We start from the raw sequence: 167096 nt of genomic DNA on the forward strand, positions 1-167096 counted from the left end.
CCCGCAAGTGCCATGACGCCATCGCTGCCCGGGGCGCCGACGCGTTCGTCGGGCGGTCCTTCCACTGGAAGGCCCGCCTGTCCTCACTCCCGCCCCGCAAGAACGCCAAGCCTTGGAAACCCGACACCGCCGGTGCGATCGCCCGCAACGAAATCCTGCGGACATCAAAGCGCGTCGGTCGGACCATCCGGCGACGATGGAGCGGCTACCACCGCCGAAGCCGCGCAGAGACGAAGATGCACTGCGTCAAGCTGTTGGGCCAGCGACTGTCCGCCAGGGACTTGTGGCCGTGATCCCGAAGGCCTACGTCCCAGGCGTCTCGACGCGGTCGGTCGACGATCTGGTGACGGAGCGCCCGCGACATGTCCAAGAGCCAGGTCAGTCGGCTCCGCGCCGAGATCGACGAGCGGGTGAATGCCTTCCTTGCTCGGCCTCTGGAGGGCGCATGGTCCTACCTGTGGCTCGACGCAACTTACGTGAAGGTGCGGGAGGGCGCGCGGATCACCAGCCGCGCCGTGATAATCGCCGTCGTTGTCAACGAGGACGGCAAGCGGGAAGTGCTGGGCGTCGGACCCGGTCCCTCCGAGGTTGATACGTTCTGGACCGAGTTCCTGCGCAGCCTCGCTGACCGTGGCCTGCACGGCGTGAGTCTGGTAATTGCTGACGACCACAAGGGCCTGAGGGCGGCTGCGCGCCGGGTCTTCAAGTGACCCACCAGAGGTGCCGCATTCACTGGATGCGAAACGCGCTGATTCACGCCCCGGCCAAGCAGCGCACTGCGGTCGCAGCGATGCTGAAGACGATCTTCGCCGATGAGACCAAGGTCGAGGTCGAAGCCCAGTGGGACATCGTGGCGACGCGCTGCGCGAGAAGCAGCTCAAGCTTGGCGACTTGATGGACAGCTCCCGCGACGACGTGCTGGCCTACATGTCGTTCCCCCGAGAACATTGGGCCCAGATCGCCTCGACAAACCCACTGGAACGGGTGAACCGCGAGGCGAAGCGGCGGTCGGATGTCATCGGCATCTTCCCCAACGACGAGGCCATCGTCCACCTCGTCGGCGCGCTGATGCTCGAGACCAATGACGAGTGGGCAGTCGCGCGGCGATACATGAGCCTTGAAACGCTCGCCCGCGTAACCAACAATTCTAACGTTAGGCCGCCCGCTGTGGCCGCCTGATCAAGCCCTGACCTCTCCAAGGGTAGGCGCTCTTACACCATCCGCCCGGGACACTATCGCGTCTACAAGTCTCCGGCCACGGCGGCATAGCCGTCGTCGTCGCGAGAGCGTCGGAGCGAAGGGAGGCAAGGAGCGGTTTGGCGCCACCGTCGTGAGACGGGATCAGGAGAACCAGGCTGCAACAAAGTGCCTTCGAGCACATCGACCTGCGCCTGCGGCGGAGGTGTGACCACGTTTGTTCGACTCTCGGACGTCTGTTAGCAAGGATGTACGGCGACGCGGCGGCGCTTTGAATGAAACCTGGAAGGTTCTGCGATGGGTTTGCGAAAGTTCACAACGCCACGGCCACTCACCTCACGCAATCAAGTTCTGAGGTCCGCCATGAAGGTCATGCAACTGAACGAGACTGGCCACTTCGTCGGGATCGAGGAGGCCGACGAGAGCCCGCTCGAGCGCGGCGTCTTCCTGATCCCCGCGGGCTGCATCGAGGCGCCGGATCCCGATCCGCCGGCAGGCTCGCGCGCCCGCTGGACCGGGGCCGGCTGGGTCTACGAGCCGCTGCCCGCCGGCGTGGAGGACGGGGCGGAGACCCCTGCGGCCGACCCTGACCCCGGCCCCGAGGAGATCCTCGCCGGCGTGGCCCGCGCGGTGCGGGCCCATCTCGATGCCGCGGCAAGAGCGCTGCGGTATGACAGCATCGCCTCGGCGGTGAGCTATGCCGATGAACCGGCAGTGCCGCAGTACCAGGCCGAGGGCCGGGCGTTCCGGAGCTGGCGCTCGCTGGTCTGGGAGCGCTGCTATGAGCTTCTGGCCGAGGTCGAGGCCGGCACCCGGGCGCCGATGACCGCCGAGGCGGTGATCGCCGAACTGCCGGTGCTGCAGCTCGGCCCCTAAGCAGTCTTTGACGCGAGCAAGGTCAGCGGGCGGAACTTCGGCGTCGACCCGCAACGGCCGGGGCGGTTCAACCTGACCACGCTGGAGCCGATGCTGGAGGACCTGCACAGCCGGCTCGCCGGCGTGATCGTCGAATGCCTGGACTGGGCCGACTTCCTCGCCCGCTACGATCGGCCCGAGACGCTGTTCTACCTGGACCCGCCGTACTGGGGCTCCGAGACCGACTACGGCCGCGGCCTGTTCCGGCGCGAGGACTTCGGCCTGATGGCCGAGCGGCTGGCCCGGCTGCAGGGCCGGTTCCTGCTGTCGATCAATGACGTGCCCGAGGTGCGCGCGATCTTCGGCCGGTTCCGGATCGCAGAGGTGACGACCACCTATTCGATCAGCGGCAGCGCCAGGGGCAACGGCGCCGCCCGGCCGGAGCTGCTGGTCTCGAACTGGGACATCGGCGATCCCGGCTGAGGAAGGTGCCGCGGGCGGAGCGATCAGCCCGCGGCGGCCTTGGCAGAGTATGAGGCCCCGCGTCCGGCGCCGCGACGCTTACGCCGGATGAGGGGCGGGATCCGTGGGCATATTGACGCGGGGCGGACAGGTCGGGCGGGAAGCCGCCTGACGGTAGCGCGACGGCTCGCGGCCGCGATGTGCATCATACTGCCGTAGCAAAGTCAGTGTCGCTGAATGAGGCAAAAGAGCGAGTGGCCGTTTAACGTGCTTCGGCCTTGGAACCTCGGCGGAGGGCGGTTAGGCCGACATCATCGCCCCCTCACAGGCCGGCACTTCTATATCTTGACACTTCATCGAGCCGTCGACCGGACTTCAAGCGAGCGCGATTGGCTTTCATCGTGGGGTGACAACGGGAACACGGCTCGCCCCAAAGCTGTGGACGCGTTTGGGCCGCCTCGATACATTCCGTCGCGTGAGTCTCAAGCTTGGTGACTTAGCAAGCAGCTTTTCGCCAAGGCGAGCGTTGGGTGAAACGAAGTGAATCGGAGAGCATACAATGCAAAACATCGACTGGCCCGACGTAAGCGAAATTCGATCGGAAAGCGACGTTGAGCAGAAGATCCTCTATCAACTAATTACCACGCCCATGCCGATGGGGCTTGGCTTCCCGACGCAAGGTGTCTTCACCAAATCAAATATTAAGAGCCTTCCGATCGGCAAGGGTCAAACTAAAAAAAATTATTATCCCGACTACCTGTTTGTGCATTCTGGGCTACCGCTGCTCGTCGTTGAAGCAAAGGCTCCTGGAGGGGATTTGGAGGAAGCTCTCCGGGAAGCGAGGCTCTATGCTGCAGAATTGAACGCCAAGTTCCCGCCTACAGTGGATCCTACCAAATTTGTACTCGCGTCTGACGGTATCCGTCTCTTGGCAGGAACATGGAATTGCCAAGATGCGATCTTCGATTTGAAAATCGCCAGTTGTACACCGGCAGATCAAAAATTTTCGGAGTTTCTTGCGGAATACGGGTTCGGCGCTCTTAGTAGATGGTGCAATGAAGCTCTCTCCTTCGTTCGCCCTCAGAGATACTGGAAGCCGCGAAAAATGGTTGGAGGGCTCGCCGCGCAGTCCGAGGAGGTCGGGCTAAACTCATTTGGAAATACGATTAAGTCCGACTTCCGCGGCGTCTTCGACCCCACAACTCTAGATGAAAGGAATAGGATAGCCGAGGAGTGTTACATCCCATCAAGGAGGAGAGAGCGGTATGTCGATTCAATTGACAGGACGTTTCGGGCCATCATAGCGCCATCAGAACGAAATACGTGTCCGATCGAAGATACCTCTCGGCCAGATGCAATAATTTCTAAGCTTAGAAAAGGCGTCGCGCTAACCAATCAAGTTCTATTGCTCATCGGAGCTGCGGGCGCAGGCAAAACCACATTTGTTGATCATCTTCGGGTGAAAGCGCTTCCTCGCGAACTAAGAAATTCGACGCGCTGGGTTCATATCAACATGAACGCGGCCCCTGTCGGCAAGGAAGAAATCTACCCGTGGCTGCGCATCCAGCTGGCCAAAGGCCTAAGAGCCGCTTGCCAGAATGTCGATTTCGATGAACTTGAGACGATAAGAAAGATATTCAAGCGGGAAGTTGAAGCCTTTCGCAAAGGGGTCGGGCGGCTCTATGAGGCGAATCAAGAGCGTTATAATGAAAAGCTTGCGGATGAGTTGTCGCGGCTCCTAAGCGATGAGCATGCCAAGACCCAGGCATACTGCGAGTATGTCTCAGGGTCGTTTTCGGCACTTATTGTGATCGTTCTTGATAACTGCGATAAACGCCTGCTTGAAGAGCAGTTGCTGATGTTCGAAGCCGCTCAATGGTTGCGATCTGAGTTTCGGGCGATGGTTTTCTTGCCTCTACGGGAAGAAACGTACGACAACAACCTAAGCGTCCCCCCGTTGGATACCGCACTAAAAGATCTCGCGTTCCGTATTGAAGCGCCACGCTTCGATCTAATTCTTCAGTCTCGGATAGACCTGGCGATCAAAGAGCTCAATCAAGATCCACGCAGGCGATTCACGTATGATTTGCCGAATTCAATGCGCGTCAATTACACGGCTGCCGACAAAGTTTCATATTTACGGTCGATAATGAGGTCCGTCTTCGACGCGAACGCAAACGTGCGTCGCCTGCTGATCGGGTTGTCCGGACGGAACATGCGGAGAGCCATGGAGATATTTCTAGATTTTTGCTCCAGCGGACACATCTCTGAGGACTATATCGTAAAGATGGTGCAGTCCAATGGAGCGTATGCGTTGCCCATTTCTTTGGTGAGTCGCGTTCTGCTGAGATCAAAGAGGCGTTACTATGACAGTGATCAATCCTACGTTGTGAACCTCTTTGGTGCTGAGATAGATGATATTAGGCCTCATCTCTTCGTTCGACTTATGATCCTAAGGCACCTTTCAGAAATTTCCCCGAGAGGAAAGGGCCCTAGAATAAGAGGCTACGCTCGAGTTGGAGACATGTTTCCGCTGCTAGCAAAACAGGGGGCGATTGAAGAGGTGGTTCTACGAGAAGTAAATTATCTTGCTTCCCGCCACTGCATAATCAGCGAAGATTTTCGTATAGCCGACATTTCGGCCATTGATCTGATAACAATCAGCCCCGCGGGCCGAACACATCTCCAGATGCTTTCAAACGTTCACTACATTGCAGCCGTAGCTGAGGACTTATGGTTTCGGTCAGAGGCCGCCGCACGATCGGTAGCTGAGCGAATCAAGGACCGCGAGGCCCATTTCCAGCCATGGACAGTTGCTCGAAACGCGCGATCTGCGGTCGCGGAGATGCAAGCGGCAAGGAATGAAGACCTAAGCACCTACACCGATCTTTTCGATGATCCAGAGATGTCCACGTTGATCGAATTCATTGGTGCCGAAAAGAGCGTAAAAGAATTCGAGGGGGAAATTGCGGGAAGGTGGGCTTGGGTTCCAGAGAAGTTTCCGCCAGGCCGCACTTTCCCAGGGATCGTCACCAATAAAGTCCCGTATGGTCTCTTCGTCGACCTAGAGCCAGGGATCACCGGTCTCTTGCACGTGAGCAAAGCTGCCGACTTGGTCGCGCGCAGCCAGATAGGTGATGAAATTTCGGTGAAGGTGCTCTCAATCGATATGCTTGAGAAGAAAGTAGAATTAAGTTCCGGTGAGCAATAGGATCCGACTCTCTTAGGATCAAAGTGTTGGGACGAGGAGCATGATGCCTTTCGATCGGCGTACTGGCGCAAAGCTGACGATAGAATTGGCCTAACGATGATAAGGATGGCGATAATCGGGCGCGTCCTGCAGGTCGGCCCACGCGCTTTCCCTGGTGCGGCGTCGCTTAAAAATCACCGAAGCGAACGGCAGACAGTGCTGCTCCGGTTTCTCGCTGCGCTATTCGCGGGCGACCGGCTCGGCGAACGTGGCGAACAAGGCTGACTGGCTGGCACGCGTTGCTCTTTACGCTCCTCCTCCTGGCGCTGTGGCCAGCGGCAGAATGATGACGGCTGCGGCATTCGTGACGGCCGCTAGGTTCGGCCACGTGAGCTGCTGCGGGGTGCGCGGTAGCTGACCAAAGATGATTCCGCGGCAACAGCCCTGCTGCAGGTTCTCGTGTCCCGCACTGCAGGTCTTCGTGTCCCGCTACAACACCCACACACACCCGTCTTGTCCACAGGAGATTCATGCGAAAGGTCTTTACAGGCTTTCGCTTTGTGCACACCATATCTAGTATGGGCGTCGGTTAGCAGCGCCGTCTGTTGCCGCATACCCTGCCCCTTGTGGCGGATTTCCTGCCGCAGGCGGTTCAAAGACGAGGCACCGGCCCATGTCGCTTTCAGAGACCTATCTGTCCTCGGACGACATCCATCCGATCGACATCGTCGAGACACTCGCCGAGCATCACGACTGGGAGTTCGACCGCGTGACCGAGGACCAGATCGCCATGGCGGTCGAAGGGCAGTGGCGCACCTATTCCCTGACGCTCGCCTGGTCGCCCAAGGACGAGACGCTCCGCCTTATCTGCACCTTCGAGATGGAGCCGCCGACCCACCGCATGGCGGAACTCCACGACGTGCTCAACAGGTGCAACGACATGGTCTGGACCGGCGCCTTCACCTACTGGAGCGACCAGAAGCTGATGGTATGGCGTTACGGGCTGCTGCTCTCGGGTGGACAGACGGCGACAGCCGAGCAGATCGACCGGCTCATCGCGTCTGCCGTCACCGCCAGCGAGCGCTTCTACCCCGCCTTCCAGATGGTGGCCTGGGCCGAGCGTCCAGCAGCCGAGGCGATGAATGTCGCCATTGCGGAGGCCTACGGCCGCGCCTAGTCTTTCCCCGGCAGAGACGGGGGAACGGATGGATCTTGCGGATCTTGGCCGCCGGGGGCTGGTGCTGCTCGGCTGCGGGAAGATGGGCTCGGCGATGCTCGAAGGGTGGCTGGGCCGGGGGCTGGCGCTTTCGGGGGTCTGGGTGTCGGATCCGAGGCCCTCGGACTGGCTGAAGTCGCTGGCGGGGCGCGGCCTCCACTTGAACGAGGCGTTGCCCGATGCCCCGGCCGTGGTGCTCGTCGCGGTCAAGCCGCAGATGATGGCCGAGGCGCTGCCGGGGCTTGCGGCCCTGGGGGGCGGCGACACGCTCTTCCTGACGGTCGCGGCGGGGACGCCGATCTCCCACTATGAGCGCACCCTCGGAGCCGGCACGCCTGTGATCCGGGCCATGCCGAACACGCCTGCAGCCGTCGGGCGCGGGATCACCGCCATCGTCGGCAACGCAAATGCGAGCGACAGGCAGATGGCCCTCGCCGAGGGCCTCCTTTCGGCGGTGGGACAGGTGGTGAGACTGGAGGGCGAGCACCAGATGGACGCGGTCACGGCCGTCTCCGGCTCGGGCCCGGCCTATGTGTTTCATCTCATCGAGGCTCTTGCCGCGGCCGGCGAGGCCGAGGGGCTTGGCCCCGAGCTTGCCATGACACTCGCGCGCGCCACGGTGACCGGGGCGGGCGAGCTTGCCCGCCGTGCGCCCGAGAGCGCAAGCCAGCTCCGCATCAACGTGACCTCGCCGGGCGGGACCACCGCTGCGGCGCTTGACGTGCTGATGGACCCCGAGACCGGCATGCCGCCGCTCTTGCGCCGGGCGGTCAAGGCGGCCGCCGACCGCGGGAGGGAGCTCGGCCGATGATCTCCTACGACGACTTCTCCAGGGTCGACATCCGCGTCGGACGCATCACCCGCGCCGAGCCCTTTCCCGAAGCGAGGAAGCCCGCGCTGAAGCTCTGGGTCGATTTCGGCGGCGAGATCGGCGAGAAGCGGTCATCGGCGCAGATCACGCGCCATTACGAGCCCGAGCGCCTCGTCGGGCGGCAGGTGCTCGCGGTGGTGAACTTCCCGCCACGCCAGATCGGCAAGGTGCTCTCGGAAGTTCTGGTCCTGGGCGTACCCGATGACGCGGGCGAGGTGGTCCTGATCGGGCCGGACCAGGACGTGCCCCTCGGAGGACGCCTCTATTGAAGCTTCTGATCACCCGCCCGCTCCCCGCATCCGTCGTGGCCGCCGTCGATCCCCGCTACCGGGTAACGCTGCGCGAAAGCACGCGGCCCCTTTCTCCTGATGAACTGCGCAGCGCGCTCACGGATTATGACGCCGTGCTTCCCACCCTCGGCGACCTCTTCCGGGCCGATGTCTTCGCCGACGTGCCGCGGCCCCGTGCGCGGATCCTCGCGAATTTCGGCGTGGGGGTGAACCATCTCGACGTGGCAGCGGCGCGGGCGGCGGGGCTCGAGGTCACGAACACGCCCGGTGCCGTGACGGACGCCACCGCCGACATCGCCCTCACGCTGATCCTCATGACCGCCAGGCGTGCGGGCGAGGGAGAGCGGATGGTCCGCGCCGGCCGGTGGGAGGGCTGGCATCCGACCCAGATGCTGGGCCTTCACGCGACCGGGCGCCGGCTCGGCATCGTCGGCATGGGCCGGATCGGCAAGGCGATCGCGCGCCGCTGCCACTACGGCTTCGGCATGGAGGTCTGCTTCTTCAACCGCTCCGCCGTGGCCGATCCGGGGGTTCCCGCTCGGCAGGTGTCCTTCGAGGAGGCGCTTGCGGCCGATTTCGTGGTGGTGGCCGTACCGGCGACCCCCGAGACCCGGCACCTGATCAATGCGCACGCCCTCTCGCGCATGCGGAGGGACTCGATCCTCGTCAACATCGCGCGGGGGGACATCGTCGATGAAGCCGCCCTCATCGCCGCTTTGTCCGAAGGACGGATCGCGGGCGCGGGACTTGACGTCTACGAGTTCGAACCGGAAGTGCCCGAGGCACTGCGCGCGATGGAGAACGTGACGCTCCTGCCCCACCTCGGGACGGCGGCGCTCGAGGTGCGCGAGGCCATGGGCATGATGGCTGTCGAGAACCTGCAGGCCTTCGCCGATGGCCGTCCATTGCCGAACCCGGTCTGACAATGCAGCCCGGCGTCCGGCAATCTGCCGCCATCGGCACCTCCGGGCGCCAGAGCCGCCTGTGGGGGTTCGATGCCCCCGCAGGCGGCACCCGTGCCATGGGCCGGACATGATCATCTCGCGGGGGCGCCGGTACATCTTCGTCCACATCCCCAAGACGGGTGGCACATCGCTTTCCCTCGCCCTCGAGAAACGGGCGATGAAGGATGACATCCTGATCGGCGACACGCCGAAGGCCCGCGCCCGGCGCGGACGGTTGCGGGGCGTAAAGGCTCACGGGCGGATCTGGAAGCACTCGACGCTTGCGGACATCGCGGGACTCGTCACCGACGAGGAGATCGAGACCTTCTTCACGCTCGCTCTCGTCCGCAATCCCTGGGACCGGACGGTAAGCTACTACCACTGGCTGCGCGCCCAGGGTTTCGCCCATCCCGCGGTGGGTCTCGCCAAGTCGCTCGACTTTTCGGGCTTCCTCAACCATCCGCAGACCCGGACATCGCTACGGCTCTGGCCGGCATCTGCCTATCTGCGCGACAGGCACGGGGTCGAGCGGGCGAGCCTCTACCTCCGCCTCGAGCATCTGGAGGAGGATCTTCCACCCTTCGAGCGCCATCTGGGCTTCCGGCTCACTCCCCTGCCCCGCAGCAACGAATCGAGCCGCCTGCTGGACTGGAGGGGCTACTATTCCGATGCGGACGCCGCACTCGTCGCGGATCTTTGCGCCGAGGACGTGCATCGTTTTCATTACGGATTTGACGATGCCGCCATCCGCTGACTGCTTCGAAAGAAACCCGCAGAACCGCCCTTGACTTCCTGCGGCGGTTGCGCGAGACAGCGCCTCGTTGGGGTCGTAGCTCAGTTGGGAGAGCGCGTCGTTCGCAATGACGAGGTCAGGGGTTCGATCCCCCTCGGCTCCACCAGATCAAAACGCTAAGTGATCAAGTCTGTCGTGCAAATCGCTTTGCCGATTTCTGGCTTCCACCATCTATTCCCCCATCAACTTCTGGAACACGCCGGCTCTGTTGCACAAATCGGGTGATGACGGACCTCCCGTTTTCCCGGACAGACCTATCCTGCGACATCTGTGTTGGATGTGTCGAGCGCAGTGAACCCGTTGAGGAATGAGCCATGTCGCGCCACTGGTCCGAGCGACCATGGCGAATGACACGGACTTGGAACTCTGCAACCTGACGGTCGAACTGGCGCGCGGACAGCCGCTCACCCAGGAGCTTGATGCAGTGCATCTTGGTTTCGGCGGCCCAAGTTCGACAGCAAAACCGCTAAGCATCTGGTTTCATTATAGCGGAATGTGCCATTATGCGACTACACGGCGTTCGTCAGACGGGTTTTGGCAGGTTCAGGGTGTCGAAGAGTTCCATCTGTTGAGGCGTTGTCACAGAGAGCCCATTGAAGTGCGCTCACCGATTTTCGCGCGGTGGCGCTGGATGCGAGCGAGGAGATCGAGCGCGGTGCGGGGGCTGGCTGTGTAGCCCTTCGCCTTCAGCCGCATGCGCATGACGCGATAGAGCACCCGTGCCAGGAAGCAGATCAGCGCGTGCGCGCGGATGCGGTCGGGCAGCCGGCGGTGGACCGGGGCGATCTCGATGTCGGGCTTCAGCACGCCGAAGCCGCGCCCGATGTCGGCCAGCGCCTTGTCGCACGCGACGGCCTCGGCCGGCGTCAGATCGGGCGCATTCGTGAGCAGCGCGAGTTTGCCGTCAAAGAGTTCGGCCTCGGCGATGGCGGCGCGACCGCGCGGGTGAACCGGCTGTAGGCGCCACGATCAGAGGCCCGGCGGCAACGGTCGCTTTGACCGGCATCTTGCGCGTCGAGCTTGCCGGTCATGCGTTCCGCCATGGCCTCCAGTTCCGCGATGCGGGCGCGGCGCTTCTCGGACTGCTCGGCCGGCCGCTGCCTTGATCCTTCCCGATAACCGCGGGTGCCTGTCCCTGCCCTTCGCCCTTTGGGGCAGTCTCAGCCCATCAAAAGGCTGCGCATGACCCCCAGCCCGAGAGCCGCAAATGCGAGGACGATCACCACGCGCAGGATCGGATGGACCGCCGACTTCACTCTCGATGGATCCGGCTCCTGCGGTGCAAGGGCGGGAAAGACATGTCGCGCCTTCTCGTGGTTCGTATACCGGGCTCTGGCCCCGGAGGGGCCTGTTGCGGGCTTAGCCGCAGGCTTTCTCATAATGAATCCCTTCATCCAATACCGCGGATGAAACCACACCTGGCGCTGCCTGCAAGCTGACCATAAGTGGCGGTGTTCCTTGACGAAATCGTGCTCAAGAGGCAGATATGCGCCGAAAGGAGAGGTCGCCACCTCGCCCGCAGGGACTGCACCGTCCCTCGGATCGGATATGACCTGGCCGATCATCGCCCTGCCGGGTCACGCGGTCCTCATCGACCCGAAGCGGCAGGTCCAGGCGCCTGCTCGCGAAGATAATGAACCTTTTGTCGAAATTGCGACCTGCCGCTGGCAGGAAAGGGTCGGGCATAAACTAAAAAGTAAGGACTTTGATGCCGTTGTAGCGTGAGGCCGATGCGTGGTCGGCCGAGTTGCCACGAGTGAAAGGTCCTCATGAAGTTAACAATCAAGATAAAGCTTGCCGTGACCTTCATGCTGGTCTTCCTGCTCATGGGATCCGGCACGGTTCTCGGCATCCTCGACCTCAGACATTCGAACCAGGTCTTGCGCACCATGGTCGACATGCAGGCCGCCAACGTCGAGGCGGCGAGCCAGTTGGCGATCCAGCAGACCAGGTTCGGCATCGTCCTGAGGGACTACGTCACGGCCGAAACTGCGGATGCGCGCGCAGCGGTGAAGGAGGAAATCCTGAGCATCCGCGCCGAAATGACCGACAGCATCCAGCGTCTTGAATCCCTTGCGGATGCTCAGGGCCTTGCGCTTATTGAAGAGTACTCCCGCCTGCGCACCACCGCTATCGCGATCAACAACCGGGTCTTCGCCGCAGCCGACAGTGGCGACACGAAGGCCGCTTCCCGCCTGCTCAGCACCGAGTCGCGCGAAGGCATGGAGGCCCTGACCGACAATCTCGAAGCCTTCCGCAAAGTCTATACCGACCAGATGGCAGCAGCGGCGGCAGCGGCGGACCGCGACATGAAGGCGAGCCTGCTCAATCTGTCGCTTCTCGCCCTGGCGGGTATCCTCGTGGGAAGCCTTGCGGCAACCGCGCTCATCCTTTCCATCGGCCGCGGGCTGCGAAAGGCACTGGCGCTCTCGCAGCGCGTGGCAGAGGGCGATCTCACGACCCTGGCCGAGGAACGGGGTTCTGACGAGATCTCGCAACTCCTCATCATGAACAATTCAATGATCGTCAAGTTGCGGGACGTGGTGGGGCGCGTGACGGTCGCCACAGATCAGGTCGCCACGAATAGCCAGACGATGGCCGAGACGTCTGAACAACTCTCGCAGGGCAGCAGCGAACAGGCCTCGGCGACCGAAGAGGCCTCGGCCTCGGTGGAACAGATGGTGGCGAATATCAGGCAGACCGCGGAGAATGCGACCCAAACGGAGCGAATTGCGGCCACGTCCGCCGAAGATGCGCGAGCCTCGGGCGCGGCCGTCCGCGAGGCGGTCGCCGCAATGGGCTCGATCGCGGAGCGGATCCTCGTGGTGCAGGAGATCGCCCGTCAGACCGACCTGCTGGCGCTCAATGCTGCGGTCGAGGCCGCACGGGCCGGCGAGCACGGCCGTGGCTTCGCCGTCGTGGCGGCAGAGGTGCGCAAGCTTGCCGAGCGCAGTCAGGCCGCGGCGGCCGAAATCTCGCACCTCTCCTCGCGCACGTCAGCCGCGGCCTCCACGGCAGGCGACATGCTCGAGCGGCTCGTCCCGGACATCGAGCGGACCTCGAGCCTCGTCTCCTCGATCTCCGTCGCGTCGCAGGAACTCTCGACCGGCGCGCAACAGGTGTCTCTCGCCATCCAGCAGCTTGACCAGGTGACGCAGCAGAACAGCACTTCCGCGGAAGCTCTGGCCGGCGGCGCCGGCAGGCTCTCAGCCGAGGCGGATCAGCTCAGGTCATCCGTCGCCTTCTTCCACACGGGGCAAGAGGCGCTGGCGACAAAACGGACCGTCGCTTCGCAAGCGCGCCCGACGGTGCCGCCGCCGGCAAGATCGCATTCACAGGCAGAGCGACGCCGGGGCTTCGACTTCGACATCGGGTCGAGCGCGTCGGATGACCTCGACACCGGCTTTCAGCGCGCGGTCGCCGGCTGACTCGTGCCCGAGCAAGCGTTCGACCTGAAAGGCCCATGACCGGCCCGCGCATCGCATGATCGTCAGATCGTTCGTCTCAGGTGCGTCCCCGCCCGCTTCGTCAAGCTGCGCGCATGATTGCGTGGGCGGCCGGCGATACCGCCTCGGCGGAGACGCCGAGGCTACATGGCCTCGCTCGACTTCGTCCTCCTCACCGGCTGGCGGAGGAACAGACAGAGCAGTCGCCGGCGGTCAGGCAAAAGACGAGAGCCCGCGAGGTCCGAGCCTACTCCGTCTTTTCGGACGCCTTGCGGCGGGGTTTGCGGGCCGCGGCGGGCTCTGCGCCCTCGACGGCTGCCTTGCGCCGCTTCGGTGCGGCGGTTTCACCCGTGCTCTCGGCTGCCGCCTTGGGCATGCGTGCGCGCGGCTTCGGCGCTGCGGCTGCGGCCGCCTCGTCCGCTTCGGCGGCGGCGATCTCGGACTCGGCCCGCAGCCAGTAATCCTGATCCCTGTCGGCCGGCTGTCCGTCGGCCTCCCAGAGCTCGTAGGCCCTCTGGCGGATGCGCGCGGTGCGGTCGTCGCTCATGTCTTCTTCCCTCCAGTCATGGATCAGTTCCAAGCCTCCCGCCCTCAGGCCGCAGCTTCGCGGCACTTTAGAAAAACTTCGGGTGTTCTGCCAAGACGCCGAGACCCGCTTTCGTTGCCGCCCCGAGCCGGGGTGGGAGAATCCCTGCTCGTTCTCTGGCAACTGCCTTCAAAGGCGGCAGTTCCCTCAGGTGGATCCGGTCGGCGAGGCGGTCATGCATGGCGAGAGCAACATCAGGCCGCTCGCAGACATCCGCCGGCACTCCTGAACGCACCGACGACCGACGAGGTCGGAGGTCGCAGTCGCGCCTTGGCGAGCTTTCTGCCTGCACTTCCGGCAGATCCGCTGCTACGGCAGCATCCCCTTTGGCCGCAGGAATAGTGGACCTTGACGGACGGCCGACCGGATGCGCGGCGCCTGCGCCTCCGGGTTGGCCGGGCGGTGACGCTCATGCTCAGAAAGGGTCGGCCGAGCGTCGCCCTCACCGTGAAGGTCCAAGAAAAATGCCCGCAATGATGGACATTGCCCGGCTCGTCCGGCAAGAATGCCCTCCCGCGCGAGGGACGTCATGCGCAGCAGGATGTTGTGGAACCACGACATGACGCGAGATGTTCCCGACGAGGGCAAGACCGCCCGCAAGGCCGGGCGGATTGAGCACAGCCGAAGGGAGATGCGCGATCCGTCGCCGATCATCCCTCCATACGACCGACATGACCGGAGGAACCAGCCGATGGCCGATGCGACGATTCCAGCGGGCCCGGTGCCCGAACTGGCGATACCCGCGCCCGAAGGTGCGACCCAGATCATCGAGACCAACTACGAAATCGGACAGGACAACATCAATTACAGGCGTCGCTTCGTCTTCGAGCTCGACATTCACAACGTCGTCTTCAGCGTCTCAGCGCTGACCATCGTGGCCTTCACCTTTCTGACGCTCGCGTTCCAGACAACGCTGGAGCCCATTTTCACCGCCATCCGGGACACGCTGACGTCGAACCTCGCCTGGTTCTTCCTGCTCGCGGGCAACCTGTTCGTGCTGCTTTGCCTCGTGCTGATCGTTCTGCCGCTCGGCAGCATCAGGCTCGGGGGGCCGCATGCGACGCCGGACTACAGCCGTCTTTCCTGGTTCTCGATGCTCTTCGCCGCCGGCATGGGGATCGGCCTGATGTTCTACGGTGTCGCTGAACCGCTCGGGAACTACACCGCGGCTTTCAACGGACCGGTGGTCGAGAACGGGCTGCGCACCGACTGGGCCCCTCTCGACGGCGCGCCCGGCGATGCGGAGGCATCGCGGCGGCTCGCAATGGCTGCCACGATCTTCCACTGGTCACTGCACCCCTGGTCCATCTATGCGGTGGTGGCGCTGTCGCTCGCTCTCTTTGCCTATAACAAGGGCCTGCCGCTCACGCTGCGGTCGGTCTTCTATCCGATCTTCGGCGAGCGCGTCTGGGGCTGGCCGGGCCACATCATCGACATCCTTGCGGTCTTCGCCACGATCTTCGGCCTCTCAACCTCGCTCGGGATCGGGGCCCAGCAGGCCGGAGCAGGGCTCGACTTCCTCTTCGGCCTGCCCTCGACCACCGGCATGACCGTCTTCCTCGTGATCGCGATCACCGCCATTGCGACGGCCTCGGTCATTGCTGGAATGGACAAGGGCGTGAAGCGGCTGTCCGAGATCAACATGGCGCTGGCCTTCCTGCTCCTCATGTTCGTGATCCTTGTCGGACCGACGCTTCAGATCCTGCGCGGCTTCGTGCTGAACCTGCTCGCCTATGTCGAGAACCTTCCGGCGCTCTCCAACCCCTTCGGACGCACCGACGACAATTTCCGTCAGGGCTGGACGGCCTTCTACTGGGCGTGGTGGATCAGCTGGTCACCCTTCGTCGGCATGTTCATCGCGCGGGTCAGCCGAGGGCGCACCGTGCGCGAGTTTCTCGTCGCGGTCCTGCTGATCCCGTCGCTTGTCTCGACGATCTGGATGACGGCGCTCGGCGGGACGGCGATCAGCCAGGTGGTGACCGATCAGCTGACCTCCGTCCAGGACGCGGCACTCGAGATCCAGCTCTTCGAGATGCTCGCCCACCTGCCGCTCACGCAGATCACCTCGCTGATCGGGATCGTGCTGGTGATCGTCTTCTTCGTGACGTCGTCCGACTCCGGATCGCTGGTGATCGACACGATCGCTGCGGGAGGCAAGGTCAATGCCCCGGTCCCGCAGAGGGTGTTCTGGGCCACATTCGAGGGCCTGGTCGCGATTGCGCTCCTGCTCGGGGGCGGATTGGCGGCGCTCCAGGCAATGGCCGTCTCGACCGGATTTCCATTTGCCATCGTGCTGCTGGGGGCCTGCTACGCATTGGTAAAGGGTCTTGCCGCCGAACCGCGGTGAAGCATGGAAAGGGCCGGCGCATCCGCCGGCCCCCTCATACCGCCTGCGCGATGCGTCGAGCGCCCCGCGAGCCTTGATCGGAACTGCCGCCTCGCTAGCTCTGGGCCTCGGGGCAGCCCGCCCTGAGGGTCAGGCATGACACGGCTCATTCTCGTGCTGGGAGATCAGCTCAGCGACGATCTTTCGGCCCTGAGGGCCGCCGATCCGGCGCAAGACCTCGTCGTGATGGCGGAAGTGATGGACGAGGGCACCTATGTCCCGCACCACCCGCAGAAGATTGCCCTGATCCTCTCGGCCATGCGCAAGTTCGCGCGACGGCTGGAGCGGCGGGGCTTGCGTGTCGCCTATTCGCGGCTGGACGATACGGAAACCGGCTCCTCCATCGGCGCCGAGCTTCTGCGCCGCGCGGAAGAGGTCGGTGTGCGCGAGATCGTCGCGACGCAGCCCGGCGACTGGCGGCTGATCGCCGCACTCGAATCCCTGCCCCTGCCCGTCAGCTTCCTTCCCGACGACCGCTTCCTCTGCCCGGCCGAGGATTTCGCCCGCTGGGCCGAGGGCCGCAAGCAACTCCGAATGGAGTGGTTCTACCGGGAGATGCGCCGCAAGACCGGCCTCCTGATGGATGGCGACGAACCGGCAGGCGGGCGGTGGAACTTCGACAGCGAGAACCGCAAGCCCGCCTCGCCCGACCTCCTGCGCCCCCATCCGCTGCAGTTCGAGCCCGACGCGGAGGTGCGCGCGGTGCTGGACCTGGTGGAGGCGCGCTTCCCCGATCATTTCGGCCGCCTGCGCCCCTTCCGCTGGCCCACGGATCGCGAGGAGGCGCTGCAGGCCCTCGACCATTTCATCCGCGAGAGCCTGCCGCGCTTCGGTGACGAGCAGGATGCGATGCTGGCGGACGACCCCTTTCTCAGCCATGCGCTGCTGTCCTCGTCGATGAACCTCGGGCTGCTTCAGCCGATGGAAGTCTGCCGCCGCGCCGAGGCGGAGTGGCGGGAAGGCCGCGCCCCGCTGAACGCGGTCGAGGGCTTCATCCGGCAGATCCTCGGATGGCGGGAATATGTGCGGGGGATCTGGGCCATCTCGGGGCCGGACTACATGACTTCGAACGGCCTGAACCATCGGGCGGCTCTTCCGGCGCTCTACTGGGGCGAACCCACGCGGATGGCCTGCCTTTCGGCCGCGGTGGCGCAGACGCGCGACCTCGCCTATGCGCATCACATCCAGCGGCTGATGGTGACGGGCAACTTCGCGCTGCTGGCTGGCGTCGATCCGGCCGAGGTGCACGAGTGGTATCTGTCCGTCTATATCGACGCGCTGGAATGGGTCGAGGCGCCGAACACGATCGGAATGAGCCAGTTCGCCGACGACGGGCTTCTCGGCTCGAAACCCTATGTCTCCTCCGGGGCCTACATCGACCGGATGTCGGACTACTGCCGGGGCTGCGACTATGCGGTGAAGGAACGGACCGGCCCGAGGGCCTGCCCGTTCAACCTGCTCTACTGGCACTTCCTCGATCGTCACCGCGAGCGCTTCGAGCGCAATCCCCGGATGGTCCAGATGTATCGCACCTGGGATCGGATGGCGGAACCCCACAGGAAGACCGTTCTGGAGGAGGCGGGCCAGTTCCTCGAAAAGCTCTACGCAGGCGACCCGGTCTGAGCCGTCTGCGGGCCGGCTTCAGGCCGCAACCGCCGTCTCGGGTCGATGTGCCGGTTCAGGCCCGCCGCAAGCTGCCCGGGCCCGCCGGAACGGCGGACCCTCTCATGGCGACGGGCGCGACGCCAAGCGGGCCGCGCGCACCGGTCTGTCATGCATCTGCGCCGCAGGCGTGGGCCGTCAGGAGGGTTCCAGCACCGCCACGCCGAAGAGGCGATCTGCATCGGTCAGGAACTCCGCGAGCGTCCATCCGGACTGCTCCGCCTGCGTCGAGAAGCTCTCCTCCGAGAACTTGTGGCTGTTCTCGGTATGGATCGTCTCGCCCTTGGCGAAGCGGATGTCCCGCGGGCCGATCCGGACGCTCTGGTCGGCAAGGCTCTCCAGATGCATCTCGATCCGCGCCTTTCCGGCGTTCCAGATTGCCCGGTGCGCGAAGCGGTCCGTGTCGAAGTCGGCCCCGATCTCGCGGTTCATGCGGTGCAGCAGGTTCAGGTTGAAGGCGGCCGTCACGCCGGCGGAATCGTCGTAGGCGCGAACGAGCGTCTCCTCGTCCTTGATGAGGTCGATCCCCACGATGAAGGCCCGGACACCCGGCCAGTCCCGCACGCCTTGCAGAAGTGCTCGTGCACCCGCGGGGTCAAGGTTGCCAAGGGTCGAGCCGGGAAAGAAGCCGACCCGCGAATGACCGGCATCCTCGAGCCGCAGCGGCCGGGTGAAGTCCGCGACCACCGGCCGGATCGGCAGGGCAGGATAGGACTGCGAGAGCCGCCGCGCCGTCTCCTTCAGGAAGGCCGCCGAGATATCCACCGGCACATAGGCCGAGAGCCCGTCCAACCGGTCGAGGAGCAGCCGCGTCTTGACGCTGGCCCCGCTGCCCAGTTCGACGAGCTCGGCCCCCTCCGGCACATGCGCCGCAAGCCTGTCGGCGGCCGCGGTCAGGATCGCCGTCTCGGTGCGGGTGGGATAGTATTCCGGCAGATCCGTGATCCGCTCGAAGAGGGCGCTGCCCTCGGTGTCATAGAACCACTTCGGTTCCATGAACTTGCGCGGCTGCGAAAGCCCGCGCAACGCGTCGGCCAGAAGCTCGGGGTTTCGGATGACGAGTGCGTCCATCACACGTCCCTCGCAAGCCGGAGGCCCATCATCTGCCAGCGCTGGTGCGGGTAGAAGAAGTTGCGGTAGGTCGGCCGCATCTGCAGCGCCGGCGTCGCGCAGGAGCCTCCGCGCAGCACATACTGGTTGACCATGAACTTCCCGTTGTATTCGCCGATCGCGCCCTCGGGCGGGCGGAAGCCCGGATAGGGGCTGAACGCGCTCTGCGTCCATTCCCAGACGTCGCCCCAGGCGCCGCCGCCCGGAAGCGGCCGGAACGCGCCGGACTCGAGGAAGTTGCCGACGATGGGGCGGTCGCGGAAGGCCACTTCCCACTCCGCCTCGGTGGGAAGACGTGCCCCTGCCCAGCGGGCGAAGGCATCGGCCTCGTAGTAGCTCACGTGGCAGACGGGTGCGTCGAGGTTCACCGGCTGCGGCCCCCGCAGCGTGTAGGTCCACCAGACGCCGTCCTGCTGCCACCAGTAGAGCGGCGCATCCCAGCCTTCCCTCTCGCGCACGGCCCAGCCTTCCATCAGCCAGAGCGTCTGAGTGGCGTAGCCGCCCGCCTCGATGAAGGCGATCCAGTCGCGGTTCGTCACCGGGCGGTCGGCGACCTCGTAGGGATCCAGCCAGACCCGATGGCGCGGCCCCTCGCAATCGTAGGCGAACGCGCGGCCGTCATGGCCGATCTCGACAAGGCCGCCCTCTTGCCGGGTGAAGCCGAGCGTCCGCTCCTCGGTCACCGCCATTGGCTCGGGATCGCGATAGGCGGGCAGCAACGGGTTGTAGGACAGGCCGTGCAGCAGATCCGTCACCAGCAGTTCCTGATGCTGCATCTCGTGGTGGCAGCCGAGTTCGGCGAGCATGGACACCTCTGGATCGTCGCTCCGCTCGAGCAGCGTGCCGAGCGCATCGTCGACATGAGCCCGGTAATCGAGCACCGCCTGCACGCTGGGACGCGAGACGAGGCCGCGCTTCGCGCGCGCATGGCGGGGGCCCGCCTGCACGTAGTAGGAATTGAAGAGGAAGGCGAAGCGGTCGTCAGGCGAGCGGTATCCCTGCGCGTGCGGCTTCAGAATGAACTCCTCGAAGAACCAGGTCGTGTGCGCGAGATGCCATTTCGCGGGACTCGCATCTTCCATCGACTGGAGCATCATGTCCTCGGGTGCGAGCGGCGACGCCAGTCGGGACGTCATTCCGCGGGTCCGCGAGAAGAGATCCTGCACTTCGGACCGCGAGGGCGGCGCGGCGGGGTTCAGCTGGGGCATGGGGCCTTCCTTTTCCTCCTCCGGGTGCCTCCAGTTAGGGCATGCGTGGGATGGGTCCACCGGAGACCTTCTCTTTTTGACCCACAGGCGAAGCCGGAACCGCTTCCGGCGGAGGAGCGCCGCCTCCGCCGAGGGTTGCAGGCGCCACGCCCGCCCCGGCGCGTCACGGTGACGTGGTTTTGCCCGGCCGCGAGGCGGCTTTCCGCAAAGAAGGGTTGATTTTTCAGCAGTGAAAGCGCAGTCGTCGGGCCCGAGAGTTGCCAGCCGGAAAGTCGAGACATGCCCGCATATCGTTCCCGCACCAGCACCCATGGACGCAACATGGCCGGCGCCCGCGGCCTCTGGCGCGCGACCGGGGTGAAGGACAGCGACTTCGGCAAGCCGATTGTCGCCATCGTCAACAGCTTCACCCAGTTCGTGCCCGGTCACGTCCACCTCAAGGACCTCGGCCAGCTCGTGGCCCGCGAGGTCGAGGCCGCGGGCGGCATCGCCAAGGAATTCAACACGATCGCCGTCGATGACGGGATCGCGATGGGCCATGACGGGATGCTCTACTCGCTGCCCTCGCGCGAGCTGATCGCGGATTCCGTCGAATATATGGTTAACGCCCATTGCGCCGACGCGATGGTCTGCATCTCGAACTGCGACAAGATCACGCCCGGCATGCTGATGGCCGCGATGCGGCTGAACATCCCCGCGGTCTTCGTCTCGGGCGGGCCGATGGAGGCGGGCAAGGTCACGCTCGGCGACGGGCGCACCGTGAAGATGGACCTGATCGACGCGATGGTGGCCGCCGCCGACGAGAAAGTGTCCGACGAGGACCTGACGCGCATCGAGCAGGCCGCCTGCCCCACCTGCGGCTCCTGCTCGGGCATGTTCACCGCCAACTCGATGAACTGCCTGACCGAGGCGCTCGGCCTCTCGCTGCCGGGCAACGGCTCGACGCTGGCGACGCATGCCTACCGCAAGGAGCTCTTCCTCGAGGCCGGGCGTCGCGCCGTCGACCTCTGCCGCCGCTACTACGAGCAGGAGGACGAGAGCGTCCTGCCGCGCGCCATCGCCACCAAGGAAGCGTTCGAGAACGCCATGGCGCTCGACATCGCGATGGGCGGTTCGACCAACACGGTGCTGCACATCCTCGCCGCGGCGCAGGAAGGCGGGGTCGATTTCGGCATGGACGACATCGACGCGCTCTCGCGCCGGGTGCCCTGCCTCTGCAAGGTCGCGCCGAACAAGGCGGACGTGCATATCGAGGACGTCCACCGGGCGGGCGGCATCATGTCGATCCTGGGCGAGCTCGACCGCGGCGGGCTGATCCACCGCGACACGAAGACCGTCCATGCGCCGACGCTGGGCGCAGCCATCGACCAGTGGGACATCGCGAGGTCGAACGCCCCCGAGGCGCGCGAACTCTTCCTCGCCGCGCCGGGCGGAGTGCCGACGCAGGTGGCCTTCAGCCAGTCCTCGACCTGGGACTCGCTGGATACCGACCGCGAGACGGGCGTGATCCGGTCGGTCGCGACGCCCTTTTCCAAGGATGGCGGCCTTGCGGTGCTCAAGGGCAACCTCGCCCCCGATGGCTGCATCGTGAAGACGGCCGGCGTGGACGAGTCGATCCTTGTCTTCTCGGGCAAGGCCAAGGTGTTCGAGAGCCAGGACGCGGCGGTCTACGGCATCCTGAACGGCGGTGTCGAGGCGGGCGACGTGGTGGTGATCCGTTACGAGGGCCCGAAGGGTGGGCCGGGCATGCAGGAAATGCTCTATCCCACCTCCTACCTGAAGTCGAAGGGGCTGGGCAAAGCCTGCGCACTGATCACCGACGGGCGCTTCTCGGGCGGAACCTCGGGCCTCTCCATCGGGCACGCCTCGCCCGAGGCGGCTTCGGGCGGCACCATCGGCCTCGTCCGCGAGGGCGACCGGATCGACATCGATATCCCGAACCGCACCATCACCCTCGCCGTGCCCGAGGCGGAGCTTGCCGCCCGCCGGGCCGAGCAGGATGCGAAGGGCTGGAAGCCCGCAGGTCCGCGCAAGCGCAAGGTCTCGCAGGCGCTGAAGGTCTATGCGCAGTTCGCGTCCTCCGCCGACAAGGGCGCGGTGCGCGTCCTGCCGGAATGAAGCTCCGCGTCTGAACGGCGGCGCGCCCTTGGGCCACCGCCGCTTGCGGCATCTCAGGCACCGGTGATCGCCTGCGGCCGACGCGAGATACACAGCTTCTCCGGATACGAGGAGGGCCGCCCCGACCGGGAGCGGCCCCCTTCATTTGACACGCGGGCACGCGTCTCAGGCTCGAGCGCCCTGCGTGCTGTCGGGCAGCGCCCGACCGCTCAGTAGCCCGACACCGCCGCTCCATACGAGACAGCCAAGGCCCGAGCGTCTCCCTTCAGATCACGCGCACCTGCGTGCCGACCGGGCAGAGCTGGAAGAGCTCGGCGATCTTCTCGTTGTAGAGCCCGATGCAGCCGTCCGACGAGGGGCGACCGATCTTCCGCGTGTCATGGGTGCCGTGGATGATGTAGGCGGGCCAGCCGAGATACATCGCATGGGTGCCGAGCGGGTTCTCGGGGCCGGGGCCGATCGGCTTCCAGTCCGGGTGCCGCTCCATCTGCGAAGGCGTCGGCGTCCAGGAGGGTCCGACCTTCTTGCGCACGATCTCGGTATAGCCGCGCTTCGTCAGCTCTTCCGAGATGGGTACCGAGGTCGGATAGATCCGGTAGTCCTGCCCGTCGCCACTCCAGAAATGCAGCGCCCGCGAGGTGGTGTCGGCCACGATGGCACCCTTGCCGAGCCGGTCGAAATGGTCCTCCCAGTTCTGCATGGTGAAGGACGAGATGTTCGCCCGGTGCACATCCCCGGCGCGAAGCCGCCCCGGCAGGACGAGCCCGCCCGCGGCGGCCAGCCCCAGTCCCAGCGCGTGGCGTCGGCTCATGAACCTCATGTGTCTGCTCCTTTGCTTGCCTGCCCCCCCGGTTTGCGGGCGGAGCTTAAGGGCAGCTTAAGGGAGCGGCTTCCACTCGGCAGGACCGTGGGCCTCACGGTGAGTTGACGACGTTGGGGCGGGGAGGCGCGTGGTGACCCGCTTCCGCGTCATGAGGGGACATTGGACCTGCTCGGCACTCACTCCGGCTGGAAGCCGTGGATGAGCTGGCGCAGGCCCAGGGCCGCACCCACGACGATGGCGGCCAGCGTCACCGGCCCGGACCAGGCGAGCGTCGCGAACCCCGTGACCCCCTGCCCGATGGAGCACCCCATGGCCACGACCCCGCCCACGCCCATCAGGGCTGCGCCGGAGACCTGACGGCCAAGCTCTCTCGGATCCTCGCAGGCTTCCCAGCGGAAAAGCCCGCGGATCATCGAGCCGATCAGCGCACCGAGGATTACGCCCGCGATGGAGCCGACCGAGAAGGTGATCCCGCCCGCGGTGGACGTCATGAGGAAGATCAGCGTCCGCCCGATCGGCGCCGTGTAGGACGGTCCCTCGATGCCCACTCCGCCGAAGCTCGCATGGTTCAGCCAGGTCGTCGCGGCGAGGCACCAGACCACGGCGAGACCCGCCGCCACGCCCCAGCCGATCATGCGCCGGTCGCGTCTCAGCGGCGAATGGAGCAGCGCCCAGACTGCAAGTGCGGCCGACACCACAAGCGCCACGAGCAGCAGCCCTGCCGTCCCGTTCAGCCCCAGCGCCGGTGCGATCCCTTGGGGAGCCGTCGCCTCAACCTGCGGGAAGAGCGCGATGCGCAGCGGCGCCAGCGGGCCGGAAAGAGCGATGAAGGCGAAGATGCCCATCACCACGACAATCACCATCGAGCGCAGGTCCCCCCCGCCGAAGCGCACCAGCGCCCCGAAGCCGCAATTGCCGGCCAGCGCCATGCCATAGCCGAAGACGAGCCCGCCCAGAACGCTCGCCCAGGGGTTCCAGACCATCTGGTGATAGATCGTGCCGCCGAGATCGATCAGCCCCGTAGCGGCAAGGACGTGCGTGCCGAGGATCGCCGTCGCCAGCACCACGCCCCACAGCCTGAGCCTGCGCTGATCCCCGCCATAAAGCGCCGATTCGACAGCCGACAGTGTGCAGAACTCTCCCAAACGGGCGGCGAGGCCGAGCACGAGTCCCCCGGCAAGGCCAATCAGGGCCGCCAGTGCGCCAAAGGGTAGGCTTTCCATTTCCCTCTCCTCCCAAAGAGGTCCCGCGCGCCGGGCGGCTCAGTCACGCTGGCAGAAGAGCTCTGCCAGAAGGCTCACCATCCGCTCCACCTTCGGGTCGAGGATCGAGTAGAAGATCGCCTGGCCTTCGCGACGGGCGCTCACCAGACCCTCGAGACGTAGCCGCGCCAGCTGCTGGCTCACCGCAGCCTGACGCGAAGAGAGCAGCGTTTCAAGCTCCATCACGCTCTTGGGACCCGAGGTCAGATGGCACAGGATGGTGAGTCGCCCCTCATGCCCCAGCGCCTTGAGGAAACCGGCGGCGTCCTCGGCCGAGCCCACCAGATCGGCCGGACCGGGCGCCTCGACTTGCGCCGGCTCCTCCGCTTCCACCCGTTCTGCCTGCTGCCGCGACATCGTCCGCCTCTTCAATCTTGTCCAGGAATGACACGATTTCCTGACCGGCTTCCAGCGGGAACTGGCCTGGATCCGCCGACGATCAACCCTCGGGCAGCTCGTCGAGCATCTGGCCGAGCAGTGCCCAGAAAAACCCCTCGCCGGGATAGCCTTCGATCCTGCCGATCTCGCGGCCCTCGTCCACGAGCACGAAGGTCGGGGTGAAGGTTGCGGGGCGCGAGAAGACGAAGCCTTCCGGGAGAGGCTTCCGAAGCTGCTGCCGGACGAGGGGCGCCTGCCGGCCCTCCTCGCTGCGGGCATAGATCGGGCCGATCTCGTGGTCCCACGCCGCGCACCAGACGCATCCCGGCTGCTCGACCATCACCAGCCGCAACTCGGCCGCGGCCGGAGTTGCGCCGAGTGCCGCCAGAAGAAGGATCGAGCGCAACAGCATGATTGACGTCCGGGTTGAAATATCGAAATATCCTAATCTATCCGTAACAAGCTGCAAGCGCCTTTCGCGCGTGCCGGGCTGCGGAGGCGGGTCCTGCCCGCCGGGGAGGAGTTGGCGGTCCCGCGGGGAGGCGGCGCCGCGTCAAGCGTAATGATCGACGGGCCGGGCCCGGACGCTGCCCTCCGGGGCCGGCGCCGGTCATGTTCTGCCGGACCGAGGGGGGAGCGGATGTTCGAGATGAGCTATGGCGGAGCCGCGCTGGCGGGGTTCCTGTCCTTCCTGTCGCCCTGCATCCTGCCCATGGTGCCCTTCTATCTCTGCTATATGGCAGGCATCTCGATGCACGAGCTGCGGGGGACTGCCGGCATCGCGCCGGGGGCGCAACGTCGCCTCGTCGTCTCGGCGCTCGCCTTCGCGCTCGGCGTCACGACGATCTTCGTCCTGCTGGGCCTTGGGGCCACCGCGCTGGGGCAGGCCTTCGCCCGCTGGAAGGAGCCGCTCTCCTGGGTGGCGGCCGGTGTGCTGTTCCTCTTCGGGCTGCATTTCCTCGGGCTGCTGCGCATACCCGTCCTCTATCGCGAGGCGCGGATCGAATCGCGCGCCGAACCGTCGAGCCTGCTCGGCGCCTATGTCATGGGCCTTGCCTTCGGCTTTGGCTGGACCCCCTGCGTCGGGCCCGCGCTCGCCGCGATCCTGATGATCGCCAGCGGCATGGGCGAGCTCTGGCGCGGAGCCTCGCTGCTGCTGACCTACGGACTGGCGATGACGCTGCCCTTCGTGCTGGCCGCCTTCTTCGCCCAGCCGTTCCTGGCCTGGGTCGGTCGGCATCGCCGCCACTTGGGCCATGTGGAAAAGGCCATGGGCGCCATGCTCATCCTCTTCGCCGTGCTCATCGCCACGAATTCCGTCAACCGGATCGCCGATTTCATGATCCGCCATTTCGACTGGAGCGGAACGCTCACTTGAGGGAGGAGAAGATGCGACTTCTGACACTGGCAGCGGCACTCGCCTTCGCCCTGCCCGCCCATGCGGCAGAGCTCGGCGACGACGGGCTGCACAAGCCCGACTGGCTCCGCGACACGTTCAAGGACCTGCGCGAGGATCTCTCGGAGGCCAATGCCGAGGGCAAGCGGCTGCTCGTCACCTTCGAGCAGCGCGGCTGCATTTACTGCACGAAGATGCACGAGGAGATCTATCCAGATCCCGAGATCGACGCCCTGATCCGGAATCATTATTTCGTCGTGCAGATGAACCTGTTCGGTGACACCGAGGTGACCGACTTCGACGGCACGGTCATGACCGAAAAGGAGGCCGCGCAGCGCTGGGGGGTCATGTTCACGCCGACGCTGATGTTCCTTCCCGAGGAGGTTCCGGACGGCAAGACCGCTGCCGAGGCCGCCGTTGCGACCATGCCGGGCGCCTTCGGCAAGGGCACGACGGCGGCCCTGCTGACCTGGGTGCGCGACCACGGTTATGAAAGTGGCGAGCATTTTCAGAAGTTTGTGGCCGAACGGATGAACGCCTCGAACTGAGATGCGGGCATCCACCGCAGCAAGCTATGCAAGAATTGTAATATCTTTATTGCGCGACGTGACAAGCCGACGTATCGTTCGAGTCGGAGGAGACGAGGGAGGAGAGGATGAGGCACCAGTATCTGCCGGGGATAGTCGCAGCGTGCCTGGCCCTGCCGGCGCTGGCCGTGACGGGACCGCATGACCTGCAGTTCACGGAAGGGGCTCTCGACGGGTCGCTCACCGGAACTCCGGGCGATCCCGAGGCCGGCGCGAAGGTGATGACGACGCGCCCGCAGGGCAATTGCGTGGCGTGCCACCAGATCCCCACCATGGCGGACGTTCCGTTCCACGGCGACGTCGGGCCCTCGCTCGAGGGCGTGGCCGACCGCTACAGCGAAGCGCAACTGCGCGGCATCGTGGCCAACGCCAAGATGACCTTCGAAGGCTCGGTGATGCCGGCCTTCTACAAGAACAGCGGCTACATCCGGCCGGGCGATGCCTACACCACCAAGCCCGCACCCGCCGACCTGCCGCCGATCCTGACCGCGCAACAGATCGAGGATGTCGTCGCCTATCTCCTGACGCTCAAGCAGTGACCGGAGAGGCCCGAAGAGGAGGATACCGAATGAGGCTTTCGAGACGAGAGACCCTGGCACTGGGCCTCGGCGGACTGGCCGTCCTGACCCTGCCGCTGCCGGCGAACGCCGCCGCCGACGAGGCGATCGCGGCCTTCACCGGAGGTGCTGCGATCGGCACCGGCGGCATCTCCCTCACCGCACCGGAGATCGCCGAGAACGGCAACACCGTGCCGGTCTCGGTCGACGCGCCCGGCGCGGCGTCGATCATGCTGGTCGCAACGGGCAATCCCGAGCCCGCCGTCGCCACCTTCAATTTCGGCCCCGCCGCAGGCTCGCAGATGGCGGCGACCCGCATCCGCCTTGCGAAGACGCAGGATGTCGTGGCGATCGCGAAGATGGCGGACGGCAGCTTCGTCCAGACGAGCGCCACCGTGAAGGTCACCATCGGCGGCTGCGGCGGCTGAGAGAACGAGAGGAGGCAGAGACATGGCCAAGGACGCAAAACCCCGCGTGAAGGTGCCGAAGACCGCCAGCCCGGGCGAGGTCGTCACGCTCAAGACCCTGATTTCGCACCAGATGGAAAGCGGGCAGCGCAAGGATCCGGACGGCAACCTGATCCCGCGCTCGATCATCAACCGCTTCACCTGCGACTTCAACGGCGTGAACGTGATCGACGTGACCATCGAGCCCGCGGTCTCGACCAATCCCTATTTCGAATTCGACGCCAAGGTGGACGCCACCGGCGAGTTCACCTTCACCTGGTATGACGACGATGGCTCCGTCTACGAGGACAAGAAGACGATCGAGGTCGCCTGAGCCTCAGGCATGGGCTGCCCGCGGGGACCCGGGCGGCCGAACCCAGGGAGGAACCGCCACATGAGACTGCGCCTGCGCAGCCCGCTTCTTGCCGCCACTCTGGCCCTCGCTTCGGCGCCGGCGATGGCGGACCCGCACCCCGATGCCGAACTCGTCATCAATGGCGAGCTGGAGATCCCGACCCGCGCCGAGGCGCCCGAGCATCTCAAGGCTGCCTTCGACACCGTCTATTCCGGCTGGCTCTTTCGCACCGACGAGACCCGCGCGCTGGAGATGGACGATTTCGACAACCCGGCGATGGTCTTTGCGGACTTGGGCGTCGATCTCTGGAACACGGTGGAGGGCAGCGAGGGCAAGTCCTGCGCCTCGTGCCACGAGGGGATCGAGAGCATGAAGGGCGTCCGCGCCTCGATGCCGAAGGTCAACCCCGCGGGCAACGACCTGTGGTCGGTCGAGAACTTCATCAACACCTGCCGGACCGAGCGCATGGGCGCCGAAGCCTGGAAGTGGAACTCGCCCCAGATGAAGCAGATGACCTCGGCGATCTCGGTCCAGTCGCGCGGGATGCCCGTGGCGGTGAAGATCGACGGTCCGGCCGAGCCCTACTGGGAGCAGGGCAAGGAGATCTACTATACCCGCTACGGACAGCTCGAACTGTCCTGCGCCTCCTGCCACGAATTGAACATGGGCAAGATGATCCGCGCCGACCACCTGAGCCAGGGCCAGATCAACGGCTTCCCGACCTACCGGCTGGCGGATGCGGGGATCGTCTCGATCCATCAGCGGTTCTCGGGCTGCATCCGCGACACCCGCGGCGAACCCTTCGAGGTGGGCTCCCCCGAGTTCCGCGCACTGGAGCTCTATGTCGCCTCGCGCGGCATGACGCTGCCTGTCGAGGGCCTTGCCGTCCGCCAGTGACCTCTCCCGGCGCGCGGTTCCTGCGCGCCCCTCCCCTTCGGCCGGACCCTCGCGCCATCGGGCGCGACGGCCTCGGCTGGCCTCAGAGGACGATCCAAGCATGATCTCGCGCCGCGAATTCCTTCAGGCAAGCCTTGCCGCCTCGGTGATCTGGGGCGCCTCGGGCATCGGCCGCTGGTCGCGCCTCGCCGCTCAGCAGGCGCTGACACAGGACCAGTTGCTCCGCTCCGAGCCGTTCGGCAACCTCACGCTGATCCATGTCACCGACCTGCACGCCCAGCTGAAGCCGATCTGGTTCCGCGAGCCCGAGATCAACCTCGGAGTGGGGGACGCGAAGGGAAAGCCGCCCCATGTGACCGGAGCGGATTTCCTGAAGCTCTACCGGATCGAGCCGGGCAGCCCGGAGGCCTATGCCCTCACCCACACCGATTTCGAGGCGCTGGGGAAGGCTTACGGCCGGATGGGCGGCATGGACCGGATCGCGACCGTGGTGAAGGCCATCCGCGCCGACCGGCCCGAGGCGCTGCTGCTCGACGGCGGCGACACCTGGCACGGATCGATGACGGCGCTGCTCACAAAGGGGCAGGACATGGTCGACGCGATGAACGCGCTGAAGGTCGATGCGATGACTTCGCACTGGGAATGGACCTACGGCACCGAGCGCGTGAAGGAGATCGTGGACGCCCTGCCCTTCCCGTTCCTCGGCGCCAACATCTTCGACAAGGAATGGGACGAGCCCGCCTTCCCGCCCTACGAGATCTTCGAGCGCGGCGGCCTCAGGATCGCGGTCATCGGCCAGGCCTTCCCCTACATGCCCATCGCGAACCCCGGCTGGATGTTTCCCGAATATTCGTTCGGCGTCCGCGAGGAGCGGATGCAGGAGATGGTGGACGAGGTGCGGGCCGAAGGGGTGGACCTTGTCGTCTGCCTCTCGCACAACGGCTTCGACGTCGACCGCAAGATGGCCGCGCAGGTCAAGGGGATCGACGTCATCCTTACCGGCCACACCCACGATGCCCTGCCCGAGCCGCTGCTGGTGGGCGAGACCATCCTCATCGCGTCGGGCTCGCACGGCAAGTTCGTGAGCCGGGTCGATCTCGACCTGCGCGACGGGCGGATGATGGGCTTCCGCCACAAGCTGATCCCGATCTTCGCGGACGTCATCGCGCCGGATCCCGAGATGGCGGCGCTCGTGGATGCGGCGCGCGCACCTTTCGAGCCGCAGCTGTCGGAGGAACTCGCCCGCACCGAAAGTCTCCTCTATCGCCGCGGCAACTTCAACGGCACCTGGGACGACCTGATCTGCGAGGCGATGCTTTCCGAGCGCGATGCCGAGATCGCGATGTCGCCCGGCGTGCGCTGGGGCCCGAGCGTCATGCCCGGTGAGGCGATCCGGCGCGAGGACCTGATGGCGGCCACCTCGATGACCTACGGCGCCTGCTACCGCAACCAGATGACCGGCGAATTCCTCAAGACGGTGCTCGAGGACGTGGCCGACAACATCTTCAACCCCGATCCCTACTACCAGCAGGGGGGCGACATGGTGCGCGTGGGCGGCCTCGGTTACCGGATCGACATCTCGCAGCCCATCGGCAGCCGTATCTCCGAGATGACGCTCCTGCGCACCGGAGAGGCGATCGACCCGGCGCGCAACTACACCGTCGCGGGCTGGGCCTCGGTCAACGAGGGGACCGAGGGGCCGCAGATCTGGGACGTGGTCGAAAGCCACCTGAAGAAGACCGGCACCGTGAAGCTGGAGCCGAACAGCTCCGTCACCATCACCGGCGCCTGAGACGGGAGAACCGCCATGACCGACGACACCACCGGAGGCACGAGGACCGGGACAGGCCCGACCCGCCGCCGCTTCCTTGCAGGGGCCGCAGCCGGCGGCGCCCTGGCTGCGACGGCCGCCCGCGCGGCCACGCCCGATCCGCTCATCACCGAGGTGCAGCCCTGGGCGCAGGCCTTGGGCGAGGGTGTGGACGCCACGCCCTACGGCATGCCCATCCACTTCGAGTCGCATGTCGTGCGCCGCAACGTCGAGTGGCTGACGGCTGACACGATCTCGTCGGTGAACTTCACGCCGATCCACGCGCTCGACGGCACCATCACCCCGCAGGGATGCGCCTTCGAGCGGCACCACGCGGGGGCGATCGAGCTTTCCAAGGCTGACTGGCGGCTGATGATCCACGGGCTCGTCGACCGCCCGCTGGTCTTCACCTACGAGGATCTCGAGCGCTTCCCGCGCGAGAACCGCACCTATTTCCTCGAATGCGCCGCCAACGGCGGGATGGAATGGGCCGGCGCGCAGCTCAACGGCTGCCAGTTCACCCACGGCATGATCCACAACATGGAATATACCGGCATTCCGCTGCGCACCCTGCTCGCCGAGGCGGGCGTGAAGCCCGAGGGCAAGTGGGTGCTGGTCGAGGGCGGCGATGCCTCGGCCATGAGCCGGTCGCTGCCCATCGAGAAGGCGCTCGACGACGTGTTGGTCGCCTTCAAGGCCAATGGCGAGGCGCTGCGGATGGAACATGGCTATCCGGTCCGGCTGGTGGTGCCGGGCTGGGAAGGCAACATGTGGGTCAAGTGGCTGCGACGCGTCGAGGTGGGCGACGAGCCCTGGGAGCACCGCGAGGAGACGTCGAAATACACCGACACGATGGCCGACGGCCGCTCGCGCCGCTGGACCTGGGAGATGGATGCGAAGTCGATCATCACGAGCCCGAGCCCGCAGGCGCCGATCACCCACGGCCCCGGCCCCACGGTGATCTCGGGCCTCGCCTGGTCCGGCCGCGGCTCGATCCGCGAGGTCCACGTCTCGCTCGACGGCGGCAAGAACTGGCAGCAGGCGCGCCTCTCCGGACCTTCGCAGGACAAGGCCCTGCACCGCTTCTATCTCGACTTCGACTGGGACGGCTCGGAGTTGCTCCTCCAGTCACGGGCGGTGGACAGCACGGGCTATGTCCAACCGACCAAGAGCCAGCTGCGCGCCGTGCGCGGCGTGAATTCGGTCTATCACAACAACGGCATCCACACCTGGTGGGTGAAATCGAACGGTGAGGCGGAAAATGTCGAAATTTCCTGAGCTTCTGCTTCTCGCGGCACTCGTGGCCGCGCCCGTTGCCGCGGCCGAGGGGCCGCGCATCGGCCGCGTCGCACTCCCCGAGGAGGTCGCCGCCTGGGACATCGACATCCGGCCCGACGGGCTGGGCCTGCCCGAAGGTTCGGGCGACGTGGCCACCGGCGAGGAGCTCTTCTCGGACCGCTGCGCCGTCTGTCACGGGGAGTTCGGCGAAGGCGTCGACAACTGGCCGAAGCTTGCGGGCGGGGACGGCACGCTCGACCACGACGATCCGCAGAAGACCATCGGCAGCTACTGGCCCTATCTCTCGACGGCCTGGGACTATGTCCACCGCGCCATGCCCTTCGGCGACGCGCGCAGCCTGACGACCGACGAGACCTATGCGATCGTGGCCTACCTCCTCTACAACAACGATCTGGTGGACGAGGACTTCACCCTCTCGCGCGAGAACTTCCTCGAGGTGCAGATGCCGAATGCCGACGGCTTCTTCGTGGACGACCGCGCGACGACCGAGATCCCGGCTTTCAGCCAGCCGCCCTGCATGACGGACTGCAAGGCCGAGGTCGAGATCACGATGCACGCGACCGTCCTCGACGTGACTCCGGACGACGCGACGGATTGACGAACGCGAAGGCGCACTGGACCGGGCGCATCGGCAGCGAGCCTTGCGCGACGGCGCGGCGGGATCGGACGGGGATGGAGAGAGGATCGGCGGACCGGCCGCCACAGGTCGTCCCGGCCTGTCGGGCGCGCCGAACCGCATGAACTGGAGTTCCGCGATGACCTTCACCCGACGCACCTTCCTGGCTTCCGCCGCCGCGAGCCTCGCCGCGCCCGCCGTCATCGGGCAGGCCAGGGCCAGGGTCGTGGTGGTGGGCGGCGGGGCCGGCGGCGCATCGGTGGCGCATCGTCTTGTCGTGGCGGGCGCCGGCGCGGCCGAGGTGACGCTGATCGAGCCGAAGGCGGTCTATCACACCTGCTTCTTCTCGAACCTGCATCTCGGCGGCCTCCGCAGTCTCGACAGCATCGCCCACGGCTATGACCGGCTCGCGGCCCTCGGGGTCACCCTCGTCCGCGACAGCGTGACCGGGATCGACCGGGACAGCCGCAGCGTCAGGCTGGCAGGCGGCGGAAGCCTCGGCTGGGACAGCCTCGTCCTCTCGCCCGGCATCGACTTCGTCGAGGAGAGCGTGCCGGGCTGGAGCCTCGCTGCCGCGGATCTCATGCCGCATGCCTACAAGGCGGGGGCGCAGACGCGTCTCCTGCGCGAGCAGGTCGATGCGATGCGGCCGGGCGGGGTCTTCTGCCTCATTGCGCCGCCGAACCCCTACCGCTGCCCCCCCGGACCCTACGAGCGGGTGTCGATGGTCGCGCACCGCCTGACCGAGATCAACCCGAGTGCCAGGATCCTGCTTCTGGACCCGAAGAAGAACTATTCCAAGCAGACCCTCTTCGAGGAAGGCTGGCAGGCCCATTACCCGAACATGATCGAGCGGCTGGGGCCCGACATGGGTGGCGACCGGATCGAGGTGCGCCCCGACCGGATGGAAGTGGTGATCGACGGCGAGGCGGAAGCGGTCGACGTCTGCAACGTCATTCCGGCACAGGTCGCAGGCCGCCTCGTCGCGGAAGCGGCCCTGACGGACGAGACCGGCTGGGCCCCGATCGACCCGTCCTCCATGAGAAGCCGCTTCGATCCGCGGATCTTCGTGCTCGGCGATGCCTCGATTGCGGGGGACATGCCGAAATCGGCGTCGGCGGCGAACAGTCAGGCGCATGTGGTGGCCGCGGCCATCCTGGCCGACCTCGCCGGAGCCACGGCGCCGCCTGCACGCTACGCCAACACCTGCTGGTCGCTGATCGCGCCGGAGGACTCGGTCAAGGTCGGCGGCACCTACGAACCCACGCCAGAGAAGATCGCGAGCACGGACCGCTTCATCAGCCAGATGGGCGAGAACAGGGCGACGCGGCTGGCGACCTGGCAGCAGAGCCTCGGCTGGTATGCCGCCATCACCGAGGAGATGTTCGGCTGACCTCGCGACCCACACCCACAGCCACAGCCACAGCCACAGCCACAGCCACAGCCACAGCCACACGAGCCGGCAACCGGACGGAGCGCAAGGTCCATCCGCGCCGGCCCAGGCAATCACCACAGAGAGGCCAGCAATGACCGTCACGCGCCGCCGCTTCCTCGCCACTGCCGCAGCGGGCATCGCCTTGCCCGGACGCCTCTGGTCGGGCAGCCGGATCGAGAGCGGCAGCCTGCGCCTCGACACGCTGTCCGACGGCCATCTCGTCCTGCCCGCCGACTTCCTCTTCGGCGGCATGCCGAAGGATGAACTCGCGCCCATCCTCGCCCGCCACGGCATTGCGGGCGGATCGGTCGAGCCGCCCTGCAACGTGACGCTTCTCAGGGACGGCACCAACACCGTGCTCTTCGACGTCGGCGCGGGCGCGGATTTCATGCCGACGGCAGGCCGTCTTTCCGAAGCCCTGGCTGCTCTGGACGTCACCCCGGACGAAGTCACCGACGTCCTTTTCACCCACGGCCACCCCGATCATCTCTGGGGGTTGCTCGACGAGTTCGACGAGCCGCTCTTCGCCGGGGCCCGGCACGTCATGGGACGGGTGGAGTTCGACTACTGGATGGACCCGGAGACGGCCTCGTCCATCGGCGAGGCCCGCGCCACATTCGCGGCGGGCGCAAGGCGGCGGCTGGAGATCATCGCGGACAGCATCGGGCTGGTCGAGGACGGAGACGAGGTGCTGCCCGGTGTGGTCGCCCGCCTGACGCCCGGCCATACGCCTGGCCACCTGGCCTTCAGGATCGAGGCGGACGAGCCGATGCTGATCGCGGGCGACGCGGTGACGAACGCCCACGTGGGCTTCGAGAGGCCGGAGTGGCTGTCTCCTTCGGATCAGGATGCCGCCCTTGCCGCGACGACCCGTGCGGCACTGCTTGCCGAGGCGGCGGAGGAAGGGCTCCTGCTCGTCGGCTTCCACCTGCCCGACGGCGGCATCGGCCGTGTCGGACGGGCGGCGGCCGGCTTTCGCTTCCTGCTCGCCTAGGCCACTGCGGGGCGGGCCGCCTGATCGACCACGAGATCCGTCAGGACGGCCCCGATCCACATGCAGAGCAGCGCGAGCCAGGCGGTCGCCACGAAGATGGACGTGCCCGACACGCCCGCCCCGATCGCGCAGCCACCCGCAAGCATCGCCCCGAAACCCATGAGCACAGCGCCGATCATCGCCCTCCGCATCGCCGGCGCGCCGTCGAAGCCCTGGAATCTCAACTCGCGTGCCAGGCCCGCAGCGATGAGAGCGCCGAGAAAGACGCCCGGCACGAGCCCCACATCGAAGCCGAACTCCGGCTCGGGGACGAGGAAGAACATGAGCGTGTTCGCCGACGGGCCGCTGAAGGTGGCCGAGGTGACAGCCATCGGCTCGAAGCTGACCTGCGCGAGGTTGTAGGTCAGCACCCAGCCGAGCGCCGCGGCAAAGCCCACGCCCGAGGCGAAGACGAGGGTCGAGGCGCCAATCCGGTTCTTCCGCGCAAGCCAGAGCGCGAAGCCAGCGAGGCCCAGCCCCAGCACAAGGCCCGCCTCGCGCGGCACGTTCAGCAGGTCGAGAAGGTCGACGTTGCGCCCTCCCGGCGTCACCCAGAGCCGGGCCAGCCAGTCGCGGAGCGGAGCCAGCCACCCGTGCAGCGACATCTGCGCCACGACGGCGAAGATCAGCCCCGCCACCACCGAACGCAGGTTCCCGGTCGCCGCCAGCACCAGAAGCCGGCCCGAGCATCCGCGGGCAAGCACCATCCCGGCGCCGAAGAGGAACCCGCCGATGATCGCGCCGGACCAGGAGCCGGCGACGGCCATCATCCGTGCGTCGCCCGAGCGGAAGAAGCCCCATCCCTCGGCCGCCTGCACCCAGACCAGCGCCGTCGAGAAGGTCAGGAGCCAGACGGCCATGCGCTGTCCGAACTGGCCGCGCGCGAATTCGACCGTCGCGGCGCGCAGGCAGAAGGCAGAGCGCTGCGCGGCAATGCCGAAGACGAGGCCCGTCAGCAGCCCGAAGAGGGCCGAGGTCCGTGCCTCGCCCACGAGGTCCACGAGCGGCACGAGATCCATGGCACCCTCCCCGGCAGATGGCGGATGCTACACTGGGGATGCAGCCGAAGGGGTTGATCTGGATCAGCCGTCGTCGCTCCCGCAAGCGCAACCGGCGGCGGGAACACGTGCGCAGGGCACCGCACGAGGCAGACAAAGCACCACAGGACCTTCCGCCGATTGATTAAATCGGCGCTTGCGCTAGCCTCTTTGGGGAATGGTCGAGGAAAACACATGGATTTTCTGGCGCGCGCCACCGCCGTCGTCGGCAACACGATGGTCCTCATGAGGCGCTACGGATCGCCCGCCATCCAGGCACTGGGCCCCTCCCCCTCCATCCCCGAGGCAAGAAGTCAGGGCATCATGACGCTCAAGATGCCGGTGGCCCGCGGCTGGGCACAGGGGCATCTGCCCACGGCGGCGCCGGGATTGAAGGTCAATGCCTTCGCGACCGGGCTGGAACATCCGAGGTGGATCGAGGTCCTGCCGAACGGTGACGTTCTGGTGGCCGAATCCCGCCAACTTCCCACGCCGCCGAAGAATCTCCTCGATGCAGCGGCACAGGCCACGATGCGGCGGGCTCGCGCCCTCGGCCACAGCCCGAACAGGGTCACGCTCCTCCGCGATGCGGAGGGACGCGGCGAGGCCGGGTTGCGCGAAACCTTCCTCGAAGGCCAGAACCAACCCTTCGGCATGGCGCTCGTCGACGGCACCTTCTACCTCGGCAATACCGACGGGATCCTGGCCTTCCCCTACCACGAGGGTGCAACACGCATCGATGGTCCAGGGCGCAGGCTCACGACCTTCAAGCCCGGCGGGCACTGGACGCGCAGCCTGATCGTCTCGCCCGACGGTCGCCGCCTCTATGCGGGCGTCGGCTCTCTCAGCAACATAGGAGACGACGGGATGCAGGCCGAGGAAGGCCGCGCCGCGATCTGGGAACTGGATCTCACATCCGGACAGTCGCGGATCTATGCCTCGGGTCTGCGGAACCCCGTCGGCCTCGCCTGGGAGCCCGCGACCCGAGTGCTCTGGACGGTGGTGAACGAGCGCGACGGCCTCGGCGACGAGACCCCGCCCGACTATCTCACTTCGGTGGAGGACGGCGGGTTCTACGGCTGGCCCTACTGCTACTGGAACCGGATCATGGACGACCGGGTGACGCAGGACCCCGCCATGGTCGCCCGGGCGATCACGCCCGATTATGCGCTCGGGGGACATACGGCCTCGCTCGGCCTCTGCTGGGTGCCGGAGGGGACGCTGCCCGGCTTCCCGGAAGGGATGGCGATCGGGCAGCACGGATCCTGGAACCGCTCGAAGCTCAGCGGCTATCGGCTGATCTTCGTGCCCTTCTCGAACGGAAGGCCGTCCGGGCCGCCCAGGGACGTCCTGACAGGCTTCCTGTCCGCCGATGAGAAGCTGGCCTTCGGAAGACCGGTAGGGGTGGCGGTCGGACCGGACCGACGGTCTCTGCTGCTTGCGGACGATGTCGGCGACGTGATCTGGCGCGTTACCGGCGCCTGACTTCGCGCGCCTGCCTGTCGGCCGCCCGAACGCCTTTTCCCGCTGCCGGCAGACGTGACCGCCACAAGAGCTGCACGGCTGCGCGACGCGACCTCAAGTCCCCTTCTGGCGCAATGCGCCGCCGCCTAGATTGGCTTGGCCCCTGCCCCGTCCGGCGGGAAAAAGACAGCCGAGGAATGTCGCGATGAGCCAGCCTGCCACCCTTCCCGAGCCCCGGCGCATCTTCATGCTCGGCGCCACGGGCACGATCGGTCGCGCGACGGTCAAGGCCCTGCTCGAGCGGGGACACGAGGTGGTCTGTTTCCTGCGCCCCCGCAGCCCCGGTCGGCGTGTGGACCTGCCCGACGGCGCGATCCTGCGCTACGGCGATGTAACCGACCCGACCTCGCTCGTGCGCGACGGCTTCCAGACCGAGAAGTTCGACGCGCTCGTCTCCTGCCTCGCCTCGCGCACGGGCGTGCCGCGGGACGCCTGGGAGATCGACCACAAGGCCCATTCGCACGCGCTCGCCGCGGCCAAGGCAGCAGGCGTCACGCAGGTTGTGCTGCTCTCGGCCATCTGCGTGCAGAAGCCGCTCCTCGCCTTCCAGCAGGCCAAGCTTGCCTTCGAGGAAGAGCTGATGCGGTCAGGCCTCGACTGGTCCATCGTACGCCCCACCGCCTTCTTCAAGTCGCTTTCGGGTCAGGTGAAGCGCCTGCGGCAGGGCCGACCCTTCCTCGTCTTCGGGGACGGCCGGCTGACAGCCTGCAAGCCGATCAGCGACGACGATCTCGGCCGCTACATCGCCCGCTGCCTCGAGGACGAGAGCCTGAGGAACCGGATCCTGCCCATCGGCGGCCCAGGTCCTGCCATCACGCCACGCGAGCAGGGCGAGATACTTTTCCGACTGATGGGGCAGGAGCCGAGGTTCAGACATGTGCCGGTCGCGCTGCTGGACACGATCATCGGAGTCCTCGGCACTCTGGGGCGGGTCGCGCCAAAGCTGCGCGACAAGGCCGAGCTTGCCCGCATTGGCCGCTACTACGCGACCGAGTCCATGCTGGTTCTCGATCCGGCCACCGGACGATATGATGCCGATGCCACGCCCTCGACCGGCCGGGAGACGCTCGAGGAGTTCTATGCCCGTCTCCTGCGCGACGAAGCCACCGTCGACCTGGGCGAGCACGCCGTCTTCTGAAGGCACGGCGCTGACCACGCCAACCTCACTGCGGACCGCGGGAAGTCGAACTGGCGGAACGGCCCCTTCAGGGCAGAAGGATCGCTCGAAAGTCATTCACGTTCGTGCCGGTGGGGCCGGTGACCACCTGCGCGACGAGCTTCTGGAAGAAGCTGTGCGCATCATGCCCGGCCAGCGCCTCGACGGGATCGATCCCCGCCGCCCGTGCCGCCTGCAAAAGCCCGGCACCTCCCACTGCGCCGGCGACTTCGGCCGCGCCGTCGACACCGTCGGTATCCGCCGCCAGCGCCCATCCCGGCAGGTCGCGTGCGGCGAGGAGATAGGCAAGCAGGAACTCCACGTTCCGCCCACCGAGGCCCGCGGCTCCGCGGATCGAGACTGTCGTCTCGCCGCCCGACAGGAGAAGGCACGGGCGCTCGAAGGGCTGGCCTCGAAGCACCACCTGCCGCGCGATCCCCGCCATGACGCGCCCCACCTCGCGCGCCTCGCCTTCAACGGCATCCCCGAGGATATGGGCGTGCAATCCCTCCGCCCGCGCGACCTCTGCCGCCGCTTCCAGCGCCATCTGCGGCGAGCAGACGATGTGGCTTTCCACGCGCGCGAGACGCGGATCGCCGGGCTTCACGCTCTCGGCCTCGGCGCCGGCAAGCGCCGCCTCGATCCGGGGAAGGTCCAGGTTCAGGCGGCGCAGCACGGCAAGGGCATCGGCGACGCTGGTCGGATCCGCGTGACAGGGGCCCGAGGCGATCACGGCAGGATCGTCGCCCGGCACGTCGGAGACGAGCAGCGCCAGCACCCGGGCGGGCGCACAGGCGGCGGCGAGCCGCCCGCCCTTCACCCGGCTGAGATGCCGCCGCAGGCAGTTCATGTCGGAAATGGTCGCGCCAGAGGCGAGAAGCGCGCGGTTCAGCCCGGCCTTGTCCTCGAGCGTGAGCCAGGAGATCGGCGCCACCATGAGCGCCGAGGCCCCGCCAGAGATCAGCGTGACCACGAGATCGTCCGGCCCGAGGTCCTCCGTCAGCGCAAGCAACTCCTTCGTGGCGGCCAGCCCCGCCGCGTCAGGGACCGGATGCGCCGCCTCGCGCAGTGCGATGCGCCGAAGTTGTCCGGGACCGCCCTGCCCATGCCGCGTGATGACGAGCCCGGAAAGACGCGGAAAGTCCCCGTAATGCTCCTCGACCGCGCGGGCCATGCCCACGGAAGCCTTGCCCGCACCGAGCACGACGATGCGTCCGGCCGGGCATGGCGGCAGCAGCGGCGGAATGCGCGCGCCGGGCTGTGACGCCTCCACCGCGCGCTCGAAGAGCCTGCGCAGGAAGGAACCCGCCGTCGCATCCGTCCAGTCCGTCATTCCTGCCTCGCTTCACCGACCGGGCCCGCCGCGCCTGTTCGCCCGCCGCCTCCGGATCCGGCTCCGCCGTGACACACGCGGCGCGCCCACGGCTCCGGCTTCCTGATCAAGTCTTTTCAGCTTGATCGGACCAAGGCAATGGCTGCGAAAGGTGGAGGTCCGGAGCAGGTGCTCGCCGGCGCCTTCCGGCAAGCGGAGGACGGCCGGGCGGCAGCGGGCGGCAGCCCTCCGAGGCGCGGAACGAGACCCCAGCTTGCCGCAGGATTGGCGGCATCGGGCGGCCTAACAGGCCGCCGGCACGACGAAGCGCGCAGGTCATCAGGGCACACCGGGTCTGGCCAAGCCCGGCGGGTGCAGCCAGACTGGATCCTCCCCGGCAGATCCGATCGGGAGAAGGCAGAGAGGACATGGCATGACGCGCATCTTCGGTATCTCCGGCAGCCTGAGGCGTGCCTCATTCAACACGGGCCTTCTGCGAGCCGCGGCAGATCTTGCGCCCGAAGGGGTCGAGATCGAGGTGCGTTCCATCGCGGGCGTGCCGATCTACGACGGCGACATGGAGGCCGAACATGGGCTGCCCGCGGCGGTCGTCGCTCTGCAGGAAGGTCTCGCCGCCGCGGATGCGCTTCTTCTGGTCACGCCAGAATACAACAACGGCATTCCCGGCGCCTTCAAGAACGCGATCGACTGGATGAGCCGCCCGCCCGCCGGGCGCGACCTTTTTCGGGGCAAGCCGGTCGCCATCATCGGCGCGTCGCCGGGCAATTTCGGAACGACGCTCGCGCAGACGCACTGGCTGCCGGTGATCCGAACGCTGGGGATGGAGCCGTGGTTCGGCGGCCGCCTCATGGTGTCGCGGGCGCGCGACGTCTTCGACGAGGCCGGCACCCTGACCGATCCCGCCACACGCGAACGCCTCGCCGAGTTCCTGCAGGGCTACGCACGGTTCCTGCGCCGCCCGCTGGACTGAGCATCCGGGAGAGCGGGATCCGGCGTGGAGCGGCATCGGCCTCACCGCCGCGGGCGCCGGTCGGGCAAGTCGGCGCAGAAGCCTGTCTTGGCTCAGCCCGCCTCGGTCACCAGCCGCAGCTCTTCCATGCGCTCGCGGTCGAGCATGTAGATGTCGCGCGCGGGCGTCTCCATGCCGTGCATCATCAACCGGACATCCACGCCCATCTCGTCAAGGTAGCGCATGACCTCCGCCTGCCCGCGCTGGACGTCCTCGACGGCGAGGAAGGCCGGCAGAAGGCTGTTCTCGCCGAAGTAATGCTGGTGGACGCCGACGAGACCGCCGCCCTCGACCCGCCGCGGCGTGCCTCCCGCAAGCAGATAGGGACAGGCGGACAGGCAGACCGACCCACGCCCGACCTCAGTTGCAGCATTCAGGTCACGGATCTGGCGGCCGATCAGCAGGGCCTCCGCAACCACGCCCCCCGAGCTGTCGAGAGCGATCACCTCCGGCCGTGTCCCGCGCTCCTCGACGAAACGGGTGAACCGCGCCGCATCCCCCTGTGCGATCTGCCCGGTGAGCGTCATCCGCCCGCCCTCAAGACCGAATTCGAGCCGCGCGGGCATGGGACGCATCTGGGGACCGTCCGTTCCCGGTGCTGGGCGCAGGTCGGGGCGGTAGGGTCTCGTCTGCGGAGCCGTCGCGGGCGAGAAGAGATCGGCGGGGGAAGGCGGCGCCGGCCGCACCAGATCCATCACGATCAGAGCGGCACCGATCCCGACCTGAAGCACCAGCATCGCCCGGATTGCCCGGCGCGGAGCGGCGTTGGCCGTCACGGTCGCACCCTCACGGAGCCGCATCCCGGTGCGACTCCGTCTCCTGCAGGAGACGCGCGGCCGCAAGCGCGGCGCGCAACTCTGCCACCGTCATCGTCTCCTCGGCCGAACCCTCTCCACGGCCGGCCCTGATCGCCGACTGCGTGACCATGATGATGAAGACAAGCACCGCCGGCAGCAGGTCGATGGCGATGGCACCGGCCCAGCTCGGGACGAAATTGCCGGCATACCGGATCACCGCATCGGCGGCCGAAATGGGCGTGTAGACCGTCTCCTCGGCCGGCGGCAGCACCTCGACCTCGGCCGCCGCGCCGCGCAGTGTCTCGGCCCGCTGGCGCAGCAGCGACAGGACCGAGTCGATCGTGCTCGCCTGGCTCGACCGGGCGAGGTCCGAGCCTCCGTCAAGCTCGGGCAGCACGACGGACTCGGCCAGATCCTGCGCCGCACGCGCCACCAGCGGCGCCACGTTGAGTTGCCGCAACTGCGCCACGATCCCCGCCAGCCGCACGGCTTCCTCCGAGAAGCGGACCGACCGCTGCTCGACCGGCCCCGCCTCGACCGTCAGCGCGCGCATCCTGCTGAGGATCGCGTTGCCCTCGGCGAAAGCGGCGGCCAGTGGCGCATCCTGCGCGGCGATCTGCGTCTCCAGCGCCTCCAGCTCGGCCGCTTTCTGGGTGAGCACGCGAAACACCGCCCCCCGCCCGGCGAAGCCCGAGAGATCGCCCACCGCCTCCTGCTCGGACAGGTCGCCGAAGCTCTGCCGCACCCGCGCCACGTCGCGCCCGAGGCTCTGGCCCGCGATCGCATTCGAATGCGCTTGCTCGAGCGATGCCTGGTAGTCCTGCACCGTCTCGGCCAGGTGCTGCTCGACCGCCGCCGCTCCGGCGAGCGCTGCGGCGTTCAGCCAGGAGGACATGGCGATGATGGCGAGGCTGCCGAGCGCCATCGAACAGAGCAGGCCGATCCGCGACGCCGCGCTGCGCATCGCGGGCAGCAGTCGCATCATGTAGGACCAGAAGACGAAGATCCCGACCGAGACCGCGATGGAATAGGACAGCGCGGCGAAGGTCGTCCACGCGCCGGTATCGTCCAGAAGCGTCCGGACCCCGAGATAGGTGTAGATGCCGGAGGCGGCGGCCAGCACGCCAAGCGCCACGCCGGTGAAACTGTCGAGCCATCCGAGGTGCCGCTCGAGTTCTCGCGCATGCCGGGCGCCGGATCGCTCGGCAAACGGTGGCGCCGCAGACGGTCCGGCCTGCCTCTGGCCCGCGTCGAGACTCTGCCGCCGCGGATCCGGAGGCGCAGCGGTCGGCAACTCGGGGGTCGTGTCCGGCATAGGCTCAACCTTCCAGCGGGTATCGGCGCCGAAGGGTTCCGCGCGCACGTTGATCTATGTCTTGCGACACGTCGGACGAAGGCGCTTGTCCCTCACGCCGCTTCAAGAACGCGCGAGGTGGCGCTTCAGCGTGCCGCCGCCAGCCGCGCCGTCGCGGGCACCAGCGCCATCATGACCGCGAGCATCCAGAAGGCGGTCGGAAGGCTGGTGAGATGTGAGGCGAAGCCGATCAGCGCCGGCCCCGCCAGGATGCCCGCGTAGCCGGTCGTCGTGACGGCCGCGATGGCCAGCGCAGGCGGCATCGAGGTCTGGCGGCCGGCAAGGCTGAAGAGCACCGGCACGATGTTCGATGCCCCGAGCCCGATCAGCACGAAGCCCGCCATGGCGCCCGGCCTCCAGTCCCAAAGGAGGAGCAGCGCGAAGCCCGCCAGCGTCAGAAGCCCGCCCTGGACGAGAACCCTCCGGTCGCCGAGAGCCATGACGATCCGGTCGCCGGCCAGCCGCCCGATGGTCATGGCCACCGAGAAGAGCATGTAGCCGAGACCGCCCTGCGCCGGCTCCGTCAGCCCCCGCCCCACGAGGAGAAGCGCGCCCCAGTCGAGAAGCGCGCCCTCGACGAGGAAGGTGACGGCGGCAAGTCCCGCAAGCAGCAGCACTGCGGCCCGCGGGACGACGAGTTGCGGCGGCTCGCCCCCCCGCGCGCGCAGAAGCCTCGGCCCCGCACCAATGATGGCCGCCAGCGCAATGGCGCTGCCTGTCACCGCGGCAAGGGCGGGTGACAGTCCCTGCGACAGCAGCACCGTCATCACCCCGGCGCCGGCGAAGCCGCCCACACTGAACATGGCGTGGAAACCCGACATCAGCGGTCGGCCGGCGTCGCGCTCGACCGCAACGGCATGGACGTTCATCGCCACGTCGAGCGTTCCCAGAGATGCGCCGAAAAGCAGGAGCGCAAGCGCCAGCAGCCAGGCCTGTCCCGCCGTTCCGAGTACGGGAAGGATCAGCACCATCCCGATGCCGCCCAGGAGGATCATGGGCCGCGCCCCGGTCCTTGCGCTGATCCAGCCCGTGATCGGCATGGCCACAAGAGATCCGACCCCGAGACAGAGAAGCAGGAGTCCCAGTTGCGCGTCGTCCGCGCCCGAGCGTGTCTTGGCGAAGGGCACGAGCGGCGCCCAGCAGGACATGGCGAAACCCGCCGCAAAGAAGGACAGCCGCGTGGCGAGGCGCGTGGAAGGCGTGTCGTCTGTCATCGTGTCGTGATCTCGCAAGAAGGGGCCGGTGGCGCGTCGGGACAACCGGCGGTCGGGGCCGACGCTCGGCATCTCCTCCCGGTCTTCGGCAGGAAGACCGTGGACGCCGCAAGCCGCAAACCTTGTGCCCCACCGGAACGGATCCCGCAATGACGGATACGGTGGCGACGTTCTGTGCCCATGGCGGAGGCATCACGCCTCCTCACCGGCAGGTCGACATGACCGACGGCATCCGGCTGCCACGAAGCAGTCTGGCGCAGCGTCCGTCAGCCGCGTTTCTGCTTGAAGCGCTCCGTCGTCAGCGGCTCTTCCGTCACCTCGATCCTCTGCGGGATCTTGTAGGCTTCGAGCCGCCCCATGAGCCCCTTGCGCAGAAGCGTCCGGATCTCCGCCTTCGCGAGCCGAGGATCCCTCATGCGGACGCGGGCGCAGACGGCGGCGCCGAGCATCGGATGCGGCATCCCGTGGACTGCGACTTCCGCGACCTCCGGAAGCGTCATGATCGCCGCCTCGACCTCCGCCGGAAAGACCTTCTGCCCGCCGACGTTGATCATGTCGCCAGCCCGGCCGAGGAGACGCAGCCGGTCGCCCTCCACCTCGACCAGATCGCCGGTCCGGTACCAGCCGTCGGGGGTGAAGGGGCTCGGCGCATTGAGATAGCCGATCATCGCGCTCGTCGCACGGATCTCGAGAAGGCCCTCCACCACCCGCCATGAGGCGCCCTCGCCATCCAGACGGATCCAGCGCGACCGCGCGCCGTCGGACCGCGAGCGCAGGGCGCCAAGTTCGGAGGTACCGTACTTCTGGATCAGCTGCGCGTTCGGGAAGGCATCGGCCACACGGTCAAGCAGTCCCTGCGGCATCATCTCGGCGCCGTAGGTGATGATGCGCAGGCTCGGAAGATGAAGGTCGGCGCCACCTGTCAGAAGCAGGAGGTTGAGGAAGGACGGAGCCGTCGGCAGGACCTCGACACCGTGACGCGCGATGCGGTCAAGCACTGCCGGAACGGAACGATCAGGCAGGCAGACCAGCGTCGAGCCGTTCGCCAGCGCATAGAGCAGCGTGTCGATGCCGGCGATGTGGTCGAAGAGGAGGAACGCCAGCGTCACCAGATCCTTGCCCGGCTTCTCGAACTTGGAGAGCAGGCGGCGCAGGTCATGAACCGCCCCCTTCGGCGCCCCGGATGTGCCCGAGGTGAAGATCACGAGACCCGGCGCCTTCTCGGAGCGGAGCCGGTCGAGCAGCGGGTGTGCCGAGCGTCCCCCCAGCGGCACGAGCACGTCCCGCGCAGCCTCGATCCGCCATTCGGCATCGGCGATTGTCGCAAACTCCTCCCGGCCCTCGGCGCTCGTGGGAGCGACCGGCGTCACGACGGCCTGGTGCCGCCAGAGTGCAAGAAGCCATGCCACCGCGTCGGGGCCGTAGTCGCCGCAGAGCTGAACCGACGAGCCATGCGGCACAGCTTCCGCCTCCAGCCGCCGGCCCGCGTGTTCGACGCGGGCCAGCAGCGCTTCGTAGGTCGTCCTGCTCCCGTCCGCGGCGATGAGGGCCGTCCTGCCGCCCGCCGCCGACATGCGGTCGAGCAGATGCCGCAATCCGTCCGCCATGTCAGACGCCACCGAGATAGATGGTCTGCCCGGTCACGAAGTCCGACTCCCTGCGCAGGAAGAAGTCGCAGACGTTCAGGACATCCTCCATCGCTCCATAGCGCGGGATCGCCTGCCGAGCGATCAGGGCGGACATCTTCTCCTCGGGCACGGCACCCACCAGATCGGTCGGGACCGGCGTCGGCCCCACCGCATTGACGGTGATGCCCATGGGCGCGAGTTCGCGCGCCAGCACCTCGGTCAGCGAGACGACGGCCGCCTTCGAGGCGGCATAGGCGGCCTCGCCCTCGAGCTTGAGCGGAGTGGCGACGGTCGCGAAGTTCACGATGCGGCCATAGCGATGCCGGCCCATCAGCTTCGCGGCTTCACGGCAGAAGAGGAACGTGCCCAGCACGTTCGTCGCGAAGACCCGCTGCACGGTGCTGCCGGGGGTCAGCAGCACATGGTTCATTGATGCGATGCCCGCGTTGTTCAGAAGCGCGTCCAGCCGCCCTTCCTTCCGGCGCACATCCTGCATCATCGAGGCCACCGCGCGCTCGTCGGCGACGTCGAGTTCGTAGTGGCGGTAGCCGTCGTGCACGAGATCGCTCGCATCGCGGGAACATCCGACGACCCGGCAGCCACGCTCGAGGTAGGTCTCGGCCAGCGCGCGGCCGATCCCCTTGCGCGTGCCGGTGATCGCGATCACCTGGCTCATGCTGCGTCGGCTCCGGAGACGAGTTCCGCCGCGTATTCGGCCAGGCTGCGCAGGCTCCGGTAGGGACTGCGCCTGCGGGACATCGCCGCTTCGGAGGCGAGGACAATGTCGCAGCCGGTCTCGTCGCCGACATGCTGCTCCGCGGCCATCACGAAATTGACCAGCCCCAGCGAGTCGAGCGCACTTCCGTCGCCGTAGAGCACGGCATCCGGGTCCGAAGATATCTGGCGCTCGGGCGGGAGGGTCAGGTTGACCTCCTCGACCGCATTCTGCATGGCGGCCAGAAGCCGGTCCTTGTCGATAGTCATGAAAATACTCCGTTGAAAAAAGGCTTCATTATTCTGCTTCCGAACGTGCCTTCGGCAGGACGCGCGGCGGCGGCACGAAGAGCGTGCAATCGGGCGGCACGTCGGACGAGATCACACAGTTCGGGCCCACCGTGACGTTGTCGCCGATGGTCACATTGCCCATGACGACGACGCCCACGCCGAAGCGCACCTCGTTGCCGATCACGGGCCCCTGGCCCTCGATCCAGTCGGTCCCCACGCCGAACGTAACGCCCTGCCGGATGACGCAGTTGTGTCCGACCGTCGCGTGGCGATGGATCACGATCCCGTTCTGATGGCCGAGCTGGAGCCTGCGCCCGATCCGAACGCTGCGCTCGATCTCGATGCCATAGAAGTTCCGGCAGAAAAGTTGCCCCACCGCATGCACTGCGCGCGCGAGCAGGCGAAGCGGTGGACGCAGGTTCGCGGAATGGACGCCGATCCGGTGGGTCCAGAGCGCGTGGAGACCCGGCGCGAAGATATCGCGCTCGTGCGCCCGGTAATCCTCGCCGATGATGTAGCGGAGGCCGACATTGCGGATCATGGCCGCCTCGTCGCCATCGAACGGCATCTGGAGCATGCGCTCCAACGCATCGCTGCGCGAGGAGACGACCGCCGCGGGAAGGCGGTCCTCGGAGGCGGAAGTCGGTTCAAAGTTCTTCGTCATCGTCACCAGAGAGGCTGGAGCCTCGATCGGCCAGAAGGACCGCATGACAGACCAGCGCAGGAAATCCGCGTCGCTTCGATAGCGCTGCGAGGGATCGGCAGATCCGCTGGCCGGCTGGTCAGATCCGATATGCAGCAGGACCGCGAAAGGCGAGTCCAGCCGCAAATCACATCATGGGATCGAGGCAATCTAGCGTGGTCCGGCGGATCAGCGGCCGGAAGAGCCACCCGGAATCACACCGGGTCCATGCGATTGATCAGAGGGTAACGTGACCGCTTCCGATGACAAGTCCGAAATCATGCACATGCAGCAAGAGGTTGGATGCGCGCCAGGAATATGCGACGGCGCACATTATTCAGGTTGTCCCGCAACTCCTCATGCGGGAATACCCACGCGCGGCGCGGCGCGCCCCCACACGACACGCGAACCGTGATGCGCCGCCCGTGGCGGGAACCTCAAGGGGCTTCCACCGCGTCCGGGTCGCCGGGACAGGCAGGCCGCCCAGAGGCCACCTTCGCGTGCTTCACTTCGGCACGATCCTGATCCGCTGGTTCATCCCGAGCCCCGCATTCGTGACCGGCCGACCCGAGCGCCTTCCGACCTTTGGACCATTGCCGCCACCATGGCGGCCGGCGATCCTCATCGTCACTCCGGACACCCCAGGGGATCCGCCGATGCGGCACGGCCCCCGTCTTCCGCGAGAGGCCAGCCACGCCCGCGAGCAACGGGCGCAGCCACACCTCCCGCAGGTGGGGCTCGTCCGGAGAAATCCCGGCATGGCGCCGGGCCAAAGGCCGGTATGGAGGAGGCGGCGGACCAGTGCCAGCAAGCGACACGCAGATACATCTCGCCCGGATCGAGCAGGCGCTGGCGGCCGATGCCGCGGCACGCTCCGCGCTGGTGGCGTCCTGGTCGCGCTCGGCCAATGTCCACGGACTCGATCCGGCGCGCCACAGCCGGCACGAGCGCCTGACGGCCACCGAGTTCCGCATGGCACGCGAGCGTCTGGAAGGCCTTCTGCGTGTCGCAGGACCGACGCTTGATCGGCTCTTCCATCTCGTCTCGGGCATGGGCGCCTGCGTGCTTCTTGCCGATCGCGACGGCATTCCCCTGGACCGGAGGGGTCGTGCAGCCGACGATCGCGACTTCGAGGATTGCGGGCTCTGGACGGGCACCGTCTGGTCCGAGGCGCGCGCCGGCACCAACGGGATCGGCACCTGCCTTGCCGAGGAGCGCGCGGTCACCATCCACCGCGATCAGCACTTCTTCAGCGCGCATATCGCCCTCAGCTGCACCAGCGCGCCGATCCATGATGCGGAGGGTTCTCTGGCCGCGGTGATTGACGTCTCGTCGACACGGTCCGAAGTCACGCGCGATGTGGCCGCCCTCATCGGCCGGTCCGTGACGGATGCCGCGCGCCAGATCGAGACGGACCTGTTCCACGCCCGTTTCCCGAACGAGCGGATGGTCCTCGTGCCCGGAGCGGACCGGACATCGCAGCGCGCCATCCTCGCAGTCGATGCGGACGAACTGGTCGTGGGCGCGACCCGCGCCGCCCGCCTTCACTTCGGGCTCCGCGGCGATCTCGCCCGCGCACCGGTGCCGGCCGCGGATCTCCTCGGCATCCTGGCACACGAATCGCCCGATGCGGCAGAACGCGCCGTCCTCAACAGGGCGCTGGCCCGCGCCGGCGGCAATGTCTCGGCCGCCGCCCGCTCGCTCGGGCTCAGTCGTGCGACCCTCCACCGCCGCCTTGGACGCCGGAACTGAACCTGCCCTGCTCACCTGTCGCAGAAACGCGACACAGGGGCCGCGCGATCTGACGCGGCCGGAGTGACGCCGGCCGGCAAGGCGGCAATCCTTCTCCTATGGCCGCGAGGAGACGGCCCGAGAGGAGGATCTGCACAATGAACAAGGTGGAACATTTCCGCATCCGCACCGCTCCCTTCAAGGAGCGCTACGACAACTTCATCGGCGGCGAGTTCCGCGCCCCCGCCAATGGAAGCTATTTCGAGAACGTCTCGCCCGTGACAGGGCGGATCATCGGCCAGATCGCACGCTCGGATGCGACCGACATCGAGGCCGCCCTCGATGCGGCCCATGCGGCCCGCGAGGGCTGGGGCCGCACCAGCGCCGACCAGCGGTCGCGCGTGCTGCTCAGGATCGCCGACCGGATGGAAGAGAATCTCGAGCTTCTCGCAACCGCCGAGACCTGGGACAACGGCAAGCCGATCCGCGAGACGATGGCCGCGGACCTGCCGCTCGCCATCGACCATTTCCGCTACTTCGCGGGCGTGCTGCGCGCGCAGGAAGGTTCGATCTCCGAGATCGACCAGGATACCATTGCCTACCACTTCCACGAACCACTGGGCGTGGTGGGGCAGATCATTCCGTGGAACTTCCCGCTGCTGATGGCGTGCTGGAAGCTCGCGCCCGCACTGGCCGCCGGCAACTGCGTGGTGCTGAAGCCTGCCGAGCAGACCCCGGCCGGGATCATGGTCTTTGCCGAACTGATCGCCGATCTGCTGCCGCCGGGTGTGCTCAACGTGGTGAACGGCTTCGGGATCGAGGCCGGCAAGCCGCTCGCCTCGTCGAACCGGATCGCCAAGATCGCCTTCACCGGCGAGACCTCGACCGGGCGGCTCATCATGCAATACGCCAGCCAGAACCTGATCCCGGTGACTCTGGAACTGGGCGGCAAGTCTCCCAACATCTTCTTCGAGGATGTCTGCGCGGACGACGACGACTTCCTCGACAAGGCGGTCGAGGGTTTCGCGATGTTCGCGCTCAACCAGGGCGAGGTCTGCACCTGCCCCTCGCGCGCCCTGATCCACGAGAAGATCTACGACCGGTTCATGGAGAAGGCCCTCAAGCGCGTCGAGGCCATCGTGCAGGGCGACCCGCTGGATCCCGAGACGATGATCGGCGCCCAGGCCTCCTCCGAGCAGATGGAGAAGATCCTCAGCTACATCGACATCGGCCGGAAGGAAGGCGCGGAGGTGCTGACTGGCGGCGAACGAAACCACCTCGGCGGCGACCTCGAGGGCGGCTACTACGTCAGGCCGACCGTGCTGAAGGGACATAACCGGATGCGGGTCTTCCAGGAGGAGATCTTCGGCCCCGTCGTCTCGGTCACGACCTTCAAGGACGCCGACGAAGCTCTGCACATCGCGAACGACACGCTATACGGCCTCGGCGCGGGCGTCTGGAGCCGTGACGTGAACACCTGCTACCGCTTCGGCCGGGCGATCCACGCGGGTCGCGTCTGGACCAACTGCTATCACGCCTATCCGGCCCACGCGGCCTTCGGCGGCTACAAGCAGTCGGGCATTGGGCGCGAGACGCACAAGATGATGCTCGATCACTACCAGCAGACCAAGAACCTGCTGGTAAGTTACTCGCCCCAGAAGCTCGGCTTCTTCTGAGCAACCAGCGCGGGGTCCCTCCCTGCCCCGCGCCTGCGACCGGCCCCGCCTCAGAGCGGGGCCGGACTGCCTGATCAGCTCCTGCCGCCAGGCCAAACGCCGCAGCAAAGACATGCGGATCGGACCCTCCCGGTCTACAGCAGCAACATGCTGAAGCCCGGCCCTCACCGATGGTGCCGGCAGATCCAGCGTCGCGATCCGCAAGTTCCGCATTGCCTTGCTCGGCCGTGGGCATGCGGCGCCAGGCGCAGGCATCATGGCCTCGCCCCGGATGACCGGCCTCTCCCCTATCCGACTGCCGTGTCTGTCGCCGACCCGCCGTGGGTGCTTCCCCCAGATCGCCACCCCCGCCGCCTGACAATGCGGCTGCCGGCTCAAGGTGTCGCTGCGCGCCGGTCATTGTCACCAACGTGCCGCGGGCAGGAGAACGCCCGTGACGAATCGCATAGCTTCCGGCTGCCTGGTGTTCAGTCCCGGCATTTGGTGGATCGGGTCGAGGATGAATCGCTCCGGCTCTGATGTCCAGATCTTGCAGAGGTATCCATAGGGCGTGAGCCCGTTGAGGGTCTTGAGCCGTCGGGCGAAGGTCTATCCTGCGAGGAAGTCTGCGAGGTGTGCCCGCAACCGGTCATGGCTGTCATGGTGGAAGCGCCGGACGGTGGCCCGACCGATCAGGCGCAGCGGTGCGCCGGATGCGCGTAGCGCAGCAGATCCTCCTCGCAGAGGGGATGCGCGAAGAGAAAGCCCTGCATCGTGTTGCAACCGATCCGGCGGATCACCGCAGCCTGCTCCTCCGTCTCGATGCCTTCGGCGATGGTCGCGATCCCGAGGTTCTCGGCGATTTCCACGATGGCGCGGACAAGATTGCGGGCGCGCTCGTCATGAGCGACCGGCGCGACGATCCGCCGGTCGATCTTCAGGGCCGAAGGCGCGATCTCCATCAGACCGATGATCGAGGCATGGCCCGAGCCGAAGTCGTCGATCTCGATCTCGATGCCTGCCGAACGGATGATCTCGAGATGGTGCCGGAAGGTCTCGCTCTCCTCCTCGACCAGGATCGACTCGAGCAGCTCGAACGTGACCCGTGTATCTCCTTCGGCCATCTCCTGCGCGAGGGCCACCACATCCGCATCCCGGATCCGACCGGACGAGACGTTGAAACTTATCTTGGGAATGCACAGGCCCGCGTGCCGCCATCCCGCCAAGGCCGCGCGCGACTTCTCCATCATCAGGCGGTCGATCTCGGGCATGATGCGTAGCTGCTCGGCCACGCGGATGAAGGCATCGGGTGCCAGCACGCCGCGCGTCGGGTGCCGCCAGCGCAGCAGAACCTCGATGCCGACCAGACTGCTGTCGAAGCTCGACACCTGCGGCTGGAAGAACGGCACGAACTGGTCTCCCTCCAGCGCCTCGTGCAACTCGGCGGCCACGGACCGGTCGTTCAGCAGACCACGGTGCAGTTCGGGCGTGAAGAACTCCATCCGGTTCCGCCCCCCGTCCTTCGCGCGATAGAGCGCCGCATCCGCGAACAGCTGCAGCTCGGCCGCGACCGAGGTGATGTCGTCCGTCTCCGCCACACCGAACGAGGCGCCGAAGCGGCACTGCCGGCCATCGTAGAGAACCGGCTGCGCCAGCTTCGACTGGATCCGGCCGATGATCTCCTCGACGGCAGCGCGCTTCGTTCCGGGCGCGAGAAGGACCGAGAATTCGTCGCCGCCGATGCGCGAGGCGAAGTCGCTCATCCGGAGGCTGCCGCGCAGCACGTCGGCCACGCGGATCAGCACCTGGTCGCCCGCCTCGTGCCCGAGCGTGTCGTTGACGTTCTTGAAGTGATCCAGATCGATGCGGACCAGGGCACAGTCTGCCGGCCCGCCATCCCGCGCGGACTCGATCCGCCGGGCCAGCATCTGGTCGAAGAAGCGGCGGTTCGGGAGGCCGGTCAATCCATCGTGCAGGGCCTGGCGCTCATTCTCGGCCCGCACCTCCTCGGCCAGCCGGTGCGCGCGCCTGAGTTCCGCCTCGCGCTCGACATCCGCCGTCACGTCGAGGAGCGCACCGGTCCATACCACCGCGCCGTCCGAGCCGAGACGGGGAATGGCGGTATCGGTCACCCAGAGCAGGCCCCGCGCGGGATGCAGGATGCGGACGCGGTTGTATCGGGGCGAAAGGCTCCGGGAGCTGTCGTCGATGGATCTTGCGTAGCGCGCCGCATCCTCGCGATGGAGGCGCTGCAGGATGCCCGCCTGCAACGCCTGGATCTCCTCGCGGCTGTAGCCGAGCAGCTGCTCGAAATGGGCGCTCGTGTAGGTGATGCGGATGTTTCCCGGGCCATAGCGGCGGATCTCGTAGAGACCGACGGGCGCGATCTCGGCTACCGACGACAGGCGTTCGTGCGCCTGGCGCAGGGCGGCGGCAGCCTCGCCGGCACGCCGTTCCGTCTCGAGCTGATCGGTCATGTCGAAGACATTGCCGCACCAGATCACCGCCCCGTCCGGCTGCGCGAGGGGCACCGAGGACAGCATCATCCAGCGCAGGCCCTTCTCGGGGTGGGTCAGCCTGTAATGCATGTCGAGCGCAGTCATCGTTTCTCGCGAGTGCCGCATGCGCTCGGCGAGATCCACGAGGTCCGCGGGATGGATGTTGCGCGTGCCGGCTCCGCCGTCGGCCTCGAGCACCTCGCGGGGCACGCCGAGCAGGTCCGGCAGCCGGGCGCTGAAATACGGCAGGTCCACCTCTCCGCTCGCCGTCTCGCGGTGCTCGAAGAGCGCCCCAGGGGCGTTGTCCGCCAGCGTGTTCAGCCGTTCCCGTGCAAGACGCGCGACGTCGGCGGCTTCCGCAAGCTTCGCCTCGTCCCGCTTCATCTGGTCGATGCCGATCAACGCGCCGGCAAGGAGGGGCCGGTGCACAGTGTCGGACCGCTCGATCCAGCTCGCTGCGGCACGGTACCAGTGATAGCTGCCGTCGCCGTGACGCAGGCGGTGATCGTGCTCATAGGTCGGCGCGAGCCGTTGCTGCAGGGCCTCCATGGCCGCAACCGCCCCCGGCAGATCGTCGGGATGGATCAGGCTGCGCCACCCGGCGTCCGTCGAGGGGAAGGCGCGCGGCTCGTATCCCAGCAGGCGGTAGGTCGCATCCGTGGCCCAGCCCTCGTCGCTTCCCGGCACGACGGTGAAATGGCCGATACCGCCGCGCAGCGAGGTGATCTTCAGCAATTCCTCGCGCATCTGCGCCGCCTCGAGCGCCGCTTCGGCCTCGGCCAGCGCCCGCGCAAGCCGTTCCTCGGTCTCGTTCCGCTCGGTGATGTCGACGAAGCTGCCGCAGATCATGTAGGGCAGCCCGCTGGAGGAACGGTCCACCCTCCGGCCCCGCGAGGCCACCGCACACCAGCTGCCATCCGCGCGGCGGACGCGGAAATCGATGCGGTAGATCTCGGTCCTGCCCTGCTCGATGGCGAGATGAGCCTCGACCACGGCGGGCAGATCGTCGGGGTGGATCATGGTGCGGAACTCGGGCGAGGTCATGACCGTATCCGCCGGCAGCCCGAGAAGCTCTCCAATGTTGTCGCCAAACCAGGACTCTCCGGTGTCCGGAACCCGCTGCCAAGCCACCACCTTGCCCGTTGCATTCGTAATGCGCAGGATCTCGACTTCCTCGAGCGCATCGGCAAGCGCTTGATGCGCCTCGCTCCGGGATCCCCGCGCGTCCTGTGCGGTGCGAAAGCCGGAGGCCCGCCTGCCGTCTGCCTGGCCAGGGTCCGAGGGCAGGCCCGCCGCCCGCCCCGCCCGGGGCAGAACGGGGCTTCCCTGCGCGAAGACGGCCACGACCCCCTCCTCGCCCGTCACGGCCGTCAGGTGACAGCCGAGGGTTTGGGTGCGTCCGTCCGGCCGGAGAAAGGAAATCGTCAGGGCCAGGCCATCCGCCGCACGCGAGAGAAGACTGTCACAGGCCGCTCCGACGGCCGCCACATCCTCCGGAGCGACGATCTGCGCTGGAGCCCACGCTCGTGCCCCTGGGTCGGTGATGCCGGTGCATTCGCGAAACGCGAGATTGGCAGCAAGCATGCGTCCGCCCTCCGCCATCAGCCAGGCCGGGCCGCTCAGGACGTCGATGTATGAGCCGAACCGTCGAAGCGTGCCGTCCATGATCCTGCCGCCATCCGCGCGGGGCCCCACTCCGGCGTCAGCGCCGGACCTTCCCATGCATGTCTCCGAATGCAAGGGCCCGGCACGGCGATAGCCGGGACAAGGCGCTCCACGCAAGGAAAAGGCGTGGCGCGGAACTTGTCGAAGCGTGCCTCAATAGAGCGATTTGCAGGAAAGGCAGGCCGGTCCCGCGTTCTCCGCTCCCAAGCCGATGTATGTCCTCAATTTGCCGGAACGCCCAGAGGGAGTGCCCGTTCACCGCGTGAAGGACCGACTGTGGAGGACGATCATGCGCAGCGTCAGCCGCCGCGCAGGCAACACGGTCCCCGCTGCCTCCCGCCACCGACTGCGGGAAGCCGCTCCGTGCCTGCCGCGACCCGTGCGCTACGGTGGGCGAAATGGCTGCTTCGACGCCTGCGGCAACCGTGCCTGGGCCACGCCTGGCATCTTCCACCACGCTGTGACGGCCACGAGCGGGCGGCGGACGGTCTGGACATTCAGCGACTGGACGGTTTTCGCCGAGGTCGCGACCGAGAACGGGCGCATCCTCCGCGAGTTTCCGGTCGAGGATATCATTGCCGCCAATCCCGACATCGACATCCTGCAGATCCATCGTGCAGATATCGAAGATCCGTCCAGCAACGCCCGCAGCATGCAGAGCGACTGGATGCAGGGCGACTGGATGCAGGATGCCCTCCACTTCAACGACGTCGATCCGCCGCGCGAGGACAGGGCCGCAGCCTTCCCCGCTTTGGCCGCGGGGCACCTTCCGCTCGCTCACCTACCGCGACATGCCAATCGCGCTCGCCCCCAACCTGTGGCGGCGGCTCGGCGGCGGGAACCGGCGGTCACAAGGCCCGCGCGAGTGGGTGCATGTCGATCGGCCCCTCGTGGATGCCGACAGCCCGGAGGGTCTCGAGGAAGTCTTCTGGCGCATCTTCGACGGCCAGTGCTACGTCGCGGCGGACCATCTTGCGCCGCACCGGCCGGACGCGGAGACGCTCTTGCGATATCAGGCCTGCATCGGCGCCATGCTCGCCGCAGACGAGGGACGAAAACGCCACTACCTGTCGAAGAACAACAACGCGATCCTGCGGCTGGACTCGGTCCGTCAGGCCTTGCCCGAGGCCGTGATCCTCATTCCCGTCCGTCTTCCCACGGCACATGCCGCCGCGCTGCTTCGCCAGCATCGCAACTTCCTGAAGCAGCAGGACGAGGACGGCTTCGTGCGGTGCCTGCAGGAGCGCGCGCTGGATCGGACCCTCCGGCCGCGAGACCCGGGCAGGGCCGGCACGCTCGGGACCTGACTACGATCGGATGAATGAGAATCGGGTGGCGTGCAGCCAATCGCGCCCTGTCGGGGAACGTGCAGCCGGAGGATCTCCCTTCGGCCGGCGTTATGCGGAGACCTCCGACCCGTCGAAGGCGAGTTGAACCTTGACCGAACGGCTCCGGTCCGCTGCCGCTGCGAAGGCTTCGGCCGCCTGCTCGACCGGGTAGACGCCTGTCACCATGCGTTCGACCGGGATCGTTCCGGATGCGATCAGCGCGACCGCCTCGGGGAATTCGGCATCGAAGCGCTGGCAGCCGACGAAGTGGATCTCCTTGCCGACCAGCACGTTCAGGGGCAACGGGATCTCGCCTGCCACGCCGACCTGAGCCAGCGTCCCAAGAGGCCGCAGGCAGGCCAGCGCCATGCGAAGCGCCGGGGCCGCGGCCGAGCATTCGAAGACCACGTCGATCTGGCCCTTTTCGGCTTCGTAGCAGGCCATGTCGTCAGCATTCGTGGCCACGTTCACCGTCCGTGTCGCGCCCATCTCGCGGGCGATCCCCAAGGTGCGGTCCTGAAGGTCCGTCACGACGATTTCGGCCGCGCCACGCCGTGCCGCAAGTGCGGTGCAGAGTGCCCCGATGGGTCCCGCCCCCGTCACCAGCACCCGCTTGCCCGCCAGCGGACCGGCGACCGCCTCGGCACGGTTGAGGGCGTGGAGGCAGACCGACAGCGGTTCGGCACAGGCAGCGGCAGAGAGCGAGACCTCTGCACCGACCTTGATGCACTGGGCCGCTCGGATCACCAGCCTGTCGCGGAACATGCCCTGCTCGTGCGGCAGGCGCATCGCCGATCCCTTGAAGCGCATGTTCAGGCAGTGCCGCTCCTGTTCCTCGGCGCAGAAGCGGCAGGCACCGCAGGGCTGGCTGGGATTGAGTGCCACCCGGTCTCCCGGCGCGAGGTCGCCGGCATCCGGGCCGACGGCGACCACCGTGCCAGCCGCCTCGTGCCCGAGGATGATCGGCTCTCGCACCCGGATCGTGCCGATGCCTCCGTCCTGCAGGTAGTGCATGTCCGAGCCGCAGATGCCGCCGGCGCTGACCGCCACGAGCACTTCCCCGGGACCCGGGCCGGTAAAGGGCTCGGTCTCGATCCTCAGGTCGTTCTGCGCATGCAGGCGGCAGACGCGGGTCATGTCGGTCATCGGATCCTCACTTGTCGAGCAGCGACGGAAGTCCCGTGGCCAGCAGCGGGATGTAGGACACCAGCAGCAGCACGAGGATGTTCGTCAGAAGGAAGGGCGCGATCGCCCGGATCACCGGGCCGAGCGGCAGGCGCGCGATGTTGGCGCAGATGAAGAGGCAGATGCCGACGGGCGGCGTCGTGAGGCCGATCATCAGGTTCAGTACCGCGAAGGTGGCGAAATGCAGCGGGTCGACCCCCACCCCCTGCGCCAGCGTAAGGAGCGGCACGAACAGGATGATCAGCGCCGCGATCGTCTCCATGAACATTCCGACGAACAGGAGCAGCAGGTTGATCAGCAGGATCACGAGGATGCGGTTGTCGGTGATCGAGAGAACGCCGTCGGCGATGGTCTGGGGGATGCGCTCGGAGACGAGGATCCAGCCGAAGACATTGGCGAACCCCACGAGCGCGAGGATCGCCGCCGCCGAGACGGCGCTGTCCACGACGATCTTCGGCACCGCCCGCAGCGGCAGGTCCCGGTAGACGAAGGCGCCGACGACGAAGGCATAGATCGAGGCGACGACGGCGGTCTCGGTCGGCGTCGCGAAGCCCGTGAGCAGCCCGCCAATGATCAGGCCCGTCATGGCCACGGCCCAGAAGGCGCCGAGGAAGGCGCGGCCAAGCTCGCCGACACCCTGCCACGGCTGGCGCGGAAAGTTCCGCCGTCGCGCGATGAGCCAGGCGGTGAACATCATGGCAAAGCCCATCATCAGCCCCGGCACCGCTCCCGCAAGGAACATCTTGCCGACCGAGATGCCCGAGAGCGACCCCACGATGATCATCGGCACCGAAGGCGGGATGATCGGACCCACGGTCGAGGAGGCCGCCGTGATCGCGGCCGAGAAATCGGCCGGGTAGCCCGCCTTCTTCATCCCGGGGATCATCATTCCGCCGACCGAGGCGGCATCGGCCACTGCCGTGCCCGAGATCCCGCCGAAGAGCATCGAGGCCGCGACGTTGGTCAGGCCCAGGCCGCCGCGTGCCCATCCGACCAGCGCCTGCGCCAGCCGCACGATGCGGTGCGTGATCCCGCCCATGTTCATCAGATTGCCCGCAAGGATGAAGCCCGGGATGCAGAGGAGCACGAAGCTGTCGATGCCCGCGAACATCTTCTGCGGGATCACCACCAGGGGCATGCCCGCAAAGAGCACGTAGGCTATGGAGGCAAGCGCCAGCGTGATGGCCACCGGAATGCCCAGGACCAGACCGCCGATGAACGTGCCGAGGAGAATGGCGAGATCCATGTCAGACGTCCTCTGCGGGCTTGTGCGGCAGGCCGTTTTCGGTGCCGCGGATCATGGCTACCACGCGCAGGGCAGCAAAAAGGACCAGCACACTCACCAGCACGAGGACCGAGGCGTGGACGAAGTCCATCCGTAGTCCGGAGGCCGGGGCGCTCTGCCGGCTGCCGATCGAGGTGAAGAACCAGGCCGGCCAGATGAGCAGCGCGCAGCCCACGGCCGTGGCGAGCGCGGCGAAGAGCCTGAGGACCCAGGGCAGCCTGCCCGGCAGCGCCTCGGAGACCAGATCGACGTTCACCATGTCGCCGCTGCGAAGCGAAAGGCCCGCTCCGAAGGCTGTGAGGTAGAGAAGTGCGAAGCGCGAGATCTCTTCGGTCCAGACGACCGCGGGGATCCAGCCCGACCGCCCCAGCAGCTGCAGGACGACGGCCAGGATGATCACGACGAAGGCGAGGCCGGTCAGGACGCGCATCGCACCCTCGGCGCCGCGGATGACGGCAGTCAGCATGGAGGGATCCTCGAAAGGAGGGTGGTGGATCGGCGGAAGCCTGAACCGGAGCGGACCCGAGCCCGCTCCGGTCGCCGGTCAGTTCTGCATCGCGAGGATCTGCTCGACCGTCGGACGGATCTCTTCGCTGACGCCGGAGAGAACAGCGTCGCGCGCCTTGTTGGCGAAGGCCGCCTGGTCGACCTCGACGAAGGTCACGCCCTTCGACTCGAGATCGGCCCGGATTTCCGTCTCGGCCTGCAGGAACAGCTCGCGTTCATAGGCCTGGGCGCGCTTCGCGGCTTCCATGACGGCTTCCTGATCCTCGGCAGAGAGCTTGCCCCAGGTGATCTCCGAAATCGTCAGATAGATCCACGACCGGACGTGATCGGTCATGTTGATGTGGCTCTGCACCTCGTTGAAGTTCGCCGACTGGATCAGGGCGAGCGGGTTTTCCTGCGCCTCGATCGTGCCGTTCTGCAGCGAGGTAAAGACTTCCGAGAACGCCATCGGGGTCGGCTGCGCGCCGAGCGCCTGCCAGACGTCGAGGAAGAGCGGCACGTTCGGCACCCGCATCTTGAGGCCCTGCAGGTCGTCCGGGCTCGTGATCGGGCGATTGGATGTCAGCTCGCGCGGGCCACGGGCGAAATAGGCGATCGGCCGCACGCCCGCCTTCTCGATGATCTGGGCCTCGACCTGCTGGCCGATCTCGCCGCTTGCGACCTCGTCCATCTGCTCGAGCGAGGTATAGGCATAGGGAAGCGCGAGCAGCGCCGCCATCGGCGCCCAGTTCTGCAGCGACTCGCCGGTGATCGTCATGTCCGCCGTGCCGAGCTGCATACCGTTGATCAGGTCGACCTCCTTGCCGAGCGTCTCGTTCGGGTAGACCTCGACCGCAATCCGGCCATCGGTCAGCGCCGCGAGCTCTTCCGCGAACCTGAGCGAGGCCTGGTGCCAGACGTTCTGCTCGTTGGCGAGATGGCCGAGCTTGAGAGTGATCTCCTGCGCGGAGACGGCGGCGCCGGCAAGCTGCGCGGCGAGCGCCACGGCGATGACGCGGGTCGATCGGGTGATGACGGACATGGTTCCTCCCTTGGTCGTCGGTTGAAGGCTTTGAACGCCTGCAACGCCTTTGGGTTCAGGCCGTCGCAGCGCGTTCAGGTCATTCGAAAAGGTCGGGCAGGCTCGATCTGACGAGCGGAAGGTCGCTCAGGATCTCGCGCAGGTGATGGCGCATCGCGGCCTCGGCGCCGACGGGATCGCCCGCCTCGATGGCGCGGACGATGCGAGAGTGCTGGGCCACCAGCTTTCCGGCCGGGAACTGCTCGGTCGACAGTTGCCGAACGCGGTCCATCTGGGTCTTCATGCCCTCGATCACGCTCCAGGCATGCACCTTGCCCGCGCCTTCGGCGAGCGTGCGGTGGAAGAGGTCGTCGAGTGGGCGGAACCCCACGGGATCGCTGTCAGCCAGATCGCTCTGCCGTGCAATCTGCCGGTCGAGATCGCGCACCAGCGACGGATCCGCAGCCTCCGCAAGCAGCTTGACGACGTCGGCCTCGATGGCCTCGCGGACGAACCTGCCGTCCATGACCGCCGCCACCGAGATCTTGCGCACGAAGGTCCCGCGTTGCGGGCGGACTTCCAGAAGGTCCTCCTCGGCGAGCTTGATGAAGGTTTCGCGCACCGGCTGCCGGCTCACGCCGAACTGGAGTGCGATCTCCGCCTCCGACAGGCGCTCACCCGGCTTCAGCCGGTTGCGGATGATCCGTTCGCGCAGGATCCGGAAGAGCTGCGGACCCACCGGACCCGCGACATTCACCGTTTCGGCCGCGTTGATCTCGTCCATCCCGTGCCTCCCTGATCCATCACCTAGCACCATACTTCCATACTAGTCAACCAACGATCTTGCTGTTACTACGGATGCAACGTATCCGGCGGCCGCCGCCGCGCGGATGAGGCTTCGACGCAGGGGAGTGATGTGATGCGTGAGACATGGCGGTGGTTCGGCCCGAAGGACCTCGTCTCGATCGACGACATGCGCCAAGCGGGAGTAAAGGGCGTCGTATCGGCCCTTCATCACGTCGCGACCGGCGCGGTCTGGACGCCCGAGGAGATCGCGCTGCGCCAGCGCCAGATCGGCACCATGCTGGACGGCACGCCCTCCGGCCTCGCTTGGGAGGTCGTCGAAAGCCTGCCCGTCTCCGAGGACATCAAGAAGCAGAAGGGCGACTGGCGCAGCCATCTCGCGAACTGGAAGACGAGCCTGCGCCACCTGCGCGACGCGGGCATCGAGGTCGTCTGCTACAACTTCATGCCGGTCCTCGACTGGACCCGGACGGATCTCGCCTGGCGCAGGCCGACCGGCGCAACCTGCATGCGGTTCGACTTCGTCGATTTCGCGGCCTTCGACATCCATATCCTCCGCCGGCCGGGTGCGGCAGAGGACTTTCCGCCCGTCGTGGTCGAGGAAGCCGCGCGGCGCTTCTCGGCCATGGACGAGCCTGCCCGCGAGCGGCTGGCGGCGAATGTCGTCTTCGGCCTGCCGGGTGCGGCCGAGAGCTTCACGCTCGATGACGTGCGCCGGCATCTGGCGGAATACGATGGCGTCTCGGCCGACCGTCTGCGCCAGCATCTCGTGGACTTCCTCTCCGAAGTGACGCCGCTGGCGCAGGAGCTCGGCCTCCGCCTCTGCTGTCATCCCGATGACCCGCCGTTCTCGCTGCTCGGCCTGCCGAGGATCATGTCCTCCGAGGCGGACTACCGGGCGGTGATGGACGCGGTTGACCTCACCGCGAACGGTATCACGCTCTGCACCGGAAGCCTCGGCGCCCGCGCCGACAACGACCTGCCCGGCATGATGCGCAGGCTGGGCGGTCGCGTCCACTTCCTGCACCTGCGCAACGTGACGCTCGACGATCCGTCCGCCCCGCGTGGGTCGTTCTTCGAGGACGAACATCTGGCGGGGCAGACAGACATGGTGGCGATGATCGCGGAGATCCTGGCGGAAGAGCGCAGGCGCAAGGTGGCAGGTCGCACCGACACGTCGATCCCCATGCGCCCGGACCACGGCCAGGACATCCTCGACGATCTGGGTCGGAAGGCGCAGCCCGGCTATCCCGCCATCGGCCGCCTGAAGGGTCTCGCGGAGTTGCGCGGCATCATGACCGCGCTCGCGCATCCGCTCGTGGCAGGCGTGCAGGCTGCAGATCGCCCTTAGCGCTTCTCCGGACCTTGCGCTCACCGCAAGGGACGCCCGTTCCGTCACCGTCGAGGCCGACAGCACCGGTACGGCGGCACCGGCTTCCGGCGAAAGCCGGGCCACGGGCCGCGCTTCCCTCGACGAGGTTGCCCGCACGCGGCCCGGCGGATCAGGCTGCGATCTGCCGCAGCAGGAGTGCCGGATGACACTGGACCAAAGGGCACAGCAGGCGTTCGACCTTCTGGCGAATGCGCCCGGCGCACGCAGCGATCCCGACGGTACGGCGCGGGCGGTCGAGGCGGCGCTCGCCGCAGCGCCACATGATCTGGACGTGCGCCTCGGGGCCTATCGCTTCTACTTCTTTACGGCTCTGTTGCACAAATCGCCTGAGGGCCAGAGTCCCCCTTTCCCCGGACGGACTTATCCCTTGGCTTTCAGTGATGGGTGTGCCGAGCGCGGTGAATCCGTTCAGGACGGCACCACGTACCAGCACCGCTCCCGAGACCATCGCCGCGGTGCGCCACCTCGCGCTGATCGCCTCCGACAACCTGATTGCCGGCATCCTCAATCGGAACGGCCTGCTGACCGGCCATGGCAATCGCTGGATGCGAGAGCGCGTCACCGCCTTGCGCCCACATCACAGGATCCCGGTGTTCCGCCCGGCCCCTGATGGCATCGAACCGTGGCTCAACCTGACCGACGCCGCACGCCTGCTCGGCGTATCGCCGAGGACAGTGAGGATCGCGGCCGAGGCCGGCGTGGTCGAGGGCAACCACCCCCTGTCGGCGGCCCGTGGCTCTTCCGGCGGACCGAACCTGCCACACCAAGGGCGCAGCGAGCGGAGCAAGCCAGGCAGAAGGCAAAACTCCCCGCAGGACCGCATCCTGACCAGAAGAACCCATTCCCTCAACGACGTAGAGAGATGGGTGTTATGCAACAGCTTTGTGATGCTGGCGCCTGGATTCGATTGCGATCCGGGCCTCGGTCAGACTGTAGAAGATCTCTCCGTTCAACAGTTCGTCGCGAAGCTTCGAGTTGAAGCCTCGCAGTAGCCCTGCCTCGGGAAAACGGTCCCCCGGACCGTTTTCCGGCCCTCAGCAGTCCCAAGGGCTGCAGGGATCGATGACAGCGGTGCGGGCGCCGATCGCGGCGATTCAGGTCCGCACCGCGGCCGCGATGAACTCGGGGCCGTAACATGTTGGAAAGGAAGCGCTGAAGAAGGCTATCGCCGCGCGCGCAACCCCCCACGTCGCGCGGCGGGCGGCCATAGCCGGGGCTCAGGTCTCTATGGTGGTCTTGCGAGCCACACAGGGAGACCCAGCCATGACCAAGGGCAATCCTACGACGGACACCCTCGTTCCGGTAGGCATGGACATTTCCAACAACCGTCATGAGGTGCTGATCGCTGCTCCGGCCAAGACGCGCCGGAGGCGGATGACGGCCGGTCACGATTGGGTTCGAGGGCCAAACCATGGGCTTGACGGCAACTATCACCGAGCCCTGATCTTCGCCCTCGGCGCAGCCGGTTTCGACTTGAAGCTCTTCTCCTCCGTTGCGCTCGCGCGGACCCGGGAGGCGTTTCACAACAGCGGGGACAGCCGCCGGGACCGAAGCTGCGGTGCTGCCGCGTAAGCCCGGAGGCGACCCTAAGGATGCGCAGGTCATCCTGCACATGCTGGAAATCGGCGCGGCACAGATCTTTCACGATCCTCTGGTGGCTGGCACCAGCGACAACGCAACGCCATTGAGGCGCGCGCCGCCGATCTTCTCGACGACCACCAGGACTACCAGCTCCTGCGCCCAGGCCTCGGCCCGGTCAACGCGCTCGCAGCTCTGGCCGAGACCGGCGACCTGCGCCGTTCTCGCCATCACCGTCAGTTCCTGAAGTTCTGCGCATGGACCTCTCCACCCTGCAGACCGGTCAGTTCCGCGGCAGGAGCAGGATATCGAAGGATGGCAACGCCCGTCTCCGCCGCACGCTCTGGATCGCTGGACAGGCCGCCGTGCTGAAGCCCGCCAACAGCTTCCGCGACAAGTTCGAACGCACCATCGCGCAGGATCGCCGCAACCCCGATCTGTGCCGCAAGGCCTGCACCGCCATCGCCGCGAAGATGGCCCGCACCATTCACGCCGTGATCAAGTCCGGCGAACCCTGTCGCCCCTTCTTTGAGGGGGTGAGCCCAGGCGGAAGGACCTCTCTCAGACAGAGCCGTGGAGGCGTCTGACGCGACCTCGTGGATAATGTTCGGGCCTTCCGCCTGGAATTCGGATCTCGTCTTGAGGACGGCGAGGGCGGCACTGTGGCCGACCCTGTATTTGCTATGGAAGAGACCACTTCTTGACGGCGGAGCCCGCGTGGGCAACCAATCTTCAGGCATCCGGTCGCTCGGATGTCCCGTGATCTGATGCCTCAAGCGGCAATTCGCTCCCGATATAGGACGTTGTCCGACACGATCACCCCGGGCTTCCCGCGCCGCTCGATCAACGATGTCAGCGCGCACGCCGGAGGCGCTCCTTCGGACGACATCTCGTAACACTGGGTGCCGCCTTAGCTCGTAGAACTGGGTGTCGCTTGACACTTGCACGGCGGGCTGACGATCCTGCGGGACGGGCGGCCGGCCCCGGTGCCTCTCTCCGCTACCAGCATCGCGGTCTCGATCGGCCCCGGCCATGCGCCGATCTCAACCTCGCGCCGCTTCGTCAACCGCGAGGACCGCCTGATCGAGGCCATCCTCACCCTGCCGGTAGCGTTCGACGCGGTGGTGACCGGACTTCTTGCGCGGGTTGACGGGCGCGAACCGGTGGCCGCGGCCCTGTAGCGCGACGCACCTGCGAGGCGGCCAGTTACCCTGTCAACCGGCCGATTTTCGGCGATCGCAGACTGCGCCGGATCAACGATCCTCCGGCCGCGGAGCTACCCGGTCAGGGCGAACTCGGGGCCAGCACTGCGGTGGTTGCCGTGGCAAGGGCGGTCGTCGGCAGGTCTAGGATCTCGCGCGCCTGCTGCCAGCTTGCCACGGGGCGTTCATGCTTCTCGCAAAGCTGCACCACACGGCGGACCAGAGCCGCGTTGGACGGCGCGAGCCGGTCCTTGTCGAGCCGCACGTTGTCCTCGAGGCCGGTGCGGGCATGACCGCCTGCGGCGACCGCCCATTCGTTGAGGACGATCTGGTTGGCGCCGATGCCCGCCGCACACCACGGCGCATCCGGGCCGAACAGCCGGCGGACCGTGTGGATGTAGAAATCGAAGACCTCGCGGTCGACCGGCATCGCGTTCTTCACCCCCATCACGAACTGCACGTAGGGCGTCGCGCGGATCCGGCCGTCGCGGTGCATCCGCTCCGCCTGGAAGATGTGGCTGAGGTCGAAGGCCTCGATCTCGGGCTTCACGTCGTACCGGATCATCTCGGCGGCCAGCCAGTCGACCAGATCGGGCGGGTTCTCGTAGACGCGGGTCGGGAAGTTGTTCGACCCCACCGAGAGCGACGCCATGTCGGGGCAAAGCGGCAGCATCGCGCCCCGCTCCCGCCCCGCGCCGGATCGCCCGCCGGTGGAAAGCTGGACGATCATGCCGGGGCAATGCCGCTCGATTCCCTCCTTCAGCCGCGCGAACCGCTCGGGGTCGCTGGTGGCCCTGCCCTCGTCGTCGCGCACATGGCAATGGACGATGGATGCGCCGGCCTCGAAGGCTTCCTGCGTCGAGTCGATCTGCTCGGAGATCGTGACGGGAACAGCCGGGTTGTTGGCCTTGGTCGGAAGCGAGCCCGTGATGGCCACGCAGATGATGCAGGGTGTCATGTCGTACTCCCGAAATCGGTGCTCTGAAGGGCGGGCCGCCGACGCCCCTGCGATGCAGGCTCGGCGGCCCTGAGGAAATCCCGCAGCACGGCGTTGAATGCGTCTGCGGATTCGAGGTTCACGATATGCCTCCCCGGCAGCGCGAGATGGCGCCCGTCCTGAACGGCAAGCGCGATCGCCTCGAGGTCGGCGGGCGGACAGACCGGATCGTCCTCGCCGGAGATCGCCAGAAGCGGGGTCGCGATCCGGGCAAGGCGGTCCCGCAGATCCGCCCCGGCCAGAGCGGCGCAGCACCCCGCATATCCGTCGACCGAGGTCGCCGCGAAACTGGCGAGGTTCGTGGCCACCGCGTCGGGTCGGGCCGCGCGAAACGCCGGGGTGAACCAGCGTTCCGCCGTCGCGGGAACAAGGTCTTGCAGGCCGTCCGCTTTCACGTCGGCAATGCGGCCATTCCATCCGGCCGGGGTTCCGATCCGGGCCGCGGTGGCGCAGACCACGACGCGCTCCAGCCGGTCGGCCGCGTGGATGGCCAGCCATTGCGCGGTCAGTCCGCCGATGGAGAGGCCGCAGAAATGCGCCCGCGCGATGCCAAGCGCGTCCATCAGCGCGATCACGTCCCCGCCAAGATCGGCAAGGCTGTAGGGCGGCGTCGGTGTGCCCGACCGCCCATGCCCGCGGCGGTCATAGCGCAGGATGCGGAAGTCCCTTTCCAGATCGGCGATCTGCGCGTCCCACATGTGCAGCTCGGTGCCGAGCGAGTTGCAGAAGACCAGCCACGGCCCGGCCGTGGCGGCCCCGTCGATGCGGTAATGCAGGCGGTGGGTCGGAAGGTGCAGATCGGGCATGACAGTCCCTTTCAGGGGAGCGGCGGGCGGCAGGGCCGCGCGCCGTCCGATCGGTCTCGATCAGGTGGCGGCAAGCTGCGCGGCGGCTTGAGGGCGGCCGCTGCTGAGGGCGAAGACCAGCATCGCGAGGGTCGAGACGACCGCCGGGATGGCGAAGAGCAGGAAGTTCTGGCCCAGCGGAAGGCCTTGCGCCAGCAGAACGCCCCCCAGCGTCGGGCCGACGATCGCGCCGATCCGCCCCACGCCCGAGGCCCACCCGAGCCCGGTCGAGCGCACCGACAGGTCGTAAAGCTGCGCCACGCTCGCATAGAGCAGGATCTGCGTGCCGATGGTCGTGGCGCCGGCGACGAAGACCAGCGCGAACAGCATCCCCGGCGCCGGGTTCGCCCCGATCAGCGCGATTGCCACCGCGGCCGCCGCGAAGAAGCCGATGACGACGCGGGGCAGCCCGAAGCGGTCCCCCAGCCGGCCGCCGAGGATCGCGCCCGCCATGCCGCCGAAGTTCAGCGAGAACAGCGACAGAAGGCTCGCCCGCTCGGCATAGCCCGCCTCCTGCAGCACCTTGGGCAGCCACGAGGACAGCAGGTAGACGAGCAGCAGAGAGCAGAAGAACGACAGCCACAGCATCAGCGTGCGCAGCGTGCGGCCGTGCCGGAACAGCTCCGCGACGGAGGCCGAGGTGCCCCCGGTTTCGGGAAAGACCAGCCGGTCGTTGGCCGCCAGCGGCGTGGGGCTGATCCGGGCGAAGACGCGCTTCGCCTCGTCCTGCCTGCCCTGCCGGATCAGGAAGCCCAGCGATTCCGGCAGTTTCCACAGGATCAGCGGCAACAGGGCCAAGGGCAGTGCTGCGAGGAAGAACATCGGCTGCCAGCCGAAGGCGGGGATGATCCCGATGCCGAGACCCGCCGCGACCATGCCGCCGACCGAATAGCCCGAGAACATCAGCGCCACCATCGTGCCGCGCAGGCGCTTCGGCGCGTATTCGTTCATCAGCGCCACGGCATTCGGCATCAGCCCGCCGCAGCCCAGCCCGGCGATGAAGCGGAAGATCTTGAACTGCTCGGGCGAGGTGGCGAAGCCCGTCAGCAGGGTCGCCGTGGTGAACAGCACGAAGCTGATCGCCACGCCCTTCTTGCGGCCGATCCGGTCGGCCAGCGGCCCGAGGATCAGCGCCCCGAACATCATCCCGAAGAGCGCCCAGGCCTGCAGCGCGCCCGCCTGCGGCTTGGTCAGGCCCCATTCCGCGATCAGCTTCGGCAGCACCGTTCCGGCCACGAACACGTCGTAGCCGTCGACCACCAGCAGCGTGCCGCAGAGGCCCACCACCATCCATTGGAACCGTCCGAACGGGCCATTGTCTATCGCCTCGCTCACGTCGATCGTGCGCATGTCTTTCTCCTCCCGATTGTTTCGATTGATTGGGCGGGTGTCAGCCCGCGTCGCTCCGGCGGGTGTCAGCCGGTATCGCCTCCGGCGGGTGTCAGCCGGTGTCGCCTCCGGCGACGGGCAGAACGGTTGCGGTGATGTAGGAGGCCTCGTCCGAGGCCAGGAACAGGATCGGCGCCGCCTGCTCCTCGATGGTGCCGTAGCGTTTCATCAGGGCCGACTGCTTCACCTGATCGACCACCTCGGCCATCCACTGCCGCTCGGCCTCGGTGTCGCCGTCCGCATTGCGGGCCACCCGGCGCGGCGGCGCCTCGGTGCCGCCGGGGGCGGTGGCCACCACGCGGATGTTGTGGGGCGCCATCTCCATCGCCAGCGACTGCGTGATGGCGTTGACGCCCCCCTTGGCCGCCGAATAGGGCACGCGGTGAATGCCGCGCGTGGCGTTCGAGGACACGTTGACGATGGTGCCGCCGCCGCGAGCCCGCAGATGCGGCAGGACGGCGTGGCAACAGTAGAGCGTGGGCATCAGCGAGCGGCGGATCTCGGCGTCGATCTGGGCCGGCTCGAACTCGGCGAAGGGCCGCATCCGGATCGCGCCGCCGACATTGTTGATCAGGATGTCGATGCCGCCGAAGGTCTCGACGGCCCGACGCATGGCGGCATCGGCGCCGTCCCATGTTTCGAGGTCGGCGTTGCAGGCGACGGCATTCGGACCGGCTTCCGCCGCGACCTCGGTTACGAAATCGGCCCGATCGACGAAGAGGACCTTGCCGCCCTCGGCCGCCGCCCGCAGGGCCACGGCGCGGCCGATGCCCTGCGCGGCACCCGTCACCACCAGAACCTTGCCGGCAAAGCGCCCGGAGAAAACGGCGCCGGTCATGCGATGGCCTTCAGGGGAGCGTTGGGGGTGAACTTCTCGTAGTGGAAGCTCGCAGGCTCGATGCCGGTCTTGTCCAGATGGCGGCGGACGGCATCGACCATCGGCGGGGGACCGCAGAGATAGATGTCCACCTCTCCGGTGGCGAGCATGTCCCCGGGCATGTGCTGCGTGACCCAGCCCTTGCGCGGGTGGTTCGAGGTCTCCTCGGCCACCACGGTGGCGAAGGTGAAGTTCGGCAGGCGCCGCGCATAGGCCGCGATCCGGTCCACGAGCACCAGGTCCAGATCGCGCGTCACGCCATAGATCAGGTGGATCTGGCGGCGCGAGCCCGCTTGGGCGAGGACTTCCAGCATGGACAGGAAGGGCGCAAGGCCGGTGCCGCCGGCAAGGAACAGGAGCGGCCCGTTGCCGTCGCGCAGGTAGAAGCTGCCCATCGGCCCGGTCAGCGTCAGCCGGTCGCCCGGCTTGGCACGGTCCAGCCAGCTTCCCATCAAGCCGCCGGGGATCTTCTTGATCAAGAAGGACAGGGCGCGCTCGCCGGGGGCCGAGCTGAACGAATAGGACCGATGCCCCCCGCTGCCCGGCACGTCGATGTTGACGTATTGCCCGGGCAGGAAGGCCGGCGCCTCTGCTGCTTCATCGGTGGCCAGTTCCAGCACCACCGCCGCGTCGTGATGCGGCTCGATCCGGGTGACGGTGGCGGCGAAGGACTGCTGGCCCGTCTTGCAGGCGAGCGACGTGGTCGGAACCGACAGCACGCAATCCGAGGACGGCACCATCTGGCAGGTCAGCACCAGCCCCCCGGCCGCCTCGTCACAGGTCAGGGCGTCGTCGATGTAATCCTCGCCCAGCTCATAGGCACCGCTTTCCGCGCGGCATTTGCAGGTGCCGCAGACGCCGTCCGAGCAGTCCATCGGCAGGTTGATCCTGTTGCGGAAGGCGGCGTCGAGAACCTTCTCGCCGGGCTTGCAATCGACGAACCGGGTCACCCCGTCCTCGAAATTCAGTGCGATCCGATAGCACATGGTCGCTTCCTCCTTGCGGTTGTGCCGAGGGGGGAGGTCAGACGTGATAGACGTCGATGACCTGGCGGATGTAGTCGTTCTTCAGGACGATCTTCTTGGCCGAGATCAGCAGGCCGGCGCCGTCCCGGCGCAGGGTGACGAACATGGTTCCGAAGAACTGGTCGGTGACCTGATAGCGGTGGTTCAGCGTGTGGAAGTTGTAGCGGACGTCCAACTCCGACCCGCGATCCGCGACCACCTCGACGTTCGAGACCGTGTGGCTGGTGCGGGGTTCGGGTGTGGACGCGCCCGATCGTTCCGTCTTGATGCGGAACACCCGGTCCTCGAGCCCCTCGCGGCTGGGATAGTACATCAGCGAGATCTCGGACTGCGGGTCTTCGGTGGTCTGGTCGTTGTCGTCCCAGGCCGGCATCCAGTAGGAGGCATCCGGCGCGTAGCAGGTAAGCCACTCGTCCCACTGCCGGTCGTCCAGCAGGCGTGCCTCGCGGTAGAGGAAGGCGCAGATGGCGGTGTAGTCGAGGCGGGTCGCGGTGACGCCGTGATCGAGGCTCATGCGGCTTCTCCCGTGCTGGTGCCTGCCTTTTCCGCGGCCAGCGCCCCGCGCATGACGCGCGCCCAGTGGTCGTGCTGGCAGACGAACAGCCCCTCGTCCTCGCTGCGCTCGCCCGAGATCAGCGGATTGAGGCCCATGCGCCGGGCGTTCTCGTCCGGTCCCTCGACCCACAGCGGCGCGCCGCGCGACATGTCGTTCCACAGGGCCACGCTGCCCTTGTAGGCGGTCTGGCAGGCGCGGAATTCCTCGAGATCGTCCGAGGTGCCCATGCCCGAGACGTTGAAGAAATCCTCATACTGGCGGATGCGGTTGGTGCGGTCCTCGGCGGATTCGTTCTTCGGGGCGAAGCAGAAGATGGTCACTTCGGTCCGGTCCACGGACAGCGGACGGACCACCCGGATCTGGGTGCTGAACTGGTCCATCAGGAACACGTTCGGGTAAAGGCACAGGTTGCGGGTCTGGTTGACGATGAAGCCCGCCTTCTCCTCGCCCAGCCGCGCCACGAGATCGTCGCGGCGGTTCCAGACCGGGCGCACCTCGGGGTTCCTCGTGTTGGTCCACAAGAGGATATGGCCGTTCTCGAAGCCATAGACGCCTGCGACAGACTTGCTCCAGCTGTTGGCATCGACCGCCTTGGTGCCGGTCTCGCTGCGCCGCTCCATGGTGGTGGCATAGTTCCAGTGGACGGAGCTCACGTGATAGCCGTCGCAGCCGTTCTCCATCTGCAGCTTCCAGTTGCCGTCGTAGATGTAGGAGGAGTTGCCGCGCAGCACCTCCAGCCCCTCGGGCGCCTGATCGACGATCTGGTCGATGATGACCTTCGTCTCGCCCAGAAAGTCCTCGAGCGGGGCCACGTCGGGGTTCAGGCTGCCGAAGAGAAAGCCGCGATAGTTCTCGAAGCGTGCCACGCGCGTCAGGTCGTGCGAGCCGTCCTTGTTGAACTGGTCCGGGTACTGGGTGGTCTTCGCGTCCTTGACCTTCAGGAGCTTCCCAGTGTTCGAGAAGGTCCAGCCGTGGAACGGGCAGGTGAAGCTGCCCTTGTTGCCCTGCTTGCGGCGGCAGAGCATGGCGCCCTTGTGGGCGCAGGCGTTGATGACGGCGTTGAGCGATCCGGCCTTGTCGCGGGTGATGACGATCGGCTGCCGGCCGATCCAGGTGGTGTAGTAGTCATTGACCGCCGGGATCTGGCTTTCATGCGCCAGATAGACCCAGTTGCCTTCGAAGATGTGCTTCATCTCCAGCTCGAACAGATCCTCGTTCGTGAAGATGTCGCGGCGGCAGCGGTAGAGACCGGCTTCGGCGTCGTCCTGAACGGCAACGGCCAGAAGGTGATCCAGATCGCGTGCCTTCTCGATGATCGCGGACATGAGTTCTCCTTTCAGGGGATGCGCCCTTGGCGCCGGGCCCCTGCCAGATGTCGGTGATGAACGGGTGGGTTCGGGTGAGGGCGGCCTTTTCGGCCGCCGTGCCGCTCGCGGTCAGGCCGCCGCGCGGCGGCGCTGTTCGTTGATCTGGTTGTCGATGCCATCGACCAGCGCGGTCAGGTGGATGTCGAAGCCGATCTCGGCGAAGGGGCCGTTGAGGCCGTTGGCGTGGATGCTCTCCTCGTCCGTCCGCTCGATGACGTGCGGCACGAGGCCCTCGCGGGTGGCATAGGCGAAGTCGTCGTCGATCAGCGGATCACCCTCGATGTTGATCTGGGTGGTGAGCTTCCGGTGGCCCCCGGCGCTGACGAAGAAGTGGATATGCGCCGGGCGCTGGCCGTGGCGGCCGAGGGCACTCAGCAGCTTCTCGGTCGGGCTTCCCGGCGGCACGCCATAGCCCGAGGGCAGGATGCTCTGGAACCGGTAGCGGCCCTGATCGTCGGTGACGATCGTGCGGCGCATGTTGAAGGGCGCCTGCTTGCCCGTGGGATCGAAGTGCGAATAGAAGCCGCGGGTGTCGCAGTGCCAGACCTCGACCTTGGCGCCGGGCATCGGCTTGCCGTCCGAGCCGTGGACCACGCCATGCATGATCAGCGTATGGCCGTCGGCGTCGGTGCCGTCGTCCAGCCGCGCGAAGCCCACCGATTCCGGCGCGCCGGCAACGTAGAGCGGCCCTTCGATGGTGCGGGGCGTCGGGTTCTCGATCCCGAGCGAGGCGTCGATGGCATCGAGGCGCTCGTCGATGAAGTGGTCGATCCCCAGCCCGGGCGAGATCAGCCCTGCCTGACCCGCGGCGCCGAGGTCGTTCAACCAGGCCACGCCCATCCAGTATTCGTCGGGGGTGATGTCCAGCTCGTCGATGGCGCGGAACAGGTCGGACATCAGCCGGTGGACGATCCGCTTCATGCGCGGGTTGCCCGAGTTGTTGTTCAGGCCGCTGAGTTCCTTCAGGAACTCCTGCACGTCGGGACGGTCGAAAATCGTGACGGTCATGGTCTTCTCCTCCTGGGTTCGCATTGAGACATGCCCGGCCTCCTCCGGCCGGGCCGGGGTGGGGTCAGGTGTCGTCGTCCCTGATCGCGGACGGATGGCGCAGAAGCGGGGTGACCTTGATGTCCATGAACGGGAACAGCGGCAGCGCCGAGAGCAGCTCGTGCAGCTCCGTGGTGTCGCGCACGTCGAAGATGCTGACGTTGGCGTACTGCCCGGCGATCCGCCAGATGTGGCGCCACTTGCCCTGATGCTGCAGATCCTGCGCATAGGCCTTCTCGCGTGCGAGGATATCGGCCCGTTCGTCGGCGGGCAGGTCTCGCGGGATCTTCACGTCCATGGTGACATGAAACAGCATGGTCATCCCCTTCCGCCGGGCAGGCTGATGGTCCGGCGCAGGCCGCCGCGGGCGAAGAAGGCCACGCGATCCTCGTCCAGCGTCACGCCGAGGCCGGGGCCCGCGGGCACCGTCAGCTCGAAGTCGCTGTAATCGAGCGGCTCGGTCAGGATCTCCTCGGTCAGAAGCAGGGGTCCGAACAGCTCGGTGCCCCATTGCAGGTTGGCGAAGGTCGCGAAGGCATGGGCCGAGATCACCGTGCCCACCGCGCCTTCCAGCATGGTGCCGCCGTAGAGCCCGATCCCGGCCGCATCGGCGATAGCGGCCACGCGCAGGGCGTTGAAGGCGCCGCCGCTCTGTTCCAGCTTCACCGCGAACACGTCGGCCCCCTGCACGCGGGCGATCTCGAAGGCGCTTTCCGGGCCGGTCAGCGATTCATCGGCCATCAGCGCCACCGGGAAGCGCCGCACCAGCCGGCTCAGCGCGGCGGCGGAGGCCACCGGCTGCTCGACCAGTTCGCAGTCCGCATCGGCAAGGGCGGCCATCCCGAGCGCAGCCTCGCCCTCGGACCAGGCCATGTTTACGTCAACGCGCACCGCCGCGCGGTCGCCCAGGGCAGTCTTGATCGCGGCCACATGGGCAATGTCCTCGCGAAGGCCGCGCGCCCCGATCTTCAGCTTGAAGACCTTGTGGCGGCGCAGGTCCAGCATCCGTTCGGCTTCCGCGATGTCGCGCGCCGTGTCGCCCGAGGCCAGCGTCCAGGCCACCGGCAGCCGGTCGCGCCGGCGGCCCCCCAGCAACTCGCTGACCGGCAGGCCAAGCCGCTTGCCGTGGGCGTCCAGAAGCGCCGTCTCGACCGCGGATTTGGCGAAGCGGTTGTCCTTCACCATCCGGCCGATGCGCGCCATCAGCGCCTGCACCCGCGTCGCATCCTGGCCGAGCATCACCGGCGCGACCCAGGTGTCGACGTTGGTCTTCATGCTTTCGGGACTTTCCCCGCCATAGGCGAGGCCGCCGATGGTCGTGCCCTCGCCGATGCCGACGATGCCATCGCTGCAATGGATGCGAACGAGCATGAGAACCTGCCCGTCCATGGTCGCCACCGACAACTTGTGCGGCCGGATGGTGGGAAGATCGACGATCACCGTCTCGACCCGTGTGACGATGGGTCCGGCTGTCTCGGCGGGATGGTGGGTGCGGGGGGCGAATGACTGGTTCATGAGGAAACCATGCCAGCGCAACCGGCCCTCCGTCCAAGACCGTTTGCATTTGCTACGATACCTTGAAGGTATTATGTCTTGGAGCGGCCCTTGTTTCACCGAGGTGCCGCCCCGCATCATGCGGAAAACAGCGGCATCGCAGCCCGCTGACAAGGGAGGGCCCGGGATGGACCTGCGCCAGTTGCGCTATTTCGCAGCCGTCGCGCGCGAGCGGAACTTCACCCGCGCGGCCGAGATCCTGCACATCGCGCAGCCCCCGCTCAGCCGTCAGATCCAGTTGCTGGAAGAGGAGCTTGGCGTCACGCTGATCGTGCGCAAGAGCCGCCCGCTGAAGCTGACCGATGCGGGGCGCCTCTTTCACGAGCAGGCCCTGCAGGTGCTGGGCCGGGTCGACCAGATGAAGGATGCGACGCGCCGTGTCGGCCTGAACCGCAACAGGGTGCTGTCCATCGGCTTCGTTGCCTCGACCCTTTACGGGGGCCTGCCCTCGCTGGTCCGGAAGCTGCGCCAGAGCGCGCCGGAACTCGACATACAGCTGCTCGAGATGCTGTCGATCCAGCAGGTTGCGGCGCTGAAGGAAGGGCGGATCGACCTGGGCTTCGGCCGCCTGAAGCACGGCGACCCGAACATCTCGAGCACCGTCCTGCGCGAGGAGCGGCTGGTCGCCGCGCTGCCACAGGAGACCGCCCTCGCCCGCGACAGCGGTCCGATGCCGCTGGCCCTCCTGTCCGGCCAGAAGCTGATCGTCTATCCGAAGGAGCCGCGCCCCAGCTTTGCCGACCAGATCCTGAACCTTTTGCAGGACGAGGCCGTGCGCCCTTCCGAGGTGCTGGAAGTGCGCGAGATCCAGACCGCGCTTGGTCTGGTCGCGGCGGAGTCCGGGATCTGCATCATCCCGGCCTCGGCACGACAGATGCGGTCGGACGTGCTCTATCGGTTGATCGACGGCCCGCGCGCGCTGTCTCCGGTCATCCTCAACCACCGCGAAGGCGACGTCTCGCGTTACATCGGACTGGTCAAGCGCCTGATCGGCGACATGTACGCCGAGAACCCGGCCTGGCTCGAGGCCAGCAACTTTGGCTGCTCGGCCGCAAAGGTGTTCAAGGCGGAGACCGCAGAGGACTGACCAGGCAGGATGAGGAAGAGCGGGAGGTCAGTCTCTCGGTGCTTCGCATCAGCCGTCTGCCGGTCAGCCTCGGCCGGGGCTGACCGGCTCCGTCCGGCACTCCCGCCACACCGCCGCGGCAGGCCGTATGCGTCGCGGCGGAGCCCGCCTCCATTGATCGACAGTCGCAGCCGGGGGCCTCTCGGTCACGCACAGATGCAGGACTTTGCGCACCCTTTCCCGGTTTTTCCGTCACTGCGGCATCCGACCGCCGGGCAAACTGCCGTCTCCGGGACGTTGACGATGGACCGTTTGCTCTTTCGACCAGACAGCACAAGCCGTGCCTCAGGGTGCGCCGCCGCCCGCCGCGTCTTTCTGGCCGGGATCCGGGCTGGGAATACCCGCGACCTCGGCGATGCGGCTGGCATATTCGGAAGAACTGACCCAGTCGAGGACACGGGCCAGGCTCGCGTTCAGGATCGCCACCTCCTCGGTCGGAAGCGGGGCGAGGAGGAGCGCCTCCAGCCGATCGGACAGGACATCTGACCGCGCGCGGACCATCTGCCCCCGCTCCGTCACGAAGAGCCGGAACTTTCGTGCGTCCTCTCGCGCGTTCTCGCGGTGGATCAGCTCCAGCGACAGCAGCTTCTGCAGCATCCGCGAGATCTTCGTCCGCTCGACCGCGATTCGCTGGCTGATCTCGACGAAGCTCGTGCCGGGGTCGTCGCCGATCATCCGAAGCAGACGCACCTCAAGGATCGTGAGGCCCGTTTCGCGCACGAACAGGTCGTCGTTCGACGCGATGGCGCGGTGGGCGATGGCGTCGAGCCGGTAGGTGAAGCGTTCCGTCGCGTGCGTGGGGGGCATGGCGGGTCCTGATGGCAGAGGATCATGAGTAAGAACTAACCGAATGATATCATGATGCAATAGTGGGTTCATGCAATTTGTGCCATCCGTCACTCAAGCTCGCACCGCACGGTCTCCAAGCAGTCATCTCACGGTCTTGAGCGGCGCCTTTCAGTTGCTTTTCGCAATAGTTGCATTTTGATATCAATCAATGAATCCCCGGGCTGGATCTGGCAGGGTTGGATCACGACCCGAAGCATCCGCAGGTTCATCCTGTCCTCCGTCCTTCCGGCATCATGTCCCCCGGACGCTTCGTGGAACGCATTTCAGCAATTGGGGAAGCATGATGAGTAACTCTTCCACACCCGCCTACAGGGGCACGGACCGCCTGCTGTACGGCATCATCCTGGGGGTCTTGGCCTTCTGGCTGTTCGCCCAGACCACGCTCAACATCGCGCCGAAGATGGCCGAGGACCTGGGCATCGAGCAGAGCCTGATGAACATCGCGGTCTCGATCACCGCCCTGTTCTCGGGGATCTTCATCGTCGTGGTCGGCGGCCTCGCCGACAGGCTCGGCCGCGTCCGGGTCGTGCTCTGGGGCTTCGCACTGTCGATCATCGGATCACTTCTGGTCGGCCTCGCCCCCTCGGGCGCGCTTGGTTCGACCTTCCTGACGGCGGGCCGGATCTTTCAGGGCCTGTCAGCCGCCTTTGTCATGCCGGCGAGCCTCGCGCTGGTGAAGACCTACTGGGACGGCGCCGGACGCCAGCGCGCGATCAGCCTGTGGTCGATGGGCTCGTGGGGCGGTTCGGGCTTTGCCGCGCTCTTCGGCGGGCTCATGGCCTCGAACGTCGGCTGGCGCTACATCTTCATCATTTCGGCGATCGTGTCGCTGATCGGCTTCTTCATGGTGCGCGGCACCCCCGAGAGCAAGGCCGAGACCAAGGGCGGCTACAAGCTCGACGTGCTGGGCATCGGCTCGTTCCTGGTCGCGATGGTCGCACTTCAGGTCGTGGCGACTCAGGCCAGCAAGATGGGCTGGACCAGCCCGGTTACGCTGGGCCTGGCGGCGGCGGCCGTGGTCTTCGGCATCGTCTTCTTCCGCACCGAGAGCGGCAACCCGCAGGCCTTCGTCAACTTCCGCCTGTTCGACAAGCGCATCTACACCGGCGCCACGATCTCGAACTTCCTGCTGAACGGCATCGCGGGTGCGATCATCGTCTCGATGCTGCTGCTTCAGCTGGGCGGCGCGATGACCGCGCAGGCAGCGGGCCTGCTGACGCTTGGCTACGCGATCACCATCGTGGCCTTCATCCGCGTCGGTGAAAAGCTGCTGCAGCGGTTCGGCGCGCGCAAGCCGATGATCTGGGGCTGCCTGATCGCCGGACTGTCCATCCTGCTCTTGATGCCGACGAACATCATGCTCGGCGACTACGAGATCCTCGTCGTGATCTCCTACATCCTGCTGGGCCTGGGCCTTGCGTTCTACGCCACGCCGTCGACCGACGCCGCGCTGTCGAACCTTCCGGCCGAACAGGCGGGTGCAGGCGCGGGCATCTACAAGATGGCCTCGTCGCTGGGCGGCTCGTTCGGCGTGGCGCTGTCAGCCGCCATCTTCACCGCCCTGAAGGCGGACACCGGCGGCATCAGCTGGCTCGAGGGCGTGATTACCTTCGTCGGACGCCAGGACAACCTCGCCATCCGCGAGGCGGCGATGATCGCGCTCGGCTTCAACCTGCTGATGGTGATCGCCACGATCCTGACGATCCTGCTGACCGTCCCCGCCGCGCGCAAGGCGCCTGCTTACGCCTGACCGCAGGCCGCGCGCCCTGTCCGGCGCGCGCCCCCTTTCCCTCCTGGAACAGGAAATCCGACATGAACGCCATCGTGAAGCACCTCGACCGGACGGCCTTGTCCGAATGGTTCGAACATCTGCACCGCCACCCCGAACTGTCCACGCAAGAGGAAAGCACCGCGGACTTCATCGCCGACAAACTGCGCGGCTGGGGCTATGAGGTGGAAACCGGCATTGGCCAGCACGGCATCGTCGCCTCGCTGACCGTGGGTGACAGCCGGAAGGCAATCGGCCTTCGCGCCGACTTCGACGCGCTGCCGATCCAGGAGGTCAACGACCTTTCCTACCGAAGCACCATTCCCGGCGTGGCCCACCTCTGCGGCCACGACGGCCATGCGGCAATGCTTCTTGGCGCGGCGCAGCATCTGGCCCGCACCCGCGCATTCAACGGCACCGTGCGGCTGATCTTCCAGCCGGCCGAAGAGACCATGCAGGGCGCGCCCGCCATGATCGCGGACGGGCTTTTCAGCCGCTTCCCGATGGATGCGGTGTTCGGAATGCACAACATGCCCGGCCTGAAGCGCGGCGAGTTCTATTTCGCCGATGGCGAGATGATGGCCGCGGTGGACAACTGGGAGATCGAATTGACCGGCAAGGGCGGCCACGGCTCGATGCCGGAACTCGCGATCGATCCGGTGGTGGCGGGCGCCTCGTTGGTCACGGCGCTGCAGACCATCATGGCGCGCAACGTGGCGCCGCAGCATAGGGCGGTGGTGACGGTTGGCGCGTTCCTGTCGGGCAACGCGGGCAACGTGATCGCCCAGACAGCGACGCTGCGCCTGTCGATCCGCACCACCACGCCGGAAGATTGCGCGCTCGTGCTGGGCAGGGTGCGCTCGATCACCCGAACGCAGGCCGAGTCCTGCGGTTGCAGCTACGAGATCCGCGAGGGCCAGCCGGGCGCCGTCCTCGTGAACGATCCGGCCGAGACTGCCCGCGCCGCCGCCATCGCCCGCTCGGCCTTCGGGGACGCCGCCGTGCATCACCCCGGCCCGACCTACCTCGGCTCCGAGGATTTCGCCTTCATGCTGCAGCAGAAGAAGGGCACCTACTGTCTGATTGGCAATGGAGACACGAAGATGGTCCACCACCCGGAATATGTCTTCGATCAGGCGAACCTGCCGATCGGCGCGGCCTACTGGGTGGCGCTGGTCGAGGGGTGTCTCGCCTGAGGGCTGTGCCAGTCATGACAAAGGCCCGGCGGCGACGCCGGGCCTTTTGCGTTCGTCCCCGGTGCGGGCGCTAATCCACCTCTCCGTGCTCACCGGGGATGCGGCCGGGGCGCGCGCGGTAGACAGGCAGCGACCAATCGAGGCGGATCGCGAGGCTGCGGATGCCGAAGGCGGCGATCAGTCCCGTCGCCATGGCCCAGAGTCGGGGCAGGTCCGCTGCGAGGACAAGAACGAACAGCAGCGCCCCCGCCGCCGAGGCCGACACATAGACCTCCCGCCGCAAGAGTATCGAGGGCTCTTGCCCGAGCGTGTCGCGCAGGATGCCGCCCACCGCCGCTGTAATGACGCCCATCACCACCGCAACGAGCGGGCCCGCCCCCGCATCGAGGCCCTTGGCCGTACCCGCGATGGTGACCAGCGCCATCCCGAACGCGTCGAGATAGAGCAGCAACCGGTAGCGCGAATGGACGAGGTGGGCGGAAAAATGCACCAACGCCGCCGCCGCAAGGCAGAGCGCGACCGGCAACGGGTTCACCACCCAGAACACCGGGACACCCAAGAGCAGGTCACGCAGCGTACCACCGCCCACGCCTGTCACCATCCCGAGCCAGAGAAAGCCCACGATGTCCATCTGCTTGCGCGAGGCGACCAGCGCTCCGGTGATGGCGAAGACGACCGCCGACGCGAGGTCGAGCACGGCCAGTACGGGAAGAACGGGCTCCATGTCGGTCAAGGCGGCGCTCCAGGGTCAAGACAAGGGAACAATGGGTCGGCTCGCGCCAATAAAGCTATAGTAAAATCAAAATGCAACTATATTGCAATCACCTCAGCTGACACAGCCAATCAATAAACAAACAAACTTCATCTTATCGCCGGATACTGCTGGATGAAACTGCAAGAATATTTCATTACGCATCTAGATGGGCCGGAACAGCACGTGGAGTGATCGATGCGCCAAGTGGCGCTGAACCCGTTCGAACCCTCTCGCCAGCGGCAGAGCCAAGGAGGGCGGCGAAGATCACCTGACGCAAGGCGTCCTGTTCCCGCCACGGCACGACAGATGACGCCCGGTGTCACCACAACCTGATTATCGGTCGACGCTATTGATATTCGCTGACTGCTGATCCCCAACCCGCCTCGGGCGCAGCTTTCGCCGCCAGAGGAACCCGGGCTGATGATCGGGACGATGACAGGCGACGGGCGTGCCATCGGCCATTCCGGCGTGGGCCACGACTCGGTTTCGGCGCTCTAGGCCTTTCCGGCGGCTCTGTTGTACAAAGCCGCTGAAGACGGAGCTACCCCTTTCCCCGGACACACTTGTCCCACGGCCTGCAGAGGGCTTTCCACGAAGCCCGCCGTCTGCCTGAGTGCCATGCCGAACAGCCCTTTCATCGTCAGGCAGGACTGGATCGCAGCGTCGCTGCAGGTGCGCTGCCGGCCCTGATTGCCGGTCGGCCTGGCCTCCCACGTCATCTCGGGATCGAACCAGATCGTCAGCGAGCCCCGGCGCTTGAGCGCTTCGTTACAGGCCCGCCCGTTCCTGCCCTTCCGCTATCATGCTGTACTCACAAGGTGAATCGCCCACGATCTTTGTGAAACTGAGCCCTGCCGCGGCGTCCGGGGCCCCAGGCAGACGGCCGGACGGGCGGCCCGCAGTTCTCCGCGTCGAAGGTGGCTTTGGACCGCGGCGCGGCAACTCATTCAGCGACGTGTACCCGATCCGGGTTTGTGCGACCGCGTGTCACGTGGGATCCGCCGGCAATCCATCCCGGGCGATCAGGATGACGAGATCCTCCACCCGGTCTTCCTCGCTGCCACGGCAAAAGGCGGACGCGATCGGACATCCGGACAGGTCCGGAAAGGGCCCTGTTGCACAAATCGACCGAGGGGATTCATCTCGTGAATCCAGCGTGGTAGCTGGGCTGCATGAGCAGACCGACACCCTCGGCCCGCAAGACCCGGAACTGGCAAGGCTACAACAAGGCGCTCAAGCACCGCGGTCCACTGGCGATCTGGTTTGATCCACCATTGCCTGGGCAGCCGCGCCCACGGGCAAGCGTGGCCGCCAGCCCGAGTGCAGTGACGCCGCGATCCAGACCTGCCTGACGATGAAGGTGCCGCTCGCCATGGCGTTGCGTCGGACGACGGGGTCGTCGAGAGCCTGCTGCGTCTGATCGGCCTGGACTTGGCGGTGCCCGACTTCAGCACGCTGTCGCGCCGCCAGGAGACCCTGAAGGTGAACATCCCCTACCGGGGCTCGGACGGTCCGCTGCACTTGCTGATCGACAGCACCGGCATCAAGGTCGAGGGCGAAGGGGAATGGAACGCCCGCAAGCACGGCGGCACGAAGCGCCGTGTATGGCGCAAGATCCATATCGGCATCGTCGCGCCCGGTAGCGCGGGCAAACTCGCGAGCCTGCCGAGGATTGACGCTAATTCACATGTCGCCCCGGCGCCAGAAAGGGCGGACATGACAGGTCGCTCATAGCCGCCCGAAGCTTCGAGGATGACGATAGATGAGCCAACGGTCGAAGCAAACCTGCAAAGCGACCGGCCGTCGGTCGAAATCCTCTCATGCCGGGAGGTGGCAGGGTCCAACGCGTCGATCCAGTCTTTCGCGACGTCGACGCCGATATAGGTTTGGGGCAAGGTCACTGTCCTGTCCTTGATATTCGGGGTCGGTATGGTGACCGCCCCTTGCAACTGTTCGGGTTCACGTGGCGGCGGCGCAGATGAGCCCCTTGCTGCTCAGCGGGATCTGCTTCCCCGGGATGGAACGGGGTCCCACCTGCAGTCCCAGTATGCCCGACCTTGAACACACAAGGATGGAGCATCATGAGCAAGACCACGAGCAAGTCTCCCCGGAGGTGCGCGAGCGGGCCGTGCGGCTGGTTCTCGATAGCGAGGCCCAGCATCCGTCGCGCTGGCAGGCGGTGATATCGATCGCGGCGAAGATCGGCTGTACGCCGCAGACCCTGAACGAGTGGGTCAAGAAGGCCGAGGTCGACAGCGGCAAGCGCGCGGGCATTCCGACCGGCATGGCCGAGAGGATGAAGTCTCCGGAAAGGGAGAACCGGGAGCTGCGCCAGGGTGAGGCGGATCAGGAAACAGTCCGGTGGACCGTTTCCCCGGCGAACGAGATCCTCCGCAAGGCATCGGCGTATTTTGCGATGATCGAAGGCAGTGCGGCACTGCTCCAGCACTGCCTGAGATGCTCGACCGCCGGTCGAAGTAATGGTGGGTTTCATCGACGCGCATCGGGAAGCGCACGGGGGTCCGAGGGTCCGGCATTCGATCCAGTGGATCGAATGCCCCGAGCACGCCGATCTGCAGCGTGCTGCCGATGGCCCCGTCCACCTATTACGATCATCTGGCGAAGCGGGCCGATCCGGCGCGGCGGTCGGATCGAGCGCGCCGAGACGATGCTCTGCGCCCCGAGATCCGTCGCGTGTTCGAAGAGAACTGGCGGGTCTACGGCGTCCGGAAGGTCTGGGGACAGCTTGGCCGTGAAGGCTTCAATGCCGCGCGATGCACGGTGGCACGTCTGATGAAGAGCATGGGTATTCAAGGCATTATCCGGGGCAAGCCGCACAGGACGACGATCCCGGACAAGAAGGCGCCGTGCCCGCTGGACAAGGTGAACCGCCAGTTCCGGGTGCCCGCACCGAACATGCTCTGGGGGAGCGACTTCACCTATGTCGCCACCTGGAAAGGGTTCGCCTATTGTGGCTTTCGTCATCGACGCCTATGCCCGCAAGATCGTCGGCTGGCGCGTCAGCAACGCGGCGCATGCAGGATTTGTGCTCGATGCCTTGGAACAAGGCGGTGCATGATCGCCGCGCTGGAAGGGGCATTGGGCTGGTCCACCATAGCGACAAGGGTTCGCAATACCTGTCCATTCGCTACAGCGAGCGTTTGGCGGAAGCCGGGATCGAACCTACGGTCGCTTCAGGGGCTTACGCGGCCCCCCTCGGAGCCACGGTCCCCTTTCGCCGTCGGCGATAGCTACGACAACGCCCTGGCCGAAACGATCAACCCTTCCAGGGCTTACGCGGCCCCCCTCGGGGCCACGGTCCCCTCCATATGTTCAAGGCCGAGGTCATCCACCGCCGTGGGCCATGGCGAAGATTCGAGGCCGTCGAATGTGCCACGCTGGAATGGGTGGACTGGCTCAACAACCGCGTCGATGCAATGCACCGACCCTCGAGCCGATCGGGAACATCCCGCCAACAGAAGCCAAGGCCGACTTCTACACTGCTCTGGAAGCTGCACCCATGGCCGCGTAACTAAACAAAATCGGCCTCCGGCAAACCCGGCGCGGTTCAGAGACGCTGTTCTTCGGCCTCGATCATGCCCGCGAGATCGTCGCCGAATGGGTGGCCGACTACAATGCGGCCCGACTCCATTCGGCTCTCGGCTACCTGACCCCTGCCGCTTTCGCCGCCCAACTCACCGCAATGGGCGCATCGCCACCGCGGGGCGAACCTGGTTCGCCGTCCTCGGCACCCGATGCGCCTCCATCGAGCGCGGCAGCGCCTGGGACTGCCGAGGCAGCCGGCTTCCCGGCAATCCGGTGGGAGCCATCCCCGCCAAAGGGGCGCCTTTCTCTCGGGTGGGGCTTCGTCACCCTTCACGGCTCGGTTGAGTTCCGGACGCCGTGCCCGCCATGTCCAGCCTCACCCCAGCGTGGTTCTGTGGGCGACCGGAGTGACACCGTAGCGGCTGCGGAACACCTTGGTGAAATGCGAGGTCGAGGTGAAGCCACAGGCCATCGCGATCTCGGAGACCGACTGTTCCGTCTGAACGATCAGGTTGCGCGCGCGCGTAAGACGGATCTCCATCATGTAGCGCTTGGGTGACGTGTTCAGGAACTTTCCGAACAGCCGCTCGAGTTGCCGTGTCGAAATGCCGAGCCGCCCCGCGAGGACGAAGGGGCTGAGGGGCTCCTCGACATGTTCCTGCATCAGCTCGATGGCGCGCGAGAGATGGGCGTTGCGCATTCCGTGGCGGGACTGGAGCGAGACGCGCTGCGCCGCCGTTCCCTCTCGCACGGCGTTATAGACCATCTGGTCGGCGATTGCGGTGGACAGGTCGCGCCCGTGCTCCCTGGCGATCAGGTGCAGCATCAGGTCGGCCGCGGCCGTTCCGCCGGAGGCGGTGACGAACTTCTCGTCGGTAACGAAGACATTGCGGACGAGGTCGACCTCCGGGAATTCCTCGCCGAAGAGGTCGTGGAACTCCCAGTGGATCGCGGTCTTGACCCCGGTCAGGAACCCCGCCCGCGCAAGCACATAGGCCCCCGAGCAGATCGCCCCGATCGACATGCCGGCCGCCCTCTCGCGCCGGAGGAAGTTCAGCAACGCCGGCGTCGTGTGGTTCTGGACATGAATGCCCGAGACCACGAACAGCCTGTCCCCGCGCTCCAGCGGCTCGAAGCCGCGGTTCACCAGCGTCACGGAGCGGTTGGAGCAGGTGGCAGAAGTGCCGTCCTCGCTGGCCAGCGACCAGCGATAGAGTTCGCGCCCGCTGAGCAGGTTCGCGATCCGGAGCGGCTCGAGGGCGCAGGAAAATGCCAGATGAGAGAAGTTCTCGACGAGGAGGAAGACGAAGTGGGATGTCTCGGACATCGCGGGAAGCCCCGGAGGGAAACGGACGCCGTAAAGCCGGCGCCCGCAGGAAGGCTCACTCGGCTGCCGTGCGCGCGTCGGCAAGCCAGCTGTCGTATTCCGCCTGATGCGCCGCGATCCAGTCGGTCGCGTGGCGCTCGATGTCGGCCGACGAGTTCTCGCCGTCGGTGATCAGCTTGTTCTCGGCCGAGATGTCGTTGATGTCGATCTTCGCCACCTCGAACAGCTTCTTCGCTGCCGGGTTGGCCTCGAGGAAGTCGTTGCGGGCGACGACACCGATGCTGTCGACCGCGAAGCCGAGGTTCTTGCCGTCGAACGTGGTGTTGCCCGTCGCGCCATCGGGCAGCGAGGTGTAGGGAACGCTCAGCCACTCCACGTCCTTGCCCGGCACGAGAGCACCCGAGACCCAGTAGGGCGTCCAGGTGTAGTAGAGCACCGGCTCGCCGTTCTGGTAGCGCGCCATGACGTCGGCGATCATCGCCTGATAGGCGCCCTGGTTATGGGTCACCGTGTCGCGCAGGCCGTATTCATCGAGTTCGTGCTCGATCACGCGCTCGCAGCCCCAGCCGGGGATACAGCCGGCGAGATCCGCCTTGCCGTCGCCATCCGCGTCGAACTTCTTCGCGATCTCGGGGTCTTTCAGCTGGCTGAGGTCGGTGACGCCCGAGTCGTAGGTCTTCTTGTCGATCAGGTAGCCTTGCAGCGCGCCCTCGATCAGCGTGCCGACCTTGGACAGCACCTCGTCCCCGCCCGCATCCTGGTAGAAGGATTCGTGCAGCGAGCGCCAGTTGACGGCCGTGAAGTCCCCGTCGCCTGCGCCGAGCGCCATGTGGATGGTCTGATATTCGACCTCCTCCGGCTCGGCGACGGAATAGCCGAGGTCCTCCAGCGCGTGGAACAGCACGCGATGCTGGAAGAATTCCTCAATCTGCGTCGGCAGGATCGGGCGGACGGTGACGCCCTCGCCCGGCTTGTCATTGGCCAGCAGCGGTGTCGCCGCGACCGACAGGAAGAGGGCAAGAGGCAGCTTGAAGTACTTCATGGTTTCTCCTTGTTGGACGTCGTGGGGCGGGCGCCTTCAGGCGCTCTTGTTGACGAGGCGCATGACGAGGCCCACCGGCCCGTCCTGCCACCACTGGCGGTGATTGCGGTCGCGCCCCGAACGGCCGAGCCCTTGGGTGACGCGATCGAGCACGATGGCGAGGATCACGATGCCGAGGCCGCCGACGATGGCCTTGCCCGCGTCGAGCCGGCCCATGGCGCGCAGCACCTCGTTGCCGAGTCCCTTCACCGAGATCATCGAGGCGATCACCACCATCGACAGCGACAGCATGATGGTCTGGTTGAGGCCGGCGAGGATCGTGGGCGTGGCGAGCGGCAGCTCGACCTTCATCAGGATCTGCCTTGGCGTGGCACCGAAGGCGCGGGCGGCCTCGACCACGCCCGGGTTGACGTTGCGGATGCCGAGCGAGGTCAGGCGCACCAGCGGCGGCAGGGCGAAGATGATCGTCACGATCACGCCCGAGACATTGCCGATCCCCAGCAGCATCACCACCGGCACGAGGTAGACGAAGGCCGGAATGGTCTGCATCGTGTCGAGGAACGGCCGGATGGCGGATTCGAATCGGTCGCTCTTGCCGGCGAGGATGCCGAGCGGCAGGCCGATGATCACGCAGAGCGCCACCGCCGCGTTGACGATGGCAAGCGTCGTCATGGCGAGCGACCAGGCGTCGGGTGAGAGAAGGCCCAGTGCCACCAGCGCCACCGCCACCACGATCGCCACGCGGCGGCCCGCAGCCTGCCAGGCCACCAGCACGATGATCGCAAGCATCACCAGCGGCGGGATCGACTGCATCAGGTGCTCGATCCAGCCGATCAGCCCGTCGAAGAAGTTCTTGATCGGCTGAAGCGCGGTGCGGTTGGCGATGGCCCACTGCTTCACGCCATCGGTCCGCCCGTCGATGTCGAGGTCGATGCTGCTGAAGGGGTCGAGGATGCTGAAGGGTTTGTCGGCCATCAGGCGGTCTCCATTTTCAGCGGGGCGGCGGCATCCTCGCGGCCCTGGATGCCGCGCAGGAGCGCGCGCTTGGTGACGACACCCACCATCTTGCCGTCGGCCTCGATCAGGATCGGGTGATCGGTGCCCACCGCCAGATCGACCAGCGTGTTGAGCTTGTCCTCGGGCCGTGCCTTGGGCCAGCCGGTGGTGTCCGTCGCGCCCTGCGCCTGTCGATAGGCCTCGATCGGCTGCATGATGCGCGCCGCCGACACGAGGTCGAGCTTGGAGATACCGGCCACAAAGTCGGCGACGTAGTCGTCGGCGGGTTCGGTGACGATCTGTTCGGGCGTGCCGATCTGCACCAGCACCCCATCCTTCATGATCGCGATGCGGTCGCCGATGCGGATGGCCTCGTCGAGGTCGTGAGTGATGAAGACCGTGGTCTTGTGCAGCTCTGCCGAGAGCGCCATGAACGTGGTCTGCAACTGCTTGCGGATCAGGGGATCGAGCGCCGAGAACGGCTCGTCCATCAGCAGGATCGTGGGGTCGGCGGCGATGGCGCGGGCGAGGCCAACGCGCTGCTGCATCCCGCCCGAAAGCTCGTCGGGATACTTCGCCTCCCACCCCGTGAGGTCCACGGCCTCGATCGCATGGGCGGCGACCCGGGCGCGCTCCTCCTCCGGCACACCCCGCACCTCAAGCGAGAACACCACGTTGTCGCGCACGGTGCGGTGCGGCATCAGCGCCATGCTCTGGAATACCATGCCGATCCGCTGGGCGCGCAGCGCCCTGAGATCCCGGGCGTTCATCGCGTTGACGTTCTGGCCCTCGATGAAGACCGACCCCGCCGTCGGTTCGATCAGGCGGTTGATGTGGCGGATCAGCGTGGACTTGCCGGATCCTGACAGACCCATGATGCAGAAGATCTCGCCGCGCTTCACGGTGAAGGAGGCATTCTGAACGCCGACCACGCAGTCGTACTGCTCGCGGATTTCGTTCTTCGACAGCCCTTCGCTTAGGATCGCATCCATCGCCTGCCGCGACTTCCTTCCGAAGATCTTCCAGATCCCTTCACAGCGAATGACGTCCTCTCGGGGGGACTTGGTCATGCGGATTCTCCCTGTTCGGCGAATACAAGCATGATTGGCATATGTAGACAACATGTATTTTATAATTGTAGACAAGGTGTATTATGAAGGCCTACACCTAGGTTGTTCCTGATTCCGGCGTAGCTTCAGGCCCGGACCGTCAGGCAGGAGATTCCCGTGGACACACCCGCACGCAGCAGAAAGGCCGTTTGCATCGAGGATCTGCGCAGGAAAATCCTGACGCAGCAGATCGAGCCGGGCAGCTATCTGGACGAGACCGAACTGGCCGAGGCCTATGGCTTTTCCCGCCCACCGCTGCGCGAGATCCTGCGGCAGATGGCTGGCGAGGGCTACCTCATCCTGCACGAGAACCGCGGCGCGCAGGTCGCGCCCATGACCTACAAGACGATGCGCAACTTCTTCGTCGCCGCGCCGATGATCTATGCCGCGGTATCGCGGCTGGCGGCCATGAACGCGCGTCCGGCGCAGATCGCTCAGCTGAAACAGGCGCAGGTCGCCTTCCGCGACGCCATCGCGGGGGGCGATGCGGCGGAGCGCGCGATGACCAACGAGCGTTTCCATTCCATCATCGGCGAGATGGCCGACAACGAATACCTGACGCCCAGCCTCCGGCGGCTGCTGATCGACCACACCCGGATCGGCATGACCTTCTACAGCCCGCGCCAGACCGGCATGGCCGAGGCGCAGACCGCGGCCGCCGACCAGCACGACCAGTTCATCGAGGCGATCGAGGCGGGCGACGCCGAGGCCGCCTCTGCCCTTGCCTTCGCCCACTGGGAGCTGTCGCGCGCCCAGATCGAGAGTTTCGTCACGCCGGAGAGCATCCGGATGCCGCTCGGCCAGCCGCCGGGGGCCTGAGGATCGCAGAGGAGCTTCATGCAGTTCGAGGGAATCTACACGCCCGTCATCACGCCTCACCGCGACGACGGCTCGATCGACCGCGACGGCTTCGCCGCGATGATCGAGCACCTGATCGCATCGGGGGTCCACGGTCTCATCAACGGCGGCTCGACCGGCGAGTACTACGCCCAGTCGATGGACGAGCGCGCCGGGATGGCGAGCCTTGCCAAGGACGTGATCGGCGACCGCGTGCCGCTGATCGTGGGCACGGTGGCGATCCGGCTGGAGGATTCGATCCGCATGGCCGAGCACGCAGCCAGGATCGGCGCCGCGGCGATCCTTGTGGGCTCGCCGCCCTACTCGGTGCCGACCGAGCGCGAGAATGCGCTGAACGCGCTCGCCATCGACCGCGCGGCAGATCTGCCGGTCATGCTCTACAACTATCCGGGGCGCATGGGGATCATGATGGGCGAGGAGTTCCTCGACCGCGTGGGCCGCTCGCGCAACTTCTGCGCCATCAAGGAAAGCTCGGGCGACATCAACCGCGTGCATCTGCTGGCGCGCGACTATCCCCACATCCAGATGTCCTGCGGAATGGACGACCAGGCGCTCGAGTTCTTCGCCTGGGGCGCGCGCAGCTGGGTCTGCGGCGGGTCGAACTTCCTGCCCGCCGAGCATATCGCGCTGTGGAAGGCATGTGCTGTCGAGGGCAATTTCGACAAGGGCCGCCGGATCATGTCGGCGCTCCTGCCGCTGATGCGGGTGCTGGAGCAGGGCGGCAAGTTCGTCCAGTCCATCAAGCACGGCTGCGAGATGGCGGGCTTCCGTGCCGGGCCGCCGCGACCACCGCTGAGGCCGCTCAACAAGGACGACAAGCGCGAGCTGGAGCAGGTCGTCCGCGTCCTGAAACAGACCATTTCCACCATCGCCGCGGAGGCCTGAGATGACGCTGCTGACCACCGAGGAATACAAGGCCATTGCGGCCGGCCTCGACCTCTGCACCGGCGCCTTCATCGACGGCAGCTTCCGCCCCGCGATCTCGGGCGCCACCTTCGACACGGTGAACCCTGCTACGGGCGCGGTGCTGACGAAGGTCGCGGCCTGCGGCCCGGCCGACGTCGATCTGGCCGTGCAGAAGGCACGCGACGCCTTCGAGGACGGCCGCTGGTCGCGCCTGCATCCCCGCGCGCGCAAGGAGGTGCTGATCCGCCTCGCCAAGCTGCTGAAGCGCAATGCCTGTGAGCTGGCGGTGATGGAGAGCCTCGACAGCGGCAAGACCATCTACGACTGCGAGACGGTAGACGTGCCCGAGACGATCCACTGCCTGACCTGGCATGCCGAACTGATCGACAAGATCTACGACCAGACCGCCCCCGCATCCGACGACCACATCGCCCTGGTGGTGCGCGAGCCGGTGGGCGTGGTCGGCCTCGTGCTGCCGTGGAACTTCCCGCTCCTCATGCTGGCCTGGAAGATCGGCCCAGCCCTGGCCGCCGGCTGCTCGGTGATCGTCAAACCCGCCGAGGAGACCTCGCTCACCGCGCTGCGCGTGGCCGAACTGGCGATGGAGGCGGGGATACCGCCGGGCGTCTTCAACGTCCTGCCCGGCAGCGGCCCGGATGTGGGCGAACCCATCGGGCGGCACATGGACATCGACGCCGTGTCCTTCACCGGCTCCACCGAGACGGGGCGGCGCTTCCTGCGCTACGCCGCCGAGTCGAACCTGAAGGAAGTGACACTGGAGATGGGCGGCAAGAACCCGGCGGTGGTGCTGGACGATGCCGAGAACCTCGACCGGGTGGCCGCGCATGTGGTGAACGGCGCGTTCTGGAACATGGGCGAGAACTGCTCGGCCGCCTCGCGGCTGATCGTGCAGAGCGGTGTGAAGGAGGCGCTGCTGTCACGCATCCTGGCCCATGCCCGCGAGTGGCCGATGGGCGACCCGCTCGATCCGGTGAACCGGGTGGGGGCGCTGGTCTCGACCGCGCATTTCGAAAAGGTCTGCTCCTACCTCGCCAAGGGTCCCAAAGTGCTGATGGGCGGAAAGGCAGAGGCGGGCTTCGTCGAGCCGACCATCCTCGACATCGCCGACCGCGAGGCCGCCCCCGCGCGCGACGAGATCTTCGGCCCGGTGCTGTCGGTGCTGACGGTCGAGAGTTTCGACGAGGCGATCGCGCTGGCCAACGACACCGAATACGGCCTCGCCGCCTCGATCTTCACCGCCAATGTCAAGCGCGCGATCCGCGGTGCGAGGGCGATCCAGGCAGGGACGGTGACCGTCAACAGCTTCGGCGAGGGCGACATCTCGACCCCGTTCGGCGGGTTCAAGCAGTCGGGCTTCGGCGGCCGCGACAACGGCATCCATGCGCACGACCAGTATACCCGGCTGAAGACCATCTGGATCGACCTCGCCGACGACGCCGACGAGGCCGTGGCATGACCGACTACCAGGCGCGGCGGACGCCGGTCCACCGCGGTCCGGCGGCGTGGTCTGCAATCCTTCCGGGACAGCCTGCGCCGCGGCCGCTGGACACTGACCTGAACGCCGACTTCGTGGTGGTCGGAGGCGGGTTCGCAGGCCTTTCGGCGGCCCGCCGGCTGATGCAGTTGAACCCCGGCGCGCAGATCGTGGTGCTGGAGGCCGGGCGTCTGGCCGAAGGCGCCTCGGGCCGCAACTCCGGCTTCATGATCGACCTGCCGCACGATATCGCCTCCGACGACTACTCGGGCCACGGCAACGACCGCGTGATGATCGGCCTCAATCGGCAGGCCATCGCCTTCGCCCGCGCCGCGGTGGAGGATTATGGGATCCCCGCCGCCTATTTCGATCCGGCGGGCAAGGTAAACGGGGCAGCGAGTGCCACGACTGATGCGCTGAACGCGAGCTATGCCCGGCATCTGGCGAAACTCGGCGAGGGCAGCGAGCGGCTGGATGCGCAAGCGATGGCGGAACTGACCGGCTCCCGTCACTATGTCTCGGGCCTCTACACGCCCGGGACGGTGCTGCTTCAGCCGGCGGGCTATATCCGCGCGCTGGGGGAGGGGCTCCGCCGCGACGGTGTGCGGATCTGCGAGGCAAGCGCGGTGACCCGCATCGCGCGGCGCGGGGCGGGATGGGAGGTCACGACCGCACGCGGCCGGGCAACCACGGGCAAGGTGATCCTCGCCAACAACGGTCAGTTGGAGAGCTTCGGCTTCGCCGCGGGGCGGCTGATGCATGTCTTCCTCTATGCCTCGATGACCACCGATCTGGGGCCCGATGCACTGCGCGCCCTCGGAGGAGCATCGCGCTGGGGCCTTACCCCCTCCGACCCGATGGGCACGACGATGCGGCGGATCGACGAGCCGCAGGGCGGCAACCGGATCGTCACGCGCACCTGCGCCACCTACGAGCCCGGTATGGAGGCAAGCGAGACCGCGCTGAAGCGCGCCGCCGCCGTCCACCGCCGCAAGTTCCGAGAGCGCTTTCCGCAGCTTGCGGATGTGCGAATGGAGCATAGCTGGGCCGGTCATCTCTGCCTCAGCCGCAACGGGGTGTCCGTGATGCGCGAACTCGATCAGGGGCTTTATGCCGCCTGCGTGCAGAACGGGCTGGGCACGGCGCGGGGCACGCTGACCGGGATCGGCGCGGCCGAATTGGCTTCGGGCGTCGAGAGCGACATTACCCGCCACTTCACCGCCGAACCGGAGCCGGTCAAGCTGCCGCCGCCCCCGCTCTCGACCATCGGCGCCAATCTCTACCTGCGCTGGAAGGAGTGGCGCGCAACGGCGGAGTGAAGGCGTTCCCGCGGCGCGCCGGATCGGCCAGGCTATCCGCGCCGGCTCGGAAGCGAGAAAGGCGGAGAGCCCTGTCCGCGCGCAGCGTTTCCCGCACGCACGGGATGCCGACGCAGGCGGAGAGGGCGATGAAGACCCTCGACGAGCTTTCCCGCATTGGCGGAATCCGCCCCTTGCGCCACGCCCGCAGCGGCGGCCCGAGAGCTATTGCGGCAGGCTCAGCCTGGCCATCCGGCCGCCGTCCACGGACCAGACCTGCCCGGTGACAAAGGAGGCCTCGGCCGAGGCGAGCCAGGCGACCAGCGCCGCGACCTCCTCGGGCTTGCCCGTCCGGCCCACCGGATGGATCCGGCCGATCTCGCGGCGGAAGGCTGCAGGGTCGGGCATGGCGTTCACGAAGTCCTCGTTCAGCTCCGTCTCGATCCAGCCGGGCGCGACGGCGTTGCAGCGGATGCCCTCCGCGCCATGATCGACGGCCACCGCCCGCGTCAGGCCATGCAGCCCCGCCTTCGATGCACAATAGGCGGCGTGAGCGGGGTTTGATCCCAGCCCCTCGATCGACCCGATGTTCACAATGGCACCGCCCCGCGGGCGCAGGTGCGGCAGCGCCGCCTTGATCGCGAGGAAGGGCGCCGTCAGGTTCACGCGGAAGCTACGCTCCCAGTCGGCCAGCGACATGTCCTCGACCCGCGCCTCCTGCATCACGCCCGCGTTGTTCACCAGCACGTCGAGGCGCCCCGCCCGGGCGACGACCTCGGCCACCGCGCGGGCAGGCGCCGCGACATCGGTGAAGTCGGCCTCGACCGCCTCGAACCCGCCGTCGGCGCCGCGCTGCGCGGTGAAGACCCGCGCCCCTTCGGAGGCGAGCCGCCGGGCGATCGCGTGGCCGATGCCGCGGCCCCCGCCGGTGACGAGCGCGACCTGTCCCTCGAACCGGCTCATGCGACGGCCTTTCCGCCGTTGACCTCGACGAGAGAGCCGCAGAGGTAGCGCGCGGCATCCGAGGCGAGGAACAGCACCACGTCGGCGATGTCCTCGGGCTCGGCGATGCGGCCGAGTGGCACGGTGCGGCCCAGTTCCGCCACCGCCGAATCCGGGTCGAAGCCGCGCCTGGAGAAGCCTGTGCGCAGCATCGGGGTGTTGACCTCGTTCGGGCAGACCGCGTTGATGCGGATGCCTTGGTGGGCGTGGTCCATCCCCATGCATTGCGTGAGCGAGGCGAGTGCCGCCTTCGTCATGCAGTAGACGGCGTGGTTCGGCCCCGGCCGCAGTCCCCAGCAGGATGCCACGTTGACGATGGCCCCGCCGCCGGTCTCCACCATCAGCGGGATCGCTGCACGGCAGATCCGGAACGGCGCCTCGACGTTGACGCCCAGCGACAGGACCCAGTCGGCGTCGGTCGTCTCGGTGACCTTGCCGCGAGTAATGACGCCCGCGTTGTTCACCACGATGTCGAGCCGGCCGAGGCCGGCGACCACCGCGCCCGGCAGCCTGTCGGCATAGGCCGCCTCGCGCAGGTCGCCCGGCAGGTGCAGCTCCGCAGCGATCCCCGTCACATCCCGGTCGGCGACGGCCACCCGCATCCCCTGCCCGCGCAGCCCCTTCACCACCGCGGCGCCGATACCGCCTGCGGCGCCAGTCACCAGTGCCACTTTCCCCTCGAGCCTGTCCATTCGTTTCCCTTATCCGAAGGACGCCACCGGGGCGCCGAAGAGGCTCTCGTCCGGCACGACCCCGAGACCCGGCCCCGAAGGAAGTGCGATATGGCCGCCCTCGATCCGGATGCCGTTCTTCGGGTCGAAATGCCCCTCGATGTAGGGCTGAGCCAACCAGACCCCCTCCATCAGCCGCGGCTGGACGGTCGCGCCGATGTGGGTGCAGGCCGCCGCGATGATATCGCCGCCCCAGGCGTCGTCGCAGGTGTGGGGCATGGAGCGGACCTCGCACATGTCGCGGAATGTGGCCATCGGCCGGAGGCCGCCGATCCGCGTGACCTTCATTCCGAAGCCGTCGCAGATCCCCTGCCCCACGGCACGCAGCACGGTGGCCAGGTCCTCGCTGTTCTCGTCCAGGTAGACGGCGTGGTGCAGCTGGCCGCGGATCGTCGCGATCTCCTCGATGGTGTTGCAGGGCTGTTCCATGATGAACGGGATATCCGGGCACTCGCGACTGAGGCGCAGCGCGTCGCGGGTGGTGAGGCCGCGGTTGCCGTCCACCGCCAGCCGCATCCGGGTGCCGACCCGCTCCCAGACCTTGCGGATCACCTCGATGTCGATCTCGACCGGGCGTCCGCCGATCTTGACCTGCATCCGCGGATAGCCCTCGGCCGCGCGCTCGACCGCGATGCGGGCGATCTCGTCGGGCTCGCCCACGCCCGAGGCGTAGTAGGAGGGCACCCGTTCCGTCACGGCGCCGCCGAGCAGATCGGCCACCCGCACGCCCCAGGCCTTGCCCATCAGGTCATGCGCCGCGATGTCGATGGCGGCCTTGGCATAGCGGTGCCCGTTCAGCAGCCCGTCCATGCGACGGTGCAAGAGCAGCGGCTGGAGCGGATCGGCGCCGATCAACCCCGGCGCCATTTCCGCCAGCGCGGCGCGGGCGCCCGCCGCGTGCTGCGGCTGGTAGACCGGCCCAACGGGGCAGGTCTCGCCCCAGCCGGTGAGGCCGGTGTCGGTGACAAGCTTGACCAGCGTGGTATCGAGCGACCAGACCTCGGTGCTGGCCATCCGGTAGGGGCCGTTCCGTACCGGCAGGGGGTGCGCGTAGACGTGGAGTTCGGCGATCTTCATGAAACCGGGACACCTGCGTGTGGGGGATGGGCTGGCGAAAAGGGCCGCCGGATCGGCGGCCGGTTGGGAGTTCAGTATTCGGTGTTCAGCGCGTCCTCGGCGGGAATCTCCGCCTCGCGCCTCGCGATGTAGGCGCGGAGCGCTTCGTCGATGCCGGGATCGAGCTTCGGCTCCTCGTAGTCGCCGAGGAGCTTCCGCGCATGGCCGAGCGCCCGTTCGGTAATCTCCACCGACCCTTCGGCCTGCCATTGCTCGATCGAGTTGTTGTCGAAGAGCTTCGGCATGAAGAAGGCGCGCTCGAAGTTCTCCAGCGTGTGCGGATGGCCGAGGTAGTGCCCGCCCGGCCCCACGTCGCGCACCGCCGCCAGCCCCGCGTCGAAATCGTCCCAGCGGATCCCCTCGGCCATCCGGTAGCCCATGGCGCACATCTCGGCATCCACCACGAACTTCGCGACCGAGCAATGCATTCCGGCCTCGTTCCAGCCGGCCGAATGCCAGATGTAGTTGGCGCCCGCGTGCAGCACCGCGTTCATCGTCATGGCGCTTTCGTAGCCCGCCTGCGCGTCGAAGGTCTTGGCCCCGCCCAAGAGGTTCGAGGTCCGCCACGGCACGTTGTAGAACCGCGCCATCTGGCCGATCATGTAGTTCATGAGGCTGATCTCGGGCGTTCCCGCCATCGGCGCGCCGGACTTCATCGAGACGGTCGAGAGGTAGTGGCCGTAGATCGCCGGGCAGCCCTTGCGGATCACTTGCGTATAGGCCAGCGCCGACAGCGCCTCGGCGTTCAGTTGCGCCACGGCGGGCGCGACAGAGGCGGGCGTGTTGGCGCCGCCCAGCACGAAGGGCGAGCAGAGCACCGGCTGGTTCCGGCGGCAGAAGGCGCGCATTGCGGACAGCATGGTCTCGTCCCACACCAGCGGCGAGTTGCCGTTGCAGTTGCCGGTGGTGACGGGCGTCTCCTCCATCACGTCGCGCCCGAACAGGATCTCGCACATCTGCATGACGTCCTCGGCATTCCTGCCGCTGGTCGTCATGCCCATGAAGGTCTTGTCCGAATATTTCATCGAGGAATAGGTGATGTGCAGGTGGCGGTGGCTCACCACCATGTCCATCGGCTCGACGATGTGATGCGCGGTCGAATGCAGCGCGGGCGACATGTGGGCGAGCTTGTGGAACATGTTGAGGTCCGCGATCGTCGGCCAGCGGCGCACGTCGTCGAGATCGCGCAGGAATGGCGCGCCCGTCATCGGCACGAAGATCGAGTGCCTGCCGCCGAAGGGCAGGCTCTTCCCGGGGTTGCGCGCGCGATAGCTCCAGCCCGAAGGGATCGTGGAGATCAGTTCGCGCACCAGCGCGCGGTCGAGATGCACGCGCTCGCCCCGCACGTCCGCGCCGACGCGCTTCCAGTCGGCCAGCGCGACCGGGTCGCGGAACACCACGCCCACCTCCTCGAGGATCGCCATCGAGGCCGCGTCGATCCGCTCCACCTGCTCGGGCGACATCGGCTCGCACTCGGGCAGGCCGCGCTTCAGCGCAGGCAGCATGGCAAAATCGGGCGCCTCGCGCAGTGCCCGGCGCGCTCCGCGCCCACCTGCCCGCCCCTGCCTGATCGGAAGATCGCCCATGCCGTTGCCCTCCCTTGTGACGCCTGGCGAGTAGGCCGCGAAAGCGGAAGCTCCACAGTAGATTCCGCGACACGATCCGCACCGGGACCGACGCGGCAAGAGCGACAGCGCCACCTTGTGGCCTTCTTGGAAGGCGAAGGGGGCCTGCCGCGGGCTGGCGCAATCGCCGATCCTGAACAGCGTCTTTCCGGGCGGCGTCTGGGGAAAGGGACCGAAGGCCCGGTCTGTCGTCGCCATCACCCGCGCCGAGGCCGGGACCGTTTGCTCGGAGCCCGTCAGCAGGCTCCCGACCACTGCACCGGTGCCGTGCCAGCAGGTAAGGACAGGCTCTGTCAGCATCTGCGCACCGCGCCGGGAAGGCCGCCGGCGCGCCGCGGCGACAGCAGATGGCGAAGCGGGATCACGCGGCTACAGGTCCACCGTGACCCGACCCTGCGGACGCGAGCAACAGGCGAGGATGGTGCCGGCTGCGATCTCGTCGTCCGAGATGCCGCCATTGTGGACCATCGCCACCTCGCCGTCGATCTTCTGCACCTTGCACGTGCCGCAGAGTCCGAAGTTGCAGCCGGAGGGAATGTTGAGCCCGGCGCGCTTGGCCACCGCAAGCACCGTCTCGGTGCCGTCGCAGGTTACCGTGACGCCCGAGGCCGCGAAGGTGAGGTGCGAGACCTCGGCAGGTTCCGGCACCTCGACAGGCACCTCCTTCAGCGCGGGGGCGGCAAAGCTCTCCTCGTGGTAGCGCGTCATGTCGTAGCCCAGCGAGGCGAGCATCTCGCGCACCGCCTGCATGAAGGGCTCGGGTCCGCAGCAGAACACCTCGCGCTCGAGGTAGTCGGGCGCCATCAGCCCCAGCATGATCTGCGTGAGCCGCCCGCGATACCCCAACCAGACCGAGAACGGATCCTCCTCCTTCACGGTGAAGCGCAGTTGCAGGCCGGGCACGCGGCTCGCGAACTGCTCGAGCCTGCGGCGGAAGATGATCTCGGAGGGCCTGCGTGCGGCGTGGACGAAGACGATGTCCGGCATCTCGCCCGCGTCCCAGGCCCACATGGTCATCGACATCATCGGCGTGATGCCCGAGCCGGCCGAGACGAACAGATACTTCTGGCTGCGGTGGCGGAGCGAGGTGAACTGCCCCGCCGGCCCGTAGGCCCGGATCCGCATCCCCGGCTTCAGGTGGTCGAGCATCCAGCGCCCGCCGACCGAGCCCGGCTGCGCCTTGACCGTGACCGAGATCGACAGCGGCCGCGAGGGCGAGGACGAGATCGTGTAGGTCCGCTGCACCCGCCCGCCGGGCACCGGCAGGTCGAGCGTCAGGAACTGTCCGGGCTGGTAGTCGAACCACGCGCCCGAAGGCGCGCGAAAGGCGAAGGTCGCGCAGGTCTCGGTCTCGGGGATGACCATGACGCATTCGAGGTCTTCGCTGTCGCTCCAGGGCTCTGCGGACCAGTTCAGTCGCGGCTTCGGCACGGCGCTCACTCCGCCGCCATGGCCGAGGGGCCGCCGAGGGTCTCCGCCAGCGTCCGGACATACCAGTCGACGAACTGGATCACGCCGCTCTCCTGCTTCGCCGAATAAGGTCCTGGCTCGTAGGCGGGCGACGAGATGCCGATCTGGTTCTCTTCGACCACGCGGCGGTCCTCGTCGTTGGTGGCGGTCCAGACCTCGGTGAGCCGGGTGAGGTCATAGTCGCGCCCCTCGACCGCATCCTTGTGGACGAGCCAGGTGGTCGTGACCTCGGTCTCGGTGGCGCTGACCGGCAGGACACGGAAGTTCAGCACATGGTCCGACAGGAAGTGGTTCCAGGTGTTCGGATAGTGGAAGAACAGGAGCGACCCCGCGTTGGCGAAGGGCATGCCCGGAATGAGCGACGCCGCGGCCCTGCCATCCATCGTGTAGCTGACGGCCTCGCCGACAAACGGAATGCGGACAAGCCGCCACTGCTCGTTGCCGCCGATCAGGTAGCGCGAGGGCAGCCCCGCCGCCTCGCAGCGGGCGACATGGGCCGCACCCGCGGGCGAGGACAGGCTGTCGTCCGACCCCACGAGGTCGGGATCGTCGTTGAAGGTGCGGCAGAGCGCCGGGTGCGAGCCCGCGCAGTGATAGCACTCGCGGTTGTTCTCCATCACCAGCTTCCAGTTGCCGTTCTCGATGATCGACGAGCGGTGGGCGACCTTGAGGTCCTCGAGCCGGTGCGGGGCGGAGTAGCGGTCGGCCGCGGCCTTCACCTCGGCGAAATCCGGGGTGGTCTCGGCGAGGCAGATGAACACCATCCCGGCCGTGACGGCGCAGTGGACGGGCTTCAGCCCGTGGCGCGATGCGTCGAAGTCGGGCCCCATGTCGCGCGCCCAGAGCAGACGCCCGTCGGTCTCGTAGGTCCACTGATGGTAGGGGCAGACGAGCTTGGCGGACTGGCCCGAAGCCTTGGAACAGATCCGGCTGCCACGGTGCCGGCAGGAGTTGTGGAAGGCGCGCACCGCCCCGTCGTTGCCCCGCACGATCACCACCGGATAGGAGCCGAGCTGAAGCGTCACATAGCAGCCCGCGCGCGGAAGCTCGGCGACGGAGGCAGCAAAGATCCATTCCCTGCACCAGATTTGCTCGAGATCGGCGCGGAAGATGGCATCGTCAACGTAGAACGGTCGCGGGAGTGAATGCGCCGGGCGGACCTCGTGCAAGAGCGAGAGGATGTCGGAGCTGGCTGCCATGGTGGGTTGATCCTTCCGGAAAGACGCTTGATCGGCGATGCGGTCTGGGTGCTGCTTCGGGGGCTGCTGGTGCAGGAAAATTCGGGGGTGCGACACTCTTGCTCAAGAGCATAAATTCATGCGATATGGATAACCTGAGGTAATGGAACGGGACGCCCTGCATGCTCTCGCTTCGTCGCAGCATTCCGTCCCTCGGGGCGCTCGCCACATTCGAGGCGGCGGCACGGCTCGAGAGCTTCACGCTTGCCGCCTCTGAACTCGGCGTGACGCAGGCGGCAGTGAGCCGGCAGATCAAGCTGCTTGAAAGCGACCTCAACACGCCGCTCTTCCTGCGCGCCCACCGGCGCGTGGTTCTGACGCCGGAGGGCGCGGCGCTTGCGGCCACGGTGACGAACGCCTTCGACCGCATGGCCGAGATGATCGACACCATCCGCCAGCCGCTCACGCCCGACACTGTGACAATCGGCGCCTCGCTCGCCTTCAGCCATTTCTGGCTGCTGCCACGGCTCGCCGAGTTCCGCGCCCTGCATCCGGAGGCGAAGCTGAAGCTGGTCGCCGAGGATGCGGTCGCCGACCTGCGCAAGGAACGCCTCGATCTGGCCATCCGCTACGGACGGCCGCCCTTCGACGACGGTCGCAGCGTGGCCGACCTGCGCGACGAGGTGTTCCCCGTCTGCAGCCCCGCACTGCTGGAACGGCGGGGGCTCCAGCCGGAGACGGTGGATCCGTTCCGCCTGCCGCTGATCGTCACCGACAGCGTGAATCCCTCGTGGCTGACATGGCGGTCATGGGCCCGCAACGCCGGATGCAGCAGCGCGCTGGCCAATGCCGACACCACGCGCCTGCGGTTCAACCACCACACGGATTCGATCCAGGCGGCAATCAACGGCGAGGGCGTGGCGCTCGGCTGGGCAGTGCTGCTGTCGCGGCCGCTCATCGACGGGCAGCTTGTCCGCCTCGGCCGCCAGAGCGTCGTCCCGGAGGAGCGATACCATGTCATCCTGCCCTTCGGCCGTGAGCCCACACCGCTCTGCCATGCCCTGCTGAGCTGGTTGACGCGCTGCTTCGAGCCGGGTGCTTAGGAACCGCCTGTCAGGCGGTCCGGGCGGCAGGACGGCAAGGATGCGCTTCCCGCCGGCGCTTGCCGGCGGGAAGATGCGCCTCGGAGACCTCAGCTTCGCTGCGGCGCGAACTGGGCGCGGTATTGCCCCTGACGCTCCAGCATCCAGCCCGGGTATTCGGCCGGAAGTTTCGTGACGGCGTCGAGCGCGTCCAGATCCTCGGCCGAGAGCCGCACTTCGGTCGCGGCGATGTTCTCCTGCAACTGCTCGATCCGCTTCGCCCCCACGATCACGCTGGTGACCACCGGCTGATGCAGAAGCCAGGCCAGCGCCACCTGCGCCACGCTGCAGCCCCGCGCCGAGGCGATCCCGCGCATGACCTCGATCGCCGCATCGCCGCGCTCCAGATCGACGGGCGGGAAGTCGAAGTTCGCGCGGCGGCCGTCGTTCGCGGTGGTGCCCCCGCTGTACTTGCCGGACAGGAAGCCACCCGCGAGCGGGCTCCAGACCATCAGGCCGATACCCTCGCTCTGCAGCATCGGCACGATCTCGCGTTCGAGGTCGCGGCCCGCCAGCGTGTAATAGGCCTGAAGCGACAGGATCGGCGCCAGCTTGCGCGCCTCGGCGATGCCGACCGCCTTGACGATCTGCCAGGCGGCCCAGTTCGACAGGCCGATGTAGCGCACATGGCCGTGCCGCACGAGCGTGTCGAGCGCCTCCAGCGTCTCGGCGATCGGCGTCACCGGGTCGAAGCCGTGGATCTGGTAGAGGTCGATGTGATCCATCTGCAGCCGCGAGAGGCTCGCCTTCGCCTGCGCGAGGATATGGGCGCGCGAGGCGCCGCGCGCATTCGGGCCCTCGCCCATCGGGCCGAGAACCTTGGTCGCGATCACCACGTCGTCGCGATCGATGCCGAGGTTGCGGATCGACTGGCCGAGGATCCGTTCGCTCTCGCCGCCCGCATAGATGTTGGCGGTGTCGATGAAGTTGATGCCGGCCTCGAGCGCCGCGCCCACCAGCGTGTCGGCCTCCGACTGGCGCAGTTGGCCGATCTGGCCCCACATGCCGTCGGAGCCCCCAAAGGTCATGGTGCCAAGGCAAAGCTCGGAAACCAGAAGGCCGCTCGGCCCGAGAGTGCGATATCGCATGGGATCGTCCCTTGTGTCAGATGCCCGGGACGAGAGCCGCCCGGCTGCAGCGAAGATAGGTCCGGCCTGTCGCTCATCGCCACGCCGATCCTCGCGAGTTCTTGCCCGATCCTCTCATTCCGACGATCGCGGGCTATGGTGCGGCGCTGCGGCGGTGTAGACCACGGGTCATGGAACATGACACGCTCGCCCCGCTCCGAGACCTGATCGCCCGCCAGTGGCAGCAGCATGGCCGCGAGACGCCGATCAATGGCCTGCATCTGACATCGGTTTCGGCGCCGACCGGGCCGATCCACGCCGTCTGTCGCCCCTCGCTCTGCGTCGTCGTTCAGGGTGCCAAGGTCAGCATGCTCGGCGACCGCGCCTTCCGCTACGACGCAGGGAAATGCCTGATCGCATCGATGGAGGTGCCGATCCAGGCAGAGATCACCCGCGCCACGCCGGACCGGCCCTACCTCGCTTTCAGCCTGGAGCTCGATCCCGCGACGATCTCGGACCTGCTGCTGGAGATCGGCGGGGCGGCGGATATCCAGCCCGGCCCCGCGTTGGCGGTCCACGCCATCGGCGCGGAACTTCTGGACCCGCTCTGCCGGCTGCTGCGCCTTTGCGACCGGCCACGGGACATTGCGGTCCTGTCGCCACTCATCCGCCGCGAGATCACCTGGCACCTTCTGAACGGCCCGATGGGGCCGGCGCTGCGCCAGGTCGGGCTGGCGGGCAGCCACATGGCGCGGATCGGACGAAGCATCGCCCGCATCCGCGAGAGCTTCGCCGAACAGCTGAACATCCGGCAGCTGGCCGAGGTGGCCGGGATGAGCCCCGCGACCTTCCATCGCCACTTCAAGGAGGCGACGGCCATGACGCCGGTCCAGTACCAGAAGCAGCTCCGCCTGCAGGAGGCGCGTCGCCTGCTGCTCGCGGACGCCGCCGACGTCGCCCGAGTAGGCTATGCGATCGGCTATGAGAGCCCGTCGCAGTTCAGCCGCGAATATCGCCGCATGTTCGGCGCGCCTCCCGGCCGGGACGGGCTCGCCATCCGCAAGGGCTTCGCGCCGCAGACCGAGGCCTGACGCGATCCGGGATGGGATGATCGTCGAGGACCCTGCCGCTTTCTGCGGCCGTGGCTCGGCCCGCACAAGCTGCGTCTTGCCTGCCGACCGTCACCGGGGGCGAAGCCGCCCGCCGGGGTCGGATCGCAAGCTCTTCCGGAAGAAAGAACCCGAGAGCCAGAACGCAGCAGCCCCGGGCGCCGCGCACCTGACACATGTGCCTGGCCAAGCCGATGAGGCGTCACGGCCTGCGCGGTCGGACCATGGTCCGATGACGCAGTCCAACTCTGGTCGCATAATCGGGATCAGAGGTCCGGGCCACTTCGGCAGAGGTCTGCCCGGACTGTGCCGCATGCCGCTGCCATGTCACCACGAAGGCAGGCCCACGGTAGTCGGGGTCAGCATCAGCGGAGAGAACCGATGACCAACAGAACGAGCCGCACCATACGCATCCTCACCACCACCTGCCTCGCGGGGATCCTTGCCGCGCTTCCCATCAAGGTAATTGTCGGACATGGCGAGGCCGGTGTGGAAATCGCCTACGCTCACGCCAGGGGCGACCGCGACAGCGGTGGTCGCGGTGGCGATGACCACGGCGGAGACGACCATGGCGGGCGCGGCGGAGATGATCGTGGCGGTGATGACCGCGGAGGGCGCGGCGGAGACGATCGCGGCGGCGATGACCACGGCGGGCGTGGCAGCGATGACCGTGACGGCGATGACCGCGGCAGGCGTGGCAGTGACGACGACACGTTCGACGATCACGGCAGGCGGGGGTCACACCGCTCGACGCGCGGCGCGTCCGGCGACGTGGCGAGGGTCGAACGCTACGGCTCCAATATCGAGGTGACCTACGCCGACGGCAGCCGCGAGGAAATCGAGGGCGGCATCTACGAGCGGAAGGATTCCTCGCGGCGGACCGTCGAGGAACGTCCCGCGACCCGGGCGGACTACGAACGCCTGGCCGGCCTCTGAGCCAACCGGGTTTCGCGCCGGGCGGAACCCCCAAGGCCCTGCGGCGGCCTGTGCGCCGTCACAGGGCCAGAGATTGGAAGAGACGACGGAATGACGATGAAACGCAGAAGCATCATCCTTGCCCTGATCCTGTCTGCCGTTCTCGCGCAGGCACCCGGCGGTCATTCCGGATATGCCTTCGCCAGGAATGGCGGCGGCGGAGACAGCGGACACGGCGGGGGTGACCGCGGCGACCGCGGTGGCGATGACGGCCGCGGCGGTGATGATGATCGCGGCGGGGACGACGATCACGACGACGATGATCGCGACCGCGATGACGACGACGATGATGATGATCACGGGCGGGGACACGGCTCGTCGGGATCGGGCTCGTCCGGTTCCGGATCCTCGGGCACGGGGTCGAGTGCATCTCGGGTCGGCGGGCAGGGCAATGTCGCCTCGGGCGGCGGGAGGACACATGTCGTCTTCTCCGACGGCAGCCGCGAAGTCCTGCGCGACGGCCTGTTCGAGCGGTGGAGCCCCGCCGGTCGCCTCGAGGTGCGCCGCATCGCGACCCGGGCGGACCAGCGACGCATCCGCGACTTCGGCCGAAGCATCGGCGCGCGGCAGCGCGATCCGGTCAGCGCGGTCGTCCGTGCGGAAGGGTCGCGGAGCTTCAGCTTCACCGATGCGGGCGGCTGGTCCGAGAGGGTCGAGGGCAGCACCTACTCACTCACCGATCCCAACGGCAACATCGTCACGCGCCGGCGCGTGACGCAGCGCGACCTCGACCGAATGCGCAGCTATCTGAAGCCGTGAGAGGGGCGGACTATTGCCGGAAGTGCTCTCTTGCCATCACCGCGGCCTCCACCCTGTTGCGCACGCGCAGCTTCTGCAGGATCGAGGTCATGTAATGCTTGACGGTCTTTTCCTGGAGGTCAAGTTCCCGGCCGACTTCCTTGTTGCTCTTGCCCTGCGCGACCAGCCGCAGGATGTCTTCCTCGCGCTTCGAGAGCTCTTCCAGCGGATTGCCCGCAACCTGTTGCGCGCGCGACCGCATGGCATTGAGGATGCGGGCGGCGAGCGTGGGTGAGACATAGGACTGTCCCGCCGCCATGTCCTTGACGAGCCGCACCAGTTCCCGCGATCCGATGCCTTTCAGGACGTAGCCGATGGCGCCGCTCTTCAGCGCCTGCATCACGTCGTCGTCCTCTTCCGAGGCGGTCAGCATCGCCACGCGCGGCGGCTCCGGCATTCCCATGATCCGCGCAAGCGCTGCGATGCCTCCGCCCGCCGGCATCGAGATGTCGAGCAGCACGAGATCCGGCTTCAGCCTGAGTGTCATCTCGACCGCTGCATCGCCGTCCTGAGCCTGGCCGACGACCTCCAGTGCCGGGTCGACATCGAGGCTGCGGGCCACTCCTTCGCGATAGATCGGATGATCATCGGCCACCACGATGCGAATGCTGCTCATGTCGTTCCCCCCAGGTCGAGTGTCATGCGAAGTTCGGCGCCTCGCGGCTGCCGGTTCAGCTTCTCGAAGATCCCGCCCAGGCTCTCGACGCGGTCCTGGAGACCGGACAGGCCCATCCCGCCCTCCGGCGGATCGGCGGATACGGGCAGGTCGGGAAAGCCCGGCCCCTCGTCCAGCACCCGGACGCGCAGCGTCCGCTCCGTCAGGGTCACACGCACTTCCTGCCCCTTGCCGGCGGCGTGGAACCATGCGTTGTTCAGCCCCTCCTGCACGAAGCGGTACACGCAGATCCTGACGGCGACCGGCAGCGCAACATTCCCTTCCAGGGCATGCATCCGGACCTTGACCTCTGTTCCGGTGCGCGCGGAATGCGCATCGGCCACGCCCTCGACGATGCGGTCGAGGGACCGCTGCTCGATGTCGGGCAGCGACACCCCGCGCGAGATGTTCCGGATCTCGCGGATGGCATCCTTGACCGCGCGTTCCACCTCGTCGAGTTCGGCCAGCGCGCGTGGCTGGTCCACCTCCGCACGCAGATTGTCTATGCGCAGTGCGGCGAAGGCCATCAGCTGTGCCGGTCCGTCATGCAGGTCGGCTCCGATCCGCCGCATCGCGTCGTCGTTCATCGCGGTGAAACGCGAGACAGCCTGCTGCACCCTCAGGCGCAGTGCGGTATTGTGCTCGGACAACCGTGTCAGGTCCTCGAGTTGCCGGTCGATGGTGCGGCTGCCGCGAAGGACGATGGCATAGAGGCTGACGCCGATCAGCAAGACCGAGAGAGCGACCGTCGCCCAGCTGTTGCGGCGCGCGCGTTCCAGATCCTCCTTGAGCGCAGTCGCCACTTCGTAGAACTCGGCGACACCGATGATCCTGCCCGACCAGACCTCCCGGATCGGGCTGTAGATCTCGAGCAGCGGCAGGCCCATCGCGCGCTCGTTGCTGTCCTCGGGATCGCCCAGTTCCTCGAAATCGGCCCGGACCTCGCCCCGGAAGGCGGCGCGCAGGTTCTCGCTGATCTCGAAGCGCCGCCCGGTCAGGTCGCTGTTCGAGGACTCGACGATCAGGCCGTCTTCCTTCCAGATCTTGAACGAAGCCACCCGGTCTCCCAGAGGGGTATTGGTGAAGATCTCGTCCATGGCGCGCTTCGCGCCTGCCGACAGGACCGAGCTTCTGGCGAGATCCTGGCTCAGCGGCGAAATGAAGCTCTCCATGTAGAGCGCTGTCGCATTCGCCGTGTTGCGCACCACCGTCTCCTCGATCCGCTGGGTGACCCAGCTTCCTATCGCGATCATGGCGAGCAGCATCACGACGCCGCCGGCAACCGCGAACTGGGTTGCCAGAGACCACCTCGACCAAGGAAGATTTCCGATCACTGCCGGCGTTCCGATGCCACTGATGCTGTCATCTTCTACTGTCTGTCCGCAGCCGAAGAAACCGACCTTGGTCGGAGCGGATCGGGACAGCCGTCCGGACTTCAAGCCATCGCCTGCCCGCCCGATGGTTGCTCTCTCTCCATGTCCTCCGGATGCCCGCGGCCGATGATGCCGAGCGAATCCGCCGGGTCGCGGCGACGAGTTGCGCTGCCAGTCCACGGGCAGGAGCTGATGGCCGAAGGAAGCCGCCAAAGATCCGCGACATGCGGCACTCGGCACATGCGGCGGACACCGCAAGCGGGATCGGCGCGGCAGCCGTCGTCTGCGGAACGGATCGCGATTGAAGAAATGACCGATTCCATGCACACTTTTTCGGAGAGCGCATCGGGAGGAGCTATGCAGGCCAACAGCATCCACCGGTCGATGACCAAGCCGCGCGACCCGCGCATTGCGGGCGGCGCAGGAGGCGCGTGACTTGATCGCCGCGGACCGCGTCGTGACCGCCTCGCTCTCGACACCGGCACCGTGGCGCGCAAGCTGGAACCGTCCGCTGCATGATCCGCGCGTTCTGCGCCTTCATGCCGAGAACGCAGCCTTTCTTGCCGACAGGATCGAGCTGGCCCGCGACGGACCGAACGAACGCGCGCTTGACCTCTACGACCTCGAAGGCCGGCTGATCGGCCATCTGGCGGCTCTCAGGCGCAGCGGCCCGGAGGGGCTCGAGCAGGCGCTCGATGCCCTTGCGCGATCCCCTGCCTTCGGTGAATTGCTGGTCGCCGCCACACTCTCGCTGACCACCGACCCCCGACCCGAGGCCATGGTGCATCTGCCCCCGGCCAACATCGCGCCGGAGACTGCACCTGTCCTGGGAATGGCACTGGCGCTGCTCGGCCAGCCCCAGGTCGGGCCGCGGCTGCGGCACTGGCTGGACGGCGCCGAAAGCTTCGCCCTTCTCGCGGCGCTCGAGGCCTGCAGCCGCCTGCGGGCCGATCCGGGGGGCCGGCTGACCGCCCTGCTCTCGCACCGGGACGGGGTAGTCGCCAACCGGGCGATCCGGCTTGCGGGTGAACTTGGCCGGGCCGACCTGCGGTCCCGGATCGTCGAACGGCTGGAGGACTGTCCCGAGGCCCCCCGGGCGGCGGCCCTGCTGGGAGACAGGAAGGCCGCACCGCAAAGGCTTCTGGCCCTGTCGGCCGAGGCGTCGCCCGACCGCTGGCGCGAGGCCGCCGAACTGCTGCCCCTTGTCCTGCCACTGGCCGACGCCAGGGAGGCCGTCCGGCATCTCCATGCAGCGCCAGCCACGCGCCGATGGGCGGTGGTGGCCGCCGGTGCGCTTGGCCTTCCGGAATCCCTCGATTGGCTGGTCGGGCAGATGACCGAGCCGCTGCTTGCGCGCGCCGCGGGGATCGCCGTCGGGCAGATCACGGGCGCGCGGCTGGGGCCGGAGAACCTGGAGCTCCGGATCTTCCCCGAGGATCCGGACGACCCCGTCGCCGACGCATCCCGCCTCGAGCGCTGCATCGAGAGTCACGCCTATTGGCCGGATGCGGACAAGATAGCCGCTTGGCTCGTCCCCCGTCGTCTGCGGCTGACGAGAGGCGAGCGGCATCTCCTCGGTGTGGCCGCCTGGACCCATCCGGAGCCGCCGGAGGCGGGCGAGCGGACGCAGCTCCAGCTTCGCGCCCTGTCGCTCGAGATCGCGTGCCGGCGGCCCGAAGCGCCCCTGCCGGACTGGCGCGCGCCGGTCAGGCTCGGATCGCGCGGCTTCGGCAGGGATCCCTAGGATGCGGCTGGACAACGTCACCCCGTGGCCCGCCACCTTCACGATGGCCTTTGACCTCGACGGACACGAGCAGGTCGTGCTGGTGACGAAGGCAAGCTTCGCGCTGCCCGAAGGCACGGGTCCGTGCACTGCCGCGCAGCCGGTGCCACTGATCGAGTCGGACGTCTTCGGGCCTGATCCCGCGTCCGATGCGCCTGTGCTGGAATACGACTTCGCCCCGCGAAAGCCCTTCTGCGACGTCATGGTGCATGGCCATGCCTTTGCGCCGGAAGGCCGACCCGTGACCGAACTGCCGGTCGGCATCCGGCTCGGATCCTGGTCCAAGAAGCTCACGGCCCATGGCCCGCGGATCTGGCTCAGGTCGGCCCCCGGCTGGCGCGTCTCCGATCCGCGGCCCTTTGTCAGCCTGCCCATCGGCTACGATCATGCCTACGGCGGCACCGACCCCGAGCCCTCCGACCCCAGCCGGGCGGCGGTGTTCGAGGAGAACCCGGCGGGTATCGGCTTCTACCCCCTGCGGTCCGATCGAGAGGGCGCACCCCTGCCCCACACGGCCGAGTTCGGCGGCGATGCCGTCGATCCCGGCGGCAGGGCGCGGCCCATGGCCCTGGGGCCGGTGGGCCGCAACTGGCTTCCGCGCCGACGCCATGCCGGCACCTACGACGAGAGCTATTTCGAGACGCGGACCCCGTTCCTGCCACGCGATTTCGACGACCGCTATTTTCAGGCCGCCGCAGAGGACCAGCAGATCCCCTACCCCCTCGGCGGCGAGGCGGTGGAACTGGTGAACCTTTCGCCATGCGGCCGGATCTCGACCACGCTGCCCCGGATGCAGATCGTCGCCACCTTCGAGAGACGCTCGGGCCGGTTGACCCAGCGTGTCGCCAACCTCGACACGGTCGTCTTCCTGCCGGAAGAGGGCCTCGTCACGCTGACCTTCCGCACGCGCATCACCGCCGAGCGCGACATATTCGAGTTCGCGCGCGTGCTCGTCTCCGTGCGCGGACCCGAGGAGGTGGCCGCGCATGGATGAGGCACGGGGCGTCTCTCCTGCTCTGTCGGTGGCGGGCTACGGGATGTGGACGGCACTGGGGCCGGATGGGCCCTCGACCGTGGCGGGTCTCGACGCGCGGCTCATCGTCTCGCGTTCGGGCGACCTGCGTGAGCCGCTGACTGGCGAGCCGATGCCGTGCTTCCGTGTTGCCGCGCATCACTGGTGGGCAGGCCCGAGCTTTCTGGTCGAGATGGTGATGCCCGTCCTCGAGGAATGCTATGAACAGCTTGCGGCGCTGCCAGCGCCCCTGAGGCGGCGTCCGGCAGAGGTGCCCGTGCTGATCGCCGTCGCGCCGCCTCACCGTCCCGCGCGGCCGGCGGATCTGGAGAAGAGGCTGCTGGAGGACCTCCGCCGGAGGCTGGGACGCCTGCCGGACGGGAGCGCCGTGGTCGGCGCCGGGCGGGTCGGGCTGCCGCACCTTGCCGCTCAGGCCGCGCGGCAGGCATCGCGTTACCCGGTGCAGATCCTGCTGGGGGTGGAGAGCTTCCTTCTTCAGGACATCGTCGATCACTACGCGGGATGCGATCGCCTGCTGTCGGAAGAGAACAGCTCCGGCTTCGTCCCCGGCGAGGCAGCCGCTGCATTGGTGGTGGTGCCCGCCTCGGCGGCGCGCGGGCTGTCGCTGCGGGGCATGGGCGCGGGGCGCGAACCCTCAGGCGCGGGCGGGACCCGCGAAACCCCCGTCACCGGGGCGGGACTCACCACGGCGATGCGCGCTGCCCTGTCCGCGGCCGGGGTCTCGCTCTTCGACATCCCGAACATCTTCGGCGACGTGAACGGCGAGCATTTCAAGTTCAAGGAGGCGATGATCGCGGCCATGCGCCTCGATCGCCTGCCGCCCGGGAACGTCACGCGGCGACCTCGCGGCCACCCCGAGCACTGGAATGCGGTCGAGGGGCTGGGCGAGATCGGCGCGGCGCTGATGCCTGCACAGATCGGCTGGGCGTTCGAGGCGGCACGCGCGGGACGGCTGCCGCAAGGCCGTGCGCTGGCTTTCGCAGGCGAGGACGACGGGGCCCGGGTCGCCGTCGTCGCCGCAATGGAGGACGGCCGATGACGGACGTCTTCGCCAACGGACGCGAGGTTTCGGGGAAGGCTACGCCCAACAAGACGCTGAGCGCCCTGCCCGACGTCTGCCTGTCGCCGCCCTCGCCGCCTGCGGGGCCGGTGCCCATACCCTATCCCAACTTCGGCAACGCTTCCGACACCAGCGACGGCTGCACCAGCGTCTTCGTCAAGGGCAAGGAGGCAGGCAAGAAGAACGCCTCGAAATATTCGGCGATCAAGGGCGATGAGCCCGCCACGCGCAGCTTCGGCGGCAGCGTCGTCACCCATACGATCACCGGCTCGCTGAAGTTCGCGGCCTATTCCTTCGACGTGATGTTCGAGGGCGCCGGCGCGGAGCGCTTCATGGACCTGACCACGACGAACCACGCCAATCCCGGCAGCGGGACCAGCACCAGCGTCGCCAAGCCGCGCCCGCCCAAGCCCCCGACGAAGGCCGAGTGCAAGCAGATGCGCGCGGATCTCGCCGAGGAGCGCAAGACGTTGTCCGCAGCGACCTCCGACAAGCGGGCGACCAAAGGCACCATCTCGATCGCGAAGCCCTCGAACGGCGGGCGCCAGTACACGGCCAGCGGCCAGCTCATGCGTGACAAGCTGTCAGGCAATCCCAACAGCTACATCGACCCCAAGCCGGCAAAGCACGTCAAGGGGAAGGGACGCCCGTCGAAGGTCTGCGGCGGCCGCAAGCACCACCACCCCAGCGGCGGCAGTGCCAAGCACTGCGAGGCACAGTCGGTGGACAACATGAGCTGGAGCCCGGCGCCGAGGAAGATCACCTTCGCGATCGACTATCCCGCGATCACCTTCAAGAAGGACAGCCTGGGCCGGACGCGCAAGATCGTCGACGAAAAGGCCAAGGATCGTCCCTGCCAGAGTTGCCGTCGCCTGCTGCGCAAGGCCTGCGCTTGCGGGGTGAAGATCTTTCTCTGCATGGACAACGGCCCGGTCGACTGGTGCAAGGAGCAGGGCTTCTGAGAGGGGAATGATGAGACCCGCCGAAGAAATCGAACGCATGCTGCCGATCCCAGCCGGAATTGCCGAGGAGCCCTTCCTGGGCAAGTGGAAGGGCGCGTCGGCCCACATCAGTCCGGAGCGGATGACGCCTCTCAAGGAGGCGCTGCTGTTCAAGACCAATGCCGGGCTCTACTCCATCGTCTCGGCTGCGATGATCTGGCAGGCGGCGCGGCTGCGTGCGCAGGCGGACGTGACGCCGCTTCTCGACATGGCCGAGGCGCTCTACGTCTGGCAGCAGGACTGGCACTGGTTCGGCCGGACGCCGCAGATCGCCGATATCGACGCCATCGACGAGGCCCCGCGGCCGCAGGGCAGCATCCTGATGATGCTGGACCTGATCCACCAGGATCACATCTACCTGTCGGGGCGCTGGCCGAACGAGCCGATCTTCGCGGTGACTGCCGACATGCTGGTGCTCGTGCGCTTCAATCTGCCCGAGAGCGCGGTGCCCGGCTACGATGCCTGGGTCGAGGCGATCATCGCCCGGATGGACGAGATCGCCGAGTTTGCCGAACATGGGGAGACGCCGGACCTCGAGACTGGGGACAATCCCGAGCGCCGGGCCTGGTCGACGAAGGTCATGGGCCGGCCATTGCCGCCGTCGGCGCTCGACCTGTCACGCAAGCCCGATCCCACGTCCTGGGACGAGGAGTGGCGCGACCTGCTCCGCCGCCTCGACTGGGAGCGGAATCCGTTCCTCCGGCAGCCCGACGGCGGGCCGCGCCTCCGCTCCGAGGGCGAGGTGCCATGACCCTCCCTCGGCAGGCCCGGCGCTTCCGATGAGCGTCGTCCATGATTATTTCCGCGCACGCATCCCTGAGGCTGCGTCGCTTGAACTGGCCTTTCCATGGGACCAGTGGCGCTACACGGACTACTTCCTGTTCGACGACGACAGCTCGGTGGCGCCATTCGAGGCCCTGTCGCCGCTTGCCTGCCGCGGTCTCGTGATCGCCTCGGCCGAAGCGATCACGGCGCGCTTCTGGGCTCATTCCGGAACCGACGAGACCGAAGCCTATCTCGACGCCGCATGGGCCACCATGGAGCGCGAGGGCACCTGCGACTATGCGATGCTTCATCCAGAGGATTGGCCCGGCCCGGTGAAGGGGGCATTGCGGGCGGCCATGCTCGTCGTCAACGACACGCTCTACGAAGCGAGGGACGATGGCGATTTCGCGGCGCGCTGCGTCTGGATCCTGCAACTTGCGCATCACGTCATGCCGTCCGCGCTCTTCCCGGACTTCTCGACGTGGTTCCACCGCTCGGTCGAGCGTCTGGCCCGCCGCTGGCCGGTGCCCTCCCATGAGAGCGGCCTCTTCGCCCCGGCGTTCGACCGCGGTCCGCTTGTCGGCCCCTGCACCTTCCTGCCCGAGGATCCCGGCACGCCGGAAAGCGCCGCCGCCTGCCTCTCGCTTCACCTCGCGGCCCTTGGCGACAACTCGTGGCTGACCGATCCGGATGACGAGGACTAGTTCAATTGCACGCTTGCGCCCTGCACCCGGTTTCCGCCCGTCGCGCGGCTCAGGATTTCGGTGCCCCGGATGGTAACACGACCGTCGGGTGACAGCGTGATCGAGGCGCTGCCGCACCGCAGCACGACCTCCCTCTCCCCCTCCAGGATGACGCGCCGGCCATCGACCTGCGCTTCCGGGACCGCGCGTCGGATCAGGCCCAGAACCACCGGCCTGTCCCCGGCCATGGCAACAAGCGCCTCTGCCTGCCGATCCGCCTCCGCCACCGGAACGACGGTGTCCGCCGCAATCTCGACCCCGTCCAGCATCACCCGGACAAGACCATCCGCATCGATCCCGAGCACCCGTGCCCGCTGCATCGCCGCACCGGCACCGTGAAAGCCGCCGTCATGCATGATCCGCCTCCGTCTCGAACACATATCCAAAGCCGCCGGTATCCCCGGTGATCGTGACGCGCGAAAACGGCGCGCCGTCGATCTGCCGGCCGATCACCTGGCGGCTCAGTTCCGGCAGCAACGTGCCGGTGAGGATCGCGTCGATCATCCGTCCCCCGGACTCGACCTCGGTGCAGCGGGCGCGGATCGTCTCGATGACGCCTTCGCCCGTCACCATCTCCGCCCCATGAGCCGCCTTCAGGCGGCGGGCGATGCCACCGAGTTTCTGCCTCGCAATGGCATCGATCATCGAATCCGACAACGGACGGTAGGGAACGACGGTCATGCGCCCGAGAAGCGCTGCCGGAAAGACCCTCAGCAGCGGCTCCCGCAGGACGGCGGAAATGGCACCGATGTCGCCCAATCCGGGGCCGCCCTCCGCCGCCGCCATGAGTTCTTCCGTGCCCACGTTTGACGTAAGAAGGATCAATGTGTTGCGAAAGTCGATGCGCCGCCCCTCGCTGTCGTCCATCATTCCCTTGTCAAATACCTGGAAAAATATTTCGTGCACATCCGGATGGGCCTTCTCGACCTCATCGAGAAGCACGATCGAATATGGCTTTCTCCGCACCGCCTCGGTCAGGATGCCGCCCTTCCCGTAACCCACATAGCCGGGTGGCGCCCCCTTGAGTGTCGAGACGGTGTGGGCCTCCTGAAACTCGCTCATGTTGATCGAGATCAGGTTCTGGTCGCTGCCGTGCAGGAACTCGGCCAGTGCCAGCGCCGTCTCGGTCTTTCCAACGCCTGACGGGCCGCAGAGCAGGAAGACCCCGATCGGCTTCTCGGGCGGGCCGAGCCCCGCCTGTGCCGTCTGGATCCGGTTCGCGATCGCTTCCATGGCGTGATCCTGGCCCACGACGCGCGCGGCCATCTGCGCCGCAAGCTTCAGCGCGCGCTCGTTCTGGCTGGCCAGCATCCGGCCGAGCGGAATCCCCGTCCAGTCCTGCACGACCGACGCCACCGCCTGCCGGTCCACCGCGGGAAGGATCAGGGGGCGGTCGCCCTGTGCCGCAGCAAGGTCGCGCATCAGCGCCCGCAGGCGCTCCAGCATCTCGCCGCGCCCCTCCCCGGCCATGGGCTCCGCCTCATCGACCGCCGTCGAGACGTCGCCGCCTGCGGCTTCCGTCTCGAGCACCCGCCCGGGCGCCTGCGCCTCCGTATCGAGCGCCGTCCCCGTCTGCCGGAGCCTCGCCCGCAGATCCAGCACCTCGGCAACCAGTTCCTTCTCGGACTTCCATCGGGCCTCGGCGGCGGCGAGTTCCCCTGCCACCGCCTGCTGCGCGGCCGAAACCGCCAGCCGGCGGGCCGTCACCTCGATGCCCACCGCCTCCTCCCGGTCGATGATCCCCGCCTCGATCTCCAGCGCCTGTCCGCGGCGGGTGATATCCTCGACCTCGGCGGGCGTGGAATGCTGAGAGACGGCCACGCGCGCGCAGGCGGTGTCCAGCAGCGAAATCGCCTTGTCCGGCAACTGCCTGGCGGGAATGTAACGGTGCGAAAGCCGGACTGCCGCCTCGACGGCCTCGTCGAGGATCTCGACCTTGTGGTGCTTCTCCAGCACGCCGGCAATGCCCCGGCACATGCGGACCGCCGCATCCTCTTCCGGCTCTTCGACCTTGACGACCTGGAAGCGGCGGGTCAGGGCGGGGTCCGGTTCGATATGCTGCTTGTACTCGGCCCAGGTGGTGGCGGCGACGGTGCGGAGCTCGCCGCGTGCCAGCGCAGGCTTGAGGAGATTGGCGGCATCTCCGGTGCCTGCGGCGCCACCCGCGCCGATCAGGGTGTGCGCCTCGTCGATGAAGAGGATGACCGGAGACTCTGCCGCCTGCACCTCGTCGATTACGGCCTTCAGCCGCTTCTCGAACTCTCCCTTCACGCTGGCGCCGGCCTGCATGAGCCCGATGTCCAGCATATGGAGCGCCACCGTGCGCAGCGCCGGCGGGACGTCCCCCTGCGCGAGGCGCAATGCGAAGCCTTCGACCACGGCGGTCTTGCCCACACCCGCCTCACCCGTCAGGATCGGGTTGTTCTGCCGCCGCCGCATCAGGATGTCGATCAGTTGCCGGATCTCGCGATCGCGCCCTATGACCGGATCTATCCGGCCTTCGCGCGCCCGCGCCGTGAGGTCGGTGGCGTACTTCTCAAGCGCCGACGGCCCGCGTCGCTCCTGGCTCGATGGCGTCGCGGATGGCCGGCCCTCGGCGGTCTCCACGCTGGCCGTCGTCAGTTCGGCGAACTTCTCGGATAGCACATCTTCGTCGAGCCGCTCGAATTCGGTGCTGATGCGCAGCAACAAGGCCTCGAGCACCGGCACCCGCAGCGCGCCGAGCAGCAGGTAGCCCGAGCGGACGCGGTCGTCGCCAAAGCGCAGGCTGCCGTAGGTCCAGCCCTCCCGGATGGCATGGAATATATGATCGGAAAATTCTTCCACCGCCGTCGCGCCGCGCGGCAGACCGTCGAGAGCCCGTGCGATGTCAGCGGACAGCCGGGCGGCTTCCACCCCTGCGGCCCCGCACAGGAGCGACAGGTCCGACCTCTCCTCGGAGGCCAGCTGCGCGATGAGGTGGACCAACTCGACATAAGGATTGCCGCGTGTCTTGGCGGTCCGAGCGGCTGCCGAAAACGCCCCGAGACAGGCCGGGTTCAGCTTCGCGACCAATTCCTTTCGCTTGACGGTTTCCTGGGAGCCCCTTGCCATGGCCGGTCCTCACGATCGTCGGTCTGAAAATAGTCGGGCCGAAATGTCCGGGCTTAGCCTATGCTGGAATCAGCCAGATTGGCGATACCTTTGCGCAGTGGCGGAGGGCGGGCATGATCGAGGAACGGGCGGGCGACATCTTCCGCCGGGGCGAGATCCTGAACCACACCTACGAGATCGAGGGCGTCCTCGGCCGTGGCGGCACGGGCGAGGTCTACCGTGCGCGCAACCTGATCTCCGGCCGGATCGTCGCGATCAAGGCGCTCAACCGGACGTTTTCGGGCAACGACGACTACATCGGACTGATGCGGCGCGAGGAGCAGCTGCGCGACGTCGTCGACGACGCCGTGGTGCGTTACACGGAATGTTCGCGCAGCGAGGGCGGCCACGTTTTCCTTGTCATGGATCACATCGACGGACCGTCCCTCGCCGAGGCGACGTCGGGCATGCGGATGGATCCACGCGATCTGCTGATCGTGGCGCATCGGGTGGCCGAGGGATTGCGCGCCGCCCACGGCCGCGGAATCGTTCACCGCGATCTTTCGCCCGACAACATCGTCCTCAGGGGCGGAGCTCCGGAGCGGGCCACTCTCATCGACTTCGGTATCGCCAAGGACCTGACCGCGGGCGCGCAGACCATCGTCGGCAACGATTTTGCAGGCAAATACGAATACGCGGCGCCTGAGCAGGTCGACGGACGGGCCGAGCCGCGATCCGACCTCTATGCGCTGGGGGCGACGCTCCTCGCCGCATGGCGCGGCGAGCCGCCCTTCCGCGGGTCCACGCCGGGCGAGATCGTGCGGCGGAAGCAGCAGCCTCTCTCGACCGACGGCGTGCCTGAACCGCTGCGGGGCCTGATCGACAGGCTGACCGCGCCGCGGGTCGAGGAACGGCCCCCCAGCGCAGCGGCGGTGGCCGAGGAGATCGACCGCCTCCTCCTCCCGAAGCGCGAGCCGCAAGCCCGGCCCCGCAAGCTCTGGATGGTGGGGGGAGCCGCTCTCATCGCGCTGGCAGTGGTTGTCTTGGGCCTGCGCATCTGGATGCAGCCGCCGCTGGCCTCGCCTTACCGGTTGACCGCGACACTCAACGACTTGACCGGTCATGCGCCCGATGCGGCTGCGGCCGAGGCCATCGCCGCAGCCTACGCCGGCGCGGCCGGGCACGCGCCCGAAGCCCCACTGCAGGTCGCACGCGGGTCGCCGGACGGATGGCCGGAGGCCGTGGCCGAAGCCCTGTCCATTGCCGCACCGCTCGAGGACTGGCGTCTGGAACTGTCGGACCGGCGGGCCGAACTTTCGGGTCGGGCAACCGACCCCATGGTCCGCGCGGTTGCCGAAACCGGCTTCCGCGACTGGGCGGCCCGTCGCGGTTTCACCCCCAGCCTTCGTCTCGAGGCCGGCCCGCAACCGCTGACGCCGCGGCAGGTCGCCGAGGCGCTTGACGAGCTTTCCGATTGCGGACCGCTGGAGCAGGGTTTCTCCGGCGAGTCCTACGGACCACTCGACGCCGTGACCGTCACCGGTCAGGTGGCCGCGGCAGAGACTGCGGGGGCGGTCCGAGCCAGACTGGCGGAACTGGCCGGCGATCGGCCCGTCCGGGTCGAGACCGTCGTGCTGAACCCTGCGATCTGCGCCGTCCGCCGGGCGCTGCCCGATGTTCCACCGCAGGGGCTGGCGATCTGGCTCGGCGATGCCGAGACCGGCGCCCCGAACCTCGCAGGGATCTTCGCGCCGGGCGAATATCCCTTGGTCGAGGTGCGCCTGCCAGCGACGATGACCGGCCTTTCGCTGTGGGTCGGCATCGTCGACGTGACCGGAAGCGTCCTCAACGTCCTGCCGAACGTCTACTCGGAAGAGGCGCGGATCGACCGGCTCGGAATCGTGGCGCGCGGCGTCCGGACGGTGCGGGTCATGCCGCTCGAATTCGAGGTGAGCGGCCAGAAGCAGCTTTTCGCCCTGCAGGTGGATGACCGGGACTTCGGCAAGAGCGAGATCGTCGCGGTCCTGTCCCGAGGCGACATCTTCGCGCTGCGCCGACCCAAGGACGAATCCGTCGCCTCGTTCACCGAGGCCCTGACCGAGATCCGTCGCGAAGAGCCGGAACGCTTCGTCGCCGTCGCACATCGCCTGCTGGAATCCCGGGCCTCCCGGTAATCGCAGGTTGAAAAAAGGGAGCGATTCGGGCACCATTTAGCTCGGGTCGCATTCTCGGCCCCGCGTCCAAAAGTTCTTTGTTGAGAGGCCGAACGGCCATGTCGGACCTTCAGGACTTTCTCGATCCAATTCCCGGCGAGACTCCGTCGGGCACCGACCTGCGCAATGATGCGCGCTTTCATGCGATCGAAAGGGTGGTCGAACCTGCCCGGCGGACGGCGCGACAGGAGGCGGCCGAGATCGGCACGCAGGTGCAGGTCGACTGGAGAAGCGTGATTGCCGATGCCCGCGATCTTGCATCTTCCGGCCGGGACCTCCGGCTTCTCGTGATCCTCGTCCGCGCGCTGATGGCCGAGGAAGGGATGGGCGGGCTCTCCCGCGGACTGGACCTTCTGTCGGAAACGGTCGAGTCCTACTGGGACAGCCTGCATCCCGCCTTGCGCGAGGGACCGCCGCAAGAGGCGGCGATGCGCCGGATCAACGCGCTGAAGCAGGTCGAGAACCCTGATACCGGGCTGCTGGGCGATCTCGAGTTTCTCGGGCTTTTCGAGATACGCCCCGTCGGCGTGGTGACCGGCGGGGATCTGGCGACCGGAGGCCTGAAGGCGGCACAGGTCCTGGCCGAGGCGCCCCGGGGCCTCGGGGCCAAGGAAACCGCAGCGATAACTTCTGCCCACGAGGCGCGCGCCAACCGCGTCATCGGCGCCTGCCGTGCCCTGATGACCGAGCGGGCGGAAGAGTTCGCGCAGCTTTCGGCCGGGATCTCTGGCGCTCTCGCTGCTCTCAGCCGGCTCGAGACGGCGCTGGGGGCGAAGCTCGGCACCAATGGCTCGGGGCCTCGCTTCACGGCGCTCTCGACGATGCTGCAGCGCATGGCGGCGACGCTGCAGTCGGTCGCCGCATCGAGCGAGCCCGCGGCCGAACCCGACGCGCCCGCGGCGCAGGGGTCCTCGGCCTCACCGCTTCAGATCGCGTCACGCCGGGACGTGGAGCGGTGTCTCGACCTCATCATCGACTTCTACGAGCGCACCGAACCCTCCTCGCCGATCCCGCATCTGGCGCGGCGGATGCGGCGGATGGTGCCGATGAACTTTCTCCAGCTGATGGAGGAGGTGGCGCCCTCGGGCATGAAGGAATTCCGCGCCGTGGCCGGCGTTGCGGAGGAAAAGACGAAATGACAGGGAAAGGCCCCCGACCATGAGCGAGAGCAAGGCGAAGGTGATCGAACGCAACCGCGCTCCGCGGGTGCAGATCGCCTATGACGTGGAGCACTACAACAGCCCGACCACGATCGAGCTGCCCTTCGTGATGGGGGTAATGGCGGATCTCGCCGGCAAGTCCGAGACGCAGGAGGCACAGAAGCCCCCGGCAGAGCGCGCCTTCGTAGAAGTGGACGCCGGACGGTTCGGCAAGTTCATGGAGGCGCTCGGCCCCCGCGTGAAAGCGCGCGTCCCGAACCGCATGGCGTCCGGCGCAGAGGGCGACGAGGAGCTTTTCGTCGATCTCTCCTTCCGGAGCATGGCCGATTTCGCGCCTGACCGGATGGCCGAGCAGGTGCCTGCGCTGGCCGAACTCCTGCGGATGCGCAAGCAGCTCGAGGAGCTGCTGGGCTACATGGACGGCAAGGTCAATGCCGAGAAGCGCATCGCCCAGTTGCTGAACAACGAGCCGCTGCTCGCGCAGGTCGCGGGCGAAGCGATCAAGTCGCGCACTGCGGAGGAATGACGATGGCCGAAGCGAAGCAGGACACGGCCCCCGCGGCCGCCGAAGCCGAGGCGCTCGACCTCGGGGAATTCAGCGAGCTTCTTGAAAAGGATTTCCGCGTCCGCGACGACGACAGCGAGAAGCTGAAGCAGCTCGTTCAGAACCTGGCGCTGGCGGCAACCGAGCGATCCGGGACGGCCACCATCTCGGGCAATGCCATCAAGTCGATCAAGTCGCTGATCGCCGGCATCGACGCGCTCCTGTCGGCGCAGATGAACGAGATCCTCCATGCGCCCGAGGTGCGGCAGATCGAGGGAACGTGGCGCGGCCTCTACTACCTGGTCAACAACACCGAAACCGACCAGAAGCTGAAGATCCGGGTGATGAACATCACCAAGGACGAACTGGCCGACCAGCTCGAGGATTTCGAGGGCCAGATGTGGGACCAGTCGCCGACCTTCCGCAAGCTCTACACCGAGGAATACTCGATGTTCGGCGGCGCGCCCTTCGGCGCGGTCATCGGCGCCTACGAGTTCAGCCACCACCCCCGCGACGTGAGCCTGCTGCGCAATATCTCCGGCATCTGCGCCTCGGCGCACGCACCCTTCATCGCGGCAGCGGCGCCGCAGCTCTTCCGCATGGAAAGCTGGCAGGAACTGCCGAACCCGCAGGATCTTCAGCAGATCGTCTCGTCGCCCGACTACGCCAGCTGGCAGTCGCTGCGCGAAAGCGAGGACAGCCGCTACATCGGGCTGACGCTGCCGCGGGTTCTGGCGCGGCTGCCCTACGGGGCCGCCACCGTGCCGGTGAAGGGCTTCGCCTTCGAGGAGGAGATCGACGGCAAGCACGACCACTATGTCTGGATGAACGCGGCCTTTCCGATGGGCGTGAACATCAACCGCAGCCACAAGCTCTACGGCTGGGGCACCCAGATCCGCGGCGTCGAGACCGGCGGCTCGGTCATCAACCTTCCGGTGCACACCTTCCCGACGGATGACGGCTCGGTGGCGATGAAATGCCCGACCGAGATCGCCATCGACGACCGGCGCGAGGCGGAACTGGCAAAGCTCGGCATGATGCCGATCCTGCACCGCAAGAACACCGACATTGCGGCCTTCATCGGCGCGCACAGCCTGCAGGACGACGAGGCCCGCGCAGGCCGACTGGTCGATCCCGATGCGCAGTCGAACGAGCGGCTGAGCGCCAACCTGCCCTATCTCTTCCCGGTCTGCCGTTTCGCGCATTACCTCAAGGCCATCGCGCGCGACAAGATCGGCTCGTTCAAGGAGCGCGCGGACATGCAGGTGTGGCTCTCCGAGTGGATCAACCGCTACGTGCTGGCCAACACGGCGATGGCCGACGACAAGCAGCGGGCGCGTCGTCCGCTGGCCGCGGCCGAGGTGCAGGTGGACAGCGTCGAGGGGCGCCCCGGCTATTACGCGGCGCGCTTCTACCTGCGCCCGCACTACCAGCTCGAGGGCATCAACGCGAGCCTGCGGCTCGTCTCGGAGCTGCCCTCGGTCAAGGGGGGCTGATCTCTCGCCTGCTTCTGAACGTCAGCATTGCCATCGGAGGAAGACGACATGGCATTTACCGGCTACCTGAAGATCGAGGACATCAAGGGCGAGTCAAAACGCGCCGACCACGAGGAGGAGATCGACGCCTTCGGCGTGAGCTGGCAGGTCGAGCAGGCCAGTTCCGCCGCCACCGGCAGCGGCCGGACCCGAGGCCGAGCCAAGGTAGGCGACTTCAGGCTGAAGAAATGGATGGATGCCTCTTCGGTCTATATCGCGCTGGCCTGCATGCAGGGGAAATCCTTTCCCGAGATCATTTTCATGGCGCGGAAGGACTCGGGCGAAGCCCATCTCGACTATCTTCAGGTGACGCTGAAGAACTGCATCATCTCGAGCTACTCAATGGCGCAGGACGCGCCCGAGGAGTCAGGCCACGACATGATCGCCGAGGATGTGGCGATCTCGTTCGACGCGATCACCTACAAATATGTCGTGCAGGCCGACGATCACTCGGCCGGTGACGAGCACGAGATCGAATACGACGTCGTCGCCGCGCGCTGACCGCGGCGGCGTCACCCTTACTCCTGGCAAGGGACGGCCATGTCCGGAACGGTGACGCCCATCCAAGCCCGCCGCGAGGCGGTTCAGCCGAGCCTCTGGGACCGGCTGCGCGAGGATTTGCCGGGCATCATCGCCGAAAGCGACCGTGCCCGCGCCGCACTGGTCCGCGAGATGGGAGAGCAACACCTGTCCGATCTCCTGTCCCGCGGCCGCGCGGCTGCTGCGGCCGCGCCCGGGCTCGACGAGGGCAGCCGGCGTGCCTTGCTGCGGCTGATGGCGCTGCTCGACCGTCGGGCCTTCCTCGAGGCGCATGGCCTGCTCGTCACACCCGACCTGCTGCGCGAGGCCGTCCGCCGCGACGTCGAGGCGCTGTTCAATACCGAGCGGATGCAGGTGCATCTTCTGCTCGGGACAACGGAGCGCGGAGACACCGAAGATCCGGCCGACGTGCTCGCCGACTTTCCCCACGTCCGCCGAAGCGTCCTGAACTTCGGCGTCCCTGCCTTCTCCGGCCGCAGGGCGCGCGACTTCGATACCGAGCGCCTCGCCCGCGAACTGAAGGAGGTCGTGGCCACCTTCGAGCCGCGCCTGAAGCGAGACAGCCTGCGCATCCGGGTGGATACCGGCGACCGCACCGGCCTCAGGATCGCCATCGAGGGCGTGCTGATGCTCGCCCCCGCCCCCGAGCGGATGCGGCTGATGACGACACTCGACCTCGACAGCGGCAGCGCCTCGACCGCGCTCGAGGAGGCATGATGGACCGCGCCTTCCTCGCCTACTACGAGTCCGAGCTGGCGCATCTGCGCGAGATGGCCTCGGAGTTCGGTGCGCTTCATCCGACGGTCGGGCGGAACCTGTCGCTGGATTCCGTGCCCTGCCCCGATCCTTACGTCGAGCGGCTTCTGGAAGGAGTGGCCTGGCTTGCAGCGCGGACCCGGCTGAAGCTCGATGCCGAGGCTCAGCGCGACGTGCGCAACCTGCTCGACTGGCTCTGGCCCGACCTCGTGGGTCCGGCACCTGCCATGTCGCTCGCGACCCTGCATCCCGGGCCGCAGGTTCTTGGCATGGCCGACGGGCATCGGGTCGCGCGCGGGACACGGCTGGTCGCCGCATTCCGGGAGGGCCTGTCCACGCGCGCCACCTACACCACGGCACAGGACGTCCGGCTGTGGCCCGTGACGATAGGGGAAGCGGGCTACCTTCCGGATCGCGGCGCGCTCAAGGCGCTGGGGCTTGCCGATGCCGTGACAGGCCCGGCCGAGGCGGGGATCCGGCTCACGATCGCGCGGACGGGAGCCGGGACGCTGTCCGAACTGTCGCTCGACCGGCTTGACATCTGCTTCGCCGGCAGCCCGCGCGCACCGGCGCTCTTCGACGCGATCCATGGCTTCTCGCGGCAGGCCATCGCCCGGGGCAAACACCTCTTCCAGCCTGTCGCGCCGCCTTCCCTCGTCGGGATCGCCGATGACGAGGGCCTGCTGCCCCGGCTGCGTCCCTCGTTCGAAGGCTATCGGCTGGTGCGGGAATACTTCCTGATGCCCGACCGGTTCCATTACCTGAGGCTTGACGGACTGAATCCGGTGCTGCGAGACGCCGATGGCCGGCTCGAGATCGTCCTGCTGCTGTCGCGTGCGCGCCCTCAGCTGGCCGATCTGTCTGCCCGCGACTTCCGGCTCTTCGTGACGCCGGTGGTCAACCTCTTCGAAAAGGAATGCAACGCGGTGGAGATCGATCCCCGTGCCGCGTCCCACGTCGTCCACGCCGACCGGACCCGGCTGCGCGATTTCGAGATCTACCGCCTCCTCCGCGTCGAGGATGCGGACAGCACGGGACCCGAGGCCGTCATCCGCCCGCTGCACGCCCCGGATGCCCATCGCGGATCCGGCCTCAGTTACACGACCGAGCGGCGTCCCCGCAGGCCGGGCGAGGACGAACTTCGCCGCGGCCAGACCCGGACCAGTCACGCGGGCGACGACCTCTTCATCGCCATCGCGCGACGCGACGGCGCGACGGCGCCGGGGGTCAAGCGACTGGACATCCGCGCTCTCTGCACCAACCGCGATCTGCCGATCCTCGACGACAGCCCGCGGCTCACGCTCGAAAGCGGGGATCCCGTGGCCCGCGTCGACCTGCTCTCGGCGATGCGGCGCCCGCGCCCTTCGCTGGCGGCGGGCCTGCCGCGCATGACGCGCGAGGCCGAAGCGCAGCTCGACGAGGTGACATGGCGGCTCGCCGCGCAGCTTTCACTCGACCATCTCTCGCTGGCCGATGGACCCGCGGGCGCCGAGCCTCTGCGCGCGATGCTCGAGCTCTATGCCGACCGCGGGGATCCGGCGGTGGCGCGACATGCCCGCTCCATCTCCGGCCTGCGGTCGCATATCGTGACCGAGCGGCTCGGGCTGCCCGGCCCCCTCTGTTTCGGCCGGGGCCAGGAAATCACGCTCGATGTCGAGGAGGCGCTGCTGAGCGGCGCCAGCACGCTCCTGCTTTCCGCGTTGCTCGCACAGCTCTTCGCCCGCCAGGCGGCAATCAACGCCTTCGTCCGGGTGAGGACGCGGCTCGTTCAGGCACAGGAGGAGGTGACATGGCCGATGACGCCAGGCATCCGCCCGCCGATCTGAGCGAGGCGGTCGGCTTCTTCGAACTGCTGCGCAGGCTCGAGACGCCCGAAAGCCGGTTCGGCCGCACGGGGCTTGAGCCTGCGCGTCTGGGCCAGCGCGTCCGGCTGTCGATGGCCGCGCGAGACGTGGCGGCGCTGCGGCGTGGCCCGACCCCGGTCGTCGAGGTCGAGGTTCTCGGGCTTCTGGGTCCCGAAGGGCCCATGCCGCTGCATCTCACGCGCTGGTTGTTGCAGCGCCTGTCCGACCGCTGGTTCGACGGTGGCGACGGCGGCACCGCCGACACCACGGCGCTCGACTTCCTGAACATGATCCAGCACCGGCTGCTCGCGCTCTACTGGCGCGCCTGGGCCGACCAGCGTCCCGAAGTGCAGGCGCCCTTCGGAACGGGTCGGCTCGCCGCCCTGACAGATGCTCTGGCGGGCCTCGGCCTTCCCGGTGAGCGCCCGGCCGGACTTGACGCGGTCAAGCGGCGGCACGCCACCTCGCTTTCTTCCGAGGTGCAGGGGGTCGGGCGGCTGACGCGCCTCGTGTCGGACAGGCTGGGTGCGCCTGTCCGGCTCATCGAATTCCTGGGCCACTGGATGCCGATCCCGCCGCGGCTGCAGACCCGGCTCGGGGCGCGGCATGCGGTGCTCGGGCGACAGGCCGTCGTCGGCGCCCGCATCTTCCAGCGTCAGAACCGGGCAGAACTGCGCGTCGGGCCCATCGGGCTGCCGCTCTATCTCCGGCTGATCGAGGATGGCGTGCTCCGAGACGAGATCCGGCACCTCCTCCGCCTTGCCGCGCCCGCGGAGGTCACGGTCGACTTGCGGCCCGTCCTGCACCGGAAAGAGATCCCCGAGCCGCGGCTGGGGGCGGTTCGCCTCGGTCGCACCCTCTGGCTTGCGGGGGGCCGGCGGCAGCCCGCCTCCGACTGGCGGCAGGCTGACCTCACCGGAGAAGGCGAGGCCGCATGATGCTGAGACTCGTCATCGAGCACTCACCCTGCCCGCAGCCTGTCCGCGAGATGCGGTTCGACGGAGGCGAACTCTCGATCGGACGAGGCGCGGATTGCGATTGGCAGATCGACGACCCGGACATGTTCGTGTCGCGGCGGCACTGCATCGTCTCGGGCCGGGACGGCGACTGGCGGGTAACCGATGCGAGCCGCGGCGGCCTCTTCGTCGACGGGGCGGAGATCCCGCTCGGCGCCGGCAATTCCGCGATGCTCGAAGCCGGCACGCGGCTGAGGCTCGGCGACGTCGTGCTGCGGGTCGAGGTCGAGGGCATGCCGGGTCCGCGCCAAGCGGCGTCCTCGCCGCGTGCCCCCGCTTCCTTCGAGGCCGACGACTTCTTCTCTCGGCCCGTCGAGGCGCCTCCGGTGACGCCCGCGCGTCCGGCCGACCTGCCCCGCCCGTTCGAGAAACGGGAGCTGTCGCCGCGCGCCGAACCGAAGGCTCCGTTCGACGAGGCGTTCGCGCTTGACTGGCACCGGCCCGATGAGCGGGCGCCCGGCGGGACCACGGATCGCCGTAACGGCTTCTTCGACCAGCCGACAAACGAGATGCGTGGCGAGGGACCGCCTGCGGCCGCCGATTGGCCCGTCGGCCCACCGGCGCCCGCGCGGTCCGCCGCCGCCGACCGACAGGCCGAGGCCGATGCGGAGGCCGTCCCCTTCCACAGCCTCTACGCCCCGGCAGCACGACACGAGCCGGATCAACCGCCGTCCGATACCGATCCATCGCCGGCCGCAGCATACCCGCGCCCGAGCGATGCCGTCCTGCGCGATGCCTTCTTCCGCGGGCTCGGGCTGCCGGCTCCCGCCGATATCTCCGAAGCCGAGATGGAGGCGCTCGGCCGCCGCTTCCGGGCACTGGCAGAAGGGCTCGTGCTCGGGCTGAGAACCCGCGCGCGGGAAAGGGGAACGGCGCACGTGCCGCAAAGCGTGATCGGCGCGACGGATGTCAACCCGCTCAAGTTCCTTGCCACGCTGGACGAGGCCGTCGCCTCGCTCGTGGCACCGCGGGGTCGCGGCTATCTGGGCCCCGACGACGCGATCCTCGGGGCGCAGCGCGACCTCGCCGACCACCAGATGCGCAACTGGGCCGCGATGCAGAACGCCCTCCGCCGGATGATCGACCGCTTCGACCCCGCCCGCTTCGAGGCCGAGATCGAGCGCGAGGGGTTGATGTCCCAGATCCTTGCCGGGGGGCGGAGCGCGCGGCTCTGGCAGCTTTACATCGACCGATACCGCGACATGGCACGCGCTGCCGAAGACCGCTTCCTCGGCGAGGTCGGGGCGGATTTCAGGGAGGCCTACGAAGGCCCGAGGAGGAGAGACGATGGCTGACAGACGGAGTTTCCTCGCCGGCGCGGGTGCGCTGGCGCTGCTGGCGGCCTGCGGCGGACCGAAGGCCGGAACGCTGACGGTCACGGCCAACGGGGCAGCCGGAATGAACACCGGGCCAGACGGCACCGACCGGCCGCTGACGGTGCAGATCCTGCAACTACGCAGCACGGCGGCCTTCGACGCGGCGGATTTCTTTACGCTGCAGAACCCGCAGGTGGCACTGGCGGCGGACCTGCTGAAGGTGGACCTCGTGACGCTCGTTCCCGGCACGCCCGTCGCCAAACAGATCCCCCTTGATCCCGCCGTCGCGGCGATCGGGGTCGTGGCAGGCTTCCGGAACGCCGGCGGACGGACCTATCGCAGCAGGTTCACCGTCTCGCCCACCGGCAACTCCGAGCTCAGGATCGACGTCGGAGGCGGTGGCCTCGTCGTCGTCCAGGGCTGAGGCAGGCGGATGACGGGCAACCGGGTGGTCTGGTCCGAGGGACTCTTTCTCAGGACCCAGCATTTCCAGCAGCAGGACCGGCACGCCGAGGCGCTGATGCGTGCGGTGTTGCTTGCCGCCCCGTGGCAGTCCTTCGGCTTCGCGAAACTGGCGCTGGATGCCGCGGCGCTCGATGCCGGCCGCGTCGCCCTGTCGGAAGCCGAGGGCCTGATGCCGGACGGCACGCCCTTCCGACTTGCCGAAGTCGTGCCTCCGCCCGCGCTTCCCATCCGCCGCGAGGCGCCGCCGGGTCCGATCCTTCTCGCTTTGCCAGTGGAGCAGCCGGGGGCCGCAAGCCTGGACCCTGCCCATGCAGAGCCCTCCGGCGCGCGCTACCGCGGGCACATGGTGACGTTGCGCGACACCATCCGCGGGGGCGCCGAACCGGAGGAAATCGAGCTCGCCCGCCTCGCGCCGCGCCTGATCGCGCCCGGCGAGCCCGCCGACGGGTATGTGACCCTGCCCGTCGCGCGTGTCGAGGGCTTGCGGGCCGACGGTTCGGTGGCGCTCGTCGACGGCTGGCTGCCGCCGGCGCTGACGATCGGCGCGGTCCCCTGGTATCTTTCCCTGCTTCAGGAACTGGTGACGGGTCTCGACAGGGTGGCGGAGGCCCACGGGGGGCTGGTCCTCGGCGGTGCGGGACGTTCGGTCGAGAACCTGCTGATCCTCGAACTCGCCAACACCGCCCGCCCTCGCCTGGCGCACCTCCTGGCACAGGCGCAGGAACATCCTTCCGCGCTCTATCAGGAACTTGCAGGCCTCGCCGGCCGTATGGCGACCTACGGATCCTCCTCGCGGCGGCTGAGCGACCTCGCGGCCTACGACCATCTCGATCCGCAGCCGGCCTTCGCGGCGCTGGCCGATACGCTGCGCTCGCTCGTCCTGTCGCTTCGGCATGTCGAGCCGAAGTCCCGTGCGCTGCCCGTGGCGCGCCACTCCCAGAACATCTGGAAGGTGCGGATCGACAATCCCGAGATCCTGCGCTCTTCCCGCATCGTGCTCCGGGTCGGGTCGGAGATGTCCGACGAGAGCCTGCGCCGTCTTTTCGCGGATCAGGCCACGGTCGGGGCGGCCGACGCGTTCGAGCGGCTCTGGACCTCGCGGCTGCCGGGCATCCCGCTCAGGCCGCTGCACTCGCAGCCGCGCGAGATCCCCTATGACGGGGAACGCCTCTGCCTCGAGCTTGACCAGAAGTCGGAGCACTGGTCGCAGCTGCTGGAGGCGCCGGGCTTCGTCGTGGGCGTGTCGGGCGTGCTGGAGCGCGAGCCGCAGATCGACTGCTATGCCGTGAGCCGATAAGATGACGCGCGACGACGATCCGTTCGGTCTTTCAACCGATGCCGCCCGGACCCGGATCCGGCCGTCTCCGGCCGAACGTGCCCGGCGCGCGGTCGCGCTCGGGGCGGAGGCCGGGCCTGTCGTCGAGGCGCCTCTCCGCCCGCGCCACGGACGCGCACATCCGAACCCCCTGGTGGCGAGCTTCGCGCCGCTTCTCGAGGTGGCACCCGAACTCGAGCGCGCGGCCCCGCCGCAGGAGCCCGAGATGCTGCGCGCACGCCTGCGCGACACACTGGTTGAGGCGCGGGACCGTGCCGTGGGGCTGGGCGTTCCTCTGGCCCGCGCCGACCGCGCGGCCTGGTTCGTGGCGGCGCTGATCGACGACCTCGCGCTCAACACGCCTTGGGGCGCAGCAAGCGGATGGCCGCGCCAGCCGCTGGTCACGCATCTGTCCGGAGAGGTCGACGCAGGCACGCGCTTCTTCGACCGGCTCGACGAGCTTGCGCGCCATCCGGGGCTGGATCCGCACCTTCTGGAGCTTGCCTGGACCTGCCTTGCGCTCGGCTTCCGGGGCAAGCACCGGACCGGGCAGGAGGGCGGCTCCGGCGCGCTCTTCGCCTTGCGGACGGGGATAGCCCGTCTCCTGCGTGACCGCGAGGCCGAGGCCGCGCCCCTGTCACCGCACTGGAAGGGGGTCGCCGCCCCCGACGAGCCGCGCCGCTTCGCCGTGCCCGTCTGGACCGTCGCGCTCGGCGCGCTCGCCCTGATGGCCGCGATCTACGCGGGGCTTTCGCTGCAGCTATCGACGCGGGCGGGGACGCTCTTCGACATCGCCGCGCTGGTGCCTCCGGCGGAGCGTGCCGCGATCTTCCGCCCCATGCGCGAGACGGTCGCCCCTCCGCCCGAGGTCCGGGTGGACCCCGTCACCATCGAGCTCCTGCCCGCCTTCCGCGCCCGTGCCCCCGCCGATGCGGCATCTGCCCTTGCGGGTCGGGAGGATGCCTCGCTGACGGTGCTCACGCTGCGCGGTGCCGATCCCGAGGTGTTCCGTTCGGCCCGCGCCGAGGTGAACGGGCTTTATGCGCCGCTGGTGGCCTCCATTGCTTCCGTGATCGTCGAGAACCGGGAGCTGATCGGAGCGGTCCACGTCATCGGCCATACCGACAGCGTGCCGGTCCAGCGATCCAATCCCTTCGTCTCCAACCAGGGCCTGTCGGAAGCACGCGCGGCGACCATCGCGGCCATGCTGGTCAGTGGCGGGGTGCCGGGCGATATCGTCACCGCCGAGGGTCATGCCGACACCGAGCCCGTCGCCGACAACGCTACGCGCGACGGCCGCGCGCAGAACCGCCGGGTCGAGATCCGCATCGAGAAGAGGCTCTGATGCGCATGATCCGCTCGGCCTTCGCCATCCTCTTTTCCCGGACTCTGTGGACCTTCATCGGGCTCGCGCTGCTCTGCGCACTGATCTGGCAGTTCGGCGTGCTCGTCTCGGTCGGCGAGGCGGTTCCCCTCGCCTCGCCCCTCGTGCGCGGGATCGTGGTCGGCTGCATCGCGCTGCTCTGGCTCTTCTCGCTGCTCTTCGCGCAACTCCGCGCGGCGCGGAAGAACCAGATGTTCGTGACCGAGCTGGCCGCCCCCCCGCCCGCGGCCCCGAAGCCGGGCGAGGCTGCGGTGGCCGAGGTCGGCACCCGGTTCCAGGAGGTTCTGGCCGAGATGAAGCGCTCCCGCCTCGGTGGGCGGCGCTTCCTGCGCGAGATGCCGTGGTATCTCATCATCGGCCCCCCGGGCACGGGCAAGACGACCGCCCTGCGCCAGTCGGGCCTGCACTTCCCCATCGATCTCGGTGACGACCTGAAGGGCGTGGGCGGCACCCGTAACTGCGACTGGTTCTTCACCGAGCAGGCGGTGCTGGTGGACACGGCCGGTCGATACGTCCAGCAGCAGAGCGATCCCGAGGTCGACGCGGCGGAATGGTCCGGGTTTCTCGATCTCCTCCGGCGACACCGCGGGCGGCGGGCCTTGAACGGCGTGATCGTCGCCCTCTCGATGGTCGAGCTGCTCGGGCCCGAGCCGCAGCTTCGGGCGCACGGACGCGAGATCCGCAAGCGCCTGACGGAACTGGGGCAGAGGCTCCAGATCCGGCTGCCCGTCTACCTGATGGTCACCAAGGCCGACCTGATCCCGGGCTTCGAGCCGTTCTTCGGCGACCTGACTGCACGCGAGCGCGAGCAGGTCTGGGGGGCGACCCTCGGCCCCGACGAGCGCAGCGACGGAGCGGCGATCGAGCGCGAGGCACGCGCGCTCTGGCAAGGGATCGAGCAGCGCGTCGGGCCGCGGCTTGCCGAGGATACGCGGCTTGCGGAGCGCGCCGAGGTCTTCCGCTTCCCCGCCTGCATGGAGCGGTGCGAAGGCCCGCTGCGGACGCTGATCGAGGCGGTCTTCGGCGAAAGCCGCTACGAGGACAGCCCCTGGCTTCGCGGCTTCTACTTCACCTCGGCCACTCAGCAAGGCTCGCCCATCGACCGGATGCTGGGCGAATACGGGCTTGCGCTGCCTCCGCCCGAGCGCCGCCCGCACGGCGAGAAGCGGTCCTTCTTCCTGCACGACCTGCTGGCGCAGGTGATCTTCCCCGAAGCCGGCCTCGGCCGCTTCGACCGCGCCGCGGAAGAGCGGCGGCGCTGGCTCTGGCGCGGCTCGGTTGCCGGCGCGGCACTGGTGACCTCGCTGGCGGGGCTCGCCTTCCTTCTCTCCTTCCTGCGCTGGTCGGGTGCCATCGAGGACCAGGCCCGGCTGACCTCGGACCTCTCCGCACGCCTTGCCAACGTGGCCTCCCGGCAGGCTCCGACCGAGCCGCTGGACCTGTCCCTCGCCCTCGATGCCGCGACGGCCGCCGATGGCGCGCGGACCGAACCGCCCTCGGGCGCGCTTGCCTTCGTCGGGCCGTCCGCCGCGGCCGAGGTCGCCCGCGCGCAGACCATCGCCTACGAGCGGACGCTGAGGAACGTCCTCGAGCCGCGGATGGTGGCGCTACTGGAAGCCACCATGTGGAAGCAGGTGCGCAACCCCGAATACATGCTTGGGGCGCTCAAGGCCTATTTCATGATGACGGGGCTCGCGCCCTATGACCGCGACTTCCTGACCGGCTGGTGGCAGGAGGAACTGCCCGAGCAGGCGGTCGAGGAACCCTTCCCGACCGAGGCCGCGCGCCACCACCAACTGGCAGCACTGGATCTGGCGGGCGGCGAGAAAGAGCGGATCTCACCCGACGAGGAACTGGTGGCGACGGCCCTCGGCAGCATCTGCACCATTCCGCTGGCGACGAGGGCCTACAACGCGCTCATGCAGAGCCCGGAGGTGGCAGCGCTGCCGGAATGGATCCCGGGCGACGAGGCCGGCCCCAACGGGGCGCGGATCTTCACCCGTCTGTCAGGCAAGACGCTGCGCGTGGGCCTGCCCGGTGCCTTCACCTGGGCCGCGTTTCACGAGACGATCCTGCCGCTCGTTCCCGAGGTCGCCGCGCAGGCGACGCTGGACCGGGCGCTGTTCGCGGGCGGCTGCGGAGGCAGCTCTGACGCCTCGGCCACCTCTCTCGAAGCGGATATCCTCAAGCTTTACTCGGATGATTTCATCGCCCGCTGGGACGGCCTCCTGCGCGACATCCGGCTCGCACCGCTCACCGATTTTGCCACCGCGAATGCGGCGATGAAGGATCTAGCGAGCCCCGACAGCGCGCTTAAGCGTCTGCTGACCGCCGTGGTGGCCGAGACCGACCTCGCGCGCCAGCCGGAGCCCGGGTCGGCAGCCGTTCCCGAGGGTCTTGTCGGAGCTGCGGCCAGGAAGCTCGGCAAGGTCGGGAAGCTGGTGAAGAAGTCGGGCGTGCTGTCCGGCGGCGGCGCCGCCTCGACAGAGCCGCCGGGCGCGGACGTGTCGCGGCATTTCTCGGCTCTCAAGGGGATGGTGGCCGAGGTGGATGGCGTGCCGCCCCTGATCGGCGATGCCTCGCTGGCGCTCGGCGCACTGGCCAACGCGCTGCAGACGGCGGCGGCGAGCCCGGATCCGCAGGCCGCGCTGACGGATCAGGGGGGCCTCGCCACGCTGACGGGCGGGCTTCAGGAAGTGGCCCGGCGGCTTCCCGCCCCGATCGACGAATGGCTCACCTCCCTCGCAGGAGAGACCGCAACCGTCACCCGCGAGGCCGTCGTGGCGCGGCTGAACGCGCGCTACAAGGCCGACGTGCTGCCGTTCTGCCGTGCGGCGACCGCGGGGCGCTACCCGTTCGAGGCCGGATCGGCCATCGACGTGAATACGGCCGACTTCCAGCGCCTCTTCGGTCCCGGCGGGCTCTTCGACAGCTTCACCAACGACCAGCTCGGCCCCTGGATCGACACGGCCCGGCGGCCGTGGGTCTGGCGCGCGGACCTGGGACTGGATGACGCCCGCCTCGCGCCCTTCGCGGCCGCCCGCCGGATGCGCGACGGGCTCTTTGCCGGCGGCATTGGCCCCATCATGGGGTTCCTGCTCGAGGCGCGCGACCTCTCGCCCAATGCAGCCCGAGTGACGCTGAACCTCGACGGCCAGCAACTCGTCTACATGAACGCCGCCGTCCCGCCGGTGGGCATGACCTGGCCCGGACAGAACGGGACGAACCTGATCGTCCTGTCCTTCACGCCGGTCGACGGCTCGGCCGAGGCGATCACTTCGGAATCCGGGGCCTGGGCGTGGCTGCGACTGATCGGCAAGAGCAGCCTCTCGCCCACGCCGCAACCCGACGTCTTCAACCTGCGCGTCGCCGCCGGTGGCTTCTCGGCAAGCTTCGGCCTGCGCGCGAATTCGGTGGAGAACCCGCTCGACCTCAGGCTCTTCGGCGGGTTCCGCTGTCCGGATGGACTCTGACCGACCCACGGCGGGACTGTTCGGCAAACTGCCCACTACGGGAGACTTCGTCGCGCGGGGGCTGCCCGAGCCGTTTCGGGCCGCATGGGACGGGTGGGTAACGCGCCACCTCGTCGGCCGGCTGGGGACCGGGCTGCCGGGAGGCCTGCGCTTTCGCCTCACCTCTGGCGGTCGGGCAGCGGCGGGCGTCATCCTCTCCAGTCACGATGCCGTCGGGCGCCGCTTTCCCCTCTCGCTGGTCCTGACCGCGGGTGCCCTTCCGGCCCCGCCTGCCCTCGACCCTTGGTGCGACGCGGCGGTCGAGGCGGCGGCAGGGCACGAGGAGGCGGACGGCCTCTGGATCGCGCTCGACGCGATTCCGCCGCCTGAAGGATCTGCGGAAAGCGCGCCCATGCTGCTCTGGACGCGGGCATCGCCCGCCTTGGCCTGCGACCCCGCTGCACCGGAGGAGGCACTCGGGCAATTGCTCAGTTCATGTTGATCTTGGAGCCCTTGGCCGTGATCTCGCCGCCCGCCTTCAGGTTGATCTTGCCCGAGGCGTCCAGCGTGATGTCCTTGCCCTTCAGGACGATGGTGCCGTCCTTCTTCAGCGTGATCTGGGCCGAGCCGCATTTCAGCGTGATCTCGTCCTTGACGTCGAGGGTGTAGGACTTGCCGACGTTGATCCCCATGGACCCGTCCGCCTTCTGCATGTCGTCCTTGGCGACCTGCGTCACGCGGCCTCCGCCCACCGAAGTGACCTGATCGGCCCCGGTGTTCACCGTCTGCTTCGAGCCCACGCTGACGGACTGGTCCGCGCCGACCGAGACGCTCTGCGAGCCCCCCACGGTCCAGCCGTCGTCGGCCCCGATGCTGTGGGTCTGGCCCGCGCCCACGGATACGCTGCGGCTGGCGCCGATGGTGTTGGTCTGCACCGCCCCGACCGAACGCGTCTCGGCGCCGCCCACCGTATCCGTCCGCGCGGCGCCGACCGAGATCGTCTGGGCGATGGCGACCGTCTGGGTGTGGTTCATGCCGATGGTCTCGGTCGAGTTCCGCCCGACCGAGATCGTCTCGTTGGCCCCGACCGTCAGGAACCGGTTGGATCCGACACCCTCGGTGTCATCCACGCCGATACTGACGGTCCGGTTGTTGCCGACGGTCGTGGACTTGTCGTTGCCCACGCTTTCAGTCCGGTCGTTGCCGACCGCCTGGGTCGCGTCGTGCCCCACATCCTCGGCGAAGTCGTTGCCGATCGAGCGGCTCTCGTTGTTCTTGATGAGTTCGTTGTGGTCCTTCTGCGCCTGGAAATAGACTTCCTCGGAGCCCGCCTTGTCCTCGAAGCGCAGCTCGTTCCAGCCGCCGCCGCCAGGCGACGAGTTCGACTTCCAGCCCGATTGGGTGGCGCTTCCCGGCAACCCGTAGGGCGGCATCTGCTCGGCGTTGTAGACCCGCCCCGTGATGACGGGGCGGTCGGGATCGCCCTCGATGAAATCGACGATGACCTCCTGCCCGATGCGCGGGATCTGGATGAACCCCCAGCCGGCACCGGCCCAGGTCTGGCTGACGCGCACGAAGCAAGACGAGTTCTCGTCGCTCCCGTCGAGCCGATCCCAGAAGAAATGCACCTTCACCCGCGCATATCTGTCGGTGAAGATCTCGGCGCCGGCCGGGCCCACCACCCGCGCCGTCTGCGGACCCTTCATCACCGGCCGGGGCGTCCGTCGGGCGGGCCGGAAAGGCAGCCGGGTCGGAACGAGGCTCAGGTCGACCTCGTAGCCGACATCTGCGCGCGACTGGCCCGAGCGGAACTGGTCGTCCCAGAGCCTGTAGCGGCAACCGGTCACCAGATACTCGTCGTTCTCGGCCTCGCGCGGGAAGAGGTCGAGCCGGAAGGTTCGGCCGGGCCAGAGCGGACGGGCGGTGCCCCGCGCCTCGATCTCGACATGGGGCGCCTGCGCCTCCTCGAGCCGCGTCTGCGTCAACCGATCGCCCGCCGAGAGCTTCGTGTAGTCGCCGGGCCAGCGATACTGCTCCGCATCGTCCGCGGCGTGGCCAAGCGGGCTTTCGGATCGGGTCGTCAGATCGGACGAAGGCTTCTCGAAATCGTAGTCGCCCTGCGCGAAGCGGCCCGGCCGGATGGTGGTACGCGGAAGCCACGAGGTGATGAAATCGCCGTCGCGAAAGCTCAGCCGGCTGTCCGCCTCGTAGGGCAGCGTCGCTGCCCCCGGGGCAGGCGCGAGCTTCGCATTCGCGTCGAACAGGACCAGCTTGTGCCGGTCCTCCGCATGTTCGAAGAAGTAGCCGATGCCCTCGTGCTCCATCAGCCGCTGGACGAAGTCGAGGTCGGTCTCGTCGTATTGCACGCAGTAGTCGCGGGGGGGATAGCTGCCCTGCAGGCGCAGTTCCCAATCAAGATCCGCGATCTCGGCGAAAACCTCCTCGAGGATCTCGGGCACCGACTTGCCCTGAAAGATCCGGTTGTCCCGGCGCAGGCCGAGCAGTGCGAGCGCGGGCTCCAGCACCAGCCGGTAGTGGGCATGGTCGTCGCGGATCTCGTCGAAGCTGAACGAGGTGACGATGCCGTTGAAATGCCGCGGCGCCTCGCCCGCCACCGTCACGACGACCGCCGTTCCGAGGATGTCTGCGGCATCGAGATCGAGCGACTTGCTGGCGATCATCACCGCGTAGCGGAAGGTCCGTCCAAGCGCGTCCTGTCCTTCCAGCGCCGAGAAATGCACCTCCTCGGCGGCGGCGGGAACCGAGACGGTGATTTCGCGCTCCTGGGCCATGTCGCTCTCCTTCGGGACCTTACAGAACGGGCGGGCAGGCAAGGCCCCGCGCCAGCCGCCGCATCGCGAGGGGATTCTGGACCGAGGCGAAGCCTGCCTCGACGAACAGCCGCGCGCCGCCGGACCTGAGGTCGATCAGGAACCGGCGGCCACCGTCGCGCTCGCGCAGGCGGAAGGGCTCGAGGAGCCTCAGAAGGCCCCAGGGCCCCGGCTCGGCCAGCCTCGCCTCGCCTCCCGGAGTGCGGAAGTCGATCCGGGCACCCTGCTCGGGCCTGGCGCCGGGCCAGGCGAGCCGCAGGCTGTCGCTGGTCGTCGTGACCGGCCCGCCCTGTCCGCCGAGCGCCATGACCGCGGTGCCCCGTTCCGCAAGCGCCGTCAGGGTCACCTCGGCGGGGGCCGAGAGCGCCGGGCCGATGGCGCTCGCGCGTTCGAGGAAGGCAGCGCTTTCCTGCGAGAGTCCGGCAAAGCGCGCCTCGGGTTTCCAGCGCCACGGGCTCTCGCCCGTATCAAGGTAGCTCGCAGCCCGCGTCGCGACGAAATTGGGGATCGCCCCGCCCGGCCCGAGCAGGCCCGCGACTGCGGCCGGATCCGCATCCGGACCCTTGGCGAAGGGATAGCGGCCGTCGAGTGCGTGGCGGCAGGCCGGAAGGACCTCGGCCTGCCATGCCCGCGTCAGCGGGTTGGTGAGTTCCGTGGCCTGCGCCGCTCCCGCCTGTGCCAGCAGATCCTCGATGATCTGCACGATCATCGCCGGCGCCTGACGCAGGGTGGTGATCGACCGCGCGCGCTCCTCGACCCGCATCAGGCGCTGGAGGCCCGTGGGCGAGTCACGGTCGAGGCTGCCCAACGCGACGTTGAGACCGGCAAAGAGGCCCGCGATGCCGTTCATGCCGCCGCGATCAATGAACTGCCTGGTCGGCCCGAATGCGGCTGCGATCTTCAGCTGCAACTCGTGCGGCCGAAGCGGATCCTCTCCCCCCGCCTCGCGCCACACCTCACGCAGAAGGCGCGTCAGCGGCGACTCGGGCCGGGACAGTTCGCCCGAGACTTGAACGGCAGTGTCGGGGGTGCGGAAGGGCACGACGCGAAGATCGGCCAGAAGGGCCGACCAGCGCGCAATCGTCTCGGCCTGGAGGAGGGCGAGCACGCGGTCGGCCGTGTCGTTGCGCTCTTCGAGGCGACCATCGAAGAGCCGCGCCTGCCGCCGCGCGGCCTGCACGGCCAGTCCTGCTCCGCGCTCGCGTGCGTGGTCCCACCCTTTGGCGGTGAAGAGGCCCGGCACAGCGGACGAGAGCGGCTCTCCCGAGCGGCGGAACAGGACCGTCCCGATTTCCGGAATGGCGACATCCGGCCGCCACGCCGGAATGGCGGAGGCCCCGTCCGACCGCAGGAGTTCGAGCCAGGCGCGCTCGGCCTCGGAAGCCGAGGCCGCAAACCCGCGCGCCTGCGCCAGAAGTTCCGGATCGGGCTGAGGCACGGGCGCGGCAGGTCGGTCGAGCCGGAGGACATGACGGTCGAGGCCCCTCAGGGCAGCGTCCTGCGATGCCCGCCGGTCGAGCCAGCCGGCGAGCCAGACCGGCGACCAGTCGGCCCACCCGCTCAGGATGGCCCAGGCACGGACCGTGTCGTAGCTCGATGCCGGCTCGGCCTCGGAGGCGATGGCGTCGTCGATCGCGTGCGCAAGCAGGGGCGGCAGCTCCTTCGCGATCTCGGCGCCATAGGACGCCTCCGCCTCCGCCACGGCATCGAAGCGCAGGATACCGGCGGCAAGCCGCAAGGGCACGTCCCCTGCCTCTGTCGCGACAGCCTCTGCCGCTTCGGCAAGAGCATCCAGCCTCGGCCCGAGCGGCAGCGCCGCAGCCTCCTGCGCGCGGGCCGCGAAGACAGCGGACAGCTGCCGGTGAAACGTCCATTCGACGTGAAGCGCCCATGCCGCCACCGCGAGGACGAAGGCCGATGCAAGGACCATGACGATCCCGCGCCAGTCGGATGCGCGCGCGGGATCGATCTGCGTCCGGCGCGCCTCGATCCGGGCGAGGCAGCTTTCAAGGAAGGCCCGCACGGGCTCGAATACAGGGCCTGCGGCGGCGGCGCTCCGGATGAAGGATCGCAGGTCCGGTTCCGACAGGTCCCGGCCGTCGAAGAGCCGCCGCCCCGCGGCTGCGCCCCACTTGCCGAGGTCGAGGCTGCGGTTCGCCCGGGCGCGCCTGTCGATCAGCAGGGCGAGCGCGTAGCGGGCCGGCGCTATGGCGGACGGCGGCGTGCCTGCGCGGCCGATCTCGTCGGCGAAGCGGTCGAGAAGGCCGCCCGCTTCGGTCGCGAGATCCGGTGCCGGATCGCGCCGGTGCTCGATATCCTCGGCGAAGGCGAAGACCGGCGCCGCGGCGAGATCGAAGGGATGGTCGGCAGGTGGCCGGCGGGATGGCATCATATCCTTCCCTCGGCAAGCCACTTGCGCAGCGTCTCCTCGCCCACCTCGAAATGCATCGAATCCTCGCGACTGTAGGCGGCCCCCCAGAACCAGCCCTCTTCGCGGAAGTATTCAGCGAGGTAGAGAAGCCCCGCGTGGGTCTGGCCATCGGCGAAGGGGTCGAGCACGCCCTCGAGCTTGAGGTCTATCGCGGTGCCCCAGGAATGGTTCGAGATCGAACTCGCCGACCCCCGGATCAGCCGGGCGCAAAGCGCGCCCGCGGTGCCGACCTTGGCGTGAATGTCGGGGTCGGACTGCTTCAGCCGGTCGAGCACCCGCTGCAGGCTGTCGAGCGCAGGCCGGATCATGCTGACCGTGATCGGCCCGACCTGCCGCGTCTCGATCAGGGCCCTCAGCTTCGGATTGGTCACGGGCTGGCAGTCGGTGCCGTAGGTCTCGCGCGGCTGCCCGAACAGCTGGAGCATCGTGCGGTTGCGGGGCTGGGTGACGCCGGAGTTGAAGCGCGACCGGGCGAGCTTCACCTCCTCGGTCAGGGCCTCCGCGGGCGGGTGCTCGAAGTCCTCGTCGGGCGGAAGCGTGGCGAAGGGAGTGCTTTCGGGCGGGACAGGCGGCGCCGAGCGATTTGCGACGAGGCTCAATTCGTCACGCAGATGCGCGAGATCCGATGTCAGCGCCGCGATCTGGCCGCGGAGATCCTCACGTGCGGCTTCTGCCGCGGCCACCTCCGCCTCGAGCCGCTTCAGACGCAATTCGGCCCCCTGGTCGGCGGTGCGCAGCAGGCTCGTCACCACCGCGAAGGCCATTGCGGCGATGACCACGCCGATGGCGACGATGATCGGGCCTGCAAGGTTTGACCGCTGCACCACTACCCCCCCACCACGTCGACCACGACGACCGAGACGTTATCGGGCGCACCCGCATCGAGCGCAGCCCGAACGAGCGCAAGGCAGGCGCCATAAGGGTCGGCGGCGTCGGCCAGAAGCCGCTCTATCGCCGGTTCGAAGACGCAGCAGGTAAGCCCGTCCGAACACAGCATCAGCCGGTCGCCCCCCTCGATGCACAGGGTACCGGCATCCACGTCGATCGTGTCCGCAGCCCCGACGGCCCGCGTCACGAGGTTCGCTTCGGGATGAGCAGCGGCGGCGGCGGCATCGATCTCACCGCGGTCGACCAGTGCCTGCACGACGCTGTGGTCATGCGTCAACGGACATAGCCGCCCCATGCGCAGCAGGTAGGCGCGGCTGTCGCCCACCCAGGCGACATGCGCCACCGCCCGCCCGATCATCAGCGCGACCACCGTCGAGCCCATCCGATCGGTGCCGGCTCTGCGGGCATGGGCACGGATGGCGGCGTTCGCGTCCTCGATCCGGGCCACGAGTATCGCCGCGGGATCCGCCGTGTCGGCGATCGTCTCCAGCTGGTCGATCACGATGTCGGCCGCCACGTCGCCGTGGCCGTAACCCCCCATCCCGTCGGCCACGGCCCAGAGCTGGCCCATCGGATCGGTGAGAATGGCGTCCTCGTTGCGCTCGCGCCGGCAACCGCTGTGGGTGAGGCCGCAGCCTTCGGTGCGCGGCAGACGGGACGATGCCGCCGGCACGACTGTTGCGGGCCCCTTCATCGCGCGGCCCCCCGGCGAGGGACACGCGGCCTACTCAATTCCGGAGGGAACATGGCGGCTGGTCCAAATGGGTGAAACCAATGCAGGGATATGATAGCCTCATTAGCGGAATTGAGCTTGTCCTTTTTGCGGGGTGATCGCGATGCGCCCGATCTACCGGCTCCTGCTGCTGGGAGGCTGTCTCGGCCTCGCACCCGCGGCAGCGGCGGAAGACCTGACAGACGAGCAGTTGCTGGCGCTGTTTCACCGCCAGCGGGACGCTTTCAGCGCCGCCGAGAGCGGCAATGGCATGGCGCGCGGCCTGAAGCTCGTCACGGTGGACCGGATCGGTCCGGCGCCCGCGGTGGGGGACGTGCCCGCCAGCCTCGGTACACCGGTAACGGAGGGTATGGCCGGCGTGCCGGCCACGCGAAGCGATCCTCTCTTCTCGGGAGACGACCGACCGGGCCTCGGCACACCCCAGGGCCGCGACCGCGTCGCGGTCGCCGACCAGCAGACACCGCCGCCGCGCGAGAATGCGGAGGTCATGCCGGTCGCAAGCCAGAGCTTCGGCCTCCTCGACCCCGCCTTGCAGGTCAATGTCCGCGTCCGGTTCGCCTTCGACTCGGCGCTTCTGTCGGACGACCAGAAGCCGCTGCTGGCGCAACTCTGCTCGGTGATGAAAGCGAGCGACATCCGGCTGTTCCAGATCGTCGGTCACACCGATGCGGCCGGCAGCGACGCCTACAACCGGCAACTCTCGCTCCTCCGGGCCAAGGAGGTCCGCCGCTACCTCGTCGACGACTGCGGCATTGATGGACAGCGCCTGCGCGCGCTGGGAATGGGCGAGCGCTTTCTTGCGAATACCGCAGACCCGCGCAGCGGCGACAATCGCCGCGTCGAGTTTCAGGCCATGAGCTAGGCACGCTCGGAAGCTCCTGCCGCGACCTGCGGGAGCCGCGTGGCGTGTCCGGCGCCCATCAGTCGACGGGCATGGGCCCCCGAGCCCGCCGCCCGCGATAGACCGAGCGAAGGAAGGCAGAGCCTTCGGCGTCGAGATCCGCGATGACGAGACCCAGTTCCTCACGAAGCCTGCGGCCCAGGGCGATCAGGGTCGACCGCCGCGCCGCCTCGTCGCCGTGGCGCGGCAGGATCTCGTCCTGCCAGAAATCCGCGAACCAGCCATAGTCGGCAACGCGTGCATGCGCGAAACCGTCCAGCGCAACCATCGTGCAGCCGAGTCGCGCGCCGAGGATCGCCCAGTCGCCGTTCTCGACATCGGTCCCGACCGAACACCAGATCCGCAACCGTTCGTGGTTCGCCTCGCCCGCATGCCGCAGGAGAGCTTCGGCCCGCGGCAGGTGCGGCAGCACCTCATAGGAGAGCCGGCCGCCCCCGAGGTTGAGCTTGACCCCCTCACGAAAGCCGGCGCGGAAGGCCTGCCGCGGCGAGGCGGTGACATGCACTTCGGAAATCACGCGGTTCACCTGGAAGTAGGGCACGGTCCAGCAGAAATCGACCGCCGCCTCGGACCGGCCCGCATGCTCGTGGCTGCGCAGGCCGAGAAGCGTCGCCCGCGGCCAGATCTTGACCCCGCCATTGCCGTATTCGAGGCCGTTCAGCGCATTGCGCGAACTGAAGGAAAACACGCAGCCGAGATCGCGCGGCGAGACGTCCAGCCGATCGTCGAGAAAGCCGGGATCCACGACCAGATTGTCCGCGTCGATGGTGATGACGTGGGGCGTCGAGGCGATCTCGCCCGCCCGTCGGTGGGCCGCGTCAAAGCCTCTCACGCCGTGCACCCGCCTCGCCCGCGGGACAGCCGCCGCGAGACGGGCGAAATGCGAATCGGCATTCGGCTCGTCGAAGCTGAGGAACACCACATCGCAGGCGGCGAGGTCGATCATGTCTCCCACTCTGCGCGGGTGCCGAGATGGACGATGGCGCGCGGCTGCCACTTGGCCACCAGAACCGCCCGCCGTCGCGCGAGGTAGGACAGCCAGTCGCCCTCGGCGAACGACGCGTTGGCAGCTGCATTCGGCAGCGTGTCATAGGCGAAGCCCGCCTGCCGGAGCCCACGGAAGTCCACGAGATCGACCACCAGGACCGGCACCATCTCCTGCTCGCGCGCGACATCGCGCGCGACCGGCAGAAGCGGCTCGATCCGCGGCCAGTCGAGGCCGGTCAGGTCCACGAGCATGACCGACACCGGCCTGTCCGCCCGCACCAGCCCCTCGACCACCGGGCTGTCGGCGTTGAAGGGCCAGGCGGCCGCGTCCGGCGTCAGGGCGGGCGGCTTGGAAGCCGGCTCGTCTGCCATCAGGACACCTCGCCGATCCGGCCGGGCGCCGCATGCACGAGAAGCGCGCTGAAGAGGTCGCGCCACATCGCGGAGACGATCCTCCGGTCGCGCGCGGGTGCGAGCGCCAGCGCCGCCGCACCGCGCTCCGCCCACCGATCCGGGCCCTCGGCCAAAGCCTCGGCGAGCACCTCGTCCAGCGGGCGCCGCGGATCGTGAAGGACGCCGGTCCGGCCCTGCTCCACCACGTCCCTCAGGCCCGGCAGGTCCGGCCCGAGGACGCCGCGGCCAAGCGTCTGCGCCAGCACCGCAGAGCCCGAGGTCAACGACCGGGCATAGGGCAGCGCCACGATGTCGGCTGCGGCATGGAACTGCGAGACCTGCTCGGGCGAGGCGAAGTCCGGCAAGACGGCGACCCGAGGGTCCTCGGGCGCCCCCTGCAACAGGTCGAGCGGCGCCTGCCCCGCGAGGAGCAGCCTGTCGTGGGGGCCGGCAACCCGGGAGAAGGCGGCCACCAGCGCGGCGGGCTGCTTGTAGGCCGCAAGCCGCCCCGGCAGCAGCACGACCATTCGGGCGTCCGCAAGCCCCAGTGCCGCCCGCGCCGCCTCGCGGCCGGCGACCGGATAGGCGCCTTCGTAGCCGCCGTGCGGGATGATGCGGATGCGCCCCGGCGGCAGCCGCAGGGCCTCGCGCGCGGCAACCACGGCGGGCAGCGAATGCAGATGGATGAGATCGGCCAGCAGGACGAGCCCGCTGCGCAGATCCTCCATCGCACCGGCAAGCCGGGCGTCTCGCGGCTCGAGGTTGTGGAGCGTCCAGACCACCCGGCCGCCTCGCGCGCGGAATTTGTCGAGGTCGTCGAGGAACGGCTCCGCCTTGCCCTGCAGCAGCACCGCATGTTCCCAGTGGAGGTGGAAGATCATCCGGCCTCCGGGCACGTCCGCCTGCCGATCGAGCGTCTCGGCGAGCGTGGCGGCCTGAGGCGAGAACATCGGACCCAGCCCGTCGTAGAGCAAGGTCTGATACGGGTTGGTTTCGGCGTAGTCCGGAAACCAGCAGAGGGGCACTGCACGGGCGGGCGGAAGCTCGAACATGGGCCGAGCGTCCCATGTCGCGGGCCGCTGTGCGAGGAAAATCTTTCGCCTCTGCCGTCGGTCCCGGCGCGATGCCATCTCTGGCAAAATCTTGCGTCGGGCACGGCGGCGCTTGACCGGAAAAGGCTTATGACTTCTACTTCAATTAGCCGCGACCATTGGTCACGCGATTTGAGGTGAGTCATTATGCCCAAGTGGATGCTGGGCCGGGCCCTGACGGTGTTCGGGTTGCTCGGTATCACCATGGTCGGGGCAGCCGCCCAGACCCCTGACAGCCGGACGTTCGCGACAGAGGCAGCCGCGCGCGCCTACCTGAGACAGAACCCGACCGGACCGATGGCCAAGGCGGCCTTCCTCGCGCTGGTCGAGTTCCGCCTGATGCGGACCAACCCCGGTCTTTCGCGCGAAGAGGTCATCGCAGGCTTCACCCGTGCGCCGAGCGCGCCCAAGGCCTACGCAAGGAGCGGCTCCGAGGGTCGCGAAGCGTCCAACGCCATGTACTAGGAGGACGGCCCATGCTCGGCGCGCAGCAGCGATGGCCGGTGCGGGCGGCGGTCCTGCTGGTGCTGATCTGCTCGGGCGGAGACGTGGCTGCACAGGAGGATGTGCTGCAGGGCCCGCCGCCCCGTGTCGCCATGGTGGTGGGCAACTCGGGTTATCTCAACGTGCCGCCGCTGCCCAATCCCGCCGGCGATGCCGAGCTGGTGGCCGAAAAGCTCTGGGAGTCGGGCTTCGAGGTGATCGAGACCATCGATGCGGACCGCGAGACGATGCTGGCCGACCTCGCCACCTTCCGCAGCCGCCTGCGCGAGGGCAGCGAGGCGCTGTTCTTCTACGCGGGCCATGGGGTGCAGATCGGCGGGCGGAACTATCTGCTGCCGGTCTCGGTGGCGCCCTCCTCGATCGAGGAACTCAAGGCGCAATCCGTCGATGCGCAGCTTTTCCTGGACGTGATGGCAGGGTCCGGGGCGCGGCTGAACCTCGTGCTTCTCGACGCCTGCCGGAACAACCCCTTCGTGGCGATACCCAAAGGCGACGCGACTTCCATCGAGACGCGGGCGATCTCGATCGGGGCCTCGCGCGAGGCCGTCGAGCGAGGGCTGAAGGATCTGGCCGAGGCAAGCCGCGGCGGACTTGCAGAGATGTCGGCCGGCCGGGGAGAGACCCTGATCAGCTTCGCCACGGCGCCCGGGACCGTCGCCTTCGACGGCAGCGGGCGGCACAGTCCCTATACGACGTCGCTGGCGGCCAGCATCGACGAGCCCGGCCTCGAGATCGTCGACCTCTTCCGGAGGGTGCGGGGCGAAGTGCGCGAAGTCACCGAGGGCCAGCAGATCGCCTGGACCACGAGCACGCTGGAGAGCCGCTTCTACTTCAAGCCCGCGATCGACGACCTTCGCCTCGCCACGACGGGCATGGGCACCGATTCCGACACGCTGGGCGAATTGCCGCCGCGCCGCGTGGTCGACCGCACGTTCTGGCGCTCGATCCGCGACACGTCCCGGCTGGATGCCTTTGCCGCCTATGTGCGCACCATGCCCGGCGGCGCCTTCGTGGAAGAGGCGAAGGCCAGGATCCGCGAGTTGGGTGGCGACCCGGATGCGATCCTCGTTTCGGACACGTCCCTGCCGCAACCCACCCGCGGCTTGGTCATGGCCGACGCTTCGGCGCGTGCGGACCTCGTGGCCACGCTGGACCGGGCGCCGACCTCGGTCCCGATCGGGACAGGGTCCGCGCCCGTGAGCGACGGCCCCGCCACGGATGCCTGGGTTCATGTGGACGCGGCGCCGAGGCTCGGCACGGTGACCGTCGGGGACGACCGGCTGGGAGCAGGATCGGTGCGCTGGATGACGGCGGGAGAGCGGCTCGACTACCTGCCGGGCATCGGCTCGAACGGCGGGATGGACGGATTTGCCGCAATGACCCTGCGCGAGGGCGGCGCGACCGAACCGCTGAACGTGGCGGTAGAGACCTATGTCGACGCCTGCGACATGCTTGCGGGGAATCCCTACGACAGCCAGCGCGTTACGGCGGGCACGCGCCAGTTCATCCTCGACCGCAATTTCGATGCGGCCATTGCCGTCTGCGAGATCGCGGTGGAACGCCATCCCGAGGTCGTCCGCTTCTGGGCGCAGCTGGCCCGCGGCTACCGGGCCGCCGGCCGCTACGACGAGGCACTGCACTGGCAGCAGAAGGCGGTCGATGCCGGCTATGCTTCGGCCATGGTCTATCTCGGGCAGATGTATCTCGATGGACAGGCCGTGCCGCGCGACTATGCCAGGGCCAGGCAGCTCTTCGATGCAGCCAACGGCCGGGGCGAGACGGCCGCGCTGACGGCGCTCGCCTGGATCTACCGGGCGGGCGTCGGGGTGCCGGAGGACCTCGGGATCGCCCTCGACTACTATCGACAGGCTGCAGCGCGCGGCAACGACTGGGCGATGGCGAACCTGGGCGAGTTCTACCAGAAGGGCCTGGGCGTCCCGCGCGACCCTGCCGAAGCCGTGCGCTGGTATACTGCCGGCGCCAAGAGCGGCGAACTGACGGCCCAGACCCGCCTCGCCCGCATGTACCAGACCGGCGACGGCATCCCCCGCGACTATGGGCAGGCGCGCCTCTGGTTCGAGACGGCGGCCGGCCGCGGCGTGCCGAATGCGCTGACCCGACTTGGCGTCATGTATGAAGAACGTCAGGGAACCGAGCGGAACCTCGAGAGCGCGGCACGCCTCTACACCCGCGCGGCGCGCGAGGGCGATGCCGAGGCCATCTATCGGCTCGGCAGGCTCGAAGCCTCGACAGAGCCGCTGTTCGACCACCCGGAGCGCGCCGCGGACCTGCTGCAGAAGGCGCTCGCCGCGCGCGTGAGCGGCGCCGCGCGCGAACTCGGGAGACTTCACGAGGCCGGCCGGGGCGTACCGAAGGATCTGGCCCGCGCCCGCGATCTCTACGTCCGGGACGCCGGGCAGAACCCCTGGGCCGCGCGCGACGCGGCCCGAGCCTTTGCTTCCGATGACGGAGCGGCACCGGATATGGCCGAGGCTGCTCGCTGGTATCGCCGGGCGGCGGACGGTGGAGTTCCCTGGGCCGCGATCGACCTTGGGCGCCTCCACGAGACAGGCCACGGGGTGGCCACGGATCGCATCGAGGCGCTGACACTCTACGCCTCGGCCGCCCGGATGGGCGACGACCCCAGGGCCCGCGAGGCGGCGGAGCGTGCGGCAGCCAACTATTCGGCAGACGAGCGCGCGCGCGCGGCTCAGGTCCTGCTGGGGCGCCTCGGCATGGACGTGGGCGTCGCGGACGGCCGGATCGGCCCCGCCACACGTGCGGCGCTGGACGCAGCCTTCGCCGCGCACGGGCGTCCTTCACCGGGCGGCCGGATCGACTTCGACACGCTGGCCGAGCTTTCGGCGATGGTTGAGGAGAGAACGCCATGAGACGGACCCATCCTGCCGCCGCGGCACTCGCGGCCCTCTTTCTTTCGGGCTGCGCGGAAATGGCGGCACGCACCGTTCCCGCCGAGGCCGAGCTGACCCGGCTGCAGGCGCTCGGCTTCACCACCGCCGCAACCTCCCGGTCGGGGCTGCAGGTGCTGCGCTACTCGGGACCGGTCACGGCCGCCGTCGCCTGCCGTTCGGCGGCAGGTTCCTCCTACGACACGCCGCCAACGGCGCGGGTCCGGGGCGACGGTGCCCGGCAGAGGATCGAGCTTGACGCGTATCTGATGCTGAACCCCGGCGCGGACGGCCAGCTGGCCCCCGGCGAGCGCGACGGGATCTACGTGGTCACGATCGTGACCCTCGCAGGCGGGCGCGCCTCGACCGAGTCCGTCTCTTTCGGTCCCGGAGGCAGCGGCACCTTCCGCTCGGGCATGACCTGCCGCCCCACCTGAGGTGAGCGTCGTTCGCCTCGACATCTGCCTGCTGGCCGACCTGCGCGTGGGCGACATCGCAGCACCCTGCCATGCCGCGGCAGCAGCCGCTCTCGCCGCGGCCGGATACAGGCTGGGCGTGCTGCCCGTCGCTCCGGCGGGCGTGGCGGCCGATCCCTACCGCATGGATCCGGTTCATGCGCATCTGTTCGCCACGGGCGCGGCAACGCGCCTTGCACCGGGCGTGTCGGTCGATTGCGCGCTGGCGCTCTGCCTCGACGCGCGCCTGTTTCACGACGGGCTCCGGTTGCACAGCCGCATCCGGGCGCAGCACCGGATCGTGACGGTCGAGCGTCCGGCCGCCCTTGCCGCCCTCCCGCGCCGGCAGCTCGATCGGCTGGCAGAGACCGCGGCCACGGCCTTGGGAGGAGCACCGGTCTGGGCGCCGACCTCGCTCATAGCGCGCGAGGCGCTTTGCCATGTCGTGCCCGACTGGAGGCTTACGCCCGACACCTGGGCCCCGGTGGCGCCCGAGTTCGGCGAGGTTCCGGATCGGCCGGGCGAGCGGGCCCGGCCCGTGATCGGCAGCGCCCGCATCGCCCGGTCGAGGCCCGTCCTGCGGCCCGACCGCATGTCGGCACCCCTCCCCCTCTGGCGATTGCGTCTGCCGCCAGATGTCCCGCGGCCCGCATGGCCGCGCGCCGCGCCGGTCGAGGTCTGGCCCGACGACCGGATCGCGTTCTCGCGGTTCCTGTCGCTCGTGGACATCCTCGCCAATCCGGACGAAGCCGATCACGACCCCTGTCCCGTCGAGGCGCTTCTGGCACTTCGGGCAGGCACCGTTCCTTACCTGCCGGCGGACTGTCGCTCCGCTTTCGGCGCGGCGGCGCTCTATGGCCGCCTTGACGATCTGCCCCGAAGGGCACTGGACCTGCATGCAGACCGGGGCCTTGCCGCGGATCTGCTTGCGGCGGCAAGGGATGCCCTCGCAGGTCCTTTCTCTCCCCGGACATTCGTAGCCCGCGTGCGGGAGGTGACAGGCCCTCCACGGGCGGACAGCTTCGCGCCGGCAGTGCTCGCACGCCCCCGCAAGCGCGTGCTCTTCCTGTCGACGAACGGCGTCGGCATGGGTCATCTCACCCGGCAACTCGCCATCGCGCGGCGCCTGCCGGCGTGGGTGGAACCCGTTTTCCTCAGCCATTCCCAGGCGGTGGACGTGGTGCGTGGCTGGGGCTTCCCGGCCGAGCACCTGCCCTACCATGCAGCCTATGGTCAGGCCCGCGCCCACTGGAACGCAGGTCTCGCCGAGACGCTGGCCGCTGCCTTCGGCTTCTGGCAGCCCTCCGCGCTGGTCTTCGACGGCAACGTCCCGTTCATGGGTCTGATCGCCGCCCTCGATGCTGCCCCCGAGATCGCCCGCATCTGGATCCGACGCGGCTTCTGGGGCATCGGCCGGGATCCCGAGGCACTCGACCGCAGCGGATTCTTCGACCTGATCATCGAGCCCGGCGATCCTGCCTCCGCGCTCGACGACGGGCCGACGGCGGCGCGCCGCGCCGAGGCCCTGCACGTGGCGCCGATCCGCCTGCTCGACGCGTCCGCGATGCGCAGCCGCGAGGCCGCCTGCGCGTCTCTCGGCCTCAATCCTCACGATGTCAACGTGCTCGTGGCGCCCGGCTCGGGCAACAACTTCGCCACCGGAAGCCTCGCGGCGCGGGCGCTGTCGCGACTGGGAGGCAGGCCGGGGATCGGCGTCGCGGTCGCGCGCTGGATGATTGCCCGGCACGAGCACGACCTGCCGCCGGGTATCGCCGCGATGACCGGCTATCCTTTCGCCCGTGACCTTTGCGCCTTCGACTTCGCCCTGGCAGCCGCCGGCTACAACAGCTTCGTCGAGCATCTCGAGCGGGCGCTGCCCACGATCTGGACACCCAACGAACATGCCGAACAGGATCGGCAGCTTCTGCGGGCCCGCTGGGCCGAAGATCGCGGGCTTGGCCTCGTGCTGCGGGTGAGCGAGGACATGCAGCTTGGTCGGGCGCTGGAGCGGATGCTCGACCCGCAGGAGCGCGAGGCCATGCGTGCCGAGGGCGCGGCGACCGCCGCCACTCTGGCCGCAGTCAACGGCGCCGGCGAGGCGGCAGGCGCGATCGCCTCGCTCTGCGGAACGGCTGTCGCGCGCTCAGGTCTGGCCATCCGCGGGGGTGCGGGCTGCGCCGAAGTGCTGGCTCCCGTCTAGGCCCTGGCACGACAGGGATCTGCCGAGCGGATGGCAAGGCCACGCAAGCCTCCTCGGCGCCGGCCTGACAGCCCCGGATGACCGAAGCGGGTCGCGTGGCTATGCCGGCGGCCCGCGGATGAGATCCCAGGCCGCGAGAACCATCGTCGCCGCGACCACGAGGCCGAGATCGAGCCGCGGAACCTTGGCAACAAGGATGCCGAGGAAGGCCGCAAGCACGAGAAGCGCGAAGAGGGGCAACAGGCGTCGGCTCATCGGATGTCCTCCTGTGCGGTGCGGGAGAGGCGGTCGCCGAGCCAGCGCGCCGTCCGAAGCAGCCGCGCATCGCCGCCGCGGGGGCCGACCAGCTGCGCACCCATCGGCATGCCGGCGGAAGAGGTAAAGACCGGCAGGGTGATCGCGGGCAGGCCGCAGAGCGTCCAGAGCCCGTTGAAGATCGCGTCGCCTGTGGTCTCGCGACCCGGCGCGGGACCGGGCGCGGCAGGGCAGAGAATGGCGTCGCAGCGGTGGAACACCGGCCCGAGGGCAGTCGCCAGATCCCCGCGGGCAGCCAGAGCCCGGAGATAGCTGGCTGCCGGAATGGCAGCGCCTTCCTCGATCGCGGCGCTGAGAAGGGGCGAGAGCGTCGCGCCTCGCGCCAGATCGCGGTAGTGGTGGGCCATCTCGGCCAGGTTGATCAGGCGCCGGAGGTCGGATGCCTCCTGGAAGATCGCCGGCAACTCCATGGCGAGGCAGTCGCGACCGAGGACATCGGCCAGTTCCTGAATCGCCAGGCGCATTTCCTCGGTGGCCGCATCCCAGCCCGGCGGGCGGACGAAGGCAAGCGTCGGCACGACAGGCGGCTGGGCCGAGGCGGTCTCGAAAATGCGCGGCGCCGGCTGCGGTTCGGTCGCCGGATCGGCGGGATCGTGTCCTGCCAGCGCATCGGCCAGCAGCGCCACATCGGCGACGGAGCGGCCGAAGACGCCCATCGTGTCGAGGCTCGGGGACTGGCTGAGAACGCCCGTCCGCGGGATCAGGCCGAAGCTCGGCTTGAAGCCGGTGATGCCGCAGAAGGCGGCGGGGCGGATCACCGATCCGCCGGTCTGCGTGCCGATGGCGAGGGGCACCATTCCGTCCGCGACCGCCGCCGCCGAACCCGAGGAGGACCCGCCCGGAGTGCAGGCCGGGTCGTGCGGGTTGCGCGTGGCGGGCGGTTCCAGAAAGGCGGCCTCGGCGGTCGCGGTCTTGCCGATCAGGATCGCCCCCGCGGCCCGCAGACGGGCCGCAACGAAGGCATCCGCCTGCGCGACCCGGCCAGCGCCCGCAAGTCCGCTTCCCGTGGGCATCCCCTTCACGTCGATCACGTCCTTCACCCCGACCGGCAGCCCGTGCAGCGGGCCGATCGCCGCACCGCTCTGCCGCCGTGCATCGAGGGCGCGGGCCTGCGCCAGCGCATGGTCGCCATCGAGGAAGGCCCAGGCGCGCACCTCCGGCTCGCGCGCGGCAATCCGGGAGAGGCAGGCCTCGACCAGTTCGACCGCCCGGAGCGAGCCCGAAGCGAGACGTTCCCTCAGGTCGATGGCCGGAAGCGCGAGCAGCGCCCCCTTCGGATCAGCGTGCCCCATAGACGAACTCCGGTAGCGCGAAAACGATCTGCGGGAAGATGTACATGAGCACCATGCAGGCGAAGACCATGCCCACATAGGGCATAGACCCCGCGAAGATCTGCGTGAGCCGAACCTGCGGCGGCGCGATGCCCTTCAGGTAATAGGCCGACATGGCCATGGGCGGTGTCAGGAACGAGGTCTGCAGGTTCAGCGCCACCAGCACGCCGAAGAACAGCGGGTCAATGTCGAAGATCCGCAGGAGCGGCAGGAAGATCGGTACGAAGATGATGATGATCTCGGACCATTCCAGCGGCCAGCCGAGAACGAAGATGATGATCTGCGCGAGGATCAGGAACTGCACCGGCGTCAGGTTCAGCCCGCCCACGAAATCCGCGATGAGCTGCTCGCCCCCGAGGTAGGAGAAGACTGCCGAGAAGGTGTAGGAGCCGACGAAGAGCCAGCAGACCATCGCCGTCGTGCGCACGGTGAGATAGACGCTCTCGCGCAGGCGGTCGAAGGTCATCGCGCGATAGGCCACGGCAAGGAGCATCCCGCCGAGCGCGCCGATCGAGGCGGCCTCGGTCGGCGTCGCCAGCCCGAAGAGGATCGAGCCCAGCACGGCAAGGATCAGCACCGCGAGCGGGAAGAACGAGGTGAGCAGCATGAGGAAGAGCTTGCCCCCCGGCACGTCTGGCACCTCGTCCTTCGAGGGCCGCGGCGCGACGCTCGGTTGCAGGATCGAGCGGCCGACGATGTAGACGAGGTAGAGGCCGACGAGCGTGAGGCCCGGCAGGAGCGCCGCGGCATAGAGCCGGACGATCGAGACGCCAGAGGCCGCGGCATAGACGATGAGCATGATCGAGGGCGGGATCAGGATGCCGAGCGTGCCGCCCGCGCAGATGATGCCCGCGGCGAAGGAATGGTCGTAGCGCGCGCGCAGCATCGCGGGCAGCGCAAGCAGCCCCATCAGCGTCACCACGGCCCCCACGATGCCCGTGGCCGTCGCGAAGAGCGCGCAGGTCACCAGCGCCGCCACCCCCATCGAGCCGGGGATGTTCTTCGAGGCGATGTTGAGCGTGGTGAACAGCCGGTCGACGATGTTCGCCCGCTCGACGATATAGCCCATGAAGAGGAAGAGCGGGATCGCCGTCAGCACCTCGTTCGACATCACCGTGTAGGTCTGGTTGATGAAGAGGTCGAAGATCCGGTTGTTGAAGAACCCCTCGAGCCAGGTCGTGGCCGAGGTCCAGCCGTCGGCCTCCTCGCCCAGCCGGTTGAAGGCCCGCCACATGCGGCTTGCGTCGAAATAGGCGTAGTAGCCGAAGCCTATTCCGAGGGCCATGAGCGTGAAGGCGATGGGAAAGCCGAGGAAGACGAGCGAGATGAAGATGCCCAGCATGAGAAGGGCGACTTGGGGGTCGGTCACTCGGCCGTCTCCTGGGTGAAAGGCTGGAACGCGGGCAGGACGGAGTGGCTGCCGGGGCACGGACCTTGAGGCGCCTGGCTGCGCCACGCGCCCGGTCCCTCCCGTTGCAAGGAAGCGCAGGTCATGTCGATTCTCCTCCATGGCTGCGCACGAGCGCCGCCTCGGTCTCCTCCACGTCCTCCTCGCCCGAAAGCCAGTAGCCGTCGCGCAGGCAGAGGATGCAGCGGCACACCTGCGCCAGTCCCTGAATGAAGAGGAGGATGCCGGCAGCCACCAGCACCGACTTGAACTGGTAGATCGGGATGCCGGCGGGGCTGTTCACGCTCACCTCGCCATAGCCCCAGGACCGGGCGGAGTATTTCCAGCCCGACAGGATCAGCGCGGTGATGCCCGGAAAGAAGAAGAGGATGTAGAGCACGAGATCCACCGTGGCCTGCGTCCGCGGGCGCCACATGCGGTAGAGAAAGTCGCCGCGCACATGTCCGTTGCGCGACAGCGTGTAGGCGCCGCCCATCATGAAGAGCGTGCCGTACATGATGAAGGAGACGTCGAGCGACCAGGGCGTCGGCGCGTTGAAGACGTAGCGCACGAGGACCTCGTAGCTGACGCCCAGCGTCATGAGGAGCACGAGCCAGCCGAAGGCATGGCCGAAGGCCGCCGAGAGCCGGTCGGCGAAGCGGATGAAGGCGTGCATGGGATCTCCCGCAGGAAGAGGCCCCGGAACGTCTCCCGGGGCCGGATCGCATCAAAGCTGAAGCTTGCCGGGGAAATGGTGCTCGTAGGCAAGGCCGAGATCGGCCGCGTTCATCAGCTCGTAGTAGCTCACCTGTTCCACCCAGGCGCGCTGGCTGTCGAGGACCTTCTTGAAGAACTCGTCGGTCTCGAGGTCGGTGATCAGCTTGTCCCAGGCCTCGAGCTGGCCTGCGAGGATCTCCTTCGGGGTCCGGTGGACCGCCACCCCGTTCTCCGAGGCGAGCGTCGCGAGATCGGCCGAATACTGGCGCAGCGCCAGCGCCGTGTTCGAGGTCGAGGCGGCCTCGACCGCATATTTCAGGATCGCCTGGAGATCCGGCTCCAGATCCTCGTAGAAGTCGCGGTTGAAGGTGTATTCGAAGCTCTCGGACGCCTGATGATAGGACGAGAGGTAGTAGTTCTTCGCCACGTCCTGCGCGCCGAAGCGCATGTCCGACGAGGGGTTGTTGAACTCGAAGGCGTCGATCACGCCGCGCTCCATCGCGGGCACGATCTCGCCCCCCGGAAGCTGCGCCACCGACATGCCCATCGCCTGCAGCAGGTCCGCGGCAAGGCCCACGGTCCGGTACTTGAAGCCCTGAATGTCGGCCACGCCGCCCACTTCGGTCTTGAACCAGCCGAAGGGCTGCGCGGGCATCGGGAAGCCGTAGAAGCCCACGATGTTCATGCCGAGGATGTCCTGGGTGAGCTCGCGGTAGAGGTCCTGCCCGCCGCCCTGGTAGAACCAGCTGAGCATCGTCGTGGCCGAGCCGCCGAAGACGGGCCCGGTGCCGAAGAACGAGGCCGCTTTCGACTTGCCGTACCAGTAGGCCGACACCGAATGCGAGGCGTCGATCACGCCGTCGTGCACCGCATCCATCACCTGGAAGGCGCCGACCACGGCCCCGGCCGGCAGCAGGTCCACCTTCAGCCTGCCCCCCGACATTTCCTCGACGCGGGTCACGTATTCGCGGGCGAAATCCATCCAGATGTCCGAGGCCGGCCAGGATGTCTGCATCTTCATAACCAACGGGGCCTGAGCCAGAACGGCCGGAGCCGCCAGGACAGAACCCGCCGCCGCACCACCGGCCAAGGCACCGGTACGCAGGAACGAGCGACGCGAATACGCCGCCTTCTTCTCGAGAGCCGTCATGTCTTTCCTCCCAGTTGGCCGCGCCCTCCCAAGCGCAGCCCCCGAAGTGTTGCCCGCAAGGAGCGACATTTCAACAATTTCCGGCCGGCGTTGCCGATAGGGATGAGATGACGCTACGGAAGGCCCCGCGTCGGCGCCGGCGAGCCGCGACGGCGGCGGACAGGACTCATCTTCTGGTTGCGGCGCGGGCAGGGTCCGCTTTCGGAGCAAGCTCGCCCCGGCGTTTTACTGATGGCGCAACGCCTCGATCGGATCAAGCCGCGCCGCCCGGCGGGCCGGAAAGAAGCCGAACAGGACCCCGACGAGGGCAGAGAAGCCGAAGGCCATCAGCACGACCAGCGGATCCGGCGTGAAGGGAATGAGCATGTAGCGCGAGGCCACGAGCGCCAGCCCCAGTCCCAGCGCAATCCCGATCATGCCGCCGAGCACGGACAGGACGACCGCCTCGACGAGGAACTGGGTCAGCACCTGCCCGGCGGTGGCCCCAACGGCAAGACGGATGCCGATCTCGCGCGTCCGCTCGGTGACCGAGACCAGCATGATGTTCATGATCCCGATGCCGCCGACGAGCAGGCTGACCGCCGCCACCGAAGACAGCAGCCCCGCCAGGACCGTATTGATGGAGGTCAGCATCGAGGCGATCTCCTTCATGTCGGTGACCGAGAAATTCTCCTCGTCCCCCGGCCCGATGCGGCGCCGCTCTCGCATCAGCGCGCTGATCTCGCGGATGCCGCGCGTGGACGACACGCCCTCGTCAAGCGCGATGGACATGCCCGAGACATCCTGATCCCCCTCCAGCCGCCGCTGAACGGTGCGGATCGGCATGAGGACCAGATCGTCCTGATCCTGCCCGAAGGACCCCGCGCCCTTTGCCTTCAGGACGCCCACCACCGTGCAGGAGATCGACTTGATCCGCACCGTGCGGTCAAGCGGGTCGGCGGCCCCGAAGAGCTTCTGGCGCACCGTCTCGCCGAGGATGCAGGCGGCCGCCCCCTGCCGCTCTTCCGCGAGGGTGAAGGCCCGCCCGCGGGCGAGCACCCAGTTCGAGACGGTGAGATAGTCGCTCGTCGAGCCGGTGATCGAGGTAGTGGCGTTCGCATTGCCGTAGACCACCGTCTGCGACGAAGAGGTGTTGGGTGCGACGGCACGGATCACCGGCAGCTCCTGCAAGGCCTCGACATCGCGCAGCGTGAAGGCGGGCGAGGTGTCGCGCACCCCCGGACCCATCATCCGCTTGCCGGGCCGCAGGATCAGCACATTGGTCCCGAGGCTCGCCACATTGGCCGAAACCTGCGCCGAAGAGCCCTGCCCCACCGTCACCATGGCGATGACGGCGGCCACCCCGATCACGACGCCGAGCACGGTCAGGAACGAGCGGAGCTTGTTCCTGACGATGGCGATGAAGGCGAGGCGGACCGTTTCCCAGAGCATCTCAGGCCCTCGCCCGCACGGGCTCGTCGCGCGCGACGCGGCCGTCGATGAAGACCACGAGCCGGCCTGCATAGGCCGCAATGTCCTCCTCGTGCGTGACCATCACGATGGTGATCCCTTCCCGGTTCAGCGCCTGCATCAGCTGCATGATCTCGTGCGACCTGTGGCTGTCGAGGTTGCCCGTGGGCTCGTCGGCGAGGATCACCATGGGTTCGCCCGCCAGCGCCCGCGCGATGGCGACCCGCTGCTGCTGGCCTCCCGAGAGTTGGGAGGGATCGTGATGCTCGCGTCCCGCCAGGCCCACGCGCGCGAGTGCGGCCCTCGCCTTCTCCACCCGCTCGGCGCGCGGCAACCCCTTGTAGATCAGCGGCAGCTCGACATTCTCGAGCGCCGTCGTGCGTGAAAGCAGATTGAAGCCCTGGAAGACGAAGCCCAGGAAATGCCGGCGCAGCAGCGCCCGCCCGTCGCGATCGAGGTCCGAGACATCCGTGCCCTCGAACAGGTAGCGGCCCGAACTGGGGCGGTCGAGGCAGCCGATGATGTTCATCGCCGTGGACTTGCCCGACCCCGAGGGCCCCATGATGGCCACGAACTCGCCCCGCTCGATCCGCAGGTCGACGCCGTCGAGAGCGCGCACCTCGGCCTCTCCCTCGCCGTAGATGCGGCTGATGCGATCGAGTTCGATCAACGGCGTCCGGGTCATCAGCCGGACTCGCGCTGGTCGGTGATGACGGCGTCTCCCTCGGCAAGATCGCCGCCGCGGATCTCGGTCCGCCGGCCGTCAGTCTCGCCGGTTTCGACGGGCACCGACACCGGCGCACCGCCGCGCAGCACCCAGAGGGTCGGCCCCTCCGGATCGGCCTGCTCTTCGGACCGCCCCGGTGGCCGCGGCATGATGAGGCCGAGAAGGCCTCCGCCGCGATTGCCGGTCGAGCCTCCGGTGGCGGTGGCGGCCGGCGGGGCGAAGCGCAGCGCCGCGTTCGGCACGAGAAGCGCATCCGACACGTCGGCCACGGTGATCGTCGCCGTGGCAGTCATGCCGGGGCGAAGCAGCCGGTCGGCGTTGTCCACCGACAGAATGGCCTTGTACGTCACGACCCCGTCCGTCGTCTCGGGTGCGTAGCGCACCTGCACGATCTCGGCCTTGAAGCTCCGCGACGCATAGGCATCGACCTTGAAGGTCGCGCGGTTGCCGACGCGGACACGGCCGATATCGGCTTCGTCGATGTCGACGCGCAGCTCCATCCGGTCCAGATCCTCGGCCAGCGTGAAGAGGACCGGCGTGTTCAGCGACGAGGCCACGATCTGTCCGGTCTCTGCCGCACGGTCCAGCACGATCCCCTTGATCGGCGAGCGGATGACCGATTTCGCCAGATCCACCCGTTGCACCTCGAGGTTGGCCTCGGCCAGCGTCAGGTCGGCGGCGGCGATCCTCACATCGGCCTCGGCACGCTGGTGGGCGGCCTCGGTGGCGACAAGGTCGAGATGCGAGCCGACGCCGCGCTTGTCGAGCGCCGCGCTCGAGGCATAGTTCTCGGCCGCCTCTCGGGCGGTGGCCTTCGCCTGTTCGAGCCGCCCTTCGGCCGCCGCGAGCGAGGCCTCGGCATTCGCGACCTGCGCCGAGAGTCGGGTGTCGTCGAGACGGGCGAGCGCCTGGCCGATCTCGACCTCGTCGTTGTAGTCCACCTCGACCGCGGCGATCGTGCCGGAGAGCTCCGACGAGACCTCGACCTGCGTCGTCGGCTGGACCGTGCCCGTGGCGGTGACCGTCACGATCAGCCCGCCACGGCCGACGGGCTCGGTCACATATGTCACCGCGGGCTCCCCCCCGCGCCGAGAGAGCCACACCGCACCGGCGGCGGCCAGCAGTGCCACGAGCAGCAGCGGCCAGAGCCACCGTCGCCGCCGGCTGCGCCGGTCGAGGATGCGGGCTATTTCGTCGCTTCGGTCAGTCATCGTTCCTTCCCTAGCGGCACTCGCCGCCTACCGGCCCCATGCATAGGGCAGCCGGGTCTTGAACGGTTTGCGCCAGATCATCCGTCGGCCGGTCGCCCGATTGCCTGCCTCAGCCGCAGAGCGAGCAGATGCGCCGAACGGCAAGCTCGTAGCCCTCGACCCCGAAACCCGCGAGCACCCCGTCGGCGCGGAGGCTGACATAGGAGTGATGCCGGAAGCTCTCCCGCTTGTGCACGTTCGAGATGTGGCACTCGATCACCGGCCCGTCGAAGGCATGGAGCGCGTCGAGGATGGCGACGGAGGTGTGGGTATAGGCGCCGGGATTGATGACGATGCCGCAGGCCGACTGCCGCGCCTCGTGGATCTGGTCGACGATGACGCCCTCGTGGTTCGACTGGAACAGGCGGACCGAGAAGCCCCGTTCGGCCGCAAGGGCCGTGCAGCGCCGCTCGACGTCGGCCAGCGTGTCGCTGCCGTAGATCTCGGGCTGGCGCTGGCCGAGCAGGTTCAGGTTGGGGCCGTTCAGGATGTAGATCGTCTTCGTCATGCGTCCTCCGTCGGACCGGGCGCCTGGCCCGACCTGCCGGAGATATGCCCTTCCTCTGGTCGCCTTTCCAGTGCGTCGCACTGCCCGCACGGCCTTGGCAAAGGACGGCGGGCCTCCGGGCGCGTCGCGGGGCCGGCATCGCCATGCGTGATGGCGTGCTTCAGCAATAGGCATTTGGTGCCAGCAAGGTGCGGGTCTAGTCTCGGCGCGACAGGAGGTGCCCCGTGACATACGAGCTTGCCATCGGCGATCGTGCCTATTCCAGTTGGAGCCTGCGCGGCTGGCTTCTCTTCGATGCCTTCGGCATCCCCGTCCGCGTAAGTCGGGCGCGGCTCTACACCGACGAGCTTCCCGCGCTTCTCGCAAAGTTCCCGTCAGCCCGCACGGTGCCGGTGATGAGGACGCCTGCGGGCACGGTCGTGGCGGAAAGCCTTGCCATCGCCGAGGAACTCGCTTCTCGCCATCCCGACGCCGGCCTGTGGCCCGCCGATCCCGAGCACCGCGCGGTGGCGCGGACGCTGGCCGCGGAAATGCATGCAGGCTTTTCGGCGCTGCGCAGCCACTGCCCGATGAACCTTCGCATCAGTTATCACGACTGCGCCCCGCCTCCGGAGGTGGTGTCCGATCTCGACCGGCTCGAGACCGTCTGGGCAGACGCGCGCGCGCGCTGCGGCGGATCCGGCCTCTGGCTCTGCGGCGACTACAGCGCGGCGGATGCCTTCTTCTCTCCCGTAGCCGCGCGGATCGCAGGATACGGGCTGAGCGTGGGGGCGGAGGCCGCGGCCTATGTCGCCGCTCACCTGGCCCATCCCTCCTTCCGCCGCTGGCGCGCGATGGGTCTCGTGGACGGCGCCGACCAGGACGTCTACCGGCGATCCTGGCCGCAGCGGCCCTGGCCGGGCCCCGCCCCGCTCGCAGCCCGGCCTGTCGCCGAAGGTCAGGCAGAGAACGCCGCCTGCCCCTATTCCGGCAAGCCGGTAACGGACCTGATGGAGGTCGAGGGGCGGATCTTCGGCTTCTGCAACTCCTTCTGCCGCGACAAGACCGTTGCCGACCCGGAGGCGTGGCCGGCCTTCATGGCGCTGCTCCGCACCTGACAGAAGAGGCAGGACCTCCGCGTGGCCGATCGTCTGCGGCCGGCTTCGTGCCGCCACTGATCGGGCCATGCGCCAAGTGGGAAGGACGGTGCGCCCGCAAGGGGCGGTGCCGCGAGGGGCCGAGCCTCCATTGTCCGCACACCGACCGCCCGCCCGGCATTCCGATCCTGCACGCTGCGGCGGCATCGCGTGATCCCGTCGCCCGAGTTCCGGTCAGTTCGACACATTTTCCGCTCCTCGTCCGAGCGGTTGCGCCGCATGGAACCACGATCCGGAAAGGAGCACGACTGCAGCATCGGAAATCCCGGTGCGTCCCGACCGCCCGGGCTGGCCTTGGGCACGGCACTTGCAGAACCGGTGGCGAAGGCAACTGACGGACTCGACCGACCGGGAGTGTGATGACGTGAAGATGCTGGTCTATCCCGGGCAGATGGGTCCGGTGCCCGAAAACCGTCTCGAGTTCGTGCGGAAGATCCGCCATGCACTCAGCCTGCGTGGCTGCGCCGTGGCGCTCGAGGATGCGCATGCGGCGTGGAGCGCCTATTCCGCTTCGGCCGGCTGGCCATGGGTCCGCGTGCCGGAAGACACCTATGAGGTCCTGTCGCGCATCCGCCCGCATCTGTCCCGGAGTTGAGAGGCGGCGTCCCCGCCGCCCCACCGCCTCAGGGGCGCAGGATCGTCGCCCCGGTCGTGCGGCGACCCTCCAGCGCACGATGGGCCTCGGCAGCATCCTTCAGGGCGAATGATTGGCCGATGTGCGGAACCAGCCGCCCCTCGGCGACCATGGCGAAAAGATCCGCCGCCCGCTCCTCGAGTTCCTGCCGCGTCGCGACGTAGTGGAAGAGCGATGGCCGGTTCGCCGTGAAGCTGCCCGACGCCAGGTCCGAGAAGCGGAACTCGTCCAGCGGCCCCGAGGACTGGCCGAAGCAGACGAAGCTGCCGCGGGGACGCAGGCTTTTCAGCGATCCGCACCAGGTGGTGCGGCCGACCGAGTCGTAGACCACGTCGCAGCCGCGCCCGCCGGTGATCTCGCGCACCGCCTCGGCAAAATCCGCGGCCGAATAGTCGATGACGTGCTCGTAGCCGTTCTGCTTCGCGAGCTCGGTCTTCTCGGGGCCTCCGGCCGTGCCGATGGTAACGGCTCCCTTCGCCTTAAGCCACTGGCCGAGAAGCTGGCCCACACCACCCGCCGCGGCATGGACGAGGACGTGATGCCCCGCCTCGACCCGGAAGCTGGAGTGGATGAGGTAATGCGCGGTCAGGCCCTTCAGCATGATCGAGGCCGCGACCTCGTCGGACACGCCCTCGGGCAGCCTCACCACCCGGTCGGCGGGCAGGACGCGGGCCGTGCGGCAGGCCCCGTTGGGCGTTGTGTAGGCCACGCGGTCGCCTGGGGCAAAGCCGGTCACCCCCTCGCCCAGCTCCTCGATGACGCCCGCGGCCTCGCCGCCGGGGATGAGCTCTTCGCCCGGCCAGGGATAGAGGCCCGAGCGGAAGTAGCAGTCGATGAAGTTGAGCCCAACGGCGGTCTGGCGCAGGCGCACCTCGCCGGGACCGGGACGGCCTGCCGGCCGCTCGGCCCATTCGAGCACCTCGGGTCCGCCCGGACGGGCGGCGATGATTGCGAAGTCGGTCATGGTTCCACCTGGAAGGCTGCATCGACGGGCACCTGAAGGGCCGTCACGAGCTGGTTGGTCTGGGCCGCCATGCCGAGCACGGCGAGGAACTCGGCCTCCTGCGCCTCGGTCAGGCCCCTGGCGCGGGCGGCGGCGGTGTGGGAATGGACGCAGTAGGAGCAGCCGTTCGTCGCCGAGACGGCGATGTAGAGCAGCTCCTTCGTCAGCGGATCGAGCGCACCCGGCGCCATCACCTGCTTCAGCCGGTTCCAGGTGCTTTCCAGAAGCTCGGGCTGGCTGGCCAGCGCACGCCAGAAGTTGTTGATGAAATCGGTCTTCCGCGTCGCGCGGATGTCGGCGAAGACGGCTGCGACACGCGGATCGCGGTCGGCCTCCTCGTCGGTCAGCAGCCGGACTGTGGCCATGGGGTCCTCGGGTTGGGCCGGCCCCGAAGGGCCGGGGTCTCGTCAGATCAGCGCGATGACGCGGGCCGGACCGCCGGAGCCGCCACGGTGCTTGGGCGCGCCGACGACGAGAGTAGCACCGGTGGCGGGCAGCTTGTCCAGATTGGCCAGGCACTCGATGCCGAAGCGGCCCGAGGGCAGCCAGGCGTAATGGGTGGCGAAATCCGGCGACATGCCGTGGTCGAGCGAGAGCGTATCCACCCCGATCGAGCCCGCCTGCGTCTCGAGCAGCATCTGCGCCGCCTCGACGTGGAAGCCGGGATAATGGCCCATGTCGTCGGCCCCTGCGTTGCGGTAGCGTTCCGTCGTGACGTGCTTGCCCCAGCCCGAGTGCATCGCGACGCAGGCGTTGGCCGGGATCTCGCCATGCTCGGAGATCCAGGCCTTGAGGTCGTCCGGCGTCAGCTGCGCATCCGGGTTCTCTTCAGCCTTGGCGGCGATGTCCACGATGCAGAGCGGCACCACAAGGTTGCCCACCGGGATCTCGGCCACGCTCATCCCGTCGGCCGAGAAATGCAGCGGCGCGTCGATATGGGTGCCCGTATGCTCGTTCACCCGGAACTCGGCCAGATTGAACTTGTGCTCGGCGTAGTTGAACTTCTGGTCGAAGAAGAACTGCTGCTCGCCGAAGAAGGTCGGGAAGCCCTCGTGCAGCTCATGGGTCAGGTCCTCGACGGACTGGTGCCCCTGCGCCAGCGCGGCCGGAGCCTGAAACACCGCCCCCGCAGCCGCCATCCCGGCCGCACCGCGGAAGAGGCCGCGGCGCGAGAGCATCCGCTCCTTGACGGCATTGGTCACGCAGATGTCGCACATAAGGTTCCCTCCAGTTGCTTGTTTTATGAGAGGGCCAGCCTGCCCGAGATGCACGACCTGTCAAGCTTCCCGGCGCCCGTCGGGATGCAATTTCCTCGCGCCGCGCGGGCTGCCTTCTGCATGTGCAAAGTCTCGTGAACGCCTTGTCCCGCCCGTCGCGGCACTAGATGGGGCATCGAGCGCCCGGAAAAACGAGAGCAGACACCATGCTGACCGCGGAAATCCTGGCACGGATCCAGTTCGCGTTTACCGTGTCGTTCCACATCATCTTCCCCGCCTTCTCGATCGGGCTGGCAAGCTACCTCGCCGTGCTGAATGCCCTCTGGCTGCGGACACGGGACGAGAGCTACCTCACGCTCTTCAACCACTGGAAGAAGATCTTTGCCGTCGCCTTCGGGATGGGCGTCGTCTCGGGGATCGTCATGTCCTACCAGTTCGGCACCAACTGGGCGGTCTTCTCGGACCGGGCCGGGCCGGTGGTGGGCCCGCTCATGGCCTACGAGGTGCTGACCGCCTTCTTCCTCGAGGCGGGCTTCCTCGGGATCATGCTCTTCGGGCGCAAACGCGTGGGCGACGGGCTGCACATGCTGGCCACCGCGATGGTCGCCATCGGCACGCTCATCTCGGCCACCTGGATCCTTGCGGTGAACAGCTGGATGCACACGCCCGCAGGCTTCTCGATGGGCGAGAACGGCCAGTTCCTGCCCGAGGACTGGTGGGCGATCATCTTCAACCCCTCCTTCCCCTACCGGCTCGTCCACATGGTGCTGGCGGCCTACCTGACCACCGCGCTCGTGGTGGCGGGGACGGCGGGCTACCATCTGCTGCGCGACCGGACCAACCCCGCCACGCGGCGCATGTTCTCGATGGCGACCGGCATGATCCTCGTCGTGGCTCCGATCCAGATCCTCGCGGGCGACATGCACGGGCTGAACACGCTCGAGCATCAGCCGGTGAAGGTCATGGCGATGGAGGGCCATTTCGAAAGCCACCCCGAGGGCGCGCCGCTGATCCTCTTCGGCCTGCCCGACCAGGAGGCGCAGGAGATGCGCTGGTCGGTCGAGATCCCCAAGCTCTCGAGCCTGATCCTGAAGCACTCGCTGAACGCCCCGCTTGACGGGCTCGACGGGGTGCCGCGCGACGAGCAGCCCCCGGTGGCCATCGTCTTCTGGTCGTTCCGCGTGATGGTGACGCTCGGGATGCTGATGCTGGGCCTTGGCCTCTGGTCGCTCTGGGCCCGCTTTCGCGGCCGGCTCTACGACTGGCCGGCACTTCACCGCACGGCGCTTGCGATGGGGCCGGCGGGCTTCGTCGCCGTGCTGGCGGGCTGGATCACGACCGAGGTCGGCCGCCAGCCCTGGACCGTCTACGGGCATCTGCGCACCTCCGACAGCCTCTCGCCGCTCGATGCCTCGGCGGTGGGCACGTCGCTCGTGGCCTTCATCGTGGTCTATTTCTTCGTCTTCGGCGCGGGCACCTTCTATCTGCTGCGCATGATGTCGATGCGGCCGGGGACCGAGCGCATGGGTCTGCGCGACGGGCCGATCCGCACGGCGGGCCTCACGCCCGGCCTGCACGAGGACCCGCGCGAGAGGAGCGACTGACATGCTGGGACTGGAGCTTTCCTTCATCTGGGCCGGGATCATCGCCTTCGCCGTGCTGGTCTACGTGATCCTCGACGGGTTCGACCTCGGCGTGGGGATCCTCTTTCCCTTCGCCAAGGACGAACGCGAGCGGGACGTGATGATGAACTCCGTGGCCCCGATCTGGGACGGGAACGAGACCTGGCTCGTGCTGGGCGGCGGCGGGCTCTTCGCGGTCTTCCCGCTGGCCTATGCCGTCGTCATGCCCGCGCTCTACGTTCCCGTCGTGGGCATGCTGCTCGCGCTGGTCTTCCGGGGAGTGGCCTTCGAATACCGCTGGCGGACGGTGCGCTGGAAGCGGCTCTGGGACTGGGCCTTTTTCGGCGGATCGCTGGTGGCGGCGTTGATGCAGGGGATCGCGCTCGGGGCGCTGGTGCAGGGGATCGAGGTCGAGAACCGTGCCTATGCAGGCGGCTGGTTCGACTGGCTTACGCCCTTCTCGATCCTCTCCGGCGTGGCGGTCGCCACCGGCTATGCGCTTCTGGGCGCCACCTGGTGCAACATGAAACTCGAAGGCCGCGTGCAGGAGCACATGCGCCGCCTCGCCCGGCCGCTGTCCCTCGCGACGCTGGGATTCCTCGGACTGGTCAGTATCTTCACGCCTCTGCAGGATGCCGTCTATGCCGAACGGTGGTTCCGATGGCCGACGATGGTCTGGTCGCTCGCGGTGCCGGTGCTGGTGGCGCTGGTGGCTCTCCGGCTCTGGCGCGGGCTCGAGAGAGGCGACGACTACGCCCCCTTCCTCTGCGCGCTCGGCCTCTTCGTGCTGGCCTTCGTCGGAATCGGGATCAGCTTCTATCCGATGATGGTCCCGCCGGAACTCACCATCGTCGAGGCGGCGGCGCCGGGTGAAAGCCTGCTCTTCACCCTCTTCGGCACACTCGTGCTGGTGCCGATCATCCTTGCCTATACGGCCTATACCTACTGGGTGTTCCGCGGGAAGATCGATGCAGACGAGGGCTACCACTGATGCGAAGGATCGGCTGGTTCCTCCTGCTCTGGCTGGCAGGGGTGGCCACGGTCTCGGCAGTGGCGCTGGCGATCCGGTCTGTCCTGCTCTAGCGGCCCGTCCATTCGGCTTCGTCGATAAGCCGGTGCCGACGGTCGTGGATCCGTCGGGGACGGAGCCCGCCACGCTCAAGCATCATCGTCCGCTTCGCCGGCTCGGCCCGAAAGCCATCGCCCGTCGAGACGAGGATAATCGGGCTCAAGACGGCGCGAAAGGGCGCGAACCTTCTGACCGGTGTCGGCATCGGTCGGTCGGCTCGTCGGGCTGGACAGAGGCGGGGAAGGATCAATCCGTGACGTGCGGAAAGCGCGCGGGCATGGATGATCTATCGTAT

At 67.8% G+C, this 167096-nt stretch carries 144 protein-coding genes, 1 tRNA gene, 12 pseudogenes and 1 other annotated feature; of the genes and pseudogenes, 81 read left to right on the forward strand and 76 right to left on the reverse strand.

The genetic code is table 11. The features are described 5' to 3' along the window. From ACTVZP_RS16105 to ACTVZP_RS16155, 11 genes and pseudogenes are all read left to right on the forward strand, one after another. Positions 1–281, forward strand: a pseudogene (locus ACTVZP_RS16105) (hypothetical protein); the annotation flags it as partial. Beyond that, positions 266–1179: pseudogene (locus ACTVZP_RS16110) on the forward strand (IS256 family transposase); the annotation flags it as partial. The pseudogenes ACTVZP_RS16105 and ACTVZP_RS16110, both read left to right, overlap by 16 nt. Positions 1180–1560: 381 nt before the next feature. After that, positions 1561–2073 (forward strand): hypothetical protein, encoded by a 513-nt coding sequence (locus ACTVZP_RS16115; protein ID WP_443213187.1) that lies wholly within the window; start codon positions 1561–1563, stop codon positions 2071–2073. Between the two features lie 90 nt (positions 2074–2163). Continuing rightward, the gene (locus ACTVZP_RS16120; RefSeq protein WP_443213188.1) at positions 2164–2535 is read left to right on the forward strand and encodes a DNA adenine methylase; all 372 of its coding nucleotides are present in this window, start codon (positions 2164–2166) and stop codon (positions 2533–2535) included. Positions 2536–3073: 538 nt separating this feature from the next. Continuing rightward, a complete protein-coding gene (locus ACTVZP_RS16125) occupies positions 3074–5725 on the forward strand; it encodes a S1 RNA-binding domain-containing protein (RefSeq protein WP_443213189.1) in 2652 nt (883 codons plus the stop codon). A 652-nt stretch (positions 5726–6377) separates the two neighbouring features. Further along, positions 6378–6881, forward strand: a complete 504-nt coding sequence (locus tag ACTVZP_RS16130) for a YbjN domain-containing protein (protein WP_443213191.1) — start codon at positions 6378–6380, stop codon at positions 6879–6881. 28 nt (positions 6882–6909) lie between these two features. Continuing rightward, a complete protein-coding gene (proC, locus tag ACTVZP_RS16135) occupies positions 6910–7731 on the forward strand; it encodes a pyrroline-5-carboxylate reductase (protein WP_443213192.1) in 822 nt (273 codons plus the stop codon). Next, positions 7728–8060 carry a tRNA-binding protein gene (locus ACTVZP_RS16140; protein ID WP_443213193.1) on the forward strand — a complete coding sequence of 111 codons (333 nt, stop codon included), beginning with the start codon at positions 7728–7730 and terminating at the stop codon, positions 8058–8060. Before proC ends, ACTVZP_RS16140 begins: the two co-directional genes overlap by 4 nt. Next, positions 8057–9004, forward strand: coding sequence for a 2-hydroxyacid dehydrogenase (locus tag ACTVZP_RS16145; protein WP_443213194.1), 948 nt, complete (start codon positions 8057–8059; stop codon positions 9002–9004). The genes ACTVZP_RS16140 and ACTVZP_RS16145 overlap by 4 nt, the downstream gene beginning before the upstream one ends. Positions 9005–9113: 109 nt before the next feature. Further along, positions 9114–9779 (forward strand): sulfotransferase family 2 domain-containing protein, encoded by a 666-nt coding sequence (locus ACTVZP_RS16150; RefSeq protein WP_443213195.1) that lies wholly within the window; start codon positions 9114–9116, stop codon positions 9777–9779. Between the two features lie 69 nt (positions 9780–9848). Further along, positions 9849–9924 (forward strand) — tRNA-Ala (locus ACTVZP_RS16155). Between the two features lie 148 nt (positions 9925–10072). Here the strand turns inward: ACTVZP_RS16155 and ACTVZP_RS16160 are convergent. Beyond that, positions 10073–10257 (reverse strand): annotated as a pseudogene (locus ACTVZP_RS16160) (hypothetical protein); the annotation flags it as partial. An 84-nt stretch (positions 10258–10341) separates the two neighbouring features. Next, positions 10342–10915 (reverse strand): annotated as a pseudogene (locus ACTVZP_RS16165) (IS1634 family transposase); the annotation flags it as partial. A gap of 451 nt (positions 10916–11366) precedes the next feature. On the opposite strand from ACTVZP_RS16165, the gene ACTVZP_RS16170 reads away from it, so the two are divergent. Beyond that, positions 11367–11543, forward strand: coding sequence for a hypothetical protein (locus ACTVZP_RS16170; RefSeq protein ID WP_443213196.1), 177 nt, complete (start codon positions 11367–11369; stop codon positions 11541–11543). Positions 11544–11587: 44 nt separating this feature from the next. Next, positions 11588–13246, forward strand: a complete 1659-nt coding sequence (locus ACTVZP_RS16175; protein ID WP_443213197.1) for a methyl-accepting chemotaxis protein — start codon at positions 11588–11590, stop codon at positions 13244–13246. A 265-nt stretch (positions 13247–13511) separates the two neighbouring features. Here the strand turns inward: ACTVZP_RS16175 and ACTVZP_RS16180 are convergent, their stop codons facing one another. Continuing rightward, on the reverse strand, positions 13512–13811 hold the full coding sequence (locus tag ACTVZP_RS16180) for a DUF2934 domain-containing protein (RefSeq protein WP_443213198.1): 300 nt from the start codon (positions 13809–13811) through the stop codon (positions 13512–13514). A gap of 730 nt (positions 13812–14541) precedes the next feature. On the opposite strand from ACTVZP_RS16180, the gene ACTVZP_RS16185 reads away from it, so the two are divergent. Together ACTVZP_RS16185 and ACTVZP_RS16190 are read left to right on the forward strand one after the other, a co-directional pair. Then, on the forward strand, positions 14542–16197 hold the full coding sequence (locus tag ACTVZP_RS16185; RefSeq protein ID WP_443213199.1) for a BCCT family transporter: 1656 nt from the start codon (positions 14542–14544) through the stop codon (positions 16195–16197). A 135-nt stretch (positions 16198–16332) separates the two neighbouring features. Next, complete coding sequence (locus ACTVZP_RS16190; RefSeq protein ID WP_443213200.1) at positions 16333–17859, forward strand: cryptochrome/photolyase family protein; 1527 nt, start codon at positions 16333–16335, stop codon at positions 17857–17859. Positions 17860–18036: 177 nt separating this feature from the next. On the opposite strand, the gene egtD is transcribed toward ACTVZP_RS16190, so the two are convergent. Further along, on the reverse strand, positions 18037–18969 hold the full coding sequence (gene egtD / locus ACTVZP_RS16195; RefSeq protein WP_443213201.1) for an L-histidine N(alpha)-methyltransferase: 933 nt from the start codon (positions 18967–18969) through the stop codon (positions 18037–18039). Beyond that, a complete protein-coding gene (gene egtB, locus ACTVZP_RS16200; protein WP_443213202.1) occupies positions 18969–20216 on the reverse strand; it encodes an ergothioneine biosynthesis protein EgtB in 1248 nt (415 codons plus the stop codon). The genes egtD and egtB overlap by 1 nt, the downstream gene beginning before the upstream one ends. A gap of 279 nt (positions 20217–20495) precedes the next feature. Here egtB and ilvD point away from each other — a divergent pair, with 279 nt between their 5' ends. Then, a complete protein-coding gene (gene ilvD, locus ACTVZP_RS16205) occupies positions 20496–22334 on the forward strand; it encodes a dihydroxy-acid dehydratase (protein WP_443213203.1) in 1839 nt (612 codons plus the stop codon). A 265-nt stretch (positions 22335–22599) separates the two neighbouring features. Here ilvD and ACTVZP_RS16210 read toward each other — a convergent pair whose 3' ends face one another. The 4 genes from ACTVZP_RS16210 to ACTVZP_RS16225 all read right to left on the reverse strand — a co-directional run bounded on the left by ACTVZP_RS16210 (position 22600) and on the right by ACTVZP_RS16225 (position 25209). Further along, positions 22600–23154: a L,D-transpeptidase gene (locus ACTVZP_RS16210; RefSeq protein WP_443213204.1), complete on the reverse strand. Its 555-nt coding sequence runs from the start codon at positions 23152–23154 to the stop codon at positions 22600–22602. Between the two features lie 179 nt (positions 23155–23333). Then, the gene (locus ACTVZP_RS16215) at positions 23334–24380 is read right to left on the reverse strand and encodes a YeeE/YedE family protein (RefSeq protein WP_443213205.1); all 1047 of its coding nucleotides are present in this window, start codon (positions 24378–24380) and stop codon (positions 23334–23336) included. 39 nt (positions 24381–24419) lie between these two features. Further along, positions 24420–24776: an ArsR/SmtB family transcription factor gene (locus tag ACTVZP_RS16220; RefSeq protein ID WP_443213206.1), complete on the reverse strand. Its 357-nt coding sequence runs from the start codon at positions 24774–24776 to the stop codon at positions 24420–24422. 82 nt (positions 24777–24858) lie between these two features. Beyond that, the gene (locus tag ACTVZP_RS16225) at positions 24859–25209 is read right to left on the reverse strand and encodes a thioredoxin family protein (protein ID WP_443213207.1); all 351 of its coding nucleotides are present in this window, start codon (positions 25207–25209) and stop codon (positions 24859–24861) included. A 228-nt stretch (positions 25210–25437) separates the two neighbouring features. On the opposite strand from ACTVZP_RS16225, the gene ACTVZP_RS16230 reads away from it, so the two are divergent. The 11 genes and pseudogenes from ACTVZP_RS16230 to ACTVZP_RS16280 all read left to right on the forward strand — a co-directional run bounded on the left by ACTVZP_RS16230 (position 25438) and on the right by ACTVZP_RS16280 (position 35189). Next, positions 25438–26175 carry a cytochrome c biogenesis CcdA family protein gene (locus ACTVZP_RS16230; RefSeq protein ID WP_443213208.1) on the forward strand — a complete coding sequence of 246 codons (738 nt, stop codon included), beginning with the start codon at positions 25438–25440 and terminating at the stop codon, positions 26173–26175. Between the two features lie 11 nt (positions 26176–26186). Next, positions 26187–26741 (forward strand): SoxW family protein, encoded by a 555-nt coding sequence (locus ACTVZP_RS16235; protein WP_443213209.1) that lies wholly within the window; start codon positions 26187–26189, stop codon positions 26739–26741. A gap of 107 nt (positions 26742–26848) precedes the next feature. Beyond that, the gene (gene soxX / locus ACTVZP_RS16240) at positions 26849–27319 is read left to right on the forward strand and encodes a sulfur oxidation c-type cytochrome SoxX (RefSeq protein WP_443213210.1); all 471 of its coding nucleotides are present in this window, start codon (positions 26849–26851) and stop codon (positions 27317–27319) included. A 29-nt stretch (positions 27320–27348) separates the two neighbouring features. After that, positions 27349–27765 carry a thiosulfate oxidation carrier protein SoxY gene (soxY, locus tag ACTVZP_RS16245; RefSeq protein ID WP_443213211.1) on the forward strand — a complete coding sequence of 139 codons (417 nt, stop codon included), beginning with the start codon at positions 27349–27351 and terminating at the stop codon, positions 27763–27765. A gap of 22 nt (positions 27766–27787) precedes the next feature. After that, complete coding sequence (soxZ, locus tag ACTVZP_RS16250; protein ID WP_443213212.1) at positions 27788–28117, forward strand: thiosulfate oxidation carrier complex protein SoxZ; 330 nt, start codon at positions 27788–27790, stop codon at positions 28115–28117. 60 nt (positions 28118–28177) lie between these two features. Next, positions 28178–29035, forward strand: coding sequence for a sulfur oxidation c-type cytochrome SoxA (soxA, locus tag ACTVZP_RS16255; RefSeq protein ID WP_443213213.1), 858 nt, complete (start codon positions 28178–28180; stop codon positions 29033–29035). A gap of 100 nt (positions 29036–29135) precedes the next feature. Beyond that, complete coding sequence (gene soxB / locus ACTVZP_RS16260; protein WP_443213214.1) at positions 29136–30827, forward strand: thiosulfohydrolase SoxB; 1692 nt, start codon at positions 29136–29138, stop codon at positions 30825–30827. A gap of 15 nt (positions 30828–30842) precedes the next feature. Beyond that, on the forward strand, positions 30843–32123 hold the full coding sequence (gene soxC / locus ACTVZP_RS16265; protein WP_443213215.1) for a sulfite dehydrogenase: 1281 nt from the start codon (positions 30843–30845) through the stop codon (positions 32121–32123). Continuing rightward, positions 32107–32730: pseudogene (locus ACTVZP_RS16270) on the forward strand (c-type cytochrome); the annotation flags it as partial. The gene soxC and the pseudogene ACTVZP_RS16270, both read left to right, overlap by 17 nt. A gap of 169 nt (positions 32731–32899) precedes the next feature. Further along, the gene (locus ACTVZP_RS16275; protein ID WP_443213216.1) at positions 32900–34153 is read left to right on the forward strand and encodes an FCSD flavin-binding domain-containing protein; all 1254 of its coding nucleotides are present in this window, start codon (positions 32900–32902) and stop codon (positions 34151–34153) included. Between the two features lie 133 nt (positions 34154–34286). Then, positions 34287–35189 (forward strand): MBL fold metallo-hydrolase, encoded by a 903-nt coding sequence (locus ACTVZP_RS16280; protein ID WP_443213217.1) that lies wholly within the window; start codon positions 34287–34289, stop codon positions 35187–35189. Here ACTVZP_RS16280 and ACTVZP_RS16285 read toward each other — a convergent pair. Continuing rightward, positions 35186–36247 (reverse strand): YeeE/YedE family protein, encoded by a 1062-nt coding sequence (locus ACTVZP_RS16285; RefSeq protein WP_443213218.1) that lies wholly within the window; start codon positions 36245–36247, stop codon positions 35186–35188. The genes ACTVZP_RS16280 and ACTVZP_RS16285 overlap by 4 nt on opposite strands. A gap of 213 nt (positions 36248–36460) precedes the next feature. Between ACTVZP_RS16285 and ACTVZP_RS16290 the strand changes: the two genes are divergently transcribed. Both ACTVZP_RS16290 and ACTVZP_RS16295 read left to right on the forward strand, forming a co-directional pair. Further along, entirely contained in the window at positions 36461–37750 is a 1290-nt protein-coding gene (locus tag ACTVZP_RS16290) for a PQQ-dependent sugar dehydrogenase (RefSeq protein ID WP_443213219.1), read from the forward strand. 184 nt (positions 37751–37934) lie between these two features. After that, positions 37935–38927: an NAD(P)H-binding protein gene (locus tag ACTVZP_RS16295; RefSeq protein ID WP_443213220.1), complete on the forward strand. Its 993-nt coding sequence runs from the start codon at positions 37935–37937 to the stop codon at positions 38925–38927. A gap of 67 nt (positions 38928–38994) precedes the next feature. Here ACTVZP_RS16295 and ACTVZP_RS16300 read toward each other — a convergent pair whose 3' ends face one another. Continuing rightward, complete coding sequence (locus tag ACTVZP_RS16300) at positions 38995–40278, reverse strand: glycerate kinase type-2 family protein (protein WP_443213221.1); 1284 nt, start codon at positions 40276–40278, stop codon at positions 38995–38997. 412 nt (positions 40279–40690) lie between these two features. On the opposite strand from ACTVZP_RS16300, the gene ACTVZP_RS16305 reads away from it, so the two are divergent. Continuing rightward, positions 40691–41248 (forward strand): NADPH-dependent FMN reductase, encoded by a 558-nt coding sequence (locus tag ACTVZP_RS16305; RefSeq protein WP_443213222.1) that lies wholly within the window; start codon positions 40691–40693, stop codon positions 41246–41248. A 92-nt stretch (positions 41249–41340) separates the two neighbouring features. Here ACTVZP_RS16305 and ACTVZP_RS16310 read toward each other — a convergent pair whose 3' ends face one another. The 7 genes from ACTVZP_RS16310 to ACTVZP_RS16340 all read right to left on the reverse strand — a co-directional run bounded on the left by ACTVZP_RS16310 (position 41341) and on the right by ACTVZP_RS16340 (position 47949). After that, positions 41341–42063, reverse strand: coding sequence for a hypothetical protein (locus ACTVZP_RS16310; protein WP_443213332.1), 723 nt, complete (start codon positions 42061–42063; stop codon positions 41341–41343). Between the two features lie 10 nt (positions 42064–42073). Next, the gene (locus ACTVZP_RS16315) at positions 42074–43399 is read right to left on the reverse strand and encodes a hypothetical protein (RefSeq protein WP_443213223.1); all 1326 of its coding nucleotides are present in this window, start codon (positions 43397–43399) and stop codon (positions 42074–42076) included. A gap of 125 nt (positions 43400–43524) precedes the next feature. Then, the gene (locus ACTVZP_RS16320; RefSeq protein ID WP_443213224.1) at positions 43525–44652 is read right to left on the reverse strand and encodes an MFS transporter; all 1128 of its coding nucleotides are present in this window, start codon (positions 44650–44652) and stop codon (positions 43525–43527) included. 266 nt (positions 44653–44918) lie between these two features. Further along, positions 44919–46259, reverse strand: a complete 1341-nt coding sequence (locus ACTVZP_RS16325; RefSeq protein WP_443213225.1) for an ANL family adenylate-forming protein — start codon at positions 46257–46259, stop codon at positions 44919–44921. A 1-nt stretch (position 46260) separates the two neighbouring features. After that, complete coding sequence (locus ACTVZP_RS16330) at positions 46261–46956, reverse strand: SDR family NAD(P)-dependent oxidoreductase (protein ID WP_443213226.1); 696 nt, start codon at positions 46954–46956, stop codon at positions 46261–46263. Beyond that, positions 46953–47264 (reverse strand): hypothetical protein, encoded by a 312-nt coding sequence (locus tag ACTVZP_RS16335; protein WP_443213227.1) that lies wholly within the window; start codon positions 47262–47264, stop codon positions 46953–46955. Before ACTVZP_RS16335 ends, ACTVZP_RS16330 begins: the two co-directional genes overlap by 4 nt. A gap of 28 nt (positions 47265–47292) precedes the next feature. Beyond that, positions 47293–47949, reverse strand: coding sequence for a serine O-acetyltransferase (locus ACTVZP_RS16340; RefSeq protein ID WP_443213228.1), 657 nt, complete (start codon positions 47947–47949; stop codon positions 47293–47295). 193 nt (positions 47950–48142) lie between these two features. Then, positions 48143–48198, reverse strand: a sequence feature (sul1 is cis-regulatory element that is thought to sense ions involved in sulfur or methionine metabolism; They are found in Alphaproteobacteria). A gap of 570 nt (positions 48199–48768) precedes the next feature. Here ACTVZP_RS16340 and ACTVZP_RS16345 point away from each other — a divergent pair. After that, positions 48769–49719 (forward strand): helix-turn-helix domain-containing protein, encoded by a 951-nt coding sequence (locus tag ACTVZP_RS16345; RefSeq protein WP_443213229.1) that lies wholly within the window; start codon positions 48769–48771, stop codon positions 49717–49719. Between the two features lie 137 nt (positions 49720–49856). Continuing rightward, positions 49857–51374 carry an aldehyde dehydrogenase gene (gene adh / locus ACTVZP_RS16350; RefSeq protein ID WP_443213230.1) on the forward strand — a complete coding sequence of 506 codons (1518 nt, stop codon included), beginning with the start codon at positions 49857–49859 and terminating at the stop codon, positions 51372–51374. Between the two features lie 462 nt (positions 51375–51836). On the opposite strand, the pseudogene ACTVZP_RS16355 reads toward adh, so the two are convergent. Together ACTVZP_RS16355 and ACTVZP_RS16360 are read right to left on the reverse strand one after the other, a co-directional pair. Then, a pseudogene (locus ACTVZP_RS16355) lies at positions 51837–52052 on the reverse strand (IS481 family transposase); the annotation flags it as partial. Further along, positions 52046–55573 carry a sensor domain-containing protein gene (locus ACTVZP_RS16360; RefSeq protein WP_443213231.1) on the reverse strand — a complete coding sequence of 1176 codons (3528 nt, stop codon included), beginning with the start codon at positions 55571–55573 and terminating at the stop codon, positions 52046–52048. The pseudogene ACTVZP_RS16355 and the gene ACTVZP_RS16360, both read right to left, overlap by 7 nt. 632 nt (positions 55574–56205) lie before the next feature. On the opposite strand from ACTVZP_RS16360, the gene ACTVZP_RS16365 reads away from it, so the two are divergent. Further along, complete coding sequence (locus ACTVZP_RS16365; protein ID WP_443213232.1) at positions 56206–56823, forward strand: hypothetical protein; 618 nt, start codon at positions 56206–56208, stop codon at positions 56821–56823. A gap of 90 nt (positions 56824–56913) precedes the next feature. Here the strand turns inward: ACTVZP_RS16365 and ACTVZP_RS16370 are convergent, their stop codons facing one another. The 5 genes from ACTVZP_RS16370 to ACTVZP_RS16390 form a co-directional block, all read right to left on the reverse strand. Further along, positions 56914–57981: an L-idonate 5-dehydrogenase gene (locus ACTVZP_RS16370; protein WP_443213333.1), complete on the reverse strand. Its 1068-nt coding sequence runs from the start codon at positions 57979–57981 to the stop codon at positions 56914–56916. Positions 57982–57997: 16 nt separating this feature from the next. Next, complete coding sequence (locus ACTVZP_RS16375) at positions 57998–59275, reverse strand: TRAP transporter large permease (RefSeq protein ID WP_443213233.1); 1278 nt, start codon at positions 59273–59275, stop codon at positions 57998–58000. A 1-nt stretch (position 59276) separates the two neighbouring features. Continuing rightward, the gene (locus tag ACTVZP_RS16380; RefSeq protein WP_443213234.1) at positions 59277–59780 is read right to left on the reverse strand and encodes a TRAP transporter small permease; all 504 of its coding nucleotides are present in this window, start codon (positions 59778–59780) and stop codon (positions 59277–59279) included. A gap of 78 nt (positions 59781–59858) precedes the next feature. After that, positions 59859–60842, reverse strand: a complete 984-nt coding sequence (locus ACTVZP_RS16385) for a TRAP transporter substrate-binding protein (protein ID WP_443213235.1) — start codon at positions 60840–60842, stop codon at positions 59859–59861. Positions 60843–60921: 79 nt separating this feature from the next. Beyond that, entirely contained in the window at positions 60922–61605 is a 684-nt protein-coding gene (locus ACTVZP_RS16390; protein ID WP_443213236.1) for a GntR family transcriptional regulator, read from the reverse strand. Between the two features lie 135 nt (positions 61606–61740). On the opposite strand from ACTVZP_RS16390, the gene uxuA reads away from it, so the two are divergent. Beyond that, complete coding sequence (gene uxuA / locus ACTVZP_RS16395) at positions 61741–62976, forward strand: mannonate dehydratase (protein WP_443213237.1); 1236 nt, start codon at positions 61741–61743, stop codon at positions 62974–62976. Between the two features lie 151 nt (positions 62977–63127). Here the strand turns inward: uxuA and ACTVZP_RS16400 are convergent, their stop codons facing one another. After that, the gene (locus ACTVZP_RS16400) at positions 63128–63505 is read right to left on the reverse strand and encodes a hypothetical protein (RefSeq protein ID WP_443213238.1); all 378 of its coding nucleotides are present in this window, start codon (positions 63503–63505) and stop codon (positions 63128–63130) included. Between ACTVZP_RS16400 and ACTVZP_RS16405 the strand changes: the two genes are divergently transcribed. Beyond that, positions 63399–64010, forward strand: coding sequence for a hypothetical protein (locus ACTVZP_RS16405; protein WP_443213335.1), 612 nt, complete (start codon positions 63399–63401; stop codon positions 64008–64010). The two genes, ACTVZP_RS16400 and ACTVZP_RS16405, sit on opposite strands and share 107 nt — an antisense overlap. On the opposite strand, the pseudogene ACTVZP_RS16410 reads toward ACTVZP_RS16405, so the two are convergent. After that, positions 63903–64148: pseudogene (locus ACTVZP_RS16410) on the reverse strand (integrase core domain-containing protein); the annotation flags it as partial. The gene ACTVZP_RS16405 and the pseudogene ACTVZP_RS16410 overlap by 108 nt on opposite strands. A 133-nt stretch (positions 64149–64281) precedes the next feature. Here ACTVZP_RS16410 and ACTVZP_RS16415 point away from each other — a divergent pair. Both ACTVZP_RS16415 and ACTVZP_RS16420 read left to right on the forward strand, forming a co-directional pair. After that, positions 64282–65183, forward strand: a pseudogene (locus tag ACTVZP_RS16415) (transposase). A gap of 354 nt (positions 65184–65537) precedes the next feature. Continuing rightward, positions 65538–65777 (forward strand): hypothetical protein, encoded by a 240-nt coding sequence (locus tag ACTVZP_RS16420; protein ID WP_443213239.1) that lies wholly within the window; start codon positions 65538–65540, stop codon positions 65775–65777. Between the two features lie 103 nt (positions 65778–65880). Here ACTVZP_RS16420 and ACTVZP_RS16425 read toward each other — a convergent pair whose 3' ends face one another. The 10 genes from ACTVZP_RS16425 to ACTVZP_RS16470 all read right to left on the reverse strand — a co-directional run bounded on the left by ACTVZP_RS16425 (position 65881) and on the right by ACTVZP_RS16470 (position 75416). Continuing rightward, positions 65881–66756 (reverse strand): 3-keto-5-aminohexanoate cleavage protein, encoded by an 876-nt coding sequence (locus tag ACTVZP_RS16425; RefSeq protein WP_443213240.1) that lies wholly within the window; start codon positions 66754–66756, stop codon positions 65881–65883. Next, positions 66753–67601, reverse strand: a complete 849-nt coding sequence (gene pcaD, locus ACTVZP_RS16430) for a 3-oxoadipate enol-lactonase (protein ID WP_443213241.1) — start codon at positions 67599–67601, stop codon at positions 66753–66755. Before pcaD ends, ACTVZP_RS16425 begins: the two co-directional genes overlap by 4 nt. 60 nt (positions 67602–67661) lie before the next feature. Further along, positions 67662–68990, reverse strand: coding sequence for an MFS transporter (locus ACTVZP_RS16435; RefSeq protein WP_443213242.1), 1329 nt, complete (start codon positions 68988–68990; stop codon positions 67662–67664). Positions 68991–69081: 91 nt separating this feature from the next. Further along, positions 69082–69867: a benzoate diol dehydrogenase BenD gene (benD, locus tag ACTVZP_RS16440; protein WP_443213243.1), complete on the reverse strand. Its 786-nt coding sequence runs from the start codon at positions 69865–69867 to the stop codon at positions 69082–69084. Continuing rightward, on the reverse strand, positions 69864–70892 hold the full coding sequence (gene benC / locus ACTVZP_RS16445) for a benzoate 1,2-dioxygenase electron transfer component BenC (protein ID WP_443213244.1): 1029 nt from the start codon (positions 70890–70892) through the stop codon (positions 69864–69866). Before benC ends, benD begins: the two co-directional genes overlap by 4 nt. A 37-nt stretch (positions 70893–70929) precedes the next feature. Continuing rightward, positions 70930–71445, reverse strand: a complete 516-nt coding sequence (benB, locus tag ACTVZP_RS16450; RefSeq protein WP_443213245.1) for a benzoate 1,2-dioxygenase small subunit — start codon at positions 71443–71445, stop codon at positions 70930–70932. After that, positions 71442–72812 carry a Rieske 2Fe-2S domain-containing protein gene (locus ACTVZP_RS16455; RefSeq protein WP_443213246.1) on the reverse strand — a complete coding sequence of 457 codons (1371 nt, stop codon included), beginning with the start codon at positions 72810–72812 and terminating at the stop codon, positions 71442–71444. The genes benB and ACTVZP_RS16455 overlap by 4 nt, the downstream gene beginning before the upstream one ends. A gap of 111 nt (positions 72813–72923) precedes the next feature. Next, the gene (catA, locus tag ACTVZP_RS16460) at positions 72924–73862 is read right to left on the reverse strand and encodes a catechol 1,2-dioxygenase (protein WP_443213247.1); all 939 of its coding nucleotides are present in this window, start codon (positions 73860–73862) and stop codon (positions 72924–72926) included. A 64-nt stretch (positions 73863–73926) separates the two neighbouring features. Then, positions 73927–74217 carry a muconolactone Delta-isomerase gene (gene catC, locus ACTVZP_RS16465; protein ID WP_443213248.1) on the reverse strand — a complete coding sequence of 97 codons (291 nt, stop codon included), beginning with the start codon at positions 74215–74217 and terminating at the stop codon, positions 73927–73929. 2 nt (positions 74218–74219) lie between these two features. After that, complete coding sequence (locus ACTVZP_RS16470; protein WP_443213249.1) at positions 74220–75416, reverse strand: muconate/chloromuconate family cycloisomerase; 1197 nt, start codon at positions 75414–75416, stop codon at positions 74220–74222. 166 nt (positions 75417–75582) lie between these two features. Here ACTVZP_RS16470 and ACTVZP_RS16475 point away from each other — a divergent pair, with 166 nt between their 5' ends. Next, complete coding sequence (locus tag ACTVZP_RS16475) at positions 75583–76542, forward strand: LysR substrate-binding domain-containing protein (protein ID WP_443213250.1); 960 nt, start codon at positions 75583–75585, stop codon at positions 76540–76542. A 324-nt stretch (positions 76543–76866) separates the two neighbouring features. Here the strand turns inward: ACTVZP_RS16475 and ACTVZP_RS16480 are convergent, their stop codons facing one another. Continuing rightward, positions 76867–77388: a MarR family winged helix-turn-helix transcriptional regulator gene (locus tag ACTVZP_RS16480; RefSeq protein WP_443213251.1), complete on the reverse strand. Its 522-nt coding sequence runs from the start codon at positions 77386–77388 to the stop codon at positions 76867–76869. 325 nt (positions 77389–77713) lie between these two features. Between ACTVZP_RS16480 and ACTVZP_RS16485 the strand changes: the two genes are divergently transcribed. After that, positions 77714–79180 (forward strand): MFS transporter, encoded by a 1467-nt coding sequence (locus tag ACTVZP_RS16485; protein ID WP_443213252.1) that lies wholly within the window; start codon positions 77714–77716, stop codon positions 79178–79180. A gap of 62 nt (positions 79181–79242) precedes the next feature. After that, entirely contained in the window at positions 79243–80394 is a 1152-nt protein-coding gene (locus ACTVZP_RS16490; RefSeq protein ID WP_443213253.1) for an amidohydrolase, read from the forward strand. Between the two features lie 70 nt (positions 80395–80464). On the opposite strand, the gene ACTVZP_RS16495 is transcribed toward ACTVZP_RS16490, so the two are convergent. Together ACTVZP_RS16495 and ACTVZP_RS16500 are read right to left on the reverse strand one after the other, a co-directional pair. Then, the gene (locus tag ACTVZP_RS16495; protein WP_443213334.1) at positions 80465–81118 is read right to left on the reverse strand and encodes a trimeric intracellular cation channel family protein; all 654 of its coding nucleotides are present in this window, start codon (positions 81116–81118) and stop codon (positions 80465–80467) included. A gap of 596 nt (positions 81119–81714) precedes the next feature. Next, positions 81715–81942: pseudogene (locus tag ACTVZP_RS16500) on the reverse strand (transposase); the annotation flags it as partial. 378 nt (positions 81943–82320) lie between these two features. Between ACTVZP_RS16500 and ACTVZP_RS16505 the strand changes: the two are divergent. The 3 pseudogenes from ACTVZP_RS16505 to ACTVZP_RS16515 all read left to right on the forward strand — a co-directional run. Further along, positions 82321–82777, forward strand: a pseudogene (locus tag ACTVZP_RS16505) (IS5 family transposase); the annotation flags it as partial. Between the two features lie 452 nt (positions 82778–83229). Continuing rightward, a pseudogene (locus ACTVZP_RS16510) lies at positions 83230–84680 on the forward strand (IS3 family transposase). 36 nt (positions 84681–84716) lie between these two features. Beyond that, positions 84717–84845: pseudogene (locus tag ACTVZP_RS16515) on the forward strand (integrase core domain-containing protein); the annotation flags it as partial. Positions 84846–85070: 225 nt separating this feature from the next. Here ACTVZP_RS16515 and ACTVZP_RS16520 read toward each other — a convergent pair. The 4 genes from ACTVZP_RS16520 to ACTVZP_RS16535 are packed head-to-tail and all read right to left on the reverse strand — an operon-like array spanning position 85071 to position 89129. After that, entirely contained in the window at positions 85071–86021 is a 951-nt protein-coding gene (locus ACTVZP_RS16520; protein WP_443213254.1) for a GlxA family transcriptional regulator, read from the reverse strand. Between the two features lie 55 nt (positions 86022–86076). Continuing rightward, complete coding sequence (gene proX, locus ACTVZP_RS16525; RefSeq protein WP_443213255.1) at positions 86077–87063, reverse strand: glycine betaine/L-proline ABC transporter substrate-binding protein ProX; 987 nt, start codon at positions 87061–87063, stop codon at positions 86077–86079. Positions 87064–87099: 36 nt separating this feature from the next. Next, positions 87100–88038 (reverse strand): ABC transporter permease, encoded by a 939-nt coding sequence (locus tag ACTVZP_RS16530; RefSeq protein ID WP_443213256.1) that lies wholly within the window; start codon positions 88036–88038, stop codon positions 87100–87102. After that, on the reverse strand, positions 88038–89129 hold the full coding sequence (locus ACTVZP_RS16535; protein ID WP_443213257.1) for a quaternary amine ABC transporter ATP-binding protein: 1092 nt from the start codon (positions 89127–89129) through the stop codon (positions 88038–88040). The genes ACTVZP_RS16530 and ACTVZP_RS16535 overlap by 1 nt, the downstream gene beginning before the upstream one ends. Before the next feature lie 156 nt (positions 89130–89285). Here ACTVZP_RS16535 and ACTVZP_RS16540 point away from each other — a divergent pair, with 156 nt between their 5' ends. Genes ACTVZP_RS16540 through ACTVZP_RS16555 form a run of 4 tightly spaced genes read left to right on the forward strand, consistent with a single transcriptional unit; the run spans position 89286 to position 93746 of the window. Continuing rightward, positions 89286–89987, forward strand: coding sequence for a GntR family transcriptional regulator (locus tag ACTVZP_RS16540; protein WP_443213258.1), 702 nt, complete (start codon positions 89286–89288; stop codon positions 89985–89987). 18 nt (positions 89988–90005) lie between these two features. Then, complete coding sequence (locus ACTVZP_RS16545; protein ID WP_443213259.1) at positions 90006–90911, forward strand: dihydrodipicolinate synthase family protein; 906 nt, start codon at positions 90006–90008, stop codon at positions 90909–90911. A 1-nt stretch (position 90912) separates the two neighbouring features. Continuing rightward, positions 90913–92409 carry an aldehyde dehydrogenase gene (locus ACTVZP_RS16550; RefSeq protein WP_443213260.1) on the forward strand — a complete coding sequence of 499 codons (1497 nt, stop codon included), beginning with the start codon at positions 90913–90915 and terminating at the stop codon, positions 92407–92409. Further along, a complete protein-coding gene (locus ACTVZP_RS16555) occupies positions 92406–93746 on the forward strand; it encodes an NAD(P)/FAD-dependent oxidoreductase (protein ID WP_443213261.1) in 1341 nt (446 codons plus the stop codon). The genes ACTVZP_RS16550 and ACTVZP_RS16555 overlap by 4 nt, the downstream gene beginning before the upstream one ends. 204 nt (positions 93747–93950) lie before the next feature. Here ACTVZP_RS16555 and ACTVZP_RS16560 read toward each other — a convergent pair whose 3' ends face one another. From ACTVZP_RS16560 to ACTVZP_RS16585, 6 genes are all read right to left on the reverse strand, one after another. Beyond that, positions 93951–94688 carry an SDR family NAD(P)-dependent oxidoreductase gene (locus ACTVZP_RS16560; protein ID WP_443213262.1) on the reverse strand — a complete coding sequence of 246 codons (738 nt, stop codon included), beginning with the start codon at positions 94686–94688 and terminating at the stop codon, positions 93951–93953. After that, entirely contained in the window at positions 94685–95419 is a 735-nt protein-coding gene (locus ACTVZP_RS16565) for an SDR family NAD(P)-dependent oxidoreductase (RefSeq protein WP_443213263.1), read from the reverse strand. The genes ACTVZP_RS16560 and ACTVZP_RS16565 overlap by 4 nt, the downstream gene beginning before the upstream one ends. Before the next feature lie 9 nt (positions 95420–95428). Continuing rightward, a complete protein-coding gene (locus ACTVZP_RS16570; RefSeq protein ID WP_443213264.1) occupies positions 95429–96535 on the reverse strand; it encodes a mandelate racemase/muconate lactonizing enzyme family protein in 1107 nt (368 codons plus the stop codon). A 71-nt stretch (positions 96536–96606) separates the two neighbouring features. Further along, entirely contained in the window at positions 96607–98160 is a 1554-nt protein-coding gene (locus ACTVZP_RS16575; protein ID WP_443213265.1) for a trimethylamine methyltransferase family protein, read from the reverse strand. 408 nt (positions 98161–98568) lie between these two features. Further along, positions 98569–99630, reverse strand: coding sequence for a 2Fe-2S iron-sulfur cluster-binding protein (locus ACTVZP_RS16580; RefSeq protein ID WP_443213266.1), 1062 nt, complete (start codon positions 99628–99630; stop codon positions 98569–98571). 5 nt (positions 99631–99635) lie between these two features. Next, on the reverse strand, positions 99636–100868 hold the full coding sequence (locus ACTVZP_RS16585; protein WP_443213267.1) for an aromatic ring-hydroxylating oxygenase subunit alpha: 1233 nt from the start codon (positions 100866–100868) through the stop codon (positions 99636–99638). Positions 100869–101029: 161 nt separating this feature from the next. Between ACTVZP_RS16585 and ACTVZP_RS16590 the strand changes: the two genes are divergently transcribed. After that, positions 101030–101950 (forward strand): LysR substrate-binding domain-containing protein, encoded by a 921-nt coding sequence (locus ACTVZP_RS16590; protein WP_443213268.1) that lies wholly within the window; start codon positions 101030–101032, stop codon positions 101948–101950. Positions 101951–102039: 89 nt separating this feature from the next. On the opposite strand, the gene ACTVZP_RS16595 is transcribed toward ACTVZP_RS16590, so the two are convergent. After that, a complete protein-coding gene (locus ACTVZP_RS16595) occupies positions 102040–103077 on the reverse strand; it encodes an aldo/keto reductase (RefSeq protein ID WP_443213269.1) in 1038 nt (345 codons plus the stop codon). A gap of 170 nt (positions 103078–103247) precedes the next feature. Here ACTVZP_RS16595 and ACTVZP_RS16600 point away from each other — a divergent pair, with 170 nt between their 5' ends. After that, positions 103248–104147, forward strand: a complete 900-nt coding sequence (locus tag ACTVZP_RS16600; RefSeq protein ID WP_443213270.1) for an AraC family transcriptional regulator N-terminal domain-containing protein — start codon at positions 103248–103250, stop codon at positions 104145–104147. Between the two features lie 345 nt (positions 104148–104492). Here the strand turns inward: ACTVZP_RS16600 and ACTVZP_RS16605 are convergent, their stop codons facing one another. Next, positions 104493–104891 carry a hypothetical protein gene (locus ACTVZP_RS16605; RefSeq protein ID WP_443213272.1) on the reverse strand — a complete coding sequence of 133 codons (399 nt, stop codon included), beginning with the start codon at positions 104889–104891 and terminating at the stop codon, positions 104493–104495. A 45-nt stretch (positions 104892–104936) separates the two neighbouring features. Between ACTVZP_RS16605 and ACTVZP_RS16610 the strand changes: the two genes are divergently transcribed. Both ACTVZP_RS16610 and ACTVZP_RS16615 read left to right on the forward strand, forming a co-directional pair. After that, on the forward strand, positions 104937–105101 hold the full coding sequence (locus tag ACTVZP_RS16610; protein WP_443213273.1) for a hypothetical protein: 165 nt from the start codon (positions 104937–104939) through the stop codon (positions 105099–105101). Between the two features lie 96 nt (positions 105102–105197). After that, positions 105198–105899, forward strand: a complete 702-nt coding sequence (locus tag ACTVZP_RS16615; protein WP_443213274.1) for a hypothetical protein — start codon at positions 105198–105200, stop codon at positions 105897–105899. A gap of 10 nt (positions 105900–105909) precedes the next feature. On the opposite strand, the gene ACTVZP_RS16620 is transcribed toward ACTVZP_RS16615, so the two are convergent. The 3 genes from ACTVZP_RS16620 to ACTVZP_RS16630 all read right to left on the reverse strand — a co-directional run bounded on the left by ACTVZP_RS16620 (position 105910) and on the right by ACTVZP_RS16630 (position 108289). After that, a complete protein-coding gene (locus ACTVZP_RS16620) occupies positions 105910–106554 on the reverse strand; it encodes a response regulator (RefSeq protein ID WP_443213276.1) in 645 nt (214 codons plus the stop codon). Then, on the reverse strand, positions 106551–107858 hold the full coding sequence (locus ACTVZP_RS16625; RefSeq protein WP_443213278.1) for a sensor histidine kinase: 1308 nt from the start codon (positions 107856–107858) through the stop codon (positions 106551–106553). Before ACTVZP_RS16625 ends, ACTVZP_RS16620 begins: the two co-directional genes overlap by 4 nt. 170 nt (positions 107859–108028) lie before the next feature. Further along, positions 108029–108289, reverse strand: a complete 261-nt coding sequence (locus ACTVZP_RS16630; protein WP_443213279.1) for a hypothetical protein — start codon at positions 108287–108289, stop codon at positions 108029–108031. 113 nt (positions 108290–108402) lie between these two features. Here ACTVZP_RS16630 and ACTVZP_RS16635 point away from each other — a divergent pair, with 113 nt between their 5' ends. Genes ACTVZP_RS16635 through ACTVZP_RS16660 form a run of 6 tightly spaced genes read left to right on the forward strand, consistent with a single transcriptional unit; the run spans position 108403 to position 114312 of the window. Further along, positions 108403–109710 (forward strand): hypothetical protein, encoded by a 1308-nt coding sequence (locus ACTVZP_RS16635; protein ID WP_443213280.1) that lies wholly within the window; start codon positions 108403–108405, stop codon positions 109708–109710. Between the two features lies 1 nt (position 109711). Next, a complete protein-coding gene (locus ACTVZP_RS16640; RefSeq protein WP_443213281.1) occupies positions 109712–110743 on the forward strand; it encodes a DUF2169 family type VI secretion system accessory protein in 1032 nt (343 codons plus the stop codon). Beyond that, positions 110736–111821 (forward strand): 3-oxoacyl-ACP synthase, encoded by a 1086-nt coding sequence (locus tag ACTVZP_RS16645; protein WP_443213282.1) that lies wholly within the window; start codon positions 110736–110738, stop codon positions 111819–111821. The genes ACTVZP_RS16640 and ACTVZP_RS16645 overlap by 8 nt, the downstream gene beginning before the upstream one ends. Further along, a complete protein-coding gene (locus ACTVZP_RS16650; protein WP_443213283.1) occupies positions 111818–112804 on the forward strand; it encodes a DUF4150 domain-containing protein in 987 nt (328 codons plus the stop codon). The genes ACTVZP_RS16645 and ACTVZP_RS16650 overlap by 4 nt, the downstream gene beginning before the upstream one ends. A gap of 7 nt (positions 112805–112811) precedes the next feature. Then, on the forward strand, positions 112812–113594 hold the full coding sequence (locus tag ACTVZP_RS16655) for a hypothetical protein (protein ID WP_443213284.1): 783 nt from the start codon (positions 112812–112814) through the stop codon (positions 113592–113594). A gap of 28 nt (positions 113595–113622) precedes the next feature. Then, entirely contained in the window at positions 113623–114312 is a 690-nt protein-coding gene (locus tag ACTVZP_RS16660) for a hypothetical protein (RefSeq protein WP_443213285.1), read from the forward strand. On the opposite strand, the gene ACTVZP_RS16665 is transcribed toward ACTVZP_RS16660, so the two are convergent. After that, positions 114309–114707 carry a hypothetical protein gene (locus ACTVZP_RS16665; RefSeq protein WP_443213286.1) on the reverse strand — a complete coding sequence of 133 codons (399 nt, stop codon included), beginning with the start codon at positions 114705–114707 and terminating at the stop codon, positions 114309–114311. The two genes, ACTVZP_RS16660 and ACTVZP_RS16665, sit on opposite strands and share 4 nt — an antisense overlap. Beyond that, positions 114700–117444, reverse strand: coding sequence for a type VI secretion system ATPase TssH (tssH, locus tag ACTVZP_RS16670; RefSeq protein WP_443213287.1), 2745 nt, complete (start codon positions 117442–117444; stop codon positions 114700–114702). Before tssH ends, ACTVZP_RS16665 begins: the two co-directional genes overlap by 8 nt. A gap of 113 nt (positions 117445–117557) precedes the next feature. Between tssH and ACTVZP_RS16675 the strand changes: the two genes are divergently transcribed. From ACTVZP_RS16675 to ACTVZP_RS16740, 14 genes are all read left to right on the forward strand, one after another. Next, positions 117558–119597, forward strand: a complete 2040-nt coding sequence (locus ACTVZP_RS16675; RefSeq protein WP_443213288.1) for a serine/threonine-protein kinase — start codon at positions 117558–117560, stop codon at positions 119595–119597. A gap of 98 nt (positions 119598–119695) precedes the next feature. After that, entirely contained in the window at positions 119696–120775 is a 1080-nt protein-coding gene (gene tssA, locus ACTVZP_RS16680) for a type VI secretion system protein TssA (RefSeq protein WP_443213289.1), read from the forward strand. 19 nt (positions 120776–120794) lie between these two features. After that, positions 120795–121322 carry a type VI secretion system contractile sheath small subunit gene (gene tssB / locus ACTVZP_RS16685; protein WP_443213290.1) on the forward strand — a complete coding sequence of 176 codons (528 nt, stop codon included), beginning with the start codon at positions 120795–120797 and terminating at the stop codon, positions 121320–121322. Positions 121323–121324: 2 nt separating this feature from the next. Further along, a complete protein-coding gene (gene tssC, locus ACTVZP_RS16690; RefSeq protein ID WP_443213291.1) occupies positions 121325–122836 on the forward strand; it encodes a type VI secretion system contractile sheath large subunit in 1512 nt (503 codons plus the stop codon). A gap of 48 nt (positions 122837–122884) precedes the next feature. Then, positions 122885–123376: an Hcp family type VI secretion system effector gene (locus tag ACTVZP_RS16695; protein WP_443213292.1), complete on the forward strand. Its 492-nt coding sequence runs from the start codon at positions 122885–122887 to the stop codon at positions 123374–123376. A 39-nt stretch (positions 123377–123415) separates the two neighbouring features. Next, complete coding sequence (gene tssE / locus ACTVZP_RS16700; protein ID WP_443213293.1) at positions 123416–124132, forward strand: type VI secretion system baseplate subunit TssE; 717 nt, start codon at positions 123416–123418, stop codon at positions 124130–124132. Continuing rightward, positions 124132–125997, forward strand: a complete 1866-nt coding sequence (gene tssF, locus ACTVZP_RS16705; protein ID WP_443213294.1) for a type VI secretion system baseplate subunit TssF — start codon at positions 124132–124134, stop codon at positions 125995–125997. Before tssE ends, tssF begins: the two co-directional genes overlap by 1 nt. Next, on the forward strand, positions 125961–126953 hold the full coding sequence (gene tssG / locus ACTVZP_RS16710; RefSeq protein WP_443213295.1) for a type VI secretion system baseplate subunit TssG: 993 nt from the start codon (positions 125961–125963) through the stop codon (positions 126951–126953). Before tssF ends, tssG begins: the two co-directional genes overlap by 37 nt. Further along, the gene (gene tagH, locus ACTVZP_RS16715) at positions 126950–128326 is read left to right on the forward strand and encodes a type VI secretion system-associated FHA domain protein TagH (RefSeq protein WP_443213296.1); all 1377 of its coding nucleotides are present in this window, start codon (positions 126950–126952) and stop codon (positions 128324–128326) included. Before tssG ends, tagH begins: the two co-directional genes overlap by 4 nt. After that, positions 128319–128771, forward strand: a complete 453-nt coding sequence (gene tssJ, locus ACTVZP_RS16720) for a type VI secretion system lipoprotein TssJ (protein ID WP_443213297.1) — start codon at positions 128319–128321, stop codon at positions 128769–128771. The genes tagH and tssJ overlap by 8 nt, the downstream gene beginning before the upstream one ends. Positions 128772–128780: 9 nt before the next feature. Further along, positions 128781–130109, forward strand: a complete 1329-nt coding sequence (gene tssK / locus ACTVZP_RS16725; protein WP_443213298.1) for a type VI secretion system baseplate subunit TssK — start codon at positions 128781–128783, stop codon at positions 130107–130109. A gap of 1 nt (position 130110) precedes the next feature. Then, complete coding sequence (gene icmH, locus ACTVZP_RS16730) at positions 130111–131472, forward strand: type IVB secretion system protein IcmH/DotU (protein WP_443213299.1); 1362 nt, start codon at positions 130111–130113, stop codon at positions 131470–131472. Further along, positions 131472–134984 (forward strand): type VI secretion system membrane subunit TssM, encoded by a 3513-nt coding sequence (gene tssM / locus ACTVZP_RS16735; RefSeq protein WP_443213300.1) that lies wholly within the window; start codon positions 131472–131474, stop codon positions 134982–134984. The genes icmH and tssM overlap by 1 nt, the downstream gene beginning before the upstream one ends. Further along, positions 134974–135465 (forward strand): TagF domain-containing protein, encoded by a 492-nt coding sequence (locus ACTVZP_RS16740; RefSeq protein ID WP_443213301.1) that lies wholly within the window; start codon positions 134974–134976, stop codon positions 135463–135465. Before tssM ends, ACTVZP_RS16740 begins: the two co-directional genes overlap by 11 nt. Here ACTVZP_RS16740 and ACTVZP_RS16745 read toward each other — a convergent pair. Genes ACTVZP_RS16745 through ACTVZP_RS16760 form a run of 4 tightly spaced genes read right to left on the reverse strand, consistent with a single transcriptional unit; the run spans position 135452 to position 141807 of the window. Continuing rightward, the gene (locus ACTVZP_RS16745) at positions 135452–137755 is read right to left on the reverse strand and encodes a type VI secretion system Vgr family protein (RefSeq protein ID WP_443213302.1); all 2304 of its coding nucleotides are present in this window, start codon (positions 137753–137755) and stop codon (positions 135452–135454) included. The two genes, ACTVZP_RS16740 and ACTVZP_RS16745, sit on opposite strands and share 14 nt — an antisense overlap. Before the next feature lie 19 nt (positions 137756–137774). Continuing rightward, positions 137775–140183 (reverse strand): ImcF-related family protein, encoded by a 2409-nt coding sequence (locus ACTVZP_RS16750; protein WP_443213303.1) that lies wholly within the window; start codon positions 140181–140183, stop codon positions 137775–137777. Beyond that, positions 140183–141049 (reverse strand): M15 family metallopeptidase, encoded by an 867-nt coding sequence (locus tag ACTVZP_RS16755; RefSeq protein WP_443213305.1) that lies wholly within the window; start codon positions 141047–141049, stop codon positions 140183–140185. Before ACTVZP_RS16755 ends, ACTVZP_RS16750 begins: the two co-directional genes overlap by 1 nt. Before the next feature lie 2 nt (positions 141050–141051). After that, positions 141052–141807, reverse strand: coding sequence for a PP2C family protein-serine/threonine phosphatase (locus ACTVZP_RS16760; protein ID WP_443213306.1), 756 nt, complete (start codon positions 141805–141807; stop codon positions 141052–141054). Between the two features lie 142 nt (positions 141808–141949). Between ACTVZP_RS16760 and ACTVZP_RS16765 the strand changes: the two genes are divergently transcribed. Next, positions 141950–142708 (forward strand): OmpA family protein, encoded by a 759-nt coding sequence (locus ACTVZP_RS16765; RefSeq protein ID WP_443213307.1) that lies wholly within the window; start codon positions 141950–141952, stop codon positions 142706–142708. Between the two features lie 58 nt (positions 142709–142766). Here the strand turns inward: ACTVZP_RS16765 and ACTVZP_RS16770 are convergent, their stop codons facing one another. Genes ACTVZP_RS16770 through ACTVZP_RS16780 form a run of 3 tightly spaced genes read right to left on the reverse strand, consistent with a single transcriptional unit; the run spans position 142767 to position 145179 of the window. Continuing rightward, a complete protein-coding gene (locus ACTVZP_RS16770) occupies positions 142767–143693 on the reverse strand; it encodes a hypothetical protein (RefSeq protein WP_443213308.1) in 927 nt (308 codons plus the stop codon). After that, positions 143690–144106 (reverse strand): hypothetical protein, encoded by a 417-nt coding sequence (locus ACTVZP_RS16775; protein ID WP_443213309.1) that lies wholly within the window; start codon positions 144104–144106, stop codon positions 143690–143692. The genes ACTVZP_RS16770 and ACTVZP_RS16775 overlap by 4 nt, the downstream gene beginning before the upstream one ends. Continuing rightward, positions 144106–145179 (reverse strand): glycosyltransferase, encoded by a 1074-nt coding sequence (locus ACTVZP_RS16780; RefSeq protein WP_443213310.1) that lies wholly within the window; start codon positions 145177–145179, stop codon positions 144106–144108. Before ACTVZP_RS16780 ends, ACTVZP_RS16775 begins: the two co-directional genes overlap by 1 nt. Positions 145180–145365: 186 nt before the next feature. Here ACTVZP_RS16780 and ACTVZP_RS16785 point away from each other — a divergent pair, with 186 nt between their 5' ends. Genes ACTVZP_RS16785 through ACTVZP_RS16800 form a run of 4 tightly spaced genes read left to right on the forward strand, consistent with a single transcriptional unit; the run spans position 145366 to position 151286 of the window. Beyond that, positions 145366–145683, forward strand: a complete 318-nt coding sequence (locus ACTVZP_RS16785) for a hypothetical protein (RefSeq protein ID WP_443213311.1) — start codon at positions 145366–145368, stop codon at positions 145681–145683. Between the two features lie 11 nt (positions 145684–145694). After that, positions 145695–148613 (forward strand): caspase family protein, encoded by a 2919-nt coding sequence (locus tag ACTVZP_RS16790; RefSeq protein WP_443213312.1) that lies wholly within the window; start codon positions 145695–145697, stop codon positions 148611–148613. After that, complete coding sequence (locus tag ACTVZP_RS16795; RefSeq protein WP_443213313.1) at positions 148610–149068, forward strand: pyruvate/2-oxoglutarate dehydrogenase complex; 459 nt, start codon at positions 148610–148612, stop codon at positions 149066–149068. Before ACTVZP_RS16790 ends, ACTVZP_RS16795 begins: the two co-directional genes overlap by 4 nt. A 1-nt stretch (position 149069) precedes the next feature. Further along, the gene (locus tag ACTVZP_RS16800; protein WP_443213314.1) at positions 149070–151286 is read left to right on the forward strand and encodes an antifreeze protein; all 2217 of its coding nucleotides are present in this window, start codon (positions 149070–149072) and stop codon (positions 151284–151286) included. 99 nt (positions 151287–151385) lie between these two features. On the opposite strand, the gene ACTVZP_RS16805 is transcribed toward ACTVZP_RS16800, so the two are convergent. The 9 genes from ACTVZP_RS16805 to aroQ form a co-directional block, all read right to left on the reverse strand. Beyond that, on the reverse strand, positions 151386–151541 hold the full coding sequence (locus ACTVZP_RS16805) for a hypothetical protein (RefSeq protein WP_443213315.1): 156 nt from the start codon (positions 151539–151541) through the stop codon (positions 151386–151388). After that, positions 151538–152893: an amidase gene (locus ACTVZP_RS16810; RefSeq protein WP_443213316.1), complete on the reverse strand. Its 1356-nt coding sequence runs from the start codon at positions 152891–152893 to the stop codon at positions 151538–151540. The genes ACTVZP_RS16805 and ACTVZP_RS16810 overlap by 4 nt, the downstream gene beginning before the upstream one ends. Then, positions 152880–154301, reverse strand: coding sequence for a TRAP transporter large permease (locus ACTVZP_RS16815; protein ID WP_443213317.1), 1422 nt, complete (start codon positions 154299–154301; stop codon positions 152880–152882). Before ACTVZP_RS16815 ends, ACTVZP_RS16810 begins: the two co-directional genes overlap by 14 nt. Before the next feature lie 121 nt (positions 154302–154422). Beyond that, on the reverse strand, positions 154423–154995 hold the full coding sequence (locus tag ACTVZP_RS16820; RefSeq protein ID WP_443213318.1) for a TRAP transporter small permease subunit: 573 nt from the start codon (positions 154993–154995) through the stop codon (positions 154423–154425). 51 nt (positions 154996–155046) lie between these two features. Then, positions 155047–156186 (reverse strand): TRAP transporter substrate-binding protein, encoded by a 1140-nt coding sequence (locus ACTVZP_RS16825; protein ID WP_443213319.1) that lies wholly within the window; start codon positions 156184–156186, stop codon positions 155047–155049. A gap of 225 nt (positions 156187–156411) precedes the next feature. Next, on the reverse strand, positions 156412–157617 hold the full coding sequence (locus tag ACTVZP_RS16830; RefSeq protein ID WP_443213320.1) for an ABC transporter permease: 1206 nt from the start codon (positions 157615–157617) through the stop codon (positions 156412–156414). A gap of 1 nt (position 157618) precedes the next feature. Further along, positions 157619–158320, reverse strand: a complete 702-nt coding sequence (locus tag ACTVZP_RS16835) for an ABC transporter ATP-binding protein (RefSeq protein WP_443213321.1) — start codon at positions 158318–158320, stop codon at positions 157619–157621. After that, a complete protein-coding gene (locus tag ACTVZP_RS16840) occupies positions 158320–159573 on the reverse strand; it encodes an efflux RND transporter periplasmic adaptor subunit (protein ID WP_443213322.1) in 1254 nt (417 codons plus the stop codon). The genes ACTVZP_RS16835 and ACTVZP_RS16840 overlap by 1 nt, the downstream gene beginning before the upstream one ends. A gap of 109 nt (positions 159574–159682) precedes the next feature. Continuing rightward, positions 159683–160120, reverse strand: a complete 438-nt coding sequence (gene aroQ, locus ACTVZP_RS16845; protein ID WP_443213323.1) for a type II 3-dehydroquinate dehydratase — start codon at positions 160118–160120, stop codon at positions 159683–159685. A 224-nt stretch (positions 160121–160344) separates the two neighbouring features. Between aroQ and ACTVZP_RS16850 the strand changes: the two genes are divergently transcribed. Together ACTVZP_RS16850 and ACTVZP_RS16855 are read left to right on the forward strand one after the other, a co-directional pair. Then, a complete protein-coding gene (locus ACTVZP_RS16850) occupies positions 160345–161217 on the forward strand; it encodes a glutathione S-transferase (RefSeq protein ID WP_443213324.1) in 873 nt (290 codons plus the stop codon). A gap of 409 nt (positions 161218–161626) precedes the next feature. Beyond that, positions 161627–161851, forward strand: coding sequence for a hypothetical protein (locus ACTVZP_RS16855; protein WP_443213325.1), 225 nt, complete (start codon positions 161627–161629; stop codon positions 161849–161851). Positions 161852–161879: 28 nt separating this feature from the next. Here ACTVZP_RS16855 and ACTVZP_RS16860 read toward each other — a convergent pair whose 3' ends face one another. The 3 genes from ACTVZP_RS16860 to ACTVZP_RS16870 are packed head-to-tail and all read right to left on the reverse strand — an operon-like array spanning position 161880 to position 164110. Further along, on the reverse strand, positions 161880–162854 hold the full coding sequence (locus ACTVZP_RS16860; protein WP_443213326.1) for a quinone oxidoreductase family protein: 975 nt from the start codon (positions 162852–162854) through the stop codon (positions 161880–161882). After that, a complete protein-coding gene (locus ACTVZP_RS16865; protein ID WP_443213327.1) occupies positions 162851–163258 on the reverse strand; it encodes a carboxymuconolactone decarboxylase family protein in 408 nt (135 codons plus the stop codon). Before ACTVZP_RS16865 ends, ACTVZP_RS16860 begins: the two co-directional genes overlap by 4 nt. Positions 163259–163300: 42 nt before the next feature. Then, on the reverse strand, positions 163301–164110 hold the full coding sequence (locus tag ACTVZP_RS16870) for a cyclase family protein (protein WP_443213328.1): 810 nt from the start codon (positions 164108–164110) through the stop codon (positions 163301–163303). A gap of 206 nt (positions 164111–164316) precedes the next feature. Between ACTVZP_RS16870 and ACTVZP_RS16875 the strand changes: the two genes are divergently transcribed. Genes ACTVZP_RS16875 through ACTVZP_RS16885 form a run of 3 tightly spaced genes read left to right on the forward strand, consistent with a single transcriptional unit; the run spans position 164317 to position 166815 of the window. Beyond that, entirely contained in the window at positions 164317–165714 is a 1398-nt protein-coding gene (locus tag ACTVZP_RS16875; protein WP_443213329.1) for a cytochrome ubiquinol oxidase subunit I, read from the forward strand. 1 nt (position 165715) lies between these two features. Next, complete coding sequence (gene cydB / locus ACTVZP_RS16880) at positions 165716–166723, forward strand: cytochrome d ubiquinol oxidase subunit II (protein WP_443213330.1); 1008 nt, start codon at positions 165716–165718, stop codon at positions 166721–166723. After that, positions 166723–166815 carry a DUF2474 domain-containing protein gene (locus tag ACTVZP_RS16885; protein WP_443213331.1) on the forward strand — a complete coding sequence of 31 codons (93 nt, stop codon included), beginning with the start codon at positions 166723–166725 and terminating at the stop codon, positions 166813–166815. The genes cydB and ACTVZP_RS16885 overlap by 1 nt, the downstream gene beginning before the upstream one ends. The last annotated feature ends 281 nt before the right edge of the window (positions 166816–167096 follow it).

Source organism: Rhodobacter sp. NSM (genome assembly GCF_052244495.1).
GTDB lineage: Bacteria > Pseudomonadota > Alphaproteobacteria > Rhodobacterales > Rhodobacteraceae > Cereibacter_A.

Bases quoted from the DNA above. Each gene is read 5' to 3' on its own strand.
- ACTVZP_RS16230 (WP_443213208.1), top strand. From the start codon at position 25,438: ATGTTCGAGATGAGCTATGGCGGAGCCGCGCTGGCGGGGTTCCTGTCC.
- soxZ (WP_443213212.1), top strand. From the start codon at position 27,788: ATGGCCAAGGACGCAAAACCCCGCGTGAAGGTGCCGAAGACCGCCAGC.
- aroQ (WP_443213323.1), bottom strand. From the start codon at position 160,120: ATGACGAAGACGATCTACATCCTGAACGGCCCCAACCTGAACCTGCTC.
- ACTVZP_RS16320 (WP_443213224.1), bottom strand. From the start codon at position 44,652: ATGACAGACGACACGCCTTCCACGCGCCTCGCCACGCGGCTGTCCTTC.
- egtD (WP_443213201.1), bottom strand. From the start codon at position 18,969: ATGGACGCACTCGTCATCCGAAACCCCGAGCTTCTGGCCGACGCGTTG.
- ACTVZP_RS16300 (WP_443213221.1), bottom strand. From the start codon at position 40,278: ATGACGGACTGGACGGATGCGACGGCGGGTTCCTTCCTGCGCAGGCTC.
- uxuA (WP_443213237.1), top strand. From the start codon at position 61,741: ATGCGTGAGACATGGCGGTGGTTCGGCCCGAAGGACCTCGTCTCGATC.
- ACTVZP_RS16485 (WP_443213252.1), top strand. From the start codon at position 77,714: ATGAGTAACTCTTCCACACCCGCCTACAGGGGCACGGACCGCCTGCTG.
- ACTVZP_RS16655 (WP_443213284.1), top strand. From the start codon at position 112,812: ATGATGAGACCCGCCGAAGAAATCGAACGCATGCTGCCGATCCCAGCC.
- ACTVZP_RS16180 (WP_443213198.1), bottom strand. From the start codon at position 13,811: ATGAGCGACGACCGCACCGCGCGCATCCGCCAGAGGGCCTACGAGCTC.
- ACTVZP_RS16535 (WP_443213257.1), bottom strand. From the start codon at position 89,129: ATGACCAAGTCCCCCCGAGAGGACGTCATTCGCTGTGAAGGGATCTGG.
- ACTVZP_RS16435 (WP_443213242.1), bottom strand. From the start codon at position 68,990: ATGCGCACGATCGACGTGAGCGAGGCGATAGACAATGGCCCGTTCGGA.
- ACTVZP_RS16220 (WP_443213206.1), bottom strand. From the start codon at position 24,776: ATGTCGCGGCAGCAGGCAGAACGGGTGGAAGCGGAGGAGCCGGCGCAA.
- ACTVZP_RS16150 (WP_443213195.1), top strand. From the start codon at position 9,114: ATGATCATCTCGCGGGGGCGCCGGTACATCTTCGTCCACATCCCCAAG.
- ACTVZP_RS16860 (WP_443213326.1), bottom strand. From the start codon at position 162,854: ATGACCGACTTCGCAATCATCGCCGCCCGTCCGGGCGGACCCGAGGTG.
- ACTVZP_RS16170 (WP_443213196.1), top strand. From the start codon at position 11,367: ATGACCTGGCCGATCATCGCCCTGCCGGGTCACGCGGTCCTCATCGAC.
- ACTVZP_RS16820 (WP_443213318.1), bottom strand. From the start codon at position 154,995: ATGCACGCCTTCATCCGCTTCGCCGACCGGCTCTCGGCGGCCTTCGGC.
- ACTVZP_RS16315 (WP_443213223.1), bottom strand. From the start codon at position 43,399: ATGCCGGACACGACCCCCGAGTTGCCGACCGCTGCGCCTCCGGATCCG.
- ACTVZP_RS16695 (WP_443213292.1), top strand. From the start codon at position 122,885: ATGGCATTTACCGGCTACCTGAAGATCGAGGACATCAAGGGCGAGTCA.
- ACTVZP_RS16630 (WP_443213279.1), bottom strand. From the start codon at position 108,289: ATGGAATCGGTCATTTCTTCAATCGCGATCCGTTCCGCAGACGACGGC.
- ACTVZP_RS16305 (WP_443213222.1), top strand. From the start codon at position 40,691: ATGACGCGCATCTTCGGTATCTCCGGCAGCCTGAGGCGTGCCTCATTC.
- ACTVZP_RS16385 (WP_443213235.1), bottom strand. From the start codon at position 60,842: ATGTCCGTCATCACCCGATCGACCCGCGTCATCGCCGTGGCGCTCGCC.
- ACTVZP_RS16830 (WP_443213320.1), bottom strand. From the start codon at position 157,617: ATGCTCTGGGAAACGGTCCGCCTCGCCTTCATCGCCATCGTCAGGAAC.
- soxY (WP_443213211.1), top strand. From the start codon at position 27,349: ATGAGGCTTTCGAGACGAGAGACCCTGGCACTGGGCCTCGGCGGACTG.
- tssE (WP_443213293.1), top strand. From the start codon at position 123,416: ATGTCCGGAACGGTGACGCCCATCCAAGCCCGCCGCGAGGCGGTTCAG.
- ACTVZP_RS16290 (WP_443213219.1), top strand. From the start codon at position 36,461: ATGGATTTTCTGGCGCGCGCCACCGCCGTCGTCGGCAACACGATGGTC.
- cydB (WP_443213330.1), top strand. From the start codon at position 165,716: ATGCTGGGACTGGAGCTTTCCTTCATCTGGGCCGGGATCATCGCCTTC.
- ACTVZP_RS16805 (WP_443213315.1), bottom strand. From the start codon at position 151,541: ATGAGCCGACGCCTGTTGCCCCTCTTCGCGCTTCTCGTGCTTGCGGCC.
- ACTVZP_RS16565 (WP_443213263.1), bottom strand. From the start codon at position 95,419: ATGGACAGGCTCGAGGGGAAAGTGGCACTGGTGACTGGCGCCGCAGGC.
- ACTVZP_RS16555 (WP_443213261.1), top strand. From the start codon at position 92,406: ATGACCGACTACCAGGCGCGGCGGACGCCGGTCCACCGCGGTCCGGCG.
- ACTVZP_RS16675 (WP_443213288.1), top strand. From the start codon at position 117,558: ATGATCGAGGAACGGGCGGGCGACATCTTCCGCCGGGGCGAGATCCTG.
- ACTVZP_RS16280 (WP_443213217.1), top strand. From the start codon at position 34,287: ATGACCGTCACGCGCCGCCGCTTCCTCGCCACTGCCGCAGCGGGCATC.
- tssG (WP_443213295.1), top strand. From the start codon at position 125,961: ATGGCCGATGACGCCAGGCATCCGCCCGCCGATCTGAGCGAGGCGGTC.
- ACTVZP_RS16380 (WP_443213234.1), bottom strand. From the start codon at position 59,780: ATGCTGACTGCCGTCATCCGCGGCGCCGAGGGTGCGATGCGCGTCCTG.
- ACTVZP_RS16210 (WP_443213204.1), bottom strand. From the start codon at position 23,154: ATGAGGTTCATGAGCCGACGCCACGCGCTGGGACTGGGGCTGGCCGCC.
- egtB (WP_443213202.1), bottom strand. From the start codon at position 20,216: ATGCCCCAGCTGAACCCCGCCGCGCCGCCCTCGCGGTCCGAAGTGCAG.
- ACTVZP_RS16825 (WP_443213319.1), bottom strand. From the start codon at position 156,186: ATGACGGCTCTCGAGAAGAAGGCGGCGTATTCGCGTCGCTCGTTCCTG.
- ACTVZP_RS16470 (WP_443213249.1), bottom strand. From the start codon at position 75,416: ATGAACCAGTCATTCGCCCCCCGCACCCACCATCCCGCCGAGACAGCC.
- ACTVZP_RS16765 (WP_443213307.1), top strand. From the start codon at position 141,950: ATGCGCCCGATCTACCGGCTCCTGCTGCTGGGAGGCTGTCTCGGCCTC.
- proX (WP_443213255.1), bottom strand. From the start codon at position 87,063: ATGAAGTACTTCAAGCTGCCTCTTGCCCTCTTCCTGTCGGTCGCGGCG.
- ACTVZP_RS16865 (WP_443213327.1), bottom strand. From the start codon at position 163,258: ATGGCCACAGTCCGGCTGCTGACCGACGAGGAGGCCGACCGCGATCCG.
- ACTVZP_RS16330 (WP_443213226.1), bottom strand. From the start codon at position 46,956: ATGAGCCAGGTGATCGCGATCACCGGCACGCGCAAGGGGATCGGCCGC.
- ACTVZP_RS16590 (WP_443213268.1), top strand. From the start codon at position 101,030: ATGCTCTCGCTTCGTCGCAGCATTCCGTCCCTCGGGGCGCTCGCCACA.
- ACTVZP_RS16640 (WP_443213281.1), top strand. From the start codon at position 109,712: ATGCGGCTGGACAACGTCACCCCGTGGCCCGCCACCTTCACGATGGCC.
- ACTVZP_RS16650 (WP_443213283.1), top strand. From the start codon at position 111,818: ATGACGGACGTCTTCGCCAACGGACGCGAGGTTTCGGGGAAGGCTACG.
- soxC (WP_443213215.1), top strand. From the start codon at position 30,843: ATGACCGACGACACCACCGGAGGCACGAGGACCGGGACAGGCCCGACC.
- ACTVZP_RS16125 (WP_443213189.1), top strand. From the start codon at position 3,074: ATGCAAAACATCGACTGGCCCGACGTAAGCGAAATTCGATCGGAAAGC.
- ACTVZP_RS16360 (WP_443213231.1), bottom strand. From the start codon at position 55,573: ATGGGAAGGTCCGGCGCTGACGCCGGAGTGGGGCCCCGCGCGGATGGC.
- ACTVZP_RS16750 (WP_443213303.1), bottom strand. From the start codon at position 140,183: ATGCCATCCCGCCGGCCACCTGCCGACCATCCCTTCGATCTCGCCGCG.
- ACTVZP_RS16115 (WP_443213187.1), top strand. From the start codon at position 1,561: ATGAAGGTCATGCAACTGAACGAGACTGGCCACTTCGTCGGGATCGAG.
- ACTVZP_RS16480 (WP_443213251.1), bottom strand. From the start codon at position 77,388: ATGCCCCCCACGCACGCGACGGAACGCTTCACCTACCGGCTCGACGCC.
- tssK (WP_443213298.1), top strand. From the start codon at position 128,781: ATGACGGGCAACCGGGTGGTCTGGTCCGAGGGACTCTTTCTCAGGACC.
- ACTVZP_RS16620 (WP_443213276.1), bottom strand. From the start codon at position 106,554: ATGAGCAGCATTCGCATCGTGGTGGCCGATGATCATCCGATCTATCGC.
- ACTVZP_RS16570 (WP_443213264.1), bottom strand. From the start codon at position 96,535: ATGAAGATCGCCGAACTCCACGTCTACGCGCACCCCCTGCCGGTACGG.
- ACTVZP_RS16660 (WP_443213285.1), top strand. From the start codon at position 113,623: ATGAGCGTCGTCCATGATTATTTCCGCGCACGCATCCCTGAGGCTGCG.
- ACTVZP_RS16390 (WP_443213236.1), bottom strand. From the start codon at position 61,605: ATGGACGAGATCAACGCGGCCGAAACGGTGAATGTCGCGGGTCCGGTG.
- tssF (WP_443213294.1), top strand. From the start codon at position 124,132: ATGGACCGCGCCTTCCTCGCCTACTACGAGTCCGAGCTGGCGCATCTG.
- ACTVZP_RS16585 (WP_443213267.1), bottom strand. From the start codon at position 100,868: ATGGCAGCCAGCTCCGACATCCTCTCGCTCTTGCACGAGGTCCGCCCG.
- ACTVZP_RS16645 (WP_443213282.1), top strand. From the start codon at position 110,736: ATGGATGAGGCACGGGGCGTCTCTCCTGCTCTGTCGGTGGCGGGCTAC.
- ACTVZP_RS16835 (WP_443213321.1), bottom strand. From the start codon at position 158,320: ATGACCCGGACGCCGTTGATCGAACTCGATCGCATCAGCCGCATCTAC.
- ACTVZP_RS16375 (WP_443213233.1), bottom strand. From the start codon at position 59,275: ATGGATCTCGCCATTCTCCTCGGCACGTTCATCGGCGGTCTGGTCCTG.
- ACTVZP_RS16335 (WP_443213227.1), bottom strand. From the start codon at position 47,264: ATGACTATCGACAAGGACCGGCTTCTGGCCGCCATGCAGAATGCGGTC.
- tagH (WP_443213296.1), top strand. From the start codon at position 126,950: ATGATGCTGAGACTCGTCATCGAGCACTCACCCTGCCCGCAGCCTGTC.
- tssC (WP_443213291.1), top strand. From the start codon at position 121,325: ATGGCCGAAGCGAAGCAGGACACGGCCCCCGCGGCCGCCGAAGCCGAG.
- ACTVZP_RS16175 (WP_443213197.1), top strand. From the start codon at position 11,588: ATGAAGTTAACAATCAAGATAAAGCTTGCCGTGACCTTCATGCTGGTC.
- ACTVZP_RS16455 (WP_443213246.1), bottom strand. From the start codon at position 72,812: ATGTCCGCGATCATCGAGAAGGCACGCGATCTGGATCACCTTCTGGCC.
- ACTVZP_RS16185 (WP_443213199.1), top strand. From the start codon at position 14,542: ATGGCCGATGCGACGATTCCAGCGGGCCCGGTGCCCGAACTGGCGATA.
- tssA (WP_443213289.1), top strand. From the start codon at position 119,696: ATGTCGGACCTTCAGGACTTTCTCGATCCAATTCCCGGCGAGACTCCG.
- ACTVZP_RS16130 (WP_443213191.1), top strand. From the start codon at position 6,378: ATGTCGCTTTCAGAGACCTATCTGTCCTCGGACGACATCCATCCGATC.
- tssB (WP_443213290.1), top strand. From the start codon at position 120,795: ATGAGCGAGAGCAAGGCGAAGGTGATCGAACGCAACCGCGCTCCGCGG.
- ACTVZP_RS16840 (WP_443213322.1), bottom strand. From the start codon at position 159,573: ATGACTGACCGAAGCGACGAAATAGCCCGCATCCTCGACCGGCGCAGC.
- ACTVZP_RS16190 (WP_443213200.1), top strand. From the start codon at position 16,333: ATGACACGGCTCATTCTCGTGCTGGGAGATCAGCTCAGCGACGATCTT.
- ACTVZP_RS16425 (WP_443213240.1), bottom strand. From the start codon at position 66,756: ATGACACCCTGCATCATCTGCGTGGCCATCACGGGCTCGCTTCCGACC.
- ACTVZP_RS16365 (WP_443213232.1), top strand. From the start codon at position 56,206: ATGCCCTCCACTTCAACGACGTCGATCCGCCGCGCGAGGACAGGGCCG.
- benD (WP_443213243.1), bottom strand. From the start codon at position 69,867: ATGACCGGCGCCGTTTTCTCCGGGCGCTTTGCCGGCAAGGTTCTGGTG.
- ACTVZP_RS16855 (WP_443213325.1), top strand. From the start codon at position 161,627: ATGCTGGTCTATCCCGGGCAGATGGGTCCGGTGCCCGAAAACCGTCTC.
- ACTVZP_RS16625 (WP_443213278.1), bottom strand. From the start codon at position 107,858: ATGCTGCTCGCCATGATCGCGATAGGAAGCTGGGTCACCCAGCGGATC.
- ACTVZP_RS16285 (WP_443213218.1), bottom strand. From the start codon at position 36,247: ATGGATCTCGTGCCGCTCGTGGACCTCGTGGGCGAGGCACGGACCTCG.
- ACTVZP_RS16780 (WP_443213310.1), bottom strand. From the start codon at position 145,179: ATGTTCGAGCTTCCGCCCGCCCGTGCAGTGCCCCTCTGCTGGTTTCCG.
- ACTVZP_RS16370 (WP_443213333.1), bottom strand. From the start codon at position 57,981: ATGACCCGCGTCTGCCGCCTGCATGCGCAGAACGACCTGAGGATCGAG.
- ACTVZP_RS16475 (WP_443213250.1), top strand. From the start codon at position 75,583: ATGGACCTGCGCCAGTTGCGCTATTTCGCAGCCGTCGCGCGCGAGCGG.
- ACTVZP_RS16140 (WP_443213193.1), top strand. From the start codon at position 7,728: ATGATCTCCTACGACGACTTCTCCAGGGTCGACATCCGCGTCGGACGC.
- ACTVZP_RS16595 (WP_443213269.1), bottom strand. From the start codon at position 103,077: ATGCGATATCGCACTCTCGGGCCGAGCGGCCTTCTGGTTTCCGAGCTT.
- ACTVZP_RS16490 (WP_443213253.1), top strand. From the start codon at position 79,243: ATGAACGCCATCGTGAAGCACCTCGACCGGACGGCCTTGTCCGAATGG.
- soxB (WP_443213214.1), top strand. From the start codon at position 29,136: ATGATCTCGCGCCGCGAATTCCTTCAGGCAAGCCTTGCCGCCTCGGTG.
- ACTVZP_RS16745 (WP_443213302.1), bottom strand. From the start codon at position 137,755: ATGGCCCAGGAGCGCGAAATCACCGTCTCGGTTCCCGCCGCCGCCGAG.
- ACTVZP_RS16295 (WP_443213220.1), top strand. From the start codon at position 37,935: ATGAGCCAGCCTGCCACCCTTCCCGAGCCCCGGCGCATCTTCATGCTC.
- ACTVZP_RS16545 (WP_443213259.1), top strand. From the start codon at position 90,006: ATGCAGTTCGAGGGAATCTACACGCCCGTCATCACGCCTCACCGCGAC.
- catC (WP_443213248.1), bottom strand. From the start codon at position 74,217: ATGCTGTTTCATGTCACCATGGACGTGAAGATCCCGCGAGACCTGCCC.
- ACTVZP_RS16120 (WP_443213188.1), top strand. From the start codon at position 2,164: ATGCTGGAGGACCTGCACAGCCGGCTCGCCGGCGTGATCGTCGAATGC.
- tssM (WP_443213300.1), top strand. From the start codon at position 131,472: ATGCGCATGATCCGCTCGGCCTTCGCCATCCTCTTTTCCCGGACTCTG.
- icmH (WP_443213299.1), top strand. From the start codon at position 130,111: ATGACGCGCGACGACGATCCGTTCGGTCTTTCAACCGATGCCGCCCGG.
- ACTVZP_RS16795 (WP_443213313.1), top strand. From the start codon at position 148,610: ATGAGACGGACCCATCCTGCCGCCGCGGCACTCGCGGCCCTCTTTCTT.
- ACTVZP_RS16615 (WP_443213274.1), top strand. From the start codon at position 105,198: ATGAAACGCAGAAGCATCATCCTTGCCCTGATCCTGTCTGCCGTTCTC.
- ACTVZP_RS16870 (WP_443213328.1), bottom strand. From the start codon at position 164,110: ATGTGCGACATCTGCGTGACCAATGCCGTCAAGGAGCGGATGCTCTCG.
- ACTVZP_RS16760 (WP_443213306.1), bottom strand. From the start codon at position 141,807: ATGAAGGGGCCCGCAACAGTCGTGCCGGCGGCATCGTCCCGTCTGCCG.
- ACTVZP_RS16275 (WP_443213216.1), top strand. From the start codon at position 32,900: ATGACCTTCACCCGACGCACCTTCCTGGCTTCCGCCGCCGCGAGCCTC.
- ACTVZP_RS16225 (WP_443213207.1), bottom strand. From the start codon at position 25,209: ATGCTGTTGCGCTCGATCCTTCTTCTGGCGGCACTCGGCGCAACTCCG.
- ACTVZP_RS16575 (WP_443213265.1), bottom strand. From the start codon at position 98,160: ATGGGCGATCTTCCGATCAGGCAGGGGCGGGCAGGTGGGCGCGGAGCG.
- benB (WP_443213245.1), bottom strand. From the start codon at position 71,445: ATGAGCCTCGATCACGGCGTCACCGCGACCCGCCTCGACTACACCGCC.
- ACTVZP_RS16740 (WP_443213301.1), top strand. From the start codon at position 134,974: ATGGACTCTGACCGACCCACGGCGGGACTGTTCGGCAAACTGCCCACT.
- ACTVZP_RS16520 (WP_443213254.1), bottom strand. From the start codon at position 86,021: ATGTCCGAGACATCCCACTTCGTCTTCCTCCTCGTCGAGAACTTCTCT.
- ACTVZP_RS16560 (WP_443213262.1), bottom strand. From the start codon at position 94,688: ATGAGCCGGTTCGAGGGACAGGTCGCGCTCGTCACCGGCGGGGGCCGC.
- benC (WP_443213244.1), bottom strand. From the start codon at position 70,892: ATGTGCTATCGGATCGCACTGAATTTCGAGGACGGGGTGACCCGGTTC.
- tssH (WP_443213287.1), bottom strand. From the start codon at position 117,444: ATGGCAAGGGGCTCCCAGGAAACCGTCAAGCGAAAGGAATTGGTCGCG.
- soxX (WP_443213210.1), top strand. From the start codon at position 26,849: ATGAGGCACCAGTATCTGCCGGGGATAGTCGCAGCGTGCCTGGCCCTG.
- ACTVZP_RS16600 (WP_443213270.1), top strand. From the start codon at position 103,248: ATGGAACATGACACGCTCGCCCCGCTCCGAGACCTGATCGCCCGCCAG.
- ACTVZP_RS16810 (WP_443213316.1), bottom strand. From the start codon at position 152,893: ATGGGGCACGCTGATCCGAAGGGGGCGCTGCTCGCGCTTCCGGCCATC.
- ACTVZP_RS16885 (WP_443213331.1), top strand. From the start codon at position 166,723: ATGCGAAGGATCGGCTGGTTCCTCCTGCTCTGGCTGGCAGGGGTGGCC.
- ACTVZP_RS16775 (WP_443213309.1), bottom strand. From the start codon at position 144,106: ATGGCAGACGAGCCGGCTTCCAAGCCGCCCGCCCTGACGCCGGACGCG.
- adh (WP_443213230.1), top strand. From the start codon at position 49,857: ATGAACAAGGTGGAACATTTCCGCATCCGCACCGCTCCCTTCAAGGAG.
- catA (WP_443213247.1), bottom strand. From the start codon at position 73,862: ATGACCGTCACGATTTTCGACCGTCCCGACGTGCAGGAGTTCCTGAAG.
- pcaD (WP_443213241.1), bottom strand. From the start codon at position 67,601: ATGCCCGATCTGCACCTTCCGACCCACCGCCTGCATTACCGCATCGAC.
- ACTVZP_RS16550 (WP_443213260.1), top strand. From the start codon at position 90,913: ATGACGCTGCTGACCACCGAGGAATACAAGGCCATTGCGGCCGGCCTC.
- tssJ (WP_443213297.1), top strand. From the start codon at position 128,319: ATGGCTGACAGACGGAGTTTCCTCGCCGGCGCGGGTGCGCTGGCGCTG.
- ACTVZP_RS16235 (WP_443213209.1), top strand. From the start codon at position 26,187: ATGCGACTTCTGACACTGGCAGCGGCACTCGCCTTCGCCCTGCCCGCC.
- ACTVZP_RS16770 (WP_443213308.1), bottom strand. From the start codon at position 143,693: ATGATCGACCTCGCCGCCTGCGATGTGGTGTTCCTCAGCTTCGACGAG.
- ACTVZP_RS16875 (WP_443213329.1), top strand. From the start codon at position 164,317: ATGCTGACCGCGGAAATCCTGGCACGGATCCAGTTCGCGTTTACCGTG.
- ACTVZP_RS16530 (WP_443213256.1), bottom strand. From the start codon at position 88,038: ATGGCCGACAAACCCTTCAGCATCCTCGACCCCTTCAGCAGCATCGAC.
- ACTVZP_RS16340 (WP_443213228.1), bottom strand. From the start codon at position 47,949: ATGACGAAGAACTTTGAACCGACTTCCGCCTCCGAGGACCGCCTTCCC.
- ACTVZP_RS16405 (WP_443213335.1), top strand. From the start codon at position 63,399: ATGGGTGTGCCGAGCGCGGTGAATCCGTTCAGGACGGCACCACGTACC.
- ACTVZP_RS16790 (WP_443213312.1), top strand. From the start codon at position 145,695: ATGCTCGGCGCGCAGCAGCGATGGCCGGTGCGGGCGGCGGTCCTGCTG.
- ilvD (WP_443213203.1), top strand. From the start codon at position 20,496: ATGCCCGCATATCGTTCCCGCACCAGCACCCATGGACGCAACATGGCC.
- ACTVZP_RS16665 (WP_443213286.1), bottom strand. From the start codon at position 114,707: ATGCATGACGGCGGCTTTCACGGTGCCGGTGCGGCGATGCAGCGGGCA.
- ACTVZP_RS16495 (WP_443213334.1), bottom strand. From the start codon at position 81,118: ATGGAGCCCGTTCTTCCCGTACTGGCCGTGCTCGACCTCGCGTCGGCG.
- ACTVZP_RS16215 (WP_443213205.1), bottom strand. From the start codon at position 24,380: ATGGAAAGCCTACCCTTTGGCGCACTGGCGGCCCTGATTGGCCTTGCC.
- ACTVZP_RS16325 (WP_443213225.1), bottom strand. From the start codon at position 46,259: ATGGCGGACGGATTGCGGCATCTGCTCGACCGCATGTCGGCGGCGGGC.
- ACTVZP_RS16785 (WP_443213311.1), top strand. From the start codon at position 145,366: ATGCCCAAGTGGATGCTGGGCCGGGCCCTGACGGTGTTCGGGTTGCTC.
- soxA (WP_443213213.1), top strand. From the start codon at position 28,178: ATGAGACTGCGCCTGCGCAGCCCGCTTCTTGCCGCCACTCTGGCCCTC.
- proC (WP_443213192.1), top strand. From the start codon at position 6,910: ATGGATCTTGCGGATCTTGGCCGCCGGGGGCTGGTGCTGCTCGGCTGC.